Source organism: Marinicauda pacifica, assembly GCF_004793635.1.
In the GTDB taxonomy this organism is placed as follows: Bacteria; Pseudomonadota; Alphaproteobacteria; order Caulobacterales; family Maricaulaceae; genus Marinicauda; species Marinicauda pacifica.
In genome coordinates this window covers 599,212-829,897 of sequence record NZ_SRXV01000001.1, presented here as the reverse complement: position 1 = coordinate 829,897, position 230,686 = coordinate 599,212, and the positions used below count along the sequence as shown (strand labels likewise).

Annotated in this window: 196 protein-coding genes, 6 tRNA genes, 2 pseudogenes and 1 riboswitch (2 of these 205 running past the window's edge); of the genes and pseudogenes, 68 read left to right on the top strand and 136 right to left on the bottom strand. The window is 63.6% G+C overall.

The window, feature by feature from the left end; genetic code table 11:
* The 22 genes and pseudogenes from dnaE to E5162_RS03880 form a co-directional block, all read right to left on the bottom strand.
* A protein-coding gene (dnaE, locus tag E5162_RS03985) for a DNA polymerase III subunit alpha (protein WP_135943639.1) crosses the window boundary here: on the bottom strand, positions 1-2,727 show its 5' portion. 723 nt of this gene lie to the left of the window's left edge; only the first 2,727 of its 3,450 coding nucleotides appear in the window; the start codon lies at positions 2,725-2,727; its stop codon lies beyond the left edge, outside the window.
* A 287-nt stretch (positions 2,728-3,014) separates the two neighbouring features.
* A complete protein-coding gene (locus E5162_RS03980) occupies positions 3,015-3,710 on the bottom strand; it encodes an ABC transporter ATP-binding protein (RefSeq protein ID WP_135943638.1) in 696 nt (231 codons plus the stop codon).
* A complete protein-coding gene (locus E5162_RS03975) occupies positions 3,703-5,016 on the bottom strand; it encodes a lipoprotein-releasing ABC transporter permease subunit (protein WP_135943637.1) in 1,314 nt (437 codons plus the stop codon). Before E5162_RS03975 ends, E5162_RS03980 begins: the two co-directional genes overlap by 8 nt.
* Before the next feature lie 89 nt (positions 5,017-5,105).
* Positions 5,106-5,456 carry a DUF1467 family protein gene (locus E5162_RS03970; protein WP_135943636.1) on the bottom strand — a complete coding sequence of 117 codons (351 nt, stop codon included), beginning with the start codon at positions 5,454-5,456 and terminating at the stop codon, positions 5,106-5,108.
* A complete protein-coding gene (mce, locus tag E5162_RS03965) occupies positions 5,453-5,881 on the bottom strand; it encodes a methylmalonyl-CoA epimerase (protein WP_135943635.1) in 429 nt (142 codons plus the stop codon). The genes E5162_RS03970 and mce overlap by 4 nt, the downstream gene beginning before the upstream one ends.
* Positions 5,882-5,893: 12 nt before the next feature.
* The gene (locus E5162_RS03960; protein WP_135944134.1) at positions 5,894-7,507 is read right to left on the bottom strand and encodes a ribonuclease J; all 1,614 of its coding nucleotides are present in this window, start codon (positions 7,505-7,507) and stop codon (positions 5,894-5,896) included.
* Positions 7,508-7,563: 56 nt separating this feature from the next.
* A complete protein-coding gene (locus tag E5162_RS03955; RefSeq protein ID WP_135943634.1) occupies positions 7,564-8,343 on the bottom strand; it encodes a type III pantothenate kinase in 780 nt (259 codons plus the stop codon).
* A 12-nt stretch (positions 8,344-8,355) separates the two neighbouring features.
* Positions 8,356-9,102, bottom strand: coding sequence for a biotin--[acetyl-CoA-carboxylase] ligase (locus E5162_RS03950; protein ID WP_135943633.1), 747 nt, complete (start codon positions 9,100-9,102; stop codon positions 8,356-8,358).
* Complete coding sequence (gene nuoN, locus E5162_RS03945; protein ID WP_135943632.1) at positions 9,092-10,549, bottom strand: NADH-quinone oxidoreductase subunit NuoN; 1,458 nt, start codon at positions 10,547-10,549, stop codon at positions 9,092-9,094. Before nuoN ends, E5162_RS03950 begins: the two co-directional genes overlap by 11 nt.
* Before the next feature lie 21 nt (positions 10,550-10,570).
* The gene (locus E5162_RS03940) at positions 10,571-12,079 is read right to left on the bottom strand and encodes an NADH-quinone oxidoreductase subunit M (protein ID WP_174234990.1); all 1,509 of its coding nucleotides are present in this window, start codon (positions 12,077-12,079) and stop codon (positions 10,571-10,573) included.
* A gap of 10 nt (positions 12,080-12,089) precedes the next feature.
* Positions 12,090-14,228 carry an NADH-quinone oxidoreductase subunit L gene (gene nuoL, locus E5162_RS03935; protein WP_135943630.1) on the bottom strand — a complete coding sequence of 713 codons (2,139 nt, stop codon included), beginning with the start codon at positions 14,226-14,228 and terminating at the stop codon, positions 12,090-12,092.
* Positions 14,229-14,236: 8 nt separating this feature from the next.
* Positions 14,237-14,548 carry an NADH-quinone oxidoreductase subunit NuoK gene (gene nuoK / locus E5162_RS03930; protein WP_135943629.1) on the bottom strand — a complete coding sequence of 104 codons (312 nt, stop codon included), beginning with the start codon at positions 14,546-14,548 and terminating at the stop codon, positions 14,237-14,239.
* The gene (locus tag E5162_RS03925; protein ID WP_135943628.1) at positions 14,548-15,156 is read right to left on the bottom strand and encodes an NADH-quinone oxidoreductase subunit J; all 609 of its coding nucleotides are present in this window, start codon (positions 15,154-15,156) and stop codon (positions 14,548-14,550) included. The genes nuoK and E5162_RS03925 overlap by 1 nt, the downstream gene beginning before the upstream one ends.
* 84 nt (positions 15,157-15,240) lie before the next feature.
* On the bottom strand, positions 15,241-15,729 hold the full coding sequence (nuoI, locus tag E5162_RS03920; protein ID WP_135943627.1) for an NADH-quinone oxidoreductase subunit NuoI: 489 nt from the start codon (positions 15,727-15,729) through the stop codon (positions 15,241-15,243).
* A gap of 17 nt (positions 15,730-15,746) precedes the next feature.
* On the bottom strand, positions 15,747-16,802 hold the full coding sequence (gene nuoH, locus E5162_RS03915) for an NADH-quinone oxidoreductase subunit NuoH (protein ID WP_135943626.1): 1,056 nt from the start codon (positions 16,800-16,802) through the stop codon (positions 15,747-15,749).
* Between the two features lie 5 nt (positions 16,803-16,807).
* Positions 16,808-18,919: an NADH-quinone oxidoreductase subunit NuoG gene (gene nuoG / locus E5162_RS03910; RefSeq protein WP_135943625.1), complete on the bottom strand. Its 2,112-nt coding sequence runs from the start codon at positions 18,917-18,919 to the stop codon at positions 16,808-16,810.
* Between the two features lie 8 nt (positions 18,920-18,927).
* Positions 18,928-20,241, bottom strand: coding sequence for an NADH-quinone oxidoreductase subunit NuoF (gene nuoF, locus E5162_RS03905; RefSeq protein WP_135943624.1), 1,314 nt, complete (start codon positions 20,239-20,241; stop codon positions 18,928-18,930).
* A gap of 312 nt (positions 20,242-20,553) precedes the next feature.
* Positions 20,554-21,210: pseudogene (gene nuoE, locus E5162_RS03900) on the bottom strand (NADH-quinone oxidoreductase subunit NuoE); the annotation flags it as partial.
* Entirely contained in the window at positions 21,207-22,397 is a 1,191-nt protein-coding gene (locus E5162_RS03895; RefSeq protein ID WP_135943623.1) for an NADH-quinone oxidoreductase subunit D, read from the bottom strand. The gene E5162_RS03895 and the pseudogene nuoE, both read right to left, overlap by 4 nt.
* Positions 22,398-22,400: 3 nt before the next feature.
* Positions 22,401-23,009 carry an NADH-quinone oxidoreductase subunit C gene (locus E5162_RS03890; RefSeq protein ID WP_135943622.1) on the bottom strand — a complete coding sequence of 203 codons (609 nt, stop codon included), beginning with the start codon at positions 23,007-23,009 and terminating at the stop codon, positions 22,401-22,403.
* Between the two features lie 45 nt (positions 23,010-23,054).
* Positions 23,055-23,655, bottom strand: a pseudogene (locus E5162_RS03885) (NuoB/complex I 20 kDa subunit family protein).
* On the bottom strand, positions 23,625-23,990 hold the full coding sequence (locus tag E5162_RS03880; RefSeq protein ID WP_135943620.1) for an NADH-quinone oxidoreductase subunit A: 366 nt from the start codon (positions 23,988-23,990) through the stop codon (positions 23,625-23,627). Before E5162_RS03880 ends, E5162_RS03885 begins: the two are co-directional and overlap by 31 nt.
* 336 nt (positions 23,991-24,326) lie before the next feature.
* Between E5162_RS03880 and E5162_RS03875 the strand changes: the two genes are divergently transcribed.
* From E5162_RS03875 to E5162_RS03865, 3 genes are read left to right on the top strand one after another with little or no spacing between them, the layout of a single operon-like run.
* Positions 24,327-25,802 carry an efflux RND transporter periplasmic adaptor subunit gene (locus tag E5162_RS03875; RefSeq protein WP_135943619.1) on the top strand — a complete coding sequence of 492 codons (1,476 nt, stop codon included), beginning with the start codon at positions 24,327-24,329 and terminating at the stop codon, positions 25,800-25,802.
* Positions 25,802-26,485 (top strand): ABC transporter ATP-binding protein, encoded by a 684-nt coding sequence (locus tag E5162_RS03870; protein WP_135943618.1) that lies wholly within the window; start codon positions 25,802-25,804, stop codon positions 26,483-26,485. Before E5162_RS03875 ends, E5162_RS03870 begins: the two co-directional genes overlap by 1 nt.
* Positions 26,482-27,735 carry an ABC transporter permease gene (locus E5162_RS03865; RefSeq protein WP_135943617.1) on the top strand — a complete coding sequence of 418 codons (1,254 nt, stop codon included), beginning with the start codon at positions 26,482-26,484 and terminating at the stop codon, positions 27,733-27,735. The genes E5162_RS03870 and E5162_RS03865 overlap by 4 nt, the downstream gene beginning before the upstream one ends.
* Positions 27,736-27,826: 91 nt before the next feature.
* On the opposite strand, the gene E5162_RS03860 is transcribed toward E5162_RS03865, so the two are convergent.
* From E5162_RS03860 to E5162_RS03815, 10 genes are all read right to left on the bottom strand, one after another.
* Positions 27,827-27,903, bottom strand: a tRNA-Asp gene (locus E5162_RS03860).
* Between the two features lie 186 nt (positions 27,904-28,089).
* Positions 28,090-28,165 (bottom strand) — tRNA-Val (locus tag E5162_RS03855).
* 45 nt (positions 28,166-28,210) lie between these two features.
* Positions 28,211-29,386, bottom strand: a complete 1,176-nt coding sequence (locus tag E5162_RS03850) for a bifunctional chorismate mutase/prephenate dehydratase (RefSeq protein WP_135943616.1) — start codon at positions 29,384-29,386, stop codon at positions 28,211-28,213.
* Between the two features lie 200 nt (positions 29,387-29,586).
* Positions 29,587-30,228, bottom strand: a complete 642-nt coding sequence (locus tag E5162_RS03845) for a TetR/AcrR family transcriptional regulator (RefSeq protein WP_158291188.1) — start codon at positions 30,226-30,228, stop codon at positions 29,587-29,589.
* A 145-nt stretch (positions 30,229-30,373) separates the two neighbouring features.
* Positions 30,374-32,773, bottom strand: a complete 2,400-nt coding sequence (gene lon / locus E5162_RS03840; protein ID WP_135943614.1) for an endopeptidase La — start codon at positions 32,771-32,773, stop codon at positions 30,374-30,376.
* 257 nt (positions 32,774-33,030) lie between these two features.
* The gene (clpX, locus tag E5162_RS03835; protein WP_135943613.1) at positions 33,031-34,314 is read right to left on the bottom strand and encodes an ATP-dependent Clp protease ATP-binding subunit ClpX; all 1,284 of its coding nucleotides are present in this window, start codon (positions 34,312-34,314) and stop codon (positions 33,031-33,033) included.
* Between the two features lie 241 nt (positions 34,315-34,555).
* Positions 34,556-35,182 (bottom strand): ATP-dependent Clp protease proteolytic subunit, encoded by a 627-nt coding sequence (locus E5162_RS03830; protein WP_135943612.1) that lies wholly within the window; start codon positions 35,180-35,182, stop codon positions 34,556-34,558.
* 142 nt (positions 35,183-35,324) lie between these two features.
* The gene (tig, locus tag E5162_RS03825; RefSeq protein ID WP_135943611.1) at positions 35,325-36,899 is read right to left on the bottom strand and encodes a trigger factor; all 1,575 of its coding nucleotides are present in this window, start codon (positions 36,897-36,899) and stop codon (positions 35,325-35,327) included.
* A gap of 392 nt (positions 36,900-37,291) precedes the next feature.
* Positions 37,292-37,376, bottom strand: a tRNA-Leu gene (locus E5162_RS03820).
* An 86-nt stretch (positions 37,377-37,462) separates the two neighbouring features.
* Positions 37,463-37,846 (bottom strand): hypothetical protein, encoded by a 384-nt coding sequence (locus E5162_RS03815; protein WP_135943610.1) that lies wholly within the window; start codon positions 37,844-37,846, stop codon positions 37,463-37,465.
* Between the two features lie 155 nt (positions 37,847-38,001).
* Here E5162_RS03815 and E5162_RS03810 point away from each other — a divergent pair, with 155 nt between their 5' ends.
* Positions 38,002-38,631, top strand: a complete 630-nt coding sequence (locus tag E5162_RS03810) for a methyltransferase domain-containing protein (protein WP_135943609.1) — start codon at positions 38,002-38,004, stop codon at positions 38,629-38,631.
* A 4-nt stretch (positions 38,632-38,635) separates the two neighbouring features.
* Here the strand turns inward: E5162_RS03810 and E5162_RS03805 are convergent, their stop codons facing one another.
* Positions 38,636-40,030 (bottom strand): MATE family efflux transporter, encoded by a 1,395-nt coding sequence (locus E5162_RS03805; RefSeq protein WP_135943608.1) that lies wholly within the window; start codon positions 40,028-40,030, stop codon positions 38,636-38,638.
* A gap of 1,000 nt (positions 40,031-41,030) precedes the next feature.
* On the opposite strand from E5162_RS03805, the gene E5162_RS03800 reads away from it, so the two are divergent.
* Positions 41,031-42,860 (top strand): ATP-dependent nuclease, encoded by a 1,830-nt coding sequence (locus E5162_RS03800; RefSeq protein WP_135943607.1) that lies wholly within the window; start codon positions 41,031-41,033, stop codon positions 42,858-42,860.
* Positions 42,861-42,958: 98 nt separating this feature from the next.
* Here the strand turns inward: E5162_RS03800 and E5162_RS03795 are convergent, their stop codons facing one another.
* A complete protein-coding gene (locus tag E5162_RS03795) occupies positions 42,959-45,244 on the bottom strand; it encodes an NADP-dependent malic enzyme (protein WP_135943606.1) in 2,286 nt (761 codons plus the stop codon).
* 81 nt (positions 45,245-45,325) lie between these two features.
* On the bottom strand, positions 45,326-46,861 hold the full coding sequence (locus E5162_RS03790) for an NAD(P)H-hydrate dehydratase (protein ID WP_135943605.1): 1,536 nt from the start codon (positions 46,859-46,861) through the stop codon (positions 45,326-45,328).
* A gap of 141 nt (positions 46,862-47,002) precedes the next feature.
* On the opposite strand from E5162_RS03790, the gene E5162_RS03785 reads away from it, so the two are divergent.
* The 9 genes from E5162_RS03785 (at position 47,003) to E5162_RS03745 (ending at position 60,855) form a co-directional block, all read left to right on the top strand.
* A complete protein-coding gene (locus E5162_RS03785; RefSeq protein ID WP_135943604.1) occupies positions 47,003-47,341 on the top strand; it encodes a P-II family nitrogen regulator in 339 nt (112 codons plus the stop codon).
* Positions 47,342-47,396: 55 nt separating this feature from the next.
* Complete coding sequence (gene glnA, locus E5162_RS03780) at positions 47,397-48,800, top strand: type I glutamate--ammonia ligase (RefSeq protein WP_135943603.1); 1,404 nt, start codon at positions 47,397-47,399, stop codon at positions 48,798-48,800.
* Between the two features lie 176 nt (positions 48,801-48,976).
* The gene (locus tag E5162_RS03775; protein WP_135943602.1) at positions 48,977-52,219 is read left to right on the top strand and encodes an autotransporter family protein; all 3,243 of its coding nucleotides are present in this window, start codon (positions 48,977-48,979) and stop codon (positions 52,217-52,219) included.
* Positions 52,220-52,429: 210 nt separating this feature from the next.
* Positions 52,430-53,020 (top strand): transglycosylase SLT domain-containing protein, encoded by a 591-nt coding sequence (locus E5162_RS03770; protein WP_233342139.1) that lies wholly within the window; start codon positions 52,430-52,432, stop codon positions 53,018-53,020.
* Positions 53,021-53,105: 85 nt separating this feature from the next.
* Complete coding sequence (gene parE / locus E5162_RS03765) at positions 53,106-55,196, top strand: DNA topoisomerase IV subunit B (protein WP_135943600.1); 2,091 nt, start codon at positions 53,106-53,108, stop codon at positions 55,194-55,196.
* Positions 55,197-55,346: 150 nt separating this feature from the next.
* Positions 55,347-56,789, top strand: coding sequence for an amidohydrolase (locus E5162_RS03760; RefSeq protein ID WP_233342137.1), 1,443 nt, complete (start codon positions 55,347-55,349; stop codon positions 56,787-56,789).
* Position 56,790: 1 nt separating this feature from the next.
* Positions 56,791-58,062, top strand: coding sequence for an amidohydrolase family protein (locus E5162_RS03755; protein ID WP_135943598.1), 1,272 nt, complete (start codon positions 56,791-56,793; stop codon positions 58,060-58,062).
* A gap of 165 nt (positions 58,063-58,227) precedes the next feature.
* Positions 58,228-59,676: a DEAD/DEAH box helicase gene (locus tag E5162_RS03750; RefSeq protein WP_135943597.1), complete on the top strand. Its 1,449-nt coding sequence runs from the start codon at positions 58,228-58,230 to the stop codon at positions 59,674-59,676.
* A 114-nt stretch (positions 59,677-59,790) separates the two neighbouring features.
* Complete coding sequence (locus tag E5162_RS03745) at positions 59,791-60,855, top strand: GGDEF domain-containing protein (protein WP_233342136.1); 1,065 nt, start codon at positions 59,791-59,793, stop codon at positions 60,853-60,855.
* Positions 60,856-61,020: 165 nt separating this feature from the next.
* On the opposite strand, the gene E5162_RS03740 is transcribed toward E5162_RS03745, so the two are convergent.
* The 9 genes from E5162_RS03740 to E5162_RS03700 all read right to left on the bottom strand — a co-directional run bounded on the left by E5162_RS03740 (position 61,021) and on the right by E5162_RS03700 (position 68,774).
* Entirely contained in the window at positions 61,021-61,623 is a 603-nt protein-coding gene (locus tag E5162_RS03740; protein ID WP_135943596.1) for a glutathione S-transferase, read from the bottom strand.
* A gap of 61 nt (positions 61,624-61,684) precedes the next feature.
* Complete coding sequence (locus tag E5162_RS03735) at positions 61,685-62,047, bottom strand: HesB/IscA family protein (RefSeq protein WP_174234989.1); 363 nt, start codon at positions 62,045-62,047, stop codon at positions 61,685-61,687.
* Positions 62,048-62,053: 6 nt separating this feature from the next.
* Positions 62,054-62,455, bottom strand: coding sequence for an SUF system Fe-S cluster assembly protein (locus E5162_RS03730; RefSeq protein WP_371872218.1), 402 nt, complete (start codon positions 62,453-62,455; stop codon positions 62,054-62,056).
* Between the two features lie 47 nt (positions 62,456-62,502).
* A complete protein-coding gene (locus E5162_RS03725) occupies positions 62,503-63,744 on the bottom strand; it encodes a cysteine desulfurase (RefSeq protein ID WP_135943593.1) in 1,242 nt (413 codons plus the stop codon).
* Entirely contained in the window at positions 63,741-64,865 is a 1,125-nt protein-coding gene (gene sufD / locus E5162_RS03720; RefSeq protein ID WP_135943592.1) for a Fe-S cluster assembly protein SufD, read from the bottom strand. Before sufD ends, E5162_RS03725 begins: the two co-directional genes overlap by 4 nt.
* Positions 64,865-65,629: a Fe-S cluster assembly ATPase SufC gene (sufC, locus tag E5162_RS03715; RefSeq protein ID WP_135943591.1), complete on the bottom strand. Its 765-nt coding sequence runs from the start codon at positions 65,627-65,629 to the stop codon at positions 64,865-64,867. The genes sufD and sufC overlap by 1 nt, the downstream gene beginning before the upstream one ends.
* Positions 65,630-65,644: 15 nt before the next feature.
* Positions 65,645-67,150: a Fe-S cluster assembly protein SufB gene (gene sufB / locus E5162_RS03710; RefSeq protein ID WP_135943590.1), complete on the bottom strand. Its 1,506-nt coding sequence runs from the start codon at positions 67,148-67,150 to the stop codon at positions 65,645-65,647.
* Positions 67,151-67,170: 20 nt separating this feature from the next.
* Positions 67,171-68,316 (bottom strand): cysteine desulfurase family protein, encoded by a 1,146-nt coding sequence (locus E5162_RS03705; protein WP_135943589.1) that lies wholly within the window; start codon positions 68,314-68,316, stop codon positions 67,171-67,173.
* Complete coding sequence (locus E5162_RS03700) at positions 68,316-68,774, bottom strand: Rrf2 family transcriptional regulator (RefSeq protein ID WP_135943588.1); 459 nt, start codon at positions 68,772-68,774, stop codon at positions 68,316-68,318. Before E5162_RS03700 ends, E5162_RS03705 begins: the two co-directional genes overlap by 1 nt.
* A gap of 240 nt (positions 68,775-69,014) precedes the next feature.
* Between E5162_RS03700 and E5162_RS03695 the strand changes: the two genes are divergently transcribed.
* A complete protein-coding gene (locus tag E5162_RS03695; RefSeq protein WP_135943587.1) occupies positions 69,015-69,698 on the top strand; it encodes an alpha/beta hydrolase in 684 nt (227 codons plus the stop codon).
* A gap of 3 nt (positions 69,699-69,701) precedes the next feature.
* Here E5162_RS03695 and E5162_RS03690 read toward each other — a convergent pair whose 3' ends face one another.
* On the bottom strand, positions 69,702-70,817 hold the full coding sequence (locus E5162_RS03690; RefSeq protein ID WP_135943586.1) for an anhydro-N-acetylmuramic acid kinase: 1,116 nt from the start codon (positions 70,815-70,817) through the stop codon (positions 69,702-69,704).
* On the bottom strand, positions 70,814-74,311 hold the full coding sequence (locus tag E5162_RS03685; protein WP_135943585.1) for a YhdP family protein: 3,498 nt from the start codon (positions 74,309-74,311) through the stop codon (positions 70,814-70,816). Before E5162_RS03685 ends, E5162_RS03690 begins: the two co-directional genes overlap by 4 nt.
* A 104-nt stretch (positions 74,312-74,415) precedes the next feature.
* Here E5162_RS03685 and bcp point away from each other — a divergent pair, with 104 nt between their 5' ends.
* From bcp to E5162_RS03665, 4 genes are all read left to right on the top strand, one after another.
* Positions 74,416-74,883 carry a thioredoxin-dependent thiol peroxidase gene (gene bcp / locus E5162_RS03680; protein WP_135943584.1) on the top strand — a complete coding sequence of 156 codons (468 nt, stop codon included), beginning with the start codon at positions 74,416-74,418 and terminating at the stop codon, positions 74,881-74,883.
* The gene (locus E5162_RS03675) at positions 74,880-75,728 is read left to right on the top strand and encodes a ferritin-like domain-containing protein (RefSeq protein ID WP_135943583.1); all 849 of its coding nucleotides are present in this window, start codon (positions 74,880-74,882) and stop codon (positions 75,726-75,728) included. Before bcp ends, E5162_RS03675 begins: the two co-directional genes overlap by 4 nt.
* A 119-nt stretch (positions 75,729-75,847) precedes the next feature.
* Positions 75,848-77,080 carry a M23 family metallopeptidase gene (locus E5162_RS03670; protein WP_135943582.1) on the top strand — a complete coding sequence of 411 codons (1,233 nt, stop codon included), beginning with the start codon at positions 75,848-75,850 and terminating at the stop codon, positions 77,078-77,080.
* Between the two features lie 88 nt (positions 77,081-77,168).
* Positions 77,169-77,693: a bactofilin family protein gene (locus E5162_RS03665; protein WP_206751028.1), complete on the top strand. Its 525-nt coding sequence runs from the start codon at positions 77,169-77,171 to the stop codon at positions 77,691-77,693.
* A gap of 137 nt (positions 77,694-77,830) precedes the next feature.
* On the opposite strand, the gene E5162_RS03660 is transcribed toward E5162_RS03665, so the two are convergent.
* From E5162_RS03660 to E5162_RS03645, 4 genes are all read right to left on the bottom strand, one after another.
* Entirely contained in the window at positions 77,831-78,817 is a 987-nt protein-coding gene (locus tag E5162_RS03660) for a calcium/sodium antiporter (RefSeq protein ID WP_135943580.1), read from the bottom strand.
* A gap of 94 nt (positions 78,818-78,911) precedes the next feature.
* A protein-coding gene (prfB, locus tag E5162_RS03655) for a peptide chain release factor 2 (RefSeq protein ID WP_135943579.1) occupies positions 78,912-80,025 on the bottom strand; the annotation gives its coding sequence in 2 pieces (ribosomal slippage) (positions 78,912-79,955 and positions 79,957-80,025; 1,113 coding nt in all).
* 65 nt (positions 80,026-80,090) lie between these two features.
* Entirely contained in the window at positions 80,091-82,619 is a 2,529-nt protein-coding gene (locus tag E5162_RS03650; RefSeq protein ID WP_135943578.1) for a penicillin-binding protein 1A, read from the bottom strand.
* 141 nt (positions 82,620-82,760) lie between these two features.
* Positions 82,761-83,999, bottom strand: a complete 1,239-nt coding sequence (locus E5162_RS03645) for an N-acetylmuramoyl-L-alanine amidase (protein WP_135943577.1) — start codon at positions 83,997-83,999, stop codon at positions 82,761-82,763.
* A gap of 542 nt (positions 84,000-84,541) precedes the next feature.
* Between E5162_RS03645 and E5162_RS03640 the strand changes: the two genes are divergently transcribed.
* The 3 genes from E5162_RS03640 to E5162_RS03630 all read left to right on the top strand — a co-directional run bounded on the left by E5162_RS03640 (position 84,542) and on the right by E5162_RS03630 (position 89,627).
* A complete protein-coding gene (locus tag E5162_RS03640; protein ID WP_135943576.1) occupies positions 84,542-87,298 on the top strand; it encodes a ribonuclease E/G in 2,757 nt (918 codons plus the stop codon).
* Between the two features lie 148 nt (positions 87,299-87,446).
* Positions 87,447-88,841: a M48 family metalloprotease gene (locus E5162_RS03635; protein ID WP_135943575.1), complete on the top strand. Its 1,395-nt coding sequence runs from the start codon at positions 87,447-87,449 to the stop codon at positions 88,839-88,841.
* A 39-nt stretch (positions 88,842-88,880) separates the two neighbouring features.
* The gene (locus tag E5162_RS03630; RefSeq protein ID WP_135943574.1) at positions 88,881-89,627 is read left to right on the top strand and encodes a DsbA family protein; all 747 of its coding nucleotides are present in this window, start codon (positions 88,881-88,883) and stop codon (positions 89,625-89,627) included.
* Between the two features lie 6 nt (positions 89,628-89,633).
* Here E5162_RS03630 and E5162_RS03625 read toward each other — a convergent pair whose 3' ends face one another.
* Entirely contained in the window at positions 89,634-90,428 is a 795-nt protein-coding gene (locus E5162_RS03625; RefSeq protein WP_135943573.1) for a thiazole synthase, read from the bottom strand.
* A 4-nt stretch (positions 90,429-90,432) separates the two neighbouring features.
* Positions 90,433-90,642, bottom strand: coding sequence for a sulfur carrier protein ThiS (thiS, locus tag E5162_RS03620; RefSeq protein WP_135943572.1), 210 nt, complete (start codon positions 90,640-90,642; stop codon positions 90,433-90,435).
* A gap of 95 nt (positions 90,643-90,737) precedes the next feature.
* On the opposite strand from thiS, the gene aroQ reads away from it, so the two are divergent.
* From aroQ to aat, 4 genes are read left to right on the top strand one after another with little or no spacing between them, the layout of a single operon-like run.
* Positions 90,738-91,187, top strand: a complete 450-nt coding sequence (aroQ, locus tag E5162_RS03615; RefSeq protein ID WP_135943571.1) for a type II 3-dehydroquinate dehydratase — start codon at positions 90,738-90,740, stop codon at positions 91,185-91,187.
* 25 nt (positions 91,188-91,212) lie between these two features.
* The gene (gene accB / locus E5162_RS03610) at positions 91,213-91,707 is read left to right on the top strand and encodes an acetyl-CoA carboxylase biotin carboxyl carrier protein (protein ID WP_135943570.1); all 495 of its coding nucleotides are present in this window, start codon (positions 91,213-91,215) and stop codon (positions 91,705-91,707) included.
* 15 nt (positions 91,708-91,722) lie between these two features.
* Positions 91,723-93,069 carry an acetyl-CoA carboxylase biotin carboxylase subunit gene (accC, locus tag E5162_RS03605; protein WP_135943569.1) on the top strand — a complete coding sequence of 449 codons (1,347 nt, stop codon included), beginning with the start codon at positions 91,723-91,725 and terminating at the stop codon, positions 93,067-93,069.
* A gap of 10 nt (positions 93,070-93,079) precedes the next feature.
* A complete protein-coding gene (gene aat / locus E5162_RS03600; protein WP_135943568.1) occupies positions 93,080-93,730 on the top strand; it encodes a leucyl/phenylalanyl-tRNA--protein transferase in 651 nt (216 codons plus the stop codon).
* On the opposite strand, the gene E5162_RS03595 is transcribed toward aat, so the two are convergent.
* From E5162_RS03595 to E5162_RS03585, 3 genes are read right to left on the bottom strand one after another with little or no spacing between them, the layout of a single operon-like run.
* Positions 93,697-94,110: a DUF2155 domain-containing protein gene (locus E5162_RS03595; RefSeq protein ID WP_135943567.1), complete on the bottom strand. Its 414-nt coding sequence runs from the start codon at positions 94,108-94,110 to the stop codon at positions 93,697-93,699. The two genes, aat and E5162_RS03595, sit on opposite strands and share 34 nt — an antisense overlap.
* A 21-nt stretch (positions 94,111-94,131) precedes the next feature.
* On the bottom strand, positions 94,132-94,614 hold the full coding sequence (gene mlaD, locus E5162_RS03590) for an outer membrane lipid asymmetry maintenance protein MlaD (RefSeq protein WP_135943566.1): 483 nt from the start codon (positions 94,612-94,614) through the stop codon (positions 94,132-94,134).
* A 5-nt stretch (positions 94,615-94,619) separates the two neighbouring features.
* On the bottom strand, positions 94,620-95,027 hold the full coding sequence (locus tag E5162_RS03585) for an NADH:ubiquinone oxidoreductase subunit NDUFA12 (protein WP_135943565.1): 408 nt from the start codon (positions 95,025-95,027) through the stop codon (positions 94,620-94,622).
* 191 nt (positions 95,028-95,218) lie between these two features.
* Between E5162_RS03585 and E5162_RS03580 the strand changes: the two genes are divergently transcribed.
* Positions 95,219-97,822, top strand: a complete 2,604-nt coding sequence (locus E5162_RS03580; RefSeq protein WP_135943564.1) for a TSCPD domain-containing protein — start codon at positions 95,219-95,221, stop codon at positions 97,820-97,822.
* A 608-nt stretch (positions 97,823-98,430) separates the two neighbouring features.
* Here E5162_RS03580 and E5162_RS03575 read toward each other — a convergent pair.
* Positions 98,431-99,069, bottom strand: coding sequence for an exonuclease domain-containing protein (locus E5162_RS03575; protein ID WP_135943563.1), 639 nt, complete (start codon positions 99,067-99,069; stop codon positions 98,431-98,433).
* 434 nt (positions 99,070-99,503) lie between these two features.
* On the opposite strand from E5162_RS03575, the gene E5162_RS03570 reads away from it, so the two are divergent.
* Both E5162_RS03570 and E5162_RS03565 read left to right on the top strand, forming a co-directional pair.
* Entirely contained in the window at positions 99,504-99,998 is a 495-nt protein-coding gene (locus E5162_RS03570) for a pentapeptide repeat-containing protein (protein ID WP_135943562.1), read from the top strand.
* Positions 99,999-100,088: 90 nt separating this feature from the next.
* Positions 100,089-101,354: a pentapeptide repeat-containing protein gene (locus E5162_RS03565; protein WP_158291187.1), complete on the top strand. Its 1,266-nt coding sequence runs from the start codon at positions 100,089-100,091 to the stop codon at positions 101,352-101,354.
* A gap of 62 nt (positions 101,355-101,416) precedes the next feature.
* Here E5162_RS03565 and aspS read toward each other — a convergent pair whose 3' ends face one another.
* From aspS to E5162_RS03475, 18 genes are all read right to left on the bottom strand, one after another.
* Positions 101,417-103,234 carry an aspartate--tRNA ligase gene (aspS, locus tag E5162_RS03560; RefSeq protein ID WP_135943560.1) on the bottom strand — a complete coding sequence of 606 codons (1,818 nt, stop codon included), beginning with the start codon at positions 103,232-103,234 and terminating at the stop codon, positions 101,417-101,419.
* A gap of 519 nt (positions 103,235-103,753) precedes the next feature.
* On the bottom strand, positions 103,754-106,828 hold the full coding sequence (locus E5162_RS03555; RefSeq protein WP_135943559.1) for a TonB-dependent receptor domain-containing protein: 3,075 nt from the start codon (positions 106,826-106,828) through the stop codon (positions 103,754-103,756).
* Positions 106,829-108,003: 1,175 nt separating this feature from the next.
* Positions 108,004-108,330 carry a hypothetical protein gene (locus E5162_RS03550; protein WP_135943558.1) on the bottom strand — a complete coding sequence of 109 codons (327 nt, stop codon included), beginning with the start codon at positions 108,328-108,330 and terminating at the stop codon, positions 108,004-108,006.
* Positions 108,331-108,333: 3 nt separating this feature from the next.
* Positions 108,334-109,839, bottom strand: a complete 1,506-nt coding sequence (gene gatB / locus E5162_RS03545) for an Asp-tRNA(Asn)/Glu-tRNA(Gln) amidotransferase subunit GatB (RefSeq protein WP_135943557.1) — start codon at positions 109,837-109,839, stop codon at positions 108,334-108,336.
* A gap of 64 nt (positions 109,840-109,903) precedes the next feature.
* A complete protein-coding gene (locus tag E5162_RS03540; RefSeq protein WP_135943556.1) occupies positions 109,904-110,110 on the bottom strand; it encodes a hypothetical protein in 207 nt (68 codons plus the stop codon).
* Between the two features lie 20 nt (positions 110,111-110,130).
* Positions 110,131-111,612, bottom strand: a complete 1,482-nt coding sequence (gene gatA, locus E5162_RS03535) for an Asp-tRNA(Asn)/Glu-tRNA(Gln) amidotransferase subunit GatA (protein ID WP_135943555.1) — start codon at positions 111,610-111,612, stop codon at positions 110,131-110,133.
* Positions 111,613-111,618: 6 nt separating this feature from the next.
* Complete coding sequence (gatC, locus tag E5162_RS03530; RefSeq protein WP_135943554.1) at positions 111,619-111,906, bottom strand: Asp-tRNA(Asn)/Glu-tRNA(Gln) amidotransferase subunit GatC; 288 nt, start codon at positions 111,904-111,906, stop codon at positions 111,619-111,621.
* 104 nt (positions 111,907-112,010) lie between these two features.
* Positions 112,011-113,261: a DUF2254 domain-containing protein gene (locus tag E5162_RS03525; protein WP_135943553.1), complete on the bottom strand. Its 1,251-nt coding sequence runs from the start codon at positions 113,259-113,261 to the stop codon at positions 112,011-112,013.
* A gap of 190 nt (positions 113,262-113,451) precedes the next feature.
* The gene (locus E5162_RS03520) at positions 113,452-115,428 is read right to left on the bottom strand and encodes a S9 family peptidase (RefSeq protein WP_135943552.1); all 1,977 of its coding nucleotides are present in this window, start codon (positions 115,426-115,428) and stop codon (positions 113,452-113,454) included.
* Between the two features lie 69 nt (positions 115,429-115,497).
* On the bottom strand, positions 115,498-116,157 hold the full coding sequence (gene gmk / locus E5162_RS03515) for a guanylate kinase (protein WP_135943551.1): 660 nt from the start codon (positions 116,155-116,157) through the stop codon (positions 115,498-115,500).
* Between the two features lie 3 nt (positions 116,158-116,160).
* Positions 116,161-117,045, bottom strand: coding sequence for a YicC/YloC family endoribonuclease (locus E5162_RS03510; RefSeq protein ID WP_135943550.1), 885 nt, complete (start codon positions 117,043-117,045; stop codon positions 116,161-116,163).
* A 1-nt stretch (position 117,046) separates the two neighbouring features.
* Positions 117,047-118,093: an endolytic transglycosylase MltG gene (gene mltG / locus E5162_RS03505; RefSeq protein ID WP_135943549.1), complete on the bottom strand. Its 1,047-nt coding sequence runs from the start codon at positions 118,091-118,093 to the stop codon at positions 117,047-117,049.
* 26 nt (positions 118,094-118,119) lie between these two features.
* Positions 118,120-119,409 (bottom strand): beta-ketoacyl-ACP synthase II, encoded by a 1,290-nt coding sequence (fabF, locus tag E5162_RS03500; RefSeq protein WP_135943548.1) that lies wholly within the window; start codon positions 119,407-119,409, stop codon positions 118,120-118,122.
* A gap of 12 nt (positions 119,410-119,421) precedes the next feature.
* The gene (locus tag E5162_RS03495) at positions 119,422-119,658 is read right to left on the bottom strand and encodes an acyl carrier protein (RefSeq protein ID WP_135943547.1); all 237 of its coding nucleotides are present in this window, start codon (positions 119,656-119,658) and stop codon (positions 119,422-119,424) included.
* A 197-nt stretch (positions 119,659-119,855) separates the two neighbouring features.
* Positions 119,856-120,593 (bottom strand): 3-oxoacyl-[acyl-carrier-protein] reductase, encoded by a 738-nt coding sequence (fabG, locus tag E5162_RS03490; RefSeq protein ID WP_135943546.1) that lies wholly within the window; start codon positions 120,591-120,593, stop codon positions 119,856-119,858.
* A 5-nt stretch (positions 120,594-120,598) separates the two neighbouring features.
* Positions 120,599-121,543, bottom strand: coding sequence for an ACP S-malonyltransferase (gene fabD / locus E5162_RS03485; protein WP_135943545.1), 945 nt, complete (start codon positions 121,541-121,543; stop codon positions 120,599-120,601).
* Between the two features lie 90 nt (positions 121,544-121,633).
* Positions 121,634-121,924: a type II toxin-antitoxin system RelE/ParE family toxin gene (locus E5162_RS03480; protein WP_158291186.1), complete on the bottom strand. Its 291-nt coding sequence runs from the start codon at positions 121,922-121,924 to the stop codon at positions 121,634-121,636.
* Positions 121,917-122,168, bottom strand: coding sequence for a type II toxin-antitoxin system ParD family antitoxin (locus E5162_RS03475; protein ID WP_135943543.1), 252 nt, complete (start codon positions 122,166-122,168; stop codon positions 121,917-121,919). The genes E5162_RS03480 and E5162_RS03475 overlap by 8 nt, the downstream gene beginning before the upstream one ends.
* A gap of 235 nt (positions 122,169-122,403) precedes the next feature.
* Here E5162_RS03475 and rpsF point away from each other — a divergent pair, with 235 nt between their 5' ends.
* From rpsF to rplI, 3 genes are read left to right on the top strand one after another with little or no spacing between them, the layout of a single operon-like run.
* On the top strand, positions 122,404-122,751 hold the full coding sequence (gene rpsF, locus E5162_RS03470; protein ID WP_135943542.1) for a 30S ribosomal protein S6: 348 nt from the start codon (positions 122,404-122,406) through the stop codon (positions 122,749-122,751).
* A gap of 23 nt (positions 122,752-122,774) precedes the next feature.
* Positions 122,775-123,020 carry a 30S ribosomal protein S18 gene (gene rpsR, locus E5162_RS03465; protein WP_174234987.1) on the top strand — a complete coding sequence of 82 codons (246 nt, stop codon included), beginning with the start codon at positions 122,775-122,777 and terminating at the stop codon, positions 123,018-123,020.
* Between the two features lie 12 nt (positions 123,021-123,032).
* Positions 123,033-123,665: a 50S ribosomal protein L9 gene (gene rplI / locus E5162_RS03460; RefSeq protein WP_135943540.1), complete on the top strand. Its 633-nt coding sequence runs from the start codon at positions 123,033-123,035 to the stop codon at positions 123,663-123,665.
* An 88-nt stretch (positions 123,666-123,753) separates the two neighbouring features.
* Here the strand turns inward: rplI and E5162_RS03455 are convergent, their stop codons facing one another.
* Positions 123,754-124,131: a DUF6768 family protein gene (locus E5162_RS03455; RefSeq protein WP_135943539.1), complete on the bottom strand. Its 378-nt coding sequence runs from the start codon at positions 124,129-124,131 to the stop codon at positions 123,754-123,756.
* Complete coding sequence (locus E5162_RS03450) at positions 124,118-124,687, bottom strand: RNA polymerase sigma factor (RefSeq protein ID WP_206751027.1); 570 nt, start codon at positions 124,685-124,687, stop codon at positions 124,118-124,120. Before E5162_RS03450 ends, E5162_RS03455 begins: the two co-directional genes overlap by 14 nt.
* 146 nt (positions 124,688-124,833) lie before the next feature.
* On the opposite strand from E5162_RS03450, the gene E5162_RS03445 reads away from it, so the two are divergent.
* The 4 genes from E5162_RS03445 to E5162_RS03430 are packed head-to-tail and all read left to right on the top strand — an operon-like array spanning position 124,834 to position 128,950.
* Positions 124,834-126,324: a replicative DNA helicase gene (locus tag E5162_RS03445; RefSeq protein WP_135943538.1), complete on the top strand. Its 1,491-nt coding sequence runs from the start codon at positions 124,834-124,836 to the stop codon at positions 126,322-126,324.
* A 40-nt stretch (positions 126,325-126,364) separates the two neighbouring features.
* Positions 126,365-127,414, top strand: a complete 1,050-nt coding sequence (gene alr, locus E5162_RS03440) for an alanine racemase (RefSeq protein ID WP_158291185.1) — start codon at positions 126,365-126,367, stop codon at positions 127,412-127,414.
* On the top strand, positions 127,411-128,187 hold the full coding sequence (locus tag E5162_RS03435) for an MlaE family ABC transporter permease (RefSeq protein ID WP_135943536.1): 777 nt from the start codon (positions 127,411-127,413) through the stop codon (positions 128,185-128,187). The genes alr and E5162_RS03435 overlap by 4 nt, the downstream gene beginning before the upstream one ends.
* A gap of 10 nt (positions 128,188-128,197) precedes the next feature.
* A complete protein-coding gene (locus E5162_RS03430) occupies positions 128,198-128,950 on the top strand; it encodes an ABC transporter ATP-binding protein (protein WP_135943535.1) in 753 nt (250 codons plus the stop codon).
* Positions 128,951-129,112: 162 nt separating this feature from the next.
* Here E5162_RS03430 and E5162_RS03425 read toward each other — a convergent pair whose 3' ends face one another.
* Both E5162_RS03425 and E5162_RS03420 read right to left on the bottom strand, forming a co-directional pair.
* Positions 129,113-130,063: a class I SAM-dependent DNA methyltransferase gene (locus tag E5162_RS03425; protein WP_135943534.1), complete on the bottom strand. Its 951-nt coding sequence runs from the start codon at positions 130,061-130,063 to the stop codon at positions 129,113-129,115.
* Between the two features lie 150 nt (positions 130,064-130,213).
* Positions 130,214-131,869: a DUF885 family protein gene (locus E5162_RS03420; protein ID WP_135943533.1), complete on the bottom strand. Its 1,656-nt coding sequence runs from the start codon at positions 131,867-131,869 to the stop codon at positions 130,214-130,216.
* 172 nt (positions 131,870-132,041) lie between these two features.
* On the opposite strand from E5162_RS03420, the gene E5162_RS03415 reads away from it, so the two are divergent.
* From E5162_RS03415 to rnd, 4 genes are read left to right on the top strand one after another with little or no spacing between them, the layout of a single operon-like run.
* Entirely contained in the window at positions 132,042-132,644 is a 603-nt protein-coding gene (locus E5162_RS03415; protein ID WP_135943532.1) for a TetR/AcrR family transcriptional regulator, read from the top strand.
* 45 nt (positions 132,645-132,689) lie between these two features.
* Entirely contained in the window at positions 132,690-133,403 is a 714-nt protein-coding gene (locus E5162_RS03410) for a lysophospholipid acyltransferase family protein (RefSeq protein ID WP_135943531.1), read from the top strand.
* Positions 133,400-134,719: an MFS transporter gene (locus E5162_RS03405; RefSeq protein ID WP_135943530.1), complete on the top strand. Its 1,320-nt coding sequence runs from the start codon at positions 133,400-133,402 to the stop codon at positions 134,717-134,719. The genes E5162_RS03410 and E5162_RS03405 overlap by 4 nt, the downstream gene beginning before the upstream one ends.
* A gap of 50 nt (positions 134,720-134,769) precedes the next feature.
* Positions 134,770-135,927: a ribonuclease D gene (gene rnd, locus E5162_RS03400; protein WP_135943529.1), complete on the top strand. Its 1,158-nt coding sequence runs from the start codon at positions 134,770-134,772 to the stop codon at positions 135,925-135,927.
* A gap of 7 nt (positions 135,928-135,934) precedes the next feature.
* Here the strand turns inward: rnd and E5162_RS03395 are convergent, their stop codons facing one another.
* Genes E5162_RS03395 through E5162_RS03380 form a run of 4 tightly spaced genes read right to left on the bottom strand, consistent with a single transcriptional unit; the run spans position 135,935 to position 141,622 of the window.
* The gene (locus E5162_RS03395) at positions 135,935-137,458 is read right to left on the bottom strand and encodes a Ppx/GppA family phosphatase (protein ID WP_135943528.1); all 1,524 of its coding nucleotides are present in this window, start codon (positions 137,456-137,458) and stop codon (positions 135,935-135,937) included.
* Positions 137,455-139,644, bottom strand: a complete 2,190-nt coding sequence (locus tag E5162_RS03390) for an RNA degradosome polyphosphate kinase (RefSeq protein ID WP_135943527.1) — start codon at positions 139,642-139,644, stop codon at positions 137,455-137,457. The genes E5162_RS03395 and E5162_RS03390 overlap by 4 nt, the downstream gene beginning before the upstream one ends.
* A gap of 44 nt (positions 139,645-139,688) precedes the next feature.
* Complete coding sequence (locus tag E5162_RS03385) at positions 139,689-140,381, bottom strand: P-loop NTPase family protein (RefSeq protein ID WP_135943526.1); 693 nt, start codon at positions 140,379-140,381, stop codon at positions 139,689-139,691.
* Positions 140,378-141,622, bottom strand: coding sequence for a DUF2066 domain-containing protein (locus E5162_RS03380; protein ID WP_135943525.1), 1,245 nt, complete (start codon positions 141,620-141,622; stop codon positions 140,378-140,380). Before E5162_RS03380 ends, E5162_RS03385 begins: the two co-directional genes overlap by 4 nt.
* A gap of 184 nt (positions 141,623-141,806) precedes the next feature.
* Between E5162_RS03380 and purM the strand changes: the two genes are divergently transcribed.
* Genes purM through E5162_RS03360 form a run of 4 tightly spaced genes read left to right on the top strand, consistent with a single transcriptional unit; the run spans position 141,807 to position 144,999 of the window.
* Positions 141,807-142,838 (top strand): phosphoribosylformylglycinamidine cyclo-ligase, encoded by a 1,032-nt coding sequence (purM, locus tag E5162_RS03375; RefSeq protein ID WP_135943524.1) that lies wholly within the window; start codon positions 141,807-141,809, stop codon positions 142,836-142,838.
* Between the two features lie 5 nt (positions 142,839-142,843).
* Entirely contained in the window at positions 142,844-143,503 is a 660-nt protein-coding gene (gene purN, locus E5162_RS03370) for a phosphoribosylglycinamide formyltransferase (RefSeq protein WP_135943523.1), read from the top strand.
* Between the two features lie 26 nt (positions 143,504-143,529).
* A complete protein-coding gene (gene arfB, locus E5162_RS03365) occupies positions 143,530-143,946 on the top strand; it encodes an alternative ribosome rescue aminoacyl-tRNA hydrolase ArfB (RefSeq protein WP_135943522.1) in 417 nt (138 codons plus the stop codon).
* Positions 143,947-143,979: 33 nt separating this feature from the next.
* The gene (locus tag E5162_RS03360; RefSeq protein WP_135943521.1) at positions 143,980-144,999 is read left to right on the top strand and encodes a ligase-associated DNA damage response exonuclease; all 1,020 of its coding nucleotides are present in this window, start codon (positions 143,980-143,982) and stop codon (positions 144,997-144,999) included.
* On the opposite strand, the gene E5162_RS03355 is transcribed toward E5162_RS03360, so the two are convergent.
* From E5162_RS03355 to E5162_RS03345, 3 genes are all read right to left on the bottom strand, one after another.
* The gene (locus tag E5162_RS03355) at positions 145,000-145,659 is read right to left on the bottom strand and encodes a hypothetical protein (protein WP_135943520.1); all 660 of its coding nucleotides are present in this window, start codon (positions 145,657-145,659) and stop codon (positions 145,000-145,002) included.
* Between the two features lie 20 nt (positions 145,660-145,679).
* A complete protein-coding gene (locus tag E5162_RS03350; RefSeq protein ID WP_135943519.1) occupies positions 145,680-146,780 on the bottom strand; it encodes a hypothetical protein in 1,101 nt (366 codons plus the stop codon).
* Between the two features lie 63 nt (positions 146,781-146,843).
* Positions 146,844-148,256, bottom strand: coding sequence for a helix-turn-helix domain-containing protein (locus E5162_RS03345; RefSeq protein WP_135943518.1), 1,413 nt, complete (start codon positions 148,254-148,256; stop codon positions 146,844-146,846).
* Between the two features lie 139 nt (positions 148,257-148,395).
* On the opposite strand from E5162_RS03345, the gene aceA reads away from it, so the two are divergent.
* The 3 genes from aceA to aceB all read left to right on the top strand — a co-directional run bounded on the left by aceA (position 148,396) and on the right by aceB (position 151,883).
* Positions 148,396-149,691: an isocitrate lyase gene (aceA, locus tag E5162_RS03340; protein WP_135943517.1), complete on the top strand. Its 1,296-nt coding sequence runs from the start codon at positions 148,396-148,398 to the stop codon at positions 149,689-149,691.
* Positions 149,692-149,763: 72 nt separating this feature from the next.
* Entirely contained in the window at positions 149,764-150,261 is a 498-nt protein-coding gene (gene rraA, locus E5162_RS03335; RefSeq protein WP_135943516.1) for a ribonuclease E activity regulator RraA, read from the top strand.
* Positions 150,262-150,272: 11 nt separating this feature from the next.
* Positions 150,273-151,883, top strand: a complete 1,611-nt coding sequence (aceB, locus tag E5162_RS03330) for a malate synthase A (protein WP_135943515.1) — start codon at positions 150,273-150,275, stop codon at positions 151,881-151,883.
* A gap of 158 nt (positions 151,884-152,041) precedes the next feature.
* On the opposite strand, the gene E5162_RS03325 is transcribed toward aceB, so the two are convergent.
* Entirely contained in the window at positions 152,042-154,558 is a 2,517-nt protein-coding gene (locus E5162_RS03325; RefSeq protein ID WP_135943514.1) for a TonB-dependent receptor, read from the bottom strand.
* Positions 154,559-154,626: 68 nt separating this feature from the next.
* Between E5162_RS03325 and E5162_RS03320 the strand changes: the two genes are divergently transcribed.
* Positions 154,627-156,078 (top strand): hypothetical protein, encoded by a 1,452-nt coding sequence (locus E5162_RS03320; protein ID WP_135943513.1) that lies wholly within the window; start codon positions 154,627-154,629, stop codon positions 156,076-156,078.
* Positions 156,079-156,147: 69 nt separating this feature from the next.
* Positions 156,148-158,208, top strand: coding sequence for a S9 family peptidase (locus E5162_RS03315; RefSeq protein WP_135943512.1), 2,061 nt, complete (start codon positions 156,148-156,150; stop codon positions 158,206-158,208).
* Positions 158,209-158,274: 66 nt separating this feature from the next.
* Here E5162_RS03315 and gltX read toward each other — a convergent pair whose 3' ends face one another.
* Together gltX and E5162_RS03305 are read right to left on the bottom strand one after the other, a co-directional pair.
* On the bottom strand, positions 158,275-159,627 hold the full coding sequence (gene gltX / locus E5162_RS03310) for a glutamate--tRNA ligase (RefSeq protein WP_135943511.1): 1,353 nt from the start codon (positions 159,625-159,627) through the stop codon (positions 158,275-158,277).
* Between the two features lie 87 nt (positions 159,628-159,714).
* Positions 159,715-160,662, bottom strand: a complete 948-nt coding sequence (locus E5162_RS03305) for a Gfo/Idh/MocA family protein (protein ID WP_158291184.1) — start codon at positions 160,660-160,662, stop codon at positions 159,715-159,717.
* A 122-nt stretch (positions 160,663-160,784) separates the two neighbouring features.
* Here E5162_RS03305 and E5162_RS03300 point away from each other — a divergent pair, with 122 nt between their 5' ends.
* From E5162_RS03300 to E5162_RS03290, 3 genes are read left to right on the top strand one after another with little or no spacing between them, the layout of a single operon-like run.
* Positions 160,785-161,045: a hypothetical protein gene (locus E5162_RS03300; RefSeq protein WP_158291183.1), complete on the top strand. Its 261-nt coding sequence runs from the start codon at positions 160,785-160,787 to the stop codon at positions 161,043-161,045.
* A 34-nt stretch (positions 161,046-161,079) separates the two neighbouring features.
* A complete protein-coding gene (locus E5162_RS03295) occupies positions 161,080-161,571 on the top strand; it encodes a hypothetical protein (protein ID WP_135943508.1) in 492 nt (163 codons plus the stop codon).
* Between the two features lie 11 nt (positions 161,572-161,582).
* Complete coding sequence (locus E5162_RS03290) at positions 161,583-162,590, top strand: NADP-dependent oxidoreductase (protein WP_135943507.1); 1,008 nt, start codon at positions 161,583-161,585, stop codon at positions 162,588-162,590.
* Positions 162,591-162,717: 127 nt separating this feature from the next.
* Here the strand turns inward: E5162_RS03290 and E5162_RS03285 are convergent, their stop codons facing one another.
* Positions 162,718-163,047, bottom strand: coding sequence for a hypothetical protein (locus E5162_RS03285; RefSeq protein WP_135943506.1), 330 nt, complete (start codon positions 163,045-163,047; stop codon positions 162,718-162,720).
* 80 nt (positions 163,048-163,127) lie between these two features.
* Between E5162_RS03285 and E5162_RS03280 the strand changes: the two genes are divergently transcribed.
* Entirely contained in the window at positions 163,128-163,394 is a 267-nt protein-coding gene (locus E5162_RS03280) for an HU family DNA-binding protein (RefSeq protein WP_135943505.1), read from the top strand.
* A 75-nt stretch (positions 163,395-163,469) separates the two neighbouring features.
* Here E5162_RS03280 and E5162_RS03275 read toward each other — a convergent pair whose 3' ends face one another.
* From E5162_RS03275 to E5162_RS03240, 8 genes are all read right to left on the bottom strand, one after another.
* A complete protein-coding gene (locus E5162_RS03275; protein WP_135943504.1) occupies positions 163,470-164,843 on the bottom strand; it encodes a class II 3-deoxy-7-phosphoheptulonate synthase in 1,374 nt (457 codons plus the stop codon).
* A 152-nt stretch (positions 164,844-164,995) separates the two neighbouring features.
* Complete coding sequence (locus tag E5162_RS03270; protein ID WP_135943503.1) at positions 164,996-166,168, bottom strand: isovaleryl-CoA dehydrogenase; 1,173 nt, start codon at positions 166,166-166,168, stop codon at positions 164,996-164,998.
* Between the two features lie 99 nt (positions 166,169-166,267).
* Positions 166,268-167,941, bottom strand: a complete 1,674-nt coding sequence (locus E5162_RS03265; protein ID WP_135943502.1) for a glycoside hydrolase family protein — start codon at positions 167,939-167,941, stop codon at positions 166,268-166,270.
* A gap of 61 nt (positions 167,942-168,002) precedes the next feature.
* Positions 168,003-168,995 (bottom strand): Kelch repeat-containing protein, encoded by a 993-nt coding sequence (locus E5162_RS03260; RefSeq protein WP_135943501.1) that lies wholly within the window; start codon positions 168,993-168,995, stop codon positions 168,003-168,005.
* A gap of 57 nt (positions 168,996-169,052) precedes the next feature.
* Positions 169,053-170,444, bottom strand: a complete 1,392-nt coding sequence (mgtE, locus tag E5162_RS03255; RefSeq protein WP_135943500.1) for a magnesium transporter — start codon at positions 170,442-170,444, stop codon at positions 169,053-169,055.
* Between the two features lie 115 nt (positions 170,445-170,559).
* Positions 170,560-172,323, bottom strand: coding sequence for a polysaccharide deacetylase family protein (locus E5162_RS03250; protein ID WP_135943499.1), 1,764 nt, complete (start codon positions 172,321-172,323; stop codon positions 170,560-170,562).
* Between the two features lie 140 nt (positions 172,324-172,463).
* A tRNA-Leu gene (locus E5162_RS03245) sits at positions 172,464-172,550 on the bottom strand.
* An 80-nt stretch (positions 172,551-172,630) separates the two neighbouring features.
* Positions 172,631-172,876, bottom strand: a complete 246-nt coding sequence (locus E5162_RS03240; protein ID WP_135943498.1) for a FliM/FliN family flagellar motor switch protein — start codon at positions 172,874-172,876, stop codon at positions 172,631-172,633.
* A gap of 102 nt (positions 172,877-172,978) precedes the next feature.
* Between E5162_RS03240 and lipB the strand changes: the two genes are divergently transcribed.
* Positions 172,979-173,671 carry a lipoyl(octanoyl) transferase LipB gene (lipB, locus tag E5162_RS03235; RefSeq protein WP_135943497.1) on the top strand — a complete coding sequence of 231 codons (693 nt, stop codon included), beginning with the start codon at positions 172,979-172,981 and terminating at the stop codon, positions 173,669-173,671.
* A 57-nt stretch (positions 173,672-173,728) separates the two neighbouring features.
* On the opposite strand, the gene E5162_RS03230 is transcribed toward lipB, so the two are convergent.
* The 10 genes from E5162_RS03230 to glmU form a co-directional block, all read right to left on the bottom strand.
* Positions 173,729-174,247 carry a hypothetical protein gene (locus tag E5162_RS03230; protein WP_135943496.1) on the bottom strand — a complete coding sequence of 173 codons (519 nt, stop codon included), beginning with the start codon at positions 174,245-174,247 and terminating at the stop codon, positions 173,729-173,731.
* Between the two features lie 90 nt (positions 174,248-174,337).
* Positions 174,338-174,847: a DUF805 domain-containing protein gene (locus tag E5162_RS03225; protein ID WP_158291182.1), complete on the bottom strand. Its 510-nt coding sequence runs from the start codon at positions 174,845-174,847 to the stop codon at positions 174,338-174,340.
* Positions 174,848-175,040: 193 nt separating this feature from the next.
* Positions 175,041-175,343 carry a DUF4282 domain-containing protein gene (locus E5162_RS03220; RefSeq protein ID WP_135943494.1) on the bottom strand — a complete coding sequence of 101 codons (303 nt, stop codon included), beginning with the start codon at positions 175,341-175,343 and terminating at the stop codon, positions 175,041-175,043.
* 73 nt (positions 175,344-175,416) lie between these two features.
* Positions 175,417-177,444 carry an acetyl-CoA carboxylase biotin carboxylase subunit gene (locus E5162_RS03215; RefSeq protein ID WP_135943493.1) on the bottom strand — a complete coding sequence of 676 codons (2,028 nt, stop codon included), beginning with the start codon at positions 177,442-177,444 and terminating at the stop codon, positions 175,417-175,419.
* Positions 177,445-177,556: 112 nt separating this feature from the next.
* The gene (locus E5162_RS03210; RefSeq protein ID WP_135943492.1) at positions 177,557-178,048 is read right to left on the bottom strand and encodes a potassium channel family protein; all 492 of its coding nucleotides are present in this window, start codon (positions 178,046-178,048) and stop codon (positions 177,557-177,559) included.
* Between the two features lie 108 nt (positions 178,049-178,156).
* Positions 178,157-179,140: a class I SAM-dependent methyltransferase gene (locus tag E5162_RS03205; RefSeq protein WP_135943491.1), complete on the bottom strand. Its 984-nt coding sequence runs from the start codon at positions 179,138-179,140 to the stop codon at positions 178,157-178,159.
* Positions 179,141-179,259: 119 nt separating this feature from the next.
* The gene (gor, locus tag E5162_RS03200; RefSeq protein WP_135943490.1) at positions 179,260-180,648 is read right to left on the bottom strand and encodes a glutathione-disulfide reductase; all 1,389 of its coding nucleotides are present in this window, start codon (positions 180,646-180,648) and stop codon (positions 179,260-179,262) included.
* A gap of 125 nt (positions 180,649-180,773) precedes the next feature.
* Positions 180,774-181,472, bottom strand: coding sequence for a ribose-5-phosphate isomerase RpiA (gene rpiA, locus E5162_RS03195; protein WP_135943489.1), 699 nt, complete (start codon positions 181,470-181,472; stop codon positions 180,774-180,776).
* On the bottom strand, positions 181,469-182,938 hold the full coding sequence (locus tag E5162_RS03190) for an NAD-dependent succinate-semialdehyde dehydrogenase (protein WP_135943488.1): 1,470 nt from the start codon (positions 182,936-182,938) through the stop codon (positions 181,469-181,471). Before E5162_RS03190 ends, rpiA begins: the two co-directional genes overlap by 4 nt.
* Positions 182,939-182,948: 10 nt before the next feature.
* Positions 182,949-184,316 carry a bifunctional UDP-N-acetylglucosamine diphosphorylase/glucosamine-1-phosphate N-acetyltransferase GlmU gene (gene glmU, locus E5162_RS03185; protein ID WP_135943487.1) on the bottom strand — a complete coding sequence of 456 codons (1,368 nt, stop codon included), beginning with the start codon at positions 184,314-184,316 and terminating at the stop codon, positions 182,949-182,951.
* A 106-nt stretch (positions 184,317-184,422) separates the two neighbouring features.
* On the opposite strand from glmU, the gene E5162_RS03180 reads away from it, so the two are divergent.
* Positions 184,423-185,124, top strand: a complete 702-nt coding sequence (locus E5162_RS03180) for an HAD-IA family hydrolase (protein WP_135943486.1) — start codon at positions 184,423-184,425, stop codon at positions 185,122-185,124.
* Here the strand turns inward: E5162_RS03180 and E5162_RS03175 are convergent.
* Positions 185,121-185,339 (bottom strand): phosphoglycolate phosphatase, encoded by a 219-nt coding sequence (locus E5162_RS03175; protein ID WP_135943485.1) that lies wholly within the window; start codon positions 185,337-185,339, stop codon positions 185,121-185,123. The two genes, E5162_RS03180 and E5162_RS03175, sit on opposite strands and share 4 nt — an antisense overlap.
* Before the next feature lie 265 nt (positions 185,340-185,604).
* On the opposite strand from E5162_RS03175, the gene E5162_RS03170 reads away from it, so the two are divergent.
* From E5162_RS03170 to E5162_RS03155, 4 genes are all read left to right on the top strand, one after another.
* Positions 185,605-185,679: transfer RNA gene (locus E5162_RS03170), tRNA-Val, on the top strand.
* A 400-nt stretch (positions 185,680-186,079) separates the two neighbouring features.
* Positions 186,080-187,126, top strand: coding sequence for an extracellular solute-binding protein (locus E5162_RS03165; RefSeq protein WP_135943484.1), 1,047 nt, complete (start codon positions 186,080-186,082; stop codon positions 187,124-187,126).
* On the top strand, positions 187,117-188,760 hold the full coding sequence (locus E5162_RS03160) for an ABC transporter permease (protein WP_135943483.1): 1,644 nt from the start codon (positions 187,117-187,119) through the stop codon (positions 188,758-188,760). The genes E5162_RS03165 and E5162_RS03160 overlap by 10 nt, the downstream gene beginning before the upstream one ends.
* Entirely contained in the window at positions 188,757-189,800 is a 1,044-nt protein-coding gene (locus tag E5162_RS03155; protein ID WP_135943482.1) for an ABC transporter ATP-binding protein, read from the top strand. Before E5162_RS03160 ends, E5162_RS03155 begins: the two co-directional genes overlap by 4 nt.
* Here E5162_RS03155 and E5162_RS03150 read toward each other — a convergent pair.
* From E5162_RS03150 to E5162_RS03140, 3 genes are all read right to left on the bottom strand, one after another.
* Positions 189,797-190,858: a Leu/Phe/Val dehydrogenase gene (locus tag E5162_RS03150; protein ID WP_135943481.1), complete on the bottom strand. Its 1,062-nt coding sequence runs from the start codon at positions 190,856-190,858 to the stop codon at positions 189,797-189,799. The two genes, E5162_RS03155 and E5162_RS03150, sit on opposite strands and share 4 nt — an antisense overlap.
* 159 nt (positions 190,859-191,017) lie before the next feature.
* Complete coding sequence (locus tag E5162_RS03145; RefSeq protein WP_135943480.1) at positions 191,018-191,617, bottom strand: uracil-DNA glycosylase family protein; 600 nt, start codon at positions 191,615-191,617, stop codon at positions 191,018-191,020.
* A complete protein-coding gene (locus E5162_RS03140) occupies positions 191,607-191,864 on the bottom strand; it encodes a DUF3253 domain-containing protein (protein ID WP_135943479.1) in 258 nt (85 codons plus the stop codon). The genes E5162_RS03145 and E5162_RS03140 overlap by 11 nt, the downstream gene beginning before the upstream one ends.
* A 21-nt stretch (positions 191,865-191,885) precedes the next feature.
* Here E5162_RS03140 and E5162_RS15115 point away from each other — a divergent pair, with 21 nt between their 5' ends.
* Positions 191,886-192,608: an acyltransferase gene (locus E5162_RS15115; RefSeq protein ID WP_135943478.1), complete on the top strand. Its 723-nt coding sequence runs from the start codon at positions 191,886-191,888 to the stop codon at positions 192,606-192,608.
* A gap of 14 nt (positions 192,609-192,622) precedes the next feature.
* Here E5162_RS15115 and E5162_RS03130 read toward each other — a convergent pair whose 3' ends face one another.
* The 4 genes from E5162_RS03130 to E5162_RS03115 all read right to left on the bottom strand — a co-directional run bounded on the left by E5162_RS03130 (position 192,623) and on the right by E5162_RS03115 (position 198,653).
* On the bottom strand, positions 192,623-195,745 hold the full coding sequence (locus E5162_RS03130) for an efflux RND transporter permease subunit (RefSeq protein ID WP_135943477.1): 3,123 nt from the start codon (positions 195,743-195,745) through the stop codon (positions 192,623-192,625).
* Positions 195,745-196,863 carry an efflux RND transporter periplasmic adaptor subunit gene (locus E5162_RS03125; RefSeq protein WP_135943476.1) on the bottom strand — a complete coding sequence of 373 codons (1,119 nt, stop codon included), beginning with the start codon at positions 196,861-196,863 and terminating at the stop codon, positions 195,745-195,747. The genes E5162_RS03130 and E5162_RS03125 overlap by 1 nt, the downstream gene beginning before the upstream one ends.
* A 107-nt stretch (positions 196,864-196,970) precedes the next feature.
* On the bottom strand, positions 196,971-197,771 hold the full coding sequence (locus E5162_RS03120) for a hypothetical protein (protein WP_135943475.1): 801 nt from the start codon (positions 197,769-197,771) through the stop codon (positions 196,971-196,973).
* Between the two features lie 111 nt (positions 197,772-197,882).
* Positions 197,883-198,653: a class II aldolase/adducin family protein gene (locus tag E5162_RS03115; protein WP_135943474.1), complete on the bottom strand. Its 771-nt coding sequence runs from the start codon at positions 198,651-198,653 to the stop codon at positions 197,883-197,885.
* Positions 198,654-198,859: 206 nt separating this feature from the next.
* Between E5162_RS03115 and E5162_RS03110 the strand changes: the two genes are divergently transcribed.
* The 3 genes from E5162_RS03110 to E5162_RS03100 all read left to right on the top strand — a co-directional run bounded on the left by E5162_RS03110 (position 198,860) and on the right by E5162_RS03100 (position 200,729).
* The gene (locus E5162_RS03110; RefSeq protein WP_135943473.1) at positions 198,860-199,618 is read left to right on the top strand and encodes an NAD kinase; all 759 of its coding nucleotides are present in this window, start codon (positions 198,860-198,862) and stop codon (positions 199,616-199,618) included.
* Between the two features lie 74 nt (positions 199,619-199,692).
* The gene (locus E5162_RS03105) at positions 199,693-200,211 is read left to right on the top strand and encodes a response regulator (protein ID WP_233342135.1); all 519 of its coding nucleotides are present in this window, start codon (positions 199,693-199,695) and stop codon (positions 200,209-200,211) included.
* Positions 200,212-200,234: 23 nt separating this feature from the next.
* The gene (locus tag E5162_RS03100) at positions 200,235-200,729 is read left to right on the top strand and encodes an Hpt domain-containing protein (protein WP_135943472.1); all 495 of its coding nucleotides are present in this window, start codon (positions 200,235-200,237) and stop codon (positions 200,727-200,729) included.
* Positions 200,730-200,807: 78 nt separating this feature from the next.
* Here the strand turns inward: E5162_RS03100 and spbR are convergent, their stop codons facing one another.
* From spbR to E5162_RS03085, 3 genes are all read right to left on the bottom strand, one after another.
* Positions 200,808-201,974: a SpbR family protein gene (gene spbR / locus E5162_RS03095; protein WP_135943471.1), complete on the bottom strand. Its 1,167-nt coding sequence runs from the start codon at positions 201,972-201,974 to the stop codon at positions 200,808-200,810.
* Positions 201,975-202,036: 62 nt separating this feature from the next.
* On the bottom strand, positions 202,037-202,828 hold the full coding sequence (locus E5162_RS03090) for a transglycosylase SLT domain-containing protein (RefSeq protein ID WP_233342134.1): 792 nt from the start codon (positions 202,826-202,828) through the stop codon (positions 202,037-202,039).
* A 69-nt stretch (positions 202,829-202,897) separates the two neighbouring features.
* Entirely contained in the window at positions 202,898-204,043 is a 1,146-nt protein-coding gene (locus tag E5162_RS03085) for an NAD(P)/FAD-dependent oxidoreductase (RefSeq protein ID WP_135943469.1), read from the bottom strand.
* Between the two features lie 68 nt (positions 204,044-204,111).
* Here E5162_RS03085 and E5162_RS03080 point away from each other — a divergent pair, with 68 nt between their 5' ends.
* On the top strand, positions 204,112-204,489 hold the full coding sequence (locus E5162_RS03080; protein WP_135943468.1) for a DUF6491 family protein: 378 nt from the start codon (positions 204,112-204,114) through the stop codon (positions 204,487-204,489).
* Here the strand turns inward: E5162_RS03080 and E5162_RS03075 are convergent.
* The 11 genes from E5162_RS03075 to E5162_RS03025 form a co-directional block, all read right to left on the bottom strand.
* Positions 204,486-205,169, bottom strand: coding sequence for a hypothetical protein (locus E5162_RS03075; protein WP_135943467.1), 684 nt, complete (start codon positions 205,167-205,169; stop codon positions 204,486-204,488). The two genes, E5162_RS03080 and E5162_RS03075, sit on opposite strands and share 4 nt — an antisense overlap.
* A 257-nt stretch (positions 205,170-205,426) precedes the next feature.
* Entirely contained in the window at positions 205,427-206,179 is a 753-nt protein-coding gene (locus tag E5162_RS03070; protein ID WP_135943466.1) for an ABC transporter ATP-binding protein, read from the bottom strand.
* A complete protein-coding gene (locus tag E5162_RS03065; RefSeq protein WP_135943465.1) occupies positions 206,176-207,180 on the bottom strand; it encodes a FecCD family ABC transporter permease in 1,005 nt (334 codons plus the stop codon). The genes E5162_RS03070 and E5162_RS03065 overlap by 4 nt, the downstream gene beginning before the upstream one ends.
* The gene (locus tag E5162_RS03060) at positions 207,177-208,022 is read right to left on the bottom strand and encodes an ABC transporter substrate-binding protein (RefSeq protein WP_158291181.1); all 846 of its coding nucleotides are present in this window, start codon (positions 208,020-208,022) and stop codon (positions 207,177-207,179) included. Before E5162_RS03060 ends, E5162_RS03065 begins: the two co-directional genes overlap by 4 nt.
* Positions 208,023-208,027: 5 nt before the next feature.
* Positions 208,028-209,836, bottom strand: coding sequence for a TonB-dependent receptor plug domain-containing protein (locus tag E5162_RS03055; protein ID WP_135943463.1), 1,809 nt, complete (start codon positions 209,834-209,836; stop codon positions 208,028-208,030).
* A 151-nt stretch (positions 209,837-209,987) separates the two neighbouring features.
* Positions 209,988-210,195, bottom strand: a riboswitch (cobalamin riboswitch).
* Between the two features lie 91 nt (positions 210,196-210,286).
* Positions 210,287-211,465: an ABC transporter permease gene (locus E5162_RS03050; RefSeq protein ID WP_135943462.1), complete on the bottom strand. Its 1,179-nt coding sequence runs from the start codon at positions 211,463-211,465 to the stop codon at positions 210,287-210,289.
* A gap of 5 nt (positions 211,466-211,470) precedes the next feature.
* Positions 211,471-212,628: an ABC transporter permease gene (locus tag E5162_RS03045; protein ID WP_135943461.1), complete on the bottom strand. Its 1,158-nt coding sequence runs from the start codon at positions 212,626-212,628 to the stop codon at positions 211,471-211,473.
* Positions 212,625-213,332 carry an ABC transporter ATP-binding protein gene (locus tag E5162_RS03040; RefSeq protein ID WP_135943460.1) on the bottom strand — a complete coding sequence of 236 codons (708 nt, stop codon included), beginning with the start codon at positions 213,330-213,332 and terminating at the stop codon, positions 212,625-212,627. Before E5162_RS03040 ends, E5162_RS03045 begins: the two co-directional genes overlap by 4 nt.
* 75 nt (positions 213,333-213,407) lie before the next feature.
* Positions 213,408-214,430: an efflux RND transporter periplasmic adaptor subunit gene (locus E5162_RS03035; protein WP_135943459.1), complete on the bottom strand. Its 1,023-nt coding sequence runs from the start codon at positions 214,428-214,430 to the stop codon at positions 213,408-213,410.
* 171 nt (positions 214,431-214,601) lie between these two features.
* A tRNA-His gene (locus tag E5162_RS03030) sits at positions 214,602-214,678 on the bottom strand.
* Between the two features lie 118 nt (positions 214,679-214,796).
* Positions 214,797-215,564 carry a M48 family metallopeptidase gene (locus E5162_RS03025; protein WP_135943458.1) on the bottom strand — a complete coding sequence of 256 codons (768 nt, stop codon included), beginning with the start codon at positions 215,562-215,564 and terminating at the stop codon, positions 214,797-214,799.
* Positions 215,565-215,762: 198 nt separating this feature from the next.
* Here E5162_RS03025 and E5162_RS03020 point away from each other — a divergent pair, with 198 nt between their 5' ends.
* The 4 genes from E5162_RS03020 (at position 215,763) to phhA (ending at position 221,799) form a co-directional block, all read left to right on the top strand.
* Positions 215,763-217,895, top strand: a complete 2,133-nt coding sequence (locus tag E5162_RS03020) for an AsmA family protein (RefSeq protein WP_135943457.1) — start codon at positions 215,763-215,765, stop codon at positions 217,893-217,895.
* Positions 217,896-217,985: 90 nt separating this feature from the next.
* Positions 217,986-219,782 (top strand): gamma-glutamyltransferase, encoded by a 1,797-nt coding sequence (gene ggt / locus E5162_RS03015; RefSeq protein WP_135943456.1) that lies wholly within the window; start codon positions 217,986-217,988, stop codon positions 219,780-219,782.
* A gap of 129 nt (positions 219,783-219,911) precedes the next feature.
* On the top strand, positions 219,912-220,826 hold the full coding sequence (locus E5162_RS03010; RefSeq protein ID WP_135943455.1) for a beta/gamma crystallin-related protein: 915 nt from the start codon (positions 219,912-219,914) through the stop codon (positions 220,824-220,826).
* Positions 220,827-220,914: 88 nt separating this feature from the next.
* Positions 220,915-221,799 (top strand): phenylalanine 4-monooxygenase, encoded by an 885-nt coding sequence (gene phhA, locus E5162_RS03005; RefSeq protein WP_135943454.1) that lies wholly within the window; start codon positions 220,915-220,917, stop codon positions 221,797-221,799.
* Positions 221,800-221,827: 28 nt separating this feature from the next.
* Here phhA and astB read toward each other — a convergent pair whose 3' ends face one another.
* The 7 genes from astB to E5162_RS02970 all read right to left on the bottom strand — a co-directional run.
* A complete protein-coding gene (gene astB, locus E5162_RS03000; protein WP_135943453.1) occupies positions 221,828-223,171 on the bottom strand; it encodes an N-succinylarginine dihydrolase in 1,344 nt (447 codons plus the stop codon).
* 6 nt (positions 223,172-223,177) lie between these two features.
* Positions 223,178-224,629: a succinylglutamate-semialdehyde dehydrogenase gene (gene astD, locus E5162_RS02995; RefSeq protein WP_135943452.1), complete on the bottom strand. Its 1,452-nt coding sequence runs from the start codon at positions 224,627-224,629 to the stop codon at positions 223,178-223,180.
* Complete coding sequence (locus E5162_RS02990; protein ID WP_135943451.1) at positions 224,629-225,639, bottom strand: arginine N-succinyltransferase; 1,011 nt, start codon at positions 225,637-225,639, stop codon at positions 224,629-224,631. Before E5162_RS02990 ends, astD begins: the two co-directional genes overlap by 1 nt.
* Positions 225,640-225,654: 15 nt before the next feature.
* On the bottom strand, positions 225,655-226,911 hold the full coding sequence (locus E5162_RS02985) for a hydrolase (protein ID WP_135943450.1): 1,257 nt from the start codon (positions 226,909-226,911) through the stop codon (positions 225,655-225,657).
* A 37-nt stretch (positions 226,912-226,948) separates the two neighbouring features.
* Positions 226,949-228,241, bottom strand: a complete 1,293-nt coding sequence (locus tag E5162_RS02980) for a cystathionine gamma-synthase family protein (RefSeq protein WP_135943449.1) — start codon at positions 228,239-228,241, stop codon at positions 226,949-226,951.
* A gap of 240 nt (positions 228,242-228,481) precedes the next feature.
* Positions 228,482-229,561, bottom strand: coding sequence for an OmpA family protein (locus E5162_RS02975; RefSeq protein ID WP_135943448.1), 1,080 nt, complete (start codon positions 229,559-229,561; stop codon positions 228,482-228,484).
* A 143-nt stretch (positions 229,562-229,704) separates the two neighbouring features.
* Positions 229,705-230,686: the 3' portion of a CaiB/BaiF CoA transferase family protein gene (locus E5162_RS02970; RefSeq protein ID WP_206751025.1), read on the bottom strand. It continues 227 nt past the right edge of the window; 982 of the gene's 1,209 nt are visible here — the last part of the coding sequence; the start codon falls outside the window, past its right edge — the gene reads right to left on this strand; the stop codon is at positions 229,705-229,707.

The window sequence follows — 230,686 nt, the reverse complement described above, 5'->3', positions numbered from 1 at the left end:
TGCCGATTCCCTTTCGCCGTGGGCGCGCTGGGACAACGCAATCAGGGTCTCGGCCGCAGCAAACGCCTTGGCCCGGTCAGGTTCCAGACTGTCGAAGGCCCCCGATCGTGCGAGATTCTCGAAAGCGCGCTTGTTGACCTGGCGCGGATCCACACGCTCAGCAAAATCGAACAGATCCTGGAAGGGGCCGCCCGCTTCGCGCACCGTCACCACATGCTCCATGGCGGCAAAGCCGACATTGCGCACCGCGCCGAGCGCATAGAGAATTCGCCCCCCCTCCACCGAGAAATCGGCCCGGGAGGCATTCACATCCGGCGCCTCGACCGAGATCCCCATGCGCCGTGTCTCCTGGAAGAAGACGGCCAGCTTGTCGGTGTTGGTGATATCGAGACTCATCAGCGCCGCCATGAAGGCAACCGGGTGGTTGGCTTTCAGCCAGCCAGTCCGGTAGGCGATGAGTGCGTAGGCGGCCGCGTGCGACTTGTTGAACCCGTAGCCCGCAAACTCCGCGACCAGGTCGAAGATGAAGTCCGCCTTGGCCTCGTCGACGCCTTTCTCCGCGGCGCCCTGCTTGAAGCGCACACGTTGCTGGTCCATCTCCTCCTTCTTCTTCTTGCCCATGGCGCGGCGAAGAAGGTCGGCTTCCCCCAGAGAGTAGCCGGACAGGATCTGGGCGATCTGCATCACCTGTTCCTGGTAGATGATGACGCCGTAGGTCTCCTTGAGCACGCGCTCGAGATCGGGGTGGAGATAATCCGGCTCGGCGCGCCCGAATTTTCGGTCGACATAGACGTCGATATTCTTCATCGGGCCGGGGCGATAGAGCGAGATCAGCGCGATCACGTCCTCGATCGTATCCGGCTTCAGCTTCTTGAGCGTGTCGCGCATGCCCGAGCTTTCCAGCTGGAACACGCCGATGGACCCGCCCGATGCCAGAAGCTCGTAGGTCGCCGGGTCGTCGAAGCCCAGCGTGTCCATGTCGATCACGCCGCCGCCATCGCCCTCGATATACTTGATCGCGCGGGCGATCACGGTGAGCGTTTTCAGACCGAGAAAGTCGAACTTGACCAGGCCGGCCGGCTCGACCCATTTCATGTTGAACTGGGTCGCAGGAAGCTCGGACCGCGGATCCTGATAGAGCGGGACGAGTTCGGTCAGCGGGCGGTCCCCGATCACCACGCCGGCCGCGTGCGTGGACGCGTTGCGGAGCAGGCCCTCCAGTTGGAGCGCGACGGTGATAAGCCGGTCCACCGCCTCGTCCTCGCGCCGCATCTGGCCCAGCTTGGCCTCGCTTTCGACCGCTTCGGCCAGCGTGACCGGCTGCGCCGGGTTGTTCGGAATCTGCTTGGCGATCCGGTCGACCACCGGGAAGGGTAGCTGCAGCACACGGCCGACATCGCGCACCACGGCGCGCGCCTGGAGCGAACCGAATGTGATGATCTGGGCGACCCGGTCCGCGCCGTAGCGATCCTTCACATAGCGGATCACCTCCCCGCGCCGCTCTTGGCAGAAGTCGATGTCGAAGTCCGGCATCGACACGCGTTCCGGGTTCAGGAAGCGTTCGAACAGCAGGCCGAAGCGCAGCGGATCCAGATCGGTAATCGTCAGCACCCAGGCAACCAGCGAACCGGCGCCCGACCCCCGGCCCGGCCCCACGGGAATGTCGTGCGCCTTCGCCCACTGTATGAAGTCCGAAACGATCAGGAAATAGCCGGGAAAGCCCATCCCCTCGATGATGGAAAGCTCGTGCTCAAGACGCTGGTCGTAGACTTCCCGCTCGGCCGACGGGGCGACCTTGGACAGGCGCGCATCGAGGCCTTCGCGGGCCCTGACGCGCAACTCCTCGGCCTCGTCGCGATCGCCCTCGCTCGGGAAACGCGGCAGAATAGGGTCACGGGTGACCGGGCGATACGAACATCGGCGCGCGATCTCGATCGTGTTTTCAATGGCTTCTGGCAGATCCTTGAACAGGCCGGCCATCGCGCCAGGCGATTTGAAATCGTGTTCGGGCGTCAGCTTTCGCCGGTCATCGACCGTGACATACGTGCCCCCGGCGATGCACAGGAGCGCGTCATGAGCCTGGTAGTCCTTGGGCTCGGGAAAATACGCTTCGTTCGTCGCAACCAGTGGCAAGGCACGCGCATACGCCTCGCGGACGAGGACGGCCTCGGCCTTCAACTCTTCCGGCCGCCCGTGGCGCTGGAGTTCCACATAGAGCCGGTCGCCGAACGCCTCGTGAAGCCGCGAGAGCAAGTCGAGCGCGGGGCCGTCCCGCCCCTCGGCCAGCAGCCGGTTCAGGGCACCGTCCGGGCCTCCGGTCAGGCAGATCAGACCGGCATTGAGGGCAAGTACGGATTCGAACGGGACATGGGCCGGTTCGGTCGGGCCGACCTCCAGATAAGCCTTGGAGGACAGCGCCATGAGATTGGCATAGCCGGTTTCGTCCTGGGCCAGCAGGACCAGAGTCCCGTCCGGCTCGGCGCGTTCGCCCGCGCGCACCTCCTCCAGCCGCACCGACAGGGTGACCCCGCAGATGGGCTGGATCGCCTCGCCCGCCATCACCTCGGAAAATTCGAGCGCGCCGAACAAATTGTTCGTGTCGGTCAGCGCGATCGCCGGCATCTCGTACTGGCGGCACAGGCGGACCATGTCCTTGATCCGCAGCGACCCTTCGAGGAGCGAGTACGGCGAGCGCGTACGCAGATGGATGAAGGGCATGTCGGACATGGGGGCTGACCTGTATTGGACGACGCAACGCGTGGAACCAGCCTAGCCCGGCCCCGCCCGCGGGGTCAGCCGGCGAACGCGGCACCCCACGTCAGGACGGCTCCGATGAAGCCGAATACGATGACCGCGGACGTGGTTTCCTGAAGCAGTCGACGCATGACTAATCCCCTGTGCTGTTTGCGAAGAACCGAATGTTTCTTGTTTTGTTCTTCCTTGTGTATTCCTCTTTTGTTCCGGTCGTCAACCCGACTGTATCGATTTGTGGAAAAAATCTGCGGGGTGCGCCCTCAGGCGGTTTTCGGCGCGTAGGCCTCGACCAGTCCGTCGACAAGCGTGACCACCCGGTCCATCCGCTTGGCCAGGGCCAGGTTGTGCGTGGCCACCAGGGCGGCTGCGCCGGCATCGCGGCAGGCGGCGCTGAGCGCATCGAAAACCTGGTCGGACGTGGCCGGGTCCAGATTGCCGGTCGGCTCATCGGCCAGCACGATCCTGGGATCGTTGACGAGCGCGCGGGCGATCGCCACGCGCTGCTGCTCTCCGCCCGAGAGCTGACCCGGCCGGTGATCCAGACGCCCGCCCAGCCCGAGGCTTTCAAGCCGGGCGCGTGCGGCCTCGCGCGCCTCCTTCACCCCGGCGCCGGCAATGCGCCGCGGCAGGGCGACGTTCTCGAGGGCATCAAGTTCAGGCAACAAGTGATGGAATTGATAGACAAAACCTACCTGACGGCGGCGGATGGCCGTGCGCATCTTGTCCGGCAGGCTCAACCCGTTCACGCCCTCGATAATGACTTCGCCCGCAGTCGGCTTTTCCAGAAGCGCCGCGGCGTGAAGCAGAGAGGATTTGCCCGAGCCGGACGGTCCCACCAGACCGACGAGCTCGCCGGGATAGAGATCGAGATCGGCGCCGCGCAATACCTGAAGGCGCTCGCCCTCGGTCTCGTAGATGCGGACCAGATTGCGGATCGACAGGGCCGGACTACTCATAGCGCAGCGCCTCCACCGGATCGATGCGGCTTGCCCGCCAGGACGGGGCAAGCGTGGCCAGAAGCGAGGCCAGGAAGGCAAAGAGCGACGCGTAGATCACATCGCTGGCGGCCAGGCGCGCAGGTAGCCGGTAGAGCCGGTACACGCTCGGGTCGAACACGTTCACGCCGAAGACCAGGCTGAAGAAATCCTGGATCGGGCCGATGAACACCACGGCGAGCAGGCCCAGCAGGATGCCGGCAACCGTACCCAGCACACCCAGTGTCGCCCCCGCGATCAGGAAGATGCGCATCACCGCACCCTCGCTCAGCCCCATCGTGCGCAGCACCGCCACGTCGCGGCTCTTGTTCTTCACCAGCATGACCAGGCCGGAAATGATGTTCATCGCCGCGATCAGCACGATGATCGACAGCACGATGCGCATCATGTTGCGCTCCACCTGCAGCGCGTCCCAGAACTGGCGGTTCTGCTCGCGCCAGTCGCGCACGACCGCGTTGGGATAGAGGGTGCGCAGCTGGTTGACCACAGGGTCGGGGTCGCCGGGATTGTCGATCCGCACCTCAATCCGGTCCGGCCCGTCGCGGTTGAAGAAGACCATGGCCTGCTCGATGGGCATCAGCACCAGAATGGCGTCCACATCATGAATGCCGACCGAGGCGACCGCTCCGACGCGGTATGTTTTCTGGCGCGGCAGTGTACCCATCGGGGTCGCGGCGCCCTGGGGCGAGATCAGGCGCACATCGCCATCGACCGAGACGCCGAGCTGGGCGGCAATCTGCGAACCGATGATCACATCGTCGCCGCCATTATGCCCCTCGCCAAACCCCTCGATGGAGCCCGCAAACTGGCCCTGGGTGAAGGCGGCGTCGCGCCCCTCGCCTTCCTGGAAAAGACTGAAGCGGGAGAGGTCCTGCGGCCGCACGCCGACCACCTGCGCGAAGGAGGCCCGCCGCCCCGAGGTCAGCAGCCCCTGCCCGTCCACGACCGGCCCGGCGTAGTTCACGCCGTCCAGGCCATTGATCTCGCTCAGCATGGCATCGAGATCGCCGGTCTCCACCTCCGCCGAGTAGACATAGATATGCGCCTGCACGCCGAGAAGGCGGCTCAGAAGTTCGTGGCGGAAGCCGTTCATCACGCTCATCACGGCGATCAGGGCGCCGACCGCGAGCATGATGCCGACGAAGGAGATGACCGAGATCAGCGTGACCCCGCCATGGACGCGCTTGGTGCGCAGATAGCGGAAGGCGAGCATGAACTCGAACGCGCTGAACGCACCTGCGCCGCCAGAAGAGTGAGAGCCGGCCATGAAGCACGCCTTCTATCGGTCTTGCGCGGGGAAAATTCAGGTTCTCAGCCGGTTTAGACTGTTCGCCCTGATTCCGGCAAGGCTGTGAGCTACCCGCTCACCGGATTGGGCAGAAAGAATTGTCCGACCGGGATCAGGCCAAACTCGAACACCACGAAATAGACCAGCCACAGGCAGGCCATCACCACCGAGGTGAGCCAGGCCTTGCGCTTCAGACCGGGATCGACCGGCGCTCCCGGCTCGGACCCCGCCACGATCTCTCCGGTCTCGTGCTGACCGGTGATCTGCAGCGGCAGGACGGCGAACAGCACCGTCCACCAGCCGATCAGGTAGACAACCAGTCCGTTCACGAAGCCGACCCCGCCATTGCGGATGAAGAGCTGGGAGACCAGAATCGCGGCAGCAAGGGCCACGACCAGGATTTGCAGGGCGCGGGTCACGCGTGTTCGCCTTCCGGCTCTTGCATCAGCTCGACCAGGACGCCGCCCGTATTCTTGGGGTGGACGAAGATGACCGGCACGCCATGCGCCCCGGTATAAGGTTCGCCGGTACCCAGAATGGTCGCGCCGCGCTCGCGCATCGCGTCGCGGGCCGCCACGATGTCAGGCACCTCGAAGCACATATGGTGCTGGCCGCCCTTTGGGTTCTTCTCGAGGAATTTGTGGATCGGGCTGGCGGCGCCCAGCGGCTCGATAAGTTCGATCTGCATATTGGGGATGCGCACGAAGATCACCCGGACGCCAAGCTTGGGCAGCTCGATCGGGTCGCTCGCCTCGTCCGCGCCGTACAGCTCGCGATAGGTCCTGGCCGCCGCCTCGACATCCGGCGTGGCCACACCGACATGGTTCAGTCGTCCGATCTTCATGCTCGCTCTCCCTCAGGCGCTCAGCGCCATGATTTCAACGATGGGCTTCTTGCCCCAGATCCGGTCGGCTTCCCGGCGCACCGCCCGGCGCAGCGCTTCCTCGATCGTTTCCAGATCGCGGCGCTCCTTCTTGCCGAGACCATCGAACGCCCGCTCGGCGGCATCGGCAAGGGCATCCAGGAAATCGTCCAGGTCGAATTCACTGCTGTCGGGCAGGCCGATGCCGCGCACGTCCGGGCCGGCAATCAGTTGACCGCGCGGGTCTACGGACACCGCCAGCGTCACGATGCCGGCATGAGACAGCTTGCGGCGTTCACGGATCGACTCCGCCTGGGCATCGACCAGGAATTTACCGTCCAGGTGCAGACGCCCGGCCGGCGCCTCGTCGACGATCTCCGCTCCGTCCCGCGTGATGCGGATGATCGCACCATTGTGCGGCGTCAGCGTGTGGGGCACGCCCAGCGAGCTGGCCAGCGCAGCGTGCTCGATCAGGTGGCGGCGCTCGCCATGCACGGGGATCGCCACATTCGGCCGCGCCCATTCATACATCTGGCGCAGCTCGTCCCGGCACGGATGGCCGGAGACGTGCACGTGGCGGTCCTTCTCGGTGATGATCTTCACGCCGCGCGACGCCAGCTGGTTCATCAGCTCGAAAATCCCCTTCTCGTTGCCCGGAATGATCCGCGAGGAGAAGATGACGGCATCGCCGTCATTCAGGGTGACGTTGCGGTGGCTGTTGGTCGCGATGCGCGACAGCGCCGCGCGCGGCTCGCCCTGGCTGCCGGTGCAAAGATAGAGGATCTTGTTGTGCGGGAAATAGCCTGCCTCCTCTTCCTCCACGAAGGGCTGGGTCGCAGACAGCATGCCCACCGCCTTCGCCGCGGCGGTCATGCGGTGCATCGACCGGCCCACCAGGCAGACCCGGCGGCCGTTGGCCTCGGCGGCCTCGATGGCGGTCTGCAGCCGCGCGACATTCGACGCGAAGGCGGCGATCGCGACCCGGCCCGTCTGTTCTCCGACCAGCTCGATCAGGCTGTCGCGTACGCCCAGCTCGGAGCCGGCCTCGCCGGGCGTGAAGACATTGGTGCTGTCGCACACCATGGCCATCACGCCTTCGTCGGCCAGCGACTCGATCGCCGCCACATCGGTGGACTCGCCCAGCAGCGGGTCGGCATCGATCTTCCAGTCGCCGGTATGCAGCACCAGCCCGGCGGGCGTGCGGATGGCGAGCCCATTCGGCTCGGGAATGGAGTGGGTCAGCGTGATCATCTGCAGGTCGAACGGCCCGATCTCGAACCGGCTGGAGAGCCCGATCTCGTGAACCTCGGCCTTCTTCAGCAGGCCCCGCTCCGCCAGCCGGTCGCGCATCAGCCAGGCGGTAAACGGGGTCGCGTAGATCGGGCAGCGCAGGCGCTCCCACATATGGGCGACTGCGCCCATATGATCCTCGTGGCCGTGCGTCAGCACGATGCCGAGCAGGTCCTCGCTGCGTTCCTCGATGAATTTCGGATCGGGCAGGATCACGTCGATGCCCGGTGTCGACAGATCGCCGAAGGTGACCCCGAAGTCGACGATGAGCCATTTGCGATCCTCTTCCGGCCCGTAGCCGTAGAGGTTCAGGTTCATCCCGATTTCTCCGGACCCGCCAAGCGGTACGAAATAAAGCGCGTCCTTGTCCGCCGTCACGTCACCTTGCCTTTGTTACGCTGCCAGATTTGGTAAAGTCCCCGGATCGTCACGTCCGGGTCGTAATGCTCGATCGAGGTCGAGGCGCCTTCGAAGAGAGACGCGACCCCGCCAGTCCCGATCACCGTCATCGGTTCGCCGTACTCGGCACGAACCCGCGCGATCAGACCGTCGATGAGGTCGATATAGCCCCAGAAGACCCCCGATTGCATGGCGCCCACTGTGTTTTTTCCGATCACGCGGTCGGGGCGCTCGATTGCGATGCGCGGCAGGCGCGCCGCCGCGCTGTGAAGCGCCTGCATGGACAGGTTGATCCCGGGTGCGATGACCCCGCCTTCGAAGGCCCCGTCGGCTGACACGACATCGAGCGTGGTCGCAGTCCCGGAGTCCACGATGATCAGCGCTCCGTCATATTTCGCCCGGCAGCCCACCGCGTTCACCAGCCGGTCCGCACCCGCCTCGGAGGGCTTATCGATGCGCACCTCCACGCCGAGATCGACTTCGGGCGTGCCGATGACCATCGGCGCCACGCCGATATAGCGCCGCGACAGGTTGCGCAGGTTGAACAGGGACTGGGGCACGACCGAGGAGATGATGCAGTCGGTCAGGTCGCTGACCGTCAGGCCCTTCATCTCCAGAAGTGCCGACAGCCAGACCGCGTATTCGTCAGCGGTCCGCGTCGTGTGCGTGGCCGAGCGCCATTCGGCGATCCAGCGTTCGCCGTCATGCACGGCAAACAGCGTATTGGTATTACCCTCGTCGATTGCCAGCAGCATGACGCTACATCCTTATGATCGGCCCGCCATCGGGAAAAACACGTCACCGGCCGCAATATAGCGTCTCGTGCCATCGGCCAAATCAAGTCTGAGCCGGCCATCGGGCGTGAGATCGGCGAAGACGCCGGTCAGCGTCTCCTGATCCAGGCGGACCTCGCACCGTTCGCCCAGCCCGTGCACCCGCGCCAGCCAGGCATCGCGCAACGGGGCGAAGCCGTGATCGCGCCACCGTTCGAACCAGGTCTGAAATCGAGCGGCCAGAATCTGTACCGCCGCCTCGGGCGACAGCGTGTCTGCATGCACCGACAGGTCGGTCGCGGGCCGCTCTGTGCCTTCCGGGTGACTGGCCAGGTTGATCCCGATGCCGACGGCGAGCCAGAGCCTGCGGTCGGGCAGCGAGCCGGACTCCAGAAGAATGCCGGCGCATTTCGCTCCGCCGATCAGCACATCATTGGGCCATTTCAGAGTCACGAGCGCCGGATCGACTCCGGCCGCGAGCGCGACCTCGCTGACGGCCAGGGCCGCTGCGAAGGAGAGCTGCGCCGCCCGCTCGGTCCCGGTGTCGAGCGTATAGAGCCCGGTGGCGAACAGATTGCCCCCGGCATCGGTCCAGGCCCTGCCACGGCGTCCCCGCCCCGCGCTCTGCCGGTCCGCGTGGATCCAGATCGGGCCGCGCTCGCCGGCCAGCGCCCGGCGGCGGGCCTCTTCATTGGTGGAATCGACCTCGCTGAGGTGCGCGAAGCGCAGATCAGCCGCCAATCCCGCCCCCGGCCCGGATGACCTGTGCAAACAGCAGCGCCACGAAGGGCAGAAGCACGACGGTGGACAGGCCGGCAATGCGGGTCACGGCCGCCACCCCTGCCGGGGCCGGCAGGAATTCTCCGCGCGGCTCGTCGAACCAGACCCGCTTCAGGATGGCGAGATAGTAGGAGATCGACACAATCGAGAAGAGCGCGCCGACGACCGCGAGCCAGATCAGCCCGGCCTCGACCGCGGCATAGAACACGAACAGCTTGCCGAAGAAGCCGACCAGGAAGGGCATGCCGCCGATCGACAGCAGCAGGCCGGTGATCGCCAGACCGAGGCCCGGATTGGTCTGGGCCAGGCCGGACAGGTCTTCGACGCGCTCGACCATGCCTTCCGACCGGCGCATCGAGAGGATCACGCCGAACGTCCCGGCGACGCCGACGATGTAGAGCGTCATGTAGAGCAGCACAGCCCAGACGCCGATCTGCGTCCCCGAGGCCAGGCCGACGAGCACGTAGCCCATGTTGGCAATCGAGGAATAGGCCATCAGGCGCTTGATGTTGGACTGCATCAGTGCGCCGAACGCGCCAATTCCCATGGACAGGATGGCCAGCACGATCACGATCTGCTGCCACTGATCGGCCATCGCGGCGAAGGGCTCGGTCAGCACGCGCGCGATCAGCACCATCGCGGCGAGCTTTGGCGCGGTGGCGAAAAAGGCTGCCACCGGTGTCGGCGCCCCCTCATAGACGTCCGGAGTCCACATGTGGAACGGCGCTGCGGAAACCTTGAACGCCAGTCCAGACAGCAGGAAGACCAGACCGAAGAGCAGGCCGAGCGAATCCGGATCGCTCTCGGCCGCCGCGGCGATAGCCGCAAAACTCGTCCCGCCCGCAAAGCCGTACACCAGCGACGCGCCGTACAGCAGCAACCCCGACGAGAGTGCGCCCAGCACGAAATACTTCAGCCCGGCTTCGGACGCGCGCTGGCTGTCACGGTTGAAGGCGGCCAGGATGTAGAGCGCGAGCGACTGCATCTCGAGGCCGAGATAGAGCGTCATCAGGTCGTTGGACGACACCATCAGCGACATGCCGGTCACGGCCAGAACGATCAGGACCGGGTATTCGAACCGCGCGAGCTTTTCGGTCTCCAGATAGTTGATCGCCAGGATCATCGCGACGATGGCCGCCAGATAGATCGCCGATTTGGCATAGAGCGAGAAGGTGTCGTGGATGAACGCACCTTCGAAGGCCGTGGTCGAAACGCCGGTCGACAGCAGCATCGACGCGATGGCCGCCGCCGCCAGCAGCCCGATCGCAAGCCAGCTTACCAGACGGGCGACCTTCAGCTCGTCCTTGCCCGCGAAGACGCCGACCATCAACAGCACCATGGCGCCGATCGCAAGGATCAGTTCCGGCGTCATCAGACTGAGATCGGCCAGAAGGGTTTGCACGGTCATGACGGGAGCCTTGCTTCGAGCTTACTGAACCGGCGCGGCGAGCGCGCCCTGGTACTGATTGATGAGGGCGTTGACCGAGGCTTCGGTCATGTCGGTGATCGGCGTGGAGAAGAAGCCGAGATAGATCGCCAGCACGGCGAGCACGCCGAGATTGATCCATTCGCGGGCATTCAGGTCCGTGGCCACTTCCAGCTTGGTGTTGGTCAGTTCGCCGAACACGACCTTCTTGTACATGGTCAGCATGTACATCGCCGAGCCGATCACACCCAGGGCTGCGCCGGCCGCCACCCACGGGGCGACCTGGAAGGCGCCGGTCATGACCATGATCTCGCCGATGAAGCCGGATGTGCCGGGAAGCCCCACATTGGCCATCGCGAACAGGCCGAAGAAGACGGCAAAGACCGGCATCTTGTGCACGAGACCGCCGTAGAAGCCGATATCGCGGGTGTGGAAGCGGTCATAGATGACGCCGACGCACAGGAAGAGCGCACCCGACACCAGCCCGTGGGAGAACATCTGGTAGATCGCGCCCTGCACGCCGAGCTCGGTCATCGTGAACACGCCGATCGTCACATAGCCCATGTGGGCGATGGAAGAGTAGGCGATCAGCTTCTTGATGTCGGTCTGCCGGAACGCCACGAGCGAGGTGTAGACGATCGCGATCACCGAAAGCGCGAACACCATCGGCGCGAAGAACTCGCTGGCCTGCGGGAACATCGGCAGCGAGAAACGCAGGAAGCCGTAGCCGCCCAGCTTCAGCAGGATGCCCGCCAGGATGACCGAACCGGCCGTCGGCGCCTGGACGTGCGCGTCGGGCAGCCAGGTATGGACCGGCCACATCGGCATCTTCACCGCGAAGGACGCGAAGAAGGCGAGCCACATCCACATCTGCGCCGTGCGCCCGAACTCGTAAGTCAGCAGCTGCGTGATGTCTGTCGTTCCCGCCTGGGCATACATGGTGATCATCGCGATCAGCATCAGCACCGAGCCGGCAAACGTGAACAGGAAGAACTTGAACGCGGCATAGATCCGGTTCTGGCCGCCCCACACCCCGATGATCAGGAACATCGGGATGAGCGAGCCCTCGAACAGGATGTAGAACAGGATCAGGTCGAGCGCGCAGAACAGGCCGATGACCAGCATTTCCAGCAGGAGGAAGGCGGCCATGTACTCGGCGACGCGCTTTTCCAGTTTCCAGCTGGCCAGGATGCAGATCGGCATCAACATGGCCGTCAGCAGGACGAACAGGACCGACAGGCCGTCCACGCCCATCCGGTAGGAGATTCCCACCTCGGCGAGCCACGCCGCTTCCTCGACGAACTGGAAGCCGGCGACGCTCGGGTCGAACTCGACCATGAGCAGCGCGGTCAGCGCGAGCACGAAGAGTGTCACGAACAGCGCCACGCCCTTGGCGTTGCGCTCCATCGAGGCCCCGTCCTCTTTGCGCATCAGCGCGCGCAGAACCAGGATGGCGATCGCGCCAAGGCCCGGCAGGAAGGTGATGGTGGTGAGGATTGGAAGCTGACCCAGCATTTTTGTCTTACACCCCGGCGCGCAGAACAAGCCACAGGGTCAGTCCGAGGACCCCGATCAGCATGATGAAGGCATAGTGGTAGAGATAACCGGTCTGCATGCGCGCAATGCGCCTGGCTCCGGCCATGACCGTTCCGGCCACCCCGTTCGGGCCGAGCCCGTCGATGATCCGCACATCGCCGATCTTCCAGAACAGATCGCCCAGGCCGCGCGCGCCGCGCACGAAGACGAAATGATAGATCTCGTCGAAATACCACTTGTTCGACAGGAAGGCGTGGATCGGTCCGCCACGCGCCGCGATGCGGCCAGGCAGCTCGGGCCGCATCAGGTAGAACCAGACCGCGCCCAGGAAACCGAGGATTGTCACGATCAGAGGCATGAACAGTACCCAGGTCGGCGGATGGTGTCCGCCATGCCCATCGCCATGCTCTTGCGCCTCGCCGTGCTCCGCCGCGGCCTCGCCCGCTGTCGCAGACCCGGTCGTCGCCGCTTCGCCGGAATCACCCGCCACCGCTTCGACCGCGGCGTCGTCGACATGCTCTGCTTCACCTGCCGCATTGGAGACCAGCGGATCGCCGGCATCGCCCGCGCCGTAATTGTATTCGGCGTACGGACCGGCTGGCAGGCTGTCGCCCCAGAAGGTCAGCGCGCCCTTGCCCACGAAGTCGGACTTGAAGGCGGCCCCGGCAAACAGCGCGCCGATGGCGAGCAGCACCAGCGGCACCAGCATGACCGGCGGGGAATCGTGCGCGTGCTTGAGCACTTCAGGATCGCCGCGATACTTGCCGTGGAATGTCATGAAGATCAGGCGCCAGGAATAGAAGCTCGTCAGGCCCGCCGCGATGATGCCGACCCAGAACGCCATCGTTCCGAACGGCACGCCGGCGGCGCCCATCATGAAGGCTTCCTCGATGATCATGTCTTTCGAATAGAAGCCGGCAAAGCCGATGCCCAGGATGGGCAGGCCCACGCCGGTCAGCGCCAGCGTGCCGATGATCATCAGAATCCAGGTCCAGGGCAGCACCTGATAGGTCCCGCCCATCTTGCGCATGTCCTGCTCCTCGTGCAGCCCGTGAATGACCGAGCCGGCGCACAGGAAGAGCAAGGCCTTGAAGAAGGCGTGCGTGAACAGGTGGAACATTGCCGCCGAATAGAGCCCCAGGCCCGCGGCGAAGAACATGTAACCGAGCTGCGAACACGTCGAATACGCGATCACGCGCTTGATGTCGTTCTGCGCCAGGCCGACCGTGGCTGCAAACAGCGCCGTGGTCGCGCCGATGACGGTGACGAAGGCCGAGGTCGCCGGCGCCAGCTCGAAGATCGGGTGCGCGCGGCACACCAGGAAGACGCCCGCCGTCACCATGGTCGCGGCGTGGATCAGCGCGGAGACCGGCGTCGGGCCTTCCATCGCGTCGGGCAGCCAGACATGGAGGAAGAACTGGGCCGACTTGCCCATCGCGCCGATGAACAGCAGGAAGGCGATCAGCTCGAGCGCGCCGAATTGCAGGCCCAGGAAGCGCAGCTGGCGTCCGGTCTCGCCGGCGGCTTGGGCAAACACTTCGTCGAACTGGACCGAGCCGAACACGAAGAAGATGGCCATGATGCCCAGCGCCAGGCCGAAATCGCCGACCCGGTTGGTCACGAAGGCCTTGATCGCCGCCGCGTTCGCGCTCTCCTTCTTGTACCAGAATCCGATCAGCAGGTAGGAGGCGAGCCCGACGCCTTCCCAGCCGAAGAACATCTGGATGAAGTTGTCCGCCGTCACCAGGGCCAGCATCGCGAAGGTGAACAGCGACAGGTAGGCGAAGAAGCGCGCGCGGTGCGGATCGTGGGACATGTAGCCCCACGAATAGACGTGGACGAGCGAGGAGACGCTCGTCACCACCACCAGCATCACCGCCGACAGCGTATCCAGCTTGATCGCCCAGCTGACTTCGAAATCGCCCACCGCCATCCAGCGGGCAATCTCCAGCGTGCGAACATTGCCGCCGACAGCCACGTCGAAGAAGGTCACGATCGACAGGATCGCCGACAGGATCAACAGACCCGTCGTGATGATCTGTGCCGCGCGGTCGCCGATCTGCTTTTGCAGGAGCCCTGCAACGATGGCGGCCAGAAGCGGACCGAAGACAATCAGATAGGCCATAGCTGCCCCTAGCCCTTCATCATGTTGACGTGGTCGACGCTGATATCTCCGCGATTGCGGAAGAAGACCACCAGAATGGCGAGACCGACGGCTGCCTCGGCGGCGGCCACGGTCAGGATGAACATGGCGAAGACCTGGCCGGACAGATCGCCGAGATGAGCGGAGAAGGCGACGAAGTTGATGTTCACCGCCAGCAGCAGCAGCTCGATCGACATCAAGAGGATGATGACGTTCTTGCGGTTCACGAAGATGCCGAACACGCCGAGCGTGAACAGGATCGCCGCAACGGCCAGATAGTGTCCCAGATCGATCTCAAGCATTAGCCGATCCCCTCGCCCGATTTGATGTCGACGACTTCCACCGACTCTTCGCGCGTGCGGCGCACCTGGCGGCCCACATCCTGGCGCTTGGTGCCCTGGCGGTGGCGCAGCGTGAGCACGATCGCGCCCACCATCGCGACCAGCAGCACGAGGCCTGCCAGCTGGAAGAACAGCACGTAATCGTCATACAGAATGGCGCCGAGCGCCTCGATATTGCTGACCCCTTCCGGCGTCGGCGAGCGCAGCGCGAACTGCGCGGTCTCCGCACTCACCCACAGGCTGCCGATCATCGCCAGCTCGATCGCCATGATCAGCGCGACCAGTCCGCCCAGCGGCAGATAGCTCAAAAAGCCCTGGCGCAGCGCGGCAAAGTCAATGTCCAGCATCATGACGACGAACAGGAAGAGCACCGCGACCGCGCCGACATAGACGATCACCAGGATCATCGCGAGAAACTCGGCGCCCAGCAGAACGAACAGCCCGGCTGCGGAGAAGAAGGCCAGGATCAGGAAAAGAACCGACCGGACCGGGTTGCGCGCGGACACCACCATGAAGGCGGACAGGATCGCTACCGCGGAAAGGACGTAAAAGGCCGCTGCCTGAAGCATGAAGCCCCCCAGTGGGCAAAGCGTTGGGTCTGAATGGCGGAGCGCGTGTGCTCCGTCAGGGATGAGTCGGGCGCCGTAATAGCGCTAGCGGTAACGTGCGTCGAGTTCGAGGTTCCGCGCGATCTCGCGCTCCCACCGGTCGCCGTTCTCCAGAAGCTTCTCCTTGTCGTAGAAGAGCTCCTCGCGGGTCTCGGTGGCATATTCGAAGTTGGGACCTTCGACAATGGCATCCACCGGGCAGGCTTCCTGGCAGTAGCCGCAATAGATGCACTTGACCATGTCGATGTCGTAGCGGGTCGTACGCCGGGAGCCGTCGGCGCGCGGTTCGGCCTCGATGGTGATGGCCTGGGCCGGGCACACCGCCTCGCACAGCTTGCAGGCGATGCAACGCTCTTCCCCGTTGGCGTAGCGGCGCAGCGCGTGCTGGCCGCGGAAGCGCGGGGAGAGATAGCCCTTTTCAAAGGGATAGTTCACGGTCGGCTTCTTGCGGAAGAAATAGTTCATTCCGAGAAAGAAGGCGCCCCAGAAGTCCATCAGGGCCGCACCGCGCAAGGTCTGGGTAATCCGGTTCATGGGTGAAACCGCTCCTATCAAGCGCCAGCGTTGGAGTAGACGACGAAGCCGGCCATCAGCGCCACCGCGGCCAGCGAGGTGGGCAGGAAGACCTTCCAGCCCAGCCGCATCAGCTGGTCGTAGCGGTAGCGGGGCACGAGCGCCTTCACCATCGCGATCATGAAGAACATCAAGAAGACCTTCAGCGCAAACCAGATGACCGGCGGAACCCAGGTCAGCGGGGGCACATCGATCGGCGCGTGCCAGCCACCCAGGAAGAGCACCGTCATCAGGGCGCACATCAGGACGATGTTGAGATATTCCCCGATCATGAACAGCAGGTACGGCGTGGAGGAGTACTCCACCTGATACCCGGCCACGAGTTCGGATTCAGCTTCCGGCAGGTCGAAGGGCGGCCGGTTGGTCTCGGCCAGCGCGGAGACGAAGAAGATCACGAACATCGGAATGGTGATCAGCACCGCCGGCCACGGCAGCATGTCCAGAGACAGGACGTGCCAGTTCCAGAATCCGCCGCCCTGCGCCTCGACGATCTCGGACAGGTTCAGCGTGCCGGCCATGACGAGGATGGCGACGATCACGAAGCCGATGGAGACCTCGTAGGAGACCATCTGGGCCGCCGAACGCAGCGAGCCGAGGAAGGGGTATTTCGAGTTCGACGCCCAGCCACCGATGATGATGCCGTACACGCCGAGCGAGGAAATCGCGAAGACGTAGAGGATTCCGACATTCAGGTCGGCAATGACCCAGCCTGGAGCGACCGGGATCACGGCCCAGGAAATGAAGGCCAGCACGAAGGTCATCAGCGGCGCCAGCAGGAAGAGCGGGCGGTCCGCCCCGGCCGGTACGATGATTTCCTTCAGCACGAACTTGCCGAAGTCGGCAAAGGACTGAAGCATGCCGAACGGGCCGACGACATTGGGTCCCTTGCGCAGCTGCACCGCCGCCCAGACCTTGCGGTCGAGCAGCAGCAGGAAGGCCAGCGAGACCAGCAGCACGACCATGAAGCCCAGAATCTGGGCCACGGACATGAGCGCGCCGCCAACCGGACCGAACTCTGTGACGAAATCGTTCATCGGCCCTACTCCGCCGCCTGCAGATCGCTGCGCGCCTGATGCACCCGGGCGGAGCATTCCGCCATGGTCTTCGACGCCCGCGCGATGGGATTGGTCAGATAGAAGTCGGCGATCGGTGCCGTGAACGGCGCATCGGATACACGTCCCTCGGCGCCGATCTCGGCGACCTTGAACTCGCCGGCGCTCGCCGAACCGGGGGCGTGATCGATCTCGCCGAAGACCGGATTGTCCTCGATCAGCTTGGCGCGCAGCGCGTTCAGATCGTTATAGGGCAAGGTCTTGTTCAGGCGGGCCGACAGGGCGCGGAAGATGGCCCAGTCCTCTTTCGCCTCGCCCTTCGGGAACACCGCCCGGTCGCCCAGCTGGGCGCGCCCTTCGGTGTTCACGTAAAGGCCCGGCTTCTCGGTATAGGCCGCTGACGGCAGGATGAGGTCGGCCCCGTGCGCGCCCTTGTCCCCGTGGCTTCCCACATAGATGACAAACGCCTTCTCCAGCCGGGCGGTATCCACCTCGTCCGCGCCGAGCAGAACGACGGTCTGGATATCGCCGCTCTCGGCTCCGGCCAGGATGTCGCGCGTGGACTTGCCGCCCTCGCCCGGCAGGAAACCGAGATCGAGCGCGCCGACGCGGCTCGCGGCCGTATGCAGCACGTTGTACCCGTTCCAGTCCGCGCTCACCGCGCCGATCTTGTCGGCCAGCGCGCCGGCCGCGCGCAGGACCTGCGCGCCGTCTTCACGCGCCAGCGCTCCGGCGCCGACGATGATCATCGGGCGCTTGGCGTCTTTCAAGGTCTGGATGAAGCCGGTGCGCTTGCGCCCGAGGGCTTCGATATCGGCCGGCTTGTCGCCCAGATGCTCGTAGTCATAGGTCAGGTCGGCCGCTTCGCCGATCACGCCCACCGTCATGTCGGAGTTCAGCCAGCGCTGACGGATGCGCGCGTTCAGCACGGCCGCTTCCACGCGCGGATTGACCCCGACCAGCAAGATCGCATCGGCCTGGTTCACCCCGGCAATCGTGGAATTGAACAGATAGCTTTCGCGAGGTCCGGTTCCGACCGGCGATCCGTCCTGGCGGCAATCGATATTCTTCACGCCCAGGCTGTCGAACAGATCCTTGGCCGCTTTCAGGCCCTCGACCTCGTTCAGGTCGCCCGCAATCACGCCGACCGTTTCCGGATTGCCGCCGAGGCGTTCCGCAGCCACGCCCAGCGCCGTGCCCCAGTCGACCGGCTTCAGCTTGCCGTTCTCGCGCACATAGGGCCGGTCCAGGCGCTGGCGGCCCAACCCGTCCCAAACGAAGCGCGACTTGTCGGAGATCCACTCCTCGTTCACGTCCTCATGGATGCGCGGCAGGATGCGCAGCACGGCGCCGCTGCGGCTGTCGACGCGGATATTGGACCCGATCGCGTCCATCACGTCGATGCTCTCGGTCTTGTTCAGCTCCCACGGGCGCGCATTGAAGGCGTACGGCTTGGAGGTCAGCGCGCCGACCGGGCACAGATCGATGACATTGCCGGACAGCTCCGACGTCATCGATTTTTCCAGATAGGTGGTGATTTCCATGTCCTCGCCGCGCCCGATGGCGCCGAGCTCGGATACGCCCGCGACCTCGGTCGCAAAGCGCACGCAGCGTGTGCACTGGATGCATCGGGTCATGATCGTCTTGATCAGCGGGCCCATATACTTGTCTTCGACCGCGCGCTTGTTCTCCGCATAGCGCGAACCGGACCGGCCATAGGCCATGGACTGGTCCTGCAGGTCGCACTCCCCGCCCTGGTCGCAGATCGGGCAGTCGAGCGGGTGGTTGATGAGCAGGAACTCCATCACCCCCTCGCGCGCCTTCTTCACCAGCGGGCTGAGCGTGCGCATGGCCGGCGGCTCGCCATTCGGCCCGCCGCGCATGTCCTTGACCAGGAAGGCGCACGAGGCCACCGGCTTCGGCGCCCCGACCAGCTCGACAAGGCACATGCGGCAATTGCCGGCGACCGACAGGCGCTCGTGGTAGCAGAAGCGCGGAATTTCCCGCCCCGCCGCCTCGGCCGCCTGCAGAAGATTGTAATCGTTCGGGACTTCGATTTCGTCCCCGTCGATCACGATGGTGCGCATGTTCTCAGACATATTCTCGCCTACTCCGCCGCCACCGGTGCTTGCACAAAGACCGGACGGCCCTTGCGGTAATTCTCGATACGCTCTTCGATCTCGTGGCGGAAATGCCGGATCAGGCCCTGGACCGGCCACGCCGCGGCATCGCCGAGCGCGCAGATCGTATGGCCTTCCACCTGGCCGGCGACGTCCAGGAGATCGTCGATCTCGGAAATGTCCGCCTCCCCGCGCGCCATGCGTTCCAGCACGCGCCACATCCAGCCCGTGCCCTCACGGCAGGGCGTGCACTGGCCGCAGCTCTCGTGTTTGTAGAAATAGCTGATGCGCGCGATCGCTTTGACCACGTCGGTCGACTTGTCCATGACGATGACCGCCGCGGTGCCCAGGCCCGACTTGTGCTCCTTGAGCGCATCGAAATCCATCAGCACGTCGTCGCAGATTTCTTTCGGCAGCAGCGGCACCGAGGACCCGCCCGGAATGACGGCCTTGAGATTGTCCCAGCCGCCGCGCACACCGCCCGCATAGCTGTCGATGAGCGTGCGCAGCGGGATGCTCATCGCCTCCTCGATATTGCACGGCGCGTTCACATGGCCGGAGATCGAGAAGATTTTCGTGCCCGTATTGCCCTCGCGGCCGAAGCCGGCAAACCATTCCTTGCCGCGGCGCAGGATGGTCGGGACAACCGCAATGGATTCCACGTTGTTGACCGTGGTCGGGCAGCCATAAAGCCCGGCATTTGCCGGGAATGGCGGTTTCAGGCGCGGCTGGCCCTTCTTGCCTTCCAGGCTTTCCAGAAGCGCAGTTTCTTCGCCGCAGATATAGGCGCCCGCGCCGTGGTGGATATAGACGTGGAAGTCCCATCCATGGACGTTGTCGTCGCCGATCAGCTTGGCCTCGTAGGCCTCCAGAATCGCCGCTTCCAGGCGCTCGCGCTCCAGCACGTATTCGCCGCGCAGATAGATGTAGCAGGCATGCGCGCGCATCGAGTAGGACGCGATCAGGCAACCCTCGATCAGGTGATGGGGGTCGTGCCGCATGATCTCGCGGTCCTTGCACGTGCCCGGCTCGGACTCGTCGGCATTGACCACCAGGTAATGGGGACGCGCGCCCACCTCCTTGGGCATGAAGGACCATTTCAGCCCGGTCGGGAAACCGGCGCCGCCACGGCCGCGCAGGCCTGAGCCCTTGACCTCGTCGATGATCCAGTCGCGGCCCTGGTCCAGCATGTCCTTCGTCGCGTTCCAGCAGCCGCGCTGCTTCGCGCCCTCCAGCCGCCAGTCATGGTGGCCAAACAGGTTGGTGAAGATGCGGTCCTTGTCCTGAAGAAGCTGGGTCATGACCTACTCGTCCTTCTTCTTGGGCGCGGATCTCTTCGGCGCAGGCTTTTTCGGGGCGGGATTGACCGGGCGCTGACGGCTCGGCGCGGGTTTCTTGGACGAGGTCTTCTTGACCGCCTCGTCCTTCTCCTTGCCGGCCGGATCGGACTTTTTCGGCGCCTTGGGAGACCCGGCGGGCTTGTCGGCCTCTTTCTTGTCCCTGGGCGCAGGCTTGGCGGTCGCCTTGCCGCTCTGGGCCTGCGTCTTCTCGCGCTCGCTGGTCACGCGCTTGGCCTTGGGCTCCGGGGTTTCGCCCTCGCCCGAGGACACGGCGTTCGGCAGCGTGATCTTTTCCGCGCGCGAGCCATCGAACAGGCTCTCCTCGACCAGGACCTTCTGCTTGGCCTTGGTCGGTTCGGACGCCTTGCGCCCGGTCACCGGGCCGGTCTCGACCTGTTTGCCGGCAGCCAGGTCGTCGAGGATCTTTTCCAGCGCTTCGGCCGTCAGGTCCTCGTAATAGTAATCGCCGTCCGCATTCGCGATCTGGACCATCGGCGCGTTCGAGCACGCGCCCAGGCACTCGACTTCTTCCCAGCTGAACTTGCCGTCGGCGGAGACATTGCCGCGGCCCTTCTTGCCGATGCGCGTCTCGCACACGGCTTTCAGATCGTCCGCCCCGCGCAGCCAGCACGGCGTCGTGCCGCACACCTGGATCAGGTGCTCGCCGACCGGCTCCAGGTTGAACATCGTGTAGAAGGTCGCGACCTCGTAGACCCGGATGAACGGCATATCGAGGCGCGTCGCGATCTCGCGGATCGCCGGCTCGCACACCCATCCGTCCTGCTTCTGGGCCAGCCACAGCAGCGGGATCACGGCCGACGCCTTGCGGTCATCGGGATACTTGTTCAGCCAGAACGCAACCTTTTCCTCGCTTGCCTTTGAAAAGGCAAAACTTTCAGGCTGCACTTCGGCGAGACGGCGTACGCTCATCGGTCGACTTCCCCGAACACGATGTCCAACGAGCCCAGGATGGCAGAGACGTCCGCCAGCATGTGACCCTTGTTGAGATGATCCATGGCCGCGAGGTGGGCAAAGCCCGGCGCGCGGATCTTCAGGCGATAGGGCTTGTTCGTGCCGTCGGCGACCAGGTAGACGCCGAACTCGCCCTTGGGCGCTTCCACGGCGGCATAGGTCTCGCCCTCGGGCACGTGTATGCCTTCGGTATAGAGCTTGAAGTGGTGGATGAGCGCTTCCATCGAGCGCTTCATCTCCGCGCGGCGCGGCGGCGCGAACTTGGTGTCGGTGGGCAGCACCTCACCCTGGTTCTCGTCCTTCGACAGCCACTCGCAGCATTGCAGCATGATCTTGCAGGATTCCCGCATCTCTTCCATGCGGCACAGATAGCGGTCGTAATTGTCGCCATTCTTGCCGAGCGGGACCTTGAATTCCAGCTCGTCATAGACCTCGTAGGGCTGCGCGCGGCGCAGATCCCAGGCCATGCCCGATCCGCGCACCATCACGCCGGAAAAGCCCCAGTCGAGCGCCTCGTCCTTGCTGACCACGCCGATATCGACATTGCGCTGCTTGAAGATGCGGTTGTCGGTGAGCAGCGTGTCCAGCTCGTCGACGAATTTGGGGAAGGTTTGCGCCCACTCCGCAATATCGTCGATGAGCGGCTGGGGCAGGTCCTGGTGAACCCCGCCCGGACGGAAATAGTGCGCATGCAGGCGCGCGCCGGACGCACGCTCGTAGAAGATCATCAGCTTCTCGCGCTCTTCAAACCCCCACAGCGGCGGGGTGAGCGCGCCGACATCCATCGCCTGCGTGGTGATGTTCAGCAGGTGATTGAGGATCCGCCCGATCTCGCAATACAGCACGCGCACATAGGAGGCGCGTTTCGACACAGGAATCTCCGCCAGGCGCTCGATGGCCAGGCAGAAGGCATGCTCCTGGTTCATCGGCGCGACATAATCGAGCCGGTCGAAATAGCCGATGCCCTGCAGATAGGTCTTGTGTTCGAGCAGCTTCTCGGTGCCGCGGTGGAGCAGGCCGATATGGGGATCGACCCGCTCGATCACCTCCCCGTCCAGCTCCAGGATCAGGCGCAGCACGCCGTGCGCGGCCGGGTGAACCGGTCCGAAATTGATCGTGAAATTGCGGATGTCTGTTTCAGCCATCTCTTAAGCCTTCCCCTCCGCCTTCTCGTCGCCGGGCAGCACGTATTTCGCGCCTTCCCAGGGGCTGAGGAAATCGAAATCGCGATAGTCCTGCACCAGCTCGACCGGCTCGTGGACGACGCGCTTCTGCTCCTCGTCATAGCGGACCTGGACAAAGCCGGTCAGCGGGAAGTCCTTCCTGAGCGGATAGCCGTGGAAGCCGTAATCGGTGAGAATCCGGCGCAGATCCGGATGGTCGTCGAACAGGATGCCGTACATGTCGAAGGCTTCGCGCTCGAACCAGTTGGCCGCCGGGAACAGGTCCACGATGGACTCCACCGGTGTGTCCTCATCGGTCGTCAGCTTCACGCGGACGCGGTGATTCTTGTGCATGGACAAGAGGTGGTAGACCACGTCGAACCGGTCGGTCCGCCCCGGCCAGTCGACTCCGCAGATATCGATCAGCGTGGTGAACCGGCAGGTCTGGTCCTCGCGCAGGAAGCGGACAACCTTGTGCACACGGTCGCGGTGGATCGTCACGGTCAGCTCGCCGTGTTCGATCTCCCACCCGCGAACGTCGCTTTCCAGCGCCTCGCCGATATGTTCGCCCAGTTCCTGAAGTGCCTCGGACATGGCCTTGCTCTTCCCTGACCGGGCGCGCAACCGCGCCCGTCCTGTCTATCGCTCGATCGAGCCTTCGCGGCGGATCTTCTTTTGAAGCTGCAGAATACCGTAAACCAGCGCTTCGGCGGTCGGCGGGCAGCCGGGAACGTAGATGTCCACCGGCACGATGCGGTCGCAGCCGCGCACCACCGAGTAGGAGTAATGGTAATAGCCCCCGCCATTGGCGCAGCTGCCCATCGAGATGACGTAGCGCGGCTCGGGCATCTGGTCGTAGACCTTGCGCAGGGCCGGAGCCATCTTGTTGGTGAGCGTGCCCGCCACGATCATCACGTCGGACTGACGCGGTGAACCGCGCGGCGCGGCGCCGAAGCGTTCGATGTCGTAGCGCGGCATGGATGCCTGCATCATCTCGACCGCGCAGCACGCCAGGCCGAACGTCATCCACATCAGCGAGCCGGTGCGCGCCCAGGTGATGAGATCGTCGGCGCGCGCCACCAGGAAGCCCTTGTCGGCCAGCTGATCGGACATGCCGTCAAAATACGGGTCGTGCTTCTGGGGATCGTAGAGCGGCGTGCTTGCGCGCCCCGCGGATCCGGCAGGAAGGGTCGTGTCAGCCATATGCGATCACTCCCAGTCCAGCGCGCCTTTGCGCCATTCGTAGAGGAAGCCGATGGTCAGCACCCCGAGAAAGCAGATCATCGACCAGAAGGCAAAGAGGTTGCCCTCGAACACCGGGAACAGCCACGGGAAGAGGAAGGCAACCTCCAGGTCGAAGATGATGAAGAGAATCGCGACGAGATAGAAACGCACGTCGAACTTCATGCGCGCATCGTCGAACGCGTTGAACCCGCACTCATAGGTCGACACCTTTTCAGGGTCGGGATCGGAGGGCGCGAGCACGAACGCGGCCAGTATGAAACCGACACCCATCGCGGCAGCAATGCCAAAGAAGATGAGGATCGGCAGGTATTCGAGGAGAAGCGCGTCCATCCGCTCTCATGCCTTTCGTGTCTCAGGGCCGTATATATGTCCGTCTACGGCCAGGAGGGGGCGGCAAACGGACACAGCCTGACTCTCTCGGCTGCGATTGCGCCGGAAACTAGAGCGACCCCTCACCGGTCGCAAGCCGAAAAGCCGGTCGCGCGCAGCCTGTATTGCAGCGCAATTGCAAGGACTTGAGAACCATTCTCAAGACAGCAGACAAGCTTCGATAAAGACTGCAATTCCATTTCGCCTTGGCGACGGTTAGCTGGCCCTTTATCCGTTCAAGAGAGTGCTTCTTCCTGCCGGGCGGACCTGCCGGCGCGTCCGCCTGGAGCCTGTCTGATGAAACGACTCGGTCTTGCCGCAATCGCCCTCCTCGCTCTCCTGCTCGCGGTCTGGGCGATCTTCCTGCGCGGCGGTGCCGGTGCCCCCGGCGGGCTCGAGATCGAGACCGCAGAGCTAGAGCGGCGCGATTTGTCGCGCATCGTCTCGGCCACCGGCGAGATCGCACCGCTCGTCACGGTCGAGGTCGGCTCCCAGCTTTCCGGCCAGATCCTGGAAATCACAAAGGATTTCAACGATATCGTGGTGGAAGGCGATCTCCTGGCCCGGCTCGATCCGCAGACCTATGAAAGCCGGGTCAATGAGGCCCGCGCCAGCCTGGAGGTCGCCCAGGCCCAGGTGGAGGTCAACCGGGCCGGGGTCACCCGCGCCCAGGCCGAGCTGCGCGAAGCGGAGCGTGCCTTCAACCGGGCGCAGGAATTGCTCGCACGCGGCACCTATGCCGAAGCCCAGTTCGATACGTTCGAGAGCGCCTATACCTCCGCGCAGGCGGGACTGGCCGTCGCGCGCGCCAATCTGCGCAATGCCCAGGCCACCCTCGCCCAGCGCCAGGCCAATCTGGACAATGCCGAGGTCGATCTGGAACGCACCTCGATCCGCGCCCCCATCGACGGCATCGTGATCGACCGCCAGATCGATGTCGGCCAGACGGTGGCCGCCAGCCTGAACGCCCCGGTCCTGTTCATCATCGCGCAGGATCTCTCGCGCATTCAGATCGAGGCCCAGGTGGACGAGGCCGATATCGGCCAGATCGCCACGGACCAGCCGGTCAGCTTCGACGTGGACGCCTATCCGGGCCGGGACTTTGCCGGCACGGTCTCCCAGGTGCGTCTCGCCGCCCTGAACGAGCAGAATGTCGTGACCTATACGGTGGTGATCGAGGCCGACAATCCCGGCCAGCGCCTGCTTCCAGGCATGACCGCCAATGTCGACATCGTCACCGGTGCCGTGACCGGCGTTATGGCCGCGCCCAATGCGGCCCTGCGCTTTGCGCCCCGCGGGGCCGCCGAAGCGCTCGTGGAGACAGGCGGCGCCTCGCCGGACCGCGCGGGCAGTGGTGGCGCCATGCTGGACGCCACGGTGGAGCGTCTGACAGAAGAGCTCGAGCTTGACGAGGACCAGGCCGGCGAGGTGCGCCGCGCGCTGGAGGAGGCGTTTGCCGGATTGCGTCAGCAGATGCGCGCCCCGGGCGGGCCCGGCGCAGGGCGCCCGGACATGCAGGCGATGATGCAGCGCGCCCTGCGAGATGTGCTCAGCGCCGACCAGATGGCCCGCTTCCAGCAGCTTCAATCCGAACGCGGCGCGCGCGGCGGCGAGCGGCCCGCGCGCGGCACGCTCTGGGTCGAGACCGCGCAGGGCCGCCTGCGCAGCCAGCCCGTCCTCTTGGGCCTCTCCGACGGCCAGTACACGCAGATCATGGGCGACACGCTGGAGGCGGGCTCGCCGGTCGTGGTGCGCGTGCGCGAGGCGGGCTGATGGCCCTGCCCCTCATTCAGGCGCGCAATCTGTCGCGCGTCTACCGGCTTGGCGGCGGCGACGTTCACGCCCTGCGCGGGATCGATATCGATATTGACGAGGGCGAATACGTCGCCGTCATGGGCGCGTCCGGCTCGGGCAAGTCCACCTTCATGAATCTGGTCGGCGCGCTCGACACGCCGACCTCGGGCGAGCTGACGATTGCCGGCGAGCGCCTGGCCGACCGCAGCCCGGACCAGCTCGCCGCCTTCCGAAACCGGGTGGTCGGCTTCGTCTTCCAGCAATTCAATCTTCTGCCGCGCACCACCGCGCTCGACAATGTCGCCCTGCCCCTGCTCTATCGCGGTACGCCGGCTGCCAGGCGCCAGGCGCGCGCCCGCGAATGCCTGGAGATGGTCGGGCTGGGCGACCGCATGGATCACCACCCCTCCCAGCTCTCCGGCGGTCAGCAGCAGCGCGTCGCCATCGCGCGCGCGCTGGCCAACGAGCCGAGGCTTCTTCTGGCCGACGAGCCGACCGGCGCGCTCGACAGCCGGACCTCCGAAGACGTCATGGCCATCTTCGACTCGCTCAACGCATCGGGCATCACGATCATGCTGGTGACCCACGAGGAGGATGTCGGCGCGCACGCCCGCCGGCGCGTCATCTTCCGCGACGGACGCATACTGGAGGACCGGTCATGACCCTGCTGGCCGCCATCCAGGTCGCGCTTATCGCCCTGCGGATCAATGCGCTGCGAAGCCTTCTCGCCATTCTCGGCGTCATCTTCGGTGTCGCCGCCGTCATCACCACGGTCTCACTGGCCGAAGGCGCGCAGGAAGCGGTCAACGACCAGATCGCAAGCCTGGGCACGAACACGCTCAATATCCGCGCCGGCTCGGAAAATCGTGGCGGACGCCGGGGCGGCGCCGGGTCGGGCACGCCCTTCTCGTCTGAAGATGTCGACGCGATCCGGCGCGATGTGCCGGTCGTCGTCGCCGCTTCGGGCACGGTTCAGGGGTCGGTCACCGCGGTGAGCGACGGGACGAACTGGCCGAGCCAGATCCTGGGCGCGCACCCCGACTATCTCGACGTGCGCGACTGGCAGATCGCCGAGGGCCGCGTCTTCACCGTGATGGAAAACCAGCGGTCCGACCGGGTGGCGGTGCTGGGCCAGACCGTCGCGGAGGAACTCTTCCCCTATGGCAGCGCGGTAGGCCAGAGCGTGCGCCTGAACGGCCAGCCTTTCGAGGTGATCGGCCTGCTCGCCGCGCAGGGCCAGTCCAGCTTCGGTCAGGACCAGGACGACATCGTCCTCGCGCCCATTTCCACCGTACGCCAGCGCGTCCTCGGCTATAGCAGGCCCGGCGTGCGCGATCCGGTCCAGTCGGTCTGGGTCAAGATCGCGGCGGGCGAAGACATGGACTACGCGGCCGAGGAGCTGGAGCGCTATCTGCGCGACCGGCGCGGCATCGGCCCGGGCGAGACCGATGATTTCCGCGTCGCGAACTTTGCCGCCTTCATCACCGCCTTCCGGGCCACCGAAGTCGTGATGGGCCTTCTGCTCGCCGCGGCGGGCACCATCACGCTCGTGGTCGGCGGCATCGGCATCATGAACGTCATGCTGGTCTCAGTGACCGAGCGTACGCGCGAGATCGGCCTGCGCCTGGCCATCGGCGCGCGCCGGCGCGATATCCGCAATCAATTCCTGATCGAATCGATCCTGCTGTGCTCGGCCGGCGGCGTGCTCGGCCTCGGGCTCGGCGTGCTCATGGCCATGGGGGTGGAACGGCTCGGGCCCATGCTCGGCGTGGAGACGCTGGCCATCGCGGTCAAACCCTCGGTCATCCTGATCGCCATCGGCGCCTCGACCGTCATCGGCGTGCTGTTCGGCTTCTACCCGGCCCACCGGGCGAGCCGCCTCAACCCCATCGACGCCTTGCGCCACGAATAGGCGCGCCCTGGCATGGTCGCCGGGACCCGGAAACGCAAAAGCCCCGCCTTGCGGCGGGGCTTTGATGCGGCGTCTGCACGCTGAAACGAAGTGGCGCGAGTGACCGGGCTCGAACCGGCGACCTCCGGCGTGACAGGCCGGCGCTCTAACCAACTGAGCTACACCCGCACACTTCGTGTCCGCCGCGTCGGTTTCCCGTGCGGCAGGAGGCGTTTCCTAAAGCCGACCTTTCTCAGGGTCAAGCGGGTTGATGCGGTTCTTCGCATACATTTGCACACGCGCGTGCATCGCGCGCGCCGGCGGGCTCCGGGGCCGGGCCAGAGACAGGTGATAGTCGTAATAGTAGGAGGCCGGTGGTGGGCGGTGACGGGCTCGAACCGCCGACCTGCTCGGTGTAAACGAGATGCTCTACCAACTGAGCTAACCGCCCGGAGCCCGGCGATTTAGCCGACCCTGCCCGTCATGACAACGCCCCTTATGCGGCCGGCGCGGGACTGCGCGAGGCGGGAGGCAGCCGGTCGGCGCCGTAGCTGCCGAAGCTGCGAATCGACTTGGCGAACTCGCCCAGGCTCGCCAGCGCCCGTGCCACGGCGGCGTCTTCCTCATGGCCGTCCACGTCCAGGAAGAACATTTGCGACCAGGGCTCGCCGGCAATCGGCCGGCTCTCCAGCCGGGTCAGGTTGACCCCTTCGCGGCGGAAGCCTTCCAGCGCGTTGACCAGCGAGCCCGAGGCGTCCGAGGTCACGAAGACCAGCGAGGTCTTGCACGGCAGCAGGGGCGAGGCCGCCACCGGGTTCTTGGCCAGCGCGACGAAGCGTGTGTAGTTCTCCGGGTGGTCGGACGCGCCGGACTCGATCACGTTCAGCCCGAACAGGCGTGCCGCATCGGCGCCCGCGATGGCGGCAGCTTCCGCCCCCTCGTCCATCGCCCGCTCCAGCGCGCGCGTGGAGGAAGAGACCGGCACCGGCTTCAGGTCGCGATTGCGCGCGAAGAATCGCTGCGACTGGCGCAGCGCCTGGGGATGGCCGTACACGGTGCGCACCTGGGACACGCCGCTGGCCTTGCCGACCAGGCAGTGCTCGACCTTGTAATGGTGCTCGCCGGTGATCTTCAGGTCGCTATCGCGCATCAGGTCGTAGACCTCCACGATGCCGCCCGTCGTCGTGTTCTCGATGGGCACGAAGCCGTAATCGGCCTCCCCGGCCTCGACCGCGCGGAAAATCCCGGCAAAGTCGCGCTTGATGACCGGCTCCAGTCCGGAATACCGGCCCTCGAAATGGGCATGGGCGGCAAAATGGCTGTAGGTGCCCGGCCCGCCAAGATAAGAGACGCGTGCCTCCTTCAGCGTGCCCGAGGCGACCCGGGCATCCAGCCCGGCGCGCTGGCGGCGCAGGCTCTCGTCGATGATGAGCTGGAAAAGCCGCTCGACGAACGCGGCGTCGAGCCCGTGCGTCGCGCCGGCCTCCACCACGCGGTCCAGCACGGCGCGTTCGCGCTCGACATCGCGCACGGCCTGGCCGCCGCCCGCCTTGATCGCGCCGAGCGCCTCGCTCAGTTCGCGCCGCTCCGCCAGAAGCTGCACCAGCTTGTGGTCCGCCGCATCGATCGCCCGGCGAAGCTGCGCGCGTTCGTCTTCCATTGAGTGAGCCATGATTGCTGCCTTTCCCCTCACGCCCAAAAAGAAAAACGGCCCCTCCGGTGGAGGGGCCGCTGAAACTCGTCACTCGCTTACGCGCACGCGATTCTCAGCCACCCCGCGGGGGCGTAAAATAAAAGCCGAGATAGAATGCGTTGCGCGTGATCATGAGCTGACTGTGCGGCGGCGCAGCAAAGGCGTCAATAGCCGGTCTTTCAATTTCCGACGGCCAGCTCGCGCTCGACGCCTTTGAGGATGAGTTCGAGCTGACGCACGGCATCCTCCAGCGGGTCTTCTGCCCGGCTGCCCAGCGGTGTCACCGTGACGATGCCGTGAACCGCGGCCCAGACCGCACGCGCGGCGACGAAGCGCTGCTCGCGGTCGCGCGCGCCGGGCAGCTCGCTCAGCCTGTCTTCCAGGATGGCGAACAGATCGTCTTCCGCCTTCTGGTACCAGTCCGGCGGCTCACCGGTCGTGTGGCGGAAGGTGATCACCGCTTCCATGCGTCGTGGGTGAGCCTGGACGAAATCGAGATAGGCCCGCGACAGCGCCATGAGCTGGCGATGCAGGCTCGCTCCTTCTGCGGCCCGCAAGGCCGCCACCAGAATGTCGAAGAGTTCGCGGAAGGTGCGCAGATTGGCCTCGCGCGCGATCTCCTCCACGTCGCCGACCAGCTTGTAGAGCGATCCCACGGACAATCCGGCCCGCCGGGCAATGAGACGCGCCTGCAGCCCTTGCGAGCCCTGCTCTTCAAGCAGCTCCAGTGTCGCGGCAATCACCCGGTCGCGATGCTCCGGGCCAAGGCGCGGGCGCCCGCGCGGGCGCTTGGTGGTGGAGTCGGGCTGATCGTCTTGCATGCTCAAAAGCCTAATCGTCGTATCGATGCCGGGCAAAGGATGCGCTGGCATAAGAAAACCCCGGGGCATTTAGCCCCGGGGTTCTCAAGACACAAGCGGCCGCAGCCTCGTGCGCCGGACGAGTGTGCCCGTCTAGTGCGCCGGACTAGTGCGGGCGCGCTTCGTCGCCTGCCTGACCCGGCTGGGGCATGGAAGCCATCGCCGCGGCATCGGCTTCGGTCCACTCCACCGGCTCGACCGGATGGATCAGGGCCCGCGCCAGCACCTCGTCCAGGCGTTCGACCGGGACGATCTCCAGGCCCGCCTTGACGTTGTCGGGCACCTCGGCGAGGTCCTTCTCGTTCTCCTGCGGGATCAGCACCGTCTTGACGCCGCCGCGCAGCGCAGCCAGCAGCTTCTCCTTCAGACCGCCGATCGGCAGCACACGGCCACGCAGCGTGATCTCGCCAGTCATGGCGACATCCTTGCGCACCGGGTTCTTCGACAGCGCCGAGATGATCGCCGTCACCATGGCGATACCCGCCGACGGTCCGTCCTTGGGCGTTGCGCCTTCGGGGACGTGCACGTGAATGTCGCTGGTGCGGAACACGGTCGGCTTGATGCCGAGCGAGGGTGCCCGGCTCTGCACGAAGGCGTTGGCGGCCTGGATCGACTCCTTCATCACATCGCGCAGATTGCCCGTGACCCGCATATTGCCGCGGCCGGGCATGGCGACCGCCTCAATCGTCAGAAGATCGCCGCCCACTTCGGTCCACGCCAGACCCGTCACCAGGCCGACCTGATCCTCGGTTTCGGTTTCGCCGAAGCGGTATTTGCGCACCCCGGCAAAGTCGCCGAGATTATCGGAGTCGATCGACACCGACGTGCATTTGCCGCTTTCGATCTGGACGACCGACTTGCGGGCCAGGCGCGCCAGTTCGCGTTCCAGGTTCCGTACCCCCGACTCGCGGGTGTAGTAGCGGATGAGATCGCGGATCGCGGACTCGCTCACCTCCCACTCGCCGTCCTTGATGGCGTGGTTCTTGACCTGCTTGGGCAGCAGGTGACGCTTGGCGATCTCGACCTTTTCATCTTCGGTATACCCGGCGATGCGGATGATCTCCATCCGGTCGAGAAGCGGCTGCGGCATGTTCAGCGTGTTCGCCGTGGTGATGAACATCACGTCGGACAGGTCGTAATCGACCTCCAGATAGTGGTCGCCGAAGCTGTTATTCTGTTCCGGATCCAGCACCTCGAGCAGCGCGGACGAAGGATCGCCGCGATAGTCGGCGCCCAACTTGTCGATCTCGTCGAGCAGGAAGAGCGGGTTGGAATACTTCGCCTTCTTCATCGACTGGATGATCTTGCCCGGCATGGAGCCGATATAGGTGCGCCGGTGACCGCGGATTTCCGCTTCGTCACGCACACCGCCGAGCGACATGCGGATGAACTCGCGTCCGGTGGCCTGCGCGATCGAGCGCCCGAGCGACGTCTTGCCCACGCCCGGCGGTCCGACCAGGCACAGGATCGGACCTTTCATCTTCTTGGTCCGGCTCTGCACGGCCAGGTGCTCGATGATGCGTTCCTTCACCTTCTCCAGACCGAAATGGTCGGTATCCAGCTGGTTTTCCGCCTTTTCCAGGTCGATCTTGACGCGCTTCTTCTTGCTCCACGGGATGGTCAGCATCCAGTCGAGATAATTGCGCACGACCGTGGCTTCGGCCGACATCGGGCTCATATTCTTGAGCTTCTTGAATTCGGCATCGACCTTCTTGCGCGCTTCCTTGGGAAGCTTGGCGGCCTCGATGCGGTCTTCCAGCTCGGCCATTTCCTCACGGCCATCGTCGGACTCACCCAGCTCGCGCTGGATCGCCTTCATCTGCTCGTTGAGGTAATATTCGCGCTGGGTCTTCTCCATCTGGCGCTTCACGCGGCTGCGGATTTTCTTTTCCACCTGCAGGACGGAGATTTCTCCCTCCATCAGGCCGAAGACCTTCTCCAGGCGCGCCGCGACATTCGGATTGCTCAGCAAGTCCTGCTTCTCGGCGATCTTCACCGCAAGATGAGCCGCGATCGTGTCGGCCATCTTGGCCGGCTCGGAAATCTCGGCAATCGCGGAGAGAACCTCCGGTGGCACCTTCTTGTTCAGCTTGACGTAGTCTTCGAACTTCTCCGCCGCCGTGCGCATCAGCGCCTCGACCTCGGAGGGTTCGACCACTTCTTCGTCGAGCAGCTCGGCTTCGGCTTCGAAAAAGGCCTCGTTGTCGACGAAGCGCGTCACGCGCATGCGCCGGCCGCCTTCGACCAGCACCTTCACCGTGCCGTCGGGAAGCTTCAGGAGCTGCAGGATCGACGCCATCACGCCGTGCTCGTAGATCGCATCGGCGGACGGTTCGTCGTCCGCCGCGCTCTTCTGGGTCGCAAGCAGGATCTGCTTGTCGGTGCGCATCACCTCTTCCAGGGCGCGCACTGATTTCTCCCGTCCCACAAAAAGCGGCACGATCTGGTGGGGAAACACCACGATGTCGCGCAGCGGCAGCAACGGAAGCGTTTTTACTTCACTCATAAATTCTCTCCTCATGCGCTCCGTCCCGGATCGGGCCCGAAGCGGCCGGCCCGTTCCGGCACCGGCAGCGTTAAGAGACCGTGCGGGGGACAAACCTCCCCCGCTTTGCGTCTCCTAACAAGTGGAAGCTCATCCCCGGCGGTTCAACCGGTCTGGCTGCGGGTTCTGCGCCCCGTCCCACTGCCTGTGCAGACAAAAACGCCGGCGCACAGGGGCGCCGGCGTCGTGTTGTCACGCTAGGCGGAAGGCACCCGTCATCAGGCGCCTTTCTGGCCGGCGCTCGCGGCTTCTTCGCCCTTCTTGCGCTCGGCATAGATGTAGAGCGGCTTGGCATTGCCATCGACGACTTCGGCATTGACCACGACCTCTTCGATCCCCTCCATGGAGGGCAGGTCGAACATCGTCTCCAGCAGGATGCCTTCCATGATGGAACGCAGGCCGCGTGCGCCCGTCTTGCGCAGGATGGCCTTGCGGGCAATGGCGATCAGCGCGTCCTCGGTGAAGGACAGGCCGACATTCTCCATTTCGAAGAGACGCTGATACTGCTTGACCAGCGCATTCTTCGGCGCGGTCAGGATCTGCACCAGGGCCTGCTCGTCCAGGTCCTCCAGCGTCGCGATGACGGGAAGACGGCCGACGAATTCCGGGATCAGGCCGAACTTGGTCAGGTCGTCCGGCTCCACCTCGCGCAGCACGTCGCCCTGGCGGCGTTCGTCGGGATCGCGCACATCGGCGCCGAAGCCGACCGCACTGCCCTTGCCGCGCAACGAAATGATCTTCTCAAGACCGGCAAACGCGCCGCCGACGATGAACAGGATGTTCGTCGTATCCACCTGCAGGAATTCCTGCTGGGGATGCTTGCGCCCGCCCTGGGGCGGCACCGAGGCGGTCGTGCCTTCCATGATCTTCAGCAGCGCCTGCTGGACGCCCTCGCCCGACACGTCGCGCGTGATGGACGGATTGTCCGACTTGCGCGAAATCTTGTCGATCTCGTCGATATAGACGATGCCGCGCTGGGCGCGTTCGACGTTGTAGTCGGAGGCCTGGAGCAGTTTCAGGATGATGTTCTCGACATCCTCGCCCACATAACCGGCTTCGGTCAGCGTCGTGGCGTCGGCCATGGTGAACGGCACATCCAGGATGCGCGCCAGGGTCTGGGCCAGCAGCGTCTTGCCGCAACCGGTCGGGCCGACCAGCAGGATGTTGGATTTGGACAGCTCCACATCCTGGTGCGCGGTGGTGTGGTTGAGGCGCTTGTAGTGGTTGTGCACCGCGACCGCGAGCACGCGTTTGGCGTGCGCCTGACCGATCACGTAATCCTGCAGGACCTGGAAAATCTCCTGCGGGCTGGGCACGCCCTCTTTCGATTTGACCAGCGAGGATTTGTTCTCCTCGCGGATGATGTCCATGCAGAGCTCGACGCATTCATCGCAGATGAAGACTGTGGGTCCCGCGATGAGTTTGCGAACCTCGTGCTGGCTCTTGCCGCAGAACGAGCAATACAGCGTGCTCTTTCCGTCGCCTTCGGTTGCCTTGGTCATGGTCGCTCCGTGGTGCAGCCAACAGGGCTGCTCTGCCGCCTGGGTGTCCCGCCGTGGTCCGAACGATCCACCTGACGGGACGTGATTCCCTACCAAGCAAGATCAGGGCCGGACCTTAGCGAAACGTTGCCAAGCCTGAGTCTTATTCGATCACAGGGTTGCGCATACGATCAAGCACCGGATGCGGCTTGTGCCGTCCGGCGCCCGATACGTCCGCGTGCATTCAACGGCGCGAGCGCCTTCAGGACTTGGTGTCCTCGCCTTCGCGGGTCTCGTAGACGGTGTCCACGATTCCGAAGTCGCGTGCCTCGTGCGCGTTCATGAAGAAGTCGCGATCGAGTGTCTTTTCCACCGTTTCCAGCACCTGGCCGGTGTGCTTGACGTAAATCTCGTTCATGCGGCGCTTCATTTTCAGGATGTCTTCGCCGTGGCGCTCGATATCGGCCGCGGTACCGCGGAACCCGCCGGAGGGCTGGTGCAGCATGATGCGCGCATTCGGCGTGGCAAAGCGCATGCCCTTCTCGCCGCCGGCCAGCAGCATGGAGCCCATCGAGGCCGCCATGCCGATACAGGCCGTGGCCACCGGGCAGCGGATGTATTGCATCGTGTCGTAGATCGCCAGGCCGCTGGTCACGACGCCGCCGGGCGAGTTGATGTACATCGCGATCTCTTTTTTCGGGTTTTCCGATTCAAGATACAGGAGCTGGGCCACCATCAGGCTGGCCATGTGATCCTCGATCGGCCCCGTCACGAAGACGATGCGTTCCTTCAGGAGGCGCGAATAGATGTCGAAGGCGCGCTCGCCGCGGCTCGTCTGTTCGACGACCATCGGAACGAGGCTGCTCATCATGTCCTGAGGATCCTTCATAGGCGCGCACTCCACATCGAAACAGGAACACCTGCCGGGCCCGGCAGGTGACAGAAAAATCGGGTTGTTCAACGACTTTGGCAAGGGCTGGAGGTGCACGCAAGCGCGCACACCTCCACACGGCCCTGCCGGGCCTTGGGCCCTAGTCTTTCTTGGGCGCAGCTTTTTTCTTGGCCGGGGCCTTCTTCGCCGCCGGCTTCTTGGCTGCAGAGTCCTTGGACTCGGTGCCCTTGGACTCCTCGCCCTTCTTGGCCGCTGCCTTCTTGGCCGGGGCTTTCTTGGTGTCGCCCCCGTCCTTCTTGGCCTCGTCTTTCTTGGCCGCGGCCTTCTTCTTGGCTGCCGGCTTTTTCTTCGCGGTCTTCTTGGCCGCCTCGACCTCGTCCTCTTCTTCCTCGAAGAGGGTTTCGCGATCGACTTTCTTTTCGCTCACGTCGGCCAGTTCCAGGATGTAGTCCACGACCTTTTCTTCATAGATCGGGGCGCGCAGCGACTGGATCGCCTGCGGGTTCTTCTGGAAATAGTCGACGACCTGGCGCTCCTGGCCCGGGAAGCGCTGGGCTTCCTGGTTCACGGCGCGGGCGAGTTCTTCCTGGCTGACCTCGACATTGGCCTTGCGGCCCATCTCGGCGAGCACCAGGCCCAGGCGCACGCGGCGCTCGGCAATGGCGCGGTATTCCGACTTGAGCTCGTCCTCGGACTTGTCCTTGTCCTCGTCTTCAAGCTCGCCCTTCTTGATCGCGTCTTCGACCTGCATCCAGATCTGGGCAAATTCCTGCTCGACCATGCCGGTCGGCAGCTCGACATCGGCGTGGGCTTCGTCGAGCTGATCGAGGATCTGGCGCTTCACCTTCATGCGCGAGGCCTGATTGTGCTCGGTCTCGAAGCGGCCCTTCAGGGCGTCTTTCAGGGCGGCGAGATCGGACAGGCCGAAATTCTTGGCCAGATCGTCGTCGATCTTGGTCTCGGCCGGACCCTGGACTTCCTTCACCTTGGTCTCGAACGCGGCTTCCTTGCCGGCCAGGTGCTTGGCCTGGTAGTCGTCGGGGAAGCTGACCTTGACCTCGACATCGTCGCCGGCCTTGGCGCCGATCAGCTGCTCTTCAAAGCCCGGAATGAACTGGCCGGACCCGATGACCAGCTCGGCATCCTCGGCCGTGCCGCCGTCGAAGGCCTCGCCGTCGATGCGGCCGATGAAGTCGATGACGACCTTGTCGCCTTCGGCGGCCTTGGCCGTCTTGGCTTTCTTGTCGTAGGACTTGGTCTGCTCGGCCAGCTCGCTCAGCGCTTCGTCGACCTGCTCGTCGGCGACCGGCGCGACCGGCTTTTCAAGCTTGAGCGTCTTGGGATCGACGGTCTCGAACTCGGGCATGATTTCCAGGCTGATCTCGAACTGGAAGTCCTTGCCGCCCTTCAGGACGTCGTCGGCGTCCGATTTCACGTCGATATTGGGCTGGTTGGCCGGACGGATCTCGCGCTCGGAGAGCACTTCCTGCGTCGTCTGCGGCACCAGCTCCTGAAGGATGTCGCCCATGATGGAGGTCCCGAACATCTTGCGGATGTGCGCGGTGGGCACCTTGCCGGGGCGGAAGCCTTTCAAGCGGACCTGCGGACGGATTTCCTCGATCTTCTGAGACAGGCGCTCATCGAGGTCACTGGCAGGAACGGTCACTTCAAAGACGCGGGAGAGACCTTTGGCGGATTTTTCTGCGACGTTCATATTGGCAAGGCCTTGCTTCTTTAGGGGCCGGAGAGGCGGCGTGAGACGACGGGTAGACCACGGGCCAGGCGAGCCAGTGATCTTCCTCGTGCGCGCCTGTGCGTGAAAAATGAGCGCGCGTTATGTCACGGAGGATTTACGGACGCAACGGGCCGCGGCGGTTAAGGCCAAAGCCGCAAGCATCCGGGCACCGAGCAAGCCTCGCATCCCGGTGCTCCCACCCCGGACCCGAACGGGTTCGCAAGCGCAACCGCGCGCCCGCAGCGAAGCGAGGATCGACTGAGCGGAGCGAGGGAGACCAGGAAAAACCGAACCGGCACGGTTCGAAAGCGCGACCGCGCGCCCGCAGCGAAGCGAGGATCGACTGAGCGGATGAAGGAGACCAGGAAAAATGGTGCGGCTGGAGGGACTCGAACCCCCACTCTGTTAGGAACGTGGACCTAAACCACGCGCGTCTACCAGTTCCGCCACAGCCGCAACGCTCGGCGGTTTTAGCCTTCGCGGCGCGATTTATAAACTGCGATTATGCAGCGCCCTTGCCGCGTCAGCTATCGCCCCTCGCCCTACGACTCCGTGTCCAGCCAGGCGCGCGCCTCCTCCACCTCGTAGAAGAAGCGCAACTGGTTCCAGCCGGCTTCCGCCGACAGGCGCGCGACCACGCCAAAATCTCGCAGTTCCGGACGGATCACCAGCGCAATGCACGTGCCGGTGATCGGCTCGGCCAGTTCGCGCGTGAAGGCGATCCAGTCGTCCAGCTCGTAGTTGAACTCGCCCAGGCGCGCATCGAGCAGCAGCTTGTTGGTGTCGTAGCTCTCGAAGGCGGCGAACAGCCGGACCCAGTCGGCTTTCGCCTTTTCCACATCCCTCGGCCCGCTCACAATGGCGACAAGCGCATCGAGCGAATCGTCATAATCGATCGCCATGCCGCCTTTGGTCTCAGAACCCATGCTCAGCCCCCTGTCAAAATGCGGTGTCCGGACACGCCCGCGCGCTGTAGCCTGCATGGCCGGTGCCCGGTCCGCCGGCACGACCACCCAAACGGGAGATGCGCGCCAACTCAACCTCGAATTTGCACCCGGTGACTCTCAATCGTGGCAGTTAGATGACAACGATCGACAACACAGACCGCACGCCCTTCGACTGGGAGGCCCGCTTCCGGCAGAATGACACGCCGTGGGAGCGCGGCGCGCTTCATCCCGCCTTCCACGACTGGGCGAAAGCCGGCCTGTTTAAGCCCGGCCTGCGCGTCTTCATTCCCGGATGCGGACGCGCGCCGGAACCCGAAGCCTTCGCGCGGCTCGGCCTGGAGGTCACGGGTCTCGATGTCAGCGAGAGCGCCATCGCCTGGCAGAGACAGCGATTCGCCGAAGCCGGGCTCGAGGGCCGCTTCCTGGTGGAGGACGCCCTCGCCTGGCGGCCGCACACGCCCTTCGACCTCTATTACGAGCAGACCTTCCTGTGCGCGATTTCCCCGCGACAGCGCGAAACCTACGAACAGGCCGCCTTCGAGCAGCTTCGCCCCGGCGGCCTGTTGCTGGCGCTGTTCATGCAGAAGGCCGAGCGCGGCGGCCCGCCCTATGGCTGCAGCCTGGAGGCCATGACCGCCCTGTTTCCCGCCACGCGCTGGATCTGGCCGCAGGCCGAACCCGTCGCCTGGCCCCACCCCAGCCTCGGCGGCAAGGCGGAACTCGCCGCCGTGCTGGAACGGCGCGCCCAGGCCGGCGAAAGCTAGAAGTCTACTCGGCCGAGGCCGGCTTCGGCGCGACCGGGCGCTGCTTGCCGTTATCGGCCGTCAGCGGCGCGAATCTCAGCGTGTAGATCACGCCGAGCACCGCCATCAGCCCGTTGGCCGCGCCGATGCCGGCAATCACGCCGGTCGAGCCGTACACGCTGCCGATCACCCAGCTTAAAGGCGCCAGCAGCACGAAGCCGCGAATGGCGTTGAGCGAGATACCCTGCAGCGGCCGGCCCAGCCCGTTAAACCCGGCGCTCGCCACCATCGCGATGCCATAGCCCATCACGGTGAAGGGCACGATTCTCCAGTAGAGCTCGGCCACCGCGCGGCCTTCCGCCGAGGGCAGGAACAGCCCGGCCAGCATCCCGCCGAACGCGAACAGAAGCACGGCCATGGCCAGCCCCCACCCGGCGCAGAACAGGAAGGACTTGAAGAAGGCCTCGCGCACGCGGTCCGTCATCCCGGCGCCGCCATTCTGGCCCGCAATCGGACCGATGCAGGCCGACATCGCAAAGAAGGGAATGATCGCAAACGCCTCCACGCGCATCGCGACGCCCAGGCCGCCCACCGCGCCCTCGCCGAAGCGGGCCATGGACGCAAAGGCGATGCTCATCGCGATCGGGCTGATCATGTTCGATCCCGAGGCCGGGATGCCCACGCGGGCAATCTCGCGCCAGTTCCACAACAGCTCGTTCCAGCCCGGCCAGGACAGGTCCATGATCTTCTCGCGGAAGATCAGGATCGCCATCGCGATCACGAACACGACCATGTTGGAGATCAGCGTCGCGGCCGCCGCGCCCTGCACGCCGAGCGCCGGCACCGGCCCCCAGCCGAAAATCATCAGCGGGTCGAGCGCCATGTTCAAGATTGCCGCCAGCACCATGATGACCGAGGGCACGATCGCATCGCCCAGCGCGCGCAGGATATTGCTCGCGATCATCGGCCCGACGATGAAGACGATGCCGGCAAACCAGATCTGCATGAAATCGCGCACATGCGGCATCATCGCGTCGGTCGCGCCCATCAGGGTGAAGAGCGGATCGATGATCGTGATCCCGACCGCGGAGGTCACGATCACGAGCGCAAAGCTCAGCACCACCGAATCGGTCGCCAGCCGCCGCGTACGGTCATGACTGCCCCGCCCGGCCGCACGCGCCACGACCGAGGCCGCCCCGGCGCCGAGCCCGATGGCGATGCTCATCACCGCCATGTTGACCGGGAACACGAACTGCACCGCCGCCTGCTGCGCCGTGCCCAGCTGGCCGACCCAGTAGGCGTCCACCACGCCCACCGCCATCATCGCCACGATGCCGAGGCACATCGGAATGACCATGCGGGCCATGTGCGCGAACACATCGCCCTGGGTCAGGTCTCGCGATTTGCGGGTAGCGGCCATGAGACGACTCTTCGCTGGGATGGCAGGACGCCCCTACATAGGCCCCCACCCGGCCCGCCGCCATCGCCGCGACGGCAAAAAACATTTTCGTGAGAGCGCCGCCAACCCCTCTTTCCCAGCGAATGCTGGGACCCAGAAGATCGAAGCGCACCGCACGCCCTCCCCGGGTCCCGCCCCGCGTCAGGAAAGAGGGTGTTGTCTCTCCAGACCCAGCCAACCCCAAACCCTGTCATCCCGGCCGAGTGAAACGAGCGCCGGGACCGCATGAAGTAGGCCCGCCCGTCACCAAACCCTGTCATCCCGGCCGAGTGAAACGAGAGCCGGGACCTCGCAAGGGATGTAAGCTCGTACCCGTCACCAACCCGAGGCCCCGGATCGGCCTTTGGCCGTCCGGGGTGACACTATCCCGCTGGTTTTTCTACTAAACATCCACCACCCCTCTTTCCCAGCGAAAGCTGGGACCCAGAAGATCGAAGGGCACCGAGCGCCCTCCCCGGCGCCCGCTCCGCATCAGGAAACAGAAAAAACCTCCTCACCCCCACCCGTCGTCATCCCGGACCCGATCCGGGATCCAGAGAGCGTGGAACAGAGCCACACGAGGACGGCGCTCCACCCTCTCCCGGCCCCGCCTTGCGGCAAAAGCGAAACAGAGCCGGATCGAGCGAGCGCAGCCCGGAGCCTCGAAAGATCGGATGACGGCGGGACCTCCGGCAAATCAATGCGCCTCGTGGTGTCCAGAGTGGGTCTGTGTGCCAGTTCTTTTGTCCCGTTCTTCCCGCTTACTGCCGTTCAATCGAGCACTGGTCGTTCTCGTAAAGATTGAAGGCCTTGCCTACTAACAGCTGAGGGGCGAGTATTAATTCGAGAACGGCAAACCTGGAACCAAGAGACCGCAGAAATACATTATCGCTGAACGCATTCAGCTAACGGGGTGGGCTAAGGGTGTCGGAACATTTGGAGGGACCTGGGTCTCTCTTCGTGCATGGAAGTCCGGTAAGTCATGAAAATATCTAAAATTGAAATAAAAAACTTTCGCAGCATTTCGCACATGGAAATCATCACAGGAGAATATATTTCTCTTATAGGACCCAATAACCATGGGAAATCGAATGTCCTTGGCGCGCTTGAGTTTGCATTGAGTACATCCTCCAAACCGGATCAAGACGATTTTTTTCGATGCGGAGATTCCGCCGAAACTAAAATGTGGGTTGAATTAACGTTTTATGGCCTCACGGATCAGGAGCAAAATACATTCAAAAGATACATATTAGATGGAGATATTATACGAATTCGGAAAAAAGCTGAAATCACTGAAGGTCAATTAAGTATTTCATACAACGGGTGGGCTCAGCAGCCGGAGGATGACTGGTTACGGGTCGAGAACGTAGGCGATTACACGATGCGCGAAAACGCCGAAGCAACTCCATTGGCAGGACGGCTGCCAAAAATGGGAAGAATTTCAAAAGCAGATGTCGAGCGCGCACAGGAACAATATATTTCAGAAAACCGGGATCGGATTTCTTTCCAAACCAAACTAGAAGCTAGCCCACTACTGGGACAAAGAAATGTCGGAGGCGGCGTGCTTCCAGAGTTTTTCCTGATCCCTGCAGTGCGCGACCTTACAGAAGAGGTAAAAATTAAGACCTCTACCAACTTTGGGCGCTTGATGAATCTGGCATTGCGAGAGATGGCAGGTCGCGATCAGCGATTTATCGAGGCTAAAACTCGACTCAATGAGGTAGTAGCTGCTTTCAATCAGCGTCAAGACACTGGAGAACCCAAAAACGAACTGGCTCAACTTGAATCGGATATTGAGCAAGAATTGAATGCATGGGGAGTTAAGGTTAATATAGAAATTCAACCTCCCGAAATAGAAAAATTATTTGAACTCGGAACGGACATCCACATTGACGATGGTGTGAAGACGAAAGCGGAAAAAAAAGGCCACGGCCTTCAAAGAGCGATGATCTTCTCGCTTTTGAAATCTTGGTCGGCTGCCCTCAGGAAACAGCGCGCGGAGCAGCATGCTGAGCGTGTCACTTCTCGGCAGCAATCAGAAACGGTAATTTTTGCGATGGAAGAGCCAGAATTGTTCTTGCATCCGCATGCTCAAAGGCGATTGGCGCGCTCCCTGCGCGATATTGCGTCGACTGCAGATCATCAGGTGATAACCTGCACGCACTCAACTCACTTCATCGAACTATCTAGTTATCGCGACATAGCAATAATAAGCAGAACCAACCCGCAAATAGGAAGTGAGATTCGCCAATGCAATGAGGAATTATTCCCCAGCAATGAAAATCGAGACAAAAAAGATCGATTTCATATGGCGCACTGGATAAATCCGGACAGAGGAGAGCTTTTCTTTGCAAGAAAAGTAATATTCGTTGAAGGGGAGACAGAAAAGGTTGTTTTGCCTTTCATTGCAGAAAAGCTTGGTCTGGATTGGGAGGAATGCTCAGTCATAGACTGCGGATCGAAATACAATATTCCCCTGTACATTAAAATTTCAAATGCATTTAAAATTCCTTATGTCGTTATTCATGATGAAGACCCATTACCTCAGCCGATACCCGACGATTGGGATCAGGACAAGGTACGAGCCAAAACGCGTACATTTGAGCTCAATCAGGAAATAAGAACTCAGGTTGACTCAAGTATTGGGGCGGTCGCGTCTTTCTCACCAGACTTCGAAGGTGCGGCGCGCGTGTCTCGCTCTCAAGGCCACGCCAAGGGGAAAGCACTTGCAGCGCTTGAGCACTTAGAACGCCTTCAGGTCGAAGCACTTCCTGACCGTTTGGTGGAAGTAGCTCGGATCGCCTTTTCGTAAATAGGAAGTCCACATATTTTGATTAGATGATTTATTTGAAATTTATCTATAGCCCCCGGACTTGATCCGCGGCCCAGAGAGCGTGGAGCGCCGCCCCCCTACTCCCGGTGCGTCAGATCGAAGCTCGCCATCCCGGCCAGATTGACCAGGTCGGACACGTTCGAGCCGAGCCGTGCGATCTGGACGGAGCGTTCCAGGCCGACCAGCAGGCCTTCGATCACCGTGGCGCCGCCGGCCGCTTTGAGCAGGCGGGTGGAGATCGAGGCGGAGTGGACGGCCGGCATGACCAGCACGTTGGCGGCATCGGACAGGCGGCTGAACGGGTAGACCTCGCGGTGATCGGGATTGAGCGCGATATCGACCGCCATCTCGCCTTCGTACTCGAAGTCGGCGGCGCGCGCGTCGAGCAGCTGGACGGCGTGTTTCACCGTCTCGGTGCGCACCCCGGGCGGGTTGCCGAAGGTGGAGTAGGAGGTGAAGGCGACGCGCGGGTTCAGCCCGAGCTTGCGGGCGGCCTTGGCTGCGCCCTCGGCAATGTCGGCGAGCGCGGCGGAGTCGGGAAACTCGGTCACATTGGTATCGGCGATGACCAGCGTGCGTCCGCGCGCAATGGCGATCGACATGCCCATCAGGCGCGCGCCGGGCGCCTCGTCCAGCACGATGCGCACATCGGACAGCGTGTTCATGAAGTGGCGCGTCACGCCGGTGACCATGCCGTCCGCATCGTCGAAGCGCAGCATGCAGGCTGAAAACACGTTGCGGTCATTGTTGACCAGGCGCTGCACGTCCCGGCGCAGATAGCCCGAGCGCTGCATGCGCTTGTAGAGAAAGTCGACATATTCCGGATTGCGGTCGGACAGGCGCGCATTCCAGATCTCCAGATCGTTTTCCGGCAGGCCCAGCTCGCGCATGTTGGCGCGCGCCACGTCCTCGCGCGCGACCAGGACCGCGGTGCCCAGCCCCTGGTTCTGGAAGGCATGGGCGGCGCGGATCACGCTCGGCTCCTCGCCCTCGGCAAACACGATGCGTTTGGGTTCCGACTGGATGGTGGCGGTCACGCGCTGTTGCAGCGCGGCGGTGGGGTCGAGGCGCCGGGCGAGCTCGCGCCGGTAGGTATGGGTATCCTCGATGGGCTTGCGCGCCACCCCGCTATCGACCGCGGCCTTGGCCACATAGGGCGGCACGAACGAGATCAGGCGCGGATCGAAGGGCGACGGGATGATGTAGTCGCGCCCGAAGCGCAGCTGACCGCCGCTGGCGCGCGCGGTGGACACCTCGTCGGGCACGTCCTGGCGCGCCAGGTCGGCGATGGCGCGCGCGGCGGCGAGCTTCATTTCCTCGTTGATCTCGCGGGCGCGCACATCCAGCGCGCCGCGGAAGATGTAAGGAAAGCCCAGCACGTTGTTGACCTGGTTGGGAAAATCGGACCGGCCGGTGGCGATGATGGCGTCGGAACGCACCTCGCGGATCTTGTCCGGCATGATTTCCGGGGTCGGGTTGGCCATCGCGAAGATGATCGGGTCGGCGGCCATGGACTTGACCATGTTCTGCGACACGATCCCGCCCGCCGACAGGCCCATCAGCACGTCGGCATCCACCAGCGCCTCGTCCAGCGTGCGCAGCGTCGTTTCGCGCGCATGCTTCCTCAGGCGCGGGTGCAGGTCGGTACGTCCGGTGTGAACCACGCCCTCGACATCGACCACCGTCACGTTCTCGTCGCGCACGCCCAGCGACTTGACCAGCTCGAGCACCGAAAGCCCGGCCGCGCCCGCGCCGAGCAGGACCAGCCTGACGTCTTCGAACTTGCGGTCCGTCAGATGCAGCGCGTTCATCAACCCGGCCGCGGCAATGATCGCGGTGCCGTGCTGGTCGTCGTGGAAGACCGGGATGTCGAGCGCCTCGCGCAGGCGTTCCTCGATCTCGAAGCATTCCGGGCTCTTGATGTCTTCCAGATTGATGCCGCCGAACGTGTCGCCGAAACCCTTCACGCAATCGACGAACTTGTCCGGGTCGGTATAGGTGATCTCCAGGTCGAAGGCGTCGATGTCGGCAAAGCGCTTGAACAGGACCGCCTTGCCTTCCATCACCGGCTTGGACGCCGCGGCGCCCAGATTGCCGAGCCCCAGGATCGCCGTGCCGTTCGAGACGACGGCGACCATGTTGCCCTTCGAGGTGTAGTCGTAGACCGCGTCCGGGTTCTCCGCGATCGCGCGCACCGGGGCCGCGACCCCCGGGGAGTAGGCGAGCGCGAGGTCGCGCTGGGTCGCCATCGGCTTTGTGGGGAGAAGGGCGATCTTGCCCGCCGGATAAGCCTCGTGCAGCGCCAGCGCATCCTCGTCGGTCTGGGAAAGATTGCGCGTTTCGTCGCTGGAACGGTCAGACATGTCGCGGGTTCGCCTCTCAACGGTCGGGGTAATGTCGATGAATGGCCGGGAACATGCCGTGCCGCATGGCTTTAGCCAAGCCTAATGGTCTGCTGGCGGCGCCGTGCAGGGCGTCAGTCTCGACATGGCCGCTTCGCGTGCACGCTGGCGGCGCAGGGCTTCCAGCGCGCCCGGCAGGCGCGTCAGCAGCTCTGCCGCCGTCTCGCCCGCGCCCATTCTGCGCCCCGCATCGCCGTGAATCCACACCGCCGCGCTGGCCGCGTCGAAGGCGCTCGCGCCCTGTGCCAGCAGGGCTCCCGCCAGGCCGGCCAGCGCATCTCCCGTGCCGGCCGTGGCAAGCCTCGCGCTCGCATGCACATTGACCCGGACCTCTCCGTCCGGTGAGCCGATCACCGTGTCGGGCCCCTTCAGGACGACCACCGCCCCGCTGCGGGCCGCCGCCTCGTGCACCGCTTCGATCCTGTTCTCGCAGTTCTCGCGCAGGTCTTTGAAAATCCTGTCGAATTCCCCGGCGTGCGGGGTCAGCACACAGCGCGCGTGCAAGGCCTCGAACAGCGTCTCCGGGTCGTCCTTGAAGACGGTCAGCGCATCGGCATCCAGCACCAGCGCCATCTCGCGGCCCAGGGCTGACAGCACACGCTCGCGCAGGGTCTCGCCGAGCCCGGCGCCCGGGCCCATCACCGCGCAATCGGCCTTCGCCTCCTCCAGCGCCTCGGCAAAGCTGCCATCGCGCGAAAGTGCTTTAGTTACAACGGCCAGGCTTGCGGTCGAGGCTTCCATGAGCGCCGAGGGCGGACACAGAAGCGTGACGAATCCCGCACCTCCGGCCAGGCCCGCCTGCGCCACGATCCGCGCCGCGCCCGTCGCCCCGGCCGGACCGCTCAGCACGCACAACCGGCCGCGCGAGTGCTTGTGCGCCTCCGCCTCGATCTCCAGGCCCGGCACCGTCCAGAGACCCGGCCCGTTCACCTGCGCGCAATGGCCCGCCTCGCCGTGCCAGCCTTCGGGAATACCGATATTGATCAACACCTTGTCGCCGCATTGCCCGGCGGCCGGCTGCAACAGATGGGCCGGCTTGTAGCGGTGGAAGGTCACGGTCAGGTCAGCGAGGAAGCTCGGCCCGTCGGCCCTGGCGCGGTCACCCTGCACGCCGCTGGGCACATCGACTGCCACGGTGACGCAGGAACGCTCACGGCTGGCCTTAGCCAGCCTTGCCGGCTCCCCCTCCAGCGGGCGCGACAGGCCCGCACCGAACAGGGCATCGACAATCAGCGCGCCCTCCTCCGGCACGGCCGCATCCAGCCGCGAGACGGGTCCTTCCCATTGCGAGGCGGCCCAGCCGGCATCGCCGGTCAGGTCCTCGATCGCCTTGAAACTGAACACCTCGACGGGCCAACCTGCCTGACGCAGGTGGCGCGCGGCGACAAAACCGTCGCCGCCATTGTTTCCCGGGCCGCAGAGGACCAGTGTCGGACGGGCCGCGTAGCGCGCCATGATCGCCTGCGCCACGCCGCGCCCGGCGCGCTCCATGAGCGTCGTGCCCGCCACCCCTGAGTCGGCAGCGAACGCATCGGCCTGCCCCATCTGCCGGGTCCTCAGAATTGCGTGATCGAACATTCGAAGCCGCCTCCTTGCTCGCTTCTTGTGCAACACTGCCCAACGATGATGCAAACGATTGTCTTTGCCGGGCTGGGGCGCGGCTTCGTATTGTGCAACGTCTGCGAAGCTCTAGCGTTTCGACCCAAGCGGAGGCGTCTCATGAAAAAAATCGAAGCGATCATCAAACCGTTCAAGCTGGATGACGTGAAGGAAGCGCTTCAAGACATCGGCCTGCAAGGCATGACCGTCGTTGAAGCCAAAGGGTTTGGCCGTCAGAAAGGCCATACCGAACTCTATCGCGGCGCCGAATATGTCGTTGATTTCCTTCCCAAGATAAAGATTGAACTGATCGTCGCCGACTCCCGGGTCGAAGCGGCGGTCGAAGCGATTCAGACAGCCGCACAGACCGGCCGGATCGGCGACGGGAAGATTTTCGTCATGCCCGTCGAGAACGCCATCCGCATCCGGACCGGAGAAACCGGCGAAGAGGCGATCTAGTCGCCCTGCCGTGCGCCGCACACGCCCGAAACCACTTTAACGAATCGAGGATCCCATGTCCGACGACATTATGAAGAAGATGAAGGATGAGAACATCCAGTACGTTGACCTGCGCTTCACCGACCCGCGCGGGAAGATGCAGCATGTCACGTTCGATGCTTCGATGGTCGACGAGGACTTTTTCGAAGACGGCCAGATGTTTGACGGGTCTTCGATCAATGGCTGGAAGGCGATCAACGAGTCCGACATGATCCTCATGCCGGACACATCCACCGTGCGGATGGACCCGTTCTTCCAGCAGAGCACGCTGTTCATGTTCTGCGACATTCTCGAGCCCTCGACCGGCGACCCGTATAATCGCGACCCGCGCACCACGGCCAAGAAGGCGGAAAAATTCATCTCGACCATCGGCGTCGGAGACCGGGCCTATTTCGGACCGGAAGCAGAATTCTTTGTCTTTGACGACGTGCGCTGGACGACGGGCGCCGAACAGACCGGCTATGCGATTGATTCCGAAGAGGGTCCCTGGAACACCGGTGCGATCTTCGAAGGCGGCAATATGGGCCACCGCCCGGGCCACAAGGGCGGCTACTTCCCGGTGCCCCCGGTCGATTCGGGCCAGGACATGCGCTCTGAAATGCTGGCGGTTATGACCGAGCTGGGCCTCAAGCCTGAAAAGCACCACCACGAGGTCGCCCCGGCCCAGCATGAGCTCGGTACACGGTTCGCCACCCTGGTGGAGATGGCCGACAACCTTCAGCTCTACAAATATGTCGTCCAGATGGTCGCGGCGGCTTATGGCAAGAGCGCCACCTTCATGCCCAAACCCATGTACAAGGACAACGGCTCGGGCATGCACGTGCACCAGTCGATCTGGGACGGCGACACGCCGGTGTTCGCGGGCGATAAATATGCAGGTCTTTCAGACACCTGCCTCTATTATATCGGCGGCATCATCAAGCACGCGCGTGCCATCAACGCCTTCGCAAACTCGACCACCAACTCCTACAAGCGTCTTGTTCCCGGCTACGAGGCTCCGGTCCTGCTCGCCTATTCGGCCCGCAACCGCTCGGCGTCGATCCGGATCCCGCACGTCGCCTCGCCCAAGGCCAAGCGTCTCGAAGCGCGCTTCCCGGATCCGGCTGGCAACCCCTACCTCACCTTCACCGCGCTGCTTATGGCCGGTCTCGACGGCATCGAGAACCAGATCCACCCGGGCGATCCAATGGACAAGGACCTCTACGACCTGCCTGCCGAAGAGCTGAAGGATATTCCGACGGTGGCTCGCACCCTGCGCGGCGCCCTGGAATCGCTCGATCAGGACCGCGCCTTCCTGAAGAAGGGCAACGTCATGGACGACGACCAGATCGACGCCTACATCGACCTGAAAATGGAAGAAGTCGAACGCTTCGAAATCCACCCGCACCCGGTCGAGTTCGACATGTATTACAAGTGCTAGGCTCACCGGGTCACTGAATGCGAAGCGGCCGCCCTTCATGGGCGGCCGCTTCTGTATTGAGCTGCCTGTCCTGCGCAGGGATTAGGGTGTCGACGCGCCACGAGGCATCGGCTAGAAAACCAAAGCCCTGTGTCCTGCACCTGCGGGTCCTTTTTCGTTTACGCGGAGTTTGCTGAATGCGCGCCCGTCTTCTCGCCGCCGCCTCCCTCACCGTCCTTGCAGCCTCCGCCGCATGGGCCGATGAGGAGGTCACCGAGGAGCGCACGTCTCCGATCAGTACGGCCAACGCAGATGGCCAAGGCAATGCCGACAATATCGTGATCAGCGAGAATGGCCGCGTCACTCTCACCGGCCAGACCGGCCCCGCGGTATTGCTGAACTCCGACAACTCGGTGACGCTCGAGAGTGGCAGCGTCGTCCGCGTAGACAATGTGAGCGGGGCGACCGCGATCGAGGTCCAGGGCGGCAATGAGGGCGAGCTGGACATTGGCGGCGCCATCTCGCTCAGCGACGATTACCAAGCCGAAGACGGCGATGACGACGACATGCTCGATACCGATGGTGACGGCGAGCCTGACGGAGATCTTGCCGAAGCCGATGGGCCATTTGCCGAGGAGACCGACAAGGTCGGCGTCCACGTCACCGGCACCTCGGCGTTCATCGGCGACATCGTCAGCCAGGCCGGTTCCTCGATTTCGGTCGAGGGCCAGAACTCTTACGGCCTGCTGGTCGAATCCGGCGGGATTGACGGCAACCTCAATCTTGGCGGCAGCGTGTCCATTGTCGGCGAGAACAGCACAGCAGTTCTGGTTCGCGGCGGTGTGACCGGCGATGTGACCATTGGTGGTGCCGTCAACTCACGCGCCCCCGCCGGCGAAGGTATCGCGATCGAGGGCGATATCGGTCAGGGCTTCCAGCTCACCGGCACGGTGACCACGAGCGGCTACCGCCCCAATTCGCGCCCCTCTGAAATCCTGATGCCGGCTTATGATGTGGGCGACGATGACCTGAATTCCGGCGCTGCCATTCGGATCGCAGGCAATGTCCAGAACGGCATTTATATCTATGGCGGCTCGGATGAGGCGGCCGCCGGTCAGATCATCGTGCGCTCCGAGGCTCCCGCTCTCCACGTTCAGCCGGGTGCCGGGTCGGGCGATGTGACCATCGGCCGGGTGGTGCTGCCTGAGGGTGTGGATCCGGCCCGTGAGAGCCTTGAAGACCGCACGCTGGACTATGGCCTGGTCCAGGAAGGCGATATCACCGCGCTGGGAATGTTTGACGGGAAGAACGCGCAGGGCGTACTGCTCTCCGCAAGTGAGGACGGTCAGCGGTCTTTGACGATCGAAGGCGGCGTCCACAACACAGGCCGCGTTGACGTGAATGCGTTCGACGCGACGGCAACTGCGGTGCGGCTCGGACAGGGCGTCAGCACCCCGCTCCTGTTGAACGAAGGGACCATCACGGCGCGGGCAAGCCGCGGCTATGATGGCGACGGCTTCGCCGACAATCGCATTGGGACAGGGCGCGCTTTCGGTCTCGTTGTTGATTCAGGCGCCGATATACAGGAGCTCAGAAACGCCGGGACGATCGGGGCAATCGTGGCCGGAGATGGTGACGGCGGCGCTGCGATCCTGGTTCAATCTGACTCTCTGCAGTCGATCGAAAATTCCGGCGTCATCGCTATGGCGACAGAGAGCCTTGTCGAGGGTGCTTCTGTGGAGGCGCTTGCACTCGATGCGCGCACGCAAACAGCCGGGCTGACACTGCGTCAGTACGATGCCGACACCAGCGATACTGCGACGCCTTCGATCACCGGCAACGTTCGCCTTGGAAGCGGCGCCGATACGGTGCGCCTGGAAGCCGGCGCGCTGAATGGCGATCTCTTTTTCGGCGATGGTGACGACAATTTTGTTCTGCGCAACGCCAACTTCGGCGGCGCTCTGTCCGATACGGACGGCCGCCTGACAATCGACGCTGAAAACGCCACACTCACGTTGAACTCAGGCAGTGCGCTCAACCTCACTTCCGCTCGCTTCGGGACCGGAGCCGCGCTCGATGTGCTCATCTCGACGGGCGCCGATCCGGACACGGCATTCCTGGCCGCGTCCGATACGATCAGTTTTGAATCCGGCTCCGAATTGAGCGTGTCTCTGCAGAACCTCATTTCTGCAGATCAGACCTTCCAGATTCTGACTGCGGGCGATCTTCAGATCGACACTGCAGACGGCAATCTCACGGCCACCGATGCGCCCTATCTCTACAACGCCTCCGTCGTGCGGCCGGCAGCCGACCCGAACTCGCTCGTTCTATCCTTGGAGCGCAAAACGGCCGGCGAACTGGGCATGGATGCCAACCAGGCGCGTGCCTATGATCCCGCCTTCCAGGCCGTGCTGGCTGTCGAGGAGCTGGGAGCCGCCTTTGCAAGCTTGCGCAATTCTACCGACTTCTTCGCGGCGTATGACCAGCTGCTGCCTGAGTATGCGGCCAGCGCGATCCAGTTTGCTCTCGCATCCAACGACGCGGCTCAAGGCGCCCTCGGTACGCGGTTGCAGAATGCACGTCTGTCGCCCGACGAACTCGCCGGTGTTTGGGTTCAGGAGTTCGGCTATTACGCAGACCGCTCCGGCAGCGCGCTTGGTCCGGGCTATCGCGGCGAGGGTATCGGGCTTGCTCTTGGTATCGACCGGCCGATGGGACCCTTCTACGCCGTCGGTTTCAACGTGGTCGGTGCGGCCAGCGAAATCGAGTCTGTCGGCGGATTTGATGATCCGATGGTCGCCCTCACCGGGCAACTTGGCACCTACGCCGCGCTCGATCTTGGCGGCTGGGACGTTTCCGGCAGCGCCGCGCTCGGTTACGATCGCTTTGAAACTGAACGTAATATCATCGTTGGCAGCTTTAGCGCGACGAGTACGGCTGAATGGTCTGGGTGGCATGTCACGGCATCAAGCTCGGTCGGACGCGATTTCCTGATTGCGGAAAACTGGATCCTGCGTCCCGAGGCCAATCTCACCTACATGTCGCTGTTCGAAAGCGGCTATACTGAAAGCACCACCAGCTCGGGCAATAACCCGCTTGGCCTTATCGTCGATGACCGCGAATCCTCGACGTTGACTGCAGCGGCTACGCTTTCATTGGCACGGCGTTTCGGTACCGACACATCATGGTGGGCACCTTCGGTGCGTGTCGGTTATCGCGGGGACTTGCTGAACGGGGATGCAGAAACGACCGCCCGCTTCGGCGAATCTGGCAGCCCGTTCACCTTGCAGGGAGCAGAGCTCGCAGGCTCCGGCGGCCTGGTCGGCCTCGGCCTTTCTGCCGGGTCAAATTACTCCACGTTTACATTCGCTTACGACGCAGACGTGCGGGAAGATTTCATTCGCCATGTGGCGCGCCTCATTATTCGTCTGACCTTCTAGTGACGGCTTGCGAAACCAAGAATGACGACTTAAAGTGGTTTTTGTTCTCGCTCCTGCCCCCTCACTCTACCAGGAGCAGAGATGCGAGCCGGTGACGCGCCCCCCTCTATCGCGCACCGGCTCCTTTTTATCCTCATCGCCATCCTGGCCGGCCGGCTCGTTCACCAAAGATCAACCTTGACGTGACTTCATCGTGCCATGCGGCACGTCTTGACCCTTCTCGTCTTCGGCCTGGCCTTGAGCGCCTGCGGGCACCGTCCGCCGGATCAGGTGGAAAATGCCTGCCTCATTCTGGAAGATAATCGTTCCTGGTGGCGCGAGGTTCAGCGAACCGAGCGGCGCTGGGGCATTTCGCCCGGCGTCCAATTGGCGATCCTGAAGCGGGAATCCAGCTTCAACGCACATGCCCGGCCGGCACGCCGGCGGCTTCTTGGATTCATTCCCGGTAGCCGCCCCTCCAGTGCTTACGGGTACGCACAAGCCCTCGACAGCACCTGGGACTGGTATCGCAACGAAACCGGTCGTGGCGGCGCCGACCGGGACGATTTTGGTGACGCAGTCGATTTTATCGGCTGGTACTCGATGCAAAGTCGGAACCTGTCCAGCATCTCGCTTGACGATCCCCGTTCGCTCTACCTTGCCTATCACGAGGGCCATGGCGGCTTTAACCGGCGCAGCTACAACAGCAAAAGCTGGCTCTTGCGCGCGGCTTCTCAGGTCGAAAGCGATGCTCGCAACTACGATGCCCAGATTTCGCGCTGCCGGAACCGGCTGGATCGTGGCTGGATCCCGTTTCTTTAGCCGGTCGCGATAATAGACGTTTTCCACCCAAAACTGCGCCGCAGAGTTCTCATCACCCCTGCCCCTCGGGCACTGTGAATGAACAATGTCCAGTGATTCGCAAAACGACCTCTTTGGCGGCAGCGCCTCCCCTGCGCGAAAGCCTGCAGCACCCAAGGCTGCGGAGCCTGTCACGCAAAAAGCCGTGGTCCGGGAGGACGCCGTGCGTCCCACCGCGGCAAAGGCGGCAGCCTCCGACCCCGGTTACAACGCGTCCTCGATTGAAGTCCTTGAAGGGCTCGAGCCGGTCCGGAAACGTCCGGGCATGTATATCGGCGGCACGGATGAACGCGCCTATCATCACCTGTTCGCAGAAATCCTCGACAATTCGATGGACGAAGCCGTAGCGGGACACGCAGACCGGATCGAAGTCCTCCTCGATTCAGACGGGTTCGTGACAGTGACCGATAACGGGCGCGGCATCCCGATCGACCCCCACCCCAAATTCCCTGAGAAGTCGGCGTTGGAAGTGGTCATGACCACGCTGCATTCCGGCGGCAAATTCTCCGACAAGGCCTACCAGACAGCCGGCGGACTTCATGGCGTAGGTATATCGGTGGTGAATGCCCTTTCAGAGGAAGTGGTAGTCGAAGTGGCGCGCGACAGGCTCCTCTGGCGCCAGTGCTATGCCCGCGGTCTCGCAACCTCGCCGCTGGAAAAGGTCGGGGCCGCGCCGAACCGTCGAGGCAGTTCGGTCCGCTTCAAGCCCGATGCCGACATCTTCGGGCCGCGGGTCCATTTCCGCCCTGCGCGTCTGTTTGCCATGGCGCGAGCCAAAGCCTTCCTGCGCCGGGGCGTGGAAATCCGCTGGAAGTGCGTCCCGGAACTGGTCGAGGGCACCGAGACGCCCTCCGAGGCGGTGCTTTCCTTCCCCGGTGGTCTAGCCGACCGGATGAGTGAACTCGCCGCCAAGAGCGCGTTGGTTACCTCGGAGCCGTTCTCCGGCCGGGTGGAACGCGATGGCCGCATGGGTGCGGTTGAGTGGGCTGTCGCCTTCTCTGCAAACGGGTTTGGCGAGAATGACGGATTCACTCAGAGTTTCTGTAACACCGTCCCCACTCCGCAAGGAGGGACGCATGAACAGGGCTTGCGGGCTGCATTAACCAAGGGATTGCGCGCCTATGGTGAGCTCTCCAACGTAAAAAAGGCTGCTCAGGTGACCGGCGATGACGTGATGGGCGGAGCCGGCGCCCTGGTGTCGATTTTCCTCAAGGATCCCGAATTTCAGGGCCAGACAAAAGATCGCCTGTCCACGCCAGAGGCCCAACGCCTTGTCGAGGCAGCCGTTCGCGATCGGTTTGATCACTGGCTGGCCGCCCGGCCCAAGGAAGCAGCCCTGCTTCTCGACTGGGCAATCGAGCGCGCCGACGAACGCCTCAAGCGGCGCAAGGAAAAGGAAGTCAAACGCCAGTCCGCGACACGCAAGCTCCGCTTGCCCGGCAAGCTGGCCGACTGCTCGTCGCGCAATCCGGAGGGCTCGGAGATATTCCTGGTCGAAGGCGATTCTGCCGGCGGGTCCGCCAAACAGGCCCGCGACCGACGCACCCAGGCAATCCTGCCGCTCCGGGGCAAGATTCTTAACGTTGCATCCGCCTCCATGGACAAGGTCGCGGCGAACCAGGAGATCTCAGATCTCATGCTGGCGCTCGGATCCCGTCCGGGGCAGAAATTCAATCCTGAAGAGCTTCGCTACGAGCGCGTCATCATCATGTGCGACGCAGACGTGGACGGCGCCCACATCGCGGCGTTGCTGGCGACCTTCTTTTACAAATTCTGTCCGGGCCTCATCGAATCGGGCCGCCTTTTCATGGCTCAACCCCCTCTCTATCGACTGACCCAGGGCGGCAAGACGCTATACGCCGCTGATGACGCAGAGAAAGACCGGCTCATCGAGACCGAGTTCAAGAAATCCAAGGTCGAGGTCGGGCGATTCAAGGGTCTGGGCGAGATGACACCGGCCCAGCTCAAATCGACCACGATGAACCCGGCGACGCGATCGCTCGCTCGGGTCACCGTTGAAGCCGGTTACAAAGAGACGGCAGACAGCCTGGTCGAAACCCTGATGGGCAAAAAGGCCGAGTTGAGGTTCCGCTACATTCAGGACCATGCCCCCTTCGTCGAGGAATTGGACGTCTAGCCCCGGCCGGTCCCTGCAACGTGGCGTAGGCGATGCACCTCAAGCCAAGAAAATTGAGCCTGCCCCTTTCATCGCGAGCGGATTCCGGCAAGGCTAACGTCGCATTCGGGAGTCCTTGCATCCCGGTACTGACGAATGGGGAGATATTCTTTGAAACACTACGGCTTGTATCTGGGCCTGGCCTCCGTTCTTGCCTTGACGCTGGCGGCCTGTGCCGACGACGCGTCGGGTGACGGCGACCGCGAAGCCCGGAGCGGAAACGATCAGGACGATAGCGAAATCGTCAGGGTCGACCCGAACCCCTATCCTTCCACCTACACGCCTCCGCCATCCGGCCTGACGCTGATCCGCGGAGCAACTGTCTTTGACGGCGTCGGGGGAGAGTTCCAGAATACCGACCTGCTGATCCGCGATGGTGTGATTGCAGAGATCGGGGAAGGTCTTGAAGCGCCGGACGATGCGCAAGTGGTCGACGCTGAAGGCCGTTTCATCACGCCGGGCGTTGTCGATATCCACTCCCATCTCGGCGTCTACCCGTCACCGTCCACGAATGCGCACTCCGATGGCAACGAGGCCACCGATCCTGTGACCGCTGAAGTCTGGGCCGAGCATTCGGTCTGGCCCCAGGATCCTGGGTTTGACGCCGCTCTTATCGGCGGTGTGACGACGCTACACATCCTGCCCGGTTCGGCGAACCTGTTCGGCGGTCGCGGTGTAACGCTGCGCAACGTGCCGGGTCGGACTGTCCAGTCGATGAAGTTTCCCGACGCGCCCTACACCGTGAAAATGGCCTGCGGCGAGAACCCCGCACGCGTCTATGGCGGCCGCGGAAGGTCGCCCGCGACCGACATGGGCAATATGGCCGGTTACCGTAGCTCGTGGATTGAGGCCTCGCGTTACCGCGACAGCTGGCACGACTACTGGGAACAGGCCGAGGACGGCGAGGATGTCGATCCGCCCAACCGTGACCTGGAGCTGGACACGCTCATGGGCGTGCTCGAGGGCGAGATACTGGTCCAGATGCACTGCTACCGCGCTGACCAGATGGCCCAAGTTCTCGATATGGCCGATGAGTTCGGTTACCAGGTTTCGGCCTTCCACCACGGGGTTGAAGCCTACAAGATTCCTGACCTCCTGGCCGAAGCCGGCACGTGTGCGGCTGTGTGGGCCGATTGGGGCGGTTTCAAGATGGAGGCTTACGACTCCATCCGCGAAAACCTGGCCCTCACCCACGCTGGCGGCGCCTGTGCGATGATCCACTCGGACAGCGAACTCGGAATTCAACGTCTCAACCAGGAAGTTGCCAAGGCACTGGCCGACGGTCGCCGTATGGGGCTCGACATCAGCGATGCGGATGCGATTGCCTGGTTCACCTCCCGTCCCGCGCAAGCACTCGGAATATTTGAAGAGACAGGGTCTATCGAGACCGGCAAGCGCGCCGATATCGTGCTGTGGTCCGACCACCCCTTCTCCAGCTACGCCACGGCCGATCAGGTCTTTATCGATGGCGCGTTGATGTATGATGCCGAGGACGAGACCCGTCGGACGGTACGCGACTTCATGCTTGGCCAGCCAGGCGAAGGAGACAACTAGAATGAAACGTCTTCTCACCGCGATCGCCGTTGCAGCGATCACTTCCCTGCCCGCGCTCGCTCAGACCGTGGCCGTCACCAATGGCCGCGTCGTGACCAACACCGATGGAGGCGTACTGAACAACGGTACGGTCATCATCCGCGACGGAGATATCGTCGCCGTCGGTACGGGACTCGACCTACCCCAAGGCGCCGAAGTCATCGACGCGAATGGCGGCTGGATCACACCCGGTCTTTTCCATCCCGCGACCCAGCTCGGCCTGATCGAGGTAGGAGCGGAATCCTCCACTCGTGATACCGCGGCAGACGAGAGCGTGTTCAATGCCACGCTCCGCGTCTCGGACGGCTTCAATTACGAGGGCAGCCACATCGACGAGTCGCGTATCGACGGGATCACCCGCTTCGCGCTCTATCCGTCCACTGGCTCCTCCATTCTGGCGGGCCGCGGCGCGCTGGCCGACTCCTCCGGGGAGGCAGGGAGCCTGTTTGCTGACGACCAGTTCATGCTGGTTGACCTGTCGCGCTCAGGCGCACGCACCGCCGGCGGCTCCAAACCCGCGGCATGGGCCTATCTCAGGGCAGCCCTGAACGATGCGCGCACCTATCCGGGGCGCTACATGTCGAGCCAGACCGGGATTGTTCTCAATCGCGCGGATGCACAGGCGTTTGAAGCGGCGGCCCGTGGCGAGATGCCCATCATTTTCGCAATGGACGACAATGCCGACATCCTTCGCCTCATTGCGTTCAAGGAGGAAAATCCGGGCCTGCGCGTCGTGATCATGGGTGGCGCCGAAGCACATACAGTGGCGCAGGAACTGGCGAATGCCGATATTCCGGTCATTCTCGACCCTATGCGCAATCTGCCCGACTCCTTCGACGTCCTGTCCTCTTCCATGGAAGCGGCCGGACTTCTGTTCGACGCGGGTGTCGACGTCGCCTTCTCCACAGCGGCATCGGATAGCTACTTCAACACGCGTCTTCTCACGCAGCACGCAGCGATCTCGGTCGCTCACGGTGCCGACTGGGCCGATGCCTTCCGGGCCGTCACGCTGACCCCGGCTGAGATCTACGGCTACGGAGACCGGTTCGGCGCCCTGGCGCCGGGCTATGCGGGCGATCTCGTGGTCTGGGATGGAGATCCGCTCGAAGTCATGAGTGCGCCCACCCATGTCTTCATCGAGGGCGAAGCGCAGAGCATGGAAACGCGCCAGACCCGGTTGGCCCAGCGTTATGCCGAAATCCGGAGCGATGCCGAATACGCCTATCACCATTAGGCAACGCTTCGCTCGAGAGTACATCTAATTACGGCCCGGCCGCGTTGACAGCGCGCGCCGGGCCTATATTTTCGCGTCGCACGAGGACCTGCTTCAAGAGTCGCCGATTCATCAGGTCTCTTCCGCCCCACAATGAAAAATCAAGGGCAAGTACAAGCGAGGCGCATGACCTTCGAAGAACTGGGGCTCGGCCCCACACTGTTGTCCGCCATCAAGGATGCCGGCTACGAAACTCCGACCCCGATCCAGGAACAGGCGATCCCGGTCGCCCTGACCGGGAGAGATGTGCTGGGCATCGCCCAGACCGGAACCGGTAAAACCGCCTCCTTCACTTTGCCGCTGATCGAGCGTCTGTCGCGTGGCCGTGCCCGGGCGCGTATGCCGCGCTCTCTCATCATCTGCCCGACGCGCGAACTCGCCGCGCAGGTGGCGGAGAATTTCGAGACCTACGCTAAGAACCACAAGCTCACGATGGCCCTGCTGATCGGCGGCGTGGCCTTCGGTCCCCAGGACAAGATTCTGGATCAGGGCGCTGACGTTCTAATCGCAACGCCCGGACGCCTGCTAGACCAGTTCGAGCGCGGCAAGCTGCTGCTGACCGGGGTCCAGATTATGGTGGTCGATGAAGCCGATCGCATGCTGGACATGGGCTTCATTCCCGATATCGAGCGGATTTTCAAACTCGTTCCGCCCCGGCGCCAGACCCTCTTCTTCTCTGCGACCATGGCTGACGAAATCACACGCCTGGTCAACACCTTCCTGAACGACCCCGTCCGCATCGAAGTGACCCGTCAGGCCCAGACGGCCGATAACATCAACCAGCTATTCGTGCGCATTCGCGACAAGACGCCCGCCGCCAAGCGCGACGCGCTGCGCAAGGCAATCGAGCGCGAGGGCGTGAAGAACGGGATCGTCTTCTGTAATCGCAAGCGCGACGTGGATACGGTGGCCCGGTCGCTCCAGCGGCACGGATTCTCAGCTGCGCCGATTCATGGCGATCTCGAACAATCACAACGGACCCAGACTCTGGCAGATTTCAAGTCAGACAAGGTTCGCCTTCTGGTGGCATCAGACGTGGCTGCCCGAGGGTTGGACATTCCGGCCGTGAGCCATGTGTTCAATTTCGACGTTCCGCGTAGCGCCGACGACTATGTGCACCGGATTGGCCGAACCGGACGTGCAGGAATGAGCGGCGAAGCGATTACCATCGTGACGCCAGAAGATAGCAAAGCCATTGATGCGGTAACGAAGCTTATCGGCTTCGTGCCGGAGGAATTGAAGCTTGGAGCTGGCTCGGCCCAGGCTGAGAAGAAACCCTCTGAGCCGGCGAAGAAAGCCGCAGAGGAGCAGGACGCCCAGACTGCTGCCAAGCAGGAGAGCGGAGCGAAAGAAGCCGAAGCCGCTCCTCCCAGAGAGCCTCGCAAGCGCACGAGTGGCCGCCGCCGTAAATCGGAGACACAGTCGCGCCCCGCGCGCCGAGACGAAGGCACGACTGCCGAGACCAATCCGCGACCAGCGCGATCCGCACGTCGGGACGAAACAGAATCGGTGGATGCCGCCGTCGGATTTGGTGACCACGTGCCGGAGTTCTTGCTGCGCCCTGCAATCCGCTAGCCGGGAACATAATTCGAAGCCTGTTTACCTCATCTTTCCATATCTCCGCGTAGTGTCAGCGAAAGATACCCGCCTCGGCAGAAGCGCCTGAGGCCAGTTAACGGGGATAGGCTTGTGAACGGACGGCTGCACACCGAGGAAGGCATCACTCTTGCCCAGCGCGCGCTGGAGATGATGTCTGAACACAAGATTGCTCCGACACCTCAGAATTACTCGGTGTGGATCGCTTATGCATCTGACTCAATTCCAGAGCTTTGCGAGAACATAAAGTCGCATCTTGATCGGGGCGCCCCGATCGATGAAACCGTCAGTGAAGAGCTTTACGACCGCTTTTTCACGTTCCGGCGCATGCAGGACGCGGTTCTGGACACAGGCGGCGCGATGAGCCGCGAGCTTGGAGCAGTCGTAAAGACCCTCGAGGCAGCCGAACGCGATACCGCCGCCTACGGGGAGGCCCTCGCCGGCGCGAGCGGCCAGCTAAACAAGCCGACCGACGAAGCCACATTCAAACAGATGGTTGAAGGCCTGGTCCAAGCGACCGCGCGCATGCAACGCCGTTCGCGAGACTTGGAGAAGCGCCTCCAGGAAACCTCTCAGGAAGTCGATCAACTTCGCCATAACCTTGAAAAGGTGCGCGAGGAGGCGATGACCGACGCGCTAACCGGCGTGGCGAACCGCAAGCGGTTCGACGAAGCCATGCGCAAGGCCCGCCGCGGCGCCGAACTGCAGGGCGAAGACTTCTCGCTCATTCTTTGCGATATCGACCATTTCAAGCGCTTCAACGACACTTGGGGTCATCAGACCGGCGACCAGATCATCCGTTTTGTCGCCGCATGCTTGTGCCGGTACTCGAAAGATTATCACGTGGTGGCGCGCTATGGCGGCGAGGAATTCGGCTTCGTCTTGCCCCGCACCAGCATCAAGGAAGCGCGCACTATTGCCGAGAAGATCCGTTCCACGGTCGAAAGCAAGCGCCTCTTGCGCAAATCGACCAACGAGGATCTCGGTCATATCACCGTCTCGCTCGGCGTTGCCGCATACCACAAGGGCGAGTCGATCGAATCCCTCATAGAGCGGTGTGACACCAATCTCTACAAGTCCAAGCAATCTGGCCGAAATCGGATCACCGTGGACATCGAGACCGAACCGCAAACCCGGAACGGCGCTGCTGCGGCCTGACCCGCGCAAAAGGTCCCCTCCCTCGCATTTGCCGGGACGGGGGGCCCTGCGGTGGGCAGCTAATCGCCCATCGAGCGCTGTCGCCAGCCAAACTTGATCGATAGACGCTAATCAGCCGAATTGGGTCACGCAAACGCGTCCAGGATCACGGCGCCGAGCGGGTGATCACCCTGCTGGCGGCGCTGTGGCAGCGAAGCTCTCTCGCGCAAACCAAGTCTGCGCGAACTTAGCCAGTCCCGGCGCGCGTGCGCGCCAATCGAACTCGCTATAGCGAAGGTCCAGATAGCCGAGCGATATCGCTATCGCCAGCGCTCCAAGATCGACAGAGCGGTCGAACTGCCCGCGCTCGGCCTCAAGCGTCTCAATGGTCCGCGCGATCGCTGCCTCCCAGCGCGCTTGCCAGAAATCCCACCGCAAACCCTCATCACGTTGAACTTCGATCCGCCGCCCCATTGTCAGATCGAGCAAACCATCGGCAATAGCCTGCTGGCGCATCACCAGTACGCGGCTTTCCCCGCGGGACGGAATCCATAATTCGTCGTTCAGCGTGTCAAGGAATTCGCAGATATGGGCCGAGCCAATGATCGCCGGAGCCTTCTCACGCGAGAGTGTCGGGACCTTTCCGAGAGGATTGGCTGCGTACAGCTCCGCAGGATTGTCGAGCGGGCTCGCTTCCACGCACTCTACCTTGCCTTCAAGGCCCTTCTCGATGATCAACGCCCGGCATTTGCGGGCGTAGGGAGACGTTGAAGAGTAATAGAGCCGCATTGGCTATCCCATTGCCTGTGCTTGATTATGTCTTACAGGGACGGCTCATTGCGAGCCGTGACTAATCCTCTAGCTCGGCCGGGACGAGCGTCACACTTTCACCGCAGCCGCAAGCATCGGTCTCGTTCGGATTGCGGAAGACGAACTTTGCGTGAAGCGGCGTCTTCTCGTAGTCAATTTGTGATCCGAGGAGGAAAAGCAGGGCTTTGGATTCAATCACAATTTCTACGCCTTTGTCCTGCACCCGCTCATCAAGCGGTTCAGGTGCTTCCACGTAATCCATCACGTATTCCATGCCTGCGCAGCCACCGTTCTTCACGCCGACGCGCAAATACCCCTTGCCCGAGCGTTCCATCAGGGCCTTGACCCGCTCAGCAGCGGCATCGGTCAGTTGCACGGCCTTGGGTCTTGGACGGCTCATGATCGCCTCCTACAGCATGTTCAATTGCAAACGGGCTTCATCGCTCATCTGTTCAGGCGACCACGGCGGATCGAAGGTCAAGGTCACCTCGACTTTATCGACACCTTTTACTGTGTGGGCTGCGTCCTGAACCCAGCCCGGCATCTCGCCTGCGACGGGACAACCGGGAGCCGTTAACGTCATCTCGATCTTCATGGTCCGGTCTGTCTCCAAGTCTACCTTGTAGATCAGCCCGAGCTCGTAGATATCGACTGGAATCTCCGGATCGTAGACCGTCTTCAGTGCCGCAACCGTATCAGTCGTGATCCGCTCGATCTCGGCCTGGGGAATACTCTCCTCCAGAGATTGATCCGCTTCAGGTGCGGGCGCGGCCTCGTCCTTGCCGACCGGGCTGGCCGACAGGTCAATCACATCGCGGGTCTGTGTGGTCACATTATCCATAATAAATCCTCGACTCCTCAGATGAGGAAGCTTCTGGCCTTCTTCAATGCCTCCAGGAAGGCATCCACATCCTCAGCCGTGTTGTAGAGAGCGATGCTGGCGCGCACCGTGGCGGTGACGCCATAGCGCTTCATCAGGGGGTGCGCGCAGTGATGTCCCGCCCGGACCGCGACGCCATACTTGTCCATGAGTTGGGCCAGATCATGGGCGTGGGCATTCTCCATGACGAAGGAGACGATCCCACCTTTTTCCTGTGCTGTGCCCAGGACGCGCACATCATCAAACTCGTCGAGGCCCGCCATCATGCGGTCCAGCAGGGACAGCTCATGGGCATGGATCGCCACCCGGTCCTGCGCCGTCAACCACTCGATCGCGGCCCCCAGGCCAATGACCTCGGCAATGGCGGGAGTGCCGGCCTCGAACTTGTGCGGCGCATCAGCGTAGACCACGCCGTCTTCACTGACCTCGGCGATCATCTCTCCGCCCCCCTGATACGGGGCAAGCCTGTTCAGCCAGTCTCCAGCCGCATACAGGACACCGACCCCATTGGGTCCGTAGAGCTTGTGGCCGGTAAACGCAAAGAAGTCACAGCCCAGTTCGGCTACGTCGATATGGCTATGGACGGCAGACTGGGTGCCGTCGAACATGATGGGAACACCATGCGCGTGCGCAATCTCGGCCAGCCGGGTCGCCGGGTTTAACGTGCCCAGAACATTGGACATATGGACCAGGCTCACGAAACGTGTCCGAACGCTGAAAAGCGCCTCATAGGCCTCCAGATCAATGCGCCCGTCCTCGGTGACCGGAGCCCATTTGATCACTACGCCCTTGCGTTCGCGCAGGAAATGCCAAGGCACGATATTGGAGTGGTGCTCCATCTGCGAAAGGATGACTTCGTCACCCTCTTCCAGGGTCTGGCCGATGGAGGAGGCGACAAGATTGATCGCGTCGGTCGCGCCTTTGGTCAGCACGATCTCCTCGCTGCGCTCCGCACCGATGAATCGCCCAATCGTCGCCCGAGCGTTTTCGAAGGCGGCGGTCGCCTCATTGGCGAGCGTATGCAGACCGCGATGCACATTCGCGTAAGACCCGCGCCAGACATCTGCCACGGCCTCAATCACCGCTTCGGGTTTCTGCGCGGAGGCGGCACTGTCCAGATAGATCAGCGGCTTACCATTCACGTCGCGCTTCAGGATCGGAAACTGTTCGCGCGCCGCGTAGGGATCGAAACCGGCTTGCGGTTTGCTCAACGCATTCATGTCAGTGCCTCCAGCGCGGTGCGCAACTTGGCGAGAAGATCGTCGCGGCGCACCTCGTCGGTGATGGCATCGAGAGGTTCTGCCAGAAAGCTCTCCGTCAGAAGTGCACGGGCCTCGGTCTCGCTCATGCCGCGCTGGCGCATATAAAACAGCGCATCATCGTCGATGGCCCCGAGCGCGTTGCCGTGTGCGCACACGACATCGTCGGCATAGATCTCCAACTCAGGCTTGGCATCGATTTCCGCGCCGTCGCTCAGCAGCATCCCGCGATGCTGCATCTCTGCATCGGTCTTCTGGGCCGCCCGGTCCACGGCAATCTTGCCTTGGAACACGCCCCGCGCACGATCCCCGGCCGCTCCTTTAAACAACTCACGCGTCTCTCCATTCGGCCCGGTGTGATGAACCAATGTCGTCTGGTCGAGATGGCGCTTGCCCGAAAGGAGATATGACCCGGCCAGTGAAACCTTTGCGCCCTCGCCCGGATGAATGACATGCGTTTCAAGACGGGCCAGGCGGGCGCCGAAGCCAAGCGTGGTTTGCTTGAAGCCGGCCTCCGTTCCCAGCTCTATCCTGGACGTCACCACCAGCACCCCGTCATCGCTGCCTGCCTGCTCAATGGTGCGCTCCAGCCGGGCACCTGATCCCAGACGGACAAGGATGGCAATATTGGCGAGGCTCGCGTCTGTGACGGCATAACGCTCATCGAGGCGCGCTGAGATTCCCGGAGCGACATCGACCACGATCAGCGTGTGCCCGGTACCGGCATTCGCTTCGATGTCGAGTGAAAGAACGTCATCCTGACGTTCCAGACGATAGAGGCTCGCATCACCGCCCAGCGCAGCGGCCAGGCGCGGCATGACTCCGGCCATGACATCGTCATCGCCCGGCGCTCTACGCTCATCGGGCTCGCGCGACGCGGACACGGTGAGCGGGACCTGACCGGATTCGACGCGAGAAAGCGCAGTCTTGAGATCGCTCCACTTCCACTCTTCCACCCGGCGATGGGGCAGACCTCTCGCTTCAAGATCTTCGCGCAACTCGGCCCGCCAGCCGCTGCCGGAAGCAGAGAGATCGCGAAGAAAGCCATGTTCGATCGGAGAGAGTTTGACAGGCAGTGTCATTACGCAGCCTCGCCGGTGAACTTGTCATAGCCCTCTCGCTCGAGTTCATGAGCGAGTTCTGGCCCACCACTCTTCACGATCCTTCCGTCGGACAGGATGTGAACCTTGTCCGGCGTCAGATAGTCGAGCAGGCGCTGGTAGTGTGTAATCACCAGCATGCCACGGTCTGGCGCGCGAAGGGCATTGACCCCCTCTGCCACCACCTTGAGCGCATCAATATCGAGTCCGGAATCGGTCTCGTCGAGTATCAAGAATTTAGGCTGCAGCATCAGCGCCTGGAAAATCTCCATGCGCTTCTTCTCGCCTCCTGAGAATCCCACATTCACAGGCCGCTTGAGCATGTCATTGGAAATGCCCAGCTTGGCGGCGTTCTCGCGTGCCGCTTTCATGAATTCCGGCGCGGAGATCGGTTCTTCACCGCGCGCCTTACGCTGAGCGTTGGCCGCCTCCTTCAGGAAAGTCAGCGTGGGCACGCCAGGAATTTCGACTGGATACTGGAAGGACAGGAAGAAGCCACGAGCCGCGCGTTCCTCCGGCTCCATGGTGGTGAGGTCTTCGCCGTTGAACTCGACCGAGCCGTCAGTGACCTCATAGCCCTCTCGGCCAGTCATCACATAGGACAGGGTCGACTTGCCCGAGCCGTTCGGGCCCATGACGGCATGCACCTCGCCGAGCGGCACCTCAAGCGAGACCCCCTTCAGGATCGGCTTGTCCTCCGCGTCTTCGATTTCGACGCGCGCGTGAAGATTCTTGATTTTAAGCATGCGTGTCGTCCTTTCTTAACCCACTGAACCTTCGAGGCTCACTTTAAGAAGGCTCTGGGCCTCGACGGCGAACTCCATCGGCAATTCCTGGATGACCTCGCGGCAGAAGCCGTTCACCAGAAGCGCAACAGCCGCTTCCTCGCCTAAACCGCGCTGACGCGCATAGAAAAGCTGTTCTTCGGAGAGCTTGGAGGTGGTTGCCTCGTGCTCGAGCACGGCTTTGGGCGTCTTGGCCTCGATATAGGGCACGGTATGCGCGCCGCATTCGTCGCCGATCAGCAGGCTATCGCACTGGGTGAAGTTGCGTGCGCCCGTGGCGTTCTTGTGGATCGACACCAAGCCGCGATACGTCTGGTCGGAACGCCCCGCCGAAATCCCCTTCGAGATGATCCGGCTTTTAGTGTTCTTTCCAAGATGGATCATCTTGGTGCCGGTATCAGCCTGCTGGCGTCCATTGGTCACCGCAATCGAATAGAACTCGCCTTGCGAATTATCGCCGCGCAGCACGCAGCTTGGATACTTCCAGGTGATCGCGGAACCGGTTTCGACCTGCGTCCAGCTTACCTTGGAATTTCGACCGCGGCAGTCGGCGCGCTTGGTCACGAAATTGTAGACGCCGCCCTTGCCCTCCGCGTCGCCTGGCCACCAGTTCTGCACGGTGGAGTATTTGATCTCGGAATCGTCGAGGGCGACGAGCTCCACGACAGCTGCATGCAGCTGATGCTCGTCGCGCATCGGGGCCGTGCACCCTTCAAGGTAGGATACGTAGGCCCCTTTGTCGGCAATGATCAGCGTGCGTTCAAACTGGCCTGTGCCCTGAGCGTTCATCCGGAAATAAGTCGACAACTCCATCGGGCAGCGCACGCCCTCCGGGATGTAGACGAAGGAGCCATCGGAAAAGACCGCGCTGTTCAGTGTCGCAAAGAAATTATCCGTCGGTGGGACGACGCTTCCGAGATACTGGCGCACCAGCTCAGGGTATTCCTGCAAAGCCTCGGAAATCGACATGAAGATCACGCCGGCCTTCTTCAGCTCCGCCTTGAACGTTGTGGCGACTGACACGGAGTCGAACACCGCGTCCACCGCGACCTTCGGCTTCTCGCGCGCTTCTGCAGCAGTCTTGTCCTCAGCGCCTTCGACGCCCAAAAGCACCTCGGCCTCGCGAAGCGGGATGCCGAGTTTCTCGTAGGTATCGAGCAACTCCTTGGGAACCTCGTCCAGGCTCTTGTATTTCGCGCCCGTCTTCGGTGCGGCGTAATAAATCGCATCCTGGTAGTCGATCGGCGGATACTTCACCTTGGCCCAATCTGGCTCAGTCATCTTCGTCCAGCGGCGATAGGCATCAAGGCGCCAATCGAGCATCCAGTCGGGCTCGTTCTTCTTGGCAGAGATGAACCGGACGGTGTCTTCGTCCAGCCCCTTTGGGGCGTATTCTTGTTCGATTTCAGTCGTAAAGCCGTATTTGTACTTGTCTGATTCCAGCTTCTTGACGTCTTCGATCGTTTCTTTGACCGCAGGCATCTACGTCACCTTCCGTTCGCTTAACTGGCCGTGGCGAGCGTGCGCTGCGCCTTGGCCCGGGCCGACAGCCACGCGTCTGCGAAGGCTTCGGCATCGTGTTTCGTGTTCGTGTACCCAAAGCTGACGCGCAGAGCGCTTGCCGCGTGCGCCTCGCTTGCACCCATCGCTTCAAGTACGCGTGATCTTCTGATCTTGCCCGACGAGCACGCGGAGCCGGCACTGACAGCGAAGCCCGCCAGATCCATCGCAATCACCTGAATCTCGCTGGGCCACCCCTCAACGGACAGGCAGATCGTGTTGGGCAATCGCTCGGCGACCTCGCCCCAGACCTGAAGGTCGGGTGCCCCGACGCGGATTTGTCGGATCGTGTGATCACGAAGCCCAATCAGTCGCTCGAAGTCGTTCCGGTCGGCGACGGCGGCTTCTACTGCCGCGGCGAATCCGGCGATTCCCGGAAGGTTCTCGGTACCGCAGCGCCGCCCTTTCTCTTGGCCGCCACCGATCATTCGGGGGGTTACGGGGGCATCGCAGTCAAGGACGAGCGCCCCGACGCCTTGCGGTCCACCAACCTTGTGGGCGGAGAACGCCGTATAGTGCGCAAGCGATGCGGCAACGTTGTAATCAACCTTGCCAAGCGCCTGAACGGCATCAACGTGAAAAAGACCACCGGCCTCGCGCACGATCCGTCCGGCCGCCTCCACAGGCTGGATCACGCCCGTCTCGTTATTTGCCGCCATGAGCGAAACGAGGATCGGCCCGTTGGTACTTGTCTCGCCATTGAGACGCTGAGCCAGCCAATCGAGATCGGCGACTCCGTGCTCATTGACGGGCAATATCTCGACCGCAACACCGCTCGCTTCTGCTGCAGCCATTACCGCACTGTGCTCGACCGCGGAGACGATCAAGGTTTTCGCTCCGGCCTCGCACGCGCTGAAAACGGCCAGATTATTCGCTTCAGTTCCGCCTGAGGTGAACACGACGTCCTCGGCCCGGGCTCGTACAGATCGCGCAATCGCTTCGCGGGCCCGTTCCAGCACCCCCTTGGCCTTACGTCCACTGGAATGAATCGAGGAGGGATTACCGGGACGAGACATGACGTCCAGCATCGCGTCGCGCGCCTCGGGTCTCACCGCAGTGGTGGCATTATGGTCGAGGTAAACAGTCACTATTCCGCAGCCGCCCCCAGTGCGAAGTGCTGTCCACTCGCTGCGCCCATAACACGGCGCTGCAGAACATCCTCAAGCGTAACGCCATTGAGAAACAGATGGATGTGGCGGCCCAGCTCATCCCATAGATCGTGCGTGATGCATCGCCGCCCGCCTTCCAGGCAGCCGCGCGAAGCATTGCCACACCGGGTGACTTCGACGGGCTCCTCGACGGCAACCATGATATCGGAAATACGGGTTTGATCTGCAGAACGGGCAAGCTTGTAACCGCCGCCCGGCCCGCGCACGGATTTCACGAGGCCTGCCTTTCGAAGCTTGGCAAAAAGCTGCTCAAGGTAGGAAAGCGAAATTTCCTGTCGCGAAGCTATATCGCCCAACGTGACAGGAGCTTTTTTCGACGCCTGGGCGAGATCAACCATCGCCATCACCGCATAGCGGCCCTTTGTGCCAAGTTTCATGGGTCTACCCTTCTAGACAGGAACAGCCATACCGGATGCGCCAACGCTCTCGCTTTAACCTGCAGGCATGTGTTATGAGGCCCGCCACACCACTCTGAACCGCCGCGCACTCTTTCATTTAGGTTTCCGAGCGCAGAGGTCAAGTATTCGCCCCCAGCCCGTCTGTAACTTAACGATTCAGCGGAATCAAAGACCAGGCGCAGCACTCAGGTATTGATCGAAGGACACGTTTTTAAGCCCATGCCCGACGTCATCATTTCCGGCCCGGCCGGCCGTCTCGAAGGCAAGTACAGCCCCGCCAAGGAAGAAGGCGCACCCGTTGCGCTAATTCTTCATGCTCACCCGCGCGGCGGTGGTCACATGGAAACGCCTGTCAATCTGATGATGTACGACCTGTTCAAGCAGCGCGGGTTTGCGGTTCTGCGATTCAATTTCCGCGGGGTCGGACGCAGCCAAGGCGTGTTCGATCAGGGATTTGGCGAGTTGTCGGATGCCGCGACCGCCTTGGATTGGGCCCAGGCCCATAACCCGAATGCGCCCTATTGCTGGGTCGCGGGACACAGCTTCGGCGCGTTTGTGGGGATGCAGTTGCTCATGCGCCGACCGGAGATCGCCGGCTTCATCTCGGTCGCGCCGCCGACGAACATGTATGATTTTACCTTCCTAGCGCCCTGCCCGGCCTCTGGTCTGATTGCTCATGGCGACGCTGATTCCATTATCTCGCCCGAGGACATGGAGCGCGTCATGAGTAAGGTCCGGGTTCAAAAAGGCATCGAGATCGAACGCGATATCATTCCTGGCGCCTTCCATCTTTTCACCAACCATGTCAGCGAGCTGGAATCTTCGGTCTCAAGGTATCTGGACCGCCGCCTGGCTCAGCTCAACGCGCCGTCGCTGGAATCGAAGGACAAGAAGAAGCGCTAGACGTCAGAGCTGTGCGGGGAGCGCGATCCGTCCGCCGAGTAGCGGATGGGCGACCCCTGTCGTTCCCGGAAAGCTGATGGGAAGCCCCAGCTCGGTGCGCGCGGCGAGAAAGGCGAAGGCCTCCGCCTCGATCAGGTCACCGCGCCAGCCAACCGCCTCGGCGGAATGGACGATGATGTCTGCCGCCACCTCTATAAGCGCGAGCAGCGTCGTATTTTTGCGACCTCCCCCGCACACGAGGAGCCGCTCGGGACGTTCAGGCAGGCGATTTAACGCCAGTCCTACCGTACGTGCGGTCAGGACCGACAAGGTGGCCGCACCATCGGCAGTGGTCAGATTGCGCACAGGATCGAGCGAAAAATCCCAGCGGTCCAGAGATTTGGCTCCATCCCGTGAGAAATGGGCGTGGTCCAAATATTCCGCTAATGCCCCTTCATGCACCCGGCCCTGCGCCGCCATCTGACCGTTTCGATCCATAGCCTCACCGGTTCGTTCTTCGATGAAAGCGTCGATCAGGCCGTTGGCGGGACCGGTATCGAATGCGATCAGGCCGCCATTAGAGTCGACAAGGGTCAGGTTTCCCACACCACCGAGATTGAGAATACCGAGCGGACGCTCAAGCCCTGACGTGTCAGCCAGGGCCTTGTGATACACGGGTGCCAGAGGTGCGCCCTGACCGCCGGCAAGCACATCATCGGTTCGAAAATCGTAGGCCACGGCGCACCCCAGAATATCCGCCAGTGCCTGCCCGTCGCCTAGCTGGCGTGTACGCCCCGGCGCGCCTCCCGCAGGAGCTTGGTGGAGCACAGTCTGCCCGTGAAACCCGATCAGATCGAGATCTGACGGTCGACATCCCGCCATTTCACAAGCCGCGTGTACGGCTTCTGCATGGGTTCGCATCAAAACCTCATTGGCCTTCGCGAAAGCTAGGGGCTCCTCGCCCTGAAATCGCCAACCCAGCGCCGCCTCCACGGCCTCTGCCAGAACCGCCCGTTCTTCGGAGGTATAGGGTCGTTCCAGTCCCGGCCCGAACGCGGTGATCATGTGTCCATCCGTATCGAGGATCGCGCAATCTACCCCGTCGAGCGAGGTGCCGCTCATCAAGCCGGCGATTCTCATGGTTGGGGCTCCAGCGTTTCATCCGTCGCGCCAGCTTCATCCGCCGTCGGCGAGGCCTCGTCGATCGTCTCACCGGGGTCGGCCTGTGAGGGCTCTCGGCTTCGTTCTCGTTCGAGACGCTCGGCCTCCAAGGCATCGAGTTCCCGTTCGGCAGATGTCCCTTCGAATATTCGCCGCAAGACGCCTGGCGCGAGCGCCGACAAGGGATTAGCCGTTACACGCGTCTCGTCGAATTCGCCCTGAACCGAGAAGGTAACTCCGATAACCCCCTCTCCCTGACGCGACGTCAGCAGACCACCAACCAGGGGAAGGTCTCCAAGCACGGAGTTGACGCCATATGAGGGGAGCAAGGTGCCGTCGATCGCCACACGCTGAGTAGCGGTGTCAACCAGACCTGTCCAGGTGACGCCGAGTGCAGGTCCGGCCACTCTCGCTTCAGGCATTTCCAGCACACCATTTTGCCAGACAAACTGCCCCTCCAGACGCTCGAAGACCAGACCCTGGCCACTCAGGAGGCTACCAAGGCCTTCCAGCGAACCAGCCGCCAGAATTCGGGCCAGTAGAGGCATGCGCTCAAGCACAAAACCGTTGGCTTCGAGACGTCCCTCCATCGGTCCCGCCTCGCCTAGGGTCGGCGCCCGTGCCTCCAGATACAGCTCGCCGCCGCTGGCATTGTCGAATCCGGTGAAGGCGCGCAGCAGAGCGCTGGCATCCGCGCTGTTCACCACCAGCTGCCGCGGGCCTTCCAGGTCTCCGTCTGGCCCGAAGCGCACCTCGACCGGACCGGCGCGGGTCTGGCCGGAGAAACTGAAGCCGCGAATGCCGCGCTCGACGGAGTCCAGATAGAGACGCGCGTTGGTGAAACTCTCCCCGCGCACCTCGACCGTGTCGACCCCGGCTTCGAAGAGCAACGGCAAGCCGCTCGATGTCCCGTCAGACCCTCCGGTGCGCGGAAATGGCAACTCGTCGAAGAGAGTGCGTGCATTAAGGTAGGAGCCATTGACGGCGATATGCAGCCGGTCATCCTCTTGGCCTGCCCGGTCAGCCATGAGCGCGACATCCAGCAATCCTTCAACGAAGACTTCTTCGGCTGAGGCGCGGACCAGCCGGCCACCAGGCTCAAGCACGGCGTTCGCCGCGATACGCGCGGTGGGAGCTGTAGCAGCCAGTTCGTCAACGTGGATTTCCCCGTTTGGCTCTATACTCAAAGTCAGTGTTGCCGCGGCGGGCACGCCGGGCGGCTTTTGCCACAGCTCACCGGGCAGCGCGATAGCGGCATCGGCCATGTCGAGAGTCAAAGTCGCATTGCGAAAATCGAAACCGTTGCCAAGCAGCCGCGCATCGACCCCCACCGGCCCGTTAAGGAACCGCCGGACCGGCAATCCAAACTGGTCGAGCGTCCCGGCGCCTGCAATCGAGGATACCGTGATCAAGGAGCTTGGCTGGTCCTCCGGCGTGTTGAAGCTCTCCTCCCAGCGAATACTAGCCCGGCTGCCAGCGAGATCGGCTTCACCCGTGCCGAGGAGACCGTCAGGGTTCGCCACCAATTCCACATCAGCGTCGGTGAAGCGCACGTCGCCCACGCCCGCGGGACCGGAGACGTTCTCGAATTGAGCTGTGACATCAAAGTCCACATCCTCCACGGCAACGTGCCGGCGCATGGGGCGACCGATCTCGAACCGGATCGCGCCCTCCCCATCAAAGGCTGCGGGATCGATGCCATAAGCGGTCGCGAACCCCATCGGCTCCTCGTCGAGAAGTGCGATCAGATCGCGTGCGGCGCCGCGCCCGGTCCCGCCGAAACGAGCCATTGCGCCTTTCGGGTTCAGGCGAGGAATGCGCACATAGATCGTTTCGGCCTGAAGGGATCCGATCTGGCCGCCGCCCCCGTCGAGAGTAAGCGAATTGCCGAGCAGCTCTGCCTCGCCGGATAACCCGGTCAGCGGTGTCATTGTGGACACATAACGCACGTCAGCATCCGCGAAGTTGAAACGCAGACTCAGCGCCTCGTCGTCCAGCTGACGCTCCGCGATCGCGCGAGCAGGAATGTCCAGATCAAGATGGGCGTCAAACAACGACCCGCCGATGATCGAGTCTCTGATCCAATCGCGAGCGCCGAGCGCGAAATCGACCGGCCAGTATCTAAGCACATCCTCCTTGCCGATCCGGCCCTCAATCGGCCCTTCGATAGTCAGGTTGGGTAACCACCGCTCCTCGACTTGCTGCAGGCTTACAGCCCCCGTGAAGCTGGCCTGAGCGCGCTCAACCGATAGATCGAGTTGTTCAAACCCGACCCGCAAGGCTCGGCGATCGAGGTCACCGCGCATGTCTGCCGACGTCCATACCAACGGTTCAGGGAAGACGCCGCCAGTGTCGATCGAGCCTGGTCCTGAACGCAATCGATACCGCGCGCGCGACGGCAGCGCGTCCTCATACCCGGATAGGCCAGTAAGCTCGCCTTGAAGGTCGAGTTGCACGAGTGAGGACTCGATCTGCAACACATCAAGATCGATGCGCCCGGCTGTCGTGTCATAGCTCAAGCGCAACGTGCCGCGCTCTATCGGTTCACGGCCGTTTGCTGCCAACCAATGACCCGCTCCCACTTCCAGGTCGATGAGAGCGCTGGTCAGTCCTTGCTCGCGGCTGGCATCGAGCACCAGGTCAAGATTCAGCGGTGCGTTGAACCGCCCCAGCATCTCGGTCCGACCACGTTGGGCCGAGATGCTGGAAGGAACCAGTTCGCGAACACGCAAATCGATGAAAAGCGATTGAAAATCACGTCCTGTTTCCAACCCCAATGCAATCGGGGTCTCGCCGGCAGAGGAAAGCAACGTGCCTGAGAGATCGGCGTCTATCCGATCCTCTGTCAGATCTACGTCAGCGCGAGTGTCTTCGAATAAAAGTGTGAGGCCATCATGATGGTCGACGTAGCGAATATCCGCCCCCCGAAGATCGATCTGCACCAGGCGGTCAAGCATCGAGCTCTGCGCAGCCTGGTTGAAAATCGCGAGACGGGCATCCAACCCACCTAAATTGTCATCGGAGCGAGCTGCGACGTATTCCGCATGGCCAAGACCGGCGGCAAACGACCCGTCGGCTCGGCGGACCACAGCGAAACTGCCTCCATCCGCATCGACGCGCACCGGCGCGAACCGCCCTATCAACAGGAGATCCAAGGCTAGACCCGCTTCGATATGGCGAGCGGCGCTGATTATCTGGCCTGAATCGCCAAAAACCTGAACCTCTTCGGCTCTCAGGACGAGAGTAGCCAGCTGCGGATCATAACTCAGAAGCAAGGCGCCGATCTCGGCCCGGCCCGCCCCAAACGCCCTGGCGGTTCGAGCTTCGAGCTCAGAGGCGAACATATCGACAGCAACTGGCCCGGCCGCCAGTCGCCACAACGCCAGCGCTACTCCGAATATCGCCAGCGCCAGGAGCGCCGCGATCGCTTCGAGCGTGTAGAGCAATGCCAGCCGCGCGGTGCGTTTCATCATGTCCGGATCGGCCCATCTTTCAGGCGAAGGACTGGACGTGACTTGTGAGCGTCCTCCATTAGTAGTCCCTCAGACACAGCGGCGACCCAGCAACGGAGACACACATGAGCGACCTCACCCCCGGCGACCCTGCACCTGATTTTTCCCTGCCTTCGCAGACGGGAGAAGACGTGTCTCTGGAGGCGCTACGAGGCAAAGCAGTGGTGCTCTATTTCTATCCTAAGGACGACACGCCGGGATGCACGAAGCAAGCCATGGCATTTACAGAGAATTTCGCCGAGTTCGAGGCTGAGGGTGCAACCATCATCGGGGTTTCCAAGGACACCGCCGCCAAACACGCTAAATTCGTCGACAAGCACGGCCTGAAGCTCACCCTTCTTTCGGACGCGGACGCAGATGTGTGCGAACGCTACGGTGTCTGGAAGGAGAAGAACATGTATGGCCGCAAGTATATGGGTATTGAGCGCTCCACTTTCCTGATCGGGGCCGATGGCACATTGCGGGAAATCTGGCGCAAGGTGAAGGTTCCCGGACATGCCGAAGCTGTGCTCGACGCTGTTCGAGCGCTATGAGCGATCAAAGCGCCCGGGATATCCGTCACGCATGCGTCGGCATTCTCGAAACGGGGAATACGGGAAGCAAGGCGGCCTTGGCCCGGGAGGTCGCCGCAGGGTGGCGCGCGGGCAGGTTCGAGTTCACCGCGAGCGAGCCCCTAGCCCCGGATCGTCCGGCACGACCACCGCGACCGCAGCTTGTATCTCCCGGCGGGGTCCCCCGGCGCAGGCTGAACAGCATTCAAGGCCGGTTTGCCCTGCTGCACGCGCTTGCCCACATCGAATTCAACGCCATCGACCTGGCCTTTGATATGGTGGCGCGCTTTTCCGCCGTGTCCGATTTGTGGCCGGAGGAGAGGCACGCCTTTATTTCTGACTGGATCGCGGTTGGCGATGACGAGGCGCGGCATTTTATGATGATTGAGAGCAGGCTGGTCGAACTAGGAGGACGCTACGGTGACCTGCCCGCCCATGACGGGCTGTGGAATGCAGCGATGGAGACCAGCGACGATCTTCTTGCACGTCTCGCTATCGCTCCGATGGTCTTAGAGGCCCGGGGTCTGGACGTTACGCCCGGAATGGCACAGCGTCTTCGTTCCGTGGGGGATGAGGCTAGCGCTGCCCATCTCGACGTCATCTACCAGGACGAAATTGCCCACGTCGCGGCCGGAACGCGTTGGTTCGAGCATATTTGCCGCCGACGCGGCGAAACGCCTCAAGAAAAATTTCATCAACTGGTCAGGGATCGATTTCGAGGGTCTCTCAAGCCTCCATTTAACGTAAAGGGCCGTGCCAGTGCAGGGCTTAGCGAAAACATGTACCGGCCGGTCGCTCAGCGCGAATTGCCGCAGAACACCACCTAAGATATGGCAGAACCCTGTCGCGGGCATATAGTTTGCATCGAGTTGATTGAAACAACGCGCAATCTTGTGTCAGATACGCGCGCCTGAGGGTTGAGGGGCAGACAGGGTATCGCAAGCGCATGGTGAAACGTATTCTCGCCGGCCCGTGGGAAGCGCTCAAAGAGCGCTTTCCTGATCGGCAGATCTACCACCGCACTGAAGGCCAGGTTCGCTATTTCGTTGTTCGCACCGAAATGCAGGTTGGCGCAATCGCGGCCGCTTGCCTGGTTGCGATGTGGGTCGCGATCGCCACTGTCAACATGGTGGTAAACACCGCAGACGATCGCGGCGACAAGGCGCGACTGGCAGCTCTAGAAGCACGCTATCAGGAGATGCTGGAAGAGGCGCGCGCCGCTGAGGCGGCCGCGATCGCCTATCTTGAAAGCCGCACCGACCAGTTTGACCGCACGGCCGGCGAATTTCAGATGCGGCACGAAACGCTGCGCCGTCTTATGGACTTCGCCGAAGACCTTCAGATCGGCGGCGGGAATGAAAGCCCGTCCTTGGGCGGCGGCGAGATTCTGATGGCGGCCACCACCGCCGACCCGGATCCACGAACTGCGCTCGTTTCGCTCGATCATCGCGCCGGTGGCGAAGCCGGCGCTGAAGGCCGGGTCCAGCAGCTCGTGGAAGAGCAGGATGCGCTGCTCGCCGAAGCAGAAGACTCCGCCGAGGCGCGCCTTGAAAATCTGAGAGCGGTGCTGCGCCTCACCGGCTTGCGGCTGGATGATGTCATCGAGCACGAGAGCCCTGATGGCGGCGGTACCGGCGGCCCTTTCATTCCGCTCGAAGACAGCCAGCTTTTCGGAACGTCGCTCGACCTTGAAAATCCGTTTAACGCCCGTGTCTCGCGCATTGCGGCGCGCCTTGTGGAAGCGGAGTCGCTTTCCGAGGCCGTTACCGCCCTTCCGCTAGGCGAGCCTGTCGGCGACGGTTTTCGTGAGACGAGCGATTACGGCACCCGGATCGATCCGTTTACCCGCCGTGCGGCATTTCATGCCGGCAAGGATTTCGCGGCATACCGAAACGCGCCGATCGTGGCCGCGTCACCGGGTCGGATCGTTTACGCTGGCTGGCGCGCAGGGTATGGTCGCACCGTTGAGGTTGATCACGGCTACGGATTCAAGACCCGGTACGGCCATCTCAACTCGATCGATGTGCGCCGCGGTGACGAGGTCACGGCAGGTCAACGCATCGGGGGCATGGGGTCCACCGGCCGGTCTACGGCCACGCACCTTCACTATGAGATTTGGTATCAAGGTGATCACCTTGATCCTGAGCGCTTTTTGAGAGCGGGACGCTATGTTCAGTAAAAAAGAGACTCCTACCACTACTACTACCACCGCCCATAACCCTCCACCCCAGGCTGGCCATGCGCCGGTGCAATCGAAAAGGTCGGCCATGAAAGCGCAAGCCCCATCCATCCTGAGCTCCGACCTGGTCATCACCGGGTCGATCAGTTCCGAAGGCGAGGTCCAGCTTGATGGCGAAGTGCGTGGCGACGTCCGCGCCGGGACGCTCACCATTGGCGAAGAAGCCTCGGTCCACGGAGAAGTCGTGGCTGACTCCGTCATCGTGCGCGGCCGGATCGAAGGCTCAATTCGCGCCCGTCAGGTCCAGCTGGCCTCCACCGCCCGGATCGACGGCGACATCGTGCATGCCACGCTGGCGATCGAGAGCGGTGCGTATTTCGACGGTCATTGCCGCCGCGATTCAGACCCGCTGAGCGACAAGTCTTCCAGCACCAAGGCGGCGGCCCAGCCCGCTGCTCAGAGCGCTCCCAAGCCGCAGGACTCCAGCACGCCGCCATCCGCACCGCCGGCCCCGAAAAGCGCCAGCGCGGCAAGCGGCAGCAGCTCAGGCTCGGTGTTCGGCGATTCGAAGCCCAAGGCAGGCGCCGGTTCCGACCCGTTCAAGGCCTCCTGACGCTCCGCGATCCCGCGCGGAGACCGCAAACGATCAACGCCCGCCCGCGCCCCTTCAGATCGGCGCGGGCGGGCGTTCTGCGTTCCGGAGACGCGATTTCGGTGGTCGGCGGTCCAGCCTGAAAATGACCGCCCGGTCTATTTTGGCCAGATCAGGAACAGGTAGACGCCGTAGCTGGCGAGCAGGACCAACCCCTCCCATCGCGCCACGCGCAGGCCGGTCGCGGCGAAGACGAGCAGCAACGCTGAAACCCCGACCATTATGAGATTGTCGAACCCCACAATCTGCTGGGGGACCGTACTTGGGGCGATCAGGGCGGTCGTGCCGCCAATTCCCAGAATATTGTAGATATTCGAGCCGACAATATTGCCGAAGGCCACGTCGCCCTGCCGCTTCAGCGCCGCGATCACGGACGTGACCAGTTCCGGCATCGAGGTCCCGACCGCCACGATGGTCAGGCCGATTACCGTTTCGGGGATGGCGAAGGCTTGCGCGAGAGAGACAGCGCCCCTCACGAGGAAAGACCCGCCCACCACCACCAGGACAAGCCCCGCGACAGCAATCAGCAAGGCAACGAATACGGATCGGTCGCGCCGCGCCGGATTTCCCGGTTCGAGGGCCGGGTCGGCTGCCTGAAGGGCCGCACTCTTGTCAAAGACCGCCCCGTGCCCGGCGGCGCTGCGCTCCTGTTGAAAGGCGAGGTAGATGTATGCAACGAGCCCGACCAAAAAGACCGCGCCGGCAATCCGTCCCATGGGCATGAGCGCCGCCAGCACCGCGAAGCCGACAGCCACGGCCAGCATCACGACTGCATCGCGCTTCAACGCTGACGATGCGACCGCAATGGGGAAGATAACCGCAGACACGCCTGCGATCAGCAGGATGTTGGCAATGTTGGAGCCCACGATGTTGCCGAACGCAATTCCGGGTGAGTCCGCCAGAGCAGCCTGAACCGATGTGACAAGTTCAGGCATGGACGTGCCGAACCCGACCAGCGTCAGTCCGATGACGAGCGGTGAGACGCCGAGGCGCTCTGCCACGCCAACGGCGCCGCGCACCAGGAGGTCCCCACCCAGAATGAGGAAGATCAAACCTCCCAGAAGCGGAAGCCATGTCTCAAGCATTGTCTTGTCCTAAAGCCTAAAAATGCGATCGCAGCGGGTGACGTCCCGGAGATTTATGCGGATTGCGTTCGCTATCCTCCCCGGCGCACACACGTCAGGACTCGTCTTCTACTCCAACGCGTGCAGCGAGCGCGGCGGCCATGAAGTCATCAAGGTCGCCGTCCAGCACGCCCTGCGTGTCAGAGGTCTCTACGTTCGTGCGAAGGTCCTTGACCATCTGATAGGGCTGAAGAACGTAGGATCGAATCTGGTGACCCCAACCGATTTCGGTTTTGGAATCGGCTTCCGCCTGCGCAGCTTCCTCCCGCTTTTGAAGTTCGAGCTCATACAGCCGCGCACGCAGCATGTTCCAGGCGGTCGCCCGGTTCTTGTGCTGCGACCGGTCGGCCTGACACTGAACCACGATGCCTGAGGGCACATGGGTCAAGCGAATGGCAGAATCGGTTTTGTTGATGTGCTGACCGCCAGCGCCGGAGGCGCGGAACGTGTCGGTGCGCACATCCTTCTCCGCGATCTCGATTTCGATGTTCTCGTCGATTTCGGGATAGACCCAGACGCTGGCGAAGCTGGTATGGCGGCGTCCGGAACTGTCGAACGGAGATATCCGTACGAGGCGGTGAATGCCGGCTTCATTCTTAAGCCAGCCATAGGCGTTCTCGCCTTTCACATGCAGAGTCACCGATTTGAGCCCGGCTTCCTCGCCGGCCTGTTCCTCGATCACATCGACCTTGAAGCCCGAGCTGTGTGCCCAGCGCGAGTACATGCGCGCCAGCATCGACGCCCAGTCCTGGGCCTCCGTGCCGCCCGCACCCGGATGGATCTCCACGAACGAGCTGTTCGCGTCCGCTTCTCCGGACAGCAAGGCCTGTAACTCCGCCCGACGCGCACGGTCGGCAAGCGCCTTCAACGCCTGCTCTGCTTCATCGAGTAGGGAGGAATCGTCCTCCATCTCAGCCAGTTCGGCAACTTCCAGCGTGCTTTCGAGCTCGGCCTCGATCTCGCGCACTTCTGTCATGGCGGCGTCCAGCTTGTTGCGCTCCTTCATGAGCGCCTGGGCTTCGGTTGGCCGGTTCCAGAGCGAGGGGTCTTCAGCTTTCGCGTTCAGTTCATCGAGTCGTTTCTGGGCTGTATCCCAGTCAAAGACGCCTCCTCAGCAGTTCACTCGACTGCTGGATGGCTTGATTGAGGGCGGTCATTTCGGCGCGCATGGGCAGAGCTCCTCACGCGATGGAACAGAGAAATCGGAAGGGCGCGGGATAGCGAGACTGAGCCGCTAATACAAGCCGCTCAGATCGTCCTCTTCATCTTCTTCGCTGCCAGAGTCAGGCTCCTCCTCCGGGGTGCGCCCGCCCAGAGCGCCACTGCCAAAGGACAGGCTTTCCTCCGCTGCGCTCTGGCCGCGGGTCGGCTCGGTACCCGGCTTGAACGCCTCCATGATCGTGAACGGACGCCCGATGACGGACGGTTCGCCGGTCTGCCGGTCGATGGGCACAAATCGCACGCCCTCGGGCACGCGGAAGGGCGCAGCCGGGTAATCCTGCAGAGCCGACTCGAGGAATTCCTGCACGATGGGAACCGCAACCCGGCTACCGGCTTCGCCCGAACCCAGCGGCCGGGGTGTGTCGAAGCCCACATAGGTTGCCGCGATCAGGTCCGGTCCAAAGCCCACAAACCAGGCATCGCGAAAATCGTTTGTGGTGCCGGTCTTGCCCCCCAACGGACGGCCCAGCGCCCGCAGACGCGCGCCAGTCCCGCGTTCGACAACGCCTTCCAGCATGTGCACGACCTGGAATGCCGTGACCTCGTCGATCACACGCTCGCCTAGCACCGGCAGATCAGGCTCTTCGACCTCCGGGCCCCATTCCTCAACGTCACAGCCTTCGCACGAGCGCTGATCGTGAACGTAGATCGTTTCACCGGATCGCGATTGAACGCGGTCCAGCAGGGTCGGCTCGATGTAGCGCCCGCCGTTCACGAGTGCAGAGTAAGCCGCCACCAGCCTGAAGAGCGTCGTCTCGCTGGCGCCAAGCGCCATGGAGAGATTTGGCTGCACCTGATCGTAGAGACGGAAATCCTCGCCGATCTGGACGATCGGGGCCAGCCCGAGATCCTGGGCCAGACGCACCGTCATCACGTTGCGCGACAGCTCAAGTCCCAGACGCAAGGGGGACGGGCCATAAAACTCGTTCGAGTAGTTCTGAGGCCGGTAGAAGCGCATCTCGCTATCGCCGGAAGCGACAAAGGGCGCGTCAAGAATGATGCTCGCCGGGGTCCAGCCATTCAACAAGGCTGCGGCGTAGACGAAGGGCTTGAACGAGGAACCGGGCTGACGGCGCGCCTGTGTGGCGCGGTTGAACTCGCTTTGCTCGAACGAATACCCCCCGACCATGGCCAGCACGCGGCCGGTATAGGGGTCAATCGCGATAATGCCGCCGTTCACCTCGGGAACCTGCCGCAAACCATAGGCATCCGCCGGCGGCAGGTCTTCGGCATCCTCTGCCATGTCGGCCCGCAAAGGCTCGACCAGGATCACGTCGCCTTCTGACAACATGGCGGACGGCGCCGTGATCTGTGCTCCCAGAGCCGGAAACCCGTCCTCACGGGTCAACGGCTCGCGTGCCCACCCCAGCGCCTCCAGCGAAATCGACCCGCGTTCGCCGCTCAGCAGGCCGACCTCTGCCGCGCTCGAAGACAGGCCGGTGACCACCGCCACGGTCCAGGTCTCGTCCAGATCGGGTGGCGGCGTGAACTCGGCCAGCTGGTCGCGCCAGGATTCCATGCTGTCGAAGTGTGTGAGCGGCCCGCGATACCCGTGACGCCGGTCATACGCCTCAAGTCCGTTGCGGAGCGCACGGCGCGCAGTCAGCTGCATGGTCGTGTCCAGCGTGGTGCGAATGGACAAACCGCCATCGTAAAGCTGGTCCTCGCCGTAGAGATCGAAAACCTCCCGCCGGACCTGCTCCACGAAATAATTGGCCGCCAGGTATTGCGAGCCGGACAGGCGCTCTCCGCTTTCCAGCGGCATGGCCTGCGCGGCATTCATCTCTTCGCGCGTGATGTAACCATTGGCGTGCATGCGCTCGAGCACCCAGTTGCGCCGGCCGATGGCCGCGGCGCGCTCGCGCTCGGGATGGTAGTTGGACGGGCCCTTGGGCAAAGCGGCCAGATATGCGGCCTCATGAAGGTCCAGCTCGTCCAGTGACTTGCCGAAATAATTCAGCGCGGCTGCCGCAACGCCATATGCCCGGTTACCCAGATAGATCTCATTGAGATAGAGCTCGAGTATCTGATCCTTGGTAAAGGCACGCTCCATGCGCCGCGAGATCACGATTTCGCGCACCTTGCGTTCGATCCGCTGATCGGCGGAGAAGAGGAAATTCTTGGCCACCTGCTGCGTGATCGTCGACCCCGATTGAAGAGGGCCGCCCTGCCCGCGCGCAATCTGGATTGCGGATCGCAAGCCGCCCCGCGCCATCCCGAAAAAGTCGACGCCGCCGTGATTGTAGAAATTCTTGTCTTCAGCGGACAGGTAGGCGTTGATTACGAGCGGCGGGATATTCTCGATGGGCACGAAGACGCGTTGCTGCCGCGCAAACTCGGCGATCAGCAAGCCGTCGCCGGCATGGACCCGGCTCATGATGGCCGGCTCGTACTCGGCAAGCTGTTGATACTCGGGCAGATCCTCGGTGACGCGCACGACATAGACCGCGACCGCGATGATCGCGGCCACGCCCAGAACGCCAACCGTCGCGCCGCCCCAGATCAGCGTGCGAAGCGCGTTCTTCCAGGTGAATACTTTCATACTGCCCTCTTGCACCCGCCGGCCGACAAACCGTGCCCTCGGCGCCGCGCGTTGTGAATGCGCGATTGGGCGGCATTATGACCGCCTTCGCGGTTCAATCCAATGAGGCTCAGATTGCCAGAACAGCGCTGACGGGCAATGTCAGCGGGCCGCGCCATCGGTGCGCGCAGCAAACTGCACGCCTGGGCTCTGACCGCAGGACGGGAAATGATCTTCCAGCGCGTTCACGATCGACGCCATGAGCCGGCGCCGATGGGCGTCGCTGTTCAGATTGCGGCTGTCCTGCTCGTTGGACAGGAAGCCCATTTCAAACAGCACGGCGGGAAACTGCGCATCCAGAAGCACCAGGAATCCGCGATGCTCGGGACGTTCGCGCAACAAGGGCGTTACCGAACGCGCTTCTGACAGAAGCTCGGTGGCAAACTGGTAGGAGCGGTTGAGCTTGTCTCCCATCGAAATGTCGAACAGGATTTCATTGACCTCATCGGGCCGGTTTGCCGCGTCAGGCAGGAACCAGTCGCCCTCTCGCCGGGCCCGCGTCCTTGAGCGGTTCACACCGGAGCTGGAAAGGACATAGGCCGCCGCCCCGCGCGCAGAACTCGATCCGGCCGCGTCCGAATGCAGCGACACGAACATGTCCGCTTCCGCCGCCCGGGCGATCCGCACCCGGTCTTCGAGATCGATGAAGACATCGCTCTCGCGGGTCATCACGACTTCGAACCGGCCGGTTGCCTCCAGCAATTCGCGCAGCACCCGGGCCGCCGCCAGATTGACGTCGGCTTCATGTCCGCCGCCGAACCGCGTCAGCGCCCCGGGATCGCGCCCGCCATGACCGGCATCGACCACGATCCGGGGCGATTCGCAGACCCCGGCCAGCGCATCGATCTGAGCATGCTCGGCAAGCAATTGGGTCAGGGTCTGGCTGCGCTCTGGAAAACCGGCCGCTTCGATGAAATCGGCTTGTGTGGACGGGTTGATGTCGATCACCATGCGGTAGCCGCCATCGGTGGGATCGAGCACCATTTCCTGATTGATACGCGAGGGCCCGTCCAGATTGAAAACCAGGCGCGGGTGGAGACCCGAGGGGTCGAAGCGGAAATCCTCGAACAGCCCGTGGCCGAGGCCTTGCCCGTTGTCGAGGCCGCTGACGCGCCATTGAGCACCCGGCAGAGAAACCACCAGGCGCGGATTGGGTTCGGCCAGAACAAACGCATCGAACTCGATCGGCGAGTCGGCCTCGATCACGACCCTGGAGAACGTGTCATGGGCGCCGAAGCGAACTGCGGTCACATCAGTCGCGAACGCGCTGGCACCCAGTCCCGCCACGGCAATGGCAGAGCCCAGAATGCCGACAATTCTCGCGAGCGATTTTATGACCATGACCACCACCTGCCTCGATCCGGGATGTCCGTTTGAACGGATCTGTGAGCAGGAACGATAGGGCGCTTTGTTTTAGATTCGGTTAGCGAACCGTGTACCACGTCTAACACGGCACGCTGTGCTTTTCATCGTCAGGCAGATGGTGCATTGTGACATCCGTTGCAGGAGTCTCTGACTTTTGAGGGCCTTTGGCCTGATCAGGGTGATCCTTGCAACCTGTCCGGTCCGTCCTTCAGACAGGGCCGGTTGAGCCGAAACCATTATCGACGCGCCCCGCCGTCCAGTACCGCAGCACTCGTTGCCTGGACATCCAAAAGGGACGCGAAGAACGCCAGTCACCGGTGGCCCGCGCCGGCTCCCTCGTTCGGAGCGCGCTGCAACAAAGGGCCATCAAAGGAATACACCAATGCGCCATGCGCGTTCGACATCGCTGAAACCAAACCGCGAGTCCCACGCCGCGCGCCCCCTGCAAAGCCAATGCCTGACCACTCCGCTCGCCGTTGCGTGCGGAAACGTCGATGCATGGCATGGAGCCCCTTTTTATGCCGCAGAAAATGCTGATCGATGCCGGCCACCCGGAGGAAACCCGGGTCGTGCTCGTCGACTCCAACCGAGTTGAAGATTTCGACTTCGAATCATCCACCAAGAAGCAAATTCGAGGAAATATCTATCTGGCCAAGGTGACGCGGGTCGAACCCTCGCTCCAGGCCTGTTTTGTCGAATATGGCGGGAACAAGCACGGCTTCCTCGCCTTCAACGAAATTCACCCCGACTACTACCAGATACCCTTCGAGGATCGCGAAAAGCTGCGCGAGGCTGAAGCCGAGATCGAGGGCGAGCTGAATGCCGACCCGATCGAGGTCGAAGACGGCGAAACCGAATCGGTCGGAAATAACGACGACGACGAAATTGTCGAGGAAGCCGCCCGCAAACGCCGCCAGCTCCTGCGCAAGTACAAGATCCAGGAAGTCATCAAACGCCGCCAGGTCCTTCTGGTCCAGGTCGCCAAGGAAGAACGCGGCAACAAGGGCGCCGCGCTGACGACCTATCTGTCGCTGGCCGGACGCTATTGCGTGCTGATGCCGAACACGGCGCGCGGCGGCGGCATTTCGCGCAAGATCGCGATTGCCTCGGACCGCAAGCGCCTGAAGAGCATCGTCAACGAACTCGAAGTGCCGCAAGGCATGGGATTGATCATCCGGACGGCCGGAGCGTCGCGCACCAAGCTCGAGGTCAAGCGCGATTACGAATATCTGATCCGGTTGTGGGAGACGATCCGCGAGCTGACGCTTCAGTCGACGGCGCCGACCCTCATCTACGAGGAAGGCAACCTGGTCAAACGTGCGATCCGCGATCTCTACGACAAGGATATCGAGGAAGTCCTGGTCGAAGGCGAAGAGGCCTATAAAGAGGCCAAGGCCTTCATGCGCATGCTGATGCCCAGTCACGCCAAGAAGGTTCAGCACTACAGGGACGACACGCCGCTCTTCCAACGCCATCAGGTCGAGAGCCAGCTTGAGGCGATCTATTCCCCGATCGCGCAGCTCAAGTCGGGCGGCTATATCGTGATCAACCCGACCGAGGCCCTGGTCTCGATTGACGTGAACTCCGGGCGTGCCACCAAAGAACGCAATATCGAGCAGACGGCCCTGAAGACGAATATGGAAGCGGCCGAGGAGGCCGCCCGCCAGATGCGTCTTCGCGACCTGGCAGGTCTGCTGGTCATCGACTTCATCGACATGGACGAGAACAAGAATGTTCGCGCGGTCGAGAAGAAGATGAAGGACGCGCTCAAGAAGGATCGCGCGCGCATCCAGGTCGGTCGGATTTCACAATTCGGCCTGATGGAAATGAGCCGCCAGCGCAGGCGGACCAGCCTGATGGAAGGATCGACCCAGGTTTGCAGCCATTGCGGCGGGTCGGGCTTCATGCGCTCGGTGGAATCCAGTGCCCTGCTGGCACTGCGCACGCTGGAAGAAGAAGGACTGCGCGGCCGCACCGCCAAGGTCGAGCTCAGAGTGCCGATGGATGTCGCGCTCTACCTTCTCAACGAGAAGCGGGAGTCTCTGCACGCCATCGAAGCGCGCTTTGACATGAAGGTCATCGTCACGACCGACGAGACGCTGATCCGGCCGCACCTCACACTGGACCGCCTGGAGACACGCAAGGAGGCCGCTCGGGCCAGGGCGGAGGCGCGCGCTGAATCCCCGGCGATTACCGAGGCCGATATCGAGCCGCGCGTCCAGGACGTGTCGGATGACGATGACGACTTTGACGACGTCGACGATGACGTCGAGGACGAGGCCGACGAGACCGCCGATTCCGACGCGCAGGACGACACCGCCAACGCTCGCGAGCGGAGCTCTGGAAACCGCGTCGACGGCGCGGAAGATGACGGCAGCCGCAAGCGGCGCCGTCGCGGCCGCCGAGGCGGACGCGGCCGCCGGCGGCGCGGGGGTGATAACGGTCAAAACGAGGCCGGTGAAAACGCTGAAGCACGATCGGACAGCCAAGATTCCGATATGGCGCCTCGTACCGACACCGACCCCAGCGGCGATGACGTTCTGGCCGTCGTCGAGCCGGTCGGCGGGGATGATCTGACGCATGTCGCCTCCGACGAGGAGACCGCTGCACGCAAACGCCCGTCGCGCCGACGCAGCAGAGCCAAGACGGCCGATGACGCCCCTGCCGACAGCTCGCAGGACGCGGAAGCGAAGGCTGACGAGACACCCGCCGACAGGGAAAGCGGGACCGGCGAGGACAAACCCAAGCGCCGTCGCCGCCGCCGCAAGCCTGCCGCAGAAACTGCACAGCAGGACGATACGACGTCGGAGGCCAAGGACGAGACCAGCGAGTCTCAAGAAGAGGCGCAGCCCGTTTCGGATGTGGCAGACCAGCCGGACGAGGCCGAGAAGCCCGCCAAGCCGAAGCGGACCCGCCGCAAACCGGCCGCGAGCAAGGCCAAGCCCGATACATCCGCGACCGAGGAAACCACAGCTGCGGCGTCGGATGAGGCCAAGGCTGCCACCGAAGACGAGACCGGGACAAGCGCCAAGCCGGCGCCGAAAAAGCGCACGCGCAAGAAGCCTGCGCCCAAGGCCAAACCGGAGACCGAGACCGAGACGACCAGCGCACCGGCTCCAGCGGCCCGCACTGTCGAATCCCAGCCAGCCCCGGCTGAAACTCGGGCAGAGCCCGCCAAACCCGAACCGGCGGCGAAGCCGGCCGCAGACGAAGGGCCCAAGAAGCGCGGCTGGTGGCAGCGCTCAGGCAAGCTCTTCGGCCTCGGGAACGACTAGGCCTCATTGCGGCCTTGGTCTGGCCACGCAGTTCAGCTTTCATTCCGTCTAGCGCCATTTCACATGCTTGTGTGGCCTGACGGGATGAAAGCTGGTGCGGCTCGCGCTACACTGATGGTGATGCGGGGGCGCAGGAGATGAGGCTTCAATGCGGTTTATCTATCGGCTTGTGTTCGCCCTGAGCCTTACGCTTGGCGTATCCGCTCAGTCCTTCGCTCAAGGACTGATCCGCGACGCCGAGGCCGAGATCATGATGGAGCGCTACGCTGATCCGCTGATACAGGCGGCCGGTCTGAACCCGGATTCGGTGGACCTCTATCTGATCGGCGACATGGAGTTCAACGCCTTCGTGACCGGCGGCCAGAACATCTTCATGCATACCGGCGCTATCGTCATCGCCGACCAGCCCATCGAAATCAAAGGTGTACTCGCGCACGAAATCGGTCACATCGATGGCGCGCACCTGGCCCGTTTCGGCGATGCGTCGCGCGGGGCGTTGGCGACCATGGCAATGACCGTCGGCCTGGGTCTCGCGGCCGCGCTGGCAGGTGAAGGCGGTGCCGGAGCGGCCATTATGGCCTCCGGCAGCCAGTTCGCGACTCTGGACATGCTGCGCTATACGCGCGCCCAGGAAGCGGCTGCCGATCAGGCCGCCGCGAACTATCTCGAGGCCACAGGCCAGTCCGGACGCGGCCTGGTCGCGACGTTTGAACGCTTCCGTTATCAGGAAGTCATGTCCCGTCAGCGCCAGATGGAATATTTCCGCTCGCACCCGCTCTCCGCCGACCGCATCGGCGCCCTGAGGCGGAGCGTCGACAACTCCCCCTATGTGGACGTGACCGACACCCCGGAGGAGGTCGACGAGCTACGCCGCGTCCAGGCCAAGATCATCGGCTTCATGGTTCCGCCGGCCCAGACCTTCAATCGATATCCGGAGAGCGATACGTCGGTCCCCGCCCGGTACGCGCGCTCGGTCGCCTATTTCAAGCGCGGCGACCTCGATCACGCGCGAGCGGAATTGCAGACCTTGATGGATGAAGAGCCGGAGAATCCGTTCTTCCGCGAGCTGGAAGGTCAGATGCTGTACGAAAGCGGATTCATCGCGGAGTCCATCGCGCCGTACGAGCGTGCGGTAGAGCTGATGCCGGACTCCCCTCTCCTGCGCATCGGGCTGGCTACCTCGCTGATCGCGGCCGGCAGTACCGAACAGCTGGAATCGGCCAAGGCGCACCTGCGTTTTGCGCTTACCGAAGAGCCGGAAAATTCGCTCGGCTGGTACCAGCTCTCGATCGCCCACCAGGCGTTGGGCGAGCAGGCACTGGCCGAACTTGCAACGGCGGAACGCGCCTTCTCGGTAGGCAATAACGTTGAAGCCTATCAGTTCGCCACGCGGGCGCATGAGAGCCTGGAGAGCGGTACGCCTGCCTGGGTTCGCGCGGCGGAGTTGAAGGCGGTTGCCCAACCCTCGCCTGACGAGATTCGCGAATGGAATCGCAATCAGCGTCAACGGCAACCGCTTGCCCCGTCCCGGGGTCTCCGTTAAGTCCCGGCTTAGCCGCTTCCACCTGACAGGAGTTCATTGATGCGATCGCTTTTTGCCGGACTGTTTGCGCTCGGCCTGGTGGCTTGCGGCCAAGGGGCGCAGGACGCTCAGGCGCAAGATGGCAACTGGACTCAAGATGAGCTTGAAGAGCTTGTTCACGCCTACATCGTGAACAATCCCGAAGTCATCGAAGAAGCCTTGATCGAACTGCAGCGCCGGGCGCGCCAGCGCGAGCAGAGCTCGCTATTCGAGAATGTCGAAAACTCGAGCGCAGCCCTGTTTGAAGATCCGCGCGATCCGGTCGCCGGCCCGGATGATGCGGCCGTCACCATCGTTGAGTTCTTCGATTACAAATGCGGCTTTTGCCGTCGCTCGCATGAGTGGGTCACCGACGTTCTGGACGAGCACGGCGACCAGGTTCGTTTCGTATTCAAGGAATTCCCGGTACTCGGGCCAGAATCGGTAGAAGCGTCCCGCGCCGCGCTTGCCGTCTGGCGGACGCAGCCCGAGCGCTATCTCGCCTTCCACGACGCGATGATGGGTTCCAGCGGACCGCTGCCGAGCGCCCGTATCGACGATTTGGCCGAAGATTCCGGCGTGAATGTCGAGACCATGCGCACCGAGATGGAGAGCGAGGCCGTGTCCGATCACATCGCTGAAATCCGGGCACTCGCTCAGAACATCGGGATCACGGGAACGCCCTTCTTCATCGTGGGCGATGCGGTCATCCCCGGCGCCGATATTGCCGGCCTCGAGCGTGCGCTCGGCGAAGCGCTCGGCGACTAGCCTTCCTCAGATCAAGCCGGCCAGCGGGCTGGACGGGTCTGCGTAGCGCTTGCGCGGCATGCGGCCGGCCAGATAGGCCTCGCGCCCGGCGATGACGGCATGCTTCATCGCGGTCGCCATGCGCACAGGATCCTTGGCCTCCGCAATGGCGGTATTCATCAGGACACCGTCGCAGCCGAGTTCCATGGCAATGGCGGCGTCGGAGGCCGTGCCGACCCCCGCATCGACGATAACCGGGACCTTGGTCTGTTCGATGATCAGGCGGATATTGACCGGGTTCTGGATGCCGAGCCCCGAGCCGATGGGCGCGCCCAACGGCATGATGGCGCAACATCCAGCCTCTTCCAGGCGCTTGGCGTAGACCGGGTCATCGGAGCAATAGACCATCACCTCGAAGCCCTCCTTGAGCAGCATTTCGGCTGCGCGCAGGGTCTCGGCCATGTCGGGATAGAGATGTTTCGGGTCGGACAGCACTTCCAGCTTCACAAGATTCCAGCCTCCCGCCTCCCGCGCGAGGCGCAGCGTCCGGACTGCGTCTTCACCGGTAAAGCAGCCTGCAGTATTGGGCAGGAAGACATAGCGCTCCGGATCGATGTGATCGACAAGGCGCTCCTTGCCGGGGTCTGACAGATTGACCCGGCGTACCGCCACGGTGATCATCTCCGCGCCGGAGGCCTCCAGGGCCCGGGCGTTGAGCGCGTAGCTCTCATACTTGCCCGTGCCGATGATGAGACGCGAGGACAGAGCCCGGCCCGCAACGACGAGACGGTCTTCCGGCTTCTGATCGGGTAGTCCGTCCATAGGCTCAGCCTCCTCCGACAAAATGAACGATCTCAAGACGGTCGCCCGCCTCGATCTCTATCTGGCCATACGCCGAACGTGGCGCGATCTCCAGATTACGTTCCACAGCAACCTTGCGCGGCTGAAGCGACAATTCCGTCAGCAGCCCCTCCAGCGTCAGTCCCGCCGGGACATCGCGCGGTTCGCCGTTCACCGTTATGCTTATTGCACTCATGGCTCGGTCTTTTCTTGTTTCTTCGTATCTTCACGTCGTAAAACCGCCGCCCGCAGTCAAGGCTGCGATCCGACTTCGAGCACAGGGCCGGGACGATGACCAAGCCGATCCATATTCTGAACGGGCCGAATCTCAATCTGCTCGGTACGCGCGAGCCTGGCATATACGGCCGGGAAACGCTGAACGACATCAAGGCGCGATGCGAAGCGGAAGCGGCCGGACTGGGGCTGGACTGTGTCTTCCGCCAGTCCAATCATGAAGGCGTGCTGGTCGAATGGATCCACGAGGCGCGCGCAGACGCCTCCGTCCTGCTCATCAACCCGGCAGCTTACGGCCATACCTCTGTGGCTTTGCACGACGCGCTGAAAGCGCTAGACCTGCCGATCATCGAAATACACCTCTCTCAGCCAATGGCGCGCGAGAGCTTCCGTCATCATTCCTACGTCAGCCTCGTTGCCGATGGTGTCATATCCGGCTTTGGCGCGTTGGGTTATGTGTTAGGGATCAAGGCCGCCGCTGAGATCATCGCGAACGGCGCGGCCTGAAAAATAGAAGAAGGGCACGGCATACATGGCATCCAACCCGTCTCAGCAGAACGATTCCAAGCTCGCACGCGATCTGGCAAAGATCCTGCGCGATTCGGAACTGACAGAGATCGAGCTCGAACGCGGCGAACTGCGTATCCGCGTCGCGCGTGAAATTCATGCCGCTCCGATCGCCTACGCGCATGCGCCGGCCCCAGCTCCCGCGCCGGCTGCCGCGCCGCAGGCGGCCAGCACCAATCCGCCAGAAACACCGGCTTCGACGAAGGCCGCCGATCCGGCCAGCCATCCGGGCGCCGTCAAGTCGCCGATGGTGGGGACCGTCTACCGCAAGCCTAATCCGGAATCGCCGAACTTCGTTTCGGTTGGCGACGCGGTGAAGGAAGGTGACACCATCCTGCTGATCGAGGCGATGAAGACCTTCAATCCCATCACGGCACCCTCGTCCGGCAAGATCACCGAAATCCTGGTCGACGACGCCCAGCCGGTCGAATACGGCGAGCCCCTCTTCATCATCTCCTGATCCGGGCGCAATCTCATGTTCGACAAGATCCTCATCGCCAACCGGGGCGAGATCGCACTTCGCATTCACCGCGCCTGCCAGGACATGGGCATCCGCACGGTTGCGGTGCATTCCGAAGCCGACGCCGACGCGATGCATGTGCGCCTGGCCGATGAAAGCGTGTGTCTGGGGCCGCCGCCGGCAGGGCGTTCGTACCTCAACGTGCCCTCGATCATTGCCGCAGCCGAGATCACCGGCGCGCAGGCGATCCACCCCGGCTATGGCTTCCTGTCGGAAAACGCGCGCTTCGCCGAGATCGTCGAGGCCCACGGCCTGGTCTTCATCGGTCCGAAGCCCGAGACCATCCGGCTGATGGGCGACAAGATCACCGCCAAGCAGGCCGCGGCCGATGCCGGTATTCCGGTCGTGCCCGGCTCTGGCGGTGCGATCACGGACATGAAGGAAGCGCGCCGCATCGCCAAGGAGATCGGCTTTCCCGTGCTGATCAAGGCCGCCTCGGGCGGCGGTGGACGCGGCATGAAGGTCGCCGAGAGCGAAGACAAGCTGGAGCAGGCCCTCCAGACCGCGTCGACCGAGGCGAAGGCGGCCTTCGGGGACGGTGCGGTCTATATTGAGAAATATCTCGGCAAGCCGCGTCACATCGAAATCCAGGTCATGGCCGACCAGCACGGCAATGTGGTTCATCTTGCCGAGCGCGATTGTTCGCTGCAGCGCCGTCACCAGAAAGTACTGGAAGAAGCCCCCTCCCCGACCCTCACCGATGAAGAGCGCGCCCGCATCGGCAAGACGGTGACCGATGCCGTTCGCAATATCGGCTACCGCGGCGCGGGAACGGTCGAATTCCTCTACGAAAACGGCGAGTTCTTCTTCATCGAGATGAATACCCGCCTGCAGGTGGAGCATCCGGTGACCGAGGAGATCACGGGAATCGACCTGGTGCGCGAGCAGATCCGCGTCGCCAATGGCGAAGTGCTGGGCTTCACCCAGGACGAGATCAAGATCAACGGCCATGCGATCGAATGCCGGATCAACGCCGAGAATCCGTTCACCTTTGCCCCTTCGCCCGGCAAGGTGACCGATTTTCACGCCCCCGGCGGCCCAGGCGTGCGCCTCGATAGCGCACTGTACTCCGGCTATTCCATCCCGCCCTATTACGACAGCCTCATCGGAAAGCTGATCGTGCACGGACGCAGCCGGCAGGAAGCCCTGCTGCGCCTTCGGCGCGCGCTGCAGGAGATGGTGGTGGGCGGTGTCGAGACGACCATCCCCCTCCATCTAGAGCTTCTCGAACAGCCCGAATTCATCAGCGGCGACTATCACATTCGCTGGCTGGAGCAGTTTCTGGCCGAGCGCGGACAATAGGAGGGGCCGCATGCGCGGCTTCGGTGTCGAGGAATTGCTGGCCTGCTACCGCCGGGGGGTCTTCCCCATGGCCGAAGCACGCGACGATCCACGGATTTTCCTGCTGAACCCGGACGAGCGGGGCATCCTGCCGCTGCACGAATTTCATATTCCGCGCAGCCTGAAGAAAGTCGTGCGCCAGGACATGTTCCACGTCACGGTCAATCGCTGCTTCGACGCGGTGGTGAATGCGTGCGCGGCGCCGGGACCCGGGCGCGAGGAAACCTGGATCAACCAGCCAATCCTCAATCTTTACCGGGAGATGCACCGCGCCGGTCATGCCCATTCGCTGGAATGCTGGAAGGGCGGCGCGCTGGCCGGGGGCCTGTATGGCGTTTCGATCGGGGCGGCGTTCTTTGGCGAGAGCATGTTCTCGCGCGCGACCGATGCCTCCAAGGTTGCGCTGGTTCATCTGGTGGCCCGCCTGCAGGCCGGCCAGTACCGCTTGCTGGACGCACAGTTCACGACCGCCCATCTGGAGCGCTTCGGCGCTCGGACCGTGTCACGCCACGTCTATGCGGCCAAGCTGGACGATGCGACCGACCACGAAGCCGACTTCTTTGCGCTTCCCGACGGCCTGTCGGGCCATCAGCTCCTGCAGTCGATCACCCACACGTCATAGACGGGGTGTTCGAGTGGATTGAGCGCCGGGTTGGAGGCAAACATCCAGCCGGAGAAGATTTCCGCGCCGTCCACATCCGATCCGAAGCCGTCTGTGCGGCGATCGAAAACTTCCATGAAAACAAACGTCTCGGGCGGTTCTTCCGGCGGACGCCGGCGGCAATACTTCACCTCGATCTCGAGCGCTCCGAACTCGACACGCTCGCCGACCGGCGCTTCGAAATCCCGGGTACGGGCCGTCACCTTGTCGAGCCCGCGCAGGATCGCCACGGAACCGGGCTCCGAGCCCGGCTCGTCAGCGTCGGGCAGGGACTGGGCCTGCGTCTGGGCCGCCAACGCGGAAGCCGCCAGAATCGGAAGAAGAAACGTCTTGATCATCATGGGGTGAACGCTCGCACCGCTTTACGGCGATGTCGAGGCGCTGGAATCCGAATTCGAGGTCCCGCGCTGACTCATGAACTGACCGATCAGATCGAACAGGTCGATGGCGCCCTGAGTGAACTCGATCTCTCCGCCGGCCTCCAGCATTTCCATAGCGCCGCCCGGCTCGATCTCCACGTAAGAGCCTCCGAGAAGCCCGGCCATGGCAATCTTGGCCGTTGAATCTTCAGGGATTTCAACATCCGAACGAATGGTGAGATGGGTCCGCGCGAAATAGGTCTGGGTGTCGAGCGAGATGTCCGACACCGTGCCGACGGAGACACCGGCGACGCGCACGTCGGCGCCCCGGGCGAGGTCGCCGATCGAGTTGAACCTGGCATTGACCGCATAGCCGCTGCGGCCCGGGCCCTCGTCGAGCTGGCCCTGCGCGTAGAACAGGAACAGCCCGGCGGCGGCCAGGACGATCAGACCGATCAGGGTCTCGAGAACAGCACCGCTTCTCATTGATCCTATCCTTCCGGAGTCCAGCTCTCATAGTCGGCGGTCGTGCGCTGGCGCTCGCGGGCCGAGGCCAGCGAACCCTTTGGACGATAAGCGTGAATCGTGCCGGTCATATTCGGCTGGTGATCCTTTTCCCAGGCATGGCGCGGCAGCGGCGTCTCGCTGGGCGGGGTGTCGAAGGTGTGGTGCATCCAGCCATGCCAGTCGGACGGAACGCGGGAGGCGTCGGCATAGCCCTTGTAGATCACCCAGCGGCGGCGGGTCTTGCCGGCGCCGGTTCCCTTGCCCTCGGCCTCTTCGAAGTAGCGGTTGCCGGTTTCGTCCCGGCCGACGAACTTACCCCCGCGCGAAATCGTCCACAGCGTGCCCAGGGTGGCACCGTCCCACCAGGCGAAAAGGCGTTTGAAGAAGAGCATGATCGAGGCGGTCCTCTAAGGGGTGTGTGTCTCGCGCGCGACTATGCCCACGCAGGCCGCCCGGGTCCAGTGAGAGCGCTGTCAAACACGCCGTTTGCAGTCCGGCTACGGCTTTTTCGACACGCCGGGCCGGGACGCGATACCATAGCAGGCGATTCGCGTTTCCCGCCCCGTTTATCCCCGGAGTTCCCATGGCGCTCGATCCCCGACTGACCGGCCCCGAGGCCCCTCACACCGACTGGGAAACGCGCGACCTATCCCTCGCCGATCCCGATGCGCTGGAGGCGGGGACGCCTGTCCCGTTGCGGGTTCCGGCCCATTTCGACGCCGCCTCAATCCTCGGCTTCGCGGCCCTGACCGGATACGAGCTGGACCGCGGCGGCGATCTCGAACAGGCCATTACCGAGCTGGCAGAGCGCATCGTTTCCCAATGGGATCAAGACGATAGAAAGCTCGCCGCAGCCGAGCTCGCCGCCAGCATGATACGCTGCGAAGCGGCACCTAACTCCATGCGCGAAGACCATCATCCGCTGCCACCTGTCGGCTTGAGCCATGCACGCGCGCTACTCGATGATGTCAACGCGCATGCGGCGGGCAGCGCGGCCGCCGACCTCGGCGCGCGCGTCTTGCGCGAGCGTCTGGAATCGGTCGCGTCGGCGTGCGTGAACTGCGACGGGACGCCGGAAGAATGCTTCGACCCGCGCCGCAACCGGGCGCTGGCCCGAGCCGTGCGCGCCGCGCGCCGGGACGGCGCGCCGGACGCGATGATCGAGCGGGCCATCTCGCGCGCCCGCCAGGGCATCACCGAGGTAGAGGCCGGGCTCGATCTCTCCCCGCCCGCACCCCGGGCACAAAGCCTGCGCCTGTCCCCCGATTTCTTCGACGCGGTGGATGGCGACGCGCGGCTGGACGGTCTGGACGAGACCCCGCGCGCCCTGCTCGCCCGGATCGCCGAGACGATCTGGACCCATGGGACGCCCAGGCTCGAGTTCAAACCGCAGGACAAGCATGAGCCGGCCGCCGTGCTGAACCTTGCCGCCTTCGTGACCGGGGGCGAACTCGACCGGGACGCGCTCGCCCACGCTGCCGCCCTCTGGGGCCGCGCGGCCGAGCCGGCCGGCGCGCTGGGCCTTGCCAATCTGGCCGCCGCCCTGATGCGCCTGCATCTGGCCTATGACAGCGACGCGGCGCGCGAGACGGCCGCCTCCCTCGTCACCCTGGTCCAGGACCACTCCCCGGCCCCGGTCTCGCTGAAAGCGCCCGACGGGCCCTGCTGCGATGCGCTGGGCCTGGACTCGATCTCGATCCACCCGATTGCCAACCTGGTGCGCGCGGGCGACCTGACAAAGAGCGCCCGCATCGCGCTGGAATCCGCCGGAGACGAGGCAAGCCGGGCCGCCATCCGGCACGCCACCGGCCGCGGCACGCTGTCCGGGCTCGGCGCGGATTGGCTGTCCGCCCTGCAGCGTCAGGGGCTTGATGACGAGGATCTGGCGCGCATCGAGGCGATGATCGCCGACGGCATGGCCGTGCGCCACGCCTTCAACCGCTGGACGGTGGGCGAAGAGATTGCACGCCGCTGCGGCCTGGCGCCCGAACAGCTCGAAGCGGCCGGAGCGGGCCTTCTGGAAGCCTTCGGCGTCAGCGCCGAGGACATCGAGGCCGCCGAACGTTTCGTCCACGGCACCGGCCAGCTGGACGCGTGCAGCGCCCTCACGCCAGAGCTGCGCGCCGTGTTCGCGGCGCCCTCGCTGGAGGCGCGCCTGGCCATGGCGGCCGGCATCGAGGCGGCGAGCGGCCGGTCCTGCGACCTGGAACTGGCCCTGCCCGGTTCGGCCGGGATTGACGAGGTCTCGCGCCTCATCGTGTCGTGCGCGCGCCGCGGCCTGCATGGCGTGACGCTGCGCCGCGAGGGCGACGCGCTCTACGACCTGCTCAACACGATCGAGTTCGAGGGCGGCGATTACGGACGGCGCGAATTCGTCGCCGAGGAGCGTGTGGTCGAGAAGGTCGTGGAACGCATGGTCGAAGGCCCGGCCCGGCGCCGCAAGCTGCCCGACCGGCGCAAGGGCTATATCCAGAAGGCCACGGTGGGCGGACACAAAGTCTATCTGCACACCGGCGAGTTCGACGATGGCGAGCTCGGCGAGATCTTCATTGACATGCACAAGGAAGGCGCGGCCTTCCGCTCGCTGATGAATAATTTCGCCATCGCGATCTCCATCGGCCTGCAATACGGCGTGCCGCTGGAGGAATTCGTGGACGCCTACGTCTTCACGCGCTTCGAACCGGCCGGCCCGGTGGAAGGCAACGATTCCATCAAGTACGCCACCTCCATCCTGGACTATCTCTTCCGCGAGCTCGGCACCTCCTATCTCGGGCGCGAGGATCTCGCGCAGAGCGACGGCCCGAAATCGGACCCGGCAGCGCTGGGAGACGGCGTGGCGAAGGAAAAGATCGTCGAGGCCGACCCCAGCAAATTCATCTCCAAGGGCTTCTCGCGCGGCCAGCTGCCCGACAATGTCGTGATGCTGGCCGGGCCGAGAAAGGCGCGCGCGGCGCAAGCCGGGCGCGCCGACGCGCTCGACGAGGACGAGGATGTGTCTGCGAGCGGAGTATCTGGCGGGGTTTCCGGCGGTTCAGGTGGCTCGGGCAGCGTGTCCAGCGTGGCCCGCACGGCCGACAGCTATTCCGGCGACCCCTGCCCGGAATGCGGCCACTTCACCCTGCTTGAAAAAGGCAGCACCCTCGTCTGCGACGCCTGCAACTGGTCGGGCACGCCGCCGGGGGGCTGAGCCTACTGGTCTTCCTCACACCTCTTGAAATCCCGGGCCGCGAAGCGGACCCGGGACCGGGTGACCATCCAGCTCCAAGCCCCCGGCTCTGCGCCTTCGGCTTGGCCGGGGTTTCAGCATTGGTTGAGAGTCCAGGCACAACCCCCAACACAAATCGCGCACGTCTCTTTCCCAGCGGCCGCTGGGATCCAGAGAGCGTAGAGTGCCATCATCCGATGACGCCGCCCTGTCCTCTCTGGGTCCTGACTTTCGTCAGGAAAGAGGAGTCGACTTTTCAATACCTTAAACTGGCCCTTCACCGGCAGAACCGCCTGCCCCCCTGAAATCCCGGGCCGCGCAGCGGACCCGGGACCTCAGGCGATCCTGCGTCTCCGAGGCCCCGGCTCGGCGCCTTCGGTTTGGCCGGGGTTTCAGCTCTATTTGAAAGTCGAGGCGCAATCATCAAGACAAATCGCGCACTCCTCTTTCCCAGCGAATGCTGGGATCCAGAGAGCGAGGAGCGGTGTCATCCGATCACGCCGCCCGTCCTCCCCTGGGTCCTGACTTTCGTCAGGAAAGAGTCGTGGAGCGGGAGAAGGAGAGTGGGGGAGTGAGCCTGCGCCGCCGTGTTACTCGCGGAGCTCTGCGGCCATCAGCGCGCGGTAGAATTGAAGATTCCATGCGGCGCCGGATTGACCAGTGTGTTCCAGGGGATCGCTGGTTTCCGGTTCGATGCCGAGCGCTTGCGCGATCTCGCCGCCGTAAAGGCCGCGATAGCCGCGCCCCCAGGCCAGCGACGGCAGGTCCACCATGAAATAGGTAAACAGGTCCGACACCCCGCCATGGCCCTCCTCCTTCAGCCAGGCGTCCACGAAGGCGCGGTCGAAATGGGCGTTGTAGGCGGTGAAGAGCGCGGTGCGGCCGCCCGCCATCTCGTCATGAAACGCCAGGAAGGCGCGGGCCGCCTCCGCCTCGCCAGATGCGTCGAGCTCGGCCCAGCGGGCCTCGTCGAAGCCGTTGATGCCCCGCGCGGTCTCACCGGCGCGCTCGGGATGGTCGGGGGTGATGCGGATGAAGAACTCACCGAGCACCTCCCCTTCAAGATCGGTGTAGACCGCCCCGATATCGATCATCTCGTGATGGCCGGGCTCGAGCCCCGTCGTCTCCACGTCGATGATGGCGAGCACGAAGGCGTCCGGATCGGTCTGCGGCGTCACCGGCTGGACTGCGGCGGCAGCAAGGGCGGCGGCGAAAAGGGCGTGAAACATGAAAAGGGTCCTCCCGGATGATCTGTGCGGGAGAGCCTAGCAGGGCGTTGTGACGGCCCTGTCTCAAACGAGCGGTTTCAGGCAGGCACCCTGCCTCTCTGGGTCCTGACTTTCGTCAGGAAAGAGGGATTTCGGGAGAAGCGCGTCATCCGACCCTTCGAGGCTCGCTGCGCGAGCACCTCAGGGTGAGGGAATGGGTGACATCGGATGATTGTTTTGACTGCGATACTGGCATCAGGTGTCACCCATTCCCTCATGCTGAGGTGCCCGGCTTGCCGGGCCTCGAAGCATCGGATGGCGGGCGTGAGCCTATCTGCCTGAGGCCCCGGATCGCCTCCGACCGTCCGGGGTTGCAGCTTTGGAATGGGGCAAGCTGGCGCGGCGCTTGCAGGAGGCGGGCTGGACCCTTGCATCAGTGGCTGGAGCATGCCGAGATGAAACAGATATTCCTCAGCGTGATCGTGGCGGCGCTTCTGCCGGCTGCGGCCAGTGCCCAGAATGCCGGCCAGATCGCCTCGGTGCAGACCGGACAGTCCTGCCCGGGCTGCAATCTGTTCCAGGCCGATCTCGCCTATACCGACCTGCCGGGGATCGACCTGTCGGGCTCACGCCTGCGCCAGGCCGATCTGAGCCTGTCCACGATGAACCGCGCGCGCTTCGACCGCGCCAATCTGTCGGTGGCCAATTTGTTCGGCGCGCGCTTTACCGCGGCGAGCTTCCGCGGGGCCGATCTGAGCGGGGCCAATGCAGTCGGAGCGTATTTCGGCAGCGCGGACATGACCGGCGCTAACCTGACCGGCACCAATCTGTCGGGCGCCGAGATGGAGACCGCACGCGGGCTGACGCAGACCCAGCTCTCGTCTGCCTGCGGGGATGCGCGCACACGCCTGCCTGCGTCACTGTCCGTGCCCCCTTGCGACCCTAGGTAACATTGCCGTCAACTCTCCAACGGGTTACCGCCTTTTAAGTCGCTTTTGGCAGTCGCCGGTTGTACCTGTTGGGCCATGATGCTGCGAACCTTGTTCATTGGAGTGGCCGGCGCGGCCGCACTGTCGGGACCGGCCCGGGCCGGCGGCGAGGGCGAACCCCATCGCCGCCTCGTCATCGGCGGTGACTGCGTCGCGTGCGACTTTGCCGATTCCAACCTGGCCAATGCGCACCTTTACGGCGGCGATTTCTCCGGATCCAATTTCGAAGATGCCCATCTGGTCGGCGCGCGCTTTGCCAATATCACGGTGACGGGCGGCAATTTCCGCGATGTCAGCATGGCCGATGCGCACCTGTCCGGCGCGTCCTTTGCCGGCGCCGATTTCGGCGATGCTCTCCTGTCCAATCTGCGCAGCCAGCGGGTAAACTTCACCGGCGCGAACATGCGCGACGCGATGCTGGCCGATGCCGCCCTGGTCCTGACCGATCTCAGCGGGGCGGACCTGAGCGAGGCGGTCTTCGTGAACGCGGCGCTGCGCCTGTGCGATTTCCAGGCCGCCAACCTGATCGAGAGCGATTTTTCCGGCGCGCGGATCACCAATACCAATATGCGCGGCGTGAACGCGCGCGAGGTCCGGTTCGACGGCGCCATCCTGGAGCATGTCGATCTGAGCGGGGCCGATCTTCGCGAGGCCGATTTCAGCGGCGTGCGCCTGGTCGATGTGAATTTTTCCGGCGCGCAGATGCGCGACGTGACCGGCCTCGAGCAGGAGATGCTGTCGAGCAGCTGCGGCTCGCCGGCGACGACTCTGCCCGGCGGGCTGAGGCTTGCCCCCTGCCCGCCCGGCGGCACGCCCGGTGCGGTGACGCTGGACCCGTCCGCCTTCGTGGTCGCCGGCAATGAACGCTCGCGCCAGCGCGAGATGGAAGCGGCGCGCGTCGCCTTCCGCTCGGCGATGAACGATCTGGAACGCTCCAACATCCGCAGCGAGGTGCTCAACTCGCGCGCCCTGGCCGAAGCCGCGCGCGAAGGCTTGCGCGAGGCCGCCCAGGCCATCAGCGAAGCCCAGATGGAGGCGCGCGGCAGCGCAATGGACGCCGGCGAGCTGGAAGCCATCGTGATGAGCGCACTGCGCCAGGTGCGCGCCGATCTGGAAGACGATGGCGGGTCGAGCTGGGAGTTCGATTTCGTGCGGTCTGAATCCGGCGTGCCGATCGAGATCATCCTCAACCAGGCCAATGCCCGCCTGGCCGAGGCGCCGGAACCTGCACCAGAGCCTGTGCCGGAACCCGAAGCTGTGCCCGAACTTGAAGGCGGCGGCAAACCCAGACCCCCCTCCATTCCCGACCGGCGATAGAAAAAGGCCCGCAGCGATGCTGCGGGCCTTGTCTTTTCACGTCCAGATACCGGAGCGAGCCGCTAGCCCGGCTTCTTCTGCTCGGGCAGCACGGTGCGCAGGTGAAGTTCGCGAAGCTGACGCAGCTCAGCGGTCGCCGGAGCGTTCATCATCAGGTCGCGGGCCTGCTGGTCTTTCGGGAACATCACGACTTCGCGCAGATTCTCCACGCCGGCCAGCAGCATGACGATGCGGTCCACGCCCGGCGCGATGCCGCCGTGCGGCGGGGCGCCGTAGCGGAAGGCGTTGAGCATGCCGCCGAACGCTTCTTCCACGACGTCTTCGCCGTAGCCGGCATATTCGAAGGCTTTCAGCATGACGTCGGGACGGTGGTTCCGGATGGCGCCGGAGGACAATTCCACACCGTTGCAGACGATGTCGTACTGGTAGGCCTTCATGGCCAGCAGCGTCTCGTGATCGTCCTTGTCCAGCGCCATGAATTCGTCGGGGTCCATCTGGGGCATGGAGAAGGGGTTGTGCGAGAAGTCGACCTTTTTCTCGTCTTCGTTCCACTCATACATCGGGAAATCGACGATCCAGCAGAACTTGAAGACGCCGTCCTCGAACAGGTCGAGCTCGCGGCCGACCTGGTTGCGCGCGCGCCCGGCAAAGGCAACGAAGTCCTTAGGCACGCCGGCGGCGAAGAAGACCGCGTCGCCGGCCTTCAGGCCGAGCTGCTGGCGGATGAGTTCGGTGCGCTCGGGCCCGATATTCTTCGCGATCGGTCCGGCGCCTTCGACCTGGCCGCCCTCCTCGCGGAACAGGATGTAGCCGAGCCCCGGCTGGCCTTCTTTCTGCGCCCAGCCATTCATGCGGTCGCAGAAGGCGCGGCTGCCGCCGGTCGGGGCCGGAATGGCCCAGACCTCGACCTTGGGATTCTTCTCGATCATCCCGGCAAAGACCTTGAAGCCCGACCCGTCGAAATGGGGCGTGACGTTCTGCATCTCGATCGGGTTGCGAAGATCGGGCTTGTCGGAGCCGAACTTGCGCATGGATTCCAGATAGGGAATACGCGGGAAAGGCAGCGCGGTGACATCGTTGTCGCCGGAGAACTCCTCGAACAGGCCCTGCAGGACCGGCTCGATGGAGTTGAACACGTCTTCCTGCTCGACAAAGCTCATCTCGATATCGAGCTGGTAGAACTCGCCCGGCGCGCGGTCGGCGCGCGCATCCTCGTCGCGGAAGCAGGGCGCGATCTGGAAATACCGGTCGAAGCCGGAGACCATGATGAGCTGCTTGAACTGCTGCGGGGCCTGGGGCAGCGCGTAGAACTTACCCGGGTGCAGGCGCGAGGGCACGAGGAAGTCGCGCGCGCCTTCCGGGCTCGACGCCGTGAGGATCGGGGTCTGATACTCGGTGAAGTTCTGCTCCACCATGCGCCGGCGGATGGAGTCGATGATCCTGGACCGCAGCACGATGCGCTTGTGCAGGCTTTCGCGGCGCAAATCGACATAGCGGTGCTTCAGGCGCACTTCTTCCGACCAGTCCGGCTCGCCGAACACCGGCAGCGGCAGCTCCTCGGCCTCGGAGCGCACTTCGAGATCCTCGACGCGCAGCTCGATCTCGCCGGTGGGCAGGTTGGCGTTGACGGTTTCCGAACTGCGCGCGACGACCTTGCCGGTCAGGGTCACGACGCTCTCCACGCGCAGGCGCTCGAGACGTTCGAAATTGGGATTTTCCGGCTCCAGCACGCATTGCGTCAGACCGTAATGATCGCGCAGATCGATGAAGAGCAGACCGCCATGGTCGCGCTTGCGGTGAATCCATCCCGACAGCCGCGCCGTTCCGCCCACATCGGGCTTGCGCAGCTCGCCGCACGTATGGGTGCGATAGGCGTGCATGAAGTCGTGTCCTCGATTGTCCGCGCCGCTTGAAAAACGACGCGGCGGAAAGGGCAACGGAACGCGCGCGATGTCAAGGGATCGGGCCGCTACACGGCGGCTTTCGTGCGGGCGGATGCAGTGGCGCACTGCGCTTGGGGGCGGAACCCAGGCTCGTCTCTTTCCTGACAGAAGTCAGGACGTGACCGATCGCGACGCGCCGCCATCAAGGGACGGTACCCTGGCCTCTCTGGATCCCGGATCAAGTCCGGGATGACGAAGTCTTTAATGCTTTGAAATAATTTCAAATTTCTTCATTTCGGCCGAGCGGAGCGAGAGCCGGAACCCAGGAGAGGACAGGGCTGTGTCATCGGATGACGCCGCCCTGTCCTCTTCTGGGTCCTGACTTTCGTCAGGAAAGAGCGGTAGCCCGGCTCGCCCGCGGCGTCCGGGGTTTCAGCGATAAGCCCTGAAACCCCGGACGATGTGAAGCGAGACCCGGCAACTGTGTCAGATGGTCCCGCATCGGGGGGGCCAGAGTCAGAACGATTTCCTGATACCGATCTCGAACGTGCGACCGAGCGGGTTCGCCATCCACGGATCGTAGCCGAACTCCTGCTGCGCGGCTGGCGGGGCTTCGTCGAACATGTTCGCGACGGTTGCGGTCAGGGCGAAGGCCTCGGAAATCTCGAACCGGTAGGTGAAGTCGGCTGTGATCCAGTCCTCCCCATCCTCGCCGTACTGGATGCCCGGGCGCTCGTCCTGGACTGCAGAGACAAAATTCACGCCGAGACGGAAATTCTGACGGTCGAGGCGGTAGTTGGCGTTGAAATTCGCGCGCAGTTCGGGAGCTGCCTGGGCGAAGGTTGCAAAGTTGAGGAAACCGAGACGGTCGTCCCCGTCCGACACCTGGACTCCGTCAAGCGTCGTCGGCCCGGTCGCCAACTCGGTGATCAGCGTGGCAGTCACGTTCAGGGCAAGGTTTCCGGGGCCCAGCGGAAGTTCGTAAAGGGCCTGGACGTCAAAGCCGTTCGTGGTCTGGCCGGGGCCGTTGCCGAACCGGGTGGAGACCAGGGAAAAGCTGCCGACGCCGCTCATGCCCACCGTGCAGCCGGAATTGAACGTGATGCGGTTGAGCAGCGGCTGCTGGTTCGGGTCGCAGGTCGTGATCGTATTGCCCGGACCGTTGAAGACAAGGCTTGCAATCTGGTTGGGGTCGGCGATCTCGCCGATCTCGCCTTCGGTCTCAATGTCGAAATAATCGACGATCAGCTGGAAATCGTGATCAGGCAGGAAGCCCGGACTTTGCCATATCGCCCCGATATTCCAGGACTTTGCCGTTTCAGGCTCGAGATCGGAATCGGTGATGAAGTGTGCGCCCAGCCAGTTATTGGCCGCGACCGTAAATGTACGCGCCCCCACGGTCACCGCGCCCGGGGTCACGCCGATCGGCGGGGTCTGGTAGTTCGTGCCGTAAGAGCCACGAAGGGTCAGCGGACCCCACACATCCCACCGTCCCGAAACCTTGTAGACCGTGGCGCCCAGGCCACCGGAGAACTCCTCGCGCCGTGCGGCCGCCTGAACGTCCAGATTGTCGAGCAGCGGAAGCTGGAGTTCGCCGAAGAAGGAATATTGCTGCTGGTCGGCGTAGTCCGGCGGATTGGTCGCAAAGAGCACGTACGGTCCGGGCCCGTCCGGGGTGCAGCCTCTGAAGCGCGGATCCGTAGTGGGATGGGGATTGGATTCCAGATTGTCGGAACCGGCACCGTTCGCACTGGTATATCCGTCAGGCCACGGGCACGGCATGCTCCCGTCGAAGAACTCGCTCTCGATGGTTTCGCGGCTTTCCAGTTGCCGCGCCTGTCCGCCCAAGGCCCAGCCGATTTCGCCGCCGGGAAGCGCGATGCCGGACATGCCGTTGAAGACCAGGTCGAGCGTCAGATTTGAGCTAACGGTCTCGGTTGCTCGCGGGTCGAACAGCCACCGTGTGAGCTCGCCCGAATTTTCGCTGCCCGCAATATGGTTCGGATTGGCCAACCCAAGCTCGGGCTGGCCGGCAAAGGCACTTGAGAACGGGTTCCACCACATGCAGCCATTCTGGCCGGCCGCGGTGGGATTCTGCGTCCCGAAGCGTGCCGGATCGAGGTCAGGCGCGTTGCAGTTCGGGCCGCCGAAGCCGGAAAGGGCTTCCTGCAGCCGGTAGCCGAGCGTGTCGGGATGGGTGTTGTAGGCGATCTGCTGATTGTAGGTGACAGCGAGATCGTAGCCGATGCCCTCGGCGATGCCGGCCCAGTCTGAAAACTCGCCGGTGAGCGCTGCCGTCACACGCCAGACCTGGTTGTCGACCCTGTCGGCAACGCCATACCCGACCCCGTCGCTCATATACGGGTTGCCGCCATGGGCGAGCAATCTGTAGGTCAGCGGCGTGAACCCCTCGGCGCCGGCGACGCCGTTGGCAGCCGCAAACGCGGCGGCATGGGGGTTCGAAATCGGCACGTAGAACTGGTCGAGCAGGCCAGCGGCCATGGCCGGGCCGCGAATGACAGGTTGCGAGGGCGAACCGAAGACCTGCGGGGAGGTCACCTGTCCGTAGGACGCGTCCATATGGAAATCCATCCGGTCGGTGATTTCCGCATCGAGCTGGGCGTAGAGGCGGTATATTTCGTTCTCTTCGACCAGGTTGTAGTACGGGATGTAGTTGTAGGCGCAGGTATAGACGTTGTCGTAGCGCCCGCCGACCGCAGCGCAGGATTCTGGCGTGAAGTCCGATACGATCCCGCTGACCGGCGGGCCGAACTCTCCAGCGGCCGTTGCACTGGGAATCACCGGAAGCGCGCCGCGCGGGGTCCAGCCCGCGAGGTTCGTCAACGTGGACCAGGGCGCCGGATTGTAGCCAGGCTGGGTCGGGTCGAGCGAGGCGTAGGTGAAATCGCGGTCGAGCGTGCTCAAGCGGGAGCGATGCTCGTATTCAGCCGACCACATGAAGCTGACCCGGTCATCACCGAAGCCGCCGAGAATGCCGATCGAATAGTCTCCATCCGACCCATCTATGAACGTGTACTGGGCATCGACTTCGAGTCCGGTGAAACCGTCTCGTGTGATGAAGTTGACCACTCCGCCCGTCGCATCGGCGCCATAGATCACGGCGGCCCCGTCCTTGAGTATCTCGAGACGGTCGAGTGCGATCGATGGGATATTTGAGGTGTTCTGGCTCATCCGCCGGCCATTGAGCAGGACAAGTGTCTTGTCCGCGCCGATTCCGCGCAGATTGTAGTTCACCGAGCCGGTGAGCGCCGGGCCGCCGAAATAGTAGGACTCACCGGTCGTCGGCCCGGAAATGGTGAGACTCTTCGCGAACTCGAGCGCGGTTGGCGAGCCTTGATCGATAAGGTCTTGCCGGGAGTGGACTTCGACCGGCAGAGCGGCGTCGAGCGGTGTGCCCCGGATGTGCGAGCCGGTGACAACGATGCGATCCATGGTATCGCGACCGGCCCCGGTTTCACCAGCTTCGGCCTGTTCGACCGCTATGGGCTCCTGCGCCCAGACGACGGGCGCACCTCCTGCCAGTGCGATGAGAATTGCAGCGCCAGACGCGCCGCGCAGCGAGCTTTTCATGATAGTCCTCCCCATTTTGCAGAGCTTATATTCACTCTTGTGTTAGTGAATTTTGTCTGGCCGAAGGAAATCGTCAACCGAAAATTGCCAATCGCCGGGATGAAAGACGATCCGGCATGGCGGTCAGGGACTTGCCCGAGGCGTCCAGACACGGTCCGCCGGGCGTTTTGCCATTTCGAGGTTTTCGATGGGTTGGAAGGACCGTCCGGAACCAGGCTCCGCCGTCAAGCGCGGATGGCTACGACGCCCTCAGGCTGCATCACGTCCCGCTACGAAACACGAATGCCGGGGAACGAGAACCACCCAGCCCGCTTGCCCTCCAATGCTTCGAGGCTCGCTGCGCTCGCGCCTCAGCATGAGGGGGGGATGGGATTTAACATCCTGATATATTTCTGAGTTTATGCACCCGATGCCGCACCACCCTCATCCTGAGGTGGCCGCGCAGCGGCCCTCGAAGGATCGGATGACGGCCTCATCTATCCCAACTCCCCCTCTTTCCCAGCGAATGCCGGGATCCAGAGAGCGTGGAGCGGTGTCATCGGATGACGCCGCCCTGCCCTCTCCTGGGTCCTGACTTTCGTCAGGAAAGAGGGGGAAGTGAGACGTGAGCGTCGACGTAGCAGGAGGCGAGCGTCCGCTTTGCGGCCCCCCGCTCCCCGGCGAAAGGCGGGGCCCAGGAGAGGACGCAACGGCGTCATCGGATGACGGCGTTTCACGATCTCCAGGCCCCGGCCTGCGCCCGGTACCGAAGATCAACGTGTTGGCTTGCCCTCCGATGCTTCGAGGCTCGCCTGGCGGCGAGCACCTCAGCATGAGGGGAGCGGACGGGATTTAACGTCCTGATATATTTCTGAGTTTATGCACCCGATATCACCCTTCACCCTCATCCTGAGGTGGCCGCGCAGCGGCCCTCGAAGGATCGGATGACGGGCTCATCTATTCCAACTCCCCCTCTTTCCCAGCGAACGCTGGGATCCAGAGATCGCAGGGCGCCGCGCGTCCCCCCTGGGTCCTGACTTTCGTCAGGAAAGAGAGGGAAGTGAGACGTGAGAGTCGAGGCAGCAGGAGGCGAGCGTCCGCTTTGCGGCCCGGCGTCTCGCCGGCGCCCGTCGTCATCCCCGGGCTTGACCGGGGATCCAGAGATCATGGATCACCAGCAGGCTAGAACAATTGCATCACTCTAGATGATCGATAGCGACGCGAACTCCATGAGGATCAGCAGCACTCATGAGGCGATTGGCCGGCCCAAAAAGCGATTTATCTCCCAGGGAAAGCGTGACGCATGAAGAGGCCATCTCGGCGACTTCTCCAAGGAGAATCTCAAGCGCCTCAGCATCGAGGGTCTCATCAGAAAGCAGCAGATTGCCCTGACTATCAGCGTACAGAACGGGACCGGATTCACACTCGCGCGAATGCTGGGAGATGTCCCAACCGATGCGCACAATGAGAATGGCTGGAACGACAAAAAAGACCAGAAGCACTGCCCACCAAAAGAAGCGCATCTGCTACCCCAGCAGCTTCTTCTGGAGGATCTCGTTGACCGCTTGCGGGTTGGCCTTGCCGCCCGTGGCCTTCATGACCTGGCCGACGAACCAGCCCATGGCCTTGGGCTTGTCCCTCACCTGGGCCGCCTGCTCGGGGTTCTGCGCGATCAGATCGTCGACCACCTTTTCGATGGCACCGGTGTCGGTGATCTGTTTGAGGCCCTTTTTCTCGACGATGGCTTCGGGATCGCCGCCCTCGTCCCAGAGGATTTCGAAGACTTCCTTGGCGATCTTGCCGGAGATCACGTCCTCTTCGATCAGCTTGACCAGCTTGCCGAGCTGCTGCGGGCCGACCGGGCTCTCGGTGATCGACAGGCCTTCCTTGTTCAGCCGGCCGAAGAGCTCGTTATTGACCCAGTTGGCGGCCAGCTTGGCGTCGCGTCCCTCGATGACCTTTTCAAAATAGTCGGCCCGGTCCTTGTCGGCAGCCAGCACCGAAGCGTCGTATTCGGACAGGCCGAGCCTGGACACGAAACGCTCGCGCTTCTCGGCCGGCAATTCGGGCAGGCCGGCTTTCAGCGTCTCGATGAAGGCCTCTTCCAGCTTCAGCGGGAGCAGGTCGGGATCGGGGAAGTAGCGGTAGTCATGGGCTTCTTCCTTCGACCGCATCGCCCGCGTCACGCCGGTATTGGCGTCGAACAGGCGGGTCTGCTGGATGACCTTGCCGCCGTCCTCGAGGAGGTCGATCTGGCGCTGGGCCTCATACTCGATGGCCTGCTGGATGAAGCGCAGCGAGTTGACGTTCTTGATCTCGCAGCGTGTGCCGAGATGGGAGAAATCCCCGCTCTCGCGGAATTTCTCGTACGCGCCCGGCTTGCAGACCGAGACGTTCACGTCGGCGCGCATCTGGCCCTTTTCCATGTCGCCGCCGCACGTATCGAGATAGCGCACGATGGTGCGCAGCGTGCGCACATAGGCCGCCGCGTCGCCGGGGCTGCGCAGGTGGGGACGCGACACGATTTCCATCAGGGCGACGCCGGAGCGGTTCAGATCGACATAGGTCGCGTTCGGATCGAGATCGTGGATCGACTTGCCCGCATCCTGTTCCAGGTGCAGCCGCTCGATGCCGACCGTGAAGCGCGAGCCGTCATCGCGCTCGCACTCGATTTCGCCCTCGCCCACGATGGGAAACTCGAACTGACTGATCTGATAGCCCTGCGGCAGATCGGGGTAGAAGTAATTCTTCCGGTCAAAGCGCGAGAAGCGGTTGATCTTCGCGTTCAGCCCCAGCCCGGTGCGCACGGCCTGGGCCACGCATTCCTCGTTGATCACCGGCAGCATGCCGGGCATGGCCGCGTCGACCAGGCTGACATGGCTGTTGGGGGCCGCACCGAACTCGGTCGAGGCGCCGGAGAAGAGCTTCGACTTCGAGCGCACCTGCGCGTGCACTTCGAGACCCACGACGATTTCCCAATCCCCGGTCTGACCGGGAATGCGATAAGTGTAGTCGGCGGTATCGAGCGGCATCGGGCAAAGTCCTGCTAGGGCGTGAAAACGGGGTCGGTCTGTGGCGGCGTCTCAGCGTGTCGTGTCAGTCTGGTTTCTTCTCGGTCATGGCGTCGAGCGATTTTTTCAAGCGGGTAAAGAAGAAGACGTTCAGCATCCCGACCGCACCGGCCACCAGCATCGTGATGCCGATCGCCATCTGCAGACCGCCCTCGCCGAACCGGCCGGACGCCAGCAGAGCGCCGAGAATGGCTACGAGGCCGAAGCCCAGGATGAGCAGGCGGCGTGTCATCGTCTATTGCCCGTCCAGCCTCAAGCCCACCACTTCTCGGGCCTGGCGCTGAACCCGGCGGAGTCCTCCAGCGCGGCGCCGACAGAGAACATCGTCTCCTCGTCCAGCGCGCGTGTGATGACCTGCAGGCCGAGCGGCAGGCCGGACTTGTCCAGCCCTGCCGGCACGCTCATCGCCGGGATGCCGGCGATATTGGCCGTGACCGTGAAGATGTCGTTGAGATACATCTCGATCGGGCTCGCCTTGGCCTTCGAACCGATGCCGAACGCGGCCGACGGCGTTGTCGGCGTCAGGATGGCATCGACCTTTTCGAACGCGGCATTGAAGTCTTCCAGGATGCGGCGGCGCACCTTGAGGGCCTTCAGGTAATACGCGTCGTAATACCCCGCGCTCAGCACATAGGTGCCGATCATGATCCGGCGTTGGACTTCCTTGCCGAAGCCGGCCGCGCGGCTCTTCTCGTAGGTGTCGATCAGGTCCTCGCCCTCGACGCGCTGGCCGTAGCGCATGCCGTCATAGCGCGCCAGGTTGGAGGAGGCCTCGGCCGGCGCGATGATGTAATAGGCCGGCAGCGCATATTTCGTCATCGGCAGGGAGATATCCACGATCTCGCAGCCGGCCGCTTCCAGCCATTCGCGGCCCTGGCTCCACAGCGTCTCGATCTCGCCCGGCATGCCCTCGACACGATATTCGGACGGGATGCCGATCTTCAGCCCCTTCACCGACTTGCCGACAGCAGCCGCGAAATCAGGCACTTCGCCGGTATAGCTGGTGGAGTCCTTCGGGTCCGGGCTGGCCATGTGCTGCATCAAAATGGCGTTGTCGCGCACGGTCCTGGTCAGCGGGCCGGGATGATCGAGCGAGGACGCAAAGGCGACGACGCCCCAGCGCGAGCAGCGGCCATAGGTCGGCTTTGCGCCCACCAGCCCGGTGAAGGCCGCAGGCTGACGGATGGAGCCGCCCGTGTCGGTACCGGTCGCGCCGTAGGAAATGCCCGCCGCCAGCGCCGAGGCCGATCCGCCGGAGGACCCGCCGGGAACCAGTCTCTCGTCAGAGCCCTTGGCGCGCCACGGATTCACGACCGCGCCGCTGGCCGCGGTCTCGTTCGAGGAGCCCATGGCAAACTCGTCCATGGAGGTCTTGGCGAAGAAGACCGCGCCGGCATCCCACAGATTCTGCGAGACCGTGGATTCGTAGGTCGGGGTGAAGCCTTTCAGGATGTTGGACGAGGCCGTCATCTCGACGCCCTCCACCGCGAACAGATCTTTCATCGCGATCGGCACGCCTTCCAGCGCACGCCCATTGCCCGAGGACAGCCGCTCGTCGCTGGCCCTGGCCATGCGCATCGCCCGCTCGCCATCGATCAGCGTGAAGCAGTTCAGCGCACCTTGCGCGGCTTCGGCCTCGCGAACCGTGAATTCGGCAAGCTCGGTGGCGGTGAAGTCTTTCTTCTTCAGCCCGGCGGCCGCATCGGCGAGGCTCAGCGTGGAAAAATCGGTCATCGAACTCTACTCCACGCTTTTGGGGACGACGAAGAAGCCTTCTTCGGACCGCGGCGCGTTCTTCAGGATATCCTGGGTGATCTCGCCGTCCGTTACCGCGTCGGGCCGCAGGGGCAGCGGCGTGGACACAGCCGTCGTCATCGGCTCCACACCCTCCACATCGACCTCGCCCAATTGCTCGACCCAGTCGAGAATCCCGTTCAGCTCGCCGGTCAGCTGCTCGATGCGATCGGTCGGCTCGGCGATACGTGCCAGCCGCGCAATGCGACGGACATCATCCTGGGTAACGGACATGGGTAAAACACTCCGGGAAGAGACGAAGGACGTTCAATCGTGTTGACGTACCAATGCCTGTGCTGCGGCGCAAGAAGGCGGTGCGCCATACGCTCCCGCAGCTGTCAGGCGAAGCCGGATTTGCGACGCTTTCTTGCCAGTCGCTCAACGTCACTGGCATAGGCCATGGCCTTCCTGGCGCGTTCGAACGCTTCTTCGCTCAACTCGTCGGCTGCTTTACCAAAGGCCTCGCTGTCGCCCGCTTTCAATCCGGCCAGGGCGGCCTGCAGCGTCGCGCCAACCTCGTAGAATCCCGCTCCGTCGCGTGAAATCATCAGAAGCGGCTCGCCCAGCATCTCGGCCGGGTCGAGCGCCGGCCCGTAAAGTCCTTCACGCGGCTCCTCCGGCTCGCACTGCCTGGACTGCTCGCGCCAGCCGAGCAGCGTACGCTCGATCGAGCGCACGGCCTCCACCGCCGTGCCGGGATCGTTCACGCCTGGCGACAGCGCGCGCAAGGCAATCTCGGCCAGTGCTATGAGCGCGAAATGCGGGTCGGAGGCGTAAGTGCGGCGCGGACCGGTAACGAAGGCGTTGCGCACCGTCTCTATCGCATCCTCCTCCAGCTCTCCGGTGACGCGTACCAGCGGGCTGGCCGGATCGGAGAAAGCGCCGATCGGCGTCACGATATCGATCTCGACGCCTTGCTCCTTGCATACCTTGAGCAAGGCATTGCCATCGATGACCTGGACAAAGCCCGGCTGCCGGGTCACCACCGGCCAGGACTCTTGCGGGAACGCGCGGGCCGGCCGGCCGCCATAGTTCGGGGCGTGGAGCCGCGCCTTGAACGCCGTCAGCCCCGCATTTTCGACCCGCTGAATCGCCTCCCCGACATCGCCCATCAAGGAAAGCGTGCGAATCCACCGGATCAGCATCACGACCACGATGGCGATCAACACAAGCGTCATGACGAACAGCATCACCTGGCCGGTATCGTCATAGAGATTGGTCGCGAGCCCGATAATGCCGAGCAGGCTGAAGAGAAACGCTCCGATGAAAGTGGCGACGGCGTTCTGGGCAGTCTCGTCCTCGATCACCAGCGGGCGGGCACGCGGCGTCGCGGAATCAGAGGCCGCCCGGAAGGCCGCAACCATGGTGGAGAGCGAGAAGATTGCGACCGCCAGAAGGCTGGACGCCAGGATGGTCAGGATCGAGTCGACCGTCTCGGCTTTCACCACGGCTTCCCAGGCATCCGGCATGAATCGGTCGAACACCGGCGTAATCAGCGTGATGGCGAGTGCTGCGACCGTGAACAAGGCCGGGCGGAACCAGATGGAGCGGAGCCCCTGGCGCAATAGGAAACCAAACTTGGAGAACATGAACGCCTGCGCCTCTAACCGGATGTACTGAGAAATTCCCGGACCCGTCTAACGCGCCATCTCGCCGCCCGTTCAACCCTTTGTCAGGCACAGGTCGCGGCAATGCCCGACAGCAGGCAAGGAAAGACGGGCAACCGCGGTTCGGCTACCCGTCTTGCCTCCTTTGCCGGCACCATGGCCGACGGTCGCCTTATTCGGATGGGGCGGCGTCCATGCCCGCCTCGCCTCGAAGGTGCGTGTCGAGGAAGTCGACATAGGCGTTGGAGGCCTCGATGCGGTTTTCCCGCTTCAGGAAGCCATGGCCCTCGTCTTCGAACACGATGTATTCGACGGGCACGCCATTGGCGCGCACGGCTTCCACGATCTCGTCGCTCTCTACTTGCAAGACGCGAGGATCGTTGGCGCCCTGCACCACAAGCAGCGGCTTGACGATATTGTCTGCGTGAAAGAGCGGAGAGATGGCCCGGTGGCGTTCGGCATCGGTCGCCGGGTCGCCCATCTCGTCATAGAGCGCCTCGCGGAAGGCTTCCCACCAGGGCGGAATGGATTCCAGCGTGCGCACCCAGTTGGTTACACCGAAGATGTTGATCCCGGCGTCGAAGGCCTCCGGGTGAAAGGCCAGCGCCGCCGCCGTGATATAGCCGCCATAGGAGCCGCCGATCACGCCAACCGCATCGTCCTGCACCCAATCCTGGGCGCGCAGATACTCGCCGGCAGCCACGATGTCCTGGAGATCCTCCTCACCGTGGCGGCGGTCATCCATATGGAAGAAGGTCTTGCCATAGCCCGAGCTTCCCCGGTTGTTCGCCGCGTAGACCGCGTAGCCATGATCGACCAGGTGCTGGACCATGGCGCTGTAGCCGGCGCGGCTCTGCCCGCCCGGTCCGCCGTGAACCATGACGAGCGCAGGAACCGGATTGTCGGCCGAGGCCTCGTGGGGACGATACATGATGCCTGGAATGGTCAGCCCGTCGAAGCTTTCAAAGCGCACAATCTCGGCTTCGACCAGCTCCTCCGGGTCGAGCTCCGGGTTCAGCGCTTCGGTCAGCTGGCGATGCTCGCCCGAATTGAGATCGACCCAGTGCACGTTCGCCGGCGCAGTCGAGGAGGTCACCAGGAAGGCAATCTGGCGCTCGCTCGGAGAGAAGCGCACCGACGCAAGATCGCCGGCCGGTACGCTGGACGGCAGGAGCAGCTCGCCCCCCGTGTCCTGGTCGAGCACGGTGACCTCGGTAAAGCCGTCGGCATTGATCGCGCTGACCCGGTAGCGGCCGGAGTTGGAGTAGGCGACGTACATGACGTCCCAGTCTGCCTCGATCAGCGGGCTCTGCTCGCCGGTCTCGATCTCGTAGCGCCACGCCTGGTTCCACTCGCCGTGCTCGTTGGTCGCGTAGACCAGGGCTTCGCTGTCCGGTGTGAAGGTGTAGGTGCTGTAGGCGATATTGCCCTCGTGACCGGTAATGAGCTGCGGGGCCTTGTCCTCGCTTGCCAGGTCGACCAGCAGGATATCGCTATCGGCCGAAGTCCGCGGGCGGTCGAGGGCCAGCCAGCGCCCGTCCGGGCTGATTGCTGTCGGCTGGAGCGCGTCGGTGTTCTCGAACACCAGCTCGCGCTCATAGCTCCCGGCGTCGTAGGCATAGACATCGAAGGCAGCCGGATCGCGCTCATTGCTGGTGACCCAGAAACCGGTCCCGTCCGCGGTCCAGCCCGCGAAATCGGCCTTCACGTTGTCGCCGGGTGTCAGGTCGGTCAGCGTACCGTCCAGCTCGCGCACATAGACGTGATTGAGCTCGTCGCCGCCGCCGTCCATCGTGACCAGGGCGCGGCCATCGGCAGGAAACCAGCTGACCGCAAAGACGGCATTGCCGGTCGACGTCGTCAGCGCCTCGCGCGTCCCGCTTTCCGGATCGAGCGCGAAGGCATTGAACACGCCGGTCTCGTCGGAGGAGATCAGGAGCTGACCGGTCTCGGAAGAAAACGCGTGACCGGACGACGATGCCATGCCGAACGAGGTGGTGTTGAAGAAAACCTCGGCCGAATGGGCCTCGGCGGTGTCCCGGCCGGTTGCGGCCGCGTTATCCCCGCCCGTCGCGGTCCCGGGCGCGTCGCAGGCGGTCAGCGCAAGGCCGGCCAGCCCCAATACGAGCGTCGTTGCTGAAAAATTCATGGTGGCATCCTCCCCAAAGGTGAAGGGAGGCTAGCACGGTGGCCCGGGGAGTCGAACGCAACGTAGGCCCTACTCCTCCTTCATCAATTCCTCTACGAAGCCTTCCAGCCAGGGATGGCGCACCCGTTTCAAGCGTTCCGCGTGCAGGATTTCGGACATCTTCTCCAGCGCGCGGGAGAAATCGTCGTTCAGGACGACATAGTCGTATTCCTGCCAGTGCTCGATCTCGTCCTTGGCGCGCTGCATGCGCCCGCGGATGATCTCCTCGCTATCCTGCTTGCGCTTGGTCAGGCGTTCGCGCAGCAGCGCCAGGGAGGGCGGCAGGATGAAGACGCGCACGCAGTCGTCCGGCGCCGCCTCGGCCAGCACTCTTGCGCCCTGCCAGTCGATGTCGAACACCACGTCGCGCCCCTCGTCGAGCGCCTCCTCGATCGGGCCTTTTGGCGTGCCGTAATAATGATCGAAGACCTTGGCCCACTCGTAGAATTCGCCAGCCTCGATCTTCTGCTTGAACGCCTTTTCGGACAGGAAGAAATAGTCCTGACCGTCGACCTCGCCGGGGCGCGGCTTGCGGGTTGTCGCGGAGATGGACAGCACGACATCCGGATTGAGAGCGATCAGGCGCTTGGACAGCGTCGTCTTGCCCGCCCCGGACGGGCTGGAGAGCACGAACATCAGTCCACGGCGGCGTCCGCGAAATACCGGACCGGAGAGGCCATCACCGCTCATCGTCTACTCCACATTCTGAACCTGCTCGCGCATCTGATCGACGGCGGCTTTCATGGCCAGCCCCAGATCGGTCAACTCGCGATCGGAGGATTTCGAACACAGCGTGTTTGCCTCCCGGTTAAACTCCTGCGACAGGAAGTCCAGCTTGCGCCCGGCCGGGGAGCCGGCGGCGAGAAGCTTCCTTGCGCTGTCGATATGGGCCGATAACCGATCCAGCTCCTCGCGCACATCGGCGCGTACCGCAAGGCTGGCCGCCTCCTGGGCAAGCTTGTCCGCGTCCAGACCCTGGGGCAGCAGCTCTTCGAATTTGGCCGCGATGCGGTCGCGAATGGCCTCCGGCTGCGTGGCGGCATGGGCCGCCGCAGCGTCGCGCAAGTGTTCGATCTCGCCGATATGAGCGTTCAGCAGGCGGGCCATCGCCTCGCCCTCCTCGCGCCGCGCCAGCTGAAGGCCGGCAAGCGCCTCGTTGGCCGCCTCCAGCATCAGCGCCTCGATTTCAGCCTGGCGCGCGTCGTCCGCGTCGGCTTCCGGCGTGGTCAGCACGCCTTTCAAAGCCAGCAGCCCGTCCACACGCGGCTTGTCGGCGAGCCCGGCCTCCACCAGAGCCCGTCCCGCCTCGGCCAGGGCGCGCAGATGCTGGTGATCGATCTGGAGTGCGCCGCCGCGCTCGGCTTCGACGAAGTTGATGTTGACGCTCAGCGATCCGCGGACGAACCGGGCCTTGGCGCGTGCCTTGATTTCGGTCTCCAGCCGGTCGAAGCCGGCCGGAAGGCGCACACGCAGGTCCAGGCCCTTGCCGTTGACCGAGCGCGCCTCGGCGCTGGCCGTTCCCGGCGCGCCTGCCGCTTCGGCCCGGGCAAAGCCGGTCATTCCGGATAGCTGGCTCATCTCACTGCCCCCCGCGCTGGCGTTCGATCCGGCGCCAGGCCGCGACATTGCGATTATGCTCGGCCAGCGAGGTGGCAAACGCGTGCCCGCCCGTGCCGTCGGCCACGAAATAGAGATAGTCGGTATCCGGGGGATTGAGCACGGCCCGGATCGAGGCTTCGCCCGGATTGGCGATGGGGGTCGGGGGCAGGCCATCGATCTGGTAGGTGTTGTATCCGTTGGCCAGGCCGTCGAGCTCGGATCGCCGGATGCCGCGCCCCAGAGGCTCCCCGCGCGTTAAACCGTAGATGATCGTAGGGTCGCTCTGCAGGCGCATGCCGCGGCGCAGGCGGTTGACGAAGACAGACGCCACCATCGGGCGCTCGGCTGCCACACCGGTCTCCTTTTCCACGATCGACGCCAGGATCAGCGCCTCTTCCACGCTGTCATAGGGCAGGTCTGGCGACCGCCCGGGCCAGAACTCGTCGATCAGGCGGTTCTGCGCGTCGCGCATGCGCTGCAGCACGGCTTCGCGCTGCGTTCCGCGTGTAACCAGATAGGTCTCGGGAAGCAGGCTTCCTTCGGCGGGAACCGCGTCGATCTCGCCCTCCAGCACCGGGTGGGCCTCCACGATCGCCGCGATCATCGCGCTGGTCAGCCCCTCGGCGGCCGTGACCGGGTAGTGGATCGTCTCGCCCTCGCGCAGGATGTCGTAAATATCCGCCATCGACGCGTTTTCGGGGATAGCGTATTCCCCGGCGCGCAGATCGCCCTGCCCGCCATCCAGCGTCACCATCGCGCGGAATATCCGCCCGTCGCTCACGAGGCCTTCGCGCTCGAGCACGTCGGCAATGCGGATGAGCCCGGAGCCGGGCTCGATCATGACCGTTTCATTCTGACCGGCCGGACCCTCGGCGTGAAACCGGGCCTGCAGCCAGGTATAGCCGGCAAACGCGCCACCGGCGGCCAGTACGGCAAAAATGACGAGAAGCAATGCCAGCCAGGCAAATACCCGCGCCGGACCGGAGCGGCGCTTCGGCGTCTCCGGGGCACTCTGTGTCTTGGCCATGGCCGGTTACCCTTCGCGTAAAGGGATCAGTCCGCCCGGCGGAAAATGACCGATGCGTTCGTCCCGCCAAACCCGAAGGAGTTGGACAAGGCCACGTCGACGGTCTTCTTCACCGCCGCCTTGGGCGCCAGATTGATCGCGGTTTCCACCGACGGGTTGTCGAGGTTGAGCGTCGGCGGGCAAATCCCGTCGCGCATCGCCAGGATAGAGAAGATCGCTTCGACGGCGCCGGCCGCGCCAAGCAGGTGGCCGATGGCCGACTTTGTCGAGCTCATCACCAGACTGTCGGCCGTGCCGCCGAACAGGCGCTCGACCGCGCGCAGCTCGATCTCGTCACCCTTCGGCGTGGACGTGCCATGCGCATTCACGTAGTCGATGTCGCCGCCGGTCATGCCGGCATTGTCCAGCGCCATCTTCATGGAGCGATAGCCGCCGTCACCGTCCTCGGCCGGAGCCGTGATGTGGTAGGCATCGCCCGACAGCCCATAGCCGGCGACTTCGCCGTAGATTGTCGCGCCACGCGCCTTGGCCGAGTCGTAGTCTTCAAGAATGACGACCCCGGCGCCCTCGCCCATCACGAATCCGTCGCGGTCCTTGTCATAGGGACGCGAGCCGGCCTTGGGATTGTCGTTGAAGCCGGTCGACAGCGCGCGTGCCGCACCAAAGCCGCCAAAGCCGAGCCGGGTAATGGCCGATTCCGCACCGCCGGCGACCATCATGTCGGCATCGCCATAGGCGATCAGACGGGCCGCATCGCCAATGGCGTGCGCGCCGGTCGAACAGGCCGTCACCACCGCGTGGTTCGGCCCCTTCAAACCATGCCGGATCGAAACCTGACCGGAGGCCAGGTTGATCAGCATCGCCGGAATCACGAACGGGGACAGCTTTCGCGGGCCGCGTTCGTGCAGCGTGACCGAGGCATCGTAGATGGTCTGAAGCCCACCGATGCCGGAACCGATCAGCACGCCGGCGCGCTCGCTCGCCCGCTCGTCGGCCGCTTCCCAGCCGGAGTGCTTCAAGGCTTCGTCGGCAGCCGCGATCGCATAGAGGATGAAGTCGTCAATCCGCTTCTGCTCTCGCGGCGCCATGACCGCGTCCGGGTCAAACGAACCGTCCACATCCGGCGCCCCGCCATTGCGGCCGTCCACCCGAGGCACGATCCCGGCGATCTGACAACTCAGATCGTCGGTCTCGAAATGCTCGATACGGGCCAGGCCCGACTGACCCTGGATCAGGCGAGACCATACGGTCTCGACTCCGCACCCGAGAGGGGTGACGAGCCCGAGACCGGTGACGACAACGCGGCGCTTCGACATGGAGCGGTCCGCTTAGCTGGTTTTTTCGGAAATGAACTTCACGGCGTCGCCGACCGTCTGGATATGTTCGGCGGCATCATCGGGAATTTCGATGTCGAATTCTTCTTCGAAAGCCATGACCAGCTCGACATTGTCGAGAGAGTCGGCGCCCAGATCGTCGATGAAGGAAGCCGATTCGGTGACTTTTTCTTCTTCGACGTCGAGGTGTTCGACAACGATTTTCTTAACCCGGGCAAGAACGTCAGACATAGGAAACCTTTCCAAAAGCACTATGCGCGGCAGAGGTATAGCCGCTCCAGGGACAATTTTGAGGCACCGGTTGCCCTGTGGCCTCCGATCCCCAGTATAGCGGGCTGATAACACGGCTTTTTCACCGATACCAGCAGCCCGAAACAATCGTCTTCCGTGCAGATGCATCTTGATGCACCGACTCGCAAGACGCGATATCAGATCATGGCCATGCCGCCATTCACGTGCAATGTCTGGCCTGTGACATAGCCCGCTTCGTCGCTGGCAAGATACACACAAGCCGACGCAATGTCCGCACCGCTGCCCAGATCGCCTGCCGGGATCTTTGCCAGAATCGCCTGTTTTTGCTCATCATTGAGCGCATCGGTCATCGGCGAGGCGATGAAGCCCGGCGCGACGCAGTTGGCTGTCACCCCGCGCGATGCCACTTCCTGGGCAAGCGCCTTGGTGAAGCCGATCATGCCGGCCTTTGAGGCCGCATAATTGGTCTGGCCGGGGTTGCCCGTTACGCCCACGATCGAGGTGATGCCGATGATCCGGCCCCAGCGGGCCTTCATCATTCCGCGCATCGACGCCTTGCAGAGGCGGTAATGGGCTTCCAGGTTGACCCGCATCACGGTCTCCCAGTCCTCGTCCTTCATGCGCATCAGCAGCTGGTCACGGGTCACGCCGGCATTGGAGATGAGGATGTCGAGCCCGCCCAGCGCTTCGGAGGCCTGCTTGGGCAGGGCGTCGACGGAGGCGGCATCGCCCAGATTGCACGGCGTGATCTCGACCCGCTCGCCCAGCTCGCTCGCCAGTTCCTGAAGCTTCTCCTCGCGCGTTCCCGAGATGGCGACGGACGCGCCCTGAGCATGCAGCGCGCGGGCGATATCGCCGCCGAGCCCGCCTGTTGCGCCGGTCACCAGCGCTTTCTTTCCTGACAGATCGAACATGTCGCTTATCCCTTGATCTCTTTGGCGAAGGCTTCGAGGTCTTCAGGCGTGTTCAGCGCCAGACCGGTTGCCTCCTTGGTGGTGCGCTTCAGCATTGTGGTCAGCACCTTGCCGGATCCGCACTCGACGAAGCGGTCAACGCCGTTCTCCGCCATCCACAGAACACTTTCGCGCCATCTCACGCGGCCGGTCACCTGCTCGACCAGCTGGGCCTGGATCAGGGTGGCCTCGTCGACCGGACCGGCATTCACATTGGTCACCACCGGCACTCTTGGCGCGCGGATCTCGGTCTTGCGCAGGGCTTCGGCCATGACTTCGGCGGCCGGTTGCATCAGGGCACAATGGAAGGGTGCGGAGACCGGCAGAAGCATCGCTTTCTTCAGGCCTTCTTCCTGCGCGGCCGCCATCGCGGCTTCCACCGCGGCCTTCTCGCCTGAAATCACGATCTGACCCGGCGCATTGTCATTGGCGATCGCGACGATTCCCGTTTCGCTGCCCTTGGCCACCGCGCGCTCGGCCAGGTCCTCGTCCGCACCCAGCAGCGCCGCCATGGCGCCTTTGCCAACCGGCACCGCCTGCTGCATCGACTGGCCGCGCAGCTTCAACAGCCGGGCCGCATCGGTCAGCGACAGCGCGCCGGCGGCCGCCAGCGCGGAATATTCGCCCAGCGAGTGACCGGCGACGAATTTCGCTTCGGTCACAGAGACACCGAACTCGGATTCCAGCGCGGCCATGACCGCCATGGAATTCGCCATCAGCGCTGGCTGGGCGTTCTCGGTCAGGGTCAGCGTTTCGGCCGGCCCCTCCCACATGACAGCAGAGAGCTTCTGCCCGAGTGCATCGTCGACCGCCTCAAACACGGCGCGCGCGGACGCGAAGGCATCGGCAAGGTCCTTGCCCATGCCGACCGACTGGCTGCCCTGTCCGGGAAAGGTGAAAGCAAGCGCCATGCGTGGCGTCCTCCCTGCTAGGTATTTCCTGTGCGGCGTCGATAGACTGGCCAGGGGCCCGGTGGCAAGGCGCGAGCGGCGGCTCACCGGCTATATCTGTGCCTTCAGATCCATGCTGCGGTGCAAGACGCGGACGATTTCGACCACGTCCCCGACCAGCCTGTAGACCAGGAGATGCGACGCCGCGCGGATCGCACGGTAGCCGGGCCTGACATCGTCGATCGCATATCCGCGCAGCCGATGATGAAGCAATGCGCGCATCACCGTATCGAGATCGCGCAGATAGACATCGGCCTGGACGGGCGACCACCGTTCGGCCGAATATCGCCAGATCGCTTCGAGATCCTGCCGGGCTCGCGGCCTCAGGATCAGTTCAGGCACGCTTGCCCCAGGCCGCGTTCTGGTCGTCCAGGAAGGAGTCCATGTCGAACGCTTCGGCAGGACCGCTTTCCTCGCCTTCGACAATGGCCGCTTTCAGCCGGTCGCGTGTGAGCGCCCGGTCCTCGAGCAACCTCAGCCCGTCGCGCAAAACCTCGCTTGCCGAGCTGTAACGGCCAGATCTCACTTCGCGCTCGACGAATTCACGCAGTTCATCGCTCAGAACGATTGAGGTATTGCGAGGCATTCAAGCAAACTCCTTGTCGAGAGTCCGAAGCTACCAGATATTGGTATCGCCTGCAAAAGCGCAGCGGCCTTGCCCGCTCTCCTCATTTCCCGTATATCCCGCGCCTTCACCGGTCTGCGGTCCGTTCGTTCAACCCCTGTTGCATGGTGCGGCATGGGCGCGCTCGGAGCCATCGTGGACGGTCCGGCCCTTCGGACCCGACGCGCCGCAGCCCACAGACAGAAGGGTCATATATATGGCTAAGTACGAACACACGTTCGTGGCCCGCCCGGATATTTCCCCGGCGCAGGCCGAAAGCCTCCTCGAGGACCTCAAGACCCTCGTCGAGGAAAACGGTGGCACGGTCAACAAGACCGAATACTGGGGGCTTCGCACCCTCGCCTACCGGATCAACAAGAACCGCAAGGGCCATTACGGCTATATCGACATGGAAGCCGGCAACAAGGTGCTCGACGCCCTGGACTACCGCCAGCGCTATGCCGACGACGTCATGCGTCACATGACGATCAAGGTCGACGAGCTCTCCGAGGAACCCTCCGCGATCCTTCGCAAGGGTGACGACCGCAAGCGCAAGCCGCGCTAAAGGAGATTTGAATCATGGCTGATATGTCGATTTCCAATGTTCCCGCGCGCCGCGCCTTCACGCGCCGCCGCAAGGTCTGCCCGTTCTCCGGCGATGATGCGCCGAAGATCGATTACAAGGACGTGCGGCTGCTTCAGCGCTACATGTCCGAGCGTGGCAAGATCGTGCCGTCGCGCATCACCGCGGTGTCCCAGAAGAAGCAGCGTGAACTGGCTCGCGCCATCAAGCGTGCCCGCTTCCTGGGTCTCCTGCCCTACGCCGTCGATTAAGGAGAGAGCGCAATGCAAGTCGTTCTTCTTGAACGTGTCGACAAGCTCGGCGCCATCGGCGACGTGGTTGACGTCAAAGCGGGCTTTGCCCGCAACTTCCTGCTGCCGCAGGAAAAGGCCCTTCGCGCCACCAAGGACAATCTCGCCCGCTTCGAGCGCGAGCGTGAAATCCTTGAAAAGCGCAATGAAGAGCGTGCCCAGAAGGCCCGCGAGGAAGGCTCCCACCTGGACGGCGCGAAATTCGTGCTGATCCGGCAGGCGTCCGAAAGCGGCCAGCTCTACGGGTCGGTCTCCACGCGCGATATCGCCGAGGCAGCCTCCACCGAAGAGTACACCGTGTCTCGCGGCATGGTCGATCTGAACACCGCCATCAAGACGCTGGGCCTGCACGAAGTGCGCCTGGTCCTGCACGCCGATGTCGATGTGACCGTGACGATCAACGTGGCGCGTACGCCCGAAGAGGCCGAGCGTCAGGCGACCGGCGAGGACGTGATCGCCTCGGCGGCCGAAGAGGACCGCGCCCTGGCCGAAGCCCAGGCCGCGCAGCTCTTCGAAGCCGGTGCCGAGCCGGACGAGCTGAGTGACGAAGACGACGGCGAGGCTGACGACGCCGAAGCCAGCGCGGACGAGGAAGACAAGGCGTAAGCCGGCCTCCCGTGATAGTCGTGATAATAAGAAGAGGGCGGCCGGTTTTCCGGCCGCCCTTTTTTCGGCCTCATGTAAGGGGCGGGCTCTAACCGGCCTGATCGCCCCGCAAGCGCTCGATCCGCAGTTCCAGCCGCCGGATGTCGCGGGCGAGCTTCTGGCCCTCCATTACCGGCATCAGGCCCATTTTCAGCACCGGCGCGACGATCAGCAGCACCAGCGCGGGCAAGCCCCAGCGCAGCGCCTCGATCACGCTGTCCTGCTGGTAGAAAACCCAGGCGAACCAAACGCCGGCTATGAAGAATACGGCCTGGGCGACCATGAGAATGAGATTGGCCCACCCGGCGGGCCCAGCGAATGTGCCGAAGGCGCGCTCGAAAAAGCCCGGTTCGCGTTCGAGTTCATGCAACAACCCCTGCTCCTCATCGTCGAGTGCGTTACGAATCATCTCGTCAAGATCGCTCATCGATCTCTCCTTCCAGAAAGGCGCGCAGTTTTTCGCGCGCATGCATCAGGCGGGTCTTCACCGTGCCCGCCGGCACGTCCAGGGCCACCGCGACTTCCGCAATGGTCATATCCTGCAAGTAAAAGAGCGCGATCGCCGCACTCTGTGCCGGGGGCAGGCTGGCCAGCGCCTCGCGGACCCGAGCCTGATCCGGCGCGAGCTCGGCACGGCTTCCTGCCCCGGTCTCCCGCGGTTCGCGCGCCTCGCGCTCGGCCAGAGCGCGGTCGCGCTGGCGGAGCTTGATGTGGGCCGCGCACTGGCGCGTCACGATGCGCAGGATCCAGACCGCGAAGGCCCGGTCCTCCTTCAGACGTGCAAGCCCGCGCAGCGCCTGGGTCCAGCTCTCCTGCACCGCGTCACGCGCCGGTTCGCGCTCGCCCAGCAAACGCCAGGCGTGCGCCGTCATCTTCGGCGTCCACCGGCGCACCAGCATATCCAGAGCACCGCGATCGCCGAGGCGTATCTCTGCCAGCAGGTAGGCGTCCAGGCTGCGTTCGGCATCTCGCGATGAAGACACGATGGGCCTCCTTTTGATGGGAGGGTGCGTCCGAAACGCCAGACGGTTCAATCGGGATTCGATTTTCCACAGCGATCCACAAAGCACTGCCTCGTGTGAAGAACCCGAAGCTGCACAGACGGCGCGTGTCGGGTAGAACCCTCCCCATGACCGCTGAACTTACTCATCATGATGCGGGGCCGGACGACCGCCACAGCCTCACCCCGCCGCACAATATCGAAGCCGAGCAGGCCTTTCTTGGCGCTCTGTTGTACGAGAACGACATTTTCCACCGTGTCGCCGACTGGCTGCGCGCAACCCATTTTTACGACCCCGTCCATGGGCGGATTTACGAAGCGGCGACCAAGCTGATCCAGCAAGGCCAGCTGGCCGACGCCGTCGTGCTCAAGAACAGGTTCGAGCGCGACGAGGGCCTGAAGGAAATCGGCGGCTCGGTCTATCTTGCAGATCTCATGCGAGAGGCGCCCGATCCTGCGGCTGCCCCGGAATACGCGCGTATCGTCTACGATCTCGCACTGCGCCGGGCCCTGATCACCATCGGGTCGGAAATTACCAAGACTGCGATGGACGCCGGTGTCGAGGACGAGGCCAAGAACCTCATCGAGAGCGCCGAGCGCTCGCTCTTCCGGCTCGCAGAGAGCGGTGCGGCTTCCAAGGGCTTCATGCCCTTCGCGCAGGCGCTGGGCGACTCCGTCGCGATGGCCGAGGCCGCCTACAAGCGCGGGGGCGGATTGTCGGGCACGTCGACCGGGTTGAAAACGCTCGATGCCAAGCTCGGCGGGCTCCACCCGTCCGACCTCCTGATCCTCGCGGGACGGCCCTCGATGGGTAAGACCGCGCTCGCGACCAACATCGCCTTCTCCGTCGCGCGCAACTACAAGGCCGACGAGCTGGCCGACGGCACCCGCAAGACGGTTGAAGGCGGCGTTGTCGGCTTCTTCTCGCTGGAGATGAGCGGCGAACAGCTCGCAACCCGCCTCATTGCGGACTACACGGGTATTTCCGGCTATCATATCCGCCAGGGCCGGATCGACGCGGCGCAATATGAAGACATTCGCGACGCGGTCGAGCAGATCCAGGACTGTCCGCTCTATATCGACGACACCGGTGGCATCTCCATCGGTGCCCTCGCCGCGCGAGCACGCCGCCTCAAGCGCATGCACGGGCTCGATCTTATCGTGATCGACTATCTTCAGCTCATCACGACCTCGAACTCGCGCGCCGACAGCCGGGTCCAGGAAGTCTCCGAGATCACCCAGTCTCTCAAAGCGCTGGCGAAGGAACTGGATGTGCCCGTGATTGCCCTGTCTCAGCTATCCCGCCAGGTTGAACAGCGCGAAGACAAGAAGCCCCAGCTATCGGACCTTCGCGAATCCGGCTCGATCGAACAGGATGCGGACGCGGTTCTGTTCGTCTACCGCGAAGCCTATTATCTGGAACGCCTCGAGCCTCGCGAGGGCACCGAAGAGCACCTGAAATGGGAAGACGAAATGCGCGAGATCCGCAATCAGGCCGAAGTCATCATCGGCAAGCAGCGCCACGGTCCCATCGGGTCGGTCAAGGTCGCCTTCGACCCCGAGCGCACGAAGTTCTCCGACCTCGAAGATACGGGGCGGTACGATAACAACTACGATTAATCCCGCTCATGCCGTCGCCTCTCCGGATCCGCGGCTGATCGTGGATCTCGACGCGATTGCGCGAAACTACGGCACATTGTGCCGTCTGGCCGGCGGGGCACAGGTCGCCGGCGTGGTGAAGGCCGATGCCTATGGTCTCGGCGCCGCCCAGGTCGCCCCTCGCCTGGCGAAGGAAGGATGCCGGACCTTCTTTGTGGCCACGGCACGCGAGGGAGAGGCATTACGCAAAGCCCTGCCCGGGCTCGAGGCGGAAATCTTCGTCTTTCACGGCTACTGGCCGGGCGAGCGTGCGCGGATCGTGTCGGCCCGCCTGATCCCGGTCCTGAACAGCGCCGACCAGATCGAGGCGTTCCGAGCCGATGGCGGCGGCGCCTGCGCGATCCATTTCGATACCGGCATGAATCGTCTGGGTCTTTCATCCAGAGAGACCGAGGAACTCATCGCCGGCGCCTCCACGCTGGCCGGACTCGATCTTCGCCTGATCATGAGTCACCTCGCCTGCGCAGAAGCGCCTGACCACCCCAAGAATGGCGCCCAACGAGATCGTTTCGCCGACATTGTGCGCCGATTGCCACCCTGCCGCGCGAGCCTTGCCAATACCGGCGCGGTTCTGTTGGGCGAAGCGTATCATTTCGACCTCGTCCGGCCCGGGATCGGACTGTATGGCGCCCACCCGGCCAACACGTCCGGAGGACCGTTCGAACCGGTCGTCGCTATCGAAGCGCCCATCCTGCAGCTGCGCGAGATCGCGGCAGGCGAGACCATAGGGTATGGCGCCCAGGTCACGGCCGACCGCGCAATGCTGACCGCCACGCTCGCGCTGGGATATGCCGACGGCTTCCTGCGCGCTACCTCGCCAGGAGCGGCCGGGCGGATCGGGAATACACGCATACCCCTGCTCGGAAGCGTCTCCATGGACCTCAGCGTCGTCGATGTCAGCGCGGTCCCGGGTCAACTCAAGCCAGGCGACAGGGTGCGCTTCCTCGCAAGCGCACTGAATGAAACAGCGGCCGCCGCGGGAACGATCGGCTATGAACTCCTCACGCGGCTTGGCAGCCGCCTGACGCGCGTATACGAAAGCGATCGATGAGCCTGCCAAATCCTTTCCGGGCCACGGGCCGAGGCGTGCTTGCACTCATGCGCAGTGCCGGCGCCATCACCCTGTTTGCCGCTGCGGCTGTCTTCGCCATGGTGCGTCCGCCCTATTTCCTTGGTCAGCTCCTCAGCCAGATCTGGCGAATCGGCTTTCTGTCCCTGCCCGTGGTGGGCCTGACCGCGATCTTCACCGGCGGAGCGCTGGCCCTGAACATCTACACGGGCGGGTCGCGCTTCAATGCCGAATCCTTCGTGCCCAATATTGTCGCGCTCGGCATCGTGCGTGAACTCGGTCCGGTGATCGCGGCGCTGATGCTGGCCGGACGCGTCTCGGCAGGCATTGCAGCCGAAATCGGCGCAATGCGCGCCACCGAACAGATCGATGCGCTGCACACCCTGTCCACCGATCCGATGCGATACCTCATCGCCCCGCGCGTCCTGGCCGGAGTGCTGGTCCTGCCCATCCTGGTCGCGATCGCGAATGTGATCGGTGTCCTCGGCGGATTTGCCGTATCGACCACCTCGCTGGGGTTTGACGGGGCGATCTACGTGCAGAATACCGTCGATATCCTGACCCGCTGGGATGTCGTCTCCGGCCTGATCAAGGCGACCGTCTTCGGCTTCCTCCTGACGGTCATGGGTTGCTATCACGGCTACAATGCCGCGGGCGGCGCGCAGGGCGTTGGCCGGGCCACGACGAATGCGGTCGTGGGCGCAGCCGTGTTGATCTTTGCGGCGAACTTCCTGCTCACCTCCTGGTTTGTCTGACGGAGCGATCATGCGGGACGAGACCATCAAGATTGCCTGGAAATCCGTGACCAAGAGCTTTGGGCGCAAGACCGTGCTCGAAGGCCTCGACCTGGTCGCCTATGAGGGGCGGTCGCTGGTCATCATTGGCGGATCGGGCACGGGCAAATCGGTCACGATCAAGCTCGCCCTGGGCCTGCTGCGTCCCGATTCAGGCAGCGTCGAGATCGACGGCGAAGCGGTCGAGTACGGGCGCGAGAACGATCCCGGGGTCCAGCAGATCGGTATGCTGTTCCAGTCCGGCGCGCTGTTTGACTCGCTGTCCGTCTGGGAAAATGTGTCGTTTCGCCTGCTCCATGCCGAGCACGTCAAAAAGGGCGAAGCCAAGGAACGCGCCATCGCTGCGCTCGACCAGGTCGACCTTGAGGCCGACATCGCCGACCGGCGCCCTGCCGAGCTGTCCGGCGGCATGCAGCGACGCGTTGCGCTCGCCCGGGCCGTCGTTGGCAAGCCGAACATACTCTTCTTCGACGAGCCCACGACGGGGCTGGATCCGGTCACTGCAGACCTGATCAATCAGCTCATCGTGCGCCAGGTCAAGACGCTGGGCGCCACCGCCGTGACGATCACGCACGACATGGCGTCCATGCGCGCCATCGCGGACGAGGTGGCCATGATCCGGGACGGCAATATCCTCTGGCACGGTGACCTTGAAGGGGTGGATTCCTGCGAGAACCCCACCGTGTGCGACTTCGTCGCCGGGCGCTATTCGCCCGAAGGCTGAGAGTCCGGCTTTCCCGACTCCTACTCCTATCACGACTATCACGCGGCCCCGCCCGTCAGGCGACTGTGCAGGGCCGGGCCGCGAAGACGCGGCCGCGCCTGAAGACCTAATCTAAACGACCCGCGCCCAGCGGAGGAGAAGCTCGCGGTGCCTCTCGTCACCTCACGCGCAGACCTGCGCCTCGCCGTCATCCTCCCGGTCGGGAGTGAGGATGGGCAGACTTGCGCAGACGCAGAGAGAGGCGATGTCGGCACCGCGGTCGCGGCGCAGCACGCAGGGCGTCATGTCGACACCGGCAAACCCGGCCTGGCCCAACAGGTCCGCAATATACTCAGAGGAATGGGCAAAGCGCCGGCTCTCCCTGAGCGCGACCGGAGCCTCGCCGGCCTCCACCGTGAAGGCGAGCCGGCCACCGGGCACAAGCGAGGCCACACACCAGGCGATGATGCGTTCCAGGGCGCCGAGATAGGCGAACACGTCGGCGGCCACAATCAGATCATACCGGTCAGGGGCGATCTCGAGCGCTGCGATGTCGGTCTTCTCCAACCGGTCATACACATGCTTCGCGCGAGCCTGGTCCAACATGGCCTGCGAGATATCCATGCCGATGAGCGTGTCGCAATGAGGGCGCAGGACCTCGCCCATCAACCCCGTGCCGCACCCGAGATCCAGAGCTCGCTGCGCCCGTGTGAATCCTGCCGAGGCCAGCTGAGCGAACAGGAGCTCCGGGCCGCGATAGCCCAGCTGGCCGACGAGCGACGTCTCGAAGCGCGGCGCATATTGATCGAAGAGAAGCTCGACGAAGGCGGCCGGCATGGATTCGCATACCGGCGCGGCACTCAGGAGGTCGCGCTTCATCCCAGCCCCCAGCGCATCGGCCGGGTCGGCGTCGACGGCCCGGGCGAACGCTTGCACCGCCGCATCGCGTTGTCCGGCGCGCTCACAATACTCACCCAGCCGGTACCAGCCCGCGGCCCAGCCGGGGACACGCTCCAGGGCGCCGGTCAGCACCTCGATGGCACCGGGCAGGTCGCCATCGGCGGCCAGGGCGTCGGCAAAAGCCGCACGCCTGTCGGCCGCCGGGTCGGCAGAGAAAAACGGCTTCGCAGCCATGAGGGCAACTTCCAAGGAGTCCGCTCATTGGCCGACCATGGCCACGCGGCGGAGAGACGCTGCACAATCGGGAAACGCCGCGTGCATCGGGCGCGCATTAGAGCCGCGCCGGGGCCCCTGTCAATCGGCTTTGCCGCAGCGTCACTCGCCCTACTGGAAGCCCGGGATCGGCTCGTGCTCCCAAAGGTCAGACACCTCGTCGTCCAGGCCGGTCATTTCCCAGCGGATCAGAGCGAGCGGCAGCCGGCCATGGGCGAGGAAGTCGTCGTGGAACTCGCGCAGCGAGAAGTCGTCACCAAGCTGGCGGCGTCTGTCCGCGAGCAATTGCTGCATCTGCAGGGCTCCGATCTGATAGCCGAGCCCGTAGCCCGGCGGGCGGCGCAGATAGATTTCCGCGTCGACCCGGGCGACGTCTTCATCAAGATACGGCGTCAGCTCCCGCCAGTAGGCCACCGCCTCCTCCGCACTCATCCGGTTGGTTTGCAGCCACACATCCGCGGGCACGCGTGCGGCGCGGAATATGCCGAAGATGTAGATGAGTTCGCGGGCGCGCGGCCGATCCTCGAAGAAGCCCGCCTGGACCATTGCCTCCTCCAGATAGGTGGCCCAGCCCTCGGCGCGAACGCCATCGGCAATGTGCTCACGCACCGGGTGTTCGGGCACCATCAGCGCGTCGAAACGGTGGCCGGGGATGACGGCGTGAAAATGATCGGGGCTCGGATCCCGGTACTGGATCTCTTCCCAGAAATTGCGTCCGCCCGGCCGCTCGATCCAGGGCACGTTGAAATCGAGTTCACCGATATGATCGGGGATGGTGATGATGTCGTGATCTTCCAGAAAGGCGCGGATATCGGCATCGGTCTCGGCGATGCGTGCGTGATAGGCCTCGCGCGATTGCGCCGGCTCCAGCTCAGGCAGGTCGCGGTTGCGATGGCGTTCCAATGCGTAAAACGCCCAGAGCCGGTCGATTTCGCGCTCGCCCAATGTCACGATTTCGGCGGACGTCCAGGGCAGGAGCTTGACGTTCTTCACGTACCAGTCGAAGCGCGCTTCACCCACGCCCGCATCCGCAGTCATCGCGGGCCGGCGTTCGAGCAACCAGGCGTGAAACTCGCGCACAGATGACAGCGCCGCTTCGATCTCGGGAACGAGGCCGGGCTGTGCGGTCTGTGCGCGGCCAAGCAGGTCCTCGTACCAGCCGATTACGCCGGCCGGCGGCACCTCGCGATAGGGATGACCGTGACCCACCCCGTCGGCTGTGGTCAGATTGTGCAGCGCCAGATCGGCATAGTCGGCTGCCACCGCGTCCAGATTACGTTCGCCAACCTCGACCAGGACAGGAATCGCGTTCAGGCGCGCCTGCAAGGTCTCCAGCGACTCACCCTCCACGGGCAGCTCTGTAAAGGCGGGGCGCAACATCCGGTCGACATAATAGCCCGGATCGCGTTCGAAGGGCCGCGATACGCGCAACCAGAACTCGGCTTCATCCATCCTGGCGCGCACGGCGAGGTATTCGGCCTGGTGCGCCCTCTCCCATGCGGCGACATTCATGTCGGACAACTGCGCCTGGAAGTCGCTGAGGTCGTCGATCCGATCGCCGACAACGTCATCGGAATAATCCGGCACACGGGGGTCCGAGCCTGGCGTCTCATCCGCCCAGGCCTCGAATTGGGAGAAGAGCGCGACAAAGCTGTCATAATCGCCCTCGCCCCGCGGCGGGCCCTGAAGGGCGTGAGCCGGTATCGCGAGCGCCAGTGCCGCGATGGCGGGCAGGAAGAGCCCGACGGCCAAATTTCTGATTCTCATGATTTTCTCCCCCGCTTGATCGGGTCCAGCGGACAAGCTGGCGCTTTAAAAATCAAGCGAAACTCAAAAAATCTTGCGTAAATGAACATTCATTCTTGACGACACAAATCGGATAAGGCAAACACCCTCCAGTAAGTGAATGTTCATTCACACGGCTTGAGAGGGACGCATCATGGCTCACGAGACTGAAGCGCGGCGCGGCGTAACCGCCAATGCCGGAAACTTGAAGGCCCGCGTCGAGCGCGCTGCGCTGGAACTGTTTGCCCGCGAAGGCGTGGACGCCGTATCCATCAAGTCGGTGGCCGGTGCCGCCGGTATCTCCGACGGAGCGATGTACCGCTACTACAAGAGCAAGGATGCGCTGGCCGTCGCCCTGTTCGAGACAATCCATGTGCGCCTCTACAACCTGCTCGAATGCGCGTTGGCAGAGGCGTACGGATTTGAGGATGCGGTGCGGCGTGTGGTGCGCGTCTATTGCGAGGCGGCCGACGACGATCCGGACCTGTTCGCCTATCACCTCACCCACATGCACCGCTTCGGTGTCGAGGCACGTCCAGGCTGCCCGGACCCTGTCGGTCTGATTGCCGGACGCCTGAAAGGCGCGATGGAAGCCGGCGATCTTCCCAAGGGCGATCCCGAAATCAAGGCTGCCGCCGCGCTCGGCGTCGTCCTGCAGCCGACCGCCCACCGCATGGTCGGACGCTTTGACGTGCAGATGACCACCATGGCCGATCGCCTGGCCGATGCCGCGCTGCTGGTGCTGCGCACGGTCTGACGACCGCCCTGCTCTTTTCCTTGAAACAGAACTGGAGACGACGCCATGCGCGCCGCCGCCTTTTTCGTGGCCTACTGGATCACGACACTCTTCTTCGCCATCTTCTGCCTGCTGCTTGCCGCCCTGCCCGGCAAGCGCCCGCTGGGCTGGGGTCTGTGGCTTTACGGTTCAACCCAGGTCGCCGCGTTGCGGTATCTGGCGGGCGTTCGCATCGACGTACGCGGACAGGAGAATATCCCCGACGAGCCCTGCGTATTCGGGGCCAAGCACCAGAGCTGGGGGGATGGCTTCGTCATGCTGGCGACGATCCAGCATCTCGGCTTCGTGGCTGGGGACCATCTGTACAAATTCCCGCTCGTCGGACCGATCCTGAAGAAGGCCGGGGCGATCGTTCTGTCCAACCAGGGCGGCGAACGCGCGCAAGAGGTCCTCAATGGCGGCATTGCCCGCCTGCGCAATGAGGGCCGCCATGTCCTGATCTACCCGGAGGGCAATCTCTCCGCCCCCGGCGAGAAACACCGCTACCGCTCCGGCGTCTTCCATCTCTATGACCGTCTGGAGCGGCCCTGCGTTCCTGTCGCCACCAATCTCGGTCTCGCCTGGGACCGCCAGAGCTACGCGAAAACGCCCGGTACGGTTACCGTCGAATTCCTGGAACCCATCGCTCCGGGACGCGACAAAGAGGACTTCATGAGCGAGCTGGAGCGCCGGATCGAAACGCGCACCGATGCCCTCGTTGCACAAGGACTGATCCGATGAGCCTGAAGATTGCGGCCTCCCTGCTGGCTCAGCGCCGCTTCCTGCCTCTGATGAGCGCGCAAGCGCTCGGGGCCTTCAACGACAACCTGTTTCGCTACGCGCTGGTCACGCTGGCCACGTATCAGGGATTATCGGTATTCGGACTCGACCGGGGGCTGATGGTGCCCATTGCCGCGACCATGCTGACCTTGCCGATCTTCCTGTTCTCCGGCGTCGCCGGTCAGGTCGCCGACCGCTACGACCGCACGAAGATCATGCGCTTCGCCAAGTTTGCGGAAATATTCCTGATGATCGGGGCGGCCGCGGGCTTCCTGCTCAATCAGCCGCTCATCCTGCTGGGCGTACTCTTTCTGATGGGGACCCAGTCGGCCTTCTTTGCCCCGGCGCGCAACTCTGCCCTGCCTACCCTGCTGACGGGACGCGAGCTGGTCTCCGGCAATGCGATGGTGTCCGGCAGTCTGAACATCGCCATCCTGATCGGAGCCGGGCTGGGCACGGTCCTGGCGGTCCAGGGGGTCACGCTGGGCGATCAGGCCATGTCCGGACCTGCCGCGATCTCGGTCATTCTCGTTACCATCGCGGTCATCGGCTGGATCGTGATGCGCCAGGGCAGCCCGGCACCGGCCAGCAATCCGGATCTGAAGATCGAGTGGAATATCGCGGCGGTCACCTGGCGCATCCTGCGTTTCGCCGCGACCATGCCGGCCGTGCTCCGCCCGTTGCTCGGCGCGGCCTGGTTCTGGATGCTGGCCGCCTCCATCATCACGCTGATGCCCCTGTTCGCCCTGGAGGTTCTGAGCGCGGACGAAAGCGTGGTCCTGCTCTTCACGGTGATCTTCACGCTGGGCGCCGCCCTCGGCGCCGTGGCCTGCGGGCTGCTGAGCCGCGGCGAGGACGCGCTCGCCTTCACGATTGCCGGCGCAATCGGCCTTGTGATCTTTCCGGTGGATATCGCGCTGCAGACGGCCGGGCGCACACCGGGCGAGCTGGTCGATGCGGTCACGTTCGCACGCGACTCGGCCAATTGGCGCATTCTGATCGATCTCGGCCTGTCGGCGATTTCGGCCGGCCTGTTCGTGGTCCCCTTGCAGGCCATGGCACAACACCGCGCCCCGGCCGAGTATCGGGGGCGCCTGCTGGCCGCCGGCGGCATCCTGAACGCCGCGGCCGCGACGCTGGGCCAGTTCTCGCTTGCCGGAATCGGGATTTTCTCGCTTCCGCTGCAATCGGCCTTCCTGGCGATCGCCCTGGTCTCGGCGGGAGCGGCGGCCTTCGCGATCTGGCGCCTGATGCGGCGAAACCAAAAGCAGCTTTAGGCCACCCCCCGTCTCGCCAAAGCGCGCGGGCGGCGCTAAACGGGCCAGTCATGAAACTCATCACGACGACTTCCGACCTTGCCGCCGCCTGCGACGCCCTTGCCCAGAACGATTTCGTCGCGCTCGACACCGAGTTCATGCGCGAAACCACGTTCTGGCCCCAGCTCTGCCTGATCCAGGCAGCAGGCGGCGAGACCGAGGTGCTGATCGATCCGCTTTCCGAGGAGATCGACCTGGAGCCGCTTTTCGAGCTGCTCCGCGACACCTCCGTGGTCAAGGTCTTTCACGCCTGCCGCCAGGACCTGGAAATCTTCTTCCACAAGGGCGGGGAGCTGATCCCCAACCCCCTGTTCGACACGCAGATTGCGGCGATGGCGGTGGGGCTCGGCGACTCGATCTCCTACGACAATCTGGTCGGCGAATTGCTCGGCCGTGCCATCGACAAGGGCTCGCGCTTCACCGACTGGTCGCGCCGCCCGCTGAGCGAGAAGCAGCTCACCTATGCGCTCGCCGACGTGACCCATCTGCGCGACCTCTACCCCAAGCTCCAGGCGCGTCTGAAGACGAGCAACCGGGAACACTGGGTCGGCGAGGAAATGAAGACCCTCACCAACCCGGACACCTACCGGATGGATCCTGAACAGGCCTGGAAGCGCCTGAAACTGCGCAAGACGACCAAGAAATGGCTGGCGGCATTGCGGGCGGCGGCCGCCTGGCGCGAACGCGAGGCGCAGACGCGGGATATTCCGCGCAACCGCATCATCAAGGATGACGGTCTATACGAGCTCGCCCATGCCGCGCCGACCGAGCTCGACCAGCTGACCGGCCTGCGTGCCGTGCCCAAGGGCTTTGAACGCTCCAAGCCCGCGGAACGGCTGATCGAGGCATTGAACGCTGCGCTGGACAATGCGGACAGCTACGCGCCAAAAGTCTCGAAATCCGGTCCTCCGCCGTCCAATCTCGGCCCGGTCGTCGAGTTGCTGAAGGTCTTCCTGCGAGTCGTTGCCGAGGACGAAGGCGTCGCCCCTCGCCTCATCGCCACCGTGCCCGACCTCGAAGCGATCGCCGCCGATGACGAGGCAGATGTCGGTGCGCTGAAAGGCTGGCGCCGCACCGTGTTTGGACAGCGCGCACTCGAGCTGAAACGCGGCGAGATCGCGCTGGTGCTGGAGAACGGCAAGGTCGAGGCGATCGAGCTGGAAGACTAGACCGGGTTCACAGCACCGCGGCCTTGAGATCCATCACGCCGGCCAGCTGGTCGAGCCGGTGAAGCGCGCGCTCTACCGCGGTGTCTTCCATTCCCTTGGCCACCCGAAGCACCAGCTCGTTTGGTGTGCGTTCAAGGCGAAAGTGATCGAGTAATTCTACCGTGCGTCCCGAGAGCGCGGCTCCGAGGCGCAGGGCCAGGCCCAGGCGCAGCGCCGCACCCTCGGCCTCATCGTCCAGCAACCGGCGGCACGCGCTCTCTTCGCCCGGAGGCTTCTTGCCCTGGTAGCGATGATGGATCGCCAGCGCCAGAAAGGCGCGCTCGCGGTGACTGATCCCGCTCAGCGGTCCGAACAGGACCTGGTTGCTGGCCAGGTCAGCGCGGTGATCGGGGTGCATGCGCACACCGTAATCTGTGAGCCGTGCGGCAGCAGCGCGGACTACCCGGTCGCGGTCCCGGCTGAAGATTTCCGGCTCGGTCTCGAACACAGGTTCGATCCACTCGGCCAGGCGCACACCGAATGCAGGCTCCGGAGACACGGCGGACACCATCGCCTCCGCAGCGGCGAAAAGCGGGTCGCCCTCGAGGTAAAGACGAGGCTCGGCCGCGTAGATCACACCCTCGCGCAAGCCATTGGCCGAAAACACGACGCGCTCGAACTTGCCCAGCTTCATCACCCGGCGCAGCAGCTGGGCGGCGTAGGGCAGCATGGCCGCGCGCTTGGAGGAGACACCCGGTGTGGAGGACAGCGAGCTTTCGGACTGAGCCGCGGCGAAGTCGGCGTACTTGAAGACGTCGTCGCGCGACAATTCAAACTGGTGCAGCACATGGAGCGGGTGGTCCTCGCCGGCCATCGCCAGATGCGCGAACGCCCGCCATGCGCCGCCGACCGCGTAGAAAACCGGGCCCGAGCCCTGAAAGACCGGTTCGGCATTGCGCAGGGCGTCGTCTATCGCCTTGCGCAACGCTTCCTGGTCACTGTTGTCCTTCAGCATGGCCAGCGGGCCGACCTGAAGCGAGATAGCCGGGCCAAGCTCGCGGCCCGAAATGCGCGTCAATTCCAGGCTTGACCCGCCAAGGTCGCCCGTGACGCCGTCGCAATCGCCCATCCCGGCGACAACTCCGGCTGCTGACAGACGTCCCTCTTCCTCCCCGGACAGAACGCGGATCTCGAGGCCGCACTCCTCGCGGACCCGCTCCACGAATGCCGGCCCGTCCGTGGTCGCGCGCACGGCCGCGGTCGCCACGGCGTGACGTTCGGTCACCTGCTTGGCATCGAGCAGCGTTCTGAAGCGCTTCAACGTACGGATGGCGGCAGCCACGCCCTCCGGGTTCAGCAGGCCCGTCTCGCCCGCTCCGCGGCCCAGACCCGCCATCGTCTTCTCGTTGAACATGGGAAAGAGCGCCCGGCCCTCCAGCCGGAACAGCACCATCCGGATCGAGTTGGACCCGATGTCGATCACCGCGATATTGCGCGCGGCAGACCCGGCGTGATCGGCGGCCGGCAGATCGGCTTGGGCCAGTGTGCTCATCGCCGGTCGCCGATATAGGGAAACGCCGGCGGCTGATCGTGTTTGAGCGCCTCGCCGCGCCCGGACAGGCTGGGATTGGTCATGAAATAGCTATGGGCGCTGAAGGGCTTCTTCATGCCGGTCGTATCGACCCGCGTGTAAGTGCCGTCCGGATTCATGTACCAGCTCTGCGCCTCGTCATTCAGGTTCGCGACCATGATCTGATCGAGAACCTGGCGGTGCACCGTGGGGTTCTCCACCGGACAGAGCTGCTCGACGCGCCGGTCGAGATTTCGCGGCATCCAGTCGGCCGACGTGATGAAGACCTGGGCCTGATTGGACGGCATCGGCGCGCCATTGGCAAAGCAGCAGATGCGCGAATGCTCCAGGAAGCGGCCGACGATGGATTTGACCCGGATATTCTCCGACAAGCCGGGAATGCCCGGACGCAGGCAGCAAATCCCCCGGATGATGAGCTCGATGCGAACGCCGGCCTGGCTGGCCTCATAGAGCTTGTCGATGATTTCCGGGTGGACCAGCGAGTTCATCTTCGCCCAGACCGCCGCCGGCTTGCCGGCCTTGGCATTGGCTATTTCGGCATCGAATTTCGCAAGGATCAGTTCCTTCATTCCGGTGGGCGAGATGGCGAGCTTCTCAAGCTGGGTCGGGCGGGCATAGCCGGTGACGTAGTTGAAGATGCGGCCTGCATCGCGGCCATAGGCCGGGTCGGCCGTAAACAGCGAGAGGTCTGTGTAGACCCTTGCCGTGATCGGGTGGTAATTGCCCGTGCCAAAATGCGCGTAGGTACGCAGCTCCCCGCCCTCTCGCCGAACGACGAGCGAGACCTTGGCGTGGGTCTTGTACTCGATGAATCCGTAGACGACCTGAACCCCGGCGCGCTCCAGATCGCGAGCCCATTTCAGGTTCGCCTCCTCGTCAAAACGCGCCTTGAGCTCGACCAGCGCGGTGACGTTCTTGCCCGCTTCGGCGGCCTCGATCAGGGCCGCGATGATGGGTGAGTTCTTCGACGTGCGATAGAGAGACTGCTTGATCGCGATGACATCGGGATCGGAGGCAGCCTGTTCGAGGAAGGTCACCACCGCGTCGAAGCTCTCATAGGGATGGTGGATAATCAGATCCTTGGCCCGGATCGCCGCAAACGTATCGCCGCCGTAATCCTTGATCCGTTCTGGAAAGCGCGGCTCGTAAGGCGGGAATTTCAGATCCGGCCGATCATCGCCGATCAACTGGGAAAGCTGGGAAAGCCCAAGAATTCCATCTATTAAGACGATGTCTTGTGATTGGGCATGAAGCTGCTGAGTGATGAAACGTCGCAAATCCTCAGGCATGGACGCTTCGATCGTGATGCGCACCAGGACACCGCGGCGGCGTTGCTTGAGCATCTGCTCGAACTCGCGAACCAGATCCTCGGCTTCTTCTTCAATTTCGATATCGCTGTCGCGGATCAGACGAAAAGCGCCTTTTCCCATAAGCTCGTAGCCGGGAAACAACGCGTCAACGAAGAGGATGAGAACCGTTTCCAGCGCGACATAGCGCTTTATGACGCGTCCCTTGCGATCCTTGCCCTTATCGGGAAGTTCGACGAAGCGCTTCACCCCGGCAGGCAAGGGGATGAGTGCGTTCATCACCTTGCCGTCGCGCTCCCGCTTCAGCTTGAGAACGATCGCGAACCCCAGATTGGGGATGAACGGGAAAGGGTGCGCCGGATCGATGGCGAGCGGCGTGATCACCGGCAGGGTGTGGGCCAGAAAATCGTCCCGGAGCCAGGCCGTGTCCGCTGCGGTCAGCGCCTTGGTGTCCAGCATCTGCACGCTCTCTTTTTTCAAGAGGGCGGAGATGTCACGCCAGACATCCTGTTGACGCGCCATCAGCTTGCCTGCCGCCTCGTTGATCTGGGTCAGCTGCTCGGCCGGCGTCAGCCCGTCCTGCCCGGGACGGTCAAGACCGTTGCGGACCTGGGCACGCAGGCCAGCCACGCGAACCATGTAGAACTCATCGAGGTTGCTGGCGGAAATCGAAAGAAAGCGCAGACGCTCCAACGGCGGGTGGCACGGATTTTCCGCCTCTTCCATCACACGCCAGTTGAATTCCAGCCAGGACAACTCCCGATTGATGAAGCGGCGCGGATCGGACTTGAAGGCTTCAAGATCGAGATCGGCAAAGCTGGCTGGCACACTGTCGTTCATGAAACGCTCTCTCCGCTCTCGTCCTGACGGACTCGAAACCAATGCTACTCGCCTGATAGGGCCGTCAGCACGTCGCGCGCAAGGGCGCGGGTGACCGGTCCCTTGCGTGCCAGGGCTGCATTGTCGAGCACCGCGACAAGGCGGCGCGCAAAATCGACCGAACGTTCCATCCGCATCAGGAGGTATTCCAGAACGCCAGCGCCCAGCGGGGTCCGCCTGTCGCGAAACAGCTTCTCCAGAACTTGACGCAGCAGCGCGTCATCGGGCTCGTGCAAGACCGCGCGTTCGGCTGCGGCCAGACGTGAGACGAGATCGGGAAGCGTGACCGGCCAGTCACCGGGAAAGCTGCGCGCGGTCAACAAGACGCTGACCCCGGAATCCCCGGCCGCCCGGTTGAGAAGGTGAAACAACCCGGGTTCGTCCACGCCTGGATCGCAGTCTTCCACCAGAACACTCGTACCTCGTGTTACCCGCGACAGGCTGCGCTCCACGCGATCGCGTTCGAGCACGATGGCGTGCGCGCGTTCCGACCAGATCTTGGAGAGATGCGTCTTCCCGCTGCCAGCCGGCCCGACCAGCAGGAGATGACCCTGGCGCCAGCGCGGCCAGCGATTGACGAGCGCGAGCGCGTTCGCGTTGGCTTCGCTCACGGCGAAGCTGGACGCGCGATAATCGGGATCGAGCGTGAGATCGAGGGCGAGCTGACCGCCCCCGCTGGAGGCGGAGAAGGCTGTCATCGAGAGCGGCGAACCGTCCAGCCCATATCCTCGGTTTCGTCAAGGCGCGCGCCGCGAGACCGCAATTCGGACGCCACCTGATCAAGCCCGCCGCGATAGGCCAGTGTCATCACCGCCCCGCGCGTGGAGAGTGCGTCAAGACGTGCATTGGAAACCAGAGACGCGCCGGCTACCGCGGTCTGAAGGGCCTGCCAGTCAAGAATATTGTCGTAGAGCAAGGTGACCTGAACGCTGGATTCGTCGCCGCCCCGCACGACGGTCTGGCGCTTCCAGGCCGTTTCGAAACGATCAACCAATGCACCGGCCAGCGCGGTGTAATCCCCCGCCACCGACAAATCCTCGACCTGCGTGGTCGCTGTCTCGTCGCCGCTGAAATCGAACAGGATTCCGCCGGTGCGCACGCTGCCCGCGCCCTCGCTTGCGGTCAGTACGGCTACGCGATCGACCCCGTACAGCGACGCGAGTTCGCGCAACACGGGTTCGTTTGCCGACCGCGCATGGGCGACGGACAGGACCCGGCGCCCCAGGGGAGCGGGCTCTGCATCTTCAGTGGCCTCGCCCGCGTCGGCGTCAGCCTCCGTATCGGCTTCCAGGTCGGTCTCAAGATAATTGCCGACAAGGCCAGGCCCGCTCGGGTCCTCGAACCGTGATCCCAGGCCGATAAACGGGGTGAGAGCGTGTTCGTGCGTTTCGCGGCGCCAGGCATCGTACCAGGGACCTTCCCACACCGCCCCGATACCGGTGTCCAGTACCGGCACGACAAGAATGGGGCGCGCCTGGGCCTGCACGAAGGGCACATTGTAGCTTTCGAAGAATGTGCGGACCGCGCGCCGATCGAACCCGACAGACATTTCAGCGATATAGCGTGTGGTCGAGCGGCGCTCATTGGCGATGTCGTATCCCGCAACCAGACGGGCGGCCATTTCCGAAGTCAATTCGGGAAGACCGGCCGAAGCCGGTTGCTGAAGCCCTGTCTGCGGGTCTGCAAGCTGTACCTGACCTGCGCCAACCGAACCGGCGCGGTCTTCGGGCAGGGTCATGCGTTCGACGAGCCGGCGCGCGGCGCGAATCTGCCCTGCCTGCAAGGCACGGCGCTGAGCCTCTGTGGCATTGTCGGCGCGTTCGTCGATGATCACGTTGGTGACGGTAAACGGGTCGGCGGCAAGGGCCGCTTCTCCGGCCCAAAGCGTCGAGGCCACCAGCGCCACCGCGCCCAAGCCCTGCTGAAACCGGGTCAACATTCGCCTCTCCAATCCACGAACTGCGTCGTCGGGGCCGACTATACAAGTCCTTGGCCTACGGTGAAGCCCGCAAACGATCCTGTCTGACAGCTCATCTTCTGCAGAACATATCGACGCACCCGGCCCAGACGGTCTAAACAGCACGCTTTGCCCTCGAGCGTCCCTCAATGCAGGAGTCGCGACCATGTCGCAATCATCCTCCAAATCCGGTCTCACCTATGCCCAATCCGGCGTCGACATCGATGCCGGAGATGCGCTGGTCGAGGCGATCAAGCCGCTCGCGCGCGCCACCCGCCGTCCGGGTGCGGATGGCGATCTGGGCGGGTTCGGCGGCGCGTTCGATCTGAAAGCGGCCGGCTTCAAGGATCCGATCCTGATCTCCGGCACAGATGGCGTCGGCACCAAGCTCAAACTCGCCATCGCCGCCAACAAGCTGGACACGGTGGGCATCGACCTGGTGGCCATGTGCGTCAACGACGTGCTGGCCCAAGGCGCGGAACCGCTTTTCTTCCTCGACTATTTCGCCACCGGCAAGCTGGACCCCGAGCGGGGCCGCCAGATCGTTTCCGGCGTGGCGCAGGGCTGCCTTCAGGCGGGATGCGCGCTGATCGGCGGGGAAACCGCAGAAATGCCCGGCATGTATGCCGGCGACGATTTCGACCTGGCCGGATTCGTGGTGGGCGCTGCCGAGCGCGGATCGCTGCTGCCGCGCCACGAGGATATGAAGCCGGGGGATGCGCTCATCGGGCTCGCCTCGTCCGGGCCGCACTCGAACGGGTATTCGCTGATCCGAAAGGTGGCAGAGCGCGCGGGCCTGAACTGGCAGGACGATGCACCCTTCGCGAAGGGACGCAGGCTGGGAGAGGCGTTGCTGGAGCCGACCCGGATCTACGTCAAATCGCTGATGCCCGCGATCCGGGCCGGTGACATCAAGGGCCTGGCCCACATTACCGGCGGCGGAATTACCGAGAACACGCCGCGCATGTTGCCTGAACCCCTGGGTTTCCATGTCGACTACGCAACTTTCGAGCGTCCCGATGTGTTCAAATGGCTACAAGAGGCGGGCGATATCGAAGAAGCCGAGATGCGCCGCACGTTCAATTGCGGCATCGGCATGATTGCGGCCGTCGAGGCCGACAAGGCCGAAGCCCTGGTCGCCGCCCTGAATGGCTCGGGCGAAACCGCCGCCATTATCGGCAGTCTGAAGGCGAGCTAGCACCCATGGTCCAGAAAACGAGAGTCGGCGTCCTGATCTCGGGGCGCGGGTCCAACCTGCAGGCATTGATCGATGCCTGTCAGAAAGACGACTTTCCGGCCGAAATTGGCCTGGTAGTCTCCAACAAGGCTGGCGCGCAGGGCCTGGACCGTGCGCGCGAAGCCGGCATCGCGACCGCGTGTATCGATCACACGCTGTTTGAAGAGCGCGAATTGTTCGAAGAGGAAATGGATCGGCAGCTGCGTGAGGCGAAGATCAAGTTTCTTTGCCTGGCAGGCTTCATGCGCATCCTGACCCCCTATTTCATCGACCGCTGGCGCGACAAGCTGATCAATATCCACCCCTCCCTGCTGCCCGCATTCAAAGGGGTTTCCACGCATGAGCGCGCCATCGAGAGCGGGGTTCGAATTCACGGCTGCACCGTACACTTCGTGCGCCCGGAAATGGATGACGGTCCGATCATCGGACAGGCTGCCGTACCGGTCCTGCCGGGCGACGATGCAGACAGCCTGTCGCGCCGGGTGTTGGAGGCTGAACACCGGCTTTACCCCACCTGTCTGAAACTACTCGTGGAAGGAAAGGCGCGCGTGACGGCCGAACGGGTTCGCATGCAGGCAAACGTCGCCGCCGACCCCGACCGCCGCATCTTCAACCCCAGCGTCTAGCCCCGGACGCGCCGGGGAGGCACGCCATGCGCATCACCGAGACGCTGGCCATCGACGAGAGCGAGATCGAGGAGCGCTTCGTGCGCGCCTCCGGCCCTGGCGGTCAGCACGTCAACACGACGTCGAGCGCGGTCCAGCTGCGCTTCGACGTCAAGGGTTCACCCAGCCTGCCCGATGCGGTCAAACACCGCCTGATGCGCCTGGCCGGGAGCCGAATGACGAAGACCGGCGAGCTGATCATCCAGGCCGATGGCGAGCGCAGCCAGGCGCGCAATCGCGAGGCCGCGCGCGAACGGCTCAAAGCCCTATTGATCGCTGCGACCAAGACACCGAAACCTCGAAAGAAATCGCGGCCCTCCCTGTCCTCGGTGCGCCGCCAGAAGCAGGCCAAGAAGCAGCGTAGCGACAAGAAGGCGCTGCGCCGCACACCGCGTGCGGAGTGAAATCGGCCTGCTGCGCGCCTATCTGATCCCATCATGATCAAGCCGGAAACCCTGCTTCGAGAAACCGCCAAGGGCCTGTGGTGCGAACCCGGCGGTTTTTTCATCGACCCCATGCGCCCCAGCGATACGGCGGTGGTGACACACGGCCATGCCGATCACGCCCGCGCCGGGCATGATCTCGTGCTGGCAACTGCCGAGACGCTGGCCATCATGGCCGCGCGCTATGGTGAGGAATTCTGCCGCTCGCGCACGCCTGCCGCCTATGGCGAGGTGACGCGGATCGGCGAGGTCGACGTCAGCCTGCATCCTGCCGGGCATGTGCTGGGCTCCGCCCAGGTCCTGCTGGAATGGAAGGGGCTGCGCATCTGCGTGTCGGGAGACTACAAGCGCCGCCGGGACCCGACCTGCGCGGCCTTTGAGGTCGTGCCTGCCCATGTCTTCGTCAGCGAAGCCACTTTCGGCCTTCCGGTCTTTCGTCACCCCGACGACCGCGATGAAATCGCCAAGCTGTTGGGCAGCCTGAAGACCTCGCCCGATCGCGCACACCTGGTCGGTGCCTACGCGCTGGGCAAGGCGCAGCGCGTGATCTGCCTGCTGCGCGAAGCCGGGTATCACGCTCCTATCTATATCCATGGCGCGCTCAAAGCGCTGTGCGATCTCTACCGCGACCACGGGGTCGAGCTGGGCGAGCTGCGCGATGCCACGGTCAAGGACGGTGCGGGAGACAAGACCGATTTTGCCGGTCAGGTCGTCATCGGACCGCCCTCCTCCTTCCAGACAAGCTGGGCACGGCGGTTTCCCGATCCTGTCATCGCCTTCGCATCCGGCTGGATGGGCGTGCGGGCGCGAGCGCGCCAGCGCGGCGTGGAATTGCCGTTGATCCTCTCAGATCACGCCGACTGGGACGAGCTGACCCAGACGGTGAAAGACGTGAACCCCGAGCAATTATGGATCACACACGGGCGGGATGACGCGCTTGCCCGCTGGGCCGAGCTGGAAGGCTTCTCCGCCCGGCCCCTGAGCCTGGTTGGCTATGAGGACGAGGACGACTAGCTAGGACGTCAGGGCCTTCGCCTGACCCACCCAGTCATCGCGCCGGATTCGCCCGCGGCCGGCGATCATCGCATCGTATCGGTCGATGTCCTCATCGCTCCACGCCGCGATGTGGGACAGGCGCGTGACCCCGGCTTCATTCAGCTTCTCAGCCGCTCGCGGACCCAGCCCCTTGATCTGAGTGATATCGCTGTCCCCGCCTGAATCGGCAGATACCGGCTTCGTCCCCGTCGAGCCGGTCTTTGCTGCGGGTTTGGCACGCGGCTTGGCAGCGGGCTTGGCCGCAGGCTTCGGTTTCGCCGTCGTCCCGGTCTTGGCTCCCTTGTCGGGGGCGACCGGCGCAGTCGGACCCACGGCCACCGGATCGGCGGCCTTGTCGGCAGCGCCGGTTTCGGCCTTGGCGTGGTCAGGAGTGGCCACCTTGCCCGCTGAAGCCGTCTTGGCCGGCTCGGCTTTGGTCTCGAGCTTCGTTTCCTGACGCGCCTCGGGCTTTGGGGCCGGAGCGGGCGAAGGGGCGGCCGCAGGCTTGTTCTTGTCCGGCGCGGCTTGAGCGCCGGGCTCCGCCTCGTCAGATCGGCCGCGCGCCATCCAGCCGACAATGCCGCCGCCTAAAAGCGCCAGCGCCAGAAGAATCCACATTTGCCAAGTCAGCCACAGCATGGTTGCCCCTTCCCTGTTTTCTATTGCGGGTCATCTTCACCAACTTCAGGCGCACTCACAGGTTCCGCTCCCGTGTCCTGCTGCGCCTCGACAGGTGCCTGAATCTCGAAGCGGAGCGCAGTTATTCCATCTGCCGGCAGGGTCGAGGCCAGAAACCGGTCCTCTTCCAGGCCGGCCGCGCTCATCGCGTCGATCACCGAGCGGGCCCGGTCGAGCGCGAGCGCTTCGCCGCCTTCGCCTTCATTGACCTGGACGGCAACGCCCAGCGGCGGCGTATCGCACCGGGCGAAGGCCTCTCCGGCCCTGCGCAACGTATTGCGCGAAGCCTCGTTCAATTGTGCACTTCCCGGGGTGAAGGCTACGGGTCGCGGGCCAAGTGCGGCATTCACCGCGGCTTCGCAAAGCCGGAAATCGGTGATCTCCGCCTCGTAAGTCCCGCCGGGGGCTCGCACGAGAGCGGTCGCCACGTAGCCTGCAGGCGAATTGCTCATCGCCGAGCGCACCGAAGCCACCGTTTGCGCGTTGGTCGACAGTCCCGTCACGACCAGGCGATCGCCGGCCATGACCGCGGAACCGGTATCCAGGCGCGCCAGTTCGCCCAGCATCAGGCGTGCGGCCGCTTCCCAGTTTGCCGGGGCACCGCCGGGCGCGAGCTGAACATCGACGCTGGCACGACCGGGAAATAACAAGACAGCCAGATCATTGAGACGCGCCTGGCCCACGGCATCCGGAGCAAAGCCGCTGAGGGTGAGCCGGCTGCCAATCAGATCCGCCCGCAGGCGAAATCGTGTGTCTTGAAGGTCGACGCGCGTTTCGTCGATCACGCGTGTGATGCCGCCTGCAACGATGCCGCCTGCCCACGCCGCCCGACTGACTGCGTCCAGCGCGCGTGACTGCGCGTCCTGGTCAGGCGCAAGGCCTGTCACGATGGCGACCTGCCCGTCCATCCGGACCTCTGCCCAGCCTTCAGCGCGCACCGAATAAAGGGCTTCATCTGCCGCGTCCTGAAGACGCGCCTCCAGGTTGCGGGCCGAAAGCGGACTCGCGAATATCGCCAGGGCGCCGAACACCAGGAAGATGACGAGACCTGCAAGCAGGATTTTGCGGCGCGGTGTCAGCATGAGCATCCCGTTGGATTGGCAGCGTCGAACACAATAGATCGAAGTGCGCGCCTTTCGGGAAGCCTATTCCTCACCGAAAGTAAACGGCGCACGACCACGCACGTGCGGATCAAGGCGCAGCTTGCGCTGCAAGGGCGGGAAAGCCCGTTCGGCACAGCCGCGACGTTCGCACAGGCGGCAGGACAAGCCCACCTCGAGCGGGGCTTCGAAGTCCGGCACCCGGTAGACCAGACGCTCGGCCTCCTTGGCTTCGCACCCCAGCGCGAGCGTCTGCATCTGAACCGAGCCGCCCGGCAAGGGCCGGGTTACCGCCTTGGCGACCGACACAAAGCGCATCCGGTCCGGCAACTCGATCAGGTTGACGTGAATGCGCTCCGGCATGCGGAAGGCATCATGAAGACGCCAGCGCGCACAGCCCCCGCTGGAACGCGCAAAAGGGATAACCCCGCCACCAAAGCGTTTGGTGACATTGCCGGCCTGGTCCACCCGGATCATGAAGAACGGAATGCCCCGGCTGCCGGGCCGGTTCAAGGTTGTGAGCCGGTGGCAGACCTGCTCGAAGCTGGCCTGGAAGCGGCGCGCAATGGCATCGATGTCGTAGCACGTCTTCTCCGCCAGCCGGTAGAAGGCGTCATAGGGCATCATGATCGCGGCCGCGAGATAGTTGGACAATGCAGCGCGATAGAGCTGGTCTGCCCCGTCACCGGAAAAATTTGCGCGAGCCGCCTCTTCATCCAGAACATCCCCGGCTTCCAGCAGGCCCAGAGTAGCGGCGATATGGAAGACGCGTCCTTCTGCACTCAGGTGCTCGGACAGGAGGAGCTTGCGAGCATGAAAGTCGAAGCGCCGGAGCGCCCCGTCCATCACTTCGTCGTCATACAGGCGCACGGCCGCTCCGTGCTCCGTCCGCAAGCGCTGGCTTAACGCCAGCTCGAGCGGCATATCCGGATCCAGACCGGCGCGCAGGGTCTCGGCCACAGCCTCCAGATCGGGGAAATGGTTCTGGCGGCCGTCGAGCGCGTCGCGAACCTCCTCCAGCGGCGAGACCACCGCCCCGTCGCCTGCACCGCCCGCCATCTGGGCAGCGAGATCGGACGCGCTCGTGCTTGCCTCGCGCCAGGCTTGGTACAGCCGGGACAAGGCATCGGCCGCACGCGGATTGGCATCGACCAGATCGCGCAGATCGCGCTGGTCGAGGTCCACCCCCTTGAGTACCGGATCGCGGGCCAGCGCATCGAGATCGGCCAGGATCTGCCGGTCGCCCTCGCTGGCGAAAGCGCGCACGTCAATATCGAAGGCCTGCGCCAAGGATAATAGAACGCGCGCCGTAACCGGTCGCTGGTTACGCTCGAGAAGATTGAGATAGCTGGCCGACACGCCGAGCGCCTCGGCGAACTGGGCCTGTGTCTGGCCAATATCCTTGCGCAGGCGACGCAGGCGGGCCCCCGCAAAAAGCTTTTCCTGACGCTCAGTCATACAAAAAGTTACATCTTTACAAGATTACACGATACATCATGATACACGCTATCCGCTTTCTGTACATAGAGAAATAGACGCATTGTGGTCCATGCACGATAGTCCTTGTCAAAGCACATACACCTGAAAGGACACATCCATGACCTCGTTCTACGATCTCGTGCCCGGCGCCAAGAGCGGCCGCTTTGACGGTATCGAACGCAATTACAGCCCGGAAGACGTGCAGAAGCTGCGCGGCTCCGTGCAGATCCAGCACACCCTGGCTGAGCGCGGTGCGGTCAAGCTGTGGGATTTGCTGCGCAGCGAACCCTATATCAACGCGCTCGGCGCCCTGTCGGGAAACCAGGCCATGCAGATGGTTCGCGCCGGGCTGAAAGCGATCTACCTGTCCGGTTGGCAGGTCGCCGCCGACGCGAACACGGCCGGCGCCATGTATCCCGACCAGTCGCTCTACCCTGCTAACTCCGCGCCGGAGCTGGCGCGCAAGATCAACCGCACGCTCCAGCGTGCCGACCAGATCGAAGTCGCCGAGAAAGGCAAGGCCGAACGCGATTGGTTCGCGCCGATCGTGGCCGACGCCGAAGCCGGCTTTGGCGGAACGCTGAACTGCTTCGAGATCATGAAGGCCTTCATCGAGGCGGGCGCGGCCGGTGTACACTTTGAAGATCAGGTCGCGGCCGAGAAGAAGTGCGGCCATCTGGGCGGCAAGGTTCTCATCCCGACCGCGCAACACGTGCGTAATCTGAACGCGGCACGCCTGGCAGCCGACGTGATGGGCGTACCCACGATCACGGTCGCGCGGACCGACGCGGAATCCGCCACTCTGATCAACTCCGACATCGATGAGGGCGACCACGAGTTCATCGATTTCGATGCGGGCCGGACACCGGAAGGCTTCTATCGCCTCAAGCAGGGTGTGGGCGTCGATCACTGCATCAAGCGCGGTCTCGCCTATGCGAAAGTTGCCGATCTGCTGTGGTGGGAAACCTCCAAGCCGAATCTCGACGAGGCCAAGCGCTTTGCCGAAGCGGTCCAGAAAGAGTTCCCGGGCAAGATGATGGCCTACAACTGTTCGCCGTCGTTCAACTGGGAAGCCAATCTGGACAAGGCGACGATCGAAACCTACCAACGCGAGCTCGGGGCCATGGGCTACAAGTTCCAGTTCGTGACGCTGGCCGGCTTCCACCAGCTCAACTACGGCATGTTCGAGCTGGCCCGCGGCTACAAGGATCGCGGCATGGGCGCCTATTCCGAGCTCCAGCAGGCCGAGTTCGGCGCGGAGAAGGACGGTTACACCGCCACGCGTCACCAGCGCGAAGTCGGCACCGGCTATTTCGACCTGGTTAACACGACGCTGTCGGGTGGTGAATCTTCAACCACGGCGATGGGCCAGTCGACCGAGACCGCGCAGTTCAAAAAAGAACCGGCTGAATAGACAGGACCCGTCAGGGCGGACCAAAGTGTCCGCCCTGCCCTTGTTCTCTTTCCAACCGGACCGGGACGTCAAATGACCGAGACCATCCGCACCGCGGATCTCTGCGACGCGCATCCTGACACGATGCGCGTCTTTCTTCCTGGGCTGCAGTCCTTTGGCGGCGTGGCCCTGTTTCACGGCCCCTGCGTGACGCTGCGCACCGTTGACGACAATTCGGTGGTGAAAGACTGCCTCGGCGAGCCCGGTGAGGGCCGCGTTCTGGTCGTCGACAATGCCGGATCGCTGCGCCGCGCCCTGGTCGGCGGCAATCTCGCCGAGCTGGGCGCGAGGAATGGCTGGGCGGGCCTCATCGTCAACGGCGCGATCCGGGACCGTCACGAACTCGCGGGCATCGAGATAGGTATCCTGGCGCTCGCAAGCGTGTCGATGAAGACCGACAAGCGCGGCATCGGCACGCTCGGCGTTCCTGTCAGCGTGCGCGGCGTCACAGTGGACCCGGGAGACTGGATCTATGCCGATCTCGACGGTGTGGTCAGCGCGCCTCATCCGGTTCACGACACACATTCATAGGAGGTCTGCCAATGAGCGGAACGACAATTTCCACGCCGGACGGCGTGACGGTACGCGGCGAAATTCGCGAGGGATACGACTCCATCCTGACCGACGAAGCCCTGGAGCTTCTGGCCGGTATTCACCGCCGTTTCGATTCCGAGCGCAGACGATTGCTCAAGGCGCGTCTGGAACGTCAAGCACGGCTCGATTCGGGCGAAGAACAGCTCGATTTTCCTGCCGAAACGGCCGCCATCCGGGCCGGCGAATGGACCGTGCCGCCCGCCCCGGCCGACCTGGCCGATCGCCGTGTCGAGATCACAGGACCCGTTGATCGCAAGATGATCATCAACGCGCTGAATTCCGGCGCGAAAGGGTTCATGGCCGACTTCGAGGATGCGTCGAGCCCGTCCTGGACCAATATGATGGACGGCCAGATCAATCTTCGCGATGCCGTCCATGGCAAGATTGATTTCACCGACGAGACGAGCGGGAAGAGCTACGCGCTGAAAGCGGATACGGCGGTCCTGATCGTGCGGGCACGCGGTCTGCATCTCGACGAGGTCCATCTGGAAATCGACGGTGCGCCGATGGCTGGCGCCTTTTTCGACTTCGCGCTCTACCTGCTGCACAATCATGAAGAGCTGAAAAAGCGCGGGACGGGACCGTATTTCTATCTGCCCAAGCTGGAAACGCGCCACGAGGCGCGCCTGTGGTCTCTGGTCATCCGCCACTGCGAGGAGACGCTCGGGCTGGAGCGCGGGACGGTGCGGGTTACCGTTCTGATCGAGACCCTGCCCGCGGCATTCGAGCTGGATGAGATCATCTACGCCCTGCGCGAAAACCTCACCGCCCTGAATGCGGGACGCTGGGACTATATCTTCAGCTATATCAAGCGCCAGCGGACCGATGGCTCGAAGATCCTGCCCGACAGGGCGGCCGTGACGATGGCAGTCCCCTTCATGGCCGAATATGCCAAGCGGGTTATCGCGGTCTGTCACCGGCGCGGGGCGCATGCGATGGGCGGGATGAGCGCCTTCATCCCGGTCAAGGGCGATGACGCCAAGAATGAAGCGGCCATGGACAAGGTGAAGGCGGACAAGACGCGCGAAGCCGAAGCGGGTCATGACGGTGCCTGGGTCGCCCACCCTGCCCTTGTGCCGATCGCGATGGCTGCGTTCGACAAGGTGATGGACGGCCCCAATCAGCTATCCAAAGTCCCCGAAGTCGCAGAAGACCGCGACCTCTACCTGACGCCGCCAGGCGGGGACATCACCCATGAAGGCGTGCGCGGCAATATCGATGTCGCGATCCGCTACCTTTCCTCCTGGCTCACGGGGCGCGGAGCCGTGCCGATCCACAATCTGATGGAAGACGCGGCCACCGCTGAAATCAGCAGGGCCCAGCTCTGGCAATGGCGGGTGCATGGCGCAGTCCTGGCAAGCGGCGAGACAGTCGACAGGGCCTATCTGGAGAAGGCGATCACAAGCGTGGTCGAGGAGCTCAAGGCCGAGCTTGGCAACGAGACCTGGAGCCGCAATCGCGCCGATGAAGCCGTCGAAATCTTCCGTGAGCTGGTCATGGACGACAGCTTCGAGGAATTCCTGACATTGCCGGCCTATCGCAGAATCGCGTCGGCCTAGGACCGCCGGCCCCCGTCCTTCTCGATGCCAAAAGCCGGAAGCAGCCCGCTTCCGGCTTTTTTGTGCGCCAGCGCAATCGCACGAACGCAAAAGGGCCGGAGCGCATTGCTCCGGCCCTCCTGTGTCTGGCGCTGGCCTGGAGGCCAGGCTTCAGTTGCTTACCACTCGGTCCGCACGGTCACACCCCAGGTGCGCGGGGCACCAAGGAAGGCCATGTAGCTGGCCGTCGCGCGCGGATCGTTCGATGTGCCCGCGCCACCACGGCGGCCTTGCGCAAAGGCGTCGAACGCGACCTGAGCGTAGGTCTCGTCGGTGAGGTTGCGGCCCCAGACATCAACGGACCACGGGCCCTCTTCCGGCCCGATGCCCAGGCGTGCGTTGAGCAGGGTGAACCCTTCCTGGACCTTCTCCGGATCGAGATCGGAGCCGGTGTTGTATTCGGACACATAACGGGCATCGAGGCTTGCGCTACCCATCAGGCCGGCGAACAGCGGACGCTCATAGATCACCTGGCCGGTCAGGAAGTGCTCCGGCGAGAGCGAGTAATCCTTGCCCTCGATCGCATCCACAAGCGGGTCGCCCGTATTAACTTCCGAGTATTCCGAGTTCACGTACGCGTATCCGCCCGACAGATCGAGACCGTCGATCGGGGTTGCATAGGCGAAATCGATCTCCACACCCTTGGTCTCGGATTCGTCGACGCTCTCCACAACGAAGGCCAGCCCGTTGAAGGTGTTGAGCTGGAAGTCTTCAACCTGCTGCCAGTAGGCCGTGGCATTCAGCTGCAGCACGTTGCTGAACAACTGGGATTTGAAGCCGAGTTCATAGGAATCGATGATCTCAGGAGCGAAGGATGTGTCCGGATCGGTATACCCGTTCGGCCCGATCGGACCGTTCAGCTGACGGTCGAGGTTGAAACCACCTGCCTTGAAGCCGCGTGAATAGCCCGCGAACACCATGACGTCGTCGGTAAGGTCATACGTCGCCCGGAGCGTCCCGCTGACTTCCTCGTCGGAGCGTTCCTGGTCGTAGCCGTTGGCGTCGAGACCGGAACGGGCGTACGGAAGACAGGCTGACGGGACCAGGCCGCCAAGCGGTGTTCCGGCAAACGTCGAGATCGGGTCAAACCCGCCATAGGTCTCAAACAGGCTGCAACCAAGCGGAGAGTTCGTGTCAAAGCTCGCCACTACGTTCTTGGTTTCGTGCGTGTAGCGCAGACCTGCCGTGATCGCGAAACGATCGGTGAACTGATAGGTGTTGTGCGTGAACACTGCCCAGCTGACAGCCGTCTGGTTGTAAAGATCCTGGTTCGGACCGGATCCGGCCGGGAAGAAAGAGCCCGCCGGTTGCGGCGTGTAGCCAGGGAGAGCTGGGAATGGCGGAACGAAGCCGAGCGCGATCGCGTTCAGCGTGTCCGAAATGAAGGTTGGGTTCGTGCCATTCGAGGCCGCGAGGCTGAGGAAAGCTTCCCAGTCCTCGCCGAACTGAAGGGCGTCGCCGAGCTCAAGGTCTTCGTGCGAATAGAATCCACCTACCAGCCAGTCCAGATCGCCCCAATTGCCATTCAGCCGAAGCTCCTGAGACAGGCGCGACAGGTCCGTGAAATTGTGCTCCGGATCGCGATAGGAAATATCGGCGCTGGTATAGTCGACGTCCTGCCCGCGCGAGTTAGACCAGTTTCGATAAGCGGTCACACTCGTCAGCGTGCCGATCGGCATGTCGATGTCGAATTCAGCCGAGATGCCGCGATCTTCGACCGTCTGATCGTACGTCCGGTTGGCGTAAGCGATACGCTCATCGGGATCGGCGGGGTAGTTGACGTCACCACCCACAGCCCGGACCAGCGCATAGGCGGTCGGCGTGTAATCGTAAGCCACGGCCGAGCAGCAGAACTCGTCGCGCTGGGAATAGTCCGCGATGATGCGGCCTTCGACCGAGGCACTGGGCGTCCAGAGAAGCTGCCCACGAATGGTCTGGTAATTCTCGGTTTCGGATTCGGTGAGCTCTGCATTGGCTCCCTTGCCGACGATCAGATCGGTATAGCCGTCACGTTCGGCATCTGCTGCAAACAGCCGGAAGGCCAGCTGGTCCTCGAAGATCGGCCCGGTGATCGAGCCGCTCAAGCGGCGATAGCCGTAATCGCCGAGTTGTGCCTCAGCGCCGCCACCCCATTCGAATTCAGGCGCCTGCGTGGTGATGCTCAGCACACCGGCCGAGGTGTTCTTCCCGAACAGGGTCCCCTGCGGGCCGCGCAGAACTTCGATCCGCTCGAGTTCACCCAGGTCGCCGAAACCGACGCCGTTGCGCGACCGGAAGACACCATCAATGTAGACGCCCACAGAACTCTCAAGGCCGAAATTGTCCCCGACCGTACCGACGCCGCGAATACGGGCGGTGGTGATCGTCTCCGACTGGGTGGAGGTGACCATCAGCCCTGGGGCGATGGAAATCAGATCCTTGATGTCCTGAACGCCGGACTGGTTCAGCGCTTGAGTGTCGTAGGCCCCGATGGAAATCGGAACGTCTTGTGCACTCTGTTCGCGCTGCTGGGCCGTCACCGTGATGACGTCAACGGTGCGACGATCCTGCGGAGCGTCCTGTGCCGTCGCTGCGCTGGCCACGGCCAGCGTAGATGCGGCGCCCAAAAGCAATGCGCGCGTGAAACGTAAAGTCATAAAAGTCCTCCCGAGACTGGCCCGCTTGTTTAGCGCGGTACGTGTGCTGCAATGCACTTGGCGCCACCATGTCGCATTCGCTCCGGATCGAGAAGACCTCAAACCACCGGCACAGGCAGGAAAACCGGTGCAACACCCGTCTTTCTCTGCGTTTTTACAAAAGCGTTGCAATACGGACACGTCATTATTCATCATTACGCTGCATCTGCGAAGATGTCCCCGCACTACACTGCAATGCACAACGATTCTGTTGCGCTGCAGCAGAATCGTTGTGCTTCCCCGCTTACAAAATCTCCATACACCTGGGCCAGACTACTGGCCTGCAAGGGTACAGGGCGATGAGTGGATCTGCTTTCGACGCGCTGAGACGACATCTGGCAAGCGCCGAGCATGTCGATATCAGCCAGTATGAATTCATCAACCTTGCTGCGGTGCGCGAAGCGGCCGGGGATAACTGGGATAATATCAAGAGCCGAGTCTTCGTTGCGGCCGAATCGATCATCCAAAGCCATCTTGCCGACGAGGATCTCGTCATCCGTTGTGCCTCCGGCTATCTGGTGGTGTTCCACGACACCAGCGGCCTCGAGGCAGAGGCGCTGACCGAGGCCATTCGCCAGGAGCTACAAACTTTCTTCCTTGGTGAAGACCTGACCCGGCGGCTATCGGTCGAGGCAGAGTTCGAGACTTTGTCCGTGGCCGAGTTCGCCGCCAAGCTTGATGCTGCCGAGGTAGACGAAACCGAAATCTCCGTTTCCGCCCGGAAGACTGTCCGAGAGATCGGCGAACGCAGACAGATCGACGACACCGTCTTCTGGTCGGCCTGGAACCCCAAGCAGGAAGCGGTCGCGGCCTTCGCCGCGGTCGGGCGCAAGGCTCGTCCGGACCAATCAGGCTGGTTGCTGCAGGATGAGATTCTCGGCCAGGGATTCGGATCAGCGGATCGGCTTGCAATAGACCTGCAGGTGCTGGCCGAGGCCCAGAGCGCGTTGAAGGCTCTCACACAGCAGCGCCTTCGATGCGGCGTGATCGTTCCTGTCGGTTACAGCGTGCTCTCGCACGGACCGAGCCGCATACGGTTTGCGTCCACCCTCACTCAGATGCCGGATGAATTGCGCAAGCTCATCTTTCTCAACGTGGAAAACGCGCCGATCGATGCCCCCGCGAGCCAGGTCAACGAGAGCTGCCGGAGCGTGCTCAATTGCTGCGGCCGACTCATGATCCGCGCGCCGCTCGATGCGCTGAGCCTGGAGCGATTTCGCGATTCCGGCGCCTCCCTCGTCGGAGCGCGCCTGCCAGCGCACTACCGAGACAGCCTGCCGGCACAAATCGAACGATTCACGGCCATCGCCAGACGCCTCGGCGTCCCGATCTATCTGGATGGCATCCGGGACTGGAACGCGCTCAAGGCGGCCCTCGCCTCCCCCGCGCAGCTGCTGATCGGTCCGGCCTTCGGCGAACAGCCAGGCTTGTCGGCCCCGCACAAGCTGTCCCGAGCCCGCGCCCTGTCCTCTGCCGCGTGACGCTGGCCGATTGCAATTGGACATCCGCAGTGACTACTCTGCCTGATACAAAATAACAGGGGAGTTCTCATGAAATATCGTTTGCTCGGCGCTGCAGCCGCAATTGCTCTTGCCGGCTTTGGTCCGGTCGCGGCCCAGAGCGGGCAGCAACCTCTCCAGTTCGTGGATATCTTCAGCCTGGAAATGGCAGCCAACCCGCAGATCAGCCCGAATGGCGATCGCGTCGTCTATCAGCGCCGCTCCAACGATATCATGACCGATCAGACCGCCTCGGCGCTGTGGATTGTCGATTATGACGGCTCCGATCATTTGCCTTTGGTGACCGGGCCCGGCAACTATTCAAGCCCTGTATGGGCTCCAGACAGTGAGCGCCTGGCCTTCGTGGCCAGCGAAAACGAAAAAACCCAGCTACGCGTGGTCTGGCCGGATCGGGGCGTCACGGCCAAGCTGGCCACTTTGCCGAGCGGGGCGAGCAATATCAGCTGGTCACCGAACGGAGAATGGCTGGCATTCACGGCCTTCGTGCGCGGCCCTGGTCCGCAGGTCGATATCGGCATGCCAACGCCGCCGCCGGGTGCTGATTGGGCAGAGTCCGCCCTTGTCGACGAAACCGTGCGCTACGAGTTCGACGGCGTGGGTGAGCTTCCCGATGGCGGGCAGCAGATCTTCGTCATCTCCGCCGAAGGCGGCACGCCCCGGCAATTGACCGAGCTTGCCGGTGGCTCGCCGAGCGCGCCCGTCTGGGCACCGAACGGTCAGGAGCTTTTCTATTCCTACGGCGGCGATGCAGAAACCAACTTCGATTTCTCCGAGAGCGACATCTATGCGGTCTCGCTCGATGGTGCAGACCCCCGTCAGATTACGGACTACCCCGGGGCAGAATCCTCGCCCTCCATCTCTCCTGACGGCGAGACTCTCGCGTATCTAGGATTTGAGAACCGCCAGGCCTCTCAACAGAACACTCATCTCTTCCTGCTTGAGTTAGATGGCGGCGAGCCACGCGAGCTGCTGCCCGATCTCGATCGCGGGATTGGCGCGGCCGAGTGGGACAGTTCGGGCAACGGTTTGTGGATCACTTATGACGATCGCGGCCGCAGCCTGCTTTCCTATGTCGGCACGAACGGGAATTTACAGGCCGTGACCGATGACCTGGGCGGGCTGGTCTTTGGACGCCCCTACACATCGGGCGCCTTTTCCATCTCCGACAATGGCCGCTTCGCTGCCAGCATCGGCACGGCGAACGACCTCGCCAATGTCGGCGTCGGTAACCGGCGGGGGAACGTCTCCGTCATCACCGACCTTAACGATGACATACTGGGTCAGCGCGCTCTGGCCCGGGTCGAGGAGATTACATGGACCAGTTCGGCGCCCGACGGGCGCGAGATCCAGGGCTGGATCGCCTATCCTCCAGATTTCGACGAAGACCAGGACTATCCGCTCATCCTCGAAATCCACGGCGGGCCGCACACCGCCTACGGGCCTCACTTCTCCGGCGAGGTCCAGCTCTACGCGGCCGCCGGTTATGTCGTCCTCTACACCAATCCGCGAGGCTCCACGTCCTACGGTGAGGATTTCGCCAATCTCATCGACAAAGCCTATCCCGGCGAGGATGTGGACGACCTTCTTTCCGGCGTCGACGCAGTCGTCGAACGAGGCTTCATCGATTCTGACCGCCTGTTTGTCACCGGCGGGTCGGGCGGCGGTGTCCTGACTGCAGAACTGATCGGCAACGACACTCGCTTTGCCGCCGCCGCAGTCGCCAAGCCTGTGATCAACTGGACCAGCTTCATCCTGGCCGCAGACATCGGCCCCACTGTGATGCCGTACTGGTTCGGCGTGACGCCCTGGGAAGCGCCGGAGGTCTATTGGGAACGATCACCGCTCTCGCACGTCGGTGACGTGGAAACGCCAACCCTCGTCATTGTCGGCGCAGAGGATCGCCGGACGCCGGTTTTCGAAGCCGAACAATACTACAACGCGTTGCAGATCCGCGGCGTCGAGTCCCGCCTGGTGCGCATTCCCGGCGCGTATCACGGCATCGCCGATTCACGCCCCTCCCGCCTGCTCCAGAAGGCCGGACACATCCTGGCCTGGTTCGACGCACACGATCCGGCGAACGCCGACAACTAGCGCTACCGCTCCGCTACCCGGCCGCACATTCTTTCAGTCGGGCCGACACCGGCCCGGCTGAGAGAATCAGGCGACGTCGCCAGTCAGGCGCCGCCTGGCACGGTCAGCGCCAATCAGTGGAAGCAGGACAGCCATTTCCGGGCCGTGGCTTTGACCGGTCAGAGCCTGACGCAAAGGCATGAAGAGTGACTTGCCCTTACGCCCGGTCTGCTCCTTGAGCGCAGACGTCCAGGTCGACCAGCTCTGAGCGTCGAGCGGGTCGGCGGGCAGCAGCTCGGCTGCGGCCCGGAGAAACTCGGCATCTTCCTCGGCAATAGCCGGAGTGACCGGCCCCGCAATCAAAACATGCCAGTCCTTGGCGTCGTTCAGCGTTTCCAGATTTGGCCGAATGGCCTCCCAGGCCAGAGCATCGAGCTTCGCGCCCATCGCGGCCAGACGATCGGAGACGGCGTCGAACCGCATATCGTGTAGCAGACGGGCATTCAGGCGCCGCATGTCTGCCGGATCCAGACGGGCAGGAGTGCGGGACAGCTTGGACAGATCGAAATCGGTGACAAGCGCCTCAACGGTGGGACGAACTTCGACGGGATCGGAGGTGCCAACCTTGGCCAGGACAGAGAGAATGGCCAATGGCTCGATCGCCTCCTCCTCACGAAGGCCCTGAACGGACAGCGAGCCCAGACGCTTGGAGAGCTTTTCCCCATCTGCACCGACCAGCAATGGATGATGGCCAAGCTCCGGCGCGGCATCGGGTCCGCCAAGCGCATGAAAAATCTCGATCTGCGCGGCCGAATTGGTCACATGGTCTTCGCCGCGGATAATGTGGGTGATCCCGGCGTCGATATCATCCACAACGCTAGGCAGGGTATAGAGATAGCTGCCGTCTTCGCGGATCAGGATGGGGTCGGAGACCGAGTTGGTCTCGATGTGCGAGGCTCCCCGCACCAGGTCGTTCCACTCGATGCGGCCACCTGACAGCTTGAAGCGCCAGTGGGGTTTGCGCCCCTCGGCCTCATATTTCGCCTTGTCCGCCTCGGTCAGCGACAGCGCAGCGCGGTCATAGACCGGGGGCTTGCCCTGTGCGCGCTGGATCTTCCTCTTCCGGTCAAGCTCGTCCTCGGTCTCGTAGCAGGGATAGAGCAGACCGTCCGCGATCAGCTTCTCCTTGGCTTTCTCGTACTGTGCAAAGCGCGCCGACTGGTTGAACGTCTCGTCCCAGACAAGGCCGAGCCAGGTGAGGTCTTCCTTGATGCCTTGCTCATATTCCTTGGTGGAGCGCTCGAGATCGGTATCGTCAATGCGCAGGACGAACTGCCCGCCGTGCGACTTGGCGAACATGTAATTCATGAGCGCCGTGCGCACATTGCCGACATGGATGCGCCCGGTGGGGCTGGGAGCAAAGCGGACTTTCACAGTCATCGGTCGTAATCCTGGAAAATAGGCAGTCAGGCAGGCGCTTTGCCACGCACGCCCGTGCGCGTCAAACACCCGCCTCTCTTTGACAGATCAACTCAGGCGGCTGTCGCCGCCGGCGGCTTCGTCAATCCGCAGCGCAGTCTCGAGCGCCAGCAGGCCATCGCTGCCGCTCGCGGCAACCGACCGGGCCTTCGGATCCAGAACCGCGCTGATGAAGGCACCGACATTAGCGCCGAGGGAATCCCTGGCCTGTGGTGCGTCCGCGAAGTCGGGATCAAGACGCAGCGCCCCCTCATTGGCAAAGCGCTTATTGAGGAAGTCGACCTCGACCTGGTCTCCCCCCTCGTAGCCGAGCAACATCACACGGTCGCGCACCTCGGCCACACGGCTGGACTCTAGGGTTGCAGTAAACCCGTCCTCGAACTCGAGGCTGGCGTAGATATGGTCTCCCAACCCGCCACGATCGGCCTTGAGTTCCGCCTCGATGTGCCGCGGCCCCTGCCCGGCGAGCGCGAGCACCAGATCAATGTCGTGGATCATCAGGTCAAGCGTGACCGATACGTCGAGATTGCGCGGCGACGGCGTACCCATCCGGCGCGCGTGCAACAGCTTGAGCCGGGGAAGCTCGCCAAACAGCCCCATCGCATCGAAGACGAAGCGCTCCTGATGACCCACTTGAAGGATCAGCTCGCGCTCCTTCGCCAAAGAAACGAGGTCCCTGCCCTCGCTCACGCTGGCGGCCACCGGCTTCTCGACCAGGACATGCCGCCCTGCGCTCAGAGCGCGGCTCACGGCATCGTGGTGAAACATGGCCGGGCTCGCCACGGTGAGGATATCAGCCGCCTCGATCAGCGCGCTCAGACTGGAGAAAACCTCGCCGCCATGCGTCTGCGTGAGACGAGCGCTATGGTCTGAAACCGGATCGAAGACACCGATGAATTCTGTCCGCTCATCAGCGACGTATTTGCTGGCGTGATAACCGCCGAACACACCCGCACCGACGACCCCGGCACGCAAGGGTTTTGCTTGTTCGCTCATGAGCATGCAAAGAGCATACTGGGGCTCGCCTTGCAAAGCCGCGCTTCAGGTTTTTCGTCACCGCTTGCCGTTGACGCTGTTGTGCGCCCGGATCAAGCGCTATCGTTCGTTCGGGGAGGCTGATGATGGCCCAGGACAAACAGCGCGAAGGTCCGGATGGGCCTAGCGTTTCAGACATCGCTGTGGCATTTGGCGCGGAGGGGCCGCTGCGCCGGTTCTTTGGTACGCTGTTCGCGTCCGTCGTCACACCCAATACGGTGCTGCGCGATGCCTTCGAGAACGGCTCCCGCTTCATCTCCCCCTTTGCGGGTCTTCGTGATCCTGACCGGCGCCGTGCTGGCGTTGATGACATTTCTGGATGCTCGAACGAACTTTGCGCTTGAGTTGGCGCTCGCCCCAGGCGGGCGGGACGCAGCCATGGACCATGTACGAGCCCAAGGGGTCGACCCGGCCGCACTTGAGGCCGCGTTTGATACCTGGATGCGCATGTCCGCCTGGCCCGTCATTATCGTGTCCTCAGCCATCTTCATCGTCATTCTCAAGCTCTACCGTCCGTCGATCACGTGGTGGGGCCATGTGTGCGCCTACCTGGTTGCGATGAATGCGCTGAGCGTGATCACGCTGGTGGCGGTGGTGCTCAGCCTGACTGGCCTTGAGCTTCTCGCCGCTGTGGTTGGCGGCCTGGCGATGGTCATTTATCTGGCGGCCTTTGTCAGGATTGGCGCCGGCGTGTTCAAGCTTGGCCCCTTCGAACTCGTTGCACTCTTTCTAGGCGTCGTGATCGGTAACATTCTGGTTGCAGCCGTCATGGCGGGGCTTCAATTCGCGCTCGCAATCTATATCGTTTCGCGGTTCGACCTTTCGCTTCTTCAGCTGATCGAGATCAGCATTGAAGCTTCATCCAGCTAACGGGACCGATCATGAAATCGCGCGAAATCCACCTGACCAAGAACTTCACCGGTCCGGTCAAGCCGGACTATTTCGAACTTGCCGAGGTCGATGTGCCCGAGCCGAACGATGGCGAGGTCCAGGTCAAAAACGAATGGCTCTCTGTCGACCCGTATATGCGGGGCCGGATGATCGGGGTGAAGACTTACGTCGATCCGTTCAAGCCGGGTGGTTCCATGGAAGGCGGCGCTGTCGGGCGCATCGTCAAATCTAAGTCCGACAAGTACGCCGAAGGCGATTACGTGTTTTCCATGCATGGCTGGCGCGAGGCCTGGACCGCGCCGGCCAAAGGACTGATGAAGGTCGATGCCGACCTTCTGCCTGCGCAGACCTATCTCGGCATCGCCGGCATGCCGGGCCTGACCGCCTATGTCGGTCTGAAGCGCATTATCGACCTCAAAGACGGCGAGACACTCTGGATGAGCGCCGGCGCGGGTGCGGTCGGCACGGCCGGGATCCAGTTTGCCAAGGCCATGGGCGCCAAGGTGATTGCGACAGCCGGCGGAAAAGACAAGTGCGCCCTTTGCGAGCAACTCGGCGCAGACGCGGCCGTGGATTACAAGGCCACCGACGATCTCGCCGGCGCGCTTCGCGCTGCGGCCAAGTCGATCGGATCAAAAGGCATTGATGCCTACTACGAAAATGTCGGTGGGGACCATCTGGAGGCGGCGCTCGATGTGCTGAACCAGTATGGACGCATCGCTGCGTGCGGGATGATCGCCCGCTATAATGACGATCGCCCGGTGCCGGGGCCCGCCAACCTGGTCCAGATCGTCGGCAAATCGCTCAGGATGCAGGGCTTCATCGTGATGGATCACGTCGATCTGAACGACGCTTTCATCAAGGACCTGTCCGACTGGATGATGGCAGGCAAGGTCCAGTCGAAGGAAACGGTCTACGAGGGCATCGAGAACATGCCCGAAGCGTTCATGGGGCTGTTTAGCGGTACCAACACCGGCAAGATGCTGGTCAAGCTCTGAGCGAGACCGGTTCCATCCGACGGTTGATCATCGTGAAGGCCGGGCTTTGTGCCCGGCCTTTGCGATTCCAGAAACGACCGCCGGCAAATGTCGCAGACGCAGAAACTCCCGGCCGCCCGGACGCCCTCTACCCCTGCGGGTAAGAAGCCCGCCGCTTGAGCCTGCCGAGAAGGCCGCCTCCCGCGACAGCGCCCGCCAGCGCAGCGAAATCGGAGCTTCCCGTGAGGGTGTCGATCCCCCAGAACGCGAGAATCGCTGCGCACACGGCCAGACTGGAAACCGACAGAGCGTTCAAGAATGGATCAGAAACCTGTCTCATGGTTTCTAAAATGCAAACGATGAGCCAGAAGCGCGCCTGATTATTAACCATAAAGCGTAAGTTTCGCCGGTCTGACTGCGGAAAACCGCTGTTTTCTTCCGTATTGGCTTGCATTGCCTGGCAAGAATCGCGCTTCATTCGCTTGTCCTATCGGAAGAGCGGCCAAGTCGGGATGTCCTGTTTCGATGCCGCCAGAACACCAAAGGGGGGTCCCCTCAATGAACAAATCTGAACTCGCTAAAGCCGTCGCCGACGCGTCCGGCATCACCCGCACGCAAGCTGGCGAAGCGGTAGATGCGGTGATCGACTCTGTCACCGGCGCCGTGAAGAAAGGCGACACCGTTCAGCTCGCCGGCTTCGGCACCTTCCACCCGAAGCACCGTGAAGCTCGCGAAGTCCGCAATCCGCGTACCGGCGAGAAGATGATGTCCAAGGCGAAGACCTCGCTGGCCTTCCGCCCGGCGTCCTCGTTGAAAGACATCTAAGCGATCCACATCGCCACGATGACAAACGCCGCCCGGTTGATCCGGGCGGCGTTTTCAATTGTGGGTCTGCCAGCATTATTCCGCTGCGCGGCGAAACCCCTGGGCGGGTTTGAGCGCGTCAGAAATCTGGAACGCCATTTCCAACGCCTGATCGGCGTTCAGGCGCGGATCGCAATGAGTGTGATACCGCGAGGACAAGTCAGCCTCGGACAAGTGTCCTGCCCCGCCCACGCACTCGGTCACATCCTGGCCGGTCATTTCGAAATGGACCCCGCCAGGCTCCAGACCTTCGGCCCGCAGGACTTCGATGAATTGCCGAAGCTCGCTCAGCACTGAATCGAAGATCCGGGTCTTGTAGCCGTTCTGCGTCTTGGTCGTATTGCCGTGCATGGGGTCGCAGGACCACACGACCCGCTTACCGGCGGCCTTGACCTTGCGCACCAGCGGCGGCAGCCCCTCACCGACTTTGTCTGCGCCCATGCGCGCATAAAGGATAAGCCGCCCAGCCTCGTTTTGCGGGTTGAGGATGTCGATCAAGCGCAGGAGTTCGTCCGGATCCAGGCTAGGGCCGCATTTGAGGCCGATCGGGTTTTCCAGCCCACGCATGAATTCAACATGGGCCCCGTCCGGCTGGCGTGTACGATCGCCGATCCAGAGCAGGTGTGCAGAGGTGGCGTAGTAGCGCCCGGTCGAGGAATCCACGCGCGTCAGGGCTTCCTCGAAGGGAAGGTGGAGGGCTTCATGACTGGTAAAGAAGTCCACGCCCTCCAGCGACGGGGCTGAATCCTGCGTCACGCCGCACGCGCGCATGAACGCCAGCGCCTCGCCGATGCGGTCGGCGTATTCCTGATAGCGCTCGCCGGCTGCGCTGTTGCCCAAGCGCTCCAAGGTCCACTGGTGGACATTGTGCAGATCGGCATAACCGCCCGAAGCAAGTGCGCGCAGCAGGTTCAACGTGCCGGCGGCCTGGTCATACGCTTTGATCAGACGATGCGGGTCCGGCACCCGCGCTTCCGGCGCAAACGCCATGTCGTTGATGGAGTCCCCGCGATAGCTCGGCAACTCGACACCATCCTGAATCTCGACATCGGACGAGCGCGGCTTGGCGAACTGTCCTGCTATCCGACCGACCTTCACCACAGGCTTGGCTGCAGCAAACGTCATCACGACGGCCATCTGAAGCAGCACGCGAAAGGTATCGCGTACATTGTCGGAGGAAAACTCCTTGAAACTCTCCGCGCAATCGCCTCCTTGAAGGACGAAAGCATCGCCATTGGCCGCATTGGCCAACTGGCGCCTAAGGCGGCGCGCCTCACCCGCAAAAACAAGCGGGGGGCGCCGGCGCAACTGGTCGAGTACATCGTCGAGCTGGGAGGCATCCGGATAAGTGGGAAGCTGCCGCACTTGCTTGGTTTTCCAGCTATCAGGGGTCCATGTTTGCGTATTCATTGCCTTGCCAGTCACTCTGCGTTGAACGATTACTGTATGTGGATAAGTCGCGTGCGGTAAGCCCTCATGCTGCAGCCGCGTCATAATGCATCAAAAAAACCCCCGGCCAATCTGGCCGGGGGTCTGGTCACGCGATAATGCGTAAGTTCCGCCTACCGGCTTTGTTCGAAGAGTTCACGTCCGATAAGCCAGCGGCGAATCTCGCTGGTTCCGGCGCCGATTTCATAGAGCTTTGCATCGCGCAGCAGGCGCCCCGTCGGATACTCGTTGATATAACCGTTGCCACCAAGAATCTGGATGGCGTCCAGAGCAGACTGGGTCGCCGCCTCGGCCGCAAACAGGATTGCGCCTGCAGCGTCCTTGCGCGTCGTCTTTCCCCTGTCGCAGGCCTGGGCGACCGAATACACGTAGGCGCGCGATGCATTCATGCGGGTATACATGTCAGCCAGCTTGCCCTGGATGAGCTGAAACTCACCGATCGACTGACCGAATTGTGTGCGTTCGTGGACATAGGGCATGACCACGTCCATGCAGGCTTGCATGATGCCGACCGGACCGGCCGCCAGAACTGCCCGCTCGTAGTCCAGTCCGCTCATCAGAACTTTAACGCCGCCACCGATGCCGCCGAGGATATTCTCTTCGGGCACTTCGCAGTCCTCAAACACCAGTTCACCGGTTTCCGAGCCACGCATCCCGAGCTTGTCGAGCTTCTGCGCGATCGAGAATCCGGTCATCCCCTTCTCAATCATGAAGGCGGTGATGCCCTTGGACCCACTCGCGGGATCGGTCTTGGCATAGACGACCAGCGTGTCTGCGCTCGGCCCGTTAGTGATCCACATTTTCGAGCCGTTCAGGATGTAACGATCACCCTTTTTTTCAGCCTTCAACTTCATGGAGACCACATCTGACCCTGCGCCTGTCTCCGACATGGCGAGCGCGCCAATATGTTCGCCGGAGATGAGCTTGGGCAGGTATTTTTCCTTCTGCGCCTGAGATCCGTTTATCCGGATCTGGTTCACACAGAGGTTGGAATGGGCGCCGTAGGACAAACCGACCGATGCGCTGGCCCGCGAAATCTCTTCCATCGCGATGCAATGTTCGACATAGCCGAGCGCGGAGCCTCCGAACTCCTCCTCGACCGTGATACCAAGCAAGCCGAGTTCACCCAATTTGGGCCAGAGATCGGCAGGAAACTCGTCCTTGGAGTCGATCTCGGCCGCACGCGGCGCGATATGGTCGGACGCAAAGGACTGAACGGTGTCACGGAGCATGTCGGCGGTATCGCCGAGATCAAACTCCAGAGTGGGATATTGATTAGAGATCATGCTGGCGGAGATACCACTTCGCCCGTCGCCGTCAAGCGCGCGGCCGGACGTTGCGCAGCCTATCCCTATCCCGTTTTGACACCCTGCGACGATTTTCGATTATTCGACGGAGGATCTCACCGGCGTATCATCAGAGGGCTTGGCCCGTGTTGCAAGCATCCAGCCCGAGGCTGTCATGAGTACGAGCCCGAGCGCCAACGACACCGGTCCCGTCACCAGAAAGCCCTCGCGTTGATAAAGATCGAAATGGCGGATGAGATCCCATGCTCCGAAGCCGCCTAGCCCGGCACCGATGGTGAAGTTCAACGCGTAGATCCACCGCCCGTCAGCCTGCGACGGAGACTGGGACGTCTCATGATGGAACGCATCGTGGGCCTCTCGCCCTGCAACCAGTTCAGGATGCAGCTCTTCCTCATCGGTGTAGTCGAGTTCTTCAAATTCAGCCGGGCGCGTCACGCCGCCCACTTCGCCAGAGAAACCAGGCGCCGGCGCGGGGCCGTCATCGTGAACGGGAGGCTGGACCGTGACGGGTGCTCCGCGTACAGGAACCGGGCCCACCGATACCGTGCCATAGACAAACCGCTTGTCCGCTGGCGCCGCGCTCACCGGAGCAGAATCGGCCTTGACCGGAGCGACCGCAGCGGGCGCCGGGGATGCATCAGATTGGGCGAGTTTTGCCTGACCATAAATGGGCTGCAGGAAGGCATAGCCCAATTGAACTTCCGGACCGACCTCCGGCGCGGCGGAGTCGGACTCGCTGGTCGGAACGCTGACCGACGTGGCAATCTCCCGGGCCATACGGGTCATGACGCGCTGCACGGTCGCATCCTGTTCCGCCTTCTCCGGCGAGGAGGAGGCGGTCGGCGTTTCAATACTCGGGTCCGCCGGCTCGACAGACGCCTCATGAGGGGAGGTCCCCTCTTCAGTCAAATCGACGGCAGGCTCATCCTTGATGTCTTCGGCCGGGCCCACCGAACGCTCCAGCGCCGCTTCGGCCGGCTCAAGCGAAGCGTCAGGTTCGCTATCCGGCTCCGGACCAAGCGCGCGATCAAGCGGCGTGTCATTGTCTTCAACCTGGTCCAGACCAAGCGCTTCGCCGGTGTCTGCTTCGCCTTCCGGCGGATCTTCAAACTCGATTTCCAGATCGACCAGCGGGCCGAGACGCGGCTGGGCTGTCTCTTCGAGATCATCGCCCCGGGAAGCGCCGATGTCGGCAACCTCAGGCTCGATCACTGCAATCGGGCTCGGTCCGGCTGCAGACTCTCCTGATCCGGTCGCGTCGGAGCGTGAGGAGGCTTCCGTGTCCGCGTCGTCCGCAGACTCAAGCCCTTTCAAGAATAGCGATTTTTCTGCAGCGCGGCGCGCGACCAGATGGTCGGATACGACCAGGCGGCCATCTTCTTCGGCTCGCACCCAGGTCTCCATCGCCCGGGCTGCATCCTCCATCCGGCCCGCTTTGGCCAATCGCGCCACGTCAGAGACCTTGAAAGCACCCGGGCCGATCGAGCAGGCAAAGGAGACAAGCGCGTCCCGTACCGGTCTGGCGAGACTTTCACCGACACCGGCCTCAACCGCCTGCTCGGCGTTCAGGACGTCGTAGATCATCAGGAGTTCGGCGTCGTCGCGCGAGACCGTCACGCCTTCGCGCGCTGTCGTCGTGTGACCATACCCCACGACCCACCGGCGACCCCTGCGGACCGCTTCGGGCCGGAAGGGTTCATGGGCCTTGATAAGCTCCCGCGCTGCGCGGCTCGATTTCAACTGCGGTTTCATCGCTGTCCCGTTTAGAAACGTTTAACGCCTTCACGGAGGGTGTGATGCAAACCCGAAGCCGTTACTCCCCGGACGGGGTGTAAATGTCGACCGAGCTCACGGCGGTGAACGGCGCGAAGAAGCCGGAACCAGCTCCGCCACCGATCAGGAATATCTGGTTGCCATTGCTGGCAGCGGCCGCTTCGGTGCGTGGCACCATGAGTTGCGGACCGCTCTGCCAGCGGCGTTGCGATACCGGCAGGTAGAGCATGTCCGACAGGGTGCGCCGCAGGTCCGGGCTACGGCCCCCAAAAACGTAGATCACCCCATCGTGAAGCGCGGCAGCATGGCCGGCACGTGGTTCAGGCAGCGCCGGACCGATACGCCAGACCCCGGTCAGCGGGTTGAAAACGTCGACGCGAGCGGTCGCCTCGCCGCCCGTGGCGCCTCCGAGAAGCCAGATTTCGTCTCCTACTACGACTACTACCGCGCCGCGACGGTTGATCTCGGGAGGCGCTTCGATCGCCGACCACAAGCCGGCCTCGATGTCGTAGACAAACACACCCGGAGCGCCCTCCTCGCCACCGATGGCGTAAAGCGATCCATCGAATGCAACGAGCGAGAACGCGGCCTTGGGCCCGGGAAGATCGGCCTCGGCCTGCCAGACATCCATCTCGGGATCGTAGGACCAGACCCCGGAGGTCGCACTGCTGGTCGAGTCCGAGCTGTACCCGCCCGCAATCCAGAGCCGTTCATCGCCCGCGGCCATGCCGAAACGCTCCAGCCCGGTGGGCAGAGGCGCAAGCGGACGCCAGCGCCCGGTAGCGGTTTCATAGACCTCGAAATCGTCGCGCGGATTGACGAGGCCGGCACCGCCGGCGGCATAGAGATTTCCCTCAAACTCCACGGCACTGAGACCGGCGCGCGGCGTTTCGAGATCAGGTCCCTGACGCCATGCCGTCGTGGTCAGGACCGGATCGGAGGTTTGCGAACCGGCCGCTTCCTGTGCGAGCGCGGGAGAGAGACTCAATGCGCCAGCGAGACCCATAAGGGCCAAGGTGTGTTGAAACTTCATCTAAAAGCCCTCTCAAGCGTTTGTTCACGCCCCCGGCCGAGCCACTGTCGAGACGAACTAAAGCAATACCATGGCACCCAGGCCGAGGAAGACGAAAAACCCCACCACATCGGTCACCGTGGTCACGAAGACCGATGAGGCGACGGCAGGGTCCGCACCGAAGCGCTTCAGGCCCAGGGGCACGAGGATGCCTGCTAGTCCGGCGCAGGCCAGATTGATGATCATGGCCAGCGCAATGACCCAGGCCAGTGTGAAGCTCTGGAACCACACGCCTGCAATCGCCCCCATGAGGATGGCGAAGATCAGTCCGTTCACCGCGCCAGCGGCAAACTCACGCCAGATGACACGCGCGGCATTGGAGACCGTCAGATCGCGCGAGGCGATGGCCCGCACCGCGACGGCCAGCGATTGCGTACCGGCATTGCCGCCCATCGAGGCGACGATGGGCATGAGGACGGCCAGAGCGACCAGCTGGGCGATGGCGCCCTCGAACATGGCGATGACCCCGGACGCCAGCACCGCCGTTCCCAGGTTGACGAGCAGCCAGGGCGCACGCGCGCGCACGGAAGACCAGACGGTGTCCGATGAGCCCGCCTCGTTCACGCCGGCCAGCGCGAGCATGTCTTCCTTGTTCTCTTCCTGAATGACATCGACCATGTCATCGACGGTCAGCATGCCGGAGAGCCGGCCATCATCATCCACGACCGGGGCCGAGATCATGTGGTATTTCTCGAAGAGATAGGCCACCTCTTCCTGGTCGCGGTCCGGCCGGATGATGGCCTGGGGCGCCACCATTATGTCGGCGAGCCGGACATCGCGCCCGCAGCGCATCAGGCGCGAGACCGGGATGGAGCCCACGGGTTTGAACGCTTCATCGACGACAAAGACTTCAAAGAAGAGGTCGGGCAGATCCTCGCCGGCGCGGCGCATGTGGTCGATCGTGTTGCCCACGCTCCAGAAGGTGGGCGCTGCCACGAACTCGCGCTGCATCAGGCGCCCGGCCGTGTCCTCCTCGAACGCCAGCGAGCTTTCCAGCCGCTCGCGATCGCTGTCGGATACCTCGGCCAGGACACGCGCGCGCATTTCCGGGTCGAGGTCCTCGACCACCAGCGTCATGTCATCGGAATCAAGATCCTGGATCGCCTCTGCGAGATGACCGGGATCGAGTTCGTTGATGATGTCCGCGCGCGTATCGTCCTGGAGCTCGGCCAGCATTTCACCGCCGAACACGCGTGGCGCCAGCTCGGCAAGCGCGATCTGCTGGTCGTAGCTCAGCTGTTCTACCGCATCGGCGGCGTCGGCTGGGTGAAGGTCTTCGAACAGGCCGTGGGCGAGCGCCGCATCGGAGTCGGAGATGGCGTCGACGATTTCCCCGATCAGCTTGTGCGTGACCTGTTCCTCTTCGTCATGCGGGACGGTCTCATCAAGCAGATCGGCAGAGTCGGACATGGAGACCTCGGGCTGGCGGAGCGCGTACGAGGAGCGAAGATAGGCGCCATCCAGCTAGAAATCGAGCGCACTGAACGGTTGTGCCTGCGCGCAAGAACCAGCCAGTTCCCGGCGTTCACGGACGCGCAACCGGCACGCGTTGAGAGCCCCGAACACCGTCCAGAACGAGTGAGCCGCCAGTCTTGGGAAACAGGATCACCAGATCTGTCAGGGTCTCCGGCGCCGTGACCGCTACGGCGTCTCCGTCAAAATCCACTTCTGCAAGGCTGCGGGCGCTCCACCAGCGGCCAAATTGGCGCAGCGAGCCCATCCACAATCGGCCTGCATAATGGTCCATCAGGCGTTCTTCGAACTCGAGCTTATGGCCCGTGATATCGGGATGGATCAGCACGGTGGCCACGCCGCCATGGCCAGTCACATCGTCGATGACGTCAACCGCCGCATCGAACCGGTCGCCAAGGCGCGGGGGCTTTTCATCCTCGATCGTAACGGGGAACTCCCAGACTGGAACCAGCGCATTGCCGGAGCGGGCATGGGCCAGTTGGTATGGCAGGTGGGTCAGGACTGTGTTCGCAGCAAGGGTCGAAGAGTAGCGATAACCGGTTGCCGCCAAGGCTTCAGGAAGAGCTGGATGATTGGCCAGATACCCTGAACGGAAGGACGTGACCTCGACTCCAAGCACCTCCTCGAGCAGAAATCGCGATACCCGCAATTCGCCAAGAACAGTCCCGTCCCGCGTTTCGGTAAAGCTCTCCACGAACGGGCGATAGTCCGGATAGCTCTCGGACCCGCTTCCGAGCGGAAAGGAGGCAAATGAGCGCGAGTGTGAAACGCTATGACTTCCAATCTCCATGCCTTGCGCGGTCTCGCGCATCGGCTCCAGGTTTTCCTCATTAAAGAAAACGTCGTCGTTCCAGTCGCGAATAACCCGGGTTTGGATGAAGAAGGTCGCGGACTGATTTCGGCTCCGCACAGCCTGAGCGAAATGCGGTGCATTCGCCACGGAACGCGTGAAATCGATATCGTGGGTGAGGATGAGACTGCCCTGCCAGCCGGCTGGCGCGGTGCCGATCAAATAGGGCGTGTCTTCGCCCTCCACATAAAGGTCCCGAATCCAGCGATACATGAGGTCGAGGCTCGGGTCGTAGGAGTTCACCGCCTGGGCAGACACCTGCTCTGACCGGCCATTCATCGCGCGATTTGTCAAAGAGCCGAGATCCAGACCGAGAATGCAGGCACGGCCGCCGGCACGGCGACACACCGCCGCCGCGGTGCCGTCGTCGAAGTTGGCCATGCGCACAGCCGTGGTCGGGACGATCCCATAGCTGCCCACTTGGGCTTCGGCGCGCGGACTGTTGAAGCGGGTCAACCGATCGCCAGGCGCCAGCGAAGCGTCGAGCCAGCGGATTTCGGACCGGCCGCGACCTGGATGCCGCGATGCCACACCGAAAAGCGCTTCCAGACCGCCCCCGGCCAGATCGAAAGTCAGCACGGTGCCCCCGCGTCGAACATGATCAGCCAGGCCGCTAAGCGCCTCGGCCGGCAGCAGACGGCCGGAGATCGAAGGATAGGCGAGCACCACCTCGTGGCCCATCGCGCGGGCCGGATCCCGCGTCATCGTGAACGGGATTCCATGCGCTTTGAAGCCACGGACCAGACCCAGCCAGTTGGACGCAGGATCGGTGACCAGCACGGCCAGCCGGTTGGTCCCGCCCCGCTCATAGTCGCGCACCCGAGCAGGCTCCGCGCCGCTAATTAGCGTCGGCGCAGTGGGGCCCTCTACGCCGCTGAACTCATAGATGCGGGTGCTGGAATCGTGCAGCACAAGCCATGCGCCAATGGCGGCTATGACGGCGAGTGCAATGACGTATCGCTTCATGGTGCTCCCTATGCGGAGCGGACAGAGCGAAACTCAACCCAATCCCCGCCAGGATTTGCGCTTCCTGCGTCGCCAGAGCATCAGATGCCCGGCCTCAATCCTGATTGTGAGGAATGCCCGGTTGTCGGGACGTTCCCAAATGGTGCGGCCGAGAAGACTCGAACTTCCACGGGTTTTACCCCACAGCGACCTCAACGCTGCGCGTCTACCAATTCCGCCACGGCCGCGAACTTGGGAGCCGGGCGTGTAGCAAGCCCGGTCAGATTTGTGAAGTCCCCTTGTGCAAGGGGCGATATAGCTTGAACAGTCAGTCTGCGAAAAAGTCGGGCACATTCGCCGCGTCGGTGATCTGCACTGCGACCCGGTCGCCCTGGATCATGATTTCGCCCCGCGCAATGGGGTGATTATTCGCCAGAATCCACACCTCGTCATGCTCCGCGGCATCGAGCGGAATCACCGCGCCGCGTCCCATGCGGAGAAACTGATGGATCGGCAGGCGCGAGCGCCCGAGAATGACCGATATCTCCACCTTGACCTGGCCGAGCTGGCTCATGAATTCATCCCAAATGTCGCGCTGCACTCCGATGCCTTGTCAGGCACCTTGAGGACCACGATGTTCGGTGCCGGTTTCAGACCCGTTAAGGATGACGACAATATGCAGATGGATGGCGTGGGCTGGGCAGTCTCGAAAACGCCGGTTGACTATCAGGCAGCCGTCGAGGCCATGGAGGCGCGCGCTGCCGCCATTGCCGCGGGCGAGGCGGGAGAACTGATCTGGCTGCTCGAGCATGCGCCGCTCTACACGGCGGGAACGAGCGCGAAGCCGGAAGACCTCCGGCAATCGGATCGCTTCCCTGTGCACAAGACCGGACGGGGCGGAGAATATACCTATCACGGGCCGGGGCAGCGCGTGGCCTACGTCATGCTGGACCTGACCAAGCGCGGGCGGGATGCGCGCCAGTTCGTGCGAAACCTGGAACAATGGATCATCGACACGCTGGAGCGCTTCAACGTGACCGGCGAGCGGCGCTGCAACCGGGTGGGGGTCTGGGTCGACCGGACCCAGCCGGGCGGCCCGGAACGCGAGGACAAGATCGCCGCCATCGGGATACGTCTGCGGCGCTGGGTGAGCTTTCACGGGATTGCGCTGAACGTGGAACCCGATTTGTCCCACTTTGGCGGCATCACGCCGTGCGGCATCTCCGATCCGCGCTACGGCGTGACGAGCCTGGTCGATCTGGGATTGCCCATCACGATGGAAGACGCAGACCTGGCGCTGAAACAGGCTTTTGAAGGCGTGTTCGGCAAGACGAAACCTGAAGAGCCGCCGGTTGCCGACCGGCCTTGAACACTGGCGGCTACCAGCTTCTCAGCGAGTACAAGCCTGCCCGCGCTGACGCAGAGGTCAGGCCCGCCGCCCCATCCGGGCGTACCACAACCCCATCAGCAAGGCTGCAATCCAGAAGCCGAACAGCGAAGGCCACGCGCCTGCCCCGGCCAGCTGGAGCGCGAATTCGGGCCCCTGATTCTCCAGATAGGTCTGAAAGCCCTGCATCAGCGCCGGGTCCTGGGAGGCTTCCTGAAGCGCCTGCGGGTCTTCGGTATTGATCCCCTGACTTTCGAAATACTCGAATAACAGCGGTGTGAGCGACACCGCCATCGCGATCAGGGCAACGATCCCTTTGGCTGCGAGCGCGACAGCGGCCGCGATCATGGCAAGAGCGCCTGGCCGGCCCGCATCGCGAAGCCGGTTGATATGGAGGGCGATGAAAAAGAACACGATGATCAAAAAGGTGAGTAGCCCCGCACCCGGACCGGCGAGGGTTATACGCAACGCATCGATCAGGGCGATAACGCCCAGTCCAAGCCAGTAATCGTCCGCATCGGCGCGGTAGACCGGCAAGAAGGCAGTCTTCAGGTTCATCTCGGATCACCGGGTCAGCAACAAACGAAACGCGCGACGGGTATGACCCGCCGCGCGTTTGTCATCAACGTTTCTATACGCTGGATACGTCTAGGCCGCGGGCGGTTCGTTACCGCCGGGCGGCGTGGAATCGACCGGTTCAGATGAAATCGTGCGAACAGGAGGCTGTCCAAACCGGTTCGAACCCGCCTCGCCCGCAATCACGCCAAGCCAGATCGTGTATCCGAGCCAGATCAGGCTTCCCAGACCGGTGAAGAGCAGCAAGCTGCCGCTGGCGGCCAGGATCGCTGCGGCATCGACCTCGTTATTGTTCAGGCCGGCGGCCAGCAGGCTACCGCCTGCAAAGGCGAAGGCGAGAACCGTGAGAGCGATCGAAACGCCCCAGACAAGAGCATGGATCCAGGCCGTCTTGCCGATGTCGTGCAATCGCTTACCGTAGACGCAGACGCCCACATAGATCAGGCCCAGCCACAGAAGCGTCCCTAAAATGGGGATCATCCCGGCAAGAATGTTGCCGAGGATGAGGATCATGATTCCGACCCAATACTCTTTCTGACCAATTCGCCCGTTCGGGCTGAAAAGCAGATTCGTGAAATCCATTCTACGTCCTTCCATGCGAGATTCCCAATCAGGAAACGCTCCGCTGCACCGGACCGGGTGTCAAGACAGCCCTTCGCGTCTCTAAACTATACGCGACGGGTGAGACACGCCGGCCGTGCACGCGGGATTCTCTTTGACGTTACTCGCCGGCTATTCCCGTGACCGTTTACCACTATGTGAGCCCAAGCGGACATTACGGCGTCGGGCCGCCAATCTTGTCGCGGATTTCGCCGAGGCGGTCGTGGATGGAGAAGATGACGATGTAGACTTCCATCACGAAGCGCCAGAACAGCAGACCAATCACACCAGCGATGGGAGCGCCCACGAAAGCGCCCAGCCCGGCGACAAAGTCCTGGGTCATGCCGGCGAGGCCGCCCAGCATTCCAACGACCACGCCGATGAGAATCAGCGCCAGGCCGATCCAGTAGAGTATCTTGATAAGCGTTGTCGCAATCAGCTTGTCGAAATTGACAAACCGCTTGATAAAATCGGGCATGAAGCCCTCCCCTTTCGTAGCGAATATTTCCACGAAGAGGATGGGGCGATTCGCCCGGCGACTCTCCTCGAATCTATTCGAATTCGATCAGCAGCTCGTCGGCCGCGACGCTGTCGCCCGCGCTGGCCTCGATGGACTTGACCGTGCCATCGCGTTCGGCACGCAAGACGTTTTCCATCTTCATGGCCTCGACCACGACCAGGGCTTCACCGGCCTTGACCTCCTGGCCGACCTCGACATTGACAGACATGACCAAGCCCGGCATCGGGCTGGTGATCAGCTTGGCTGTGTCGGCGGCTTCCTTTTCCGGCAGGCGGGCGTGCAGCTCGGCGGTACGCGGGGTACAGACCAGCACCGTGGCGGCAAAACCGCGATGACGCAGGCGGTAGCCCTCGGTCCGGTCGGAAAAGGTCAGCGCGAATTTCTCGCCATCCAACTCGCCCTCGAAGAGGTGATCGCCCGGCCGCCAGCTTGTGGCGAGTGCCATGCGCCCGGTGGAAAGAGCCGGACACCACAGCTCGGCAGGGACCTCCTCACCGATCGCGCCCTGTGGCAGACGCATCTCCACCGCGAACCTGTGCCCGTCCATGATCACGACCCAGTCGTGAAGTTCGCCCGCATTCGGCGCCGGAGTCAGGCGCCCGGCAATCTGGGTGGCGCGCTGGACGAATGTCGTGTGCACAAAGGCCGCAGCGGCTGTCATGAAGCGAAGCTGATCCTCGCGCGCGACCGTACCAGCGAACCCGTCGGGGAAATGCTCATCGATATAGCCGGTGTGGATGTTGCCCTTGCGGAAATCGGTCTCGTCCAGGACCGCAGAGAGGAAGGGCGCGTTGGCCTGCAAGCCTTCGACGTGAAGCCGGTCCAGGCTGTCGGCCAAGGCATCGATGGCCTTTTCGCGCGTGTCGCCATAGCCGATGACCTTGGCGATCATGGGGTCGTAGAAAAGCGAGATCTCGTCGCCCTCGCGTACCCCGGAATCGATGCGAAGCTTGCCCGGCCCCATCGGGCCCTGCTCCGGCTCGACATAGCGTTCCAGACGCCCGATGGAGGGCAGGAAGCCGCGATACGGGTCCTCGGCATAGAGCCGGGCCTCCACGGCATGACCCTTGATGCGGACATCGCGCTGGGTGAGCTCCAGCTCCTTGCCGGCGGCGACCCGGATCATCTGTTCGACCAGGTCGATATCGTGAGTCAGCTCGGTGACCGGGTGCTCCACCTGGAGGCGGGTGTTCATTTCCAGAAAGTAGAAATTCTTGTTCGGGTCGACGATGAACTCGACCGTGCCGGCGCTGTCGTAATCGACCGCCTTGGCGAGCGCCACGGCCTGCTCGCCCATCTTGTCGCGCGTCCTCTTGTCGAGGAAAGGCGATGGCGCCTCCTCGATCACTTTCTGATTGCGCCGCTGAATGGAGCATTCGCGCTCGTTGAGATGGATCACATTGCCATGCTTGTCGCCGAGGACCTGGATCTCGATATGGCGCGGCTTCTCGACGAATTTTTCGATCAGGATGCGGTCGTCGCCGAAGGAGGACTTGGCTTCGTTGCGCGCGGCCTTGAAGCCGTCCTTGACCTCTGACGCGGAGCGGGCGATGCGCATGCCCTTGCCGCCACCGCCGGCCGAGGCCTTGATCATGACCGGGTAGCCGATGTCGTCCGCGACCTCGACCGCCTGCTGATCGTCCTCGATCTCGCCCTTGAAGCCGGGAACCGTGCTGACCCCGGCCTTGGCCGCGAGCTTTTTCGACTCCAGCTTGTCGCCCATCGACTGGATTGCGTACACGTTCGGCCCGATCCAGGCGATGTTCTTCTTGGCCAGCGCCTCGGGAAACTTCGCGTTTTCCGACAGGAAGCCGAAGCCAGGATGGACCGCGTCAGCCCCGGTCTCCTCGCACGCGGCCAGGATCCGATCCATGTTCAGGTAGGACTCGCCGGGAGCCGGGGGGCCGATAAAGACGGCTTCGTCGGCCATCTCGACCGCCAGGGAGGCGGCATCCGCTTCGGAGTAGACCGCCACGGTGGGAATGCCCAGACGCTTGCAGGTCTTGATGACGCGGACGGCGATCTCGCCGCGATTAGCGATCAGAATCTTGTTGAACATGAGCCCGGTGAGCCCCTTTTTGAAAGCCGGATCGGTGTATGGAGCAAGGGTTTAGCCCGCACTGGCAAGGCGGGGCAAGCCACCGCGCACCGTGGAAGGGCGAGGCCCACGCCTAGTCAGGCTTGCCGGCTTGCCCGGTGTCGGCCTCCACCTTGCGCTCGAACCGCTCTTCCAGCCACGTAAATTCGATCGACCGCAGCCGGCTCACGACAGAAATCAGGAAGGCGGTCGACCAGCCCAGCAGCAAGAAGCCGTTCGCGCTTTCGATCGCGCCGAGGATGCGCCAGCGCTGATCGGGGACCAGGTCGCCATACCCCACAGTGGTGAAACTGGACGTGGAATAGTAGAGGGCGGCCTCGAACGTGTCGAACGCGTCCAGCCAGACATAGACCGCTGCCCAGATCCAGATCTGGATCGTGTGGATCAGGAAGAGCGCGAGAATGACCAGAAGGATCATTCCCACTTGCCGCCACGCATTCCGGAACGGCTGGATGTGATCGGCGCGCGCACGCATGACGCCGATGAGCGCGGCCAGTCCCGCCATGTGAATCGCGACGGTGATCACCACCAACGCCGTGGAAATCGCCAAGGGTATGGCAAGCATGACTCCCCCTTTCCGATCCTGAGCCATGTCCCGATGAAGCTGGCCATATAACGACAAAACCCCGGGCGCGGATACCCGGGGTTCTGCCTGTCTGCCAGCGCGGTGCGCCTATTCCGGTTTGACGAAGCGCAGCGTCATGCGGTCGCTCTCGCCGACGGACTGGAGCGGGGGAACGTCCTCGCCCTCGCTGTCACCGCCATTGGAGGGCGGCAGCATCCAGACACCGTTCTCGTAGTCGGCGGTGTCGGCCGGGTTGGCGTTGATTTCGGAGCTTTCCTCCAGCGCAAATCCGTTGCGCTCGAACGCCGCGATCACGTCGGCTTCGCGCATGTAGCCGCGGTCGCCGGATGCGCGCGCATCGGTCTCGTCAGCCGGGGCGCGGTGCTGGACCACGCCGACAATGCCGCCGGGCTTGAGGAAGTCGTGGACCTCGCCCAGCGCCACATCCATGTGCTCGGAACCGAAGCGGTTCAGATGGTGTAGCGCGCGGATGAACAGGACCGCATCGCCCTGCCCGTCCTCGGACTCGGGAATGGCGTCCAGCATGTAGGCAGAGATGGCGTCGGCAGAGACGGGACCATTCTCCGCAAGCGCGGCCGGAGCCGTCTCCGGCCAGTTGCGGATTTCGGCCTGGGACTCCTCGTTCCAGTTCTCGCCATACATCTGGGCCCAGACGTCTTCCTGATAATTCAGCGCGACATAACGGCCGTCCGCGGACACGTAGGGCAGAAGTATGCGCGTGTACCAGCCGCCACCCGGCAGGGCTTCGGCAACGGTCATGCCCGGTTCCAGCCCGAAGAAGGCCATGGTTTCCATCGGATTGCGGTATTCGTCGCGCGCGCGATCACCCTCGCGGCGTTCGTGGGCAAGGATATCGACGAGCTGGGCGCCAGCGAGAAGCGAGGCAATCGCGTCGCTGTCTTCCTGGCTCATCTCTTCGCCCTGGCCGGGCGCGCTCATCGAGTCAGCCTCGTCGGCGGGCATCGCCTCGCCATTCATCGGCGCATCGGTCTCGCTCTCGTCAGCGCTCTGCGGCGAGCACGCGGCCAGCAGCGCAATCGAGGATGCGGCAGCCATCATGAAACGGGTCATCAGTCTTCCTCCCTGAAATCTGGTGACTGCCTCTATACACGATTACGCCTGCGGGCCTTAGCGAAATCGACCCTGCGAAGCGCTGCATCGCCCGCCCTCGATGAGGGTTGGCAAAGCGGCTAGCCGGCGCCGATTTCGGGCGGGACCCATTTCTCGCGCATGGTGACGAGCTCCTCGGCCACCGTCGGGTGGACGGCGCAGGTCGCGTCGAACTGCGCCTTGGTCAGTCCGCTCTTCACCGCAATACCGACCGCCTGGATGATCTCCGGTGCGTCGTCGCCCACCATGTGAACGCCAACAACCTTGTCGTTACCGGCATCCACGATGAGCTTCATCATCATGCGGTCGGGGTTTTCGGTCAGCATTCCCTTCATCGGCCGGAAGGTCGACTTGTAGACATCGACCTTCTGGCAATCCTGACGCGCTTCCTGCTCGGTCAGGCCCACCGTGCCCACAGGCGGCTGGGTAAAGACCGCCGTCGGAATGCATGAGCGATCATAGGCCGTCTTGTTCCCGCCGAAGACCGTCTCGCAGAACGCGATGCCTTCGCGGATTGCGACCGGGGTCAGATTGACCCGGTTGGTCACGTCACCGATGGCATAGATGTGGTCGACGCTGCTCTGCGAATAATCGTCGACGACCACCGCCCCCTGCTCGTCCAGATCGACTCCGGCCTTCTCCAGGCCCAGCCCACGGGTCGCGGGCGTACGGCCAATGGCCAGCACCACGGCATCGGAGTCCAGCACGTCGCCGGTATCCAGATGGACCTTGCGCCAGCCGTCTTTTTCGCCCTTCTCGATCTTCTCGAAGTTGGCATGGGTGATGACCCTGACGCCCGCCTTCTTCAGGCCTTCGTGAACGAAGGTGCGCACATCGTCGTCAAACCCGCGCAGCACCGTCTCACGCCGGTAGACCAGGCAGACATCGACACCCAGACCGGCGAAAATCTGGGCAAATTCGCAGGCAATATAGCCTCCGCCCGCAATCACGATGTGCTGGGGCAGTGTCTCCAGATTGAACAGATCGTTCGAGGTCAGCGTGAGGTCGATACCCTCCAGGTCTTCCTGCAGGGTGGGTGTACCGCCGACCGCGATCAGGATGTGTTTCGCGGTGACGGTGCGGTTCTCGTTGACCAGCCGGATCGTATGCGCGTCTTCGAGGACAGCACGGTCATTGATCAGCTCGACCCCGGAATTTTGCAGATTCTTCTCATAGATGCCGGACAGGCGGTCGACCTCGGCATGCATGGCATCGCGAAACGAGACCCAGTCGAACTGGGGCGAACCGAAGCTCCAGCCATAACCTTTGGCCTTCTCGAAATTCTTGGCGAATTCAGACGCGTAGACCATGAACTTCTTCGGCACGCAGCCACGGATCACGCAAGTGCCGCCGGGGCGGTATTCCTCCGCGATCGCGGTCTTTGCCCCTTTCAGCGCGGACAGGCGCGAGGCGCGCACCCCGCCCGAACCGGCGCCGAGGGTGAAAAGGTCATAGTCGTAGTCGGCCATAAGCAAGCTCCCGCGCGGCAGTCATCAGATGGAGGGCAAGGTGGCTCCGGGGTGGGCGGGAAGCAAGGCCGAGGATGCGAAGGTCACCGCCAGCGCGGGGCAACGCGCTTCCTCAAAGCGAGAGGCTACAGCTCCATCGCCCGAGCACCGTCGTCTTCTCCCACGATCACGACACGGGCAATATCAAGAAAGAGGCCGTGATCGATCACCCCGGGAATTTCGATCAGGGCGGCAGCCGCCCGTTCCGGATCGGGGATTTCGCCGCAGCTGCAATCGAGAATGTAGTGGCCGCCATCGGTGACCAGGGGCTCGAGCCCGTCGCCGAGGCGCCGCAAGGACACATCCGGCCGAGGAACGCCGGCGCGGCGAAGCGCATCGAATACTTTCTTGGCGGTAATGGTGAAGCCGAACGGATCGACCTCCACGGGCAGCGGGAAGGCGCCCAGCGTCTCGACCAGCTTGGTCTCGTCGATGATGACGACCATGAGGTCGGACGCGCTGGCCACAATCTTCTCGCGCAGAAGGCAGGCGCCGCCGCCCTTGACCAGCCGGAACCGGCCGTCGACCTCGTCTGCGCCATCAACGGTCAGGTCGATCTTGTCGGCCTGCTCGATCGAGATCAGCGGCACGCCGGCGTCGCGCGCGACCTGTTCTGTGCCCCGGGAGGTCGCGATGCCGCGCACCTGGATCGGCTCCTGCGCCATTTGCGTGCCGAGCAGGCGAACGAACTCCTCCGCCGTAGAACCCGACCCTAGGCCGAGCGTCATGCCGTCCTCGACGTAATCAAGCGCAGCGCGCGCCGCGTTGACCTTCTGGACGTTCATTCGACATCTCCCAGCATCACGAATTTAAGCTCGGTGAATTCTTCCACGCCCCACTTGCCGCCTTCCCGGCCGATACCCGATTCCTTCACACCGCCGAACGGCGTGGTGGACGAGCCGACCATGGGCGCGTTCACGCCCACCATGCCGTAGTCGAGGCCTTCGGTGATCCTGTGAACCCGTCCGATATCGCGCGTATAGACGTAGGCGGCGAGCCCAAAGGGCGTATCGTTCGCCAGACGCAGGATCTCGGCCTCGTCCCGGGCCCGGTACAACGAGGCCACCGGCCCGAAGATTTCGTTGCGCGCGATATCGAGACCGGCATGACCGCCAGAGATAAGCGTGGGCGCATAGAAGCTGCCGCCCAGCTCGTCGGCGAGCGAGCGTCCGCCGGCCAGAATGGAGGCGCCCTGCTCGCGCGCATTCTCGACCAGCCGGCCCACACGCGTCACAGCCTCGTCGTGGATCAGCGGTCCGACATCGACCCCATCGTCAAATCCGGACCCGACCTTCACCTTTTCGATGCGCGCCTTGAGCGCTTCGGCCAGCCGGTCGGCGATCCCTTCCTGCACGATGATGCGGTTGGCCGAGACACAGGTCTGACCGCCGGCACGGAATTTGGAGGCCAGCACGCCATCGGCGGCTTTCTCGATATCAGCATCGTCCATCACGATGAAGGGAGCGTTGCCGCCAAGTTCCAGCGAGACGCGTTTCACGCCGTCGGCGGCCTGGCGCATCAACAGCTTGCCGATCTCGGTCGACCCGGTGAAGCCGATCATGGCGACTTCCGGCGAGCCGGTCAGAACCGGGCCGATTTTTGTGGCATCGCCGCAGATGACATTAAAGACGCCCTTGGGAATGCCCGCGCGCTCGGCCAGCTCGGCCAGCGCCAGAGCGGAGAGCGGCGTTTCCGGCGCCGGCTTGACCACCATGGTGCAGCCGGCAGCCAGGGCCGGCGCGCATTTGCGCGTGATCATGGCAGAGGGAAAATTCCAGGGCGTGATGCAGCCCACAACCCCGACAGGCTGACGGATCGTCCATCCGCGCGTGCCCGGAAACTGGGTCGCCATCGTCTCACCGTGCAGGCGGGTGGCCTCCTCGGCAGAGACCTTCACGAAACTTGCCCCGTAGGCGACTTCGCCGCGCGCTTCCTTGAGGGGCTTGCCCATCTCGGCGGTGATCAGCGTGCCGAGGTCGGCCACATGCTCCATGATCAGCTCGTGCCAGCGCTGCACCAGCCGGGCGCGCTCGAAGACCGATGTCTTCTTCCATCTGGCAAAGGCGTCATGGGCAGCGGCAACCGCCTCGCGGGCTCCGGCCTCGCCGACATCGCAGACCTCGGCAATGATCTCGCGATTGGCCGGGTTGGAAACCTGAAAACGGGTCTCCCCCGACACCCATTTTCCATCGACATAGCTCTCGGTCCTGAACAGACCGGGGTCGGAAAGACGTTGTTTCAAATCGCTCATCGTATCGCTTCTAATCCTTCTTCGACCTGACCTGCGCCTTCGCCTTGCGGGCCTGCATCGCCTCGCGGAATCGCTGCGCCCATCCCGGCTTCTCGCTTTGACGGGCGCGAGAAAGCGCCAGGGCATTGTCCGGGACGTCCTCGGTGATAACGCTGCCCGACCCCGTCATCGCACCGGCGCCGATCGTCACCGGAGCGACCAGCGAGGTGTTCGAGCCGATGAAGGCGCCCTCGCCGATCACCGTCCTGTGCTTGAAAAACCCGTCATAATTGCAGGTGATCGTCCCGGCTCCGATATTGGCGTGCGCACCGACATCCGTATCTCCGAGATAGGTGAGATGGCTGGCTTTTGCACCCTCTCCGAGGCGCGCCTTCTTCACCTCGACGAAGTTGCCCACTTTCGCATTCGCCCCGAGCTCGGCACCCGGACGAAGCCGCGCAAACGGACCGGCTTCGGCGCCCTCGCCCAGTGACGCGCCCTCAAGATGGCTGAAGGCCTTGATGCGGACATTCGACGCGACATTCACGCCGGGACCGAACACGACATTGGGTTCGACAACCACATCCGCGGCGATGCGCGTATCGTGACTGAAGAACACGGTGTCCGGCGCGATCAGTGTAACCCCGCTCTCCATCATCTCCTGTCGCCGGCGCGCCTGAAACGCCGCCTCGGCCTCGGCCAGATCGCTACGCGAGTTGACGCCGAGCATCTCGGCCTGTGCGCCGCGCACGGCCTTGCACTTCAGCCCGCGCGACCGTGCAATCGCGACGATATCGGTGAGATAGTATTCGCCCTTGGCATTCTCGTTGGTGACCTCGGACAGGAGGTCGAACAGGAGCGGTACGGGCGCGCCCAGAACTCCGGAATTGCACAGGCGGATCGCGCGCTCGGCCTCGCTTGCCTCGCGATCCTCCACGATGGCGTCCAGACCGTCCGCGCCATCTTCAATGAGGCGGCCATATCCGGCAGGGTCGTCGGCTTCAAAGCCGAGCACGGCAATGGATGCTCCGTGAGCGAGGGCGGAAAAGACCGCCTCCACGGTCTCGGGCCGGATCAGCGGCGTATCGCCGTAAAGGACAACGGCGTGCCCTTCGAAACCGCCCAGCGCGTCCTTCGCGCAGGCGACTGCATGGCCGGTGCCTTGCGGCGGGTCCTGAAGCGCTGTCGCCGAGCCGGCCGCTTCCGCAGCCTCTTTCACTGCCGGCGAATGGGAGCCCCAGACCGTCACCTTGCGGTCGGCCCCGACCGCGTCGGCCAGTGCCAGCGTCCAGTCCAGCATGGAGCGGCCGCCAACACTGTGAAGGGGCTTGGCCAGCGCAGACTTCATGCGCGTTCCCTGACCGGCGGCAAGAATGATGGCGGCGCGGGACGTCTTCATGTGCGGCGACTCACTTGGCAAGCGTGGGCATCCATATTCCGAAGCGCTATAGCCGATTGTTGAAAGGCACGCGACCGCTCGTGCGCAACCCGGACCGGAACAGCCGATGACCCTGACTGACGACCCGATTGCCGGCCTGCCCATCGCGTTCGATCTCGACGGGACCCTGGTCGACACTGCGCCGGACCTGGTGCGGGCCCTCAATGCCTCGGTGAAGCCTTGCGGGTTGTCCGAGGTCCGCGTCGACGATGTGCGCGCCATGGTCGGACGCGGCGCACGCGCCCTCATCGAGCGCGCCTTCGCACGTCAGAATGTCGAGGCCGGGCTATCGGAGATTGATCATTGCCTGACGCGCTTCCTGGAGGTCTACCGCGACCAGATTGCCGTCGACAGCCGTCCGTTTGCGAATGTCGAAGCCGTGCTCGACCGTCTGGCAACGCGCGGCGCGCGTCTTTCAGTCTGCACCAACAAGCCGCAAACCCTGGCGCAGGCCCTGCTGGACCAGCTGAAGATGAGTGATCGTTTCGAGCGGATCATCGGAGCGGACAGCGGGATCGCCAAGAAGCCGGACCCGGCGCATCTGTTTGCGGCCTTCGGGGGAACCCCGACACTGGGCGTTCTGGTCGGCGATTCAGAGCCGGATGCGCTGGCGGCCCGTGCGGCCGGCGCCATCTGCCTGCTCTTTGAAGGGGGTTATAGTGAAAAGCCGGTCCGCACACTGGGCGCGGACCGGCTTTTCAAGCAGTACGACGAGTTTGAAACCGTCCTGACCGAGGCCGTGTCGGCCCGGTTGAGCGCCAAGGCCTAGGCCGAGCGGCGCTCGCTGGCGCGGTCGTTTGCCGGACGCGGCAGACCGTTGACCAGGTTGGAGCGCACATCGGTGCGCGCGGAGCGCATGGCGGGCATGAAGCCGGCATCGACCAGGTCGACGCTCACGTCATAACCGCGCTCGCTCCAATAGGCTTCAATTCGTTCTTTCAGACGGCGTGCACCCTCAGGGGTGCAAAGATCATTAGTGGCCATGGGGAGGACCTCCTCTTTACGCGCTCGCGGCCACGGCGCGTCGGGACTTGCCAAACTGGGCGGAAAACGATGCCTGCAGAGGTGAGCCCGCAAGCAAGCGACGCTCATATATGTCATCTTTCTGTTTGACGAAAGTGTGACGGACCCCGTTCAGCGAAATTTTTTCCTCGGATGATGACTTGCTCCCCTTTTCAACGCAGGTGCAGGCGGGCCGTTCCTTCCGCTTGACCAAAATTCGCCTCCCTCGTATAGGACACGGCCTTGCGGGCGATTAGCTCAGCGGTAGAGCACTTCGTTCACACCGAAGGGGTCACTAGTTCGATCCTAGTATCGCCCACCAATTTAGCGCTAAAATTACAGCCGCTTAGCGAAGCCCCGGTTCTGTTGGAACCGGGGCTTTTTGCATCCTGCAAAGCCGCGTCGGATGAGACTGGCGGCCAGGCCCATCCCGGAAAATTTTCTGCCCGGCGCGCCTGGAGATCAGGGTATCCCGGCGCCCTTCGCAGTGCGCCGCAAGCGGCGATGCGGTCTTCTGTCGCAGCCAACCAGAATATTTTATTCCAGAGCGACCGGACCGGCGTTCCCGGCGACGCGCAATTATGCGCCGTAAGCCATCGGAGCGATTCGCGGACTCCGGACGGCTAGACAGCGCTGAGACATCAGCGTGCAGCCAAAAACTTGCGAACTGTTCTCAAAAGTGGCAGGCATGCCTCAAAGTGCGATTTTTAAAGGAGAGGCATATGAAGAGCTCGTCCACCCTGCTGGGCCTGACCGGTTTGGCCATCCCCCTGCTTCTGAGTGCATGCGGACAACCGCAAGGCTCAGAAGACGCCAGCCAGGATGCTGGCGTGGTCAACGTTTTCAGCGCCCGCCATTATGCCTCCGACGATGCGGTCTACGCGGCCTTCACCGAGGAAACCGGGATCGAGGTCAATGTGATCGAGGCGGGCGGCGACCTGCTGGTCGAGCGCGTGCGCACAGACGGTGACCGCTCCCCGGCCGATGTCGTGATTACCGTGGATGCCGGACGCCTCTACCGCGCGGCAGAAGCCGGCCTGTTCCAGCCGGCGGGGCTCGACGAGGCGATGGAGCAGATTCCCGCCTATCTTCATCATCCCGACGATCTCTGGTTCGGCTTCGCCACGCGCGCCCGCGTGATCGTGTACGCGCCCGAACGCGTCGACGTCTCCGAGCTCTCCGGCTACGAGGACCTGGCCGATCCCCGGTTCGAAGGCCGGGTCTGCGTGCGCTCGTCCAACAATGTCTACAACCAGTCCCTGCTGGCGGCGATGATCGACCGTCTGGGCGCGGATGGTGCCGAGGCCTGGGCGCAAGGCGTCGTGGACAATCTTGCCCGCGCGCCGCAGGGCGCCGATACGGACCAGATCCGCGCGGTCGCTGCCGGCGATTGCGACGTGTCCCTGGTCAATCACTATTACTGGGCACGCATCGCCAATTCCGGCAATCCGGCCGACCAGGCCGTGGCGAATGCGACCGAGTTATTCTTCCCGGAGAACACGCACATCAACGTCTCCGGCGCGGGTCTCGCAGCGGGCGCGCCCAACACGGAGAATGCGCGCAGCTTCCTGCGCTTCCTTCTCTCGCCCGAGGCGCAGCGGGCGTTCGCCGAGCTTACCAACGAGTTTCCCGCAGTCGCCTCGACGCAGTACGACAACGCACTGCTCGACGAGTTGCACGATTTCAGCGCCGACGACCTGAACGTCAATGTTCTCGGCGAGAACGCCTCCGAAGCGCAACGCATCTTTGACCGCGTGGGATGGCAGTAAGCGACATCCATGACGATGCGGCGGAGGCGTCCCGGTCCCGGGGCGGCTTCGCGCCCTTGTGGGGGGCCGTCTTCGTCGCATTGATCTGCGCCGCGCCGCTGATTGCGGTGGCCATCGTCGCGGTAACCGGACCGTGGACCGACTATTTCGGCCATATAGCGGGCACACGCCTGCCGGTCTGGCTGGCCAACACCGCCATCGTGGGCGTGATCGCCGTTGCCGCAGCCGGATCGATCGGCAGTGCCTCAGCCTGGACGGTGGCGCGGTATGCCTTCCCGGGGCGGCGCGCTTTCGAATGGCTGCTTGCGCTCCCCTTGGCGATGCCGGCCTATGCGGCAGCCTATGGCTGGTATGACCTCACCCAGTCGACCGGGCCCCTCGGAGGGCTCGTCCCGGTCGTGCGCGGACCGGTCGGGGCCGGCTTCATCTTTGCCTTCACGCTTTATCCCTACGTCTACCTGCTTGCGCGCGAGGCGTTCGCCAGTCAGTCGAGCGAAGCCTATGACGCGGCGCGCACGCTCGGCTGCGGTCCGATCGAGGCTTTCCAGCGCGCGGCGCTGCCCATGGCTCGTCCGGCAATCGCCGCGGGCCTTGCACTGGTGGTGATGGAATCCCTGGCCGATTTCGGTGCGGTCGTTCACCTGGGCGCGCCCACCCTTTCTGTCGGGATCATTCGCGCCTGGGCGGGCGAAGGCTCGGTGGCCGATGCGGCCCGGCTGGCGCTCGTGCTGGTCTCGCTGGCCTTCCTTATCTTCTTCATCGAGCGGTTCCAGCGCCGGCGGGCGCGTCAGGCCGCCGCGTCGGGACGCAAGCGCCCGCCGCGCCGGGTGCAACTCTCGCCGGTACGCAGCGCGCTCGCGATCGGCCTTCTCTCACTGCCCCTCATGGCCGGGCTCATCATACCGATGGGGCGGCTTGGATGGCTGGCAACTCATTCAGCCGTCGGGCGCGATCTCGGCGCCGCGCTGTGGCATTCAGTTCAGCTCGCCGCGATCTCCGGCGGTGTGGCGGCAATACTCGGCGTCATCGCCGCCTACGCCCTGCGGACACGGCGCCTGCCCGCCGTACTTGCGGCGCGCCTGGCCGGACTTGGTTATGCCGTCCCAGGCGCGGTCGCCGCCGTGGGCGTGCTCGCGCTTTTCGGATGGACCCAGGACGGCATGGATGCGGTATGGACACGCCTGTTCGGCATGCCGCTTCCGGTGCTGCTGAGCGGCGGCATTCTCGGATTGATCTTCGCCTACCAGTCGCGCTTCGCTGCAGCGGCAATCGGTCCTGCAGAAAGCGCGCTGGCCCGCATCACGCCGACGCTCGACGGTGCCGCCCGGACGCTTGGCGCCGGCCCGGTCGAGGTCGCGATCCGCGTCCACTGGCCCCTCATCCGCTCGGGCGCGTTGCTGGCCGGCCTGCTGGTCTTTGTCGAGGTTCTCAAGGAGTTGCCCGCGACAATGATCCTGCGTCCCTTCAATTTCGACACGCTCGCGGTCACCGCCCACAACTATGCCTCTGACGAGCGGCTTGGCATGGCCGCCTTGCCTGCCCTGCTGATCGCACTTGCCGCGCTGGGCCCGATGATCTGGATTGCACGCCAGATGACTCGCAGCGAACGCTTGGTCAGGAAGGAAGCAGAATGAAAGGCGACCTTTTGGAGGTCTGCGATGCGGTCGTATCGTTTGCCGAAGGCCGCCCGGCGGTCGACCGTGCTTCGCTGAGCCTGACCTGCGGACGGGTAACGGCCCTGCTGGGACCGTCCGGCTCGGGAAAGTCCAGCCTCCTGCGCGCGATAGCCGGGCTTGAACGCCTGGAAGCCGGTACTGTCCGGTTCGCCGGAAAGACCTGGAGCGGAGACACGGTCCATCTCGACCCCGAGGCGCGGCGCTGCGGTGTGGTGTTTCAGGACTATGCGCTCTTTCCCCATCTGACCGCGCTGGACAATGTCGCCTTCGGCTTGCGCAGCGGCAGTAGCGCAAAGCGCCGCGAGCTGGCCAGAGACCGGCTGGCAAGCGTGGAACTCGCCCACAAGGCCAAATCCTATCCCCACGAACTCTCGGGCGGTGAGCAGCAGCGTGTCGCCCTGGCGCGCGCGCTCGCCCCCTCCCCCGATGTCATGCTCCTCGACGAGCCATTTTCGGGCCTCGACAGACGGCTGCGCGCCGAACTGCGCGAAGCCACCACGCATGCGCTGCGCGAGGCGGAGACTGCCGCCCTGATCGTGACCCACGATGCCGAGGAAGCCATGGCGGTCGCCGATCAGATCGCCCTGATGAACAAGGGCGTGATCGTCCAGACCGGTGCGCCCGACCGTCTCTACCTGTCTCCTGTCAGCGAGACGGCGGCCCGCCTGCTCGGCGACGTTGAGGCATTTATCACGCGCGTCGAGTCAGGACGCGCCTCGACGCCGCTCGGCGCTCTGGCGGCACCCAGACGCGATGACGGCGAACAGGTCAAGGTCCTGCTTCGCCCGGAGGGAATCGTGATCGATCGCGCCTCGGCGGATGGCGCGCTGGCCCAGGTCACGATGCGGCAGGCGGCGGGCGGCTCGGCGCGCCTCTCCTTGCGTCTGGAAAACGGGCGCGAGGTGTCCGCGCGCGTCCCGGTCACAGATACGATACGAGCCGGAGACGCGGTCCGCCTCCGGCTCGATGAACGCTTTGCGGTGGTCGTAACCGCCTAGGCGGCTTCGGCCTTGCGAACCCGCGCGTCCTCGATGCGCTCGCGCGCAATCTTGTCCGCAACGATGTTGGCCGGAGTGCCTTCGTCTTCGGCACGGTCCATCACCTCGCCGAGGGTCTGACGCAGGCCCTGCAGCTTTCCTTCGACCCATTTGGCGTCGTATTTCGGATCGAGATCGCCCATGATGTTGATGATGCCGCCGGCATTGATGACATAGTCCGGCGCGTAATAGATGCCGCGCTTCTGAAGCTCGGCGCCCATGTCACGTGTGGCCAGCTGGTTGTTCGCCGCACCGGCCACGGCCTTGACTTTTAACGTATCAATCGTGTCCGGATTAATCACCGAGCCAAGGGCGCACGGAGCGAAGATGTCCGCTTCGACACCGTAGATCTTGTCGATCGGCACGATGGTCGAGTTCGTCTTCGCGGCCAGGTCCTTGAGCGCAGACTCATTGATATCGGCCAGGAAGAGCTCGGCCCCCGCTTCGTGCAGGTGCTGAACGAGATAAGCGCCGACATGGCCGGTCGCGCCCTGGACGGCGATCTTGACACCGGAGAGGTCCGACGAACCGAGCGCGCGCTCCGCCGCCACTTTCACGCCCAGGAAGACGCCTTTGGCGGTGACGGGGGACGGATCGCCCGTCCCGCCGGGCAGACCGACCACGTATTGTGTCGCGCGGCGCGCATTCAGAATGTCTTCCGGGCTGACACCGACGTCTTCCGCCGAATAGTAATTGCCCGACAGCGCATCGATAGCGCGGCCGAAAGCTTCAAACAGCTCGGCGCGGTCGAAATCGCCCTGCGGCTTCATGATGACCGACTTGCCGCCGCCCAGCGGAAGGTCGGCCATGATGTTCTTGTAGCTCATGCCCTGAGAGAGACGCAGCACGTCCGTCAGAGCCTCGGAGGAATCCTTGTAGGACCACATGCGGCAACCGCCGATCGCCGGACCATTGGCGGTGGAATGCACGGCAATGATCGCCTTTAGCCCGGTCTTGGCGTCGTGGGCGAACAGGACTTTTTCGTGGTCGTCGAAAGCGGGATGGTCGAACACGCTCATATGCGGGGAGTCCTCTAGCAGCGTTGTCGATCGGAGTTCCCGTTACCCCGCCGCGTCTTGTTTCATGCGCGGATCGGCGGCCCGGGGCCGGTTGCGCGAGGGTCTACTAGACCCCGGCTCTGCGCGCAAGTTGAGCACAGACAATGGCCTGGGGGCGTCTCAGGCTGCCTCATCAAGGATGCTGCGAATGCGAGCGCGCAAGGCGGGGAGCACCTCCCCGTCAAACCACGCATTCCGCTTCAGCCAGGCATTGTTCCGCCAGCTCGGGTGCGGCAATGCAGCATGGTGCGGCCAGTATTCTCGCCAGCGCAGCACCGTTTCGGTCAGAGTGCGCCCGGCCATTTCTCCCAGATGATAGCGCTGGGCATGCGCACCGATGAGCAAAGTGAGTTCGACGCGGGAGAGCGCATTCGTGCAGCGATCCTGCCAGAGCGGCGCACATTCCTTTCGCGGCGGCTTGTCCCCGCCCTTGGCATCCAGCCCGGGAAAGCAGAAGCCCATCGGCGTGATCGCGAACAGGCGCTCGTCGTAGAATTCCTTCGCCGTCACACCCATCCAGTCGCGCAGGCGGTCCCCGCTGGGATCGGTGAAAGGCGCACCGCTCTTCTGAACCCGTGTGCCCGGAGCCTGGCCGATAATGCGGATACGCGCGCTGTCCGTCCCTGTCAGCACGGGCCGGCAGGGGTGATCGAGCGCGCCTTGGCAGACCCGGCAAGCGCGCGCCTCGGCCTTGACCCGTTCGAACGCCTCAGTCGCCATCAGCGGCCGGCAGGCTGAGCCGGTAGACACCTTTGAAACTCTCGGGGTCCGCCGGCTTCCCTTTTCGCAGTATCGTCACCTTGCCCTGACGGGCCAGATGCACGGCCGCAGCGCGCACATGGCGCATATGTCCGTTCCAATTGTCTCCAAAAGCCGCCTTGGCCGCCTCGGAGGGACAGATGGACTTGGAGGCACCGCGCTTTTCCACCAGATCGAGAATCGCGCTTTCGATAAGATCTTCGCTCATGACCTTAGAATAGGAAGTCGAATGCGCCGAGACCACCGCCCGTACTGGATGCACGCGCTCTGGGAGCGCTTCGAGAATGCGTGGACGGGCCATTTCCTGGCCCCTCACTTCGAGGCGCTGGGCGAGGAGCCCAAAATCGTGCGGCCTTGGAATGTCGAGGTCTTCGGCCCGAATGTCCGCGCTGGACGGAATATTCACGTCGTCTCGCGCAAGGATCAGCCCGTCACGTTCACCGTCTGGTCGCCGGGCGATACGCCGGGTGAGATCGAGATCGGTGATTGCTGCTTTTTTGCCGGCGGGGTGCGAATCCTGGCCGGAGGCTCGATCCGGATCGGCGATGCCTGCCTGGTGGCCAAGTCAGCCACGATCACGGACAGCGACTGGCACGGGCTGTACAACCGCATCGACCCTCGCCCGGAGAGCAAGCCGGTGCGCATCGGCAATAATGTGTGGATCGGGGACGGCGCCTTTGTGGGCAAGGGCGTGACCATTGGCGACAATGCGGTGATCGGCGCGCGCAGCGTGGTGACGGGAGATGTCCCGGCAAACGAGGTCTGGGCTGGCATTCCCGCGCGCAAGGTCAAGGCGCTCGATCCCGACGGCCCTTTCCAGACGCGCCTCGACATGCTGGAGCAGCCTGAAGAGGTCGAGCACTTCTTCGACCAGGCCTATCGCGACGTGCTCAAAGGCAATTCAACGCTCGGCTGGCTGCGATCGAAGATCTGGCCCCGCCGGGGCGACTGAAACTGGAGAGCGCCCTATTCCGCGGGGTTTCCGACCGCGCCGCCGCCCGTCGCCTGCGCTTCGGCTTCGAGCTGGCGCGAGACCCAGTTCGGCGTCTTGGTGAAGCGGCCGAGCACACCGTAGGCCATCGGAATCACGAACAGCGTGAACAGGGTCGCGACCATGACGCCGGTAAAGATCACCACGCCGATCGTGATGCGGCTTTCCGAACCGGGCCCGGAGGCGAGCACGAGCGGGAAAGCGCCGATGGCCGTCGAGATGCCGGTCATCAGGATCGGACGGAAGCGCGTCTCGGCCGCGTCCAGCGTGGCGGTAATGACATCCTTGCCCTCCTCGCGCAGCTGGTTGGCGAATTCGACGATGAGGATGCCGTTCTTGGCCGCCAGGCCGATCAATATGACGAGACCGATCTGGGAATAGATGTTGAGGCTGGACCCGGCCATGTAGAGGCCGAAAAGCCCGCCTGCGACGGCCAGCGGCACGGTCAGCATGATCACCAGTGGCTGGATCAGGCTTTCGAACTGGGCGGCCAGCACAAGGAAGACGATCAGCAAGGCCATGCCGAACGCGAAATAGATCGCGTTGTTGGCATCAAGATACTCTTTCGCACCCCCCAGATATTCGGTGCTCATGTTGGCCGGCAAGGTCTGCTCGGCCCAGTCGTCCAGCCAGGTGACCGCCTCGCCCAGCGAATAGCCTTCCGCCAGCGTGGCCGAAACCGCAATGGCACGTTGTCGGTTGACGCGGTTGCGCTCCGACGCTTCGCCGACCTCGCGCACACTGACCAGGTTGGAGAGCGGGATGAGCTGGCCTTCGAGACCGCGCACATACAGGCTTTCCAGATCCTGTGCGCTGGACCGTTGGGCCCGGCGGTTCTCGGTAATGATGTTGTACGCTTCGCCCCGATCGATGAACTGACCGATGCGCCGCGAGCCCAGATGGGTCTGCAGCGTACGCCCGATATCGGCAACGCTCACGCCCAGCGCCGCCGCACGCTCGCGGTCGATATCGACCAGCAGGCGCGGGCTTGTCGGCTCGTAATCCTTGCGAGCGCGCATGAGGTTGGGATTTTCCCGCCCGATCGCCTCGATCAGGCGTTCGGCCTCGGCATTGATCGCATCGTATTCGCTACCCTGGATGACGAACTGGATATCGTCGCCGCCGCCCCCGCCACCGATGGTGGAGCGCATCGAGGCGAAAGCGCGCACGCCCGTCAGTTGACCCAGCTGCGTGTTGATGTCGGTCATGATCTCTTCGCCCGGCCGGCGGTCGGACCAGTCCACCATGGAGCCGATGACGATGCCCGAGCTGAAACCACCGCCGCCCCATCCCGGCGCGACCACCAGCACCCGGCGCAGCTCACCAGCCTCGACATACTCCATCATGATGTCTTCGACTTCCATCGCCTGCTCGGAAATATAGTCGAAGCTCGCGCCCTCGGGGCCGGAGAAGAAGCCGAAGAAGCTCCCCCGGTCCTCGGGCGGTGTCAGCTCCCCGGGAAGCTTGGCGAACAGAAAGGCCGAACCGGCCAGGGCGATGATGAGAACCGGCACGATCGCGACAGGCGCCTTGAGCGCGATTTCAAGACTGTTGCGATAGTTTGATCGCGCCGCGGAGACGGCCCGGTCCACCCAGCGGGCCGGTCCCCTGGCCTGACCGCTCGGCTTGAGCAGCTTTGACCCCATCATCGGCGAAAGCGTGAGCGCGACGAAGCTGGACAGGATAACCGCACCTGAGATCGTCACGGCGAGCTCGGTAAATATGCGTCCGATGAACCCGGGCAGGAAGACGAGCGGCACAAAGACAGCGATGAGGGTCGCCGTGGTCGCAATCACGGCAAAGAAGACCTGCCGGCCGCCGCGAAGGCTCGCGAGTGCGGGCGGCTCGCCGAGATCGACCCGGCGCTGGATGTTCTCCAGCACGACGATGGAATCGTCCACGACCAGCCCGATCGCCAGCACCATCGCGAGCAGGGTCAGGATATTGATGGAGAACCCGAAGGCGGAAAGGATCGCGAATGTACCGATCAGGCAGACCGGCACCACCGCCGCGGGGATCATGGCGGCGCGAATACTGCCGAGGAAAAGATAGATCACGAGCACCACGAGAAGGGCAGCGATGCCCAGCGTGCGCCAGACTTCCTTGATCGATTCCTCGATGAAAACGGTATCGTCGGACGCGACCATCAACTGCATGCCCTGGGGCAGCCCGGCGCTCAGCCGCTCGGCTTCGGCGGCCACGTTGTCGGCGACCTCGACGGCGTTCGACTGGCTCTGACGCACGAAGCCGAGCCCGACCATGTTCTGCTGATTGCCCCTGAACAGGGTGCGCGGCTCTTCTGCGGCCAGCTCGACATCGGCGACCTCGCCCAGCCGGATCACGTGCCCGCTGCTCGGCGAGGTGATCGGCAGGCGCTCGAAGCTCTCCTCGCTGGAGAAGAGGCGCTCGACCCGAACCACGATCTGGGTGTCGGAGGTCTCGACTGACCCGCCGGGCAGCTCGACATTCTGGGAACGCAGCGCATTCTCGATATCGGTGACGGTCACGCCGCGCGCGGCCATCGCGGCCGGGTCGAGCCAGATTCGCATCGCGTAGCGCCGCTCGCCGCCGATGCGTACCTGGGCGACACCGTCGATCACCGAAAACGGATCGACCAGATTGCGGCCGGCGAAGTCGGACAGCTCCTCGCTGGTCATCCGGTCCGACATGAGATTGTACCAGATGAACGGACGCGCATCGGAGTCCTGCTTGCGCACCTCGACCGTTTCCACGTCCTGGGGAAGCTGATCGAGCGTCCGGGACACTGCGTCGCGCACGTCGTTGGCGGCCGCTTCGATGTCGCGGCCCAGCGAAAAGGTGATCGTGATACGTGAATCGCCGTCCTGCGAAGACGATATGATCGTCTCGATCCCGTCAATTCCCGATAACCGGTCCTCGATGACCTGCGTGACGCGGTTCTCCACCACTTCCGCGTTCGCCCCGGGGTAGTTGGCGGACACCGACACCACCGGCCGGTCCACATCGGGCAGCTCGCGCAGAGGGAGAGACTGGAGTCCCAGAACACCGAAGACGACGATCAGCGCGCTGATGACGAAGGCAAGAACCGGTCGGCGAACCGCGACGTCCGAGAGGGTCATCAGCGCACTCCGCCGCTGGATGTCGTCGCCGAACCCGCACCGTTGGGAGACGCGGGAGCCTCATCGGCAACCGTGACAGGCATACCCTCGCTGACCCGGTGAACGCCTTCGGAGACGATGCGCTCTCCGACTTCCAGGCCAGAAAGCACTTCGATCATTCCGTTGATACGGATGCCGGGCTCGATCAGCCGGCGCTCCACACTCGTTCCGCGTTCGGTTTGCGTGAGCACGAAAACGAAAACCTCGTTTCCGTAACGCGTTAAAGCCGATCCCGGCACGGCCGGGCGCTGGCGTTCGTCGCGGCGCACTTCCACCGTCATGAGCTGGCCCGGGCGAAGCTCACCGTCCTCATTATCGATTAGGGCGCGTACCGTCACGGCACGCGTCACCGGATCGACGCGGCTGTCGATCCGGGCAATCTCACCGGTGAATGTCTGCTCCGAAGCACTGGTGCGCGCTTCGACCTGCATGCCTTCGGCGAGGACCGACAAGAAGCGTTCCGGCACGGTGAAATCGAGCTTGATGACGCTCGTGTCGTCCAGACGCGCGATGGCGTCACCCGGTCCGACCAGTTCGCCGGGGCTCACGTGGCGAAGGCCAATAATCCCGGAGAACGGGGCGCGGATGATATGATCGGCCACACGCGCTTCGATCTGGGAAACCCGCGCCCGGGCGCGTTCGAGAACGGCCAGCACCTCGTCCTGGCGCGATTGCGGCGCCACACCGCGTTCGGTGAGGTCGCGGATACGAGTCATTTCGCGCTCTGCTTCACGCAAGGTGGCGCGAGCCTCGTTGAGCCCGGCCGCCTCTTCAGCAGAGGCCAGCTCGACCAGGATGCGGCCTTCTTCCACGTAGTCGCCGGAGTCAAAATTGATACGCGAGATAGTGTCGGAGACCTTGGCGGTGATCGTCACCCCTTCATTGGCACCGGCCGTGCCAAGAGCTTCGACGATATCGACAAACTCGCGTGTCTCGACAGGGCTCACCTCCACCGGAACACCCCCGCCGCCCCAGCCGTTGGCGACATCGTCCTCGCCCGTCATCGAGCGGATCAGAACGGCAACGGCCATCGCCGCAAAAACGACAAGGGCGAAGATCAGGAATGCGGCGCGCTTCATTTTGGTCTCCAGCTAGCGGGCGTGATATGCGCCCAATCACTAAAAAAGCAACGCACAACCACGCAAAACACTGCGGGGGCGCACTAAAATCTCTGTAATGTTCCCGGCTAGAAGCGCTGGGCTATGCCCAATATTAACGCGCGCTCGTCTGCCATTCCGTCGCGCGCGACTGTGGCCAGCACGCCCAGCTGATAAAGTCGGCCTGGACCGCCATCGGCCAACAAGGAGAGTTGCGCGCGGTGGCCGGAGAAAGAGCGATAGCGCGTCGGGTCGGTGTCCATGGACCAGACCGAAAAGGTCTGAGCCATCACATCCAGGTGGGTGTTGACCGGGTAGACCGCCGTGAGGTCGAGCCGCACTTCGCCACGGTCCTCAAGGCTGCGCTGGCGCCAAGCCAGCTGGGCCTCGGCAAATCCCCGGCGGGACAATGAACGACCGGCCATCGCACGTATTTCAAGGTCGCCGCCACCTTGGCCAAGCCCGGCATTGCTGACATTTTCACCCGAGCTTTCGAACGTCGTGCCAAGTTGAATGGCGCTCGCCCAGGATCTGCGCTGGAACAGCCCGACCCGTACGCCCGCCTCATTGCCGCCCAGTGCGGACTGGGTGACTACGACCGTGTCCTGCTCGGCCTCGCTCCACACGTCACGCGTGACGGTCTGCCGCGCCAGGCGCCCATAGAGCGTGATGCGGTCGGTCAGACCCCACTCCGCGTAGAGCGCGATTTCCTGCTTCTTGAAAAGAGCCGGTCCATCCGCCGGGTCAAGCCCGTGCCACCCGGCGGTCAGGACGTAGATCTGGTCGCCGCGCTTCTGCGTCCAGGCGCCGGCTCGGGCGGGCACGGAGAGAAGCAATGCGAGCAAGGCGGCGACAATACCGGCTGCCGCAATTGTGGGCCATCGCGCCACGTCTCATCCCCGCCACCCTTTGCCTGAGACGCCATTGGGCAGCGCAAAGAGTGGCAAGTCCAGAAAATTTTCTCTCGAGACGCGAATTATTCGAAATTCACGGCACCTGGATCACGCATCGTAGCCGGGGCTCTGACGGTCAACGCGTCCGCGGATCGCCGCCCACCCGATCTCCTTGAACAGATCGTTGGTAAAGGCCTGCTCGCCTTGACCGTAGACGCGCTCCTGCATCTTGGTGTCCCACTCGATGAGGTCGTTTCCGCCCGACTGGGCCAGCGTCTGAACCTTGCAGGCGCGCTCCAGCAGATACATCCGGGTGTAGGCCGCGAACGGGTGATCCCCGCAGGTCAGGGTCCCGTGGTTGCGAAGGATGAGCAGATTCTTCTCGCCAAGATCGCCAACCAGGCGCTCCTTCTCCTCGGCTTCCAGAGCGATGCCTTCATAGCCATGGTAGGCCACATCCTTCATCACGTTCATGGCGAGCTGGGAGATCGGCAGGAGACCGCGCTTCTGGGCAGACACCGCCACGCCCTGGTCGGTATGCAGATGCATGACGACATGAACGTCGGGGCGCGCCGCATGGACAGCGGAGTGGATCGTGAAGCCGGCCGGGTTGATGCCGTAGCGACTAGGCGGGAGCACATTGCCCTCCTCATCGACCTTGACGAGGTTCGACGCCGTCACATCCTCGAACAACAGTCCGAACGGATTGAGCAGGAAATGCTCCGGCTCGCCGGGGATGCGCATCGAGATGTGCGTGAAGAACAGATCGTCCCAGCCATGCATGAAGGCAAGGCGGTAAAGCGCGGCCAGATCGCAGCGCGCCTTCCATTCCTGCTCAGAGACCTGTTCCTTGACAGAGATAGTGGCGTGATCGTCCATGATGCGTCTCCCTGTGACTGCGGTTCGTGAACCGCGTTCTTTATTTTCTCAAGGATCGCTCTCATGCGGCTTCAGGTCAATCGTGCCGGCAAGGCGCGGAGCCGGCAAACCTGCAGCGCGCAGGACGCACCTTGCACCGCAACAAGACTAAGGGTTCAATCCCCGCAAATTTGCTTCTTGTTTTCGGTCACTTGAGATTTCTCGCCATGAAACTCGCTTTCCATGCCAGCCGCCGGGACGATGCGCAGGCCGCGCGCGCCAGCCTCAGCAAACGTTATGGCGAGGTTGCGCGCGAGGACGCCGATGTCCTGGTCGCACTGGGTGGTGACGGGGTAATGCTCGATGCGCTCCACTCCGTCATGGGGAGTTCCACGCGCGTCTACGGCATCAATTACGGGTCGGTCGGCTTTTTGATGAACGAACCGAGCGATACCGACCTCATCGAGCGGCTGACGCACGCAACCCAGGCCGACATCCATCCGCTCAAAGCGGTGGGCGAGCGGGTCAATGGGGAGTGCTTTGAATCTCTCGCAATCAATGAAGTCTCCCTGCTGCGCGAAAAACGCCAGACGGCGAAGCTGAAGATTTCGATCGACGGTACGGTCCGCATGCCCGAGCTCTCCGCGGACGGCGTCCTGCTAGCCACGCCCGCCGGGTCGACTGCGTATAATTTCTCTGCTCACGGCCCCATCCTGCCGCTGGATTCACAGCTCCTGGCCCTGACCCCGATCAGCGCATTCCGCCCGCGCCGCTGGCGCGGCGCCCTCCTGCCTCACGATTCCACCGTGGAAATCGACGTCCTCGAACCGGACAAGCGGCCCGTGTCCGCTGTCGCGGACAACAAGGAGTTTCGCGAGACCTGTCACCTCTCGATCAGAGAATCCCGCGAGATCACGCTCCACATGCTGTTCGACGAGGGGCGCGCGCTGGAAGAACGGATTCTGGTCGAACAATTCTCGACCTGATCACCGGTTTAGCGTCACATTAAGCAAATCCGGGTATTCGGAATGGTGAAGAAACCAGTTCCGGGGGGATTGTCGTGGCCGGTGAGGTCGAAGCAGCCAACGCTTTTTCCAAGTTGCGCATCCTGATCGTGGATGACAATGCGGCGATGCGCGGTCTGGTCCGGACCGTACTGAGCGCCTTTGGATGCGAGTGGATTTTTGAGGCGGCTACCGCCCAGCACTGCCTCGCGACGCTACGCCAGGAGCCGATCGACCTGATCATCATGGACTGGAAGATGAGCCCTGTAGACGGTTTGACGCTGGTGCGCATGCTGCGCTCGCAGGAGAAGAGCCCTTGCCCCTTCGTCCCGATCATCATGCTGACAGCCTATACCGAGACATCCAAGGTACGCGAGGCGCGCGATGCCGGCGTGACGGAATTCATGGCGAAGCCCTTCGCCTCTGACAGCCTCTACCTGCGCATCCAGACGATCGTGAACCGTCCGCGATCCTTCGTGCGCACCAAAGAATTCTTCGGCCCTGACCGGCGCCGCCTCAAACCGAAAGACTATGAGGGGCCGGAGCGCCGTGAAGACGAATACCAGACCGCCTGATTGACCTTGCCGGGAGCAAATGCATGTCCAGCCGTGAAAAGCCGATCGAAATAATCACTCCGCCCAACATGCTCCGCGTGAAGGTCGGGGGCCGCCTGCCTGCCGCTGACCCGGAAGCCATCGCGCGTGCCGAGAAGGCGCTGGACCAGCTCAGCGGCGAGTTTGGCAACTGGCTGGGCCAGGAAGTCGACAAGCTGGAAGCCGCTCTGAAGGATGTGAAGACCCACGGCCTGGCCGGCGACCATGGCGATGCGCTGTTTACAGTCGCCCATGATCTTCGCGGACTGGGATCCACCTACGAGTTTCCACTGGTCACACGCATTGCCGCCTCTCTGGCCCGTCTGATCGAGACCCCGGAGAAGCGCAGCACGGTGCCGACGCCGCTGGCCGAAGCCCATGTTCATACGATCCGCGCGGCGCTCATTCAGAACATCCGCACAGACCAGGATCCCGTTGGCCGTCAGCTTGCCGAGGAACTGGAAACCCGTGTCGTTGCCCTCGTCGGCGAACCGACCTGAAACTTTGGAAATCTGACATAAAAAGAAGCCCGCGCTGCTCCCGGCGCGGGCTCCTTCTTGTGCGATCTGGAAACGAGATCAGGACGCCTTGAGAACCACGGGTTCGGCGGGAGCGGTCTCGATCAGCGCTTCGTCGGCCTCGAGACGGGCGAGGCAATAGTTGAGATCGGCCTCCGGTGCGCCCTGGAACTGGGTAAAGACACGCTCGGTCAGGATGCGCCTGAACCGGATCTGGTCGGCCGGGCCGCCATCGCCCAGCTCGATCGAGTGGTAGGCGGAAATCGCGGCGCGGATAGCCGGCAGGATGCGCGCAGGAAGACCGGTGCGCTGGAACACGGCATCGAGGCCCAGCGGGCCGGCATCGTGGATCAGCATCCAGGCCTTGGCGTGATCCACATTGGCCAGCTCTGCAACGGCATATTCGAAGAACGCCATGTGTCCGCGAAACAGGGCCCGCAGGATCAGCGAAGGCGTCAGCCGGCTGTTGAGCTGAAGCTGCTGCACGAAACGGCGCGGATCCGGCGAGAGACCGGCCTGGTCGACCAGATCGACCGTGGCCCGCTCACGCGCACCCTCGGCCAGCTCGACAGCAAGCTGCGGGGGCAAGGCGTGACGCGACACGAGACGCTCGATGGCCGCATCGGAGATTGCCGCGATAAGGCGCTCCGTCACTTCCAGCGGCAGGCGCGAGCGGTCGATGAAGCGTTCAAGAACCTCCGGCTCGGCGCTGAAACGCTCGAACGTGAGAGCATAAGAGCCGGCATCGAACCTGGCACCGTCATTGGCCGCCGCAGTTCCCACCGCCTCCGACACGCCATGGGTAACGATCTCGCGCACCACGTCCTTGGAGACGCTGATACGCTTCGCGACTGCCACCTGGCGGTTCGGTGCAGCATGGCGAATGATTTCGATGAGATCCTCGTCGCTGAGGACCGGAGAGCCCTCAATGACCGGAAGCGCAATTGAATCCAGGTCCGCAGCCAGCTTTCGCGCCACCGCCTCGGGCAGATGAGGGCAGCGCTGCAGGGTCACCGCAAGCGCGCGCCGGACCATTTCGGCGGCATCGTCGGCAAGCACGCCGAGGATCGCTTCTCCGGCAGTGCGGTCTGCATCGCTGAGGCCCTGCTCGGCAATGCGCGCGCAGAATTTGCGCGCCGCCATGGCGCGCGATTCCGGATCGTTCGTATCGGTTAGGCGCTGTACGTCTTCACGGGTCAGACGAGCACGAAGGCCGTGAACACTCATGGCAGACCTCAATCTCTTATTGTCGGCCGCAAGAATGCGCTAAGACTCGTTAACGAGGGATTTCAGCTGCGATCGGAGCGTGATCGCGGCGCATCGAGTGAGGCCAGAATCTCGATGACCCCCGGGGACAGAACCGCAACCGGACGTCCGGGCATGTGCGCGCTCGACGCGTGGAAACGGGCCGCAGAGCTCAGAGCCTCGCGATCGGGGGCCGGTCCGGAGACCAGGGTCTCCGGAGGCACGACAGCCGCCCCGCCCTGCCCGGTCAGCGAGGACAGCACCTCGCTCACGCTGCGCGCCCGGCCATTGTCATAGAAAATCGGCCGGTTGGCCCGGGCCGCGGCAGGAAACAGTTCGTCGGCCCGACCTGCAGGCTGCGACTCCGCAGCCTGGATCAGGCGCGCCGCATTGCCAGCGCCGAGGAAATGGGCGGCATAAAGTTCGCCGCCCGTCGGTTCCCGGCCCGTCGCTTGCTGCAGGATGGCTCCGTTTTCTGCCGCCAGTTCTCCCGCCATCAGGCTGGAAAACCCGGCATCGAAGCGCAGATCGAGGATTTCCTGACGAGCCTGGGGGTTGGCGACCGTAAACCGGCCGTCCGAATTCTGAGTGATCTGGCTCGCCAGATCGCCCTGACCATGCTGCTCGCCATGGCGTGACATCATGGCAAACCAGGTCTGCTCGATGAACTGGAACATGCCCGCCGCGCTCGATGTGCGCGCCTGGGCGTTGGGATCGAAATTGCTCTCTCGCGCAGCCGTCTGAAGCAGATAGTCGAAATCGGCGCCCGTTGCATCGGCGGCCGATTGCAAGAGCTGGGACGGAGACACCAGACGGGCAGAAACAGCTTCAACCACGAAGCGCTCCTTCACAAAGCGGCATACAAGAATCGACTCGCACTCTCTCAGAGCCGTCATAAGAGTTGGTTAACCGTTATCTCCGCCGGGCGCGAGCGGTCGCAACGTTGCCGACCAGTCCGGCAACGCGCCCTCCAGCACCGCTCCGGCCAGCGCCTCGCCAATCGCCGGAGCCAGCAACACGCCATTGCGATACCCGCCCGTTGCGATGAAGACGTGCCTCATCTGTGTGGCGCCCAGAACCGGGAGGCCGGTGCCGACACGCGGGCGCACGCCCGACCAGCGTTCGACGACCGGCCGGTCTTTCAGCGCCGGAAGAACGCGACAGGCCGCATCGGCAAGCCTGGCGATCGCTTCGTCATCCGTTCCCGGCGTATCGACGCCGGGCTCGCTGGTAGCGCCCGCGATCAGCCGCCCCCCCGGTTTGGCGGCCAGATAGATCGACAGGCCGCGGACGATACGCCGCGGGGCCTCGGCACGGGGCAGGTCGAATGCGATCATCTGGCCTTTTACCGGTGTCGGGCGGGGCAAGGTCTGCGAGAGCCCCTGCGGCAATCTCGCCCCGGTCGCGACAATGACCGCGTCGAAACGTTCGCGGCCGCGCCGCGTTTCCACCCAGCTTCCGTCCGCGTCGCTGTCCACGGCGATCACGGGAGTATCCTGGTGTAGGACGCCGCCACGCGTCAGGGCGATCGCACGCAGGGCCTGCCCGAGCGCCCGGTTGTCGACCTGCCCGTCCGACGGAAACTCCAGGGCCTCCAGGGGCGGTGCCAGCGCGGGCTCGCTCGACCTGACAGCCTCGCCGGTCAGGGCCTTCACCTCGATCCCGGCGGCCTGCGCGCGAGCCGCCGCCGCTTTGAGCCGGTTCACATCGTCCGGGGTATAGGCCGGCGTGATCGAGCCGGCACGCTCGTAACCGATGGATTGGGCGGTCTCCCGCTCGATGCGGGCCGCATAGTCGTCCCAGAGCGAAAGCGCACGGAAGGCAATGCCGGAAAAAGCTGCAATTTCCGTCGCTTCGAAGGCAGACTCAAAGCCGGCTGCGAGCATTCCGCCCGACGCGGCGAGTGCGCCCTGCCCCGCCGGTCCGCTGGAGAACAGGGTGATATGAGCGCCGCGGCGGCTCAACGCCTCGGCGCAGGCCAGCCCCGATGCGCCCGCGCCGGCAATTGCGATACGAAACGGGCGCGAATGCGTTATGATACTCTCCGACATCGGGTCCGGTCCAAGTCAGGATTGTTGCGACCGGCCTCCGAGATAGCGCGAACACGAGGACGATCACCATGCCCAAGCCCATCCTCTTCGCAGCCGCAAGCCTTGCGGCAGCCTGCGTGATTGCAGGCCCTGCATCCGCTCAGGACTCCGAATGCGTGTCTCTGCGCAACATCAACGGCTACACCGTGATCGATGACCGGCACGTGGTTCTCAACAGCGGAGCCTCGCGCCACTATCTGATCACCACGCGCACGCGCTGCTCGGGCCTCTCCTTCGGCGCGCAGATCGCCACCTCCTTCGGGGACAATGCGCGCATCTGCCCGCCCGTGGCGGAGTACATCATCCCGTCTGATGGCTGGCGGTGCGCCATCGATACCGTGGAAGAGGTCGAAAGTCAGGAGCAGGCCGAAGCCCTGGTCGCAGAGCGCGCCGGCGGACAGGACTAACCCGCCCCCGATCCGTGCGCCCGGCCTTTGGAAGGCGCAGCCTGCGCAACATTTTCCTCGCCTTCACCGCCCGGCGCCCGGTCGAGAGCCATCCGGCAATCGGCCAGGAAACGTTCGCCTTGATCGGCGTCGCGCGTCACCCAGGCGCGCGCAAGCGTGTGCGTGTAGAACCCCCGCAACGTGCCGCGCCAGGTCTCCTCGGGATCTTCGATCGAGGAGCCGGCACAGGCTGACAAGGCCTCCTCGTACACATCCGAAAGATAGCTCAGCATGTCGCTGGCATCTTCAAGGCGATAGCGGCGCTGATCGCTTCGCGCGTCGCAGACCCGGCGCTCGCCTTCCCGCAGGGCGGCCAGGTGATACCGGTTCAGGCCGACACCGGCATTGTCTTCGCGCAATTGCTGGCCGTCCGGCACATGATGGCCAAGCTGGGCGCTCAGACGCATCCCCAGTTGCAGCTCCTGCTTGAGACGTGAGATTTGCGTCCGGCTGGCCTGAAGGCGGGTCTGGTCGCGCAGGCGTTTTCCCGCGCGTTCCAGAACACGCCATAACAACATGCGCGTGGCTTCGTCGGTGATGGTATGACGTGCGCAAATCCGGTCGAGTTCAGCCTCCTCGTAGATCTGGACGTCGTCGAGGATGGTGAATTGGGCACCCTCCTGAGTGGTGAGCCGGGCCACGGCAGTCTCCGTAAAACTGAGTCGCAATCGGCCAAGTTTAGTAACTCATTAACCACACCGTCGAGCCTATCTGCAGCATTTGGCGCGATATCTGTGGAAAGCCTGTGAACAGGCGGGGAAATCGGAACCGGGTCTGCGACGCCCTCAGGCTTAGACCCAAGCACGTCAAGCTCGCGCCCTGCCTTCACCGGATTCCGTAACATGCTGTTAAATATAGACAATCTTTTCCCGGATGGGCTCCTGCTGCGTCTGACCCGTCACACGGGGACATAGTGACCGGTCTCGTCGCGTGCGACACCGAAGACCTCGCGTACGATATCCGGCGACAGCGCAGTGTTCGGGCGCGCATCGGCCCTGACCTGTCCGCGGTCCAGGACGACGACGCGGTCGGCCCAGCGCCGCGCGGATTCCAGATCGTGGATAGCCGCCAGTACGCCGCGTCCCCGGTCAGCCTCCCGCCGCAACGTTCTGAGCGCCTCGTACTGGTGTTTGAGATCCAGCGCGGAGGCGGGCTCGTCGGCCACCAGGAGCGGCGCCGGATTGACGATCAGACGGGCGAGATGGATACGCGCCGCCTCGCCGCCGGAGAGTCCGGCCATGTCGCGGCCGACCAGATGAGCGGCATCGACTTCGGCCAGTGCTGAATCCACGCTGGCCCTGCCCCCCTCGTTCAGGCGCCGATAGGGCGCGCCGTTCCAGGCAAAACGTCCCAGCGCGACCACGTCGCGTACGTCGAGCCGCCAGCTGATCGGACGCGATTGCGGCAGATAGCTGGCCATCCGTCCGCGGATTCGCGGCGCGATAGTCTCAACACGACTTCCACCCAGCTCCGCGTGACCTTCATTCGGCTCGATGAGGCCGAGGAGTACCTTCAGGAAGGTCGACTTGCCTGCTCCGTTCGGACCGACCAGCGCCACGAACTCGCCCGCCTCGATCGAGAAGTCGACTCCGTCTAGCGCCAGTGTCGTTCCAAGCCGCGTGGAAACCAGGTGCAGTGCCGCGATACTCATCGTCCGATACTCCGGCTGCGTGCCGCGATCCAGATGAAGACCGGCGCCCCGACCAGGGCCGCGGCAACACCCAGCTTCAGCTCCTGTGCAAAAGGCATCACGCGCAGGCCCGTATCGGCCAGCACCAGCAGCAACCCGGCCAGAAGCGCGCTGGGCGCGACCAGATCGGCGGGATCATGACGGACCAGCGGCCGCACCAGGTGCGGCGCAACGATGCCCACGAAGCCGATCGTTCCTGCCACCGCGACAGCGGCGCCGGTCAGCAAGGCGCTCGACGCTATGACCAGAAGGCGTGTACGGCCAAGATCCGCGCCCAGCGTGACCGCCGTATCCTCTCCCAGAGCGAGCGCTCTCAGCCCCGGCAGCGCGAACACTGCCAGCCCCGCGCCGGCAATCCAGAAGGGCGCGGCGAAGGCGATATCGGCGTACGACCGGTTGGCGACGGAACCCAGAAGCCAGGTCACCATGTCCGAGAGCGAAAACGGGTTCGCAGACAGGTTCATGGCGAGCGCCGTCAACGCGCCGGCAAAACTCGACAATCCCACACCCACCAGAATGAGCTGCACCGCCGAAAGGCGTGCCGCCCCGGCCAGATAGAGGACGATGATGGCGAGACCGGCAAAGCCGACGGCGAACACCGGCACCACGAAGGCGCTGATGAGAGCCAGATTGAAGTAGATTGCGATGACGGCGCCCAGCGCAGCGGATGCACTCACGCCGAGCACACCGGGATCGGCCAGCGGATTGCGGAGCAGACCTTGAAGCAGGGCGCCGGACGCGCCCAGCGCTGCCCCGACAAGAAATGCCGTGAGCACCCGGGGCAGGCGGATTTCCCTGACAATGATGGCAACCGGATCCTCGCCGGACGCGAAAAACCCGGTGAGCGTTTCGCCAAGACTCAGCGGTGCGGAGCCGGCCAGGCAAGAGACGGCGATCGCAGCAAGGCTCAGCACAAGCAGGCCCGTAAGGACTACACGCCGAGGCAGACCGTCGGCACTCATGGGCGTTCCTCCAGGACACGATCGGCGCGGCGCCGCGCCTGCAGCGCGACATCCGCCATGAACCAGGCGCCACAGGACAGAAAAGCGCCGTCCAGGTGGATGGTCGGGGTCTCGGCGAGCTGCTCTCTGAGAGCAGGATGGTTGGTCGGCGACCAGTGGTCCACACGGTTCATGGGCATATCGAAGAACCCCGTTACGATCAGTTCCGGCGGCGCGAGGACCAGCCGCTCGAGCGGCAGGTCGCGCCAGCCGCTCGCACCTCCGCGCGCGGCGACATTCTCGAACCCCGCCGCGACCAGAATCTCGTGCACCAGGGTCCCGGCTCCGCTCGTGACCCCGCCGGGAGTCACATAGAGCACGGCCGGGCGGTCCTCGGTGGTTTGCTCGCCCGCCGCCAGCAGCGCCGCATCCATCTGCGCAATCAGCGCCGCGCCACGCTCGGGTTGACCGAGCGCCTGCGCCGTCGCGGTGACGGTCTGCCGGATATCGTCGAACGACTGAGCAAATCCGAGATCGTGCACCGGAATGCCCAGACGCTCGTAGAAGGTACGCGCCCGGGTTCCACCGCCAAAACTGCGTACAACAAGGTCCGGCTCCAGCGCGATCACATCCTCGGCCGCCTCGCGAATGCGCGGCTTGCCGGCTGCGTGCGACCGCATGGCGCTGTAGGCATCGTCCGGCCCGGTGGAGATTCCCAGAATCTGGTCGTCATCGGCGAGGGCAAGAACGTATTGATCGGCGCAATAGTCGAGCGACACCACGCGCGGGCGGGCGGGCTCGCTCCCCTGGGACGGGCCGGCAAGGGCGGCGGCGCCAAGCGCCGCCGCCAGTAGGGTTCTCAACCGTATCAACGTGTCAGCCTGACGCCGACATAGCCCGAGAGCCCCGGCGTGCCATATCCGAAGACCTGCTGATATTGCTCATCGGTCAGGTTCTCTCCGCGGACATAGAGCTGCATCCGGTCGGTGAGATCATAGCGAGCGGAGGCATCCAGCCGCGTCCAGGCGTCCACCGGGCCCAGACTGTCCTGTTCCTCGCCATTATGACGCACGCTCAGCGCACCGCCCCAGCGTCCCCCATCATAGGCGAGCTCGCCATATGCGGAATGCTCCGGCAGGCGGATCAGCCCGCCGCCCTGCCCGTCCTCGGCCTCGATATAGGTATAATTGCCCGCCAGCGACCAGGCCTCGGTAATCGCAAATCGGGCCGCAAGCTCCACACCCTTTGTGTCGACCCGGGCGATGTTCTCGTAGCCGCCGACCGCGAAAGAGAAGCCGATCTGGTTTTCGACCGTCTGGTCGAAATAGGTCGCCTCGACCGCGGCGCGTCCCCCGGCCAGCGTGTATTCCACGCCGACATCGAAGCCTTCGCTCGTCTCGGCACGCAGGTCCGCGTTCGGCTCTGTCGCCCCGCAGCAGACATAGGTGGTCTGGAACAGGGTCGGCGCCTTGAAGCCCGTCCCGGCAGTGCCGCGCAGGCGAACCTGATCGGTCAGCTGCCAGGATACGGCAAACTTGCCGGTCGTCTCCGCGCCGAAGCGATCGGCCTCGTCGTGGCGGACCCCGCCTGTCAGAACCAGACCATCCAGAGGCTGCAGCTCAAGCAGCACGAAGACGCCATCGATCGTGGAGGAGTCCCCGCCCGCCGAGCTGTCCTCGCGTTCGGCCCCGAAAGCCAGGCGATGATCCTCGGTCAGGTTCCAGGTCCCCTGATACCGGTAGACCTGGCGCTCCCCCTGCGACCCGAAAGACGAAACGCCATTGGTAAAGCTCTCGCGGTCGATGTCGGCCGCGGCGACCTGGATCATGGTCTCGAGCGCGCCGGAGAAGGCGGTATTGGTGAAGGTCAGCGCGCCGGAGAGCTGCGTCGTCTTGCTCACCTCATCTCCGTCCTGGGTCCCGGTCACGGCCCCGTAGGAGTCGAACTCGGTCTCCGAGTCGACATAGCGCACCGTTGCGGCAAGCTCGCCGAAGCCCAGCTCGTAGCGTCCGCGGCCCGCCAGGGTCACGGCGTCATAGCCATCGTCTTCGGTATTGCCATCGGCCTCGTCGGCCTTGGAGATGCCGTCGCTCGACACCGCGCTCGCCCCCAGACGGAAATCGCCCTGCTCGAAGCCACCCTCTATGGCAGCACCGCCGCGCACCGTGCCGAAGCTACCCGCCTCGGCAAAACCGGTCACACCGAGGCCGGGCGCAGCACGCTTGGTCACGATGTTGACCACGCCGCCAATGGCATCGGTCCCCCACAGGGTCGATTGCGCCCCGCGAAGCAGTTCGATGCGCTCGATCTGCGCGGTGTCGAGGCTGGCAAAGTCATAGCCCCCGCCCGGCGAGGTCGGGTCGTTGACCGGCACTGAATCGATCAGCACCAGGGTCTGCTCGCTGGCAGCCCCGCGGATACGCACCGTGGCGGCCCCGCCGAATGCGCCGTTCTGGTTGACCGTCACACCCGGCGCCGTCGCGATCGCGTCCAGAGCGAAGGCGGTGCGTTCGAGTTCCGCCTCGCCGATCACCGCGACGGCAGTCCCGGTTTCAGAGGCCGGTGTGTCGAGCCTCGTCCCCGTCACGATGATGGTGTCGCTCGTGTCGAGCGTCTGGGAGTAGGCCGGCGTCGCGAAAACCGCACTCAATAGAGCGGTATAGAAAACAGACTTCATAATGGGTCGTCCCCGTGGAGGCCGCGAAGGAGCGGTTCGCGACCACGAAACAGACACGCGCACACCGCCGGAAACCCGGCGGGCGCCCTCGCGCTCTCGCGTCGCTGCACACGGAAAGTCCCGCGCGCCACCCTTGGAGTTTTCCCGCTCCCGGTGGTGCGACCTGACGGCAGGTCTCCTGGCTCACAGGTCGTGGCCGCTAACACCGCCTTCCCGGAATCGATCGATTCCAGTGGCGCTGTGGTGCGCGGCTCGCTGCTGACAGTTGCGGGTACAGCCCCGGTTTTAAGAGCCAAAAGGCTCTTTTCCGGCGTTCCCTCTTAGCCCGCTCGCACGGGACCGTCAGCGCGCTTAGTAGGGCGGGGAGCATTGGCCGGTCAAGCCATCGGTTTGAAAGGTTTCACAATCCGCGTCCGCGTTCGCCCCTGGCAGAGCGCCGGGCGCGCCCCGTCAGTCGGCGTGGACGGCCAGGATCGGAACGCGCGCGGCGCGGATCGCAGGAACAAGCCCGCCCAGAAACCCGATGACCAGCGCCATGACGATGCCGGCAATGATCGCGCTGGGTGTCACGGCAAAAGAGAAGACGATCTGGGTAAAACTGCCCCCGAGCGTCGATGCGCTGACCCCGTTGAACAGGAGATAGACCGCCGCCGCGCCAACCAGTCCGCCAATCGCTGAAAGCATGAGCGCTTCGGCCATCGTGCCGACGAAGGCGGGAAAGCCGGAAAATCCGATCGCACGCAGGGTTGCGATCTCGCGGGTTCGCCGGTCGACCGAGGAGTAGAGCGTATTCCAGGCCCCCGCAAAGGCCCCTATCGCCATGGCGATGGAGAGCGGCCAGCCAAGATACATGATGAGATCGGAGGTCGCGCCTGCCTGGCTCGCGTAATAGGCCTGCTCGGCCTGGACATCCAGGTTGAGCCGCGGCTCGTTCTCAGCATAGGCCCGCACCCGCTCGATCGCATCCGGGTTTTCGAGTCTGGCTCGCACGGTCTGCACGCCGCTGCCGCGATTATATAAATTCTGGATCACACCAAGATCGGCCCATATCTCGGAATCGAACACGGTGCCACCCGTCGAGAAGACGCCGACGATCTGCCAGTTATTGTTACCGAGCCGAATCTCTTCGCCCATCTCGAAACCGGAGAATTCGCGCTGCACGCTGCGGCCCACCACAAGGTCATTTGAGCCCGGCGCAAACATGCGCCCCTCCACCAGCTCGAAATTCTGGCGCAGCAACGCAGCGTCCTCGCCCACGCCGCGCAGCGGGATATTGGCGTCTGTGCCGGAGGACCGCTTGGTTCCGTCGACAATGACGTAAAGCTCGGCCGAGGCGATCGCCTCGCCGCCGGAGTCACGCGCCAGCCCCGGCGCCTCCTCGATCAGACGGACCTCGTCGCGCGACAGGCCGCTATTGAGTTCGGCCTGGGCGCCGGACCGCAGAAAGATCGCGACGTCCTGCGAGCCGGTTCCCTGCACCGTTGCGCGGAACCCGTTCGCCATCGCGGAGAATCCGAGAAGGACGCCGACGACCAGCGCGACTGAAATGATCGTGGCGATCGACATGCCCGGGCGTTGCGGGATGGATTTCAGATTGATCAGGGTGACGGCAAGACTCTGGCGGAACATGGCGGTCACAACTTTCCGAGTGCGGTCGATATCTGCACGTTCATCGCGCGCATGGCCGGTAACAGACCCGTGAGCAGGGCCAAGCCTACCATCAGAGCCAGCGCAATGAGTGCGATGTCGAGCGAGATGCCGAGCCCAGGAATGAAACCGGCCAGAGACTCTGCAGCCAGACTGACCAGGGTCCAGGCGAGCCCGAGTCCGATCAGCCCGCCGAGCAGGCTGAGCAGGAATACCTCCCCGAGGGTCATCGCGAAGATCGACGGCGCGGTGAAGCCGAGGGTCTTCATCACCGCGATCTCCTTGGTCCGCTCGTCGACGGCGAGCACCATGGTTGTGCCCACGATCATGAGAATGGTCGCGAACGCCGCGCCGATCACCGAGGTCAGGATCAGACCGATATTGCCGATCTGCTCCAGGAAGGCCTGCGTGAAGGCAGCCTCGGTTGTGGTCTCGGTCTCTGCAGGTGAGTTGGCGAACAGCGCGTCGATTGCCTGGGAGACTTCGGCGTTCAGGGCCGGATCGGTTGTGCTCACGATCAGCCAGCCCAGCTGGTCCCGATTGAAGGCCAGGGTCTCGTTGAAATAGTCGTAGTGGAAAATCGCATAATTCGTCGGTACCGCGTCATCGTCGGCGTCGAAGATCGCGCAGATCGTGAAGTCCCAGGCCGAACTGCCGTCCTGTTGCTGCCAGATGTTGCTGAGCAACGGAATCCGGTCGCCGAGGCTCCAGCCATACTGATTGGCCAATGCCCGGCCCGCCGCAAGACAGGTCCGGTCAGTCAGAAAGGCTTCGCGCTGCTCGGGCGGGAGGGTCAGTTCATCATAGGCAATCAGATACGTCTCCGGATCGACGGCAAACGTCTGCACGAAATTCTGCGGTTCCTGGTAATAGCCGCCAAACCAGCTGGCATGGCTGACATTACGCACGCCCTCGACCTGGGCGACCCGGGCCTGATAGGCCAGCGGCATGGTGACCGTGAAATTGATCTTGTTCACCGTCACGAGCCGGTCTGCGGCAGCCACCTCGACCCCGGAATTGAACGCCTTGTAGAAAGCGCCGAGCGCTCCGAAGATGAAGAAGGCGATGGCGATAGACAGGATCAGCAGGATCGCGCGCACCTTCTTGCGGAAGAGCGATTTGCGAACCAGCGTGGCGCGGTTCATGCCAGCGCCTCCCGCTCAACGAAGCGGCCCTTGTCGAGATGGAGCTCTTTCTTCGCGAAGCTCGCCGCTGCAGGGTCGTGCGTCACCATGACAATGGTCTTGCCAAGCTCGGTGTTGAGCAGTTGAAGGGTTTCCAGCACCGAGTTGGCCGACTCCCGGTCCAGATCGCCTGTCGGTTCGTCGCACATGAGCACCGCAGGATCGGCGACGATGGCACGCGCGATCGCCACGCGCTGTTGCTGACCGCCGGAGAGCTGGCGCGGCTTGTGCCCGGCCCGATCCGCGATCCCCACGATATCAAGCGCCGTCTCAGCCCGGCGCCGGCGCTCCTTGCCGCTCATCTTGAGAAGGAGAAGCGGCAACTCGACATTCTCGATGGCGGTAAGAGTCGGCATCAGATTGTAGAACTGGAAAATGAAGCCGACATTGTGCGCGCGCCAGGTGGCCAGCTTGCCCTGGCCAAGATTATCGATGCGCTGGCCCTTGAACGCGATCTCGCCCGCGCTCGGACGATCGATCCCGCCGAGCAGGTTGAGAATGGTCGTCTTGCCCGAGCCGGACGGCCCCATGATGGCGATAAATTCGCCCCGGCCGATCTGCATGGTCAGATCGGTGAAAATGTCGACCCGTTCTTTCCCGCGCGTATACGACTTCGATACGTGGTCGAGCTGGTAGAGCGTGTCTTGACGTAAATCCTCGGTCATCTGCCGACCAACCCCCTTGCCTGACCTGTACTCTTGTCAGAACCTTAGCTCAGCTGGTTCGGGCCTGTATATTGCTTACTCGCCATTTTCGATAAAAGTGACCCGGGCGGCCATATCGGGCAGAAGGCGCGGATCGAGTTCAAGAAATCTGACGCGCACCTGGATCGTCGCCCGGCTCCGATCGGCCGTCGGTATGATCGCCTCGACCACCGCGGGAACATCCCAGTCCGGGTAGGCGTCCAGCACGGCCTCGACCGGCTGACCGGGACGAATGCGCTGGATCTGGCCTTCGTTGACGTCGATTTCGAGTTCAAGCGATCCCATGTCCACGAGGGTGGCGACACCCGTCCGGGTGAACCCGCCTCCGGCCGAAACCGGTGAAAGAATCTCGCCCACTTGCGCATTCTTCGCGATGACGACACCCGCGAACGGCGCGCGCACCACGTGGCGCTCGACCAGGTCGCGCTGGTTGGCCACCCGCACGTCGGCGGCGGCGGCATCCGCCTGGGACGCGGAGAGCTGAGCGGAGAGGCTGTCGACCTGGGCCTGAGCGGCCGTGGCCGCGGCGACGGGACCGAAACCGCGCTCCTGCAGACGCCGGGCGCGGTCGGACACCGTACGCGCCTCGGCGAGCTGGGCTTGCAGCGCGTCCACGCGCAGGTGCGCCGCACGGGCCTGGGTCTCCAGCAGTTCCAGATCGAGCCGCGCCCGGTCATCGTCGAGACGTGCCAGCACCTCGCCCGCCTCGACGCGCGCGCCCTCCTCGATCAGAACGTCACGGATGCGCCCTGTGATCTCGGCCGACACCGTGGCCTGACGGCGTGCGACGACATAGCCTGACGCCACCAGCCCGCGCGACCGCGGTGCCGATGCTGCCGCCACGGGGGGCGCGGTTGTACCCGATGCATCCGCCGGGGCGTCTGTGCGCACCTCGCCCTGCGGTGCCTCGGGAGACAGAAGCCATCCCGCAGCCAGGCCGAGTCCGGCCGCAACCAGCGCGAGGACCAGCACCGCCACAACCGGCACTCCACCGCCGCGCTGCTCCTCCCCGCTCCGATCAATGCTGAGAGACTGAAGCTTATCGACCCGATCCTGCATGTGCCCGCCCCGGTTGTCCCGACCCGCATTTAGCACGGACCGCATCGCCAAGCCATCTCGCGATCGCCGGCGGCGAGGCGAATTGAGCGAGCCGGACTCACGCCCGTCCGAAGGAGACGCGCGGTTCGGAATGCCCGGTTCCGAACACCAGCTAAAGTCTTGAAAGAAAAATGGTACCGCCTTCTGGAATCGAACCAGAGACCTCTAGATCCACAATCTAGCGCTCTAACCAACTGAGCTAAGGCGGCACACGCCTCGCGGGGACGCATTTGATCCCGTCAGCGAGGCGGCGGAAACTATCGCCGGGCGCTGCGCGGCGCAAGAGGGTCACCCCGCCCTCTTGCACTCGCGCCACCGGATCGCAAGCTAGATGTAATTCTGCTCGGCGAGGTACTGGCGCAACGCCGCGATCCGGGTCGCATCGGACGGGTGCGTCGAGGCAAATTCCGGCGTGGCATTGCGGCCGGCGCTCTGGGCCGCCTTGCTTTCCCAGAAACGCAGGGCCTGACGCGGATCATAGCCGGCGCGCGCCATGTACTCGACGCCGAGACGGTCCGCTTCCAGCTCGTGGCGCCGCGAATAGGGCAGGATGACGCCGAAGGTCACCCCGGCGCCCAGAATTGCAGCCCATTGCGCGGTATTCTCCACATCGCCCGCATCGAGCGCGACCGAGGCCAGGCCCAGACCGATGCCTGCAGCCTGTTGCTGGGACGCGCGCTCTGCCGCGTGGCGCCCGGCAAGGTGGGCCGCCTCATGCCCCATCACCGTGGCGATCTGGTCGTCATTTTCCATGGTTTCCAGGATGCCGCGATAGAAGGCGACCTTGCCGCCTGGCAGGACCCACGCGTTTTCCTGATCGGAATCGAACACCACATATTCCCACGGATAGTTCAGACCGGAGGCACGCGTTACGCGCGCGCCCACGCGCTCGACGCGCGCGTTAAGCTGGGGATCGCGGCTAATGCGTTCGCGCTGGAGCGATTGCTGCCAGGCCTGTGCAGACAACTGCGCGATCTGCTCCTCCGAAACCAGCATCAGCTGGCTGCGGCCCAGCGCCGTGTTCTCTGCGCAGCCCGCGGCGAAGGCGACGACGCTTCCGGTCGCCAGTCCGCGCACCAGCTGGCGGCGGCTCATGCTAACGACGTTTTCCATGCTCAGACCCTCATCTGGTTTTGCCTCGGCCCCCAAAAACACGCACCGGCATCAAATCGCCGGCTCGCCATTAAACGGCCATCAGGCTAATCCTAGCCTTGTTGGCGGCGCGCCGGAACCATATTCACGTCCGGTCGTTGCCGCGCTGATATTTGACCTAACGCGTTCGAGGAAACAGAGATGCGCCGGCTTGTGATTATCGTTCTGGTTCTGATCGCATTGGTGATCGCAGCGGCGGCGATTCTTCCCGCCATCGTCCCGGCGGACACCTGGCGGGGACGGCTCGAAACCGCGGCAAGCAACGCACTGGGACGCGAGGTCTCGATAGACGGCGATATTTCCTTCGCGCTGCTGCCCCGCATCCAGGCGCGGGCCGAAAACGTCACCATCGCCAACCCGGCCGGCTTTGGTGACGCAGCCTTCGCCGAAATGGGCGAGATGCGCTTTGCGCTGGCCCTCCTGCCCCTGATCCAGCGCGATTTCGTGATCGAGGAATTTGTCCTCGTCGAACCGGTCATCCGGCTCGAAGAGCGTCAGGGCCGCAATAACTGGACGTTCTCGAGCGCCGGGGCTGAGGCAGAACCCGCGAATGCGGGTGGATTCCGCCAGCCGGGCGCTCTGCCGATCGAGGCCAGTCTGGGCGATGTCAGGATTGTGGACGGCACGCTGATCTATCTCGGCGAGGCTGGCGATTACCGGCTCGACGCGGTCAATCTCGCCATCGCCCTTCCCGGCGTCGACGAGGCCTTCACCCTCACCGGACAGGTCAGCCTGGAGGGCCAAAGACTTGATCTGGACGCCGAGCTTGGCTCGCTGCGAGGCTTCTTCGAAGGCGCGCGCGTCCCTGCCACCGTCTCCGTACGCGGCCCGGCAGGTGACATATCTTTCGATGGCGAAATTCTCGAAAGCACCGACCTGGAGTTCCAAGGCGAGGCCGATGTCGATCTCTCGCTGCCGCAATTCGCGGCGCTCTTTGGCAGCGAGCTGGCCGAAGGCGACGTTTTCCAGACATTTTCCGCCAACGGCCAGCTTCGCGGAGCGCCGGGCGAGGTCGTGTTCACGGGCGCAAACCTCGCGCTGGATGCCATCGCCGCGAACGGCGATCTGCGCTTTGCCTACGACCGCCCGACCCCTCTGCTGGATGCCATGCTCACGATCCCCGTGCTCGACCTCAATCCTTACCTGCCCGAGGCAGAAGCCGACCAGAGCCCGGCCGGCGCGCCGACAGAATGGAGCGATGCGCCGCTCGACCTGTCCGTCCTCTCTCTTTTCGATGCCGAGCTGGACGCCGAAGTTGGCGAGCTGCGCTTCAATGATGTTGTGGTGACCGATGCCCAGCTTGACGCCACGCTCTCGGACGGCCGCCTGTCGGCCACCTTGCCCGGCTTCGGGCTTTATGGCGGCCGGGGCTCGGCCAGCCTGGTCGCGAACAGCCGCAGCACCGTCCCGTCCTACAGCTTCCAGGGACGGCTCGAGACGCTGCAGGCGCAACCCTTCCTGGACGCGGCAGCCGGCTTTGACCGCCTGCGCGGGATCGGCACCCTCACGCTGGACGTGACGGGTAGCGGTGAAAGCCCCGCCGCCATCATGAACGGGTTGCAGGGGCAAGGTCAGTTCGATTTTGCCGAAGGCGCCATCGTGGGCGTCAACCTGGCCCGCGTTATTCGCGGCGTGCTCACCGCCGTGGAGAACCGCGAGCTGCCGCAAGGCTTTGGCGACACGGAAGAGACCGACTTTTCGGCACTTCGCGGCAGCTTTGCCATCCGAGACGGCGTGGTGCTCAACCAGGATCTGACCATGCTGAGCCCGCTTCTGCGCGTCGGCGGCCAGGGGGAGATCGACCTCGGCGGGCTGAATCTGGACTACCGGCTGACTCCGCGCGCCGTCGCCAGCCTCACGGGTCAGGGGGGAGAAGCGGAGCTGGAGGGCATCCAGGTCCCCGTCATCATCTCCGGCAGCTTCTCCGATCCGCGCGTGACGCTGGATTTTGCCGCGATCGCCCGCGGGCTGGTCGAGGCGCGAGCCCGCGGTGAACTTGGCGACCTCGGCGACCTGTTGGATCTGGACCGTGTCCGCGAGAATGGCGCCGCGGGTCTTCTCGACATCCTGACCGGGGCGGGCTCAGCCGGCGCCGGCGCCGCCGGCCCCGACGAATCCGCCTCCGGCGAAGTCGGGACCGAGACCGCAGAACCGGCCGAGGAACCGACTGACCGCGAGCGGGCGGAAAGCCTGATCCGCGGTTTCCTGGGCGCTGCCCGCGACAATCAATCGGACACCGAAACCGAGACGGCCGAGGAGAACCCGAACCGGTAATGGCTTGATCGCGCGCAGGCGCAGCTGTTTACTTGCCCCCACGAAACACGGTTGGCGCAATGACGCCGGCTTCATACACGGGGGAGAGAGATGATCCGACTGACCGCAAGCCTTCTCGCGAGCACGCTGGCAGGGTTGGCACTGTCAGCTCCCGCATCGGCTCAGGATACTCCCTCCGATCCCCGGATGAGCCATGCAGGCGGTGATCGCATCAGCGGAATGCCGTTCGCCACGCGCTCGCCAGTGCTGGCGCGCAACGGCGCAGCGGCAACGGCCCATCCGCTGGCCACCCAGGTCGCGATCGAAATTCTCAAATCGGGCGGAAGCGCGGTAGACGCAGCTATTGCCGCGAACGCGGCTCTCGGCCTGATGGAGCCGGTCGGCAACGGCGTCGGCGGAGACCTGTTCGCCATCGTCTACGACCCGGCTACGCAACAGGTCTACGGGCTGAACGCGGCCGGTCCCTCGCCCCGAAGCCTGAGCTACGAGCAGATGCTCGAAGAAGTGGGAGGCCCGGACGGCAGCATCCCGCCGCTCGGCGTCCTTCCCGTCTCGGTGCCGGGCACGGTGGATGGCTGGTTTGCCATGCACGAGCGCTTTGGCAATCTACCGATGGAGGACATCCTCGCTCCGGCTATAGGCTACGCCGAGGACGGTTTTCCGGTGACCCAGCTGATCGCCTATTACTGGAACCGGAACATGTCCATCTTCGCCGAGCGCTTCGAAGCCGGGGAAATCCAGGAATTCGACAACGCGCGCATGACCTACCTGAACGAGCAGGGGGAAGCGCCGGCCGAAGGCGAGATTTTCACCAACCCCGACCTCGCCAACACGTTGCGCCGGATTGCCGAAGGCGGACGCGACGCTTTCTACGAAGGCGAAATTGCCGAAACCATCGACGCGTATATGGAACGGATCGGCGGTTATCTCTCCGCGGAAGACCTTGCCGACTTCTCTTCGGAATGGATCGAACCGGTCAGCGTCAACTATCGCGGCTATGACGTCTGGGAATTGCCGCCGCCGGGCCAAGGCATCGCCGCGTTGCAAATGCTCCAGATCCTCGAACCCTACGATCTGGCCGGCATGGGCTTCATGAGCGCGGATGCGCTCCACGTGATGATCGAAGCCAAACGGCTGGCGTTCGAGGACCGGGCCCGGTTCTACGCCGATCCTGATTTCGCCGATATTCCGGTCGAAACGCTCATTTCGGAGGCCTATGCGGACGAACGCCGGTCTCTGATCTCCCCGGACACCGCACGCGAAAGCGTTCCACACGGAGACCCTGCCGCCATCGAGCATGGCGACACGACCTATCTTACGGTGGCCGATTCCAGCGGGATGATGGTCTCCCTCATCCAGTCGAATTTTCGCGGCATGGGCTCGGGTCTCGTGCCTGACGGTCTCGGCTTCATGTTGCAGGATCGCGGCGAGCTGTTCAGCCTCGATCCCGACCACCCCAATGTGTACGCGCCCGGCAAGCGCCCCTTCCACACCATCATTCCCGCCATGGTCACACGCGATGGCCAGGCGTGGATGAGCTTCGGCGTCATGGGCGGCGCCATGCAGCCGCAGGGCCATGTCCAGATCCTGACCAACATGATCGATTTCGGCCTGAACGTACAGGATGCCGGCGATGCGGCGCGCTGGCGCCATCAGGGCTCTACTCAGCCCACCGACCCGGTCACTGAAGAAGGCGGGCTCGGTGTCGTCGCGGTCGAGAGCGGTATTTCCGAAGAGGTGCGCGAGGCATTGCGCGCCCGCGGACACGTGATCGAGGACGGCGATGGAGGATTCGGCGGATATCAGGCCATCATGCGTGACCCCGAAACCGGCGTTTACGCCGCGGCCTCGGAAAGCCGCAAGGATGGCTCGGCCATGGGCTACTAGACCAACCGGATACCGGTGAGCCACGCCGGCGGGCACGTCCTTTGTGAACGCAAGTTCAAGACTGGCTTCATCGCCGGTTCAGCCCGGCCCGGTCATCGTAGTCGCATTAGTCAGGACAGGAGAATACCCATGTTTTTACGCAGCTCAGCCTTCGCTGTTCTTGCTGGCCTCGCCGGCCTCTCCGGCCTGAGCGCTCCAGCCGAAGCCCAGCGCGGGGGTCGCGGCGGGGCCATCATTCTTTACGAGCACGCCAATTTCCAGGGGCGGTCGGCGCGGATCGATGGCGACGCGCCCAATCTGGACTGGATGAACTTCAACGACATGGCCAGCTCCATCCGTCTGGAGGGCGGACGCTGGGAGGTCTGCGTGCATGCCGATTACGGCGGCAGCTGCCACGTGGTCACCGAAGACCTGCCCAACATGGCCAACTGGGCGTTCAACGATCAGATCAGTTCGGTCCGCTCGGTCCAGTTCAGGGGTCCGGGAAGTGATGCGGGCATCACGCTTTACGCGGGCACTGACTATGCCGGGCGCAATGTCACGGTGACCGACGGCACGCCGAACCTCACACGCATGGGCTTCAACGATCAGGCGCGGTCCATCCAGGTACACTCGGGCGTCTGGACCGTTTGCGTGGACGACGATTACGAGGGCGGATGCCGCACGATCGACCGCAGCGTCAGCAACCTGTCCCGCCTCGGGCTGGATCGCCGCATCACCTCTGTGCGCTCGGGCCGTCACGAGGAACCGGGTTATCCCGGCGGGCCCGGTCACGGGGGCGAGATCGATGGCGAGGTGCGCGGCGTGAGCACCGTCTTCTTCCCCACCCCGCGCATCCGGGGCCTCGAAGTGGCGGCCTGCTCCTATGGCCAGAGCTATCGGTGCGGTGACGAAGCGGCCAACCAGCTTTGCCGCATCGCCGGCCATCGCACCGCGGTCCATTTCGAGGTTGCCCGCGCGCGCGGCGGAGAGGCCTGGTATCTCGATGACCGCAGGCCGGGACGCGCCAACGAGGTGCTGACCGACGTCTTGTGCACACGCTAAGTGCTCGATAGCGCAGGCCCTCTCGCAATGAGAGGGCCTTTCGTTATATAGAGGTCGCCTCTGAGAGCAGACTGGAGCTTACCCGCCCATGCCCGTGAACGATCCTGTCGTCGCCGAACAGACTCCGGCCGCAGACCACACGATCGACCAATGCTGGGATCGTTACTCCGAAGAGGAGCATGGCGTCTGGAACACGCTCTATGATCGCCAGATGAAGGTGCTCAAGGGCCGCGCCGCGCCCGAGCACTTCAAGGGGCTGGAACTGCTCAATCTGAACGATGGCGGCATCCCCGATTTCCGCAAGGTGAACGAGAAGCTCTACGCGCTCACCGGCTGGCAGGTCGTGACCGTTCACGGCCTGATCCCGAACGACGTGTTCTTCAACCATCTGGCCAACCGGCGTTTCGTCTCCGGCCGCTTCATCCGCGACGCGGACAAGCTGGACTACCTGCCCGAGCCGGACATCTTTCACGATGTCTTTGGCCACGTGCCCCTTCTCACCCTGCCCGCCTTTGCCGACTACATGCAGGCTTACGGCCAGGGCGGAGAGAAGGCGATGAAGGTCGACATGATCGAGAACCTGACCCGCCTGTACTGGTACACGGTCGAATTCGGGCTCATCAACACGCCGGAAGGCCGACGCATCTACGGGGCTGGCATCGTGTCGTCCCAGTCGGAAAGCCGCTTCTGCCTCGAAGGGCGCTCGCCCAACCGGATTCATTTCGACCTCGAGCGCATCATGCGCACCGACTATCGCTACGACGATTTCCAGCAGACCTATTTCGTGATCGATTCTTATGAGGAACTCATGGAATCGACCGCCAATGTCGATTTCGGCCCGATCTACGAACGCCTGAAGGGCTTGCCCGACTACAAGGCGAGCGAAGTCCTGCCCAGCGACAAGGTCTATCACGAGGGCACGCAGGAATACGCGAAGGCTGGCGGGCTCGAGAAGAAGGCCGAGTGGGTCTGACCCGCCTCCGCTTTCGCGGCCGCCCTGCCTACGCCCGCTGGAACGGGTAGAAGTCGCTGCCCAGCTTCATGATCTGCGTGAGGGCGTCGAGCGCGCCCTGCGCCTCGTCGACCAGGTCCGGGTCGGCCAGATCGCCCGGAGCCAGCTCCTCGCGATAGTGCGCAACGGCCCAAGCTGTCAGCTCTTCGTACAAGCCATCGCTGAACATCGCGCCCGGATTGACCGCCGCGCGCTCGCCCTCGCTCAGCACAACGCGCAGGCGCAGGCAGGCCGGCCCGCCTCCATTGCGCATGGACTGGCGCACATCGGCATAGTCCACCCGACCGATCGGGCCATTGCCGGCGACCAGTTTTTCGCAATAGGCGCGCGTGGACCCGGTTTCCTCGGTCTCCTTGGGCGCCAGGACAACCATGCGGTCCTCGCCCGGCCAGGTCAGGAGCTGGGAGTTGAACAGGTAGGACCTGATCGCGTCCTCCAGCGGAACCTCGCTCGCAGTCACTTCCACGAAGACCGGCTCGAACAGCCCGTCCGCGGCCTTGCGGATATCCTCGTAGACCGTTGCCTGGTCCTCAAAGGCCTGCGCATGCAGGAAGAGCACCGTCTCGTTGCCCACGCACACCACATCATTGTGGAAGGCGCCCGCCTCGATGGCCGTGCGCGACTGGCGCGCAATCACCGTGCGGGCCGGATCCAGACCGTGCCGGCGCGCGATCGCCTCAACCGATTGCCTGGTCTGGCGGGCGGGATATTTCGCCTGCCAGCTTTCATGCGCATCGCGTCCGAAAACCAGAAGCTCCACGCCGGGCTCGCCATGCCTTGCACAGAGCCGCACATGATTGGCCGCGCCCTCGTCGGCGAAATCGGACTGGTAGGGCAGCGTATCGTGAACGGCGAAGCATCCCGAGTCGGGAAAAATGCGGTCCAGCGCGCGCCGCGTCTGCGGGCCTTCGATCGAGCGATGCAGCGCCGTCATCAGATTGGCCGGCGTGAAATGGACACGCCCGTCGCGCGTGTCGGCGCTTGGGGAGACCATGGCCGCATTGGCCGCCCACATGGACGAAGCCGACATCATGTTGCGCGCCAGGACCGGATCGCTCTTGAAGGCGCTCTCCCACACCTGCCGGTCGCTGCCGGTGAAGCCGACCTCGCGCAGCCCGGCAATGAAGGGACGGTCGTGCGGCGGCAGGAAGCCCTGGACCAGGCCCGCGTCATGCAGGCGTTTTGCCTTCGCCAGTCCTTCGAGCACGCCGGCGCGCGGGCTGGAGACCGCGCCCTTGTTCGTCGCACTCGCCAGATTGCCCGGCGCGAGCCCCCCGTAATTGTGCGTCGGGCCGACCAGGCCGTCGAAATTGGCTTCCACCGTCGCGCTCATCGCGTCCTACAATCCTTTTACGGCCATGCGTTCCGGCGTCGGCGCGGCCTGCGTCGCCACCGGGTAGGCGCAGTAATCGGCCGCGTAATAGGCGCTCGGGCGCAGATTGCCCGACTGCCCCGGCCCGCCGAACGGCATGGTCGAGGCCGCCCCGGTCGTCGGCCGGTTCCAGTTCACGATCCCGGCCCGGCTCCCCGCCCAGAATTGCTTCCAGAGCGCCTCGTTATCGCTGATCAGCCCGGCTGAAAGCCCGTACGCGGTATTGTTGGCCTCGCTCAACGCCTCATCGAAGCTGGCCACGCGGTAGACTTTCAGGAGCGGGCCGAAAATCTCTTCATCCGGCGTGCTCACACCCGTCGCATCGACCATGCCCGGCGTCACGAAGCACGGCCCCTGCCCGGCCCTGGCCTCCAGGATGGTCTTGCATCCCGCCTGAACCCAGTCGCGTTGCCCGTCGATCACGGCGGCTGCGGCGCGTTCGGAGATCAGCGGGCCCATGAAGGGTTCCGGATCCGCGTCCCAGACATCGATCGGCAGCCGTGCGGCCATGTCCGCGACCGCATCCAGGATCGCATCGCCCTTGGCGCCTTGCGGCACGATCAGGCGGCGTGCGCACGAGCAGCGCTGACCGGTGGTGATGAAGGCGGACAGGAGCGAGATCCGCGCCGCGGCCTCTGCATCCTCCGCGTCCCACACCACAAGCGGGTTATTGCCGCCCATCTCCAGCGCCAGTTGAACCCCGGTCCGCCCGGCAAATTTCTTGTGGATGAACGAACCCGTCTGCCAGGAGCCGGTAAACAGGACCCCGTCGAGATCGGGATCGTCCAGCGCCGCGGCGCCGGTCTCGCGCGCGCCCTGGACCAGGTTAAGCGCACCGGCCGGCAGGCCCGCCTCTTCCCAGTATTCAACCATCAGCGCGCCGACACTCGGCGTCAGCTCGGATGGCTTGAAGACAATCGTGTTGCCGGCCAGCAGCGCCGGAATGATGTGTCCGTTCGGCAAATGGCCCGGAAAATTGTACGGACCGAGAACGAACATCACGCCGAGCGGCTTGTGGTCGAGCACGGCCTCGCCAAAATCGGTGTCGAAGGATTTGCGTCCGGTCCGCTCCTCGTACGCCTGGATCGAGACGTCGATCTTGCCGGCCATCGCGCCTGCTTCGGTCCGCGACTCCCACAAGGGCTTGCCGGTCTCGCGCGCGATATGCAGGGCGATCTCTTCGGCCTTGGCCTTGACGATGTCGCGATAGCGCTCGGCGATTGCGCGCCGGCGCTCGAACCCCATCAGGGCGAACTCACCCAGCGCCTTGCGCGCGGCGGCGAAGGCGTCGCGAACATCGCGCGGATCTGCGGATGCGCCCTCCCAGACCGTCCCGCCCTTGGCCGGGTCGGTTGAGGTGAATGCGTCCCCGCGCCCGGCTTTCCAGGCGCCGCCGATATAGAGCGTATTACGAGCCATTATTCGCGAATCCAGATTCGAGCTGCTTCAGAGTCCGTCAGGTCGAGCGCACGGCGCGCCTCGTCGTTCAGGCCAACGGTGGAGTCCTGAACGGTCACTTCGGTGAAAACGCACCGAAAATCGTCAACCGCGTCGGTGGAGACGACGGCCTGCACCGGCTCGCCCTGCACCGCGCCCACCGTCACCCTCCGGCTGTCGCGGACCGTGCGGGTATTCTCGGTCCGGCAAGACATCAGCGGTCCGGCGTCGAAGATGTCGACATAGCGGTGGTATTCAAACCCTTCCCACTCCAGAAGCCGGCGCGCATTCACGCCGTGCGGGTGGGTCTGGCCGATAACGGCGCGCGCCTGGCTCGGCAGCAGGTCCACATAGATCGGGTGCACCGGCATGAGATCCAGGATGAACTGGTTGTCCGAAGCCGCACTCAGCCGGTCCGCCTCATCGAACGTCATGCGGAAGAAAGGCCGCGTGACGTGTTCGTAGAAAACCGAATAGCCATCGGCATCCACGACACCGCGAAGCTCGGCGACCACGCGCTGGCCGAAGCGCGCCGGATCGGCGGCGATCAGCATGTAGCGCGACTGCGCGATCAGACGGCCTGCGCCGCTGCCGCGCACCCCGTCATCGACGAAGAGCGATCCGACCTCGGTCGATCCGGCAAAGTCGTTGACCAGCAGCATGGCTTCCATGTCGAAGCGCTGATTGGCCTCGCGTGAGGCCTGCGCCAGTGTGAATATCTTGAAGTCGAAATACGGCTTCTTGACCCCTACACACGCCTTGACCGCCGCCGTGCCGAACACGCGGCCACTTTCTGAATCTTCCAGCATGAGCTGATAGCTCACATCGGATGGATCCTCGATCCGGCGCGCATAGCTGTCCTCGGACTGGGCCAGCTTGGCGGCCAACGCGTCATCGTCGAGCGACAGGCTGGTAAAGCCCGACCCGGCATTCCGGGCGAGCGTGACGAACGCCTCATGATCCGCCCGCCGGGCGGCGCGAACAACCAGCATCAATCGTCCTTTCTATTAGCCGCGCGCGAGCGCGCGCGCTTCGCGGGCGTCGAAGTCGCCCTGTGCGAACTTCATCAGCATGACCGCAGACAGTTTCGCCTTTTCGGGAAAACTCGAGAGCTTGGCGATCTCGCGGTCGGAGTGAATATCCGCGCCGCGAACGCCGAGCGTATCCACGTTCGGACACCCCGAAGCCCACAGATTATTGCCCTCGCACACCCCGCCCGTATCCTTCCAGACAAGGTCGAGACCGATGGTGCGGCCCGCAGTGCGCGTCCACTCGAACATGCGCAGATTGGCGGGAGTCATCGGTTTGGGAGGGCGCGTAAATCCACCATGAAGGTCGGCGGTGATTCCGTCGCGGGCATCGATCCCGGCGCACAGCTCCTTCATCCGGGCCGTGGCCCAGTCTGCATCGTCCTTGGCCGGCACGCGGCAATTGAACCGGACAATTCCGAGATCTGGAACGACATTGGGCGCGCCGCCGCCTTCGATGCGCGAGACATTGAAGGTCACGTTCTCGCGCTTGCCGTTCAGCGCGTCGAGCTGGCGGGCAAAATCGGCAGCGGCGACGATCGCGTTGCGCCCGAGATGGTGTTCGCGTCCGGCATGAGCGGCCCGGCCGCGCACGCGCAGCGAGAAATTACCCGAGCCTTTCCTGGCGCCCGCCAGGGAACCGTCGGCCAGCGCGGGCTCGTAGGTCATGCCCACATCGGCGCGCGCGCCCAGCTCAGCGAGCCTGGGTCCCGAGCCCAGAGATCCGATCTCTTCATCGGGACTGATCAGCACGTCATACCCGACCTGGTCGCGCCAGGGCGAACGCTCCAGCCCCAGCAGGGCATGCAGCATGACAAGCAGGCCGCCCTTCATGTCGGCAACCCCGGGGCCGTTGATTGTATCCTCGTCCCACAGCGTCCAGTCCTGGAACCCGGCATCTTCGGGGAAGACTGTGTCGAGATGGCCCGTCAGCACGATGCGGATCGGCGCGTCCGGCCGTTGGGAAATCTTCAGCGCCGGCGTGTATGCGATGTCGCGAATTTCGCCCGTGCGTTCGACAACCTGGGAGGAAGGAAGCTCGACCTCCTCGATCCGGGCGTCGAGTTCGCCGAAAGCGTCTTTCAGGACACCGCGCATACGGTTCAGGCCGGCCTCGTTATGGCTGCCGGAATTGATCCTGGACCAGTCCTTGACCGTGGCGATCATGTGATCGCCACGGCTTTCGATCCAGTCGAGAACGGCGGTTTCGTCACCGTTGAGCGTGAAATCGCTCATGAACACCCCATCGGGCTGCTGCGGGAAAGACGGGCGATCAGATCTTCGACAAGGCCTGATCGAAGTCCGCGATGAGATCTTCCGGGTCCTCGATACCGATCGAGACCCGGACCATGCCCTCGGTGAAGCCCAGCCGCTTGCGCAGTTCGGGATCCACGCCGGCATGCGTCGTGCTGCCCGGGTGACAGATCAGCGTCTCGGTTCCCCCCAGCGACACCGCCAGCTTGACCACCTGGAGTGCGTTCAGCATCGCGAACGCCCCCTTCTGACCGCCGGCCACATCGAACGAGAAGGTGGACCCGTGATAGTCCCCGGCCTGACGGGTATGGACCTTGTGGTCCCGGCTGCCCTCTTCCAGGAAGCCGAGATAGCGCACGCGCTCGACCTTGGGATGGTCGTTGAGGAATTCCGCCACCTTGCGCGCGTTCTCGAATGCCGCCTTCATGCGCAGGGTCACCGTTTCGAGCGAGCGGGCCAGCATCCAGCACGTGTTGGCGTCCAGATTGGTGCCAATGGCGGAACGCAGCTTGCGAACCGGCTTCATGTATTCGCTCGAGCCCAGCGCCGCGCCCGCAATCAGGTCCGAATGCCCGCCGACATATTTGGTCAGCGAGTAGACGATGATGTCCGCACCGCAGGACAGCGGCTTCTGGCCGATCGGGCCGAGCACCGTGTTGTCCACGATTACCGGAGGACGGTAGCCCTGACGCTCGCCAAGCTCGTCGGCCAGCGTCTTCATGAGTTCCAGATCGACGACTTCATTGGTCGGGTTGGTCGGGGTCTCGGTATAGATCGCCTTGACCGTGCCGTCCTTCATCGCGTTTTCCAGGCTCTGGCGGATTTCCGCTTCCGGCGCGCCGGCCACGAAGTCATGGCTCTTCACCCCGTAATTGGGCAGCACGTTGCGGATCAGCGTTTCGGTTCCGCCATAGAGCGGAGTCGACTGCAGGATCACGTCGCCTGCATTCGCAAACGCCATCAGCACGGTGGAGATCGCGCCCATGCCCGAGGAGAAGACACAGGCCTCGTCCGCGTCTTCAAACACGGTCAGCCGGTCCTCGATCACCTCGACATTGGGATTGTTGAACCGCGAATACATCAGGCCGGGCGTCGCCGGATCGCCCTCTTCGGCGCGCCCGCCCATGACCCGGAAAAAGGACGCGCCTTCTTCCGCGGAGGAAAACACGAAGGTGGAGGTCTGGAAGATTGGCGGCTTGATCGAGCCTTCAGACAGTTTCGCGTCATAGCCATAGCTCATGGCCAGCGTTTCGGGCGACAGGGGCCGATTGCCGAGGGCGCGCTTGCGATACGGGGTGTCTGGCTTGCTCATGACGGTGGTCCTTGTTCGTGGGTGCGCCGGCGTCGAACCCCGGATCCGGGGGCGGCGGCGCAGAAATGACGAGAGGCTATGGCGCTGTCTTGCCCCTGCGGACCGGCCTTGGTCAAGCCGCGGACTGGCGACTGGCAGGCAAGCTCGTATTCGCTGCGATGCAGCATGACGGCAAAAGAAAACGGCCCGGCAAAGTGCCGGGCCGTTCCCTTGTCTCGACAGTGAGACGACGTGCGCGATCTAGCGCAGGTCGATCGTCACTTCCGCACGACGGTTCAGCGGCTCGCGCACGCCATCCGGCGTTTCGACGGCCGGGCGGCTTTCGCCGTAGGCCTCAAGCGAGATAGCCGAAGCCGGGACGCCGAGGCGAACCAGCTCGTCGCGGACCGCACGGGCACGACGCTCGGAAAGGCCAACGTTGTAGCTGGCGGCACCGGAGCGGTCAGCGTGACCGGCAACTTCCACGGACGACACGCCGCAATCGCGGGCATCGCTGATCGCCGCGTTCAGGACCGAGCGGGCCTGATCGGTGACGTTGGAGCGATCCCATTCGAAGTAGACCACGCGGCCGATATCTTCGCAGTCAGCGGCCGGCGGAGGCGGCGGCGGAGGCGGAGGAGGCGGCGGCGGGGGCGGCGGCGGCGGGGGCGGCGGAGGCGGCGGCGGAGCTGCGAACTGATAACGCAGACCGATCCAGGCCTCGTGGCCACCGATGCGGTCCATCGTTACGGACGGATCGTAGTCGGTTTCGCCATAGCCGAAGTAGCGGTACTCGGTGTCCAGAACGAGGTTCCGGGACAGATCCCAAGCAACACCGGCGATCAGGTTGTAGGCCAGCGCGTTATCGGAATCGTCGACCGTGAAGTAGTCGGTCGCGTTCGAGGCCGGAGCCGCGGCATAGGCCGCCGCATTTCTGTAACCGGCCATGGAAACGCTGGATTCGACCCAACCGACACCAGCGCCCAGGTACGGACGCCACCAGGCACCTTGGTTGAACTCGTAGATACCGTTCAGCATCCCGGACCAGGCCTGGATGTCCGAAGAGCTCTCGGGCAGGTTGCCGACAGCACCGGTATCGTTGAAGCGGTGGGCCAGTTCACCTTCCAGACGGAAGCCGTTTGCCCACTCATAGCCGACGGCAAGCGCTTCGCGCAGATCGCCTTCGCCCTGAATTTCGCCATTCAGCGAGCCGGAAACATCGGTATCGCTCGGAGCGCCGTAACCCAGCGCACCACGAACGTACCAGCCCTCCTCAGCAAACGCCGATGGCGCAGCTAGGAAGGCCCCGACAGCCGCAGCTGTTAGAAGCCGTTTTTTCATTATATATCCCCTCCGGGCCGGAGCCCTTCGTGTGAACATTGAACACCTGGAAGGTGTATGGAACCTCAGACGCGATGTTCCTAACGCTTGGTTAGCCGATTTTATCCATCGCCTCCACGTTTTATCATCGCAATCGTGGCTTTTCAGCGGACGATCCCGCGTATTTTCCAATCTTTGAGACATTTTTCGTCAATGCCGAGGCTCTCTTGCAACACCTCGTCCGTGTGCTCGCCAAACCTAGGCGGGGCACGGTGATACACGGGTGGCGTGCCTCCCAGACGTAGCGGACTGGCCACTTGAGGCACCGATTCCCCCCCGTCTCGTTGCATTTTTAACGAAAGATTGCGTGCCACTGTCTGCGGGTCTGCAAAAACTTCATCTGTCGACTGGATCGGACCGCACGGAACGCCGGCGGCGTGCAGAATCGCTTCCCAGTACCCGGTGTCATGGCGCGCGAACTGCGCTTCGAGCATCGCGACAAGGACGTCGCGGTTGGCCACGCGGTCGCGATTCTTGGCGAAACGCGGGTCCTCGCCCCATTCGGGATGATCCAGCGCCGCCGCCAGCCGCGCGAACTGGCCGTCCGAACCCACGGCCAGCGCGATGCGTCCGTCCGCCGTCGGAAAATCCTGGTAGGGCACGATATTGGGATGGGCGTTGCCGGGCAGTCCCGGGACCGCGCCGCCGACCAGGAAATTCATGGCCTGATTGGCCAGCAGCGCCGCCTGCACGTCAAACAGCGCCATGTCGATATGCTGCCCGCCAGCGCCCCGGTCGCGTGCCGCCAGCGCAGCCAGGATAGCCGTCGAGGCGTAGACGCCGGTGAACAGGTCGACCAGCGGAACGCCGACCTTGGTGGGCCGGTCATGCCCGGTGATAGACATCAGCCCGCCCATCGCCTGGATCAGAAAATCGTAACCGGGCAGCTGAGCGCGCGGCCCGGTTTGCCCGAATCCGGTGATCGAGCAGTAGACCAGATCCTCCTTCACCGCCTTCAGGGCCGCGTAGTCGAGACCATACCGGGCCAGTCCGCCCGTCTTGAAATTCTCGATCACCACATCGCTTTTGGCAGCGAGATCGCGGATCACGCCCTGGCCTTCCGGGGTCGAAATATCCACCGCGATC

Bases quoted from the DNA above. Each gene is read 5' to 3' on its own strand.
- E5162_RS03980 (WP_135943638.1), bottom strand. From the start codon at position 3,710: ATGAGTAGTCCGGCCCTGTCGATCCGCAATCTGGTCCGCATCTACGAG.
- E5162_RS03975 (WP_135943637.1), bottom strand. From the start codon at position 5,016: ATGGCCGGCTCTCACTCTTCTGGCGGCGCAGGTGCGTTCAGCGCGTTC.
- mce (WP_135943635.1), bottom strand. From the start codon at position 5,881: ATGAAGATCGGACGACTGAACCATGTCGGTGTGGCCACGCCGGATGTC.
- E5162_RS03960 (WP_135944134.1), bottom strand. From the start codon at position 7,507: ATGAACCTGAACCTCTACGGCTACGGGCCGGAAGAGGATCGCAAATGG.
- E5162_RS03955 (WP_135943634.1), bottom strand. From the start codon at position 8,343: ATGCTGCTGGCAATCGACGAGGGTAATACCAATACGCTGTTTGCCGTG.
- nuoN (WP_135943632.1), bottom strand. From the start codon at position 10,549: ATGACCGTGCAAACCCTTCTGGCCGATCTCAGTCTGATGACGCCGGAA.
- nuoL (WP_135943630.1), bottom strand. From the start codon at position 14,228: ATGGCCTATCTGATTGTCTTCGGTCCGCTTCTGGCCGCCATCGTTGCA.
- nuoK (WP_135943629.1), bottom strand. From the start codon at position 14,548: ATGCTTGAGATCGATCTGGGACACTATCTGGCCGTTGCGGCGATCCTG.
- E5162_RS03925 (WP_135943628.1), bottom strand. From the start codon at position 15,156: ATGCTTCAGGCAGCGGCCTTTTACGTCCTTTCCGCGGTAGCGATCCTG.
- nuoI (WP_135943627.1), bottom strand. From the start codon at position 15,729: ATGAACCGGATTACCCAGACCTTGCGCGGTGCGGCCCTGATGGACTTC.
- nuoH (WP_135943626.1), bottom strand. From the start codon at position 16,802: ATGAACGATTTCGTCACAGAGTTCGGTCCGGTTGGCGGCGCGCTCATG.
- nuoG (WP_135943625.1), bottom strand. From the start codon at position 18,919: ATGTCTGAGAACATGCGCACCATCGTGATCGACGGGGACGAAATCGAA.
- nuoF (WP_135943624.1), bottom strand. From the start codon at position 20,241: ATGACCCAGCTTCTTCAGGACAAGGACCGCATCTTCACCAACCTGTTT.
- E5162_RS03895 (WP_135943623.1), bottom strand. From the start codon at position 22,397: ATGGCTGAAACAGACATCCGCAATTTCACGATCAATTTCGGACCGGTT.
- E5162_RS03890 (WP_135943622.1), bottom strand. From the start codon at position 23,009: ATGTCCGAGGCACTTCAGGAACTGGGCGAACATATCGGCGAGGCGCTG.
- E5162_RS03880 (WP_135943620.1), bottom strand. From the start codon at position 23,990: ATGGACGCGCTTCTCCTCGAATACCTGCCGATCCTCATCTTCTTTGGC.
- E5162_RS03875 (WP_135943619.1), top strand. From the start codon at position 24,327: ATGAAACGACTCGGTCTTGCCGCAATCGCCCTCCTCGCTCTCCTGCTC.
- E5162_RS03870 (WP_135943618.1), top strand. From the start codon at position 25,802: ATGGCCCTGCCCCTCATTCAGGCGCGCAATCTGTCGCGCGTCTACCGG.
- E5162_RS03865 (WP_135943617.1), top strand. From the start codon at position 26,482: ATGACCCTGCTGGCCGCCATCCAGGTCGCGCTTATCGCCCTGCGGATC.
- E5162_RS03850 (WP_135943616.1), bottom strand. From the start codon at position 29,386: ATGGCTCACTCAATGGAAGACGAACGCGCGCAGCTTCGCCGGGCGATC.
- E5162_RS03845 (WP_158291188.1), bottom strand. From the start codon at position 30,228: ATGCAAGACGATCAGCCCGACTCCACCACCAAGCGCCCGCGCGGGCGC.
- lon (WP_135943614.1), bottom strand. From the start codon at position 32,773: ATGAGTGAAGTAAAAACGCTTCCGTTGCTGCCGCTGCGCGACATCGTG.
- clpX (WP_135943613.1), bottom strand. From the start codon at position 34,314: ATGACCAAGGCAACCGAAGGCGACGGAAAGAGCACGCTGTATTGCTCG.
- E5162_RS03830 (WP_135943612.1), bottom strand. From the start codon at position 35,182: ATGAAGGATCCTCAGGACATGATGAGCAGCCTCGTTCCGATGGTCGTC.
- tig (WP_135943611.1), bottom strand. From the start codon at position 36,899: ATGAACGTCGCAGAAAAATCCGCCAAAGGTCTCTCCCGCGTCTTTGAA.
- E5162_RS03815 (WP_135943610.1), bottom strand. From the start codon at position 37,846: ATGGGTTCTGAGACCAAAGGCGGCATGGCGATCGATTATGACGATTCG.
- E5162_RS03810 (WP_135943609.1), top strand. From the start codon at position 38,002: ATGACAACGATCGACAACACAGACCGCACGCCCTTCGACTGGGAGGCC.
- E5162_RS03805 (WP_135943608.1), bottom strand. From the start codon at position 40,030: ATGGCCGCTACCCGCAAATCGCGAGACCTGACCCAGGGCGATGTGTTC.
- E5162_RS03800 (WP_135943607.1), top strand. From the start codon at position 41,031: ATGAAAATATCTAAAATTGAAATAAAAAACTTTCGCAGCATTTCGCAC.
- E5162_RS03795 (WP_135943606.1), bottom strand. From the start codon at position 45,244: ATGTCTGACCGTTCCAGCGACGAAACGCGCAATCTTTCCCAGACCGAC.
- E5162_RS03790 (WP_135943605.1), bottom strand. From the start codon at position 46,861: ATGTTCGATCACGCAATTCTGAGGACCCGGCAGATGGGGCAGGCCGAT.
- E5162_RS03785 (WP_135943604.1), top strand. From the start codon at position 47,003: ATGAAAAAAATCGAAGCGATCATCAAACCGTTCAAGCTGGATGACGTG.
- glnA (WP_135943603.1), top strand. From the start codon at position 47,397: ATGTCCGACGACATTATGAAGAAGATGAAGGATGAGAACATCCAGTAC.
- E5162_RS03775 (WP_135943602.1), top strand. From the start codon at position 48,977: ATGCGCGCCCGTCTTCTCGCCGCCGCCTCCCTCACCGTCCTTGCAGCC.
- parE (WP_135943600.1), top strand. From the start codon at position 53,106: ATGTCCAGTGATTCGCAAAACGACCTCTTTGGCGGCAGCGCCTCCCCT.
- E5162_RS03755 (WP_135943598.1), top strand. From the start codon at position 56,791: ATGAAACGTCTTCTCACCGCGATCGCCGTTGCAGCGATCACTTCCCTG.
- E5162_RS03750 (WP_135943597.1), top strand. From the start codon at position 58,228: ATGACCTTCGAAGAACTGGGGCTCGGCCCCACACTGTTGTCCGCCATC.
- E5162_RS03740 (WP_135943596.1), bottom strand. From the start codon at position 61,623: ATGCGGCTCTATTACTCTTCAACGTCTCCCTACGCCCGCAAATGCCGG.
- E5162_RS03725 (WP_135943593.1), bottom strand. From the start codon at position 63,744: ATGAATGCGTTGAGCAAACCGCAAGCCGGTTTCGATCCCTACGCGGCG.
- sufD (WP_135943592.1), bottom strand. From the start codon at position 64,865: ATGACACTGCCTGTCAAACTCTCTCCGATCGAACATGGCTTTCTTCGC.
- sufC (WP_135943591.1), bottom strand. From the start codon at position 65,629: ATGCTTAAAATCAAGAATCTTCACGCGCGCGTCGAAATCGAAGACGCG.
- sufB (WP_135943590.1), bottom strand. From the start codon at position 67,150: ATGCCTGCGGTCAAAGAAACGATCGAAGACGTCAAGAAGCTGGAATCA.
- E5162_RS03700 (WP_135943588.1), bottom strand. From the start codon at position 68,774: ATGAAACTTGGCACAAAGGGCCGCTATGCGGTGATGGCGATGGTTGAT.
- E5162_RS03695 (WP_135943587.1), top strand. From the start codon at position 69,015: ATGCCCGACGTCATCATTTCCGGCCCGGCCGGCCGTCTCGAAGGCAAG.
- E5162_RS03690 (WP_135943586.1), bottom strand. From the start codon at position 70,817: ATGAGAATCGCCGGCTTGATGAGCGGCACCTCGCTCGACGGGGTAGAT.
- E5162_RS03685 (WP_135943585.1), bottom strand. From the start codon at position 74,311: ATGATGAAACGCACCGCGCGGCTGGCATTGCTCTACACGCTCGAAGCG.
- bcp (WP_135943584.1), top strand. From the start codon at position 74,416: ATGAGCGACCTCACCCCCGGCGACCCTGCACCTGATTTTTCCCTGCCT.
- E5162_RS03675 (WP_135943583.1), top strand. From the start codon at position 74,880: ATGAGCGATCAAAGCGCCCGGGATATCCGTCACGCATGCGTCGGCATT.
- E5162_RS03670 (WP_135943582.1), top strand. From the start codon at position 75,848: ATGGTGAAACGTATTCTCGCCGGCCCGTGGGAAGCGCTCAAAGAGCGC.
- E5162_RS03665 (WP_206751028.1), top strand. From the start codon at position 77,169: ATGAAAGCGCAAGCCCCATCCATCCTGAGCTCCGACCTGGTCATCACC.
- E5162_RS03660 (WP_135943580.1), bottom strand. From the start codon at position 78,817: ATGCTTGAGACATGGCTTCCGCTTCTGGGAGGTTTGATCTTCCTCATT.
- E5162_RS03650 (WP_135943578.1), bottom strand. From the start codon at position 82,619: ATGAAAGTATTCACCTGGAAGAACGCGCTTCGCACGCTGATCTGGGGC.
- E5162_RS03645 (WP_135943577.1), bottom strand. From the start codon at position 83,999: ATGGTCATAAAATCGCTCGCGAGAATTGTCGGCATTCTGGGCTCTGCC.
- E5162_RS03640 (WP_135943576.1), top strand. From the start codon at position 84,542: ATGCCGCAGAAAATGCTGATCGATGCCGGCCACCCGGAGGAAACCCGG.
- E5162_RS03635 (WP_135943575.1), top strand. From the start codon at position 87,447: ATGCGGTTTATCTATCGGCTTGTGTTCGCCCTGAGCCTTACGCTTGGC.
- E5162_RS03630 (WP_135943574.1), top strand. From the start codon at position 88,881: ATGCGATCGCTTTTTGCCGGACTGTTTGCGCTCGGCCTGGTGGCTTGC.
- E5162_RS03625 (WP_135943573.1), bottom strand. From the start codon at position 90,428: ATGGACGGACTACCCGATCAGAAGCCGGAAGACCGTCTCGTCGTTGCG.
- thiS (WP_135943572.1), bottom strand. From the start codon at position 90,642: ATGAGTGCAATAAGCATAACGGTGAACGGCGAACCGCGCGATGTCCCG.
- aroQ (WP_135943571.1), top strand. From the start codon at position 90,738: ATGACCAAGCCGATCCATATTCTGAACGGGCCGAATCTCAATCTGCTC.
- accB (WP_135943570.1), top strand. From the start codon at position 91,213: ATGGCATCCAACCCGTCTCAGCAGAACGATTCCAAGCTCGCACGCGAT.
- accC (WP_135943569.1), top strand. From the start codon at position 91,723: ATGTTCGACAAGATCCTCATCGCCAACCGGGGCGAGATCGCACTTCGC.
- aat (WP_135943568.1), top strand. From the start codon at position 93,080: ATGCGCGGCTTCGGTGTCGAGGAATTGCTGGCCTGCTACCGCCGGGGG.
- E5162_RS03595 (WP_135943567.1), bottom strand. From the start codon at position 94,110: ATGATGATCAAGACGTTTCTTCTTCCGATTCTGGCGGCTTCCGCGTTG.
- mlaD (WP_135943566.1), bottom strand. From the start codon at position 94,614: ATGAGAAGCGGTGCTGTTCTCGAGACCCTGATCGGTCTGATCGTCCTG.
- E5162_RS03585 (WP_135943565.1), bottom strand. From the start codon at position 95,027: ATGCTCTTCTTCAAACGCCTTTTCGCCTGGTGGGACGGTGCCACCCTG.
- E5162_RS03580 (WP_135943564.1), top strand. From the start codon at position 95,219: ATGGCGCTCGATCCCCGACTGACCGGCCCCGAGGCCCCTCACACCGAC.
- E5162_RS03575 (WP_135943563.1), bottom strand. From the start codon at position 99,069: ATGTTTCACGCCCTTTTCGCCGCCGCCCTTGCTGCCGCCGCAGTCCAG.
- E5162_RS03570 (WP_135943562.1), top strand. From the start codon at position 99,504: ATGAAACAGATATTCCTCAGCGTGATCGTGGCGGCGCTTCTGCCGGCT.
- aspS (WP_135943560.1), bottom strand. From the start codon at position 103,234: ATGCACGCCTATCGCACCCATACGTGCGGCGAGCTGCGCAAGCCCGAT.
- E5162_RS03555 (WP_135943559.1), bottom strand. From the start codon at position 106,828: ATGAAAAGCTCGCTGCGCGGCGCGTCTGGCGCTGCAATTCTCATCGCA.
- E5162_RS03550 (WP_135943558.1), bottom strand. From the start codon at position 108,330: ATGCGCTTCTTTTGGTGGGCAGTGCTTCTGGTCTTTTTTGTCGTTCCA.
- gatB (WP_135943557.1), bottom strand. From the start codon at position 109,839: ATGCCGCTCGATACCGCCGACTACACTTATCGCATTCCCGGTCAGACC.
- E5162_RS03540 (WP_135943556.1), bottom strand. From the start codon at position 110,110: ATGACACGCCGCCTGCTCATCCTGGGCTTCGGCCTCGTAGCCATTCTC.
- gatA (WP_135943555.1), bottom strand. From the start codon at position 111,612: ATGACCGATTTTTCCACGCTGAGCCTCGCCGATGCGGCCGCCGGGCTG.
- gatC (WP_135943554.1), bottom strand. From the start codon at position 111,906: ATGTCCGTTACCCAGGATGATGTCCGTCGCATTGCGCGGCTGGCACGT.
- E5162_RS03525 (WP_135943553.1), bottom strand. From the start codon at position 113,261: ATGTTCTCCAAGTTTGGTTTCCTATTGCGCCAGGGGCTCCGCTCCATC.
- E5162_RS03520 (WP_135943552.1), bottom strand. From the start codon at position 115,428: ATGAATTTTTCAGCAACGACGCTCGTATTGGGGCTGGCCGGCCTTGCG.
- gmk (WP_135943551.1), bottom strand. From the start codon at position 116,157: ATGAGCGGTGATGGCCTCTCCGGTCCGGTATTTCGCGGACGCCGCCGT.
- E5162_RS03510 (WP_135943550.1), bottom strand. From the start codon at position 117,045: ATGAGCCAGCTATCCGGAATGACCGGCTTTGCCCGGGCCGAAGCGGCA.
- mltG (WP_135943549.1), bottom strand. From the start codon at position 118,093: ATGGCCAAGACACAGAGTGCCCCGGAGACGCCGAAGCGCCGCTCCGGT.
- fabF (WP_135943548.1), bottom strand. From the start codon at position 119,409: ATGTCGAAGCGCCGCGTTGTCGTCACCGGTCTCGGGCTCGTCACCCCT.
- E5162_RS03495 (WP_135943547.1), bottom strand. From the start codon at position 119,658: ATGTCTGACGTTCTTGCCCGGGTTAAGAAAATCGTTGTCGAACACCTC.
- fabG (WP_135943546.1), bottom strand. From the start codon at position 120,593: ATGTTCGATCTGTCAGGAAAGAAAGCGCTGGTGACCGGCGCAACAGGC.
- fabD (WP_135943545.1), bottom strand. From the start codon at position 121,543: ATGGCGCTTGCTTTCACCTTTCCCGGACAGGGCAGCCAGTCGGTCGGC.
- E5162_RS03475 (WP_135943543.1), bottom strand. From the start codon at position 122,168: ATGCCTCGCAATACCTCAATCGTTCTGAGCGATGAACTGCGTGAATTC.
- rpsF (WP_135943542.1), top strand. From the start codon at position 122,404: ATGGCTAAGTACGAACACACGTTCGTGGCCCGCCCGGATATTTCCCCG.
- rpsR (WP_174234987.1), top strand. From the start codon at position 122,775: ATGTCGATTTCCAATGTTCCCGCGCGCCGCGCCTTCACGCGCCGCCGC.
- rplI (WP_135943540.1), top strand. From the start codon at position 123,033: ATGCAAGTCGTTCTTCTTGAACGTGTCGACAAGCTCGGCGCCATCGGC.
- E5162_RS03455 (WP_135943539.1), bottom strand. From the start codon at position 124,131: ATGAGCGATCTTGACGAGATGATTCGTAACGCACTCGACGATGAGGAG.
- E5162_RS03445 (WP_135943538.1), top strand. From the start codon at position 124,834: ATGACCGCTGAACTTACTCATCATGATGCGGGGCCGGACGACCGCCAC.
- E5162_RS03435 (WP_135943536.1), top strand. From the start codon at position 127,411: ATGAGCCTGCCAAATCCTTTCCGGGCCACGGGCCGAGGCGTGCTTGCA.
- E5162_RS03430 (WP_135943535.1), top strand. From the start codon at position 128,198: ATGCGGGACGAGACCATCAAGATTGCCTGGAAATCCGTGACCAAGAGC.
- E5162_RS03425 (WP_135943534.1), bottom strand. From the start codon at position 130,063: ATGGCTGCGAAGCCGTTTTTCTCTGCCGACCCGGCGGCCGACAGGCGT.
- E5162_RS03420 (WP_135943533.1), bottom strand. From the start codon at position 131,869: ATGAGAATCAGAAATTTGGCCGTCGGGCTCTTCCTGCCCGCCATCGCG.
- E5162_RS03415 (WP_135943532.1), top strand. From the start codon at position 132,042: ATGGCTCACGAGACTGAAGCGCGGCGCGGCGTAACCGCCAATGCCGGA.
- E5162_RS03410 (WP_135943531.1), top strand. From the start codon at position 132,690: ATGCGCGCCGCCGCCTTTTTCGTGGCCTACTGGATCACGACACTCTTC.
- E5162_RS03405 (WP_135943530.1), top strand. From the start codon at position 133,400: ATGAGCCTGAAGATTGCGGCCTCCCTGCTGGCTCAGCGCCGCTTCCTG.
- rnd (WP_135943529.1), top strand. From the start codon at position 134,770: ATGAAACTCATCACGACGACTTCCGACCTTGCCGCCGCCTGCGACGCC.
- E5162_RS03395 (WP_135943528.1), bottom strand. From the start codon at position 137,458: ATGAGCACACTGGCCCAAGCCGATCTGCCGGCCGCCGATCACGCCGGG.
- E5162_RS03390 (WP_135943527.1), bottom strand. From the start codon at position 139,644: ATGAACGACAGTGTGCCAGCCAGCTTTGCCGATCTCGATCTTGAAGCC.
- E5162_RS03385 (WP_135943526.1), bottom strand. From the start codon at position 140,381: ATGACAGCCTTCTCCGCCTCCAGCGGGGGCGGTCAGCTCGCCCTCGAT.
- E5162_RS03380 (WP_135943525.1), bottom strand. From the start codon at position 141,622: ATGTTGACCCGGTTTCAGCAGGGCTTGGGCGCGGTGGCGCTGGTGGCC.
- purM (WP_135943524.1), top strand. From the start codon at position 141,807: ATGTCGCAATCATCCTCCAAATCCGGTCTCACCTATGCCCAATCCGGC.
- purN (WP_135943523.1), top strand. From the start codon at position 142,844: ATGGTCCAGAAAACGAGAGTCGGCGTCCTGATCTCGGGGCGCGGGTCC.
- arfB (WP_135943522.1), top strand. From the start codon at position 143,530: ATGCGCATCACCGAGACGCTGGCCATCGACGAGAGCGAGATCGAGGAG.
- E5162_RS03360 (WP_135943521.1), top strand. From the start codon at position 143,980: ATGATCAAGCCGGAAACCCTGCTTCGAGAAACCGCCAAGGGCCTGTGG.
- E5162_RS03355 (WP_135943520.1), bottom strand. From the start codon at position 145,659: ATGCTGTGGCTGACTTGGCAAATGTGGATTCTTCTGGCGCTGGCGCTT.
- E5162_RS03350 (WP_135943519.1), bottom strand. From the start codon at position 146,780: ATGCTGACACCGCGCCGCAAAATCCTGCTTGCAGGTCTCGTCATCTTC.
- E5162_RS03345 (WP_135943518.1), bottom strand. From the start codon at position 148,256: ATGACTGAGCGTCAGGAAAAGCTTTTTGCGGGGGCCCGCCTGCGTCGC.
- aceA (WP_135943517.1), top strand. From the start codon at position 148,396: ATGACCTCGTTCTACGATCTCGTGCCCGGCGCCAAGAGCGGCCGCTTT.
- rraA (WP_135943516.1), top strand. From the start codon at position 149,764: ATGACCGAGACCATCCGCACCGCGGATCTCTGCGACGCGCATCCTGAC.
- aceB (WP_135943515.1), top strand. From the start codon at position 150,273: ATGAGCGGAACGACAATTTCCACGCCGGACGGCGTGACGGTACGCGGC.
- E5162_RS03325 (WP_135943514.1), bottom strand. From the start codon at position 154,558: ATGACTTTACGTTTCACGCGCGCATTGCTTTTGGGCGCCGCATCTACG.
- E5162_RS03320 (WP_135943513.1), top strand. From the start codon at position 154,627: ATGTCGCATTCGCTCCGGATCGAGAAGACCTCAAACCACCGGCACAGG.
- E5162_RS03315 (WP_135943512.1), top strand. From the start codon at position 156,148: ATGAAATATCGTTTGCTCGGCGCTGCAGCCGCAATTGCTCTTGCCGGC.
- gltX (WP_135943511.1), bottom strand. From the start codon at position 159,627: ATGACTGTGAAAGTCCGCTTTGCTCCCAGCCCCACCGGGCGCATCCAT.
- E5162_RS03305 (WP_158291184.1), bottom strand. From the start codon at position 160,662: ATGAGCGAACAAGCAAAACCCTTGCGTGCCGGGGTCGTCGGTGCGGGT.
- E5162_RS03300 (WP_158291183.1), top strand. From the start codon at position 160,785: ATGATGGCCCAGGACAAACAGCGCGAAGGTCCGGATGGGCCTAGCGTT.
- E5162_RS03295 (WP_135943508.1), top strand. From the start codon at position 161,080: ATGGACCATGTACGAGCCCAAGGGGTCGACCCGGCCGCACTTGAGGCC.
- E5162_RS03290 (WP_135943507.1), top strand. From the start codon at position 161,583: ATGAAATCGCGCGAAATCCACCTGACCAAGAACTTCACCGGTCCGGTC.
- E5162_RS03285 (WP_135943506.1), bottom strand. From the start codon at position 163,047: ATGAAGCGCGATTCTTGCCAGGCAATGCAAGCCAATACGGAAGAAAAC.
- E5162_RS03280 (WP_135943505.1), top strand. From the start codon at position 163,128: ATGAACAAATCTGAACTCGCTAAAGCCGTCGCCGACGCGTCCGGCATC.
- E5162_RS03275 (WP_135943504.1), bottom strand. From the start codon at position 164,843: ATGAATACGCAAACATGGACCCCTGATAGCTGGAAAACCAAGCAAGTG.
- E5162_RS03270 (WP_135943503.1), bottom strand. From the start codon at position 166,168: ATGATCTCTAATCAATATCCCACTCTGGAGTTTGATCTCGGCGATACC.
- E5162_RS03265 (WP_135943502.1), bottom strand. From the start codon at position 167,941: ATGAAACCGCAGTTGAAATCGAGCCGCGCAGCGCGGGAGCTTATCAAG.
- E5162_RS03260 (WP_135943501.1), bottom strand. From the start codon at position 168,995: ATGAAGTTTCAACACACCTTGGCCCTTATGGGTCTCGCTGGCGCATTG.
- mgtE (WP_135943500.1), bottom strand. From the start codon at position 170,444: ATGTCCGACTCTGCCGATCTGCTTGATGAGACCGTCCCGCATGACGAA.
- E5162_RS03250 (WP_135943499.1), bottom strand. From the start codon at position 172,323: ATGAAGCGATACGTCATTGCACTCGCCGTCATAGCCGCCATTGGCGCA.
- E5162_RS03240 (WP_135943498.1), bottom strand. From the start codon at position 172,876: ATGAGCCAGCTCGGCCAGGTCAAGGTGGAGATATCGGTCATTCTCGGG.
- lipB (WP_135943497.1), top strand. From the start codon at position 172,979: ATGCAGATGGATGGCGTGGGCTGGGCAGTCTCGAAAACGCCGGTTGAC.
- E5162_RS03230 (WP_135943496.1), bottom strand. From the start codon at position 174,247: ATGAACCTGAAGACTGCCTTCTTGCCGGTCTACCGCGCCGATGCGGAC.
- E5162_RS03225 (WP_158291182.1), bottom strand. From the start codon at position 174,847: ATGGATTTCACGAATCTGCTTTTCAGCCCGAACGGGCGAATTGGTCAG.
- E5162_RS03220 (WP_135943494.1), bottom strand. From the start codon at position 175,343: ATGCCCGATTTTATCAAGCGGTTTGTCAATTTCGACAAGCTGATTGCG.
- E5162_RS03215 (WP_135943493.1), bottom strand. From the start codon at position 177,444: ATGTTCAACAAGATTCTGATCGCTAATCGCGGCGAGATCGCCGTCCGC.
- E5162_RS03210 (WP_135943492.1), bottom strand. From the start codon at position 178,048: ATGCTTGCCATACCCTTGGCGATTTCCACGGCGTTGGTGGTGATCACC.
- E5162_RS03205 (WP_135943491.1), bottom strand. From the start codon at position 179,140: ATGACCCGTTTCATGATGGCTGCCGCATCCTCGATTGCGCTGCTGGCC.
- gor (WP_135943490.1), bottom strand. From the start codon at position 180,648: ATGGCCGACTACGACTATGACCTTTTCACCCTCGGCGCCGGTTCGGGC.
- rpiA (WP_135943489.1), bottom strand. From the start codon at position 181,472: ATGAACGTCCAGAAGGTCAACGCGGCGCGCGCTGCGCTTGATTACGTC.
- E5162_RS03190 (WP_135943488.1), bottom strand. From the start codon at position 182,938: ATGAGCGATTTGAAACAACGTCTTTCCGACCCCGGTCTGTTCAGGACC.
- glmU (WP_135943487.1), bottom strand. From the start codon at position 184,316: ATGAAGACGTCCCGCGCCGCCATCATTCTTGCCGCCGGTCAGGGAACG.
- E5162_RS03180 (WP_135943486.1), top strand. From the start codon at position 184,423: ATGACCCTGACTGACGACCCGATTGCCGGCCTGCCCATCGCGTTCGAT.
- E5162_RS03175 (WP_135943485.1), bottom strand. From the start codon at position 185,339: ATGGCCACTAATGATCTTTGCACCCCTGAGGGTGCACGCCGTCTGAAA.
- E5162_RS03165 (WP_135943484.1), top strand. From the start codon at position 186,080: ATGAAGAGCTCGTCCACCCTGCTGGGCCTGACCGGTTTGGCCATCCCC.
- E5162_RS03160 (WP_135943483.1), top strand. From the start codon at position 187,117: ATGGCAGTAAGCGACATCCATGACGATGCGGCGGAGGCGTCCCGGTCC.
- E5162_RS03155 (WP_135943482.1), top strand. From the start codon at position 188,757: ATGAAAGGCGACCTTTTGGAGGTCTGCGATGCGGTCGTATCGTTTGCC.
- E5162_RS03150 (WP_135943481.1), bottom strand. From the start codon at position 190,858: ATGAGCGTGTTCGACCATCCCGCTTTCGACGACCACGAAAAAGTCCTG.
- E5162_RS03145 (WP_135943480.1), bottom strand. From the start codon at position 191,617: ATGGCGACTGAGGCGTTCGAACGGGTCAAGGCCGAGGCGCGCGCTTGC.
- E5162_RS03140 (WP_135943479.1), bottom strand. From the start codon at position 191,864: ATGAGCGAAGATCTTATCGAAAGCGCGATTCTCGATCTGGTGGAAAAG.
- E5162_RS15115 (WP_135943478.1), top strand. From the start codon at position 191,886: ATGCGCCGAGACCACCGCCCGTACTGGATGCACGCGCTCTGGGAGCGC.
- E5162_RS03130 (WP_135943477.1), bottom strand. From the start codon at position 195,745: ATGACCCTCTCGGACGTCGCGGTTCGCCGACCGGTTCTTGCCTTCGTC.
- E5162_RS03125 (WP_135943476.1), bottom strand. From the start codon at position 196,863: ATGAAGCGCGCCGCATTCCTGATCTTCGCCCTTGTCGTTTTTGCGGCG.
- E5162_RS03115 (WP_135943474.1), bottom strand. From the start codon at position 198,653: ATGGACGATCACGCCACTATCTCTGTCAAGGAACAGGTCTCTGAGCAG.
- E5162_RS03110 (WP_135943473.1), top strand. From the start codon at position 198,860: ATGAAACTCGCTTTCCATGCCAGCCGCCGGGACGATGCGCAGGCCGCG.
- E5162_RS03100 (WP_135943472.1), top strand. From the start codon at position 200,235: ATGTCCAGCCGTGAAAAGCCGATCGAAATAATCACTCCGCCCAACATG.
- spbR (WP_135943471.1), bottom strand. From the start codon at position 201,974: ATGAGTGTTCACGGCCTTCGTGCTCGTCTGACCCGTGAAGACGTACAG.
- E5162_RS03085 (WP_135943469.1), bottom strand. From the start codon at position 204,043: ATGTCGGAGAGTATCATAACGCATTCGCGCCCGTTTCGTATCGCAATT.
- E5162_RS03080 (WP_135943468.1), top strand. From the start codon at position 204,112: ATGCCCAAGCCCATCCTCTTCGCAGCCGCAAGCCTTGCGGCAGCCTGC.
- E5162_RS03070 (WP_135943466.1), bottom strand. From the start codon at position 206,179: ATGAGTATCGCGGCACTGCACCTGGTTTCCACGCGGCTTGGAACGACA.
- E5162_RS03065 (WP_135943465.1), bottom strand. From the start codon at position 207,180: ATGAGTGCCGACGGTCTGCCTCGGCGTGTAGTCCTTACGGGCCTGCTT.
- E5162_RS03055 (WP_135943463.1), bottom strand. From the start codon at position 209,836: ATGAAGTCTGTTTTCTATACCGCTCTATTGAGTGCGGTTTTCGCGACG.
- E5162_RS03050 (WP_135943462.1), bottom strand. From the start codon at position 211,465: ATGTTCCGCCAGAGTCTTGCCGTCACCCTGATCAATCTGAAATCCATC.
- E5162_RS03045 (WP_135943461.1), bottom strand. From the start codon at position 212,628: ATGAACCGCGCCACGCTGGTTCGCAAATCGCTCTTCCGCAAGAAGGTG.
- E5162_RS03040 (WP_135943460.1), bottom strand. From the start codon at position 213,332: ATGACCGAGGATTTACGTCAAGACACGCTCTACCAGCTCGACCACGTA.
- E5162_RS03035 (WP_135943459.1), bottom strand. From the start codon at position 214,430: ATGCAGGATCGGGTCGATAAGCTTCAGTCTCTCAGCATTGATCGGAGC.
- E5162_RS03025 (WP_135943458.1), bottom strand. From the start codon at position 215,564: ATGAGCCGCCGCCAGCTGGTGCGCGGACTGGCGACCGGAAGCGTCGTC.
- E5162_RS03020 (WP_135943457.1), top strand. From the start codon at position 215,763: ATGCGCCGGCTTGTGATTATCGTTCTGGTTCTGATCGCATTGGTGATC.
- ggt (WP_135943456.1), top strand. From the start codon at position 217,986: ATGATCCGACTGACCGCAAGCCTTCTCGCGAGCACGCTGGCAGGGTTG.
- E5162_RS03010 (WP_135943455.1), top strand. From the start codon at position 219,912: ATGTTTTTACGCAGCTCAGCCTTCGCTGTTCTTGCTGGCCTCGCCGGC.
- phhA (WP_135943454.1), top strand. From the start codon at position 220,915: ATGCCCGTGAACGATCCTGTCGTCGCCGAACAGACTCCGGCCGCAGAC.
- astB (WP_135943453.1), bottom strand. From the start codon at position 223,171: ATGAGCGCGACGGTGGAAGCCAATTTCGACGGCCTGGTCGGCCCGACG.
- astD (WP_135943452.1), bottom strand. From the start codon at position 224,629: ATGGCTCGTAATACGCTCTATATCGGCGGCGCCTGGAAAGCCGGGCGC.
- E5162_RS02990 (WP_135943451.1), bottom strand. From the start codon at position 225,639: ATGCTGGTTGTTCGCGCCGCCCGGCGGGCGGATCATGAGGCGTTCGTC.
- E5162_RS02985 (WP_135943450.1), bottom strand. From the start codon at position 226,911: ATGAGCGATTTCACGCTCAACGGTGACGAAACCGCCGTTCTCGACTGG.
- E5162_RS02980 (WP_135943449.1), bottom strand. From the start codon at position 228,241: ATGAGCAAGCCAGACACCCCGTATCGCAAGCGCGCCCTCGGCAATCGG.
- E5162_RS02975 (WP_135943448.1), bottom strand. From the start codon at position 229,561: ATGAAAAAACGGCTTCTAACAGCTGCGGCTGTCGGGGCCTTCCTAGCT.